Here is a 230,686-nt window from a genome sequence, read left to right as displayed (position 1 = left end):
GGAAGGCGGCTTAGACTCCTGTTTTTGGGCGGGACCAGAGAATCTCACCAAGGGCATGTTAGCAGGAGATACGCCAATTGAAGCGACGGTCAGGCAAACGCCCAAACGTCTAAAACTTGGGTTCGCTGGCGAAGATTTTAGTTATCTGATTGAACTTGGTCTCCCCAAACCGGACTCCACCACCCTATTTGGCTTAGATCCGCAAATCAAACGCGAGGCGATTTGGAATGGCCCCAAATATCGCTCCGCCAGCGTGTTAGTGGAGCGCCGCGGTCCTATGGTGAAGAGTCGCAGCCCCGAGGGACAAGGTTGGCTCACCTTGAGCGCTCATCTGCAAAGTGGTGACAGTATTTTTACCGAACTTGCCGATCCGGAGCGTAGCCCTGAAGTGTTAACGCTAAGGGACAGCATTCGCGCCTGGCGCTTTTACGATCATTTTCGAACCGATGCAGAGGCCGCTGCGCGTCGTCCGCAGCTCGGGACAGCCACTCCCGTATTGCACCATGACGGTCGAGATCTCCCCTCTGCCATACAAACTATTTTTGAGATTGGCGATAAAGCGGCATTCGATCATGCGGTAACCGATGCTTTTCCGGGGGCCAAGGTGCGTATCACGCCCCAAGCGGGCGGGATACTCCAACTCGAATTCCACCAGCAGGGCTTGTTAAGGCCACTACATGCCAGTGAACTCTCAGACGGTACCCTGAGGTATTTACTGCTTATCGCCGCATTACTTACCCCAAGACCACCCGAGCTAATGGTATTAAACGAACCCGAAACCAGCCTGCACCCCGATCTATTGCCCGCTTTGGCTCGGCTTATCGCCAAGGCTTCCGAGGGGTGTCAGCTTTGGGTCGTGTCCCACGCTAACCGCTTGATTAATGCCTTGAGTCAGTTTGAGCATTGCAATACCTTGGCACTCGATAAAAATCTAGGGCAAACCCAAATTGTGGGGCAGGATTTACTCAATACGCCGAGCTGGCAATGGCAACTCAAATAGCCGCTAAGATATAACGTCTCTGCATCATTCGGCATCGTAAAACACGGCCAGCCATAGGGTTTCATCCTCTGAACTGGTCGACGCAACTCTGTGCTTTTGATGCGGCGCTAGGGTGAGGTAATCCCCTGGTTTTAGGGTAACTAACTGAGCATCTTCGAATTCGAGCTGTGCCTCGCCTTTAAGCAACATGACCCACTCATATTGAGATTGATCGTACCACTCCCCCGACGGCGTCGAATGACCTTGCGAGATAATGCGTTCAATCTTCACCTTGCCATTGCAAGCAAGGGTTTCGAACACTTCTAGTGATAAATCATCGGGGAGTGACTGATAAAAATTTTGTAGCATCTTGAATCCTTATCATGGCTCGAGAGCAAGATAATCTATTGAGAAACCAAAGTATAAACCGTTATCATAGGCGCTCTTAGGGCTAAGAGCCTTATGAGATGACAAAAAAGATCGTTGTATCATATGGATATGGAGAAGTTGACCTATGTCGTTGTTTCGCGCATTTAAAGCTAAGTTATTTAATGCAAAAAAGAATAGCTGCGCCCACCAAGACATACCTCTTCAAACCTCTCCCAATCCCGCTCCACTCCCATCCAGTACGTTCAAACCTTATTTTAGTCTTGCCATTCAAGCGACTCCGGCGCAAGCCACTCATTCAGACACCCACGAAGAGTTTACCCGCCACTACTTCGACAGCCCGCAAACGATCGAGCTGCTCGGTTGGGAACGAGAGCATGAATCCTGCACCTTCCACGAGAACCAATTTGACCGCATAGAGATACACGGCCCAGTGCAAGATTTTTATCTCGGTCAGGATAAGACCTGTAGCCTAGAGCAAGATGCTGATGCTGATGCTGATGCGAACCAAGCCCGCTGGCAAGTGGCACTGGTAAACCCGCAAGAATTAGTGATCTGCCGTTTTCATGTCGATGCCGAGCACAGAGTACAAGGCGATATGCAGGACTTCGGCAGTCTCACAGGCAAACTGCAACGGACATTCCATCAGATTGAGACAGAGCAAGGTCAGAATCTACTGCGAATTGTCACCCAATCCCCCAACCTCACTCAGGCTGTCGATTGCAATTACTTTGGTGAGCGCAACGGCATCACTCGCCAATTCAATGCCTTAGGTGTATTGCAGTTCGAAGGACATTTTATTGAGGAGCAACAGCTCGGGCGCCAGACTTGGTATGACAATGAAGGCAAAATCAATCAAGTCGAGGAGCGCCACTCCGAAGGAATGCTACTAACCCGCTACTATAGCAATGGTCAGATAAAAGAAACCGCCGAAAAGGATAGTGAAGATAATTATATCAATCAGTTAACTCGCTATTATGAATCTGGAAATCTGTGGCTGACGCGCCCAATGGTGGCAAATCACATCCACGGAATTGAGTATATGTACTATGAGGATGGCACGCTGCAGGCCGAATTAAGCTATGACATGGGAGAGCTGGTTAAAGAGCTTTGGTACCATACCAACGGCAATCTGAAACAAGAAGTGCATCTCGATGCCTCGGGTAAAAGCCTCGAAACCTATTACGAAGATGGCCAACTGGCCTGGCGAGAACACCTCAATCCACAGGGGTTAAATTGCGGTTTACGTCAGGAATGGCACCCCAATGGCGTGCTGGCAAGCCAATTCAATTTTGTTGATGGCCTTGCCCATGGTAACAGCGAGAAATGGTATCGGAACGGACAGCTTGAACAATGCATCCCCTTTGAAAATGGCCATGAGCAGGGTCTTGCCACTTGGTACCATGAAAATGGTCAACTCTCCCTTGAGATCTATCTTGAAAAGGGCTTAAGAGAAGGCCTTTTCCGCAGTTATTATGAAAGCGGCGTATTGTCAGCCGAAGGCCAATATCAGCGTAACCTCTCCATCGCGCCCTTTATTGAATACTATGAAAACCAACAAGTTCAAATGTATTTGCCCCACACTCAAGGCAATCGCGATGGCACGGCCCGCTGGTTTTATGAAGACGGTACCATCAAGACAATTGCAGAATATGTTGTCCGTGATGGCCAAGGTTACCTCAAGGAACGCTCTTCCTATAACAAGCAAGGTGTTCTCGAATCCTTTGAGAGCCACTCCAACACCCGTTGCGGCTATCATCTTGAGGATAATCAACGGGAATATTATCAGACGGGTCACCCTGACACTCGCATCGAATACTATGAGGATGGGGCTATCCGTTGGCTGCTCACTCGCCTAGACGAGAACCTATTCAGCTCAAAAGCCTTTTCAAAACAAGGCGAATTGCTCGAGTCTGGCTTTGTAAAAGTGATAGAAAACGATTATCAGGATGTCGGCCACTGGCAACGTTTTACACCGCAAGGCCAGTTACAACGCGAAGCCTGGCTCAGCGACGATGGTAAGCTCAATGAAACCCGCCACTATTTTGATGCTGCCGAGCAGGAACAGCCTATGGCAGCAAAAACCATGGTCGATGACAATAACATTGTCGAAGCAATGGCTAAGTCTAATGATACTAAGGAGCACCAAACGTCGGCGCCAATCCTTAGTTACCATTTAAAATTTGACCCAGGTAGCCAACTCTATGCCATGAAACGCTATCATCCGAATCGTCAAATCGCCGAAGAAGGCAACTTACTTTTTCAGGGGCAAGAACACTTTTGGGTGGGGATCCACAATCAATACGATAAACAAGGCCGGCTCGAATTATCCGAAACCTATACTATGAATGGTGAACCGATAGAACAGTCCAGCGGTTCAAACCATAGAGTCTTGAATTGATTGAATATCAGCAAGTCAATTCGGCGACGACCTGCTGATAACTCAATCGCTAAAGCAAGGGATTAAAGCGCAAACGTCGCTATGGTCTTTTGGATCCCAACGACATCGGTACCGCGTTTCAGTTCTTTAACCAGAGGATCACTTTGGCCAGAGATCCAGATCCTAAGCTCGGCATCCATATCGAAATGGCCTGTGGTTTCCACTTCAAAATGGGTAATGGATTTATAGGGCACTGAGTGATAACTGGTTTTCTTGCCCGTCAGTCCTTGCTTATCGATTAAGATCAAGCGTTTGTTGGTAAATACAAACAGATCGCGGATCACTTTATAGGCCAGTTTTAGTTCTTCCTGAATGCCCATAATTGGGCGCAGCTCTTCGGCCAGTTCCTGTAAATCGACCTCTGACGCATTCCCCAGTAACCCATCTAACAATCCCATGCTGACATCCTTTATTATTGAAATTTTTCAATAAAATATCCTGTAGTTAACCAAGTGGCAACAAAGAGAGCGGCAACGGCCCTAAAAACAAAAAGGGAGCATTGAATACTCAACGCTCCCTTGATAACCATTCAAGCCTAAATTAAACGGCTTTTTGACCGCGAACCTGGCGGTTTTCACCAACGACCATCATCTCGCATTTTGGACAGTCGAACACCAACTTCAACACATCGTTACCAATCTCAAGCACCATAGGATCGGCTTTAATGCCCGGTACTTCCTTAGGACAAAGATTGAAGTTAAATCTCAGGCAATGCTTAGTGATCATTAACGGCACATCTTCGGTCACGCCGTTTTTCTCGTAGGTGTCCTGAATTTCAATCACACCATGGCGCTGATAAAAGTCCTTCGCCTTTTCGTTTGCCACGTTACCTAAATAACTTAAGTGTTTGAAGGGGTACACAGCATCTTGGTTATATTTCCAAGGTTTTGGACGCTGGTAGCCTTCAACACGGGCAAGTTCTAATGCTGCTACCGCATCACGGCGCAGACCGTTGAGCGTTGATGCTGGCAGGAACCAAGGCTGAGCAGTTTCGATACTAATCTGGCGCGCCGTAAAATCGGTACTGCCAAGTTTCGACAATTGAGTACGAATAGTCTGCAAGGTTTTTTCAGCATCGGTGGCGGGCGTCTTTTCGACTGCAAGCTCAACGGTCGCACTCAGGCCGTACACATCCGTCATCGTTAACGCCACGCCCGTAGCGGTATCGGTTAAACGCATGTCGACGCCGATAATACGCTTGGCAGACTCCTTAGAAAGTAAAGTTTCGAAGGCTTGGTTATGGTTACGATACAGCGTCATACCAACACGCAGATCGCGCGGCACCTGCAATACATGCAGCTTATGGCCTTCGGCGCGGTTAACACGCAGTCCCTGCAATTTGTCATCGGACTGTTTGGCCATCGCATAGTTTGGCGGGAAATAGGCTAAACCATCGCCGTTATTAAATTCGTGGGTTGAACTGACTTGAATAAAGTCTTTGCCGATGGCGACCACTTTACCCACATCTTGACCGATATATTTTGGCGAGCGGAAGTCTTTAATCCCTTGGCTACGCTCATTCACAAAGTAATCTGTGCTGCCACGGTTAAAGGTTTTTTCGGGATCCGGAGTAAAAGTATGTTCAGTACGGCCGTGGGATGACGCCACGAACTCAGGGCGACGCGCCATAATGGCATCGAGCTTTTGACGATAATGGGCAGTCACGTTTTTAACGTAACTTAAGTCTTTTAAACGCCCCTCAATTTTAAAGGAGCGTACACCGGCATCAATCAAGGCTTCGAGGTTATCGGTTTGGTTATTGTCTTTTAATGAGAGTAAATGCTCGTTTTGCGCCAACACATCCCCTTGGCGGGTCTTTAGATTGCCCGGTAGACGACACATTTGCGAACATTCACCGCGGTTTGCACTGCGGTTACTGAAGGCATGACTTAAGTTACATAATCCACTGTAGGCCACACACAGGGCGCCGTGGATAAAGAACTCAATCTGCATATTGGTGTGAGCGGCAACCTCACGGATTTGGCTTAAACCTAACTCGCGTGCCAATACCACTTGTGAAAAACCTACTTGCTCTAAGAAGGCGACTTTCTCGGGATTACGATTGTCCATTTGCGTACTGGCATGCAGCGCAATCGGCGGCAGGTTAAGCTGCAATACGCCCATGTCCTGCACAATCAGTGCATCGGCGCCCGCGTTATACACATCCCAAATCAGCTTTTCAGCGGTTTGGAGCTCATCGTCCATCAGAATAGTGTTAATGGCCACAAACACTTGCGCATGATACTTATGAGCAAAAGAACACAGACGGGCAATATCTTCCACACTGTTACCCGCGGTCGCACGCGCTCCGAATGCGGGACCACCGATATAAACCGCGTCGGCACCATGGCGAATGGCTTCAATACCATAATCGGCATTTTTTGCAGGCGCCAATAACTCTAAGCGGTTATTAACGTGAGAAAGTGTCTCAGGTGTGTAAATCTCTGGCTGGCTCATACTTCACAGGCTCAAAATGAACAATCACGAAAAAGGTGACGAGTATAACAAAAACTCAAATCCAGCTCTATCTGCAAATCATTTTTCGCAGGATTAACGCGAGGCGAGATAAAGAGGAGAGACAACAAACTTGCGCCCTAGAGCCGAGCAGAGTATCTTTGCCGCGCATTGTTTAATAGGCGCGATTATGACTGATTTTATTTACCAACCACCGACAACTCCCTGGCTCGATGTGCTTTACCAAGATAAAGATATTATCGTGGTCAACAAGCCTTCGGGATTATTGTCCGTGCCTGGTCGCGATCCCGCCCATTACGACAGTGTGTATGCCCGAGTCAAAGCCGAGCATCCCCATTGCCAAATCGTCCATCGCCTCGACATGGCGACCTCGGGTGTCATGGTGGTTGCGCTCATTCGTAGCGCCGAGCGCGAGCTAAAACGCCAATTTCACGATAGAGAAACCAGCAAAACTTATCTTGCCAGAGTCGCTGGACACGTTAAAAATGCGACGGGTAGCGTGGATTATCCGCTGATCTGCGACTGGCCCAATCGCCCAAAACAGAAGGTTGACCACGAAATAGGTAAACCCTCTTTAACCCACTTTGAAGTGTTAAGCCGCGCCAAACGCTCGACTTTGGTAAAGCTAAAGCCGATTACAGGGCGCTCACACCAACTCAGGGTACATATGATGGCGCTTGGGCATCCGATCCTCGGCGACGGCTTTTATGCCGATCCGCTGGCAAAATCCTTAGCACCGCGATTATTACTGCACGCCGCAGAGCTCACCATTAAACACCCTTACACGGGAGAGAGCATGACGTTCAGTGCCGATGCTCCCTTTTGTGAGCCAGAAGGTGAGCAATGATCACTAAAAACAATAAAAACACCTAAAAGCAGTAGCCATTCACCATAAAAGAACGTAACTTTATGACAATTCATTATGTTATAGAGAGTTTATTTATGGAAACCGCATTTCAGCGCGATCAGCTTGATAACCATATCCTCGAAGCCTTAATGCAAGATGCACGCACCCCGTTTGCCGAGCTTGCCAAACGTTTCGGCGTGAGTGCGGGTACTATCCATGTGCGTGTCGAGAAAATGAAACAAGCGGGGATTATCACGGGTGCCCAGATCACCATCAATCCCAAGGCTCTCGGGTACGATGTCTGCTGTTTTATCGGAATTAATCTCAAAAGTGCCGGCGACTACCCCGCCGCCATCGCCAAGCTAAACGCCTTAGAAGAAGTGGTAGAAGCCTACTACACCACAGGCAACTACAGCATTTTTGTCAAAGTAATGTGCCAATCCATCGATGGCCTGCAACACGTGTTGATTAACCGCATCCAATCCATCGACGAAATTCAATCGACTGAAACCCTTATCAGCCTGCAAAACCCTATCACAAGAGCGGTGAAACCTTAGTTACGGCTCTCACAAAAAAGCCTTCAAACAGAATGCTATATCGCAAAATTATGACTTAAGTCTTTTTTCCACCAAAAGTGTTAACCGAACAACATTTTTGTGTTACAACTTCATTGCTAGCAATAAAATGCGCAGCATAACAATAACAATTCAGCTACACGGTGCTGTTACCAGTACCAAAAGCATTAATTGACAAGGAATGAAGTTGTGAAGACAAAACTATCTATCGCTATCTCGGCGGCACTATTATCAAGTGCAGCAGTTGCTAACAGTGGGTTCACTTTTGAAACTTACTCGCCAGAAATCACCTCTCATGATCAATTTAGCAAACCTAAACTAACTGGAACTAATTTAACTGCTCCGCAGCGATTCATCGTTGAAATGGAATCACCAGCTCTTGCCAAATATAAGGGCGGCATAGGCTCTTACGCTGCGACAGCCACAACTCAGAAGGGACAAAGGCTGAACATTCAGTCGTCTGAGGTGAAAAGTTATTCAAATTATTTAGCGAAAGAACAGGACAATTTTGCAACGGCTTTAGCTAAGACAATTCCTAATGCTAAGGTAGAGCGTCAATTTCAGACCTTATTCAACGGTGTAACTGTTGTTGGTCAGGGTCTAACCGCTGACATTTTGGCGAAAATGCCTGGCGTGAAATCTGTTTATCCAGAAAGCATGTACGAAATTAGTATGGATGCATCTCACCAAGTCATTAATACTCAAGCAATGTGGAATGCTGTTTCTGGTATGGAGAATGCGGGTAAAGGTATTCGAGTTGCAGTCATTGATGGTGGTATCCGTCCAGAGAACCCAATGTTCGCCGATGCAGGTTTTACAGCACCAAGTGGTAATTTACCGAAGGATGACTACTGCTCAACTGTAGACACTTCTTTCTGTAACAATAAGTTAATTGTTGCGCGCTGGTCACAACCAACATTCCAAGTATGTCCAAACGAATATATGAGCCCTCTCGGGTATGGCGGCCATGGTACACACGTTGCGGGCACAGCTGTTGGTAATAAAGTATCAACAACATTTAAAGAGATTCCGGTTGAATTATCAGGTGTTGCACCTGCAGCCTATTTAATGGTCTATAAAGCACTCTTTAGCAAGGCTGATTGTACTGGTGGGAGTGGCTCTAACATTATGCTAATGGAAGCGTTAGAGCACGCAGTAAATGATGGCGCTGACGTAATCAACAACTCATGGGGTGGGGGCCCAGGTGGCGATCCAGCTAGCAGTCCTTACAAAACCATGTTTGAAGCCGCAGAAGCAGCAGGGGTCGTTGTTGTAACTGCCGCAGGTAACGACGGTAATGGTCCACAAACGATCGGATGCCCAGGCTGTATAGAGTCAGGTATCACAGTGGCAAACACAACAACTGGACGTTATTTTGCTAATAGCTTCAATACTGGTGGTGATGATCTCTTAGCTATTCCTAGCTCAGATGCTAACTTAGTCGCAGATATTACTGGCAATGTTATTGCCGCAAAAAATTTAGATGCTGAAAATGCAAATGGTTGTAACGCTTTTGCCGCGGATTCTTTTAAAGATGGCATAGCCTTAATCTCTCGAGGTGATTGTAATTTCACCTTAAAAGCCACCAATGCTAAAGCAGCGGGGGCTAAAGCCGTTGTTGTTTATAACAGCGTAGCTGGCGCACCACTTATCATGTCAATGCCAGGGGAAGATTTCCCAGCAGTAATGATAACTAAGGATGCTGGTTTGGCCATAATTGAATCAATGGGCGAAACTGCAACCACAGGCACAATCGTTGCGAAGACTAAGCGTATTATGGTTCCTGAGCTTGCTGATAACCTCAATAGCACTAGCTCTCGCGGTCCTGATGGTAACCAAAATATTTTAAAGCCAGATATTGCGGCTCCCGGTACAAATATCCTATCCGCATTCTCACCTGACGATGGCGGTGAAGACTTCGATATGATCTCTGGAACGAGTATGGCAAGTCCACATGTTGCAGGAGCTGCGGCATTGATGAGCCAACTTCATCCAGATTGGAGTGCAAACGATATTAAAACTGCTCTCACATCAACAGCTAAGTTTGATGGCATTCTTGATGATGATGCTGTTACGCCTGCCACACCATTCGATATGGGGGCTGGACGTATGGATTTAGATGCTGCCGCGAAAGCAGTGCTTACTTTTGATAAACCATCCATTGCATCAGATTCTTGTGTTGGTCCGTGTACTTTCACACGCACTGTATACAATAAAGCAGATACCAAAACATCTTGGAATTTATCCGCTTCTTCCGATAGCACAGGAATTACAGTATCTCCAGCAACCCTCGAATTAGCCGCTGGAGCTTCTGCCACCTTTACAGTGACAGTTGACTCTACGTTTGCGGAATACGGTGAGTGGATCTTCGGTAATATCATGATTACCAGTGCGGATGGTTTACAAGATGCTCATTTACCGCTAGCTGTTTTAGCTAAAGAATCCAGTGACTCTAACCTGATTTCAACCTACACAACTAAAACAGATATTAATGCAAGTGATGTTATTCCCGTTGTAGCTTCTATCAACAATACCGTATTTGAAAATACAGTCACTGTTACCGCGCAAGCTCCAGTAGGAACAAAGCTCACCTCTAAAGACGACGTAAAAGTCACACTTACAGGTGCAACACAAAATGGATTACAAATTAACGAAGACCTTGGCTCAGTGACTTGGGTAGGTAAGCTCGATTTACCTAAAATGAACACGGTTAAAGGCGCACAACGATTCCCAAGTATTGTTGATTTGGGAGTTGAATCAATTGCCTGTTCAGATGGTTGTGATGAACAGGCCTTCACCTTTACTGTTCCTAGCTTTAAGTACAACGGCGTAAGTTATAACAAAATAACTATCTCAGATAACGGATTGGCAATTGTTGGCGGTGGCAGCGCGAGTGGAACCTATGCTAACAAGGAATTACCTGACGGCAGCAACCCTAACAATATTCTAGCGCCATTCTGGTCAGATTTTGACTTATCGGATAATACAGCTGGCGATACGGGTGGCGGTAACTTAGCGGCGAGCGTCTTCACTGACGGTGATGGCGCTAAATGGCTTGCACTTGAATGGAATAAAGGCCAGCTCTATGGTGATACTTCTGGTACTGCCTACACCTTTAGCATCTGGATAAAAACAGGTGATATCGAAGAAGTCGTATTTAACTATATTGACATCCCGAATATGCCTGCCAGTGTGACTATCGGTGCCGAGAATATCGGTGGCACGATTGGAACAACTTATCACTACAATGGTACTGGAAACAGTATCGCTTCAGGTGATTCGTTAGCGTTGAAAACAACGACGGCTGGTAATGTCACCATTAACTATGATGTAAAAGCAACAAGCCTAAATGCTGGACAAGCTGATACAGCTGAAACAAATGAAGAAACCTTAGTCTCAATTGATGTGTTAGCTAATGATGACAAACCAGATATGAAAGTTGCACGAGCATCTATCACTGGTGATGGCATCACAGCAAACGCACAGCGTATTTTTGAGATTATGCCAAAAGGTGCCTTAGGCAATATCAGTATCGTAAAAGCACCATCACATGGCACTGCAACCGTCAATGCGACTGGAGGTATAGACTATACGCCTGCGGTCGATTACTTCGGCTCTGATAGTCTCAGTTATACCTCTCAAGATGAGGACGGCAATACAGGTGCTGCAGCAATGGTTTCAATTACTGTCAATAATGTGAATGATGCCCCTGTAGTAACACCACAACCACATAGTGGTACTGTTGGAGAAGCCATTACGCTAAAGCCAAATCCATTCGATGTTGATGGTGACAAATTAACATATGTGTGGACACAAACTGGAGGAGAAAGTCTGAGCTTTACTTCAACAAACGAGAATATAACTGTTACACCTAAAAAAGCAGGTGTGTACACCTTCACTGTTGTAGCTAACGATGGCAAGCTTCAAAGCAATACAGGCGAACTCACTCTCACCGTCGCAGACAAGCCTGATTCAGGTGGCGGTGCACTGGGTTGGTTAACTGCATTGTTATTACCTCTGGCGGCAATGCGTCGTCGTATGAAGTAATCTGTTCATATAAGTAAGTAAACAAAAGGGAGTCTAAGTGACTCCCTTTTTTATTATTTAATGTCCCGTCCTGAAAGACGTTAGACATTGATGGTATCAACAAGAACCAGATTATGAACGCAGGCCTATTCCCCGCGAGATGAGGTAATACGCAACGCCCCAAAGTACGGCACAAAAGCCCACCATGATGCCAATAGAAAGCGGAATGCTGATATCGGCAAAACCTAAGAAACCGTAACGGAAGACGTTGATCATATAGACCACAGGGTTCAGTGCCGAAACGCCTTGCCAAAAGGATGGCAGCAGCGATAGTGAATAGAATACTCCGCCGAGGTAGGTTAAGGGCGTGAGCACAAACGTCGGGATGATGCTGATATCATCGAAACTCTTGGCAAATACCGCATTAATTAGTCCCCCTAAGGAGAACAGCACTGAGGTTAAAAATACCGTCATGACCACAAGGCCTACATGGTGCAAGCTGATGTCGACAAAGAACATGGCGACTAGCGTGACGATTAAACCTACGCATAAACCCCGAGCGACACCGCCCCCCACATAGCCTGCGATCATCACATAGTGAGGCACGGGCGCGACCATTAACTCCTCGAGATTGCGCTGAAATTTCGCGCTATAGAAAGAGCTCGCCACATTCGAATAGGAGTTAGTAATTACCGACATCATGATTAAACCTGGCGCGATAAACTCCATATAAGATACGCCCCCCATATCGCCAATGCGGCTACCGACCAAGTTACCAAAAATCAAAAAATACAAGGTCATAGTGATCGCTGGCGGAACTAAGGTCTGGATCCAAATCCGGGTAAAACGATTGATTTCCTTGGTTAATATGCTTTTGAAGGCGATAAAATACAGCTGTTTCATGCCTTAGCTCCTTGGGTTTTCTTCACTAACTCGACGAAGAGTTCTTCTAAACGATTGGATTTGTTACGCATCGACAAAACCTCTACCTTAGCGGCGGTTAACTGCGTAAACACATCATTGAGATTGTGATCCTTTGCCACATCCACCTCTAAGGTATGCGGATCGGTTAAACGGCACACCATACCCTCGAGAATGGGGGCGACATCGATGTCGCGGCGTAGGTCGAGGATAAAGGTTTCGAGATTCAGCTTACTCAGCAAGGCCTTCATGCTCGTGCATTCCACCAGCACGCCTTTATCGATAATGCCGATATTGCGACAGAGCATTTCTGCTTCTTCAAGGTAGTGAGTGGTTAGAATGATCGTCACGCCCTGCTGGTTGATTTGCTTGAGGAATTCCCACATTGAGCGGCGTAACTCAATATCGACCCCCGCCGTTGGCTCATCTAAGATCAGTAACTTAGGTTCGTGCATCAGGGCGCGGGCAATCATTAATCGCCGCTTCATCCCCCCTGAGAGTGTGCGAGATTGGCTGTTGCGCTTATCCCACAAATCCAGCTGGCTTAAGTATTTTTCGGCTCGCTCAAGAGCCACGGCCTTAGGCACGCCATAATACCCCGCCTGATTCACGACGATTTGCAGTACCGTTTCAAACTGGTTGAAGTTAAATTCCTGTGGCACTAAACCTATGCACAGCTTGGCTTCCTCGAGCTGCTTATCGATATCAAAATCAAACACCTGCACAGAGCCAGCGGTTTTCTGCACCAAGGAGCTGATAATACCAATAGTGGTCGACTTACCTGCTCCATTCGGGCCGAGTAGAGCAAAAAAGTCTCCCTGTTCAACGGTAAGGCTAATCCCCTTTACTGCTTCTACACCGCCTTTGTAGGTTTTTTTTAGCCCCTCGAGTACGAGAGCATGGGCATGATTGGCCATAGTGCTTCCTGATCCTGAAAGAATGAACAAAACAATAAGATGGTGTCGAAAACAGCAAATGCAACACGCTAGGCTGTATAAAAACGAATTATGGCTCTAGTTGATTGAATCAATACAGATTAATTTATTAAAAATAACTAATAGATCACCAAACGCGGATACGTGCCCCCCAAACAACATTTGCGTAGCCAACTTTCGGCACAAAACAAAACTCCCGCCTAGGCGGGAGTTTGAGTCATAACGCATCGGACTTATTCGAGCGGCACCACTTTGGCGATATAAGGCAAGTTGCGGTATTGCTCAGCATAATCGATGCCGTAACCCACAATAAACTCGTCTGGGATCGTAAAACCGATAAAGTCGACTTTAACATCAACTTCGCGGCGCTCAGGTTTATCCAACAGAGTGCACAGGGCTAAGCTCTTTGGCTCACGCAATAACAGCATTTCACGCACTTTGTTTAAAGTGTTGCCCGAGTCAATTAAGTCTTCCACAATCAGCACGTCGCGGCCCGCGATATCCGATTGCACATCCTTCAGCACTTTCACATCCCGTGAGCTGGTCATGGCATTGCCATAGCTTGAAACCGACATAAAATCGATTTCAACATGGCCTTTAATACGGCGGCACAGATCAGCCATAAATACGACTGAACCTTTTAACAATCCCACCATCAGCAAACGCTCGCTGTTGGCATAGTGGGCATTGATTTGCTCGGCCATTTGATCCAATTTTTGGCTGATCTCTTCGGCGGAGATCATCACTTCGGTGGTGTGTTTCATATCAGTCTCAATTGTCGATGTCATTGGGGGAGTGTTTGTCATAGCCCCAGCGACTCGTTAATGCATGGTCAACGCCCAAATGATCGAGGATTCGAGCGACCATGAAGTCTACCAGATCTTCTACGGATTTGGGATTATGATAAAAGCCCGGCGCCGCCGGCATAATAGTAACCCCTAAGCGCGACAGGGTTAGCATATGCTCTAAGTGTATGGCATTAAAAGGAGTTTCCCGCGGAACCAAGATCAGCTGACCGCGCTCTTTTAATACCACGTCCGCCGCCCGTTCGAGCAAATTATTGCTCATGCCGGTGGCAACAGCCGCCAGTGTCCCCGTCGAACAAGGGCAAATCACCATTTGTTTAGGGGCTGCACTGCCTGAAGCTGGCGGCGAAAACCACTCATCTTTGCCTAATACCACTAACTCGCCAGATAAAGTGATCTTCTTCTGTGCCAGCACCTCGAGCAATTGTGCCTTGGCTTTATCGCTGTTCGCACTAAGCTGCAAGCCATGCTCAGTGGCCAGCACCACACGGGCGGCGCTTGAGATCATTAAAAACACTTGATAGCCCGAGGCTAATAAACATTCTAATAATTTCAAACCATAGGGCGCGCCCGAGGCACCAGTCCAGGCTAAGCTAATGGCTTTATCAGATTTGGCATAGGCCATATTAGTCCGCCTGCTGAACAAACTGTGGGCTGACTTCGAGCGCCGCCAACAGTTTCTTATGTAAGCCGCCAAAGCCACCGTTACTCATCACCACGATAGTGTCACCCGCTTTTGCCGAGGCAGCCACTTTGGCGACAACATCATCAATTTGATGTAGGACAGTCACAGGGATCACCGCCGCTTCCATCGCCTCTTTCATATTCCAATCGATAGTATCGGCTTGATATAAAAAGGCTTCGTCCGCTTGCAGCATGGAATGAGCCAGCGTGTCTTTGTGCACCCCACTCTTCATCGTGTTTGAGCGTGGCTCTAATACGATAGTGATTTTGCTTTGACCGACCTTGGCACGCATGCCCTTAATGGTGGTCGCAATCGCCGTTGGATGGTGGGCAAAATCATCGTATACGCTCACGCCGTGGACTGTGCCCAACAGCTCCAGACGACGTTTCGGCGGTACAAAGCGAGTTAATGCTGCAATTGCAGCACTCGGTTTAACCCCGACATGGCGCGCGGCCGCGATGGCCATTAGCGCGTTTTCGATATTGTGCTGACCAATCAGCGCCCATTCGAGCACACCTTGGGATTCGCCGTCGAAGAAGACTTCAAACTCGTGGCAATCATCACTTAAAGCCTTAGCATGCCAACCCTTAGTCACCTCAGCAGTGTGGAAGGTCTCTTGCTCGCTCCAGCAGCCCATCTCAATGGTTTGTTTTACCGCGTGAGAATCGGCAGGCCAAATCACTTTGCCTTGCCCTGGCACGGTACGGATCAGATGATGGAATTGTTTTTGGATCGCCGCTAAATCGGCAAAAATATCGGCATGGTCAAATTCGAGGTTATTGATCACCAGCGTACGGGGATGATAATGCACAAATTTAGAACGCTTATCGAAGAAGGCGCTGTCGTATTCATCGGCTTCGACCACAAAAAAAGCCGATTCCCCTAAACGGGCCGACACGCCAAAGTTTTGCGGCACGCCGCCAATCAAGAAACCGGGTTGATAACCACAATCCTCTAAAATCCACGCCAGCATGCTTGAAGTGGAGGTTTTTCCATGGGTACCAGACACGGCTAACACCCAACGTTCAGGCAGAATATGATCGGCTAAAAACTGTGGTCCAGAGGCGTAAGGGATCCCAAGGTTTAATACCGCTTCGACGCAAGGATTGCCTCGGCTCATGGCATTACCAATCACCACGAGATCGGGATAACTACCCGCTTCACCTAACTGACGTGGATCAAAACCTTGAATGAGTTCAATACCTTGCTCTTCAAGCTGCGTACTCATCGGTGGATAGACGTTGGCATCCGAGCCTGTCACTCTGTGCCCTTTTGCCCTAGCCAAGAGTGCTAGGCCACCCATGAAGGTTCCACAAATTCCTAAAATATGTACGTGCATACCGCTCGCTCTGATGTTTTTGAATTCAAGGCTATTCTAATCCATAGCTCCGCAGATTGGCAGGTTAGGATCTCGGAAAAGCCACTTGTTTGGCAAAGATACTGATAGAGAAAGGGATTTTTACAATTGAATTAAGTTTAGCTAACAGAATTGTGCCACCAAGCTCACTTATCCGCGCAAGCTGGCATAGAGCTTTGGATATTGACTGCGATGGCGATTAAAGAGGAACTGACGCAGGGCTTCTCGCTCTTCGGCTTCGGCTTGAAACCTGACAATCGCTAGTCCTTGCTCGTGGCGAATCGGCTCGATTTTAACCCGCATGGTTTCACCATCGGGTAACTGTAACTGCAGTTCTTGGCTATCGACCAACTGCTCAAACTGCTGCTGGGACTTAGCACGAATCGCCATACCAGAACTCGACAAAGATACCACAGACCATTGTTCACCCTGATCTTGGTCGAAGATCCACACATCTTCTGGCTGAGTCAAACGCCAACTCCGCTCCGCCCCAGTGGCGTCGAACACTTCGGGAACACCTAAGGTGGGCTGCAATTGGCCAAAATCATCAAGGCGCATCTCAAGGGGAAACCAGAGTTTATAGGGGCCGACTTCGGCCAGCAGGGTCAACTTGGCCTTCCCCAATAGCGAAGCCAGTGCTTGCGGCACATCGGTTTTGACCGTTAATACATGGTTAACCAAGGGCTCAGAATGAGCATCCTCGGCGTTATGGGTTATGCGATTAGGAGAAAATAGCTCTCTAAAACAAGCTAATTCCTCTAAGGTTAAATGCGGCTCATCAACCATACTGCAACCTACTCAGATGAATCCCTTGTACAAAAAATTACCACCAAAGCATGAGCCTGTACATTTTTTCATCTATAAATTTGCAAAAAAAGAAAAGTAGGCTAGCAAGGCTAAGGTCTGACTCCTATTAGCCATTTGCACTATTTAGTGAAGATTAACCACTCGTTGAGCGCTGCTGATTCGCGTATTGAGCTAAATCACTCATCCTTTTGCTGACTGGCTGGAGGCGCGAAGAGGATTTTACAGCGCTCCGAGAATGTCAGCCCCCGCGCCGTCACCTCGCTGAACATATCGCGCCATTCGCTAAAGGTCACTTTAAGTGGATTGAAACTGTTGACGGGTTTAGTGATCCCGTAAATCACTGTCTCGCCCTCGGGTACAAAGGTACCGAAGAGTTTGTCCCAAATAATTAAAATACCGGCGTAATTTTTATCGATATATTGTGGATTACGCCCATGGTGCACCCTGTGGTGGGAAGGCGTATTAAACAGCCATTCTAAGGGGCCAAGTGTTCTCACCGCTTGGGTATGCACAAAAAACTGCAATCCCAAGTTCAATAGCACCACAAAAACCACCCAATTAGGGTCGAAGCCTAAGATCACCAGCGGCAACCAAAACACCCACATGCCAGCGAAGGGATACATCAAACTCTGGCGAAAGGCGGTGCTGAAGTTCATATTTTCCGAGCTGTGGTGCACCACATGGGCCGCCCACATCCACCGTACTCTATGGCTCGCACGGTGGAACCAGTAATAGCAAAAATCTTGGGCAATCATTAGCAGCACAAAGCTGAGTGGCCCCATTTGAATATCGAATAATTTCCAACCAAATACCGCTAGGTACAACTTAGCGATCAGCAAACCCGTGAGGATATCCGCCCCTTGGTGCATGGCGGCGAGACTAAAATTACACAGCACTTCCTTCGTGTGGTAACGGGCACTCACTGGCAGTTTTTGTCTTCTGTCGCCGAAATACCATTCCAGCAAAATGCAGACAAAAAACAGTGGAGCCAATACCAGCAGCAACACCTCGGGATGATTGATTAACGCGGCGATATCCATATACCCTTATCCTATTGTTATTATTGTATTAAAGCGTAAATCGCCTACCAGCGGGCGTAATGGTCCTCGGTCAATCCCAACACATTATTGAGTTGGAATTTACGCCCCTGGTTGTCAATGATAAAACCGCTAAAAAGCCCCAGATATTGACGGAAATTACTCTTCAGCAAGATAAAATTGCGTTTCTCACTGCGGCAATTTCGCGCCGTAAACTCTAAATCGACGCGGCCATCGTGACTATGAATACGCCAGAGATCTGTGCCCTGCTGACCATGACGGTCAAACTCAAATTGCACAGGTCCGAGTAAATGGCGCTCGCCATTGATCCAAAACACGTTTTCATTGGCACCGGTTTCATTAACACCCGCAGCAAGATTTAATCCAATCACCTCTTCATCAATTTGGGTATTGATGGATGCCCAGCGCCAGCTGGTATCTCGACGCATAAAGCCCGCGGAAAAATCATAACCTGCGAGGGCAAAATTCAATGGTTGCGGTTCATGGTCTATGGTGAGTTGTCCTTTGACCGATAAGCCATTGTGTTTTTGGGTATAGGTCCAGCCGTTGTATCCCGTGGGGCTACACATGGCCATAGGTAAACTTAAGGGTAAGGCATGCAGGGTTAAATCGGCTTGAATGCTTTTAGTATCAATGACTAAATGCCAATTACCCTCTTGGATCTTAAAGGTCACGCTAGCGCCTTTACCGCCGATTGCGGCAACCCCGTTGGCGGGTGAAGGCGTCATCCGGTAGCCAATCCCAAAGGGTTTTAGCCAGTCCTGTTGAGTTAAGCTGTTATTTTTAATGTCATATAAATAACAGAAACCACTCCCGAGATAAGCGATATCCGCCAGTGCAATTCCAATGATGTAGCGCGGCGTGATAATCGAAATAAACTGGAACTGCTTAAAATCGAACCGTTTTGCCCAGGCCGATGCGGGCTTGTCCATGGTATCGAAATAGGCAAAATCCGCTAAACCTAAGCTACCGACTATGCCATCGAAATGGCCGAAATGTGGCTGACCTTTGGCATTGATTAAACTGTCGGGGGCGATTTGGGTAATAATCCTAGACATAAACTCGCCTTTGCTTGTGCAGTCGAAGGAGCATTTATGCTCTCTTATTTAATGTTGAATTTTTACTCTAACCTGTCGCCCATTGCATTAAAAGAGTGCAAGCTCAAATTGTTGTGATTTTGTTGCCGGCAAGAATTCGGTTTAATCCCACCTACGGATCATAAAAAAAGCGCCCGAAGGCGCTTAATCGACACAAACTTATCCGCTACATGATAGTGAAGGACTCAGTAAACCTAATTCCGTAAACCTAATTCCGTAAACCTAAGTCGTTAGAAACGATAACTCATGCCAAAGTTAACCCCTTGTAGCTCGAGTTCTTTCATTGGCACATATTGGTATTCAAGGTTTAACCCAAAGCCCGACTGAAACCGATATTGCCAACCGACCGCGCCGTAAAAGCCTACATCGTCCGAATCCATCTCTTGCTTATCCATCTCATAACTCACTTGGGTGTAAGCAGCGCCGAGTTTGGCGTACAGACTATTACCTCGGGAGAGCGCATATTCGCCGTAGGCGGTAGCTCTAACACCCTGGAAACGTAAATCTTTTATCTCGCTGAACGTACTAACGAGCGCACTTGCCACACCACCAGAACCCGTTAAATACCCTACTTCAACGCCAAAGATGTCGTTAAGCATATAGCGGTAATACAAGTCGCTGGTGAAGGTATCGCCCGCATCATATTTACCGCTCTTAGTTTCAAATTCTTGAGTGCCATAGCCTAAGCTGCCACCCAACACATGGGGAGAATCGCCGGCATTCGCCTTACCCACAACCGCCCCGCTAAACAGAGCGAACGACAACAGCCAAGTATTAATTGTTAAGTATTTCATATTGTTTAAATTCAGTATTCAGATGTTGGCACATCATAACCTTTGCACCTGTATAAGGACTGAACCCGAGTGCATTGTGGTAACGGGGGGGATTTCTGGTATGCTGTAGCCACTTTTTACTTGCATGAGATCCCCCATGAAAAAGTTATTATTGACGCTGACTTTCCCCCTGCTCTTCGTGGGCTGCGCGAGCCAAAATCCAACTCATATGGCATTTAGCCCACAGGTTCCCGATATTAGCCAACAGACCAACAGACCCGTACAGATCTCATTGGATACCATTGATACCCGTAACGTCGAGTACGTGGCGCGTTTTATCGAAGAAGGCACTAAGACTCGCCTCGTCGGCCCGAGTGAGCCACCAAAATTATTGCTCGATGAAGTTTTCCGTAACGGTTTTACCCAAGCGGGCTACCAGATTGACCCAAGCGCGACCAACTCTGTGCAAGTTCAGTTAGAAGAACTGCAAATGGACGTCACCAAAAAGACCTTCGGTTATGAGGCCAAACACAGCGTGCTGATTGCCGTGCAAGCCCGCAATTCCAGTCAAGAATTAGTCAAACGCTATAAAGCCAAGGGCACTTTAAAAGGCCCGTTAACACCAGACTTTGCCACTCTAGAGCTGGATATGAACAAGTTACTCGGCCAACTCACTGGGGAAATTTTGAATGACCCTGAGTTAAACCAGTTCCTGCAACAATAATAGTGCTAATCGATAATTAATAAGGAAATCATAATGTTTCGTTGGATATCTGCACTCTTAGTTCTCTGTGCCAGCTATAGCAGTTGGGCAGCAATCGACATTCAACCCGATACCTTGTATCCCCAAGTCGAGTTTGATACCAGCCTAGGTAAGATTGTGGTCGAACTCGATAGAACCCGCGCACCGATTACCGTTGATAACTTTCTGACCTATGTGGTCAAAGGCGAGTACAACAACACGATTTTCCACCGTATTATCAGTGACTTTGTCGTTCAAGGTGGCGGACTAAACCCACAATTAGAAGAGTTACCCGCAGGCAAGCCGATATTCAACGAGTCTGGCAACGGCTTATCCAACAGCATGGGCACGATTGCGATGGCGCGCGACAACGATCCTCATTCGGCTACCCGTCAGTTTTACTTCAACGTGGCGGATAACACTAAGCTGGATCCATCCAAACGTCGTTGGGGTTATGCGGTATTTGGTGAAGTGATTGAGGGCAAACAAGTGCTGGAAGCCATGGCCGTGGTCGAGACCACGACCAATGCGAAACTGAATTGGCCCGATGTGCCAGTAACACCTATCATATTGAAAACAGCTAAATTACTGCCGAAAAAATAATCGAAAAAAATTTGAGCAAAAGCCCTAATCCTCTGTCTATACTCAAAAGGCAACAGAAAGGAGGCAAGGGTGACGATTGAAGAATTTATCGATAATAAAGCGCCCCAGCTTGCTATGTATGGTAAAGCATTTTTGAGTGACGAGCTCGATTTCCATGAAGTCCAGCTCTATCTTTGGGACACACTCGAGGAATGGCAATTACTCATTCCAAGTAGTGAAGCGCAAACAGAAACAGAAACCGTGTTTTGGCATTTGCTCCATAGCTTTAACAAGTGGCCAGACTGGGTGATCCGCGGCAATCAGTACCTGTGTCAGCAGTTGCATGCGTGCTGCGACTTCCTTAGTTTAGGAGGCCAAATGCCCTCAGGGTGCGTTGGTATTCGACCTTGAGTAATACACTCTCTAAAGACTCAGCTTGCTGGGTCTTTTTATTTTCCCTCTGCCGCACAGAAACCCATCGAGCATCATAAGGATACGTATTAATCCTTGAATCCCACCGCATCTTACCCGTAAGCTAGGCGGATTCGACTCCTCGGCTCATGCTTATGTTCGTAATCGGTTTAAATCGGCGCATCTTAGAATTCTTTAGCGTTTACTACCATAAGCGCGTGTTGATACTGTTGTTACTCGGCTTTTCTGCTGGCCTGCCATTAATGTTGGTCTTTTCAACCTTGTCTTTTTGGCTGCGGGAAGCAGGAGTAGACCGTACATCTATCGGGTATTTCAGTTGGATAGCGCTGGCTTATGCCTTCAAATGGGCCTGGTCGCCCTTGGTGGACAGATTATCTCTGCCCATACTGACGCGCTTTTTAGGTCGTCGGCGCAGTTGGATGTTGTTCGCCCAACTGCTATTGGTCGGCGCGATTTTGGGTATGTCCTTTAGCGACCCACTGCAAGATCTCGAACGCTTGGCCGTATTTGCCCTGATGGTCGCCTTTGCATCCGCCACCCAAGATATTGTGATTGATGCCTTTCGTATCGAATCTGCCCCCGAAAAAATGCAGGCCGCGCTTGCTGCCGCCTATCAGGTGGGCTATCGCAGCGCCATGATTGTGGCGACCGCTGGTGCGCTCAGCATCGCCGCTTGGGTTGAGCCAGGCAATACCGAATATAACCTGCTCGCTTGGCAAACTTCCTATTTGGTGATGGCAGGACTGATGTTTGTCGGGGTGTTAACAACGCTTTTTAGCCGCGAGCCACAGGTCGATACCCGCGCCGCCGATGAGACCGAATTAGCGGTAAAACAACGCTTGAGCGAGCGTTATCCCAAGCCCGTTGCGGCGAGTCTCTCATGGATTTATACCGCCAGCATACTGCCCTTTATTGACTTTTTTAACCGCTATGGCCGTAGCGCCATTTTGATTCTTTTGCTGATTTCTTGCTATCGCATTTCGGATATCGTAATGGGGATTATGGCCAACGTGTTCTACGTGGACATGGGATTTAGCAAAGAAGAAATTGCTTATCTGAGTAAGATCTATGGCCTTATCATGACCTTAGTTGGCGCAGCCTTTGGCGGTATCCTATTAGCCCGCTTCGGCACCATGAAGATTTTATTCCTTGGCGCCCTCTTGGTCGCTGTCACCAATTTGCTATTTGCTTGGCAGGCGATGATTAGTTACAACGTCCAATTTTTAACCTTTGCGATCTCGATCGATAACTTTAGCGCCGGTATTGCCACCGCCGCCTTTATCGCTTACCTCTCGAGCCTCACCAGCAGCGGCTACAGTGCGACCCAATATGCGCTGCTCTCCTCGATTATGTTGCTCTTCCCTAAGTTTATTGCTGGCTTCTCGGGCGCCTATGTCGATGCCTATGGCTATGTAAACTTCTTTGTCGCCGCCAGTGTGATTGGTTTTCCCGTGTTACTGCTTATTCATTTAGTGAATAGATACGTACCCCATGTCAGCAAAGACAACGCCGAATCTAAGCAATAAAAAAGCCCCTCGCCTTTGATAGCGAGGGGCTTTTGAATGTCTATCAGCACACTGACTCTAGGTGAATCACATGCTGGCTAGGCTTTGCGATTAATCGCGGAAGTTATTGAACTGGAAAGGCTGACCAAGATCCGCTTGACGCACTAACGCCATCACAGCTTGTAAATCATCGCGGGCTTTACCCGTTACACGCACTGTGTCGCCTTGGATCTGAGATTGCACTTTAATCTTGCTATCTTTGACCATCTTAACGATTTTCTTGGCGATATCCGTCTCGATCCCCTGCTTAAAGCGCACTTTCAGGGAGAAGGTTTTGCCACTGTGAACCGACTTTTCGTCGACATCCATAGTCGAAGGCTCAACGTTACGCTTGCTCAATTGGGTACGCAGAATATCGACCAACTGCTTGCACTGAAAATCATCTTCCGCGGTGAGAGTCACCACATGATCTTTATATTCGATGCTGGCATCTTTACCACGAAAATCGAATCGGCTGCTGACTTCACGGCGGGAGTTTTCGACCGCGTTACGTAATTCAACCTCATCCACTTCAGACACAATATCAAATGAAGGCATAGTTGCCGCCCCTTAGGTGATTGTAAATGCCCATAGTTTACCGACTCCCTCCCCCAAGTTGAAGGTTAACTTTACCCAAGCAAGATAAAACTCGGGTTATGGATGACTTTGGCGGCACATTTTCCTATTATGGCGTCACACTAAGATAATCAAATTGTATTTGTGATAACTAAAAACACCCTATTCAAATTGGCTTTAGCCGTAGCCTTTGTCGTGATCAGTTATCTGGTGTTTTCCAGACCAACCTATTCGCAAAGTATCCCCAATATCGATAAGGTAGGCCATCTTGGGAGCTTCTTCTGTCTCTCTTATCTGACCTTTCTCGCCTTTCGCCCTAAGTGGTACTGGCTCTCGCTGGTGCTTGCCGCCTACGCGATTTTGATTGAACTAGTGCAATCGCGTTTACCCTATCGCAGCGCCTCTGTGGGCGATGTGTTAGCGGACTTTGCTGGTATCGCTTTGTTTTACTTCTGTCTTTGGGCCTATCGAAAATACTTTAGCGCCGCCCAACTCAAGGAAGAATAATGTTCGGCCAAGATGTGTCATCCGTTATGGAGCCTCAAATCACCGATATTGCGATTTTAGGGGCTGGAGCCGTAGGGCAATTGATTTGCCATCAACTGCATTCGGCGGGATTAGCCGTAGGCCTGATAGCGCGTGAATCAGTATCCACTTCTGAGGCGACGGATTGGCAAGACCTTGTGTTTTGCCCTCTGCCATCAACGGATGCTGATACCGATTCAGTGTCATACCGAGTGCCTAAAGTTAGTTTTGACAGCACAGGCTTACAGCAGGTTAAGCTGCTAATTGTGTGCGTTAAGGCTTATCAAGTCGTTGATGCTATTAGCCCTTTACTCGACCAACTCTCGCCCCAGTGTCATATCCTGTTATTGCATAATGGCATGGGTCCACACTTGGCTCTCGCGCCCAAATTACAGGGTCGCGGCTTAAGCCTTGGTACCACCTCCCAGGGCGTGCTGCGACAGTCCCGCTGGCAAGTCAAACAAACTGGCCAAGGCTTGACCCAGTTTGGCCATTTTACCGGTCCCGCATTACCACAAGCACTGCGAGATGGGCTGCTCAACGCTATCCCAAACAGTGAATGGGTTGAGGCAATTATCCCGAGTCTTTGGCAAAAGCTTGCGGTAAACGCCGCGATTAATCCCCTGACTGCCCTGCATCAATGCCCCAATGGCACCTTGGCTCAGGCAGAATTGACCCAAACCATAACCAGTATCTTAGATGAGCTGGTCGAGGTTGCCGCCCACGATGGCATAGCGCTGGATAGACAAATGCTTGGGGAGCGCGTGTACCGGGTGATTGAACTCACAGCTGCGAATTTCTCGTCGATGCACCAAGATGTAGCACACCATAGGCCAACTGAAATTGAACAAATTAATGGTTATATTTGCGACCGCGCCAGCGCGCACGGTTTAAGTGCAACCACCAATGCCCAAATGTGCCAAGCCATTAAACAGTTGTCGGCAATAACGCCACAAGCTTAATCAATTCATTCAATTGATTTTAAATGGATTTACTCCTATCCAACCGAGCTTAATAAAACTCGGTGATATTCCAGCATTTTTAAATGCACTCGAATTGGTATTTTGATACTAAATGCACCATCACAGCGCACCAAATCGGGGCGCAATCACCTGTTTTTGCACTGTTTTGCGGCAAAAAAGCGGTCTATTTGAGTGCGCCACCTTGTTAACATAATGATAATAAAAACATTATTGTTATGGCCTGATTCCTGCTTTGTTCACCCCACTTACATCTGAAGTTCGTTGGAGAATAAAGTTGAAACTCATCACCGCTATTATTAAACCCTTTAAAATTGATGATGTACGTGAAGCGCTGACGCAACTTGGCATCCAAGGTATGACAGTGACCGAAGTACGCGGCTTTGGTCGCCAGAAGGGACATACAGAGCTGTATCGCGGCGCCGAATATGCGGTCGACTTTCTCCCCAAAATGAAGCTTGAAATTGCCATCCATTCCGAGCAGGAAGATGCGGTCATCGAAGCCATTGTTGCCGCGGCTCACACGGGTAAAGTCGGCGACGGCAAGATATTCGTCACTCCACTCGAGCAAGTGATCCGTGTACGCACCGCTGAGGAAGGGAGTGATGCAATATGACCCAACAGACAGCCACACTTAACGCTAAGCTCCAGCACGGCACGAATACGCCAAACGGCCAACACGCTAAGTTTGCTCTGCCCAACGCCCGTTATTCAAAATTAGGTTATCAAGCATTATTAGCGCTGTTCGCCAGCGGCTTTGCAGGCACAGCGTTGGCCGATGAGGCGCAGCTCAGCGGCGCCAACACTGCCTGGATTTTAAGCTCATCTGCCCTAGTCCTATTGATGACACTCCCAGGGCTGGCGCTGTTTTACGGCGGTCTGGTGCGCAGTAAAAACGTGCTATCGATTTTAATGCAGTGTTTTTCTATCGCCGCTATCGCCTCCGTGCTGTGGTTTGTGGTGGGTTACTCTATCGCCTTCGATACCGGCAACGGTTTTATCGGCGGGCTTGGCAAAGCTTTTCTAGCCAGCATTGGTCGCGATAGTGTCAGTGGGGATATTCCCGAACCTTTATTTATGCTTTTCCAGATGACCTTCGCGATTATCACGCCAGCACTGATCATCGGTGGCTTTGCCGAGCGGATGAGATTCTCCGCTGTACTGATGTTTTCAAGCGCTTGGTTGCTGTTAGTCTATGCACCTATCACCCACTGGGTGTGGGGCGGCGGCTGGTTGGCCGAGCTTGGCCTGTATGACTTTGCTGGCGGTACAGTTGTACACATTACCGCTGGGGTGGCGGCACTGGTGGCGGCCAAAGTGTTAGGGCCGCGTAAGGGATTTTTAAACTCGGCCATTATGCCCCATAACCTGACCATGACAGTGACAGGCGCGGGCATGCTGTGGGTAGGCTGGTTTGGCTTTAATGGCGGCAGCGCTTTAGGCGCCAATGGCACTGCGGCCATGGCGATACTCGCGACCCACTTAGCCGCGTCAATGGGCGCTATCACGTGGGCGGGGATCGAGTGGTATAAATTCGGTAAGGCCAGTGCACTTGGTATCGTCACCGGCATGGTGGCAGGCCTTGGCACTATCACTCCAGCATCGGGTTATGTCGGCCCTGCTGGCGCGTTAGTTATCGGTTTTCTTGGCGGCGTGGTCTGCTTCTTTTCAACTGTCTACATCAAACAAAAGCTTAAGATTGACGACTCACTCGATGTGTTCCCAGTGCATGGTGTCGGCGGTATTCTCGGTACTTTGCTGGCGGGAGTATTTAGTTCGACTCAGCTTGGGATCTTCAGCGGTTATGGCTTTGCCAGTGTGAACCACACTATGCTCGACCAACTCGGGGCGCAGGCCATTGGCGTTATCGCTACGTTCACCTATACAGCGATTGTAACTTGGTTATTGTTTGTGGTGATTGGCAAAATCCTCGGCGGACTTCGAGTCAGCACAGAGCAGGAAGTGAATGGCCTAGACCTTTCCGAGCATGAAGAAACAGGCTATAGCCTGTAGCTTGATGACTACACTTGCCGTCAGGACTCACGTCCTGATGGCAAGTTTACTGATACCGCTTGTTAATGAACCTTCAGCCATTGCCTAAGCTCATCTAATTTCATCGGCTTAGCGTATAAATAGCCCTGCAAAGAATGCACATTACGACTGATTAAATAGTCCGCCTGCACTTGGGTCTCCACCCCTTCGGCCACAGCCACATAATTCATCTTATGGCAGAGTTCGATGATGGTATCGAGCACATGGGAGGTCACCGAATCTTGGCCTATGGTATCGATAAAGCATTTATCGATTTTAAGGTAATCCAAGGTAAAGGTTTGCAGCAGCGACAAGGTTGTCTGCCCAGTACCAAAATCGTCAATCGCCACTAGAATCCCCAGCTCACGTAGCGCAGCAATTCGCTCACACATATCCGCCGTTAATAATTGCCGCTCGGTGATTTCAATTAACGGCTGCACACCAATTTCTGCAAACGCATCCCTAAGGTAACGAAACTTAGCCTCGATATCGCTTTGGATAAAATGCTCGGGCGCCACGTTAAAACCGACCCTAAAACCCGGTTCCACTTGCATCGAGCTAAAATCGGCCAAGGCCCGTTCAAAAATATAATTGGTTAATGGCACGATTAATTTGCTTTCTTCGGCGATGGGAATAAACAAATCGGGACGAACTAAGCCCATTTGCGGATGCTGCCAGCGCACCAGCGCTTCAACGCCTTTGGCTTTGCCATCTTCACTGCCCACAATAGGTTGGTATACGAGGAAAAACTCTTTATTTTCAATGCCGCTTCTAATGTCGTCCGCAAGGGAGTGACGCCCACGACGCTTTGTCAGCAATAGGCTGGACAATATGATCAGGGTAAATATCAGCGGCAGTGATAATGCAAAGGCAATCCAATAAAAATGCCAAAACAATCCCTTAGAGATCTCCAGCAGGATGACAAAATCCTGATGCACATCAAACTGATCCTTCGCCAATACCCTAATAACTTGGTTACCACTAAACTGCGGGCTTGAGGGCAACGTCGCCCCATGTAAGCCAAGCACAACGGTTTTCACCGCGCGAGGAAAGACATCCGGCTGAATAAAACTATCGATAAGGTATTGGCCTTCGGAAACAACCACGGCGCCGTATTGCGTATTCTCATTCTTATAAATCGTGATGATCGCTGGTACGCCCGGCCGAGCAGGCGTCTCAGGCACGATATATTCAGAGCCATTTTGCAGCCTATCAGCAGGTAGTAAGGTATTTAAGGGGAGATTCACCTCTCCCGTAGTCGACGAGCAGTAAAACGCATTTGCATTGAAGAGTAATACGCCCCGAAAATAAGGCTGAAAATACATATATTCGGTTAACTTGCCGCAATCTTGCTCAGTTAAGTCCTTGGCAAACTCACCCACTTCATCCGATAAGTCTAAGATTGCCTCTAGACGCTCCAAATTGAAACGGCCAATTTCCGCGGCTTTATTATGGCTTAAATAGCCCGCGATAAAGTAACTCAATAGCAAAGCTAAAAAGATGGGCAACAGAAGTAAGGTTAGCCAGTGTTTTAATGTCAATTCGGATAAGGAGAAGTTGTGACGCATCGAAATTTGGGCAAGAATCGTACGGACTGGCATAGTAACAAATCCCCGTTGAATCGATTGTTATTTTTTGTATCGACAGTATCTTAGCCACTAAAAGAATCAAAGATATAGCCGATTTGGTCTTTCTTGCCCTATGTTTTGATTAATCGATTATCGGGCCTGCGCAACTTCATTAATCGATACCGACTTTGCCATCAATTGCCGCATTATTCCCACATCACTAATATCGCTGCCAAGGCGATTAAGATAAGGCCGAGCAACTCTTTAATTTTCACTTTCTCTTTGAGCCAGAATGCCGAAATCAACATCATAAAGAAGATTTCTACTTGGCCTAGGGTTTTCACGTAGGGTACGGCCTGCAAAGACATGGCACTAAACCAACCAATGGAGCCAAAGCAGCTAGCGGTACTCGTCAGCAAGGTTAACCTAGGCCGTTGGATTAAGGCGATTAACGTTTCCTTATCCTTTAGGACTAAATAACTGACTAACACTAAGGTTTGCAAACTGATCACGCATAACAACACCCAAGCGGCGCTATGGGGAAAGCCGACATTTAACCTCAGGCTTGCTTCCCTCACCCATAAAGAGGTCAGTGCAAAGGCGCTACCGCTAGCAATGCCGAGCAGCACAGTGCTTAGGGATAACTGCCTAAGCCCTTGCTTGGCACTCAATAAAAACACGGCAACGCCACCTAAAATCACCCCAATCCAACCGAGTAAGGATAAATGGGTGCCAAAAAAGAAAGTGCCTAATATCGCGGCGACGATGGCCTCACTCTTGGCAAGCCCGGCACCGATGGCAAAATTTTGTTGTTGAAACAACTTAACCATCAAGCCAGTCGCGAGGATCTGCATCATGGATGCGCCGACAATAAAGCCGATAAATTCCGCCGTAAAATGCGGTAATCCCACATTGTCCCAAAGATATAACAGCCCAAGATACAAGGCCGCAATCGGACCAGCCCAAATAAACCGCGCTAAGGTGACGCCCGCCACCTTAACCTCTTTACTAAGTTGGCTCTGAAAGGCATTGCGCCACGCCTGCATAAATGCGGCTAATAAGGTAAAGAAAATCCACATCCGAGCCATCCTGTTACTGCCAGACTGCACTCTGACATGGGTTATACGCTATTTGGAGCCAACATCATAAACACAAGGTATTGATATCGCTATGGAGAAAATTTCACCCAATAAAAAACCCCGAACGATTCGGGGCTTTTTGGTTAAGAAGGTTAAGCCAAGCTTATTTGCTGGTATCAATCGGGTCGAAGGATTTCACCAAATCATCAATCGCCTTCATCTGCTTCAGGTAGTTTTCTAACTGGTGCAGTGGTAAGGCACATGGACCATCACACTTAGCGTTATCTGGATCTGGGTGAGCCTCAATAAACAGACCCGCTAAGCCTAACGCCATGCCACTACGAGCTAATTCAGTCGCTTGAGCACGACGCCCGCCCGCCGAATCGGCACGACCACCAGGACGTTGCAATGCGTGGGTGGCATCGAAAATTACCGGATAACCGGATTGCTTCATCTCATCCATGCCCAGCATATCAACGACTAGGTTGTTGTAACCGAAGCATGAACCACGTTCACACAGGATAATCTCATCGTTACCCGCTTCGTTAAACTTAGTGATGATATGGCGCATTTCGTGGGGCGCTAAAAACTGTGGCTTTTTCACGTTGATGATAGCGCCCGTTTTCGCCATGGCGACAACGAGGTCAGTTTGGCGCGCTAAGAAAGCTGGTAGCTGAATAATATCAACCACTTCAGCGACAGGCGCACATTGGTAAGGCTCATGCACGTCGGTGATCAATGGCAGATTGAAAGTCTTTTTGATTTCTTCAAAAATCTTTAAGCCTTCTTCCATGCCCGGACCGCGGTAAGAGTTAACAGAAGAGCGGTTAGCCTTGTCGAACGACGCCTTGAAAACATAGGGAATACCCAGTTTTTGCGTCACTTCGGCATAGGTTTCAGCAATCGACATAGCGAGATCGCGAGACTCAAGCACATTCATGCCACCAAACAACACGAAAGGTTTATCGTTAGCGATCTCGATTGAACCTAGGTTTATGATTTTATTACTCATCGCAACTTCTCTCTAAAATGCTGGAACCTTACCAGCGCTGAACAGGAGCTAAGGCTACTATACCGCGACGGCTTGCAGTAACTGACCGCAGAGCCACGCCATATAAGTGCCTAGCGCATAACCAAATACGGCTAACAATACCCCAACAGGGGCTAAAGCTGGGTGGAACGCCGCTGCCACAACTGGCGCCGATGCCGCTCCACCTACGTTTGCCTGACTGCCCACGGCCATATAAAACAAAGGAGCCTTAATTAACTTAGCAATCAATAACATAAAACCAGCGTGCACTATCATCCAAATAATGCCCACTAAAAAATATAGCGGTGTATCAAGGACCTTGCTTACATCCATATGTAAACCAATGGTCGCCACCAAAATATACAAGAACGCCGACGCCACCTTAGAAGCCCCCGCCGCCTCTAAATGGCGCATAGGGCTAAAGGACATGGCTAAACCTATGGTGGTCACAATCACCACTAGCCAGAAGAACTTAGAGGTTAAGCTGTAATCCTCAGTCCAAGGATAGTTGGCCTCAAAATAAGGGCCGAGGAAATCGGCGGCAATATGGGCCACGCCCGTGATGCCAAAACCGACGGCCACAATCAGCATCAAATCACGCAGGCTTGGAATACGTGCATTTTCAGCATGATACTGCTCAACCTTGTTCTTTAAAGTCTCAATTGCTGTGGTATCAGCACCCGTCTTGGCATCGATTTCCTTGGCTTTTGATGCCATAAACAACAATACCGCCATCCAGATATTGGCCACAATCACATCGACTGTCACCATCACGGAGAAGATATTGCCGCCCACTTCATATATTTCTTTCATCGCGGCTTGGTTAGCACCGCCGCCAATCCAGCTTCCAGCGAGGGTCGTCATGCCACGCCACACCGCATCAGGACTATCGACACCTATCAATGAGGGTTCGATAAAGGACACTACGAGCAGTGCAATCGGCCCGCCAATCACAATACCGATAGTTCCAGTCAAAAACATGATCACCGCCTTAGGCCCTAGTCCTAGGATGGCTTTTAAATCCACACTTAAAATCAGTAGCACCAAACAGGCGGGCAATAGATAACGCGAGGCCACATAGTAAAGCTGCGATGTGCCACCATCGATCACCCCAAAGGTATTCAACAATGATGGCAAGAAATAGCAGAGTAATAGCGCTGGGATAAAACGGTAAAACTTTTGCCAAAATGGATGGCTACTACTACTGGTATAAAACACAAATCCCAGAATAGTTGCCAATATTCCCAGCGCCACCGCGTCATTGGTGACTAATGCCGTGCTTGCCATGAGTATTCTCCCTGTTTGGTACAGTTGTTATTGTATTTATGCTAAAAACTGCCGTTTGCAGTTAGTGGGCAAACTTCCCATTCGCCCGATTTATTGTTGTTTTTTAGAAAAACAAGGAGAGCCTGCTAGGCTCTCCTTTAAGATTTAGTGATAGATTTCAGCGTGTTCACTGAGCTCTTTGAGCTGCATTTTGACAATTTCGATAACAGGATCATGCGGGCTGTTATCGACAAAGTGTTGCAGATCGGCCGCAGCGACATTGATACACCCCAGTTGCTGGGCGATAAAGGCGCGCTCCCGATTTAGGTGCACATCATCTGGATGCCACTGTAGCAGTAAGTTGCAACATTCCATCGCCGCCTCAAATTGATGCGACACGATACACCCCGCCTTAAGCTCATGCAGCATGCGTGAAATCAGCTTCTTCACCGACGCAGCCTTTAAGTAGCTTGGCTTAAGTTCAGCCGCGTTACCCAGCTCACCGCGCACTAACACATGGAGTTGGTGTTTCGTTAGCTCTTTGCCCGTCAGTGGGTCGTGATAACGCACAACACCAGCAACATGACTGCGAAGCACGGTATTACCCGGTAAGAGTAAGGCTTCGAGCTCTAAATCGAGCTGCTTGGCCAGTAGCATCAAAACCGTCGCCAGTGTGGTGCTATTGCCCTGTTTAGTGATAAGGCAAGTGCCTAAGTCCGCCGCTTCGGTACTGAAGTAATTGTCGCGGACACAAAAACCCAAGTCCTGATAAAACCAATGCAGCAACGCATTTAAGCGTTGCTGTTGATCCACCAGGTAATGACTTAATACGGCTCCCGCCAATTCAAACCAAGCCCATTTCGCCGCTTCGAGGTTTGAAAATCCAAGGTGAGCACCTACATCCAATGCCGACTCGGGCAAAGAAATGCCATCTTGCAGATTGTATTTACCCATTAACCCAATAATACCGCTTGTTTAAAATGCGCCAATTTGGCGGCGTAAACTAACCAACCTAATGCACCTAAAAAGGCAAAAACTTTGAACAATTTGTTTCTGTTCGCTTTTATCGCAATCACGCCCAAGGCAATATACGCGAGCACGGCGCCAATCTTTTCGGTCAACCAAGGGTCCACAAAGGGATATTGCTTGATCATAAAGCACAGGGTTAAGCCCGACAGCAGTAAAAAAGTGTCGATAACATGGGGCGCGATTTTGAATACTTTCTTGCCCATCAGTGCTGACTGACGTAAGTGCAACACAAAACGAACGACAAAAAACAGCACACTCACGGCAATTAAGGTTAAATGCAGGTGCTTAACAGCAGGATAAAGACTGTAAAAAGTTTCCATTGTGATACTTATGGCCAGTGACAAAGGCGCTAGTTTACCCTAATCATAACGCCAGACCAATGCCTAACGCGCGAGATTCACAGACGAAACCCGGCCCTCAGTTTGTAGGAAACCACAATGAATTTAATGATAATTGACGATGAGTCCGCCGAATTTGCCGATGCAGTAAAGCAAAAAATTGTCGAATTTAATCAGCGGCACTGGCAAACACTGAAACGCCAAAACCTAGGATTAAAATTACAGGATGAGGATGGCAGCTTGCTCGCGGGCTTAAGCGGCAAAACCTTTGGTAATTGGCTATTGATTGACTACCTTTGGGTCGATGCCGCATTACGCCAGCAAAACATCGGCTCACGCTTATTACTCGAGGCCGAAACCAAGGCCAAACAACGCGGCTGCCAATTTGTCCTACTCGATACCTTAGATTTTCAAGCCAAACCTTTCTATGAGCGCCACGGATATCGTGTGCAATGGGTACAACAAGCCTATCCCGAAACCGGCAGTAAATTCTTTATGGTCAAAGTGTTATAGCTTGTTCCTAAGCTTAAAACTGATTTTGAAGATCTTGTGCCGGGCACTTGCCGAAAGCGACCCATTTCAACCGTGCACAAATAAAAACGCCATTGATAAATAATCAATGGCGTTGTTATAGTGCTTTGCAGGATTGGGTTAAATATTAAATTCCAATCAAGCCCATCCACTTACCCATAGTACATCTGTCGTTGCTGCCAAAATCTCGCACGGTTGCGACATTCTGATAACCCAGCTCGGTCAGTTTTTCTCTAAGCTTTACCGCCTGCTCAAAACCATGCTCGAGCAGAATATAACCGTTAGGCTTTAAATAATCCCGAGCGGTTTTGGCGATGTAGTAAAGATCGGCAAAGCCCTCATCGGCGGCGGTGAGTGCACTTTGCGGTTCAAAACGTACATCACCTTGATGTAAATGCTCGTCGGCCTCATCGATGTAAGGCGGATTTGAGACAATTAAATCAAAGTCATGGGCCTTTATAGCACTAAACCAGTCACTCTGGAGGATCTCAACCTGCTCGAGCTTAAGGTTAGTTCGGTTAGCCTTGGCCAAGGCCACCGCATCTTCCACCTTATCGACGGCAGTGATTTGCCAAGTCGCCCGCTCAGAAGCCAGCGCCAGCGCAATTGCACCGGTTCCAGTCCCTAAATCGAGCACCTTAGCATTGCTCTCAAAGGGCAAGTTTAAGGCAGTTTCGACTAAGATTTCGGTATCAGGGCGAGGAATTAACGTGGTGTCATTCACGATAAACGGCAGTGACCAAAACTCACGCTCACCCACAATATGCGCCACGGGTACGCCCTGCTGGCGACGTTGCACCATCTGCTGGAAACGTTTCCACTGCTCCACCGTCAAGGCTTTTTCGGGCCAAGTGTAGAGAAATGCACGGTTTTTATTGAGGCAATACAGCAGAAAAACCTCTGCATCCAGATGGGCGGATTCAGAGGTAGGCGCTAGCTGTACGTAGGCCCATTGCAGGGCCTCGGCGATACTCGATTGATCAGCCAAAATTACCCCTGCTCATCAGCCAGAGCGGCTAATAGGTCGGCCTGATGCTCTTGCATCAGCGGTCCTAAAATCGCATCTAAGTCGCCTTCCATCACTTCGTTTAAGCGATATAAGGTTAAGTTGATACGGTGTTCACTCACGCGGCCTTGCGGGAAGTTATAGGTACGTACACGCTCGGAGCGGTCACCACTGGCCACCAGACTACGGCGAGTCGACTCTTCGGCGCTGCGGCGCTTTTCGTCTTCAACGGCCTGGATACGCGCCGCTAACACGCTCATCGCTTGAGCACGGTTTTTATGTTGTGAACGTTGGTCCTGACATTCCACTACAATCCCAGTTGGAATGTGAGTAATACGAATAGCAGAATCGGTTTTGTTAACGTGCTGACCACCCGCGCCCGATGAACGGAAGGTATCGACCTTCAGATCGGCTGGGTTGATTGAAATCGCTTCTGCTTCAGGCACTTCGTGCATAACTACCACAGTGACGGCTGAGGTGTGTACACGGCCCTGAGATTCAGTTTCAGGCACACGTTGAACACGGTGACCGCCGGATTCAAACTTGAGTTTACCGTAGGCACCTTCACCACTGACTTTAACGATGATTTCTTTGAAACCGCCGTGCTCACCTTCGTTCGAGCTCATGATCTCGAGCTGCCAACGGTTGGCTTCGGCATAACGGCTATACATACGGAACAGATCACCCGCGAAGATTGCGGCTTCGTCGCCACCCGCACCGGCACGAATTTCGATAAAGGCGTTGGTGTCGTCGTTAGGATCTTTTGGTAATAACAGAATTTGCAGCTCGGCTTCGAGACGCTCGAGTTCGGCTTTAGCCGCCTTGATTTCTTCCTGCGCCATTTCGCGCATTTCAGCGTCATCTTCTTCCAGCATTTCCTTGGCAGACTCGAGATCCGCCTGTGCTTGCTGGTAGGCTTTAAAGCCTGCAACCACTTCTTCTAACTGAGAATATTCTTTGGATAACGCGCGAAAACGCTCCTGATCGGCGATAACGGACGCATCACCAAGCAAGGCTAAGACTTCTTCATTGCGCTCGAGCAAGCCTTCCAGCTTGCGGATAACGGATTCCTTCATTTAACTCGCTAACCTTAGTTTTTATCTAATCCGAGCGCTGTTCTTAACTGACCTAAGGTATTCAAATCACCCTGACGACTCGCCACTGTGAGGGCTTGGGTTGGTGCGTGAATGAGCCTATTAGTCAGGCGATTGGCTAGTTCAATCAATACCTGCTCAGTGTCGCCCCCCTGCGCTAATTTATTCAGGGCGCGTTCCACTAACTCATCCTTTATCGCCATGCTTTGGCTGCGATACTCGCGAATACTGTCGACCGACTCTAAAGAACGCACCCAATCCATAAAGAGGTAGGATTGTTCTTCAGTAATTAATTCAGCTTGCTCGGCGGCCTCCTTACGGGAAGCCTTATTCTGTTCAATAATGCTATGCAGGTCGTCCACTGTATACAGAAACGCATCGTCCAAATCGGCGACTTCCGGCTCAATATCCCGGGGAACTGCTATATCAACCAATAACATAGGTTGATGGCGACGCTGCTTTAGCGCTTTTTCTACCATGCCTTTACCAAGGATTGGTAGCGGGCTGGCGGTAGAGGATATCACGATATCGGCTTTAGGGAGAAAATCTGGTATCTGTGCCAACGTAATTGCCGTGGCATTAAACTCTTCACACATGCTTTGGGCACGTTCAAGAGTACGGTTTGCCACGACCATAGAAGCAACACCGTTATCCTTAAGATGTTTAGCCACCAGCTCAATGGTTTCACCGGCGCCAATTAACAACACCTTAGTGGTCGACAACGAAGAGAAGATATGTTTTGCCATGCTCACGGCAGCAAAGGCCACCGAGACAGCCGCGGCACCGATTTCGGTTTCGGTACGCACTTTTTTCGCCACGGAGAAGGTATTTTGGAACAAGCGGTCAATGGTCAGCGCAACGGTACCCGCTTCTTTAGCTTTCACAAAAGCCTGCTTAACCTGCCCCAGAATTTGCGGCTCACCCAAGATCAGCGAGTCGAGACCGGAGGCCACGCGCATTAAATGCTTTACCGCCGCTTGACCGTGGTAATTGTAGAGGCACGGCGCTACATCTTGATGATCTAGGCCGTGATATTCTTCAAGCCACTCAATGATGTCGGCCTCATCGCCATTGTTACAATACAATTCAGTGCGATTACAGGTCGAGACGATAACGGCTTCACCCGAGCGTGTACGACTGGCCAGACTCTTCATGGCATCATGAATTTTGTCCGGAGAGAAGGCAACTTTCTCACGCAGGTCTACCGTGGCTGTTTTATGGTTAATACCGATTGCTACAAGGCTCATCTGACTCTTTTCTAGATTCTTGGCGTCTCTCTTAATAAGGGCATTCTACTGAATTGGCCCAACTAAAAACAGAATACGCTTAACAAAACCGAATAAAGGTCTAACTTCTTACCTAAATTTTCTATCAATGATAGACAAATGCAGATTATCGCGACCGAAGTTATCCCAAGTGACCGCCAATGGAAATTTTACGATTGGCATTGGTATTCTTTACAAGCCCTCGTATCATAAGGACTTTGGTATATCAGTTATAGATGAATAATTTGAAGCGCTTCACAAAATCCATTTTCTCTTGTATCGCCTTGAGCGGCCTATTGTTTTTAGGCGGCTGCGAGACCCTGCCGCCAACGACAGATCTCAGCCCTATAACGGTCGATAATGCCGCGCAAGCCAAGGCGTGGGAATTACAGGGGAAACTCGCTATCCGCACGCCGCAGGATAAGCTCAGTGCCAATCTCTATTGGCGCCACAGTGAGGAGCGAGACGAGCTCACCCTCACCACTATGCTCGGCACCACAGTGTTGACTTTGGATGCTACGCCTAACTCGGCTCATCTGCATGTCGATGGCAAAGATTTTCGCGATAGCAACGCCCAAGCACTACTCGAGCGAGTCAGCGGCTGGTCCATCCCGATTAACGACTTACCCCTTTGGATCACAGGCCAAGTCGGCGCTTTAGACCGTGTGCTTGCCGTTGATAGCAATGGTAAAACCAAACAAATTCAAAACTCGCAAACCTTGCCACCTTGGGTAGTCACATTTTTGAGTTGGCAATCCCAAAGCGGTGCCGAGGTACCCTATCAGTTAAAGCTTGAACGCGGTGATTTACAGCTCAAGCTGCAACTCAATCAATGGCAAGCCTTAGGTAAACCCTCAATAATGCTCGGAGAAAAACCTTAGCATGTCGAATGAGATTTCGCGCAATTGGCCCGCGCCCGCCAAATTAAATCTGTTTCTGCATATCAACGGACGCCGCGCCGACGGTTACCATGAGTTGCAAACCCTGTTTCAATTTATCGATTGTTGCGATCTGCTCGACTTTAGGGTGACGCAGACGCCTGAGCTGATATTGCACTCTGGCATGTCGGCCGTTGTCGCGGATAGCGATAACTTAATTCTGCGAGCCGCAAAATCATTACAGCAAGCAACAGGCTATCCTGGCGGCGCCGAAATCTGGCTTGAAAAACGTTTACCCATGGGCGGCGGTTTAGGCGGCGGCTCCTCCGATGCGGCTACTACGATTGTGGCGTTAAATCAGTTGTGGAACACCCAACTATCTAACGATGAATTAGCCACAATTGGTTTAAAACTCGGTGCCGATATCCCTGTTTTTATTCGCGGTTTCGCGGCATTTGCCGAAGGCGTTGGCGAACGTTTACAAGCGGTGACACCCACTGAATTTTGGTATTTAGTGATAGCGCCCGATGTCCATGTTTCCACCGCAGCGGTGTTCCAAGATCCTTTGCTACCCCGCGATACTCCTAAGCTTGGCATCGACACGTTAATGAGCCAACCTTGGGCAAATGATTGCCAAGATCTGGTCGTTTCCAAATACCCTCAAGTTGCCAAGGCCTTAGGCTGGCTGCTAGAATATGCGCCGTCGAGAATGACCGGAACGGGCGCATGCGTGTTTGGGGAGTTTTCTTCGCAGCAGCAAGCTCTCGCAGCCTTGGCGAAATTACCGTCTGATATGCAAGGATTTGTTGCAAAAGGGGTGAATATTTCGCCGCTCATAGTGCGACTCAATCATCCATAAACTACTTTCTTCTAGAGCAACTTTTTACGATAGCCCACGGGTTCCGCTCCCGTCCCCGCATCGTCGTTGCTCTAGCCACTAAAATATAAAGCAAACGCCTGAGGTTCATACAGTGCCCGACATCAAGCTCTTTGCTGGGAACGCCACCCCCAGTCTCGCTAAGAAGATAGCCGATCGTCTATTTTGTAAACTCGGAGACGCAGTGGTTGGTCGTTTCAGCGATGGTGAAATCAGTGTCCAAATTAACGAAAATGTACGTGGTGCCGATGTGTTTATCATCCAATCCACCTGCGCCCCAACCAACGATAACCTAATGGAACTTATCGTTATGGTTGACGCGCTACGCCGTGCATCAGCCGGTCGTATCACTGCCGTTATTCCTTACTTTGGTTATGCTCGTCAAGACCGTCGCGTACGTAGCGCACGTGTACCTATTACTGCGAAAGTTGTTGCTGACTTCCTGTCAAGCGTCGGTGTTGACCGCGTTCTGACCTGTGATTTACACGCAGAGCAAATTCAAGGCTTCTTCGACGTACCAGTAGACAACGTGTTCGGTAGCCCTGTGCTGCTCGAAGATATGCTGGCGAAGAAATTAGATAACCCAGTAGTTGTTTCTCCAGATATCGGTGGTGTTGTCCGCGCTCGTGCAGTGGCAAAACTATTAGATGATTCTGATCTGGCCATTATCGACAAGCGTCGTCCACAGGCAAACGTTGCGCAAGTGATGCATATCATTGGTGACGTTCAAGGCCGTGACTGCATTATCGTTGACGATATGATCGACACAGGCGGCACTCTGTGTAAAGCGGCTGAAGCCTTAAAAGAACACGGTGCAAACCGCGTATTTGCTTACGCGACTCACCCAGTATTCTCTGGCAAAGCGGCTGAAAATATCGAAAACTCAGTGATCGATGAAGTTATCGTGACCGATACTGTACCTTTAAGCCCTGAAATGCTTAAAGTGGCTAAAGTGACTCAACTGACGATGTCGGCCGTATTGGCAGAAGCCATTCGCCGCGTCAGTAACGAAGAGTCTATCTCTGCAATGTTCAGCCACTAATCGCGGCGCTTTGCATAAAAAACGCACCTTAGGGTGCGTTTTTTGTTGGTGGGTTTTATCGCAGTTTTTATTTAGAGCTATTCACGTTAATTCACTCACGCAGCCATCTTAAGGCAAAACCTCAGCGCTTAACTTCGCCATAAAAAACGCACCCTTAGGTGCGTTTCTGACAGACAAAAGTGCGACTAGATCTTAAAGTGGCTCACTGCACTGACCAGATATTCGGCGCGGGATTTAAGTTCATCCGAAGCCGACGCATTGGCATCGGCAGCCCGAGAAGAATCCTCAGCAATATCACGGATAACAACTACGTTCTTATTCACTTCGGCGGCAACCATGCTCTGCTCTTCAATTGCTGCAGCAATCTGTGTGCTCATATCCATAATATTATGCACATCGGTATTGATAAGCTTCAGCAACTCTCCAGCCGCCGCAGCCTGCTCGGCACTCTCGGCCCCTTGCTTTTGGCTCGCGTCCATTAATTGCACTATGGCGCGAGTTCGGCTTTGCAGGGTTTGAATAATGTTGGCAATTTCCTGTGTCGACGATTGAGTTCGCATCGCCAGACTGCGTACTTCGTCGGCAACCACGGCAAAACCACGGCCTTGCTCACCCGCGCGAGCTGCCTCAATCGCCGCATTGAGTGCCAGTAAGTTGGTTTGCTCCGCAATGCCACGGATCACATCGAGCACGCTACCAATGGTTTCACTGTCACGCTCGAGCTCATCCACCACAGAGGCGCTGCTGTTAATCTGATCTGACAGTTGTCTGATCTTAAGGATGGTTTGCTCAACCTCAGTTTGCCCTAATTGGGCGTTTTCATGGGTTTTACCCGCTTTGAGGGCTGCAAGCTCGGTAGTTTTAGCGATTTCATCAATGGTCGCGCCCATTTCGGTAATCGCCGTTGCCACCATATCAGTTTCATTAAGCTGCTGGGCAACGCCTTCAGACGCAAGCATGGCGTTCTCTGACACACTCTTACAGGAGGTGTTAATCGTGGCGACTGAGTCAATAACCTGCTCGATAAGCTGCTGGAAGCTTCCCACCATGCTGTTGAAATGCTGCGCAATTTCACCCAGCTCATCCTGGGTCGAGGCATCGCATCTGAGGGTTAAATCCTTACTGACCTCGATACGTGAAATCACCTGAGTGATACGCTCAACTGGGGTGATAATGCTGCGGATGATGAGGTAGGTAATCACAGCAAGGATCAGGGCGATAATAACGAAAACCAAAATCCCGATATTGACGCTGCTGCTTTCAGTATCATCGATGGCTTTTAACGCAAGATTATGCAGCTCGTCGGCACTGGCTTCAGTCAACTTATTCGCGGCGATCAATTTTGCCATGGTGCCATCTTTTTCACTGAGACCCAGTTGCTGCTCTTTATTAACTAAGCTCTTAAAATCCTTTTGATATTGTTCAATTAAGGCCGCAATTTTATTTTGGGTATCCGTGTCTAAACTCGATGCTCTGAGGCTAGCGTTGAACTTGGCGATGTTAGCGTCGAAGGTCTCGACATAGCTCATCTCGCGGCGCAGCATAAAGTCTTTTTCGTTGCGGCGTAGCTGCAACATGGCGACTTCGAGGGATAACTGGTCGTATTCCTTCAGCATGGACTCGACATTATGCACTGCCGTTCTTAGGGTGCCGTAGAGACCCGTTTTAGGGGTTAAACCTATTTCTTGTTGGAGCTGAACGACTTCGTTGAAGGCGACTTGATACTGATTGAGGTTACGGTCAAAGCTTTCGAGTGACGCAGTGGAAACCTTGTATTTTTTAAAAATACTCTCGAGACTCGGGACTAACTCATCAATCTTTGCATGTACTTCTTTATGCTTTTCAACATATTGAATATCTTTTCGACCAAAGAAGTCCTTTTCATTTTTACGCAGTAGCAAAACGTCTCGTTCTAGCTCGAGAACGGTTTGCGCGGCGTGGGAGAGTTCCGACTCAACCGAATTAGAATGAAGCTGCAATCCAAACATGGCAATCAAGGCAGTCACGGATACAGCGGCACTGAGTAACAACTTTGAGCGGATTAACATATAAAGCCCCTAATAAATAACATCTCTTAAAAAGATAGCTGGGAGTTAGGCCTTTAACAGCAAAATATCCCTGATATACAAAGTTTATCTTTTATTTATTGTGCACTGGTCGAGCAATGCTCCTCTTCACACCATCACCATGAACTGCAACGCCAGTATTAGGCTGAATATCGCGAATGATTTATCCTGCTGTATTAGCGATTACACCTGAATACCATTTGGTATAAAATTAATAACTTCATAAAGTTAGCGCCAAAATACACAACTAATTTTACTACAACAACGCAAAGAGTTACGCAATATCTAAAAATAAACTGAATATATTTTTATTGGATACAAACCTTTTACGCTTTTCAAAGCGTCCAATCAGTAACCATTCACTTTGATGACAGGAAAATACAGTGACGGCAGGGAGACTCCCACTCAACGATGCAATGTCAGAATTTGACCTTATCACCTTGGCCAGCCAAGGGAATAGAGCCGCATTTAAGCAACTGTATTTACACCATCATCCAAGGGTATATGCCCTATCGCTGCGCTTATCAGGCCAAGCATCGCAGGCGGAAGAAATCACCCAAGAGTGCTTTATTCTGGTCTGGCAGAAATTGCCGCAGTTTAGGGGGGAGAGCCAATTTTCCACTTGGTTACACAGCATTTGTGTAAATCAGGCACTGAGCTTTATCCGTAAGCAAAAGTCATTTTGGGCACGTTTTATCCCGATGGAGAGTGACGATGAACATTCAAGCGCGGATGAACATTATCAAGGGTTAGACAAGTTGATCCTCAAATTGCCAGAGCGGGCGCGCATCGTGTTTGTGCTCTGCGCCATTGAAGGCTATCAACATGAAGAAATTGCGCAATTACTTGGTATTGCAGTGGGAACCAGCAAGACCCAGTACCACAGAGCCAAGCAATTACTACAGGAGATGCTGTAATGTCCTTATCTAACGATCCCCGCGAGGCCAAGCTCCAGCAGTTGATTGATGATGCCCCCAAAGCATTAACTCCCAAGCGGGATCTTTGGCAAGGCATCGAAAAACGTATGGATAAGCCATTGGCGTCGCAAACGGCGGTTCGCCAAGCGCCGCGATTACAAGGCGTGCAATGGGCGATTGCCGCAACTGTGGTGCTAGCTGTGTTCTTTGGTTTTTACACTCAAGCTCCGGTAATAACGTTGCTCCCTGAACAAATCGTCAGCCAACCGGCGGATGATGAACAAGCGCTGCACACGCTGCTAAGCCAAATTGCCCAGACACATCAAGCCCAAGTGACGAGCCTCGAACAAACCCCGACGGTTGTGGCTTGGCAAACCAGTCGCTTTAGCGCGCCATTAGAGCAAGGCTTAGCGGAATTACGCCGTGCCGGCGAACAGATTTATCAAGCGTTACAAGCTAATCCAACCGACAAACAACTTTGGCAACTCTGGCTTTGGGTGCAACAACGTGAACTCGATTTGCTACAGCAAGGCCAAAAACTTCCGATTCAAAACTCAACACAAGGAAATAGCATATGAGCCATTTTACCCTCACGAAAACCAGTCTCTTAGTGTCGACGCTTTATCTTGGCCTTATGGGCAGTGTGTTCGCCGCTGAAAGTGTGGACAAACAGTTGCCGATGAGCAGCGATACCCTGCTGCAAATCAAAGTCCAACGGGGCGAAGTGCAAATTCAAAGCTGGGATAAAAATGAAGTCAGCGTGACGGGCACTCTCGATGAGCTGAGCGAAGGTTTTGTCTTCGAACAGAAAGGTAACAACCTGAATATCGAAGATAAAATGCCACGCCACTATAACGGCAGTGACAACAACGGCTCAAAACTCACCATTAAGGTACCTAAAACCGTCAAGCTGAGCGCCGATACGATTTCAGCCAATCTGCAAATCAGCCAGACTCAAGGCGAGCTGGAGTTAAATACCGTTAGCGGTAATATCACCGCCGAGGCACTAGACGGCACACCGACATTGCACACTGTGTCTGGCGACATCACCACTAAGGGGTTAGCGGGTAAAGTGATGTTAGATACCGTCTCCGGTGAGATTAAAGACACCCAAAGCAAAGGCGAAATCAAATACCGTTTAGTGAGCGGCGATCTCAACAGCCAAACCTTAGCCGATAAAGTGAAAGTCGAGCAGGTTTCGGGGGAAATCAAAGCCGACTTAAATACCGCCAAAGAAGTCAATGTCCGCACCGTGAGCGGCGACACTCAAGTGTCACTGGCAAAAAGCTTCGATAAAGCCAATCTAGAGAGCGTCAGTGGCGATATTATTGTGACATTTGCTGATACACCCGATGCCAATTTCGAGCTCAATGGCGGCCCAGGCGGCAAAATCAAAAATGGCTTGAGCCAAGATGTGCCACAAAGACAAAAATACGTGTCGAATGAATCCTTAAGCTTCCAAACGGGCTCTGGTAGCGCCAGTGTGAAGATGGATACCATTAGCGGTAATCTGATCCTGAAAAAACAATAGCCTTATCAGAAAACGCTAATTGGCGATAAAAAATAGCAATAAAAATGCCGCTCATCAGGAGCGGCATTTTTTTAGCCAAACGGTGTTAAATCGAGGCGATTTCTTCGCTCGTCAGATAGCGCCATTCGCCTAGAGCAAGTTCTGCGTCTAATTCAATTTTGCCAATGCTTTCACGGTGTAAGCCAACCACATGATTACCTACGGCGGCAAACATCCGCTTCACTTGGTGATACTTGCCTTCGGTAATGGTTAAACGTACCAACTGCGGCTCGATGATTTCAAGCACTGCGGGTTTTGTCAGGCCGTCTTCGTTTCTCAGCTCCACTCCAGCGGCAAAGACGCCAATCAGACTCTCATCCACAGGATCGGCTAACGTCACTAAGTAACGCTTGCCACAGTATTTTTTCGGCGAGGTGATCCGATGCGACCATTGACCATCGCTCGTGATTAGCACAAGGCCAGTAGTATCTGCATCTAAACGACCAGCAATGTGTAAGGTTTCGGGCTTTTCAATATCCAGCAGGCTCAATACCGAAGGGTAGACTTCATCTATGGTCGAGCAAATCGTATCCACGGGCTTATTGAGCATCAGGTAACGCTCACCGAGGAGGGAGATAGGCTCACCTTCGAGGCACACTTGCATCCCCTCGAGCACTTTAAAGCCAGCATCTTTAATCACAGCCCCATCACAGGTGATGTCACCACGGTGCAGGGCTTTTTTCGCTAAAGAACGGGTAAGCGAGGTACTTTCACAGATAAATTTGTCTAAACGCACGGGACGACTCAACTTCAATAAATGAAAACCGCCGTATTATGAGGCCCTACGAAAGAAAGGGCAAAGCCTAGCCAAACAAATTGCCCAAACACGTGCTCGGTTACGCAGTGCAAACCTAAGTACTTACTAACTTGTCAGAGCTTGCGTACGGTATGTTTGGCGGTTTTTAGGCCAAATTCAACCATGGTAATTTTTAGTTACAACTGATGGATAATAAATCCGGCTGAAAAAGTGTAATCACCTTGTTTAGATTCCCACTAAAGCATTAACATACGTAGCGTTGCGCCTGAAGCAATCCCATTTTGCAGCTAAACAGGCCCAGAGATGGGCACAATAACAAATTCGAAGGAAACGACATGAGAAAAGTACTCATTGGGGGACTGTGTGCCTCACTCATCGCGGGCCTCACTGCCTGTAATGACAAACCCGCTGAAGTTAAAGCGCCAGAAACCACTAAAACCGCCACTGCTGCCGCTGTGACTAAAGCATTAGGTTCAGGTATCGAATTTGAAAACTTCGATAAATCAGTGCGTCCACAGGACGACTTCTATGAATATGTTAACGGCGCTTGGCTGAAGAAAGCCGAGATCCCAGCCGATCGCACTAGCATTGGTGCCTTCTACGATCTGCGTGAAAAATCCCGTGATGACGTTAAAGCCATTATCGAAGAAGTCGCTGCAACGCCAAATCTGGTCGAAGGCACTGACGAGCAAAAAGTGGCTGACCTTTACCGTTCATTTATGGACACAGCAACGCTAAACAAGCTAGGCGTGACGCCACTGAAAGGCGAGTTTGATGCCATCAACGCCTTAAAAGATAAAAACGAGCTGGTAAAATACTTCGCCCACAGCCAAATCATGGGTGCGGGTACGCCAATGGCTTTCTACATCGATATCGATGCAAAGAACTCTAGCCGTTACGCGACTCACCTGTATCAATACGGCCTAAGCCTGCCAGAAAAAGACTACTACTTTAACGAGTCAGAGCGTTTCGTTAATATTCGTAAGGCTTACCTTGCCCATATCGAAAAAATGTTCACTCTAGCCGGTCTTGCCAATCCAAAAGCCAGCGCAGAATCTATCCTCGCACTCGAAACTGCGATTGCCGCTAAACATTGGGATGTGGTTGAAACCCGCGACAGCACTAAATCCTATAACCTGTACCAAGTTAAAGATCTGCCAAGCTTAGCGCCAGATATCGACTGGACAGGCTACTTAACGACATTAGGTGCTGACAAGCAAACCGACATTATCGTTAACCAACCGAGCTATATCCAAGGCCTGAACGAAGTCCTCAAAACGACCGATCTGGCAACTTGGAAAACCTACATGCAATGGCAAGTGCTGACCCATGCGGCAAGCAACTTGAGCGAAGAGTTAGACAACGAGAACTTTGCTTTCTTCTCTAAAACCCTAAACGGTCAAGAAGAACAAGAGCCACGTTGGAAGCGCGGTGTTGCGGCAGTCAACGGCGTATTAGGTGAAGTGGTGGGTAAAGTGTACGTGAAGCGTCACTTCGCACCAGAAGCCAAAGAGCGCATGCAAGCATTGGTTGAAAACCTGCGCGGCGCCTACGGCGACAGCATCAAAGATCTGACTTGGATGAGCGATACAACTAAGCAAGCTGCTGCCGAAAAATTAGCGAAATTCAACCCGAAAATTGGTTATCCAAACAAGTGGGAAGATTACAGCAAGCTGACCATTAAAGCCGATGATTTGATTGGTAACGCGGTTCGCGCAAGCGAAGTTGAGCACGCTAAGTCACTGGCTAAGTTAGGCGCGCCAATCGATAAAGACGAGTGGCACATGACCCCACAAACGGTTAACGCTTACTACAACCCAACCATGAACGAAATCGTGTTCCCAGCAGCAATTCTGCAACCACCTTTCTTCAACATGGAAGCGGATGATGCCGTCAACTACGGTGGTATCGGTGCGGTTATCGGTCACGAAATGGGCCATGGTTTTGACGACCAAGGCGCTAAGTTCGACGGCGAAGGCAATATGCGTGACTGGTGGACAGAGAAAGACTTAGAAGAATTCTCTGCCCGTGGTAAGGCGCTGATCGCACAATACGATGGTTACTATGTGTTTGACGATCTGCACGTGAACGGCAGCCTGACCTTAGGCGAAAACATCGGTGACTTATCGGGCGTAACTATCGCTTACCGTGCGTACAAAAAGTCGCTCAATGGTAAAGAAGCACCGGTTATCGACGGTCTGACTGGCGACCAACGTTTCTTCATCGGCTTCACGCAAATTTGGCGTGCAAAAGCCAAGGAAGAAGCTCTGCGTAATCGCGTAGCGACAGATCCACACTCACCAGCGGAATTCCGTGCACTGGGTGCGCTATCTAACATGCCTGAGTTCTACACCACCTATGATGTGAAACCAGGTGATGCTATGTATATCGCGCCAGAGAAACGCGTAAAAATTTGGTAATCCCAAATTAATTTAAGACAGTAGTAAATAACCCCAATGGCGCCGCTCACAATAGCGGCGCTATTTTTTTAGGCGCGAAAAATGTGAACTTAAGCCAAACATGAACAAGTCTTCATCATTGATTCAGCTTTAATTAAGCCACTCCAGCCTATGGTATCCCTGTGATGTGTATCACTCCCATAAGGAAGTAGGCCGTTATGAATAAGTTATTTCGTACCTTTTTTATCTTTCTACTCTTATTATCGACCCGCACAGGCGTAGCCAATCCTTTAGATATCAATGACAGCAGAGCCGAACGCGGTAATTACAGTGCAAGACAGGCTCAAAGCCATGATCTGCATGGTCTTTATGCGCTCAACACTCAAACCTTCGACACCCCACGTCAAGCTTCGGCCTGTTTAGACAACTTATATTCCAATGCCCACGCGGCCCAAAATGAACTCGCAAGCCTGTTGCAGACAGTGGCTGCCAGTTCACAGGCGCAGGTGATTTTGCCTGATGTGAAAAGTTATCAACGCGCCGCCGAGAAGGTCGCCACCAAATTTAATGGGGATGCGAGCCAGATCACCGACCTTGCCCGCGCCAGCATCGTCAGTAACAGTATCTCCGAGCTGATGCAAAGCTATTACACCTTAAGCGAGCAAGCTCAGGTCGTGAAACAGAAAAACCGTTTCGCCGAGCCTAAAGCCTCAGGTTATCGCGACCTTAACTTACTGGTACGTTTGCCCGAAAGCGGCATGATTGCTGAGGTCCAATTACACCTTAAGGATATTGCCGACATCAAAAGCGGCCCAGAACACAAGGTTTACGAACAGGTTCAACAGATTGAGGCGAACGCGATCAAACAGCAACGGGGGTTAAGTGAGTTTGAAACCGCGCAGATCGCTAAGCTGCGCCAAGAGTCACATAAGCTGTATCACAAAGCTTGGCTTAACTATAAACGCGTCGATGAAGGACTGCTGCTAACTAACTCAGTTGCTTAATCACCCATTTACTTAATCGCTTTACCGTTTAGCTCTGTACCACTTCCACTGTTGCGCTGGCTATTTGTGAAAACAGATGCCAGCGCTTTTTTTTACGGAGTCACACCTGACTGAGCCCAAAGCGTCACTGCTGCAAATACGCAAACTAAAGCCGAACTATCCCAGCTACAAGCTCACAGCCCTTCCCTCGCATCCAGCCTTGTTTCCCTATATAATCCCGCGCCATAAGGCGACCCTTAAGGAAATTCCATGCACGACATTATTGAGCAACTCCAAGAACGCAGCGAAACCGTGCCTGTGCCACTCGAGTTACCCACATTCGAGCAGTTAGTGGAGGTTGAGGAACAGATTTTGATCCCGCTGCCACGGGAATTAAAGGAATACCTACTCCATGCCAGTGATGTGATTTATGGCGCGATTGAGCCTGTGACTGCAGCCGATCCCTATTCACACACCTATTTACCCGAAGTCACCTGCTATGCTTGGTCAATCGGCTTGCCAAGGGACTTAATCGCCATCTGCCAATTGGGCGATGACTTTTACTGTATCGATCAGGATGGCCAAGTTCACTTCTGGCAAAACGGTGACTTTACCGATACTTATTGGGAATCCTTCTGGGAATGGGTCGAAGATATTTGGCTTAAAAACAAATACTGATTTTACCGAGATTTTATTTTTATCAACTTGAGAACCGCATTATGTCTAAAAATATTGGCTTGAACGCCATCGAAATGAGCTACTTACGCCAATCACTCAGCCTCAGTGCGGCTCAAGTAGGACAACTGACCAACCACAGCGAAGCCGATGTATTAGCGTGGGAAAATGCTGAAACACAGGCCCCGGAACTGGCACAGAAAAAGCTCTTAGATCTTGATGATATTATCGAGATGCAAGTGCTCAATACCACTGACGGCATCGAAGCCTTATTCAAGAAAGAGCCTAAGCGTCACTTGGCCTTCGTGGTGTATCCAACCCAAGCCGTTTACACCCAATATAATCCTGAATTTTTAAGCTCGCTGCCGTTGACTGAGCTATACAACACGGCGGCATGGCGCATTAAGAAAGAATGTAAACTGGTGCTCGAAGTGGATGTTAGCTTAGTCAATCTCGATGTCGAAGCCTACAAGGCATTCCGTGAGCAAAATGGGTTAAGCGAAAGCCGTGAAAGCCGCGCCAAATGGGCGGCGACTCAGCTATAAACGCTAAACGACTTAAGCAAAAAGGGCAGAAGTAAATCTTCTGCCCTTTTGTTTTTTATCGCTTAGTGCCAATTAAGCCTGCGCTGCGTTGGCGACGGCTTCCATTTTGGCGAGCGCCGATTTACGCGAAGGACGCTCCGCAATTCTATCGCGATATGCCGCCAATTTAGGCGGGATCTGCTGCTCAAATGAGGTGCCCCACATCAATGTATGTGCCAGCAGAATATCGGCAACCGATAAGGTGTCGCCGAGTAAAAAGTCGCTATCGGGCAGCATAGCTTCGGCCAAGGCCGCCGCCTTATCAAACTCCCACACAGCGCAAGGCATGATAGAAGGATGACGCTGCGCTTCCGGCAGCGCGAATTTATGCTTGCCTAGGGTCCATAGAGGCTGCTCGAGTTCGGTAATAATAAAGCTCACCCATTGATGATGCAGACCCGATGCAGCACTGCCCGCTTCAGGTAACAAGCTGCCAAACTTCTCCGCCAGATACAGACAAATGGCCGCCGACTCAGACAATACAAGATTATCGTCGGTTAACACTGGCACTTTGCCGCAGGGATTGAGCGCTAAGAACGCGGCGCTACGGTGCTCGCCCTTATTCATATCCACAAACGAAAAGGCCCATTCTGCGTCTAACTCTTCTAACACCCAAGCGACTCGTAATGCACGGCTGCGGGGCATGCCATATAAGGTGATCATATTAACGTCCTTTTAGTGATGACTGATTAACGAGAACGAAGATACACTGTGTCGCGGCAGAGTAAAATACAAAAACGGCGCCGAAGCGCCGTTTCCAATGACTCTGCCAATGACTCGTTAGAAGTTCATTGTCAGTTTGGTGTAGATATAACGTCCCATTGGATTGTGTACAGAAATCACATAACCATAGAGGTCGGTATCGCCGTCACCAATCGCAAACGGTGGCTCTTCATCAAATACGTTGTTCACGCCTAATGTCAGCTTAAACATCTCGTTGAAACGGTAACTACCTGACATATCAACTAATAACTGCGCATCAACCATACGAGACTTGTTCGTTTCGAAGTCTAACACGCCGTCAAAGTCGATATCTGGAGTATCTTCGAACTCACCGATGTAGCTCAGGTTTACGTTGGCGGCGAAGTTATCCATGGTCCAATTCGTGGTGAGTAACCAGCGATGTTGTGGGAACTTGTACTCGCCAGTGTAATCGAGACCGTCTTTTTCGAAGTTATGTAGGTAGCTGTACTCTAGGCCAAACTTCAAATCACCAAAGCTATCTAGCTCAAGACCATAGTGGGTTGACAGGTCAACACCCTGCACATCCTGCGAGCTTAAGTTGATAAAGCTTGAGTGAATAATGCTGATAGGACCTAAGGTTTGACCCGCTTGCGGTGCTAAGCGCTCACACACAGTGCTGTTTTGATCGTTACAGTTTGCGGTGTAGATATCGCCCAATGGCTGCTTATCGATCTTGTTATCTTGAGTGATGCTGTAAACATCGAAACCGATATCAAACTTCTGGCTTGGCGCCCAGATAAGTCCAAGGTTCCATGTTTCTGACTCTTCGGCATCCAACTCAGAGTTACCTTGGAATTCAGTGTTGTAGTCGAGCGCTTCACAATCCACACCATCGGCGGCGCAGCGATAAGTATCGATAAAGAAGCTACTTTCGCGTGATGGGCCTAAACCGATTTGTGCTAATGAAGGCGCGCGGAAACCCGTTGACCAAGAACCACGGCTTGTCAGCTCATCGGTGATGCCCCATTGGAACGCCACTTTAGGGTTAGTGGTTGAACCAAAATCGCTGTAGTGATCGTAGCGACCCGCAAGTTGCAGCTCAAAGTTATCCGTGACAGGAATAGAGAACTCCACATAACCTGCGTATTGGTCACGGGAGGCCGCAGCAGAAACCGCTTCGGTACCAAAAATCAGCCCACGTTGGAACTGTTCATCCGGCACGTCGCTGACACTTTCTTCACGGTATTCCACACCCGCCGCCATCATAATATCGCGATCCGCCAGCGTGAACGCTTGGCCCGAAATGTTCGCCGCGTAAGACGTCATGCTCGATAAACCTTGGCGAACTAGGCTAGTGGTAATCGCATCGATCACATCCTGCGAGTTCATGGTGCCGCCAAAGGGATTGTAGCGACCCGCATCGATCTCAGCTTGCAGGTAATCGGTTCTGACCCAACCTTGAGTACGATCGCCCGTTTGAGTCGATTCACTGCGGCCGCGTTGTACCGAGGCTTCCCAATCCCACTCTTTAATCGTGCCACGTAAACCCGCGACTAAACGCAGGGTGTCGGACTCGATATCCCAACGACGTGCGCCCGCATCCACAGTACGGAAACGACCGATTTCAATATCTTTGCCCCAAGGATTATTTGGGTGAGTGCCTGGCACAGTTAAGGCCGCATCTTCATCCAAAGGTGTTGGTGCACCACCCGCAATTGAAGAGTTATGTTGCGCGGCTAACTCGAGGAACGCGGTTAAATCGTCATTGAAATGGTAATCGAATTGACCAATAGCCCCAATACGCTCAGCCTCAGGGATCACTAAGTTGTATGGACCATAGTCAAATAAACAGCTGCCGCTGGCCGTTGCACGATCGGGCGGACAGGATGGGTCGATAGTCTTCACACCATCGACATAAAAATAACCGGGGAAACCGCGTGAGGAACGGAAATCTTCACCACCGTAAGGGCTTTGATCGGCTGTGCCAAAACGGCCCAAATCGGTTGCCGATAAGGTATCGTTTTTAAAATAATCGAGAATAACCGACGCACTACCCTTTTCGGACTTGACGCCCCAAACGACGCTTGCCGTGGTTTCATCGTAACCCGTACCCGGGGTATCGCCGTAACCTAAGTTAACCTCAATCCCTTCGATGTCTTTTTTCAAGACGATGTTAACTACACCCGCAATCGCATCGGAACCGTAAATCGCCGATGCACCATCTTTCAGAATATCAATGCGTTCAATCGCTGAAACCGGAATGTTGTTAATGTCGACGAAGGAGTTAGTGATACCTTCAGCAAAGGCACTTGCCGCAACACGGCGACCGTTAATCAATACCAGAGTAGCGTCAGGGCCTAAGCCACGTAAACTGATTGAAGCACCACCGTTTGCGGTCGAGTCTTGGCTATTCCCACGGGTAGAGAAAGCGCCAGCACCGTTGGCAGGCATACGTTCGAGTAACTGCTGCAGGTTGTCAAAACCCATGTTGGCAATATCTTCTTTGCCAATGGATTGAATGGGTGACGGTCCCTCGATATCAGTGCGCTTAATACGAGAGCCCGTTACTTCAATGCGTTCAACTTTGTCAGCGCCGTTATCGGCTGCATAGCCAATACTCGGGGCAAATGCCATTGCGATCGCAATAGCACAAGCACTGGGTAGAATCTGAGGTCTTTTCATTTACATCCCCTAATCTTCATTCGTTAAATTTATTTTACTTTTATTAAACTAATTTTTAACACAACCAAGGTAATCGGTTGTAAAACAAAGTCAATGGGGGACTGTAAAAAGTTAAACTTTTGTTACTAATAAAAACCATGTATTTTCCTGCTGAGATCTCTCAAGATAGCGAAATGGAACATTGGCATTGAGGAAGAACATGCAAGAACAAACAATTCATGAAGCCCAATTTGAAGATAATTTAGGTTTGTACTGGTTACTCTCAGGGGCCGCTTACTTCACCTTAAGTATTGTTGGTATTCCCTTGTTATTACTTTGGTTTCCTATTGGGTTATGGGGGACTCGCCGCTACATCAGCAATATGAGTGCACGCTTAACCAGCAAAAAGCTGATCGTGCGCAGAGGCATATTAACTCGCACAGAAAATACGGTTCCCTTAGATAAAATTACCGATATCGCCCTCATTCAGGGGCCGATTATGCGCATGATGGGATTACATAAACTCACGGTAGAAACTGCGGGACAATCGGGCGCGGGCGCCTTAATTAGTCTGGTTGGCATAGTCAACGCCCCCGATTTTAGGGCGCAGATTTTGGAGCAAAAAGAACGCTTAAGTGAGGCACATACCACCAGCGAGACGAGCGCTCCCACAGAAGATAACGCAATGTTGACTCAACTTGTGGAAATGACGGCAAGCTTAAAACGCATCGAAGCCCTACTCGCCGCCAAATACAATTCTTAACAGTTAACATCGCGACTTAACGGCTTAGATAGCTCAGTATCGAGCAAACCATTTCCAACGGATAAGGAAACACCCTGCGTATTATGGCGACTTCTCAAGTAAAACCTCTCCCCATGAATTGGACAGCCCAACTGGCCCTCGGCATAAAAGCCATGGGACCCGGTGTGTTAATGGCCGCCGCCGCGATTGGGGCTTCACATTTAGTGTCATCCACCCGCTCTGGCGCAGAATTTGGCTGGCAACTCGCCTGGGTGATTCTGGGAGTAAACTTGCTGAAATACCCTTTCTTTGCCGCGGGTGCACGTTACACCGCCGCCACGGGAGAAAGCCTGCTGCATGGTTATCTTAAACAGGGCCGAGGTTATCTGTGGTTATTCACTGGACTTAATGTGATCGCCTCTATTGCGAGTACCGCTGGGGTCTGCATGTTAACCGCCGCCATGCTCACCCAGTTTATCCCCTTACCTATTGATGTGTTGGCGTTATTGGTGCTGATAAGTTCGTTGTTGTTATTGATTTTAGGGCACTATTCATTGTTGGACAGGCTGACGAAGATCATCATGTTCGCACTGACGCTCACCACCTTAATCGCCGTCGCCTTGGCATTGGATCATGTAAAACCGCTAGAAAGCCAGTTTGTCTCCCCCTCACCATGGCAGTGGGCCCATGTGGGATTCTTGGTCGCCATGATGGGTTGGATGCCAGCACCAATTGAAGTCAGCGCATGGAATTCACTGTGGTTATTGGAAAAACAAAAGACATCACCCGTTACCCCCGCCCAAGCCATCTTAGACTTCAACTTAGGCTATATCGTCACCGCCCTGTTAGCTGTGGTCTTTTTGGCCTTAGGTGCGCTGGTGATGCATGGCAGTGGTGAGCACTTTTCCGACTCTGGTGCCAAATTTGCGAACCAATTAATCAACTTATATAGCCAAGTCATGGGTGGTGAAAGCCGCTATTTGATTGGCATAGTGGCGTTTTTATGTATTTTCAGCACCACTGTCACTGTCATCGATGGCTATAGCCGAACCTTGAACATGGGTTGGCAACTGCTGTCACGCGCAGCAGTCAACGAAACCCAATCGGACAAACGCCTGACGGGCATCATGCTCAGCGTAAGCGCATTAGGGTTAATGCTCATCCTGTTTTTCAAGGGCGCCCTGCTGCCACTGCTGGAGTTTGTGATGATTTTAGCCTTTATGACTACAGTGGTTTTTGCATGGCTCAACTATCGCTTAATGACTAGCACCCAACTGCCAGAGGTTCATCGTTATGGCATAAAAATGAAAGGCCTCTCTTGGGTAGGATTAAGCTATTTGCTTATTTTTGCAGTGCTTTTTATTTACTGGTATTTAGCCGTTAACGTTTAGTTTTACTTATTTAAGCATGAGCCCTCAGCGAGGGCTCATGCTCTACTGTGCCACAGGCCTCATCCATACTAGACTTTCCTGCTTTTCTGTTACTTTGAGTATATAATGTCTGCTCTTAAACCAGACAGCGCAGCCGCGCCTAGAGATGACCATGATTAACAATGATATTTTGCGCCGTTTGCGCTTCGTGTTTGATTTCAACAATGCCAAAATGATTAAGATCTTTGCCAAAGTTGGAAGAGAAGTGCCAACCGAAGAGATGATTAGTCTGCTGCGCAAAGAAGAGGAAGAAGGCTATAAGGCCTGTAACGACACGACCCTATGTCAGTTTTTAGATGGTCTTATCATCGAAAAACGCGGTCTACGTGAAGGGGCTGAAATCCCAAAGCCAGTATCAAAATTAAACAACAACTTAATCTTCAAAAAGTTACGTGTTGCCCTCGAAATGCGTGAAGAAGATATTATGGCCACCTTAGCGCTCGCCGAAGTGCAAATGTCTAAGTCTGAGTTAAGCGCCCTGTTTCGCAACCCAGATCATAAAAACTTCAAAGCTTGTGGCGACCAGATCCTGCGTAACTTTATCCGTGGCTTATCACTAAAATATCGCGGTGTTTAATCTCCAAATAGCTTAACCCCAGAAACGCAGCCTAGGCTGCGTTTTTTGTTTTAATAGCTCCTTAAACAGCCATTTACACGGCAAAAGCATTTACAATCAATTAACAGAAGCATGTTTTAAACGGCCAGATTGTCGCCTGCTGCAAAAAAAGCCACAAATAGCGCACGACACAGGCAACAAAGATCACATTTCATGATAACCTTACGTGACTTACAGCACGTCTCAAGCACGTACCGAACCATTAAACAATAACTCAAAGGTTACCCATGGACGATAATAAACGCCCCCTCTATCTTCCGTTTGCAGGACCTGCCATTCTTGAAGCACCCTTAATTAACAAGGGCAGTGCATTTTCGGAAGAAGAGCGTATTTTCTTTAACCTCGAAGGCTTAGTACCCTACGCCATTGAAACCATTGAAGAACAGGCTTCACGCGCCTACGATCAGTTCAGAAGTTTCAATAACGATCTCGATAAGCACATCTATCTGCGCAACATTCAAGACACCAACGAAACCCTGTTTTATCGTTTAGTGCAAAACCACATCAGCGAAATGATGCCAATTATCTACACCCCGACGGTAGGTTTGGCCTGTGAGCGCTTCTCGAAAAACTATCGCCGTAACCGTGGTCTGTTCATCTCTTACCCGAATAAGGACAGAATCGACGACATCCTCAATAACTCGACTCGCCAAAAAGTAAAAATCATCGTTGTGACCGACGGTGAGCGCATCTTAGGCTTAGGCGACCAAGGTATTGGCGGCATGGGGATCCCGATTGGTAAATTGTCACTCTACACCAGCTGTGGTGGGATCAGCCCCGCATACACACTGCCAATTACCTTAGACGTAGGTACCGATAATCCACAGTTGCTGGAAGATCCTATGTACATGGGTTGGCGCCATCCACGTATTGGCGGCGAGGAGTATGCCGAGTTTATCGAAGCCTTTATGCAAGCCGTGCATGTACGTTGGCCAGATACACTGATCCAATTCGAAGACTTTGCCCAAAAGAATGCGATGCCAATCCTTGAGCGTTATAAGGATCGCTACTGCTGCTTTAACGATGACATTCAAGGCACCGCCGCCGTGACTGTGGGTTCATTACTCGCCGCCTGTAAAGCCGCGGGCACAGAGCTGAATAAACAGCGCATCGCCTTCTTAGGTGCCGGTAGCGCAGGTTGCGGTATTGCCGAAGCTATCGTTGCACAAATGGTGTCTGAAGGGATCAGCGACGAGCAAGCCCGCAGCCAAGTTTGCATGGTTGACCGTTGGGGCCTGCTGCTCGACAACATGCCTAACCTGTTGCCATTCCAACAAAAATTGGCTCAAAAATGTGCCGACATCAGCAACTGGAATAACTTCAGCGACAATATTTCACTGCTCGATGTGGTCAATAACGCTAAGCCAACGGTGCTGATTGGCGTATCGGGCGCACCGGGTCTATTTACCGAAGAAATTGTTCGTGCAATGCATAGCCACTGCGAACGCCCAATTATCTTCCCACTGTCGAACCCCACCAGCCGTGTTGAAGCGACGCCAAAAGACATTCTGCACTGGACGTCTGGCCAAGCCTTAGTGGCAACGGGTAGCCCGTTTGAACCTGTTGTTGTCGATGGCGAAACCTATGAAATCGCGCAATGTAACAACAGCTTTATCTTCCCAGGCATTGGTTTAGGGGTACTCGCCTCGGGTGCTCGCCATGTCTCCGATGCGATGTTAATGGCATCGAGCCGCGCGCTCGCCGAATGCTCACCGTTAGCCATTAATGGCTCAGGACCACTCCTGCCAAAACTGGAAGATATTCACTCAGTAAGTAAGCATATTGCGTTTGCCGTCGGTAAAGTGGCGATTGAGCAAGGCCTATCCTTGCCTGCGAGTGATGAGCTGCTGATGCAATCTATCGAAGATAATTTCTGGAAGCCAGAGTACCGCCGTTATAAGCGTACGTCTTTCTAATATCAGACATTATTCCAATAAAAAGCCCGTCAATCGACGGGCTTTTTATTGGGTCAAACTCACAGCTTAAGGCGCCATCACCTGTTTAAAGCTGTTGAGCATAGAACGGTCAGTACGCGCTTTCTTTAATTTCCGCACGCACTCTTTCAGTGACTCATCGGCTAAGCGACCGAAAATACCGTTGTACTCATTCTCATTGATGGCCTCATCGGTATCGGCCTGCTCAGAAATCTCCTGGGCGACACGGCTAAGTTGCAACCACGCATTGGCAATATAAAAACCGTGGAACTCAGCCTGCGGCATCAAGTTACGAGCGCTGGCAGGCAATGCCTCCCAAGCCGTGGCAAATTTGTCTTCGCGATCGAGTAACAACTCGGCGCATAAACCTTGGTAAGCCGCTAACAGGCTCTCAGGCATTTTTGCCATAGGTAGCACTTTATTGGCAACATTGTGGGAAATCCGCTCGGCGGTTTCACGATACTCAACTGATACTTCAGCCATAATTACTCTCTTATCCTAAGCGGCTTAAAATTGGCCACTAATATATAAACCATAGACCCCATTATGGGCCAAAGGTGTCACTGTGATCCCTTTATAGGGCTCAGTAAAATACCAACCCGCCAGTGCGCCAATGGCTGCGCCTGCGAGCACATCTTCTAAATAGTGCTTATCACTCTCGACTCGGGTATAGCCCACATAAGTTGCGGCAAGATAGGCCGGCAGACCATATTGCCAGCCATAGCGCTGCTGAATAAACGTGGCCGCCATAAAGCTGTCCGAGGTGTGCCCTGACGGAAAAGAATCATCACCACTACCATCGGGTCTATCCTTACTGACACCCAATTTAAGCCCTTCAACTATGACTCGGCTCGAGACGGCAGCCTTAAGTAATTGCCATGAGCCCTCATTCCCATCCTCATAGAATAGGGTCGCGCCCAAAGCCGTAGCCGGCAGGAGTAGATGAACCACATCGCCCGAGGTTTCGATATCATCCGAGTTTGCCCAACTCGCTCCCGTAAACAGCAACAGGACGGCACAGAGTAATTTTTTCAAGGGTTTTCCTTATTGGGTGAGATCCAAGGCGACGTTTATACCTTGATAGCGGAATGAATGCAAAAATTGCAAACTTTACATGTAAACAAGACGTAAAAAGTTTATGCTAAGATAATGATTAGCTATCTGTTTCAGCGCTAACGGGAAACCTCATACTTGCAACATTACCTTCGATATTTAGCCATTTGTCTTATGCTGCTGATAGGCACGCATAGGGTTGCTATTGCCGAGGGACAAGCGCAAGTCGATCAGATTTTTGCCTTATTCGATAGCGGTGAAGCCATGACCCGTGAATCTATCGAGCAAAACTTATCACTGCTGGAAAAACTCATTTCGAGTGATGATATTGAGCGCATCGAAAAACTGAATCTGCTCAAATGCTGGAATCAGCCTTTTGAGACCGAAGAGGATGTGTTGCACTCGCTTCAGCACATTGAACAGACAATGGCACAGATCCCGCCACACGCATCACCGCATTTTCTTACCGACTTTACTCTCTGCCATGCTTGGTTTTTACAGCAAAAGGGCGATATTAATGGCGCCATGTCGGGTTATACCAAAAGTATTCAGAGCGCCTATGAGCATGAAGATATTAGACTCATTGCCGATGCTCGCAGTCTGCGAGGAGCCTTATATTCCTACATTGGAGATTTTTCTGAGGCGCTAGACGATTTAGTGACCGCGCAGGGGCTGTACGAGTCCTTGAACTTAACGGGCTGGGCAAATGTCAATTTAGCGGATATTGCCACCAGCTTTAGGCGTTATGGCGACCCTGAGAGTGCGATTAAATACTACAATAAACTCAAAGAGTTTTACTCCCAAAAAGGCAATAAGGAACAAGTTGCCAACGTCACTTCCGACATCGGGATTGCCTTAGATGAAATGGGCGAACATGAGCGAGCGATTGAAAGCTTTCGTTTTAGCTATCAGTATTTTAAAGAACACAAATACCCTCTTATTGCCGCAATCAATGCGACCAATATTGCCTATAGCCTTATTCAGTTAAATCGCCTCAATGAAGCCGAAACCTATTTAAAGGAAGCGGCGCAGGAAATTACCGACAAAGAACCCAGCGCCTACAGCTTTATGAAGCTGTTTATGGCGAAAATTCGTTATCAGCAGGGGCGCTATCAAGACGCACTGGATGAACTCGCCGCCGCAGAAATTGCATTCCGTGTGATGCACAATGATCGCGGCCTCATCCAACTATTACAGCTTAAGAGTGATATCCATGCAGCTATGGGCGATCTACCTTCGGCCTACCAAGAGCTACAGCAATTTATCGCCTTGACGAAAAAGGTGGATGATAGCTCCTCTGCACACCAAACGACTGAATTAAAAGTAAAGTTTGATACTAGTTGGATCGAATCTGAAAACAAACGCTTGCTCGATAATCAAAAATTAAAGGAGCAAGAGTTAGCACTGCTCGAGAAAAATAAATCACTGCAACTTATCATCCTGCTGCTCACGGGCTTTATTTTGGCGATAGTGTCACTCTTTGCCTACAAGCAAGTGCACCGTAACCGTCACCTACAGACCATAGCCTTAACCGATTATCTGACTCAATTACCCAATCGCAGGCACATCTATGCCCAAGCGGAACTGTATTTTCAGCAGGCGATAAAACAAAAAACACCATTCTCTGTGATCATTTTCGATGCGGATCATTTTAAAAAGATTAACGATAATTTCGGCCATGAAATTGGCGACCAAGCCTTGCTGACCATAGCCCAAGCCAGCCAAGCATTAACCGCGGACCGCAATCTCATCGGCCGAATTGGCGGTGAGGAGTTTTTAATCCTCTTACCCAATACCCACGCAGAGCGCGTTTGGGAGCTGGCACACGAGTTACAAACCTTAATCACCCGTTATGGTGCCATTAATTTGCCCGTAGAGTTAAAGCTAACTGTAAGTGCCGGAGTGGCTACTTTAAATACCGAATTAGGCAAACAAGATGAAAGCTTTGCGCGGTTGCTTAAGCGTGCGGACAACGCCCTTTACGACGCCAAAAACGCAGGAAGAAACTGCGTTAAAGCCGCCAAAATGGCCGACTAACCTACGGTTTTTCGGTGCCAAAAGATGTGATGTTCGAGGGGCGGCGGCAAGGCGCCAAACCATTTTTGATAGAGCCGAGCAAAATCCCCCGATTCTTTGAGCTTTTCTAACTCAGCTTGCCAACGCTGCACCGTGTCGGCAGAGGTTCCTTTTGAGAATGCCAAATAAAGATGGATTTCGGAGAGCACATAAACGGGTTTGATATCCGACTCCTTCGCACCGATATCCTGCAGTATATGCTTGACCGCCAAATCGGCCTGACACCAGAACCGCACCCGAGAAAACAACAACTGTTTAGCCGATTGCTGCGGAAAACTCGCCACTAAGAGAGCATCGATACCCTGCTGTTGCAGTAATTGCGCGCCGACTGACTCACGATACACGCCTACGATCCCAGCGTTATTAACTTCGGATAACTGATTGATGCTAATGGGATCATCAGCTCTGGCATAAAGAGTAATTTTACTGGTGGCAATGGGGCCGATAAAATCGAAATGGCTTTCCCGCTCATCACTAATGGAAGTGGCAAACAACAACACGTTCGGCGCCGAATGAGCAATAGAGTAAGCCCGCGCCCAAGGTAAGACTTCAATTTTTTCCTGCTGCCCGATACGCGTCTGCAATTGATTAACCAGTTCAACACCAAAGCCAGTTGGCACGCCATCTTGCTCGAAGCTCATGGGTGGCCAAGCCTCTGTCACTAACCGCACCGTCTTGGTTGCAGCTTCTGTTGCAGCTAAGCTAAGGCCTGCATAGCCTAAGCTAACGCACAACAATAGGCGATAACCGTGTTTGCAAAGGGTCAGCAACATAGACAAGACCGAAGGGGAAAGTTACTACTCATCATAGATCTAATTTACACACCGAAGAAAGCAACAATTGCAGTTTGGCTTAAATCCCTAAACACTAAACTCGTCCGCTGCGGCTTAAAACTGCTATCATAGCGCCATCCTATTAAGCCCAATGCCGTTTCCATGTCGACCACAGTAACCTCTCGCGCCAATATTCCCGACGCAGCCACCCTTGGCCGCCTTGCTTTGCAAATCAAGGCCTGGGGAAAGGCGCTCGGTTTTGCCCAAATAGGGATCTGCGACACCGACTTAACTGCGGAAGAACTCAAATTACAGGCTTGGCTGGATAAAGGATATCACGGGGAAATGGGCTACATGGCGACCCATGGCATGATGCGCGCTCGCCCCCACGAATTGCACCCAGGCACAGTTCGAGTGATTTCTGCACGGATGGATTATCTACCGCCAGAGGCGGGTTTTGCCACTAACTTAGCTTCGCCGAATATGGGCTACATCTCGCGTTACGCGGGTGGTAGGGATTACCACAAACTCATCCGTGCCCGCTTAAAAAAACTGGGGGATCAAATTAGTAGCGAGCTTGTATCTCTCGGGTTCGATGCTGCCGACTTTAGACCCTTTGTCGATTCGGCCCCAGTGCTGGAACGTCCACTCGCCGAAAAAGCTGGCATAGGCTGGACAGGTAAGCACTCACTTATCCTTAATCACGATGCGGGCAGTTGGTTCTTCCTCGGGGAATTACTGATCAACCTACCCTTACCCGTAGACATTCCAATCCAAGAAGACTGCAACACCTGCGTTGCCTGTATCACCTCCTGCCCAACAGGCGCTATCGTCGAGCCTTATACCGTGGATGCTCGCCGCTGTATTTCTTATCTGACAATCGAATTACAGGGCGCCATTCCAGAGGAGTTTCGCCCTTTGATGGGCAATCGCATTTACGGTTGTGATGATTGTCAGTTGGTGTGCCCGGTCAATCGCGAGGCACCGCTGACTAAGGAGAGTGATTTCCACATTCGGCCTAAACTCAAGCAGCCTGAACTGCTTACCTTGTTTGCGTGGAGCGAAACCGAGTTTCTCAAACAGACCGAAGGCAGCGCCATTCGCCGTATTGGTCATCAGCGCTGGCTACGCAATATCGCCGTCGCCCTAGGCAATGCGCCGAGTTCGCCGCAAATCATCGCCGCCCTTGAGCAACGTAAAGCCCAAGCAGATGTCGATGAAATGGTGAAAGAACATATCGACTGGGCCCTAGCGAGGCAACATGCGGGCGGCTCACAAGCCAATAACCGTAAAACGGAGCGACTGGTTAGGGTCATTCAAAAAGGCTTACCACGGGATGCCTAGCATCCTCGCTGCGAGCCTTAATTCATACTGGCAACAATCACTTGTGTGGCATCAAAACAGGCAAAACAAGGCTCACCAACTTTGAGCGTTTGGATGTCGGCCAATGGCATCACCGAATAGATAATCTCTTTAGCGCCAATCTCTATCGCTAACTCAGCCTTATCGGCCAGTTCGGTCACACTCAGTAAGTGCCCACTGACGCAGTTTTGCCCCGCGCTCTGGCAAGCATCACGACTGGCCGTCACCGCTGGCGCCTTAAACAACAATAGAATCGATTGGTCCAAGGCTAACTGCAGACGCTCAAAACTAGCATGGGTCACTGAGATTTGGATCTGTTGCCCCCCCGCCAATGTCACCTTCAGGCTGTCATTCAAACCGAGTGACTCAATGCCGTGGATACGCCCCGTTAATTGGTTGCGAGCACTGGTTTTAAGGGAGAAATGCGCCATCACATCCAACAGACTGTGCATATCGACCGAATCATCCAGCAACGCTGACAGCGCCATTTCCTGCACCTGCGAGGTGATGGAATACACCTTAAGTAAACGCTCACCAAACTCGGTCAGTTTGGCACCACCACCGCCCTTACCGCCTTTTTCGCTGCTGACGACAGGCTCGGGCATAGTCGTGTTCATCTCATTTATCGCATCCCAGGCGGCCTTATAGCTGATCCCCGCCAACTTTGCGCCCTGGCTGATAGACCCAGTATTAGCCACTTGGCGCAGCAAAGCTATCCGCCGAGGATTGGCGAAGGGTTTGTCCCCCAATGACAATGTCAGTAGTGCGTGTAAGTCCATGTTCCTGCGCGCCTTAGCTTAAGTGAATGCTATTGTCCCCGATCAATCTTGAGATACCAATACGTACGGTCGGAATTCTCCGCTGAGGTATTAGCGTTTTCGCCAATAAACCGAGCCGAGATCACTAATTTACGCATCGGGACTTGAATAATCGATATATAGATTGGTATATAACGATCACTTTTTATCACGGAGGAACACCATGAGCTCGCTCAAACACTTTTTACGCTTTACCACAGCCTCAGTCGTTGGCTTAGCCCTCAGTTGCAGCATCAGCTTTGCCGCAGACCAAGAACAAGTGACGGTTTTTGCCGCCGCATCCCTCACGAATGCGCTTAATGAGATTGGCCAGCAGTACGAAAAGGAACATCAAACGAAAGTGATTTTCTCCTTCGCCTCCTCCTCAACGCTCGCTAAACAAATCGCTAATGGTGCGCCCGCCGATCTGTTTATCTCCGCCAACCAAAAATGGATGGATTACCTCGTCGAGGCCAAGGCGGTCAATGCCGATAGCCGTATTACCCTGTTAAAAAATACCTTAGTGCTGATTGCCGAAAAGAACAGCCCGGTAAACCAAGTGACACTGAACAGCGATTGGGATATTAAGGCCGCAGTCAATGGCAGCCGTTTAGCGGTGGGCGACCCTGACCATGTCCCAGCTGGACAATACGCCAAGCAAGCGCTTGAAAACCTGAATCTTTGGAAAACCGCAGAACCACTCCTAGCGAGAGCAAACAATGTCCGCGCCGCTCTAGCATTAGTGGAACAGGGCGAAGCCCCGCTCGGTATCGTTTACTCGACCGATGCCAAAGTCGCGCAAAAGATTAAAATTGTGGCGACCTTCCCCGCGACCAGCTATAGCCCGATTGAATATCCCAGCGCCTTGACTAAGCAGGAATCCACCGCCAGCGCTAAAGACTTTAATCAATACCTTCAAAGCTCAAGTGCAAAAGCAGTATTTGAAAAATATGGCTTTGGAGTGAACTAGTGCTGAGTGATGTTTTAGTAAGTGGCTCGCTGTTTGACGGGCCACTCCTCAGCGAATACGAAACCGCCGCGCTGCTGCTGAGCCTCAAAGTCTCGGCGGTTGCCGTGCTTGCCAGCTTACCCTTAGGCATTTTATGCGCTTGGTTGCTGGCACGCGTGGAGTTCCCCGGTAAGGCTATCTTTGACAGTCTCTTGCATCTCCCATTGGTGTTGCCGCCGGTGGTGGTGGGTTACCTACTACTCATCAGCATGGGGCGCCAGGGCGTCATCGGGCAGTGGCTATACAACTGGTTTGGGTTAAGTTTTAGCTTTAGCTGGCGCGGCGCGGCACTCGCCGCCGCAGTCGTCTCCTTTCCTTTAATGGTCAGAGCCATACGTCAATCCTTCGAAACCGTGGATATTCGCCTCGAACAGGCGGCGCGCACCTTAGGAAGCAGCCGCTGGCGGGTATTCCTAACCATCACCCTGCCACTCACCTCGCCCGGCATAGTCTCAGGAATGATCATCGCCTTTGCCCGCAGCCTTGGGGAATTTGGCTCGACCATCACCTTCGTCTCCAATATTCCCGGCGAAACTCGCACCATTCCGCTGGCCATGTATTCCTTTATCGAAACACCGGGAGCGGAATATCAGGCTATGCGCCTGTGTATCATCTCGATAGTGATAGCGCTGGCCTCCTTACTCGCCTCCCAATGGCTCACTAAAAAGGCCCTCAAAAGAACGGCAAGTGTATGTTAAACATCAATATTGAAAAACAACTCGGCCAACTACAACTCAAGGTGAACACCCAATTACCATTACAGGGCGTCACCGCCGTATTCGGCCGCTCGGGAGCGGGCAAAACCTCCTTAGTGAATTTACTCGGCGGATTAACCACACCGGATAAAGGCGAGATTAGCCTTGGCGACACACTATTGTTCAAGCATAAAACCGTTAATCTGCCCCCTGAAAAACGCCGAATTGGCTATGTATTTCAAGAAGCGAGGTTATTTCCCCATTACAGTGTGAAGGGCAATCTCACCTATGGGATGCGTCATAAAACGCCTGAATTGTTTGATAAAGTGGTCTCGCTACTGGGCATAGAAAAGCTCTTAAACCGCTATCCCAGCACGCTCTCCGGCGGCGAAAAACAACGGGTTGCCATTGGCCGTGCCCTACTCACCTCACCACAAATGCTGCTGATGGATGAGCCCTTAGCCTCCCTCGATTTACCACGAAAACGCGAATTGTTGCCTTACCTACAAACCCTAGCGCAGGAATTAAAGCTGCCGATCGTCTATGTGAGCCACAGCTTGGATGAAATCCTACAACTCGCCGACCATATGTTGGTGTTGCATCAAGGAAAAATGATCGCCCAGGGACCGCTAACACAGGTATGGAATAGTGAACAAATGCGTCCCTGGGTGCCATTGCAGGAACTGAGTTCATTGCTGAGTGCCAGAATCGCCGAAAGACATCCTGATTATCCAATGACAAGGCTGTTGATGGACGATGGCAATCAGCTCTGGGTCAGCGGCCAATTGCCCCCCACCCATAAGCAGTTAAAGGTGCGCATTCAAGCGAACCATGTTTCCGTTTGCACAGAGGAACCTAAAGGCTCGAGTATTCGTAACTTACTCAAAGGAAACATAAAAGAGCTCTACCCCAGCGATAATGGCGAGCAAATTCAACTTAAAATTGCCCTAGGTAAAGACGAACTCTGGGCCAACATCACCCCATGGGCTCGAGATGAGTTACAACTAACTCCCGGCAAAAATATCTATGCCCAAATCAAAGGCGTGACAATGACGCAAATGGATATTGCCGAATCCCACTGAGTTGAATATTTGGAGCAGATTTTAGACACAAAAAAAACGACTCTAGGTCGGTTTGTGTCCCTTTGGAAGGGATGGTACCAGAGGACGGACTCGAACCGTCACGCTTTTAAGGGCGGCGGATTTTGAATCCGCTGTGTCTACCGATTTCACCACTCTGGCATTATCAAAATTAGAGCTAACAAAAACAAGCAGCTGGCTCTAAGTGCTGGGAATTATACCTTTGCCTTTGACAATGGCAAGCCCTTTTCAGAGGCTGGGTGGCAAATTAGTTTTAACCGCTCAAAAATCCAACTCTGATAAACCAAGGCAGGTTATTCGGCGCCATGGGCGAGTAAAAATTGGGTGTATTCCTTATCGCTCTTTTGAATATGATTGACGAGCCAAGCTTTTAAAAATGCCATGAGTTCATCGGCTACATCTTCACCTCTAGCTACCCTCTTTTGAAAATCAAGCACTTGACCCACCAACTGAGCATGCTTTTCCTTGTGGGCCACGGTTTGGGGATAGCCAAAACGTGCAAACAATTCTTCTTCATAGGAGAAATGGTTCGCGGTGTAATCCACCAGCCCTTGGACGATACGCTTAATCGCCTCAAGCCCATATGCCTCACTTAACGTCCGGTGTAATTCATTGATTAATGAGACTAAGCGTTGGTGCTGACGGTTAATCTCTGGCATGCCAATATCAAGCTCAGGCCCCCATTTCACGAATAACTTACTTTGGGCTTGGCTGGAATTAAACATTTTGGCATCGACATGGAATCGATGCAGCAGGGAGCCAATTTCCTGCGACATGTTATACACCTTAAGACTGGATAAGTTGGTGTGGTTGGTATGGCGCGCATTTTTTAGGGCAAGATCGGCCATCACGCTGATATTTTTGTTAATTTCTTCGGCAACTGCATGTTGCTCTTCCGAAGCCGTTGCAATTTGGTGGGACATATCGGTAATGCTTTCAACCTGAGTCACTATGTCGCCGAGGGCTTGATGGGCTTGCTCCACCATCACGGCGGTTTCGTCGGCGATGGTGACATTCTTAAGCATCACTTCTACGCTCTGCTGTGCGCCCTTTTGCAACGTGGTAATCTGCTGTTGAATTTCAGCGGTAGCCTCTGAGGTACGTTTAGCTAAGTTACGTACTTCATCTGCGACAACCGCAAAGCCGCGACCATGTTCACCGGCCCGCGCACTCTCAATAGCCGCATTGAGTGCTAATAGGTTTGTTTGCTCCGCGACTTGAGAAATGGTTTCAATGATACTGCTAATGCTATTGGTATCGGCGGCAAGGTGTTCGATAACGCCTTTAGTTTGGTGAATTTGCGATTTCATATCGCTGATTTTATTAACGATAGTACCAATTAACTCATCACCGTGTTTCGCTGAGCCTTGGGCAATATCCGCCGCCCGCGCCGTACTGGCGGCATTTTGTGAGACTTCTTGTACGGTGGAGACCATCTGCGTCATAGCCGTTGCCGCTAACTCGGTTTGACGCTCCTGTTCGAGCACGCCCTGTTTTGCCTGTTCGCTGATCGCTTTAATATCGGTCGCGACTTTCTTCATCCACTCACTCGTATCGACGAGGGAGAGAATAGTGCGACTAACATCCTCACCCATGCGGTTGATACTGTGGACAACCGTGATAAACACACCCGCATCTTTCTCATCGAGCTGATAACTTAAATCCCCATCCCCCCAAATGATGGGCCGCACGCTCTAAGTGCCTTAAGTTTCGGATCAGCTTGTTAATGTTTAAAAAGAGAATCACGGCAAGGGCAATTAAACACAGCGCCGCAATCCAGTGGGCGCTGGTTGCTAAACAATAGAGTGGGTATAAGAGTAAGACCATGGGCGCAAAGATAATACCGTAGCCCATGCTGCCTTTTTGGACACTGATGCCAGCCATTCTTGTCTCCTTCAAAAATGCTATTTTGCTTGCGAGAACAAACTCGTTGGTAACCAACAGATCTTTGTATCATTTAATGATTTTTTCGTACTCGATACTCTTAAGACTAGTCGCGAATGAAACAAGAAACAAAGCCCGAAGGAATGACTTTAGCTGTATTTTACCAAGCGCTAAATTTGAGCCAGATCACAGGGTTAATCTGTAGTTACAACATTGTTTTAAGATGTCGATTTTTTATTGATCGAGATCAGTATTTACAACCGCTAAGGGCGCTAGTGTAAGGGGGACTTCACAGGAAAGAGGATTTCAATCATGGCATTTTGGTTAGATTTAATGTTCGGTAACCCAATTGGTTTACTCTCAATGATCGTTATCTTTAGCACTATAGGGATAATTTCTTATATCACTTGGATGTTCATTGTGAAGTCCGCGCAACAATCGTAGTTTTTGCTTCCAAATTGTTATTCTGTTCATTGTAAAAATTGCACGTTGTTATGGGGGTTAATCTAACCCCCATTTTTTGTGCCTGTGATTTCTGCTTTAGAGCACAACCCGCATTAAGCGGCGTGTTTACGGCTTTGCACTACCCCATTTAAGAACTGCGGACGCGCTTTAATCAAGTGCTGCATTTCTTCCTGGCTCAGCTCTCCTGCAGGTAAACGCAGTACGCCACGATTCAGATACATGCGTGCCTTCATCGAAATTTTATAATCCGCCGTAGGACCTTGGATCGCATAATGGCGCTCATTGCCTAAACATTCGAGGATGCAGGCATTCAGTAAGCTTTTTACTGCGGGTTCATTTTGCGGCAATGTCAAAATGGTGGCGCCCTGTAAAAAGAACTCCCGCAAGAGGGCTCGCTCGGCACGGTCCATCAGATTGACCTTAGCCTCAATCGTTTCCGTCACGCGTTTATCACTTAAATGACGAATCGACTCATCTAAGCCAAGGTTTAATAACTGCGTTAAGAAATAAGCAATTGAAATGATCAGTCCTAGGCCAACGAAATGGGCATGCTCGGGGACGAATTTATCCAGTGCCAACAAGGCGAGCACATTCGATGGGATCGCCAATAACACAGCGCAGCTGACCATTAGCCATAACATGACTCGAAACATCATCTTTTTAGGGCTAAACAATTTCACTGAATCCAGTTTGAGTTTAATCATAATGTTATCCCAGCGACAAAAAATTGAACTTAGACGGCATCAAGCAAGTTTGATGCCACTGTATCAGTCAAAATTGCGGGATATTTCATGGGGATAAAATGCACAATCTAGATGCTTGAGTCTATGCTTATAAGCATCCAACTCGCTATCAGATAAAGACTATTTAGATGCTGACATTCTTTAGTCAATTTATTAAAAGCCCGATAGGCAGGCATCTTACCTTGTCTATCGTGCTGTTCAGCTCTCTGATTACCTTAATGACAACCGCCTACCAACTGATCAGCGACTACCGCGGCGATGTCACTCGCATCGACCGTGTATTCTCCAATATTGAAAAAGCGAACCTCGATGTCCTCGCCGCCAGCATTTGGGTTATCGATGAAAGACTGATTAATACTCAACTGAATGGCCTTATCCAACTACCTGATATCAATTACATTTCAATCAAAGATGATAGTGGTCAGTCATGGAATTCTGGCGAGCAAAAGCAAAACCACACGCTCAGTAAAACCTTTACTCTGGTGTATAAGTCGCCCACGGATAATATCAATGTCGGCAGTTTAGAAGTGCAAGTGGATATGGATGCTATCTATCAACGTCTCTACGATAAAGCGATCCTCATTCTGCTCTCCAATGGCATTAAAACCTTCTTAGTCGCGGGATTTATCCTGTTTCTCGTCTGGTACAACATCACTAAACATCTCGACAAACTGAGCAATTACTGCAAACGCATCGACTTAGATACCGACTTTGAACCACTACAATTTGAACGTAAAGACAAGGTCGATGAGTTTAAGCAAGTCGCCGATGCCATCAACAGCATGCAGGATCAGCTTCGCAGCTCCTTTGAGGCACTGAAAAACTCTAAAGCCGAACTGCAAACCGCCTTAGAAGACAGAGAACGGTTGCTGAAACTCGAACGGAGTTATAAGGAAGAGCTCGCAAGACAGGTCAAAGAAAGAACCCAAGAATTAGAGCAGTCATTAACGGCGCTAAAACGGGCGCAGCAAGTATTAGTCGAGCAGGAAAAAATGGCCGCCTTGGGTGGGCTCGTCTCTGGGGTTGCCCATGAGATCAATACGCCGATCGGCATTTGTTTGACGGCGGCTAGCACTCAACTAAACCATATCGAAGAGCTGATTGACCTCATTCACAGCGAACACGCCACCCTCGACGAAATCAACGCCATCTTAGATGAGTATCAAGAAAGCTGTGAGCTTATCGTCCGTAATATCACCAAAGCCAGCAGCCTGATCCAAAAATTTAAAACGATCGCCATCGATCGTAGTCACGAAGAACATCAATGTATTAATCTGCAAAGCCAGCTTAAGGAGATCCTAGAATCGACCTTAATCATGTATCCCAAGGTCAGCGTACAAACCCAGCTACAGGTTACGCCAACACTCAATATCCAGACCAATGTCAGCCTGCTCAATCAAATCGTCAGTAATATTCTCTCCAACGCCTTCACCCATGCCTTCCAGGATAGACAGAATAACCAAATTCAGATCACAGCGAATTTAGAGCAAGACTATGTCAATATCAGCATTGAAAACAATGGTATCGCCATCCCCCCCGAAGTGGCAGAGCATATGTTTGAACCCTTTTTCACCACCAACAGGAGTAAAGGTGGCACAGGCTTAGGCTTATCCGCCGCCTTTAATGCCGCCACACTGCTAAAGGGCACCATGAACTACCAAGCAGACTCGGCACTGGGAGGCGCTAAATTCAATATTCGTATTCCCCTTACCCAGTGTGATGCGCCTAAACTGACCACACACCATGACTTTACAATTTGATGGTGCGCTTGATAACGAGTTTGATCGCAAGTGGCGTGAGTGGAAGGCGAGTCAAGCAAACACTGGTGCCACTAAACAAAAATCCACAGCATTGGCTGTGGATTTAGTTTTTAACCTTGAGACTTTATCTTATCGATTACCGCTTATTCACTCGCAGCTGGTTCATTTGCAACGGGTTCATTTGCAATTTGAGCGAGCCTAGCAAGTACCCGACTGGCCGCCACAAAGCCAAAAGTCCCAGTCACCATAGTGACGGCGCCAAAGCCAGAGGCACAATCCATGCGCATAGAACCATCGGCCGTCGCTTTGCTGCTACACACGGAGCCATCGGCTTGAGGATAAACTAATTGCTCACTGGAAAACACTGCATCGACGGCAAAACGGCGCTGCACATTTTTGGAAAAGTTATATTCGCGGCGCAAAATATTACGCACTTTGGCCAGTAAAGGATCTTGGTAGGTTTTAGCCAGATCGGTAAGCTGGATCTGTGTTGGATCGGTTTGGCCACCCGCGCCGCCAACGGTCACAATCTTAATTTTTTGGCGTTTACACCAAGCAATCAGCGCCGCCTTTTGCTTAACCGCATCAATACAATCCACTACATAATCAATATTGCCACCCGCCTTGGCCCCAAGCAAATACTCGCCAAGGTTATCGACCGTAATAAAGTCTTCCACTTCATTGATTTGACAATCGGGATTGATCGCACGGATCCGCTGCGCCATCACAGCCACTTTAGACTCGCCAATCGTCGATGACAGAGCATGAATTTGACGGTTCGTGTTCGTTACACAGATATCATCCAAATCAATCAGGGTAATTTGGCCAATACCACTGCGTGCCAACGCCTCCGCCGCCCATGTGCCAACGCCGCCAATGCCAATCACCACCACATGGGAGGCGGCAAATTTAGCGAGCGCCTTTTGCCCGTACAAGCGGCCAATGCCACTAAAGCGATTCTGATAGGCTTCAGTCATCAATACTTACCTTATATCTAACTAACAATGGCCACCTTAGAGGATGTAAAAGACAATCTACAGCAGCGTAACGCAATAAAAATGCGCCGTGGATTTTATACGATTTGGGCCAAAAACCGAAATCTATCTCGACCTAGGTGTGCCAAGTTGCACTCAGATACAAAAGTGCGGCAAATGTAGTGATTGGCACTTTCCTGAATCATAGGCTCATATATTAGGTAAACTCAGATTAAAAGTTCGTTTTAACCTTGTAAAACATAGTGTTAAAAACAGAGCCATTTCAACATCAAGTGATCAAGATCACATTTTTAATTCGTTTGCCTGTCACACTGCGCAGCACCAAAGCTCCACACTCCGCAGTAAAAAGAGATAACTCTTGCTGCATAAAATAATGATATAAGTACAGGAAAATGAAGATGAAAAAGAATCTGCTCACTACAGCGATTGCCGCTAGTCTCGCATTTTGCTCATTTAACTCACTGGCCGATGGCCCTGAATTTTACGGCCATGTCGACCTGAGTATCACCGACTCAGAAAAAGGTTACGCCACTCAAAATCAGAAAGATGGCACAGTACTCGAAAACAACTTTTCTTGGGTGGGTGTCAAAGGCTCTGAAAGCGTAAGCCCTTACTTTGATATCATCTATCAAATGGAATTTGGCGTAGAAAATTTTGATAACTCGAATAAAACCTTCAATGCACGTAATACCTTCCTTGGGGTGAGAAGCGTTGCGGGTACCGTTTTAGCGGGCCGTAACGATACGGTATTTAAAGCGTCCGAAGGCGGTTTTGATTTGTTTGGCAACACCAACGCCGACATCGACCTGTTATTGGCAGGCCAAACGCGCTCAGCCGATGGCATTTCCTATTATTCGCCTAAGATCGCCGATCTTATCACCCTCAACGCCACCTATCTGATGAGTGACAACTACGATCAACGCGATAGCCAAGGCAACGAAGTTTATAACCAAGATCAAATGTATGCCTTAAGCACCACTTTAGGCGACAAGACCTTTAAAACCCATAATTACTATGTTGCGGCGGCCTATAACGATGGCATCGAAAATATCGAAGCCTACCGTGGTGTTGCCCAAGCAAAATTTGGCGATTTCCTCTTTGGTGCCATTTATCAGCACAGCGAGCATATTGACGACAGATTCTCAAATCTCTCGGGTGAGACCTATTTTGTCAATGCTGCTTATCTGATGGATAATTTGAAACTCAAGCTGGTTTACGGCAAAGATGACTCTGGTTTAGGCAAATATGTCAGCCGTTTTGTCGGCAGCCAAGACAGCGGTAACCTCGAACAAGTGAGTGATGTCGACCTTCAACAGCTCACAGTAGGCGCAGATTACCGACTTAGCACTAAGACTATGGTCTATGGTCACTACACTCGCTTCGACGGCGACCTTATGCTAGCAGGTACAAAACAAGACCTAGACGACAACGTGTTTACTGTAGGTTTACGTATTGATTTTTAATAGTATTATTCTAATTCGAAACAGATAATATTTGATAAAAAAGCGGCTTTGGCCGCTTTTTTATTGTATCTCATACTAAATAGCATTCTCCCACCCCATTTATGACAAACTTGCGACAACATTAGTATATGCTACAGTTAGCCTCGCCGACTCACTTAAGCCACAGCGCTTTACCTACCTCTTTAGTAGTAAGTGAAAAATACTGTTTTACCACTTTCACTCCAATTTGCGGTTGAGATATAAGGAAATATCCTAAAAAACCCCGAATATGGACAAGGAGAGCCAAAAACATGATCTGCAACACAGCCTGCAAGTCGTAAAACTGTAAAAATCGGCGGCAACTTTGTTACCGATTCCAGTAACAAATGTGTTAAACCACACAAAAACCATGAAAAATGGAAAAGAACTTAGGTTCGAGGGAGCACAAAACATGAAAAAGACATTCATCTCTGCATCAGTTGCATCAGTATTAGCGCTGGCTTCATTCGGTGCGCTAGCCGAAGGCCCAAGCTTCTACGGTCGTTTAGAGCTTGCTGTAACTAATACTGAAACAGGTGCAACTCTACAATCTGGCACAAACGGCTTAAACTCAAACTATGCCGATGAGAATAACGCTGGTACCTATTTAGAAAACAACTTCTCTTTATTAGGTGTTAAAGGTACTGAGAAGATTGCTGATGGCTATGACGTTGTTTATCAAATGGAATTCCAAGTTGAAAGCACTTCTGGCTCAGGTGACGTGTTCAAAGCTCGTAACACTTACTTAGGTTTAAAAACCAATGCAGGTACTGTATTAGTCGGTCGTAATGACACAGTATTCAAGCAAGCTGAAGGCGGCGTAGATATTTTCGGTAACACCAACGCGGATATCGACCGTTTAGTTAGCGCTCAAACTCGTAGTGCCGATGGTGTATGGTACTTCTCACCTAAACTCGGTGGTTTAGTGACATTAAATGCTAACTACCTGTTCGATGATAACAACGATGAAAAAATAGACGGAAAACCTGCTCCAGATACCAATGAAAGCTTATACGCTCTGAGTGCAACTCTAGGTGATAGTAAGTTCAAAGAGCAAAACTACTATGTAGCTGTTGCTTACAACAAAGGTATCGCTGGTGTTGATGCATACCGTGGTGTAGCCCAGGCTAAATTAGGTCAGTTCAAACTCGGTGGTTTATTCCAAAACTCTGAAAGCGTAACTGATAGCGCTATCGACGGTAACACTTACTTCGTGAACGTATCTTACGATCTGAACGGTGTGAACCTGAAAGCTGAATACGGCTACGATGAAGCTGGTTTCGGTAAATATTACAGCACGTTAGGCAAAGCAGGTGCTGACGATATTAGCGTAAACAATATCAACGTTGGCGCTGACTACCGTTTATCCAAATCAACTATGGTGTATGGCCAGTACTCAATGTACAAAGGCGACTATAAAGACACTACTGGCGCTAAAATCGACTTACAAGACGACAACGTATTCTCTGTAGGTGTACGTTACGACTTCTAATATCCTTCTTAAAAGATATTAGCGAAAAAACCTACCGCTTGCGGTAGGTTTTTTTATACCTCAAATTTAGTACAAAGTACTGAGTGATTGTCATAAAAAAGCCACTCAAGTGACACTTGAGTGGCTTTTATTAACTTGTTGCGACTAACTTTACGCAAGCTCAAATGAGCGTTAAATGCTAGGTAAAACCTCTGCACCTTCGCCTAATTCAACACTATCAACACGTTGTAACCCGCGTGGTAACTTGGCGCCGCGGCGGCCACGTTCACCCCGATAATGCTCTAAATCGCTCGGTTTTAAGGTGAGTTTACGCTTACCCGCCCATAAGGTGACCGAAGTGTCTGTTGGCACAAGTTGTAAGTGGGTCATCAACTCTTCACGATTCTTAGCGCGCTCACTCGGAATACCGATAATCTTGTTACCCTTACCCTTAGACAACTGTGGTAATGCTTCCAATGAAAACAGTAACATACGCCCTTCATTGGTAATGGCAAGAATCGACATCTCGCGATTGCGGTCAATCGGTCTAGGTGGCAAGGACTTGGCATTCGGCGGTAAACTTAACAGGGCTTTACCCGCCTTGTTACGTGACACCATATCGTTATAAGTACAGATAAAACCGTAACCTGCATCGGTGGCGAGCAGGAAACATTGCTCGTCTTCACCCAAAATCACATGCTGCATGGTTTCACCCGGCGCCATATTAAAGCGCGTGGTGATGGGCTCGCCTTGGCTCCTCGCCGATGGCAGGCTGTGACTGTCGGTCGCAAAGGCGCGTCCCGATGAATCAATAAATACCGCCGCTTGGTTACTGCGCCCCATCGCACTGCATAGATATTGATCCCCCGCCTTATAGGACAAAGACTCGGCGTCAATATCATGGCCCTTAGCGCAACGCACCCAGCCTTTTTCAGATAACACCACAGTCACTGGCTCGCTCGGCGTCAGCTCCTGCTCGGTTAAGGCGCGGGACTCATGGCGCTCAACAATCGGTGAGCGGCGATCGTCGCCATAGGTTTCGCCATCTTGAATTAATTCTTTCTTGATCAAGGTTTTTAAGCGGCGATCTGAGCTTAATAACTGCTCTAATTTCTCACGCTCGGCCTCAAGCTCATCCTGCTCGGCCTTGATTTTAAACTCTTCTAACTTGGCTAAATGACGTAACTTTAACTCGAGGATGGCTTCGGCTTGCCTATCCGTCAGGTTAAAACGCGCCATTAACTCGGCCTTTGGCTCATCGTGGAAGCGAATGATTTCAATCACTTCATCGATATTGAGGAAAGCTATCATCAAGGCTTCGAGGATATGTAACCTTGCTAAGACTTTATCGAGGCGATACTCGAGACGACGTCTTACGGTATCGACACGGAACTCTAACCATTCGGTTAATAGCTCTTTTAATCCTTTGACGCGTGGACGACCATCTAAGCCCAAGACGTTCAGGTTTACCCTAAAGCTTTTCTCGAGATCTGTAGTCGCAAACAAGTGCGCCATCAGTTGATCGCAATCGACGCGATTTGAACGCGGCACCACCACTAGTCGCACAGGGTTTTCGTGGTCAGACTCATCACGTAAGTCCGCCACCATAGGCAGCTTTTTCGCCTGCATCTGGGCGGCGATCTGCTCCAAAATTTTGCCGCTACTGGCTTGGTGCGGCAGCGCGGTGATCACTATCTCTCCGGCATCGACGCTATACACGGCGCGAGCCTTTAAGGAACCGCGACCGGTTTCATAGACTTTGGCAATGTCGGCCGCTGGCGTGATGATCTCGGCCTCGGTCGGATAATCCGGTCCTGGCACATAACCCATCAACTGTTCAAGTTCGAGTTTAGGATCGTCAAGCAGCGCCACACAGGCATTGACTAACTCTCTGGCGTTATGGGGCGGAATATCCGTTGCCATACCGACAGCGATACCCGTGATGCCATTGAGTAAAATATGCGGTAAACGTGCGGGCAGCACTTTAGGCTCTTTCAAGGTGCCATCGAAGTTAGCGCCCCATTCGACCGTACCTTGTCCCAGCTCAGACAATAATACTTCGGAGAACTTAGACAGGCGCGCCTCGGTATAACGCATCGCGGCGAAGGACTTAGGATCATCTGGCGCACCCCAGTTGCCTTGACCATCGACTAGCGGATAACGGTAAGAAAATGGCTGCGCCATCAGCACCATAGCCTCATAACACGCGCTGTCGCCATGGGGATGGTACTTACCTAATACGTCACCGACGGTACGGGCTGATTTTTTATGTTTTGACTGAGCCGATAACCCGAGCTCACTCATGGCATAAATAATCCGCCGCTGCACCGGCTTAAGCCCGTCACCAATATGGGGCAAGGCTCGGTCCATGATGACGTACATGGAATAGTTCAGATAAGCTTCTTCGGTAAAGCGCCGCAGGGGCATCTGCTCTACGCCATCTAAGCTTAACTTGATCGCGTCACTCATTTTCTTCTAGTTCCTGTGGTTCTTCAGTATTATCGCCATCCTTATAGAACAGCCGATACAGGTTACCTTTCAAATCATCCGAGATGTACATTGCGCCATCTTCCCCCGATAACAAGGCATAGGGACGGGCAACGGGAAACTCGCCATCAAGAAAACTCACTACGGTTTCTCGGCTGACAACTTGCTCATTCTCGAGTTTCAACATGACGATCTGATAACCCACTTTGCTTGAACGGTTCCAAGAACCATTTTCAGCAACAAACAATTGATTATGGTAGATCTCAGGGAATTGCTTACCACGGTAAAACGCGAGGCCCGTCGGTGCAACATGGGCTGGCAGTTCATACACTGGGACGGTAATTTTTAAATTCTTAGGTTTTTCGTAGGCAGGCTCGACCACAGACGAAGCGTGCAAATACGGGAAACCATAATGGCTGCCAATCACATCGACCCGGTTGATTTCATCGGGCGGTAAATTATCCCCCATCCAATCACGGCCTTGGTCGGCAAACCATAACTTGCCATCTTGGGGAGACCAGTCAAATCCGGTCGCATCACGTACGCCTAGAGCAATCTGCTCACTTGCTCCAGTATCGACATTAATCGCAATTATGCTGCTGTAGGGCGCACTCGCCTCACACACGTTGCACGGGGCACCGATGGAAACATACAAGCGGCCATCGGGGCCAAAATTCATCGCTCGGGCACTTTTCTTATCAGATTCTGGCAGATCGCTGTAGATCTCTTTCGGGCGAGTCGGACGGCGCAAGCGCTGCTCGATATCAATAAAACGTACGATACGGTTTTCGGTTGCAACAAAAAGATCGCCATTATGGAAGGCTATCGCGTCGGGGGATTCGAGCCCTTTCGCAATCACATAACGTTTGTCGACACGACCATCTTGGTTGCTATCAACGAGCGCATGCACTGTGCCACTCTTATTGGAACCCACAAATAGCGTGCCATTTGAGCCCATGGCAATCTGTTTTGCATCCCCGAGATCGGAGGCATAAAGGGATAAACCAAATCCCTTCGACACGGTAATCATGATCGACTGAGACCCCGCTATCGCCGTCTGACTTGTAAATAACGCCAGACTCGCCAGTAGGGTCCCGAAGGCAGAGAACACCCTTAAATATTTATAATTATTAGTTTTTATATACAACATGGTAATTTTCTTTATGCCTAAGTTTTATTGTTATCGGCAATAGTGCACAACATTAAAGTACCGCCATGTCACCCTTATCCTCGAGCCAAGTTTTACGATCGGGCGAACGTTTCTTAGCCAGCAACATATCCATCAGGGAGTCAGTTTCTTCTACATCATCAATGGTTAACTGAACTAAACGGCGAGTGTTTGGATCCATAGTCGTTTCACGCAATTGCAGCGGGTTCATCTCACCCAGACCTTTAAAGCGTGTAACTTGGACCTTACCCTTTTTATTCTCGGCAGTAATACGGTCGAGAATACCTTCTTTTTCAGCCTCATCTAAGGCGTAGTAAACATCCTTACCTATATCGATACGGAACAGCGGTGGCATAGCGATATATACATGGCCCTGTTCGACCAGCACACGGTAATGTTTCAGAAACAGAGCGCAGAGTAAAGTTGCAATATGTAGCCCGTCGGAGTCCGCGTCGGCGAGAATACAAATCTTGCCATATCTTAACTCGGAGATATCGTTGCTGTCGGGATCGCAACCAATCGCCACCGAGATATCGTGCACTTCCTGCGAGGCCAACACCTGCGAGGCATCGACCTCCCAAGTGTTTAGGATTTTACCACGCAGCGGCATAATGGCTTGGAACTCACGGTCACGTGCCTGCTTAGCACTGCCACCCGCAGAATCCCCTTCCACTAAGAAGAGTTCGCCGCGCATCGGATCTTGGCCGCTACAGTCGGTCAATTTACCCGGTAATGCCGGGCCAGAAGTGACTTTTTTACGGGCGACTTTTTTTGCAGCTTTTAAGCGGCGCTGGGCGTTGTTGATACACATTTCCGCCAGCGACTCGGCCAATTCGGTATTCGAGTTAAGCCACAACGAAAACGCGTCACGCACAATGCCAGAAACAAAGGCTGAGCTTTGACGGCTCGAGAGTTTCTCTTTGGTTTGGCCGGCAAACTGCGGATCTTGCATCTTCACCGAGAGAATGAAGGCAGCGCGATCCCAAATATCCTCAGGCGACAACTTGATACCGCGGGGGATAAGATTGCGAAACTCGCAAAACTCCCGCATCGACTCCAGCAAACCTTGGCGGAAACCATTCACGTGGGTTCCACCCAATGGCGTTGGGATCAAGTTAACATAGCTTTCGTTAATCGCATCGCCACCTTCGGGCAGCCAAGTAATGGCCCAATCCGCGGCTTCAATTTGTCCTTTAAAGCTGCCAATAAAAGGCTCTTCTGGCAGCATGAGGTTATCGCCAACCGCCGCCTTGAGATAATCCGTTAAACCACTCTCGTAGTACCATTCATGGACTTCGTTGGTGTGTTTATTGGTAAATTTGATCCTCAGGCCCGGGCACAACACGGCCTTGGCGCGCAGCAAATAGATGAGTTTGGAGTTGGAGAAATTCGCCGAATCAAAATAACTGGCGTCGGGCCAGAAATGTACTCGAGTACCAGTATTGCGACGACCACAAGTACCAGTGACTTTTAACTCTTCAACCTTAAAGCCATTTTCAAAAGCGATATCATACACTTGGCCATCACGGCGTACCGTCACTTCGACGCGACGAGACAGGGCGTTAACCACCGAAATCCCCACACCGTGCAAACCACCGGAGAATTGGTAATTCTTATTCGAAAATTTACCGCCCGCATGCAGTTTAGTGAGGATAAGCTCGACCCCAGGAATGCCTTCTTCAGGGTGAATATCTACCGGCATCCCCCGACCATCGTCGGTGACTTCCAGAGAGTTATCAGTATGGAGCACAACTTCGATTTTAGTGGCGTGGCCCGCTAAAGCCTCGTCCACACTGTTATCTATGACCTCTTGGCCTAAGTGGTTAGGTCGGGTGGTATCGGTATACATACCTGGACGGCGTTTAACTGGGTCGAGTCCGTTAAGAACTTCAATGGCGTCAGAGGTGTATTGATTCGTCATAGTGTACGCTATAAGTTGTTATATCCGGCCATGTTGCGGCTCTGGATGACTATTTGTCAAGGTAAGTGTAAAAATTGGCTTACAGTTTGCAGATATCGCTCATAACCCACAAAACTGTGATCGCCACCGGCTTCGATCCGTAATTGGCAATGGTGATACTTATGCAGTGCTTCACGATAATCCAGCACTTCATCGCCCGTTTGCAATAGTACCAAAAAACGATCGGGATTGCGGATAACAGCCGTATTAAATTCAGCCACTTCCTGCTTATGCTCCGGCAATACCTGATAGTGCTCTTCGGTATAAGGGTTAAATTGCGGCCCCATAAACTCATCAAACAGCTCAAAGGGCTTGACGGCCGGATTCACCAACACAGCACGGCCACCATAGTGCTCTGCCAAGTAACTGGCAAAATATCCCCCCAAGGATGAGCCGATAAAGCTCAGTGGCTCGCCCGCTTGCTTGGCAGCCTCAACATATTGCAGCAGCAAGGCCATGGCGGCCTTGGGAGTATTGGGTAATTGCGGTTGATGGAATGCTAAGGAAGGGTGATGCTCGGCCATATATTGCGCCGTCATCACCGCTTTATCGGAGAAAGGTGAACTGTTGAATCCGTGAATATAGAGCAGCATAGTTCCTCAAGCTGCGGTCACTCGCGTTAATAACCGCTGGAATCTTTATCGGGGGAAAACAGATTTCCCGGCACGCGATACACATTAGTGCAGATGCTACCATCGGCCTTCAGCTCCAGCAAACGATAACCGGGTTGCAGTCCATCGAGGGCAAAATAAGGCGATTGCGGTTTAAACTGAATACAAGTGGAAGGCGTTGCCATTAATTGCAGCGCGCCATGGGGACCATCGTAATCGATATCCAACTGTTGATGCACATGTCCCCAGAGTAACCCTTTAACCTGCGGGTATTGGGCGACACGTCTGAGAAACTCAGTGCCGTTATCCATGCAATGTTGGTCTAACCACGCGCAATTCACCAAAATAGGGTTGTGGTGCATCACCAGTAAGGTATGGCGGTCTGGATGTGCGGCTATGGCCTGTTCAATGAGTTCGAATTGACTCTCGGCCATATTGCCGCCGGGCTTTCCCCGAACGGTGGAGTCCAGCATCAAGATTTGCCATTTTCCGACCAAGATACGCTGCTGACCGAAAATCCGCTCACCCTGCATATGCAAAAACATAATCCGCGGATCATCATGATTACCCGGAAGATAATGACAAGGTAAATTGAGTGGCGCTACAGCGGCCACGAATTGACGATAGGATTCGGGGGAATAATCTTGGCTTAAATCGCCCGTGGCTAACATCAGATGCGCTGGATAGTCGACAGCACGAATCGTATTAAGCACAGCAGCAAAACTTTTACTGGTGTTGACCCCTAATAACTGAGCCTCAGGATCGGCAAAAAGGTGCGGATCAGTGACTTGCACTATGCGCACACTTTCTTCTTCAGCTATGGAGTAAGAGACAGCCTCTTTCAGCACATTGAATACCCAATTCTAAGATTGACACACCAAACGTTGTTGGCAGCCAATCTTCAATAACTCCCCCAGGAATGCATTAACCTGGTACTTTTCATCGCTATGATACATGCGTAAATTGGGATAATCATACACTGGGCGCAATTGGTAAATCTGTTGACCAGTTAACACTTCTGCTAATTTAGCATCATGATAAATTCTAACTAACACCTTGGGAGTATTAATAAACTCCATGATTTTAACTGGTCGTGAGATCTCAACTAATTGAGTGTATTTGGTATTTTCTAAAATACGGATTACTAATACACCCGCTTCACCTTCGAGTTGCCAAGACTGCCCTACCTCAATATCGAGCGGTAACCACTTCTGCATATAGCCGTAGTTACGCCCGCATAGCGCTAAAAAGTCGCTCACGTTAGGTTGGTAGCGCGGTTTTCGGTGCGATGTTGAAGTAGCCAAACCTTTATCCAACTTTAACCAGTTGCTGATAGTTTAATTGCAACCACTGCAATCCAATTACGGTCGAAGCATTGTCTATTGCCCCGTTGACGACCTCATTATAGGCATCCTCACGGTCTAACACATGCAATCGAATATCTTCGTGTTCGTCAGCTAATCCGTGCAGACCTTGCGCCTGGGATGAATCCACCTCGGCCCAATAGAAATAGAAACGTTCCGTACTGCCACCTGGACTTGCCAAATAACTATTCACAAAATGCATATTGCGAGCGGTTAAGCCTGTTTCTTCGAGCAGTTCGCGGTGTGCGACGTCCTGTGGCGTTTCGTCGGGCGCAATCATACCCGCGACCAACTCCATTAGCCAAGGAGATTTAGAGGTCGCTAATGCAGGAAAACGAATTTGTTCAATCAAAACAATCTTGTCACGCGCAACATCATAGGGAAGAACCACCACAGCATGGCCACGTTCAAACACTTCACGGGTCACAGGTTGGCTCCAACCACCAGCAAAAAGCTTATGCTTGAAAGTAAACTGCTCCAAGGCAAAAAAGCCCTGATACAGCGACTTTGTCTCGAGAATTTCAACATCTGTTTTCGAAAAACCAGCAGGCTTCATATTTCAATCCTTAACCGTTAAATTTTCGCCTATTATCAAGGCAATTTGGCGCATTTTTAAAATAAAATCTGTTACACTTCGCAGTTGACTTGAACGTGTGGGAGTTTTTAGACTCTACGACATTAAGTTTTAGCTGTATCGGGAAGCGTCGGGAAGCGCAAACCGCCTTGGTAAAGGCATTACTTAGTCTAAACGAAGTTACATATTTCTCCTTTTGGAGAATTTGTCTAATAAGGACAGCAAATGAAATTTAAGATCCGTTCTCTATGCGCAGCATTAACTCTCGCGGCTTCCGCTCAAGCGGTTCAAGCAGATGATTTACTGCAAATATATCAACAAGCACTGACGAGCGACCCGCTAGTATTACAAGCACAAGCTCAACGTAATGCCTTGTTTGAAAAGATCGAACAAAACCGTGCACCACTGTTACCGACAATCAGCGCTAACGTGGGTTATGACAAAGCATGGAATGATCCTAAGAGCGATACCAGTGGATTAACCGGTAGCCTAAAGCTGAACCAAGTGATCTATGATCACAGCGCTTGGGTTGGTTTAAGCCTGGCCGAAAAAGCCGCTTCTCAAGCCGATTCAAACTACGCTTCTGCCCTGCAAAATTTGATCACTCGTGTAACTAAAGCCTACTTTGATGTGTTAACGGCGAAAGATAACTACGAGTTCCAAGGCGCAGAGAAACGTGCGATTGAACGTCAACTCGAGCAGACTAAACAACGTTTTGCCGTAGGTTTAACTGCGATTACCGACGTACATGAAGCGCAAGCTCAGTATGACTTAGCCTCGGCCACTGAAATTTTGGCAGAAAACACGTTAGCCAACAGCTACGAAGCCCTGCGTGAAATTACAGGTATCGATCACAAGACCATTAACGTGCTCGACACCAACCGTTTCTCTGCGGTAACACCAGCACCGACATCATCGAGTGAGTGGCTAAAGATTGCTGAAACCAACAGCGTCGATCTGATGACTCAACGCATCGGTAAAGATATCGCCCAAGAGACCATCAGCCTCTACAAAGCGGGCCACATGCCATCTCTTAGCTTAAACGCTGGCTATAACAAAGGGTTAGAGCAAAAAACGGGCGACGTGAATGAGCCTGATTTTGACAATGTGAACGTTGGTGTGAACTTAAGCATTCCTATTTTCGAAGGCTTTAAAGTCACTTCACAGGTCAAAGAAGCGCAATTCCAATACGTGGAAGCAAGCGAGAAGTTAGAGCAAACCTACCGTAGTGTGGTGAAAAACGTTCGTAACAACTACAACAACGTAGGCGCTTCTATTAGCTCAATCCGTGCTTATGAGCAGTCAGTGATTTCATCTGAAAGTGCGTTAAAGGCAACACAAGCGGGCTTCGAAGTTGGTACTCGTACTATTGTTGACGTACTGAACCGTACCCGTGACCTATACGACTCAAAACGTAAATTGTCGGATGCACGCTATAGCTACATCAACTCAATTATTGCGTTGAAACAAGCTGCAGGCACCTTAAATGAAGACGATGTTATCTCTATCAACAACGGTCTAAAGGCCGAATAAGATAGCGATACATCCCATAAAAAAACCGCCTAAATGGCGGTTTTTTTATGACTGATTCATTAGCGTTAACGCTTAGAAATCAATTTCTACACCCGCGAAATAACCGTCAAACTTGGTATCAGCGCTGATGCCAGAGAAGTTATTCACATCAAAGGCAAACTCACGGTAACCAACGCGTACACGGGTATCCACAGCCACGCCGTCAAACTCCCAGCCTAAGCCGATGGCATAGTCATGTACGTTAGACTCGTTTACCCCAAGCATTAAATCCGCAAAACCGAATAAGCCTAGGCCTGGCATGCTCACATGCGTGCTGGCATAACCCATCACAATGCCGCTATCGACGTCTTTCTCTTCAGGATGGCCAGCGTCTTGAACGCGCAGAGAGCCGTTCATCAGCTTGTAGGCGGCACCGAGATCCAAAGACAGAATGTCGTTATCCAGCAACTCGTAATACAGCACAAAATCGGTATTGCTCAGATCGGTATAGCTGGTCACATTGCCAGTAAAATCATGACCATTGAAGGTAAAGTCTGCATTCGTCAGACTGCCCTTCTGATCTAAGCTATTTTCACGAATTTTAAGATTCGGGATAAATGGCAGCGGATGCTCAACCGCAACCCAATAGCTACCTTGTGCCGATGAGCTGTAGTCAAAACCTTGTTGTGGTTGACCTTTGTCGGCAAAAGTACCGCTGGTATCGGCGCGCCAGTAATCACCACCAATTTTGAATCCAACCACAGTAGCCGCTTGGGCTGAAGTGGCCATTAAGCATCCAAATACCGCACTGGCGAGGAGTGTTTTTTTCATAATTAACCTTGAGATAGCAAGTTCGTTAAATCAATCACCGCGGCATTCGCACGGGACACATAGTTAGCCATAACCAATGAATGATTAGCGACTAGACCGAAACCACTGCCATTAAGTACCACAGGGCTCCAAACCGTTTGTTGAGTCGCCTCCAGCTCACGAATGATCTGTTTCAGGCTGACCTCAGCATTCTTCTTTTTCAATACGTCGGCAAAGTCAACTTCGACTGCACGCATAAAATTCAGCAGCGCCCACGAGGCACCACGGCTCTCATAGAACACATCATCAATTTTCCACCAGCTGGTTTTCACCTGATGGCTAGCTAAATTTGGGGTCGATTGGCGCGCAGCATTGTCGCCGGCTAAATCGGTATTTAACCGCTCTTGGCCGACACTGGCTGATAAGCGTTGCGACATACTGCCTAAGCGTTTTTGGACTTCTTTGAGCCACTCGTTAAGGTTGTCGGCACGGGCGTAAAACTGAGCATCTTGATTGTTTGGATCCATCATCCGCGCGCGATATAGCTTGAGCAGCTTAACGCCATCGCGGTATTCGCTCTCGGCGCTGGGCACTAACCAACTGGTATGGTCAATGTTCAGCTTAGCCTGCGCTTCGCTTAGGTCCTTATCCGCAGCAGATTGAGACTGGGAGCGGCTAAACTCTTTACGCATAATCAGTGCTAAATCACGGACTTGCTCTAAAGCGCCGTACTCAAACGCGGGCATGTTATCCATAAAAATCGAAGGGGGCATCACATCGTTCGATAACCAGCCGCCCTGCTTATCCAGCAGTGTTTCAACGGTCAGGATCAGCGACGTAGTGGTTGCATAACCCACGACATTCTTCTCTGTGGCCGTCAGCTGTTGTGGTGTCAGGGTATCGGGTTCAATACTCCACCACACACTGACTAGATAACCAATTAAAACAACAAATAAACCAACTCCGGTGACCTTCTTCCATGTTATTTGCATCAAGTGACTCCTTAATGATGGTGATGATGCTCATGTTCAGCAGCATTCTCGGCCTGCTTAGCAACAGGCAATGTAATCGTTATATTCTCGCCATCGTCAAACGCTAACTGCAGTTTAACTTGCTGATCTAGGGCTAATGGGGCTTTGAGTCCGATGAGCATCACATGCTCTCCAGACGGCGAGAGGGTTAATTTTCCGTGGGAGGGAATATCGAAGCCTTCAACATGGCGCATCTTTACCATGCCTTGTTCTTCGATGATGGTATGTAATTGTGCTTCCTTCGCGACCTCAGTCGTCACTCCGGTGAGGCGAACCGTTTTATCGCTATGGTTCTCCAGCGTAAAGTAAGCGGCGGTATTTGGTACTGTATCAGGCATTGCACGGACATGACCTTCGGTCATCACTACGTTCGCGAAAACAGAAAATGAGGCACAGGATAATGCGACAAAATTAAACATCTGTTTGAATATCGGTTTCAATGTCTTAAACTCCATGTCTACCCAATGTCGTCGTAAAGGAAAACAACCCATGAGTCATATACAGGTTCGGGATGATCAGGGCGTTCGTATTATCAGCTTTAATCGCCCAGATAAACGCAATGCACTTGATCTTAATATGTATAAACAACTGACAGAATACCTGATCGAAGGTGAAGCAGACAACGACATTCGTGCCTTTATGCTCCATGGCGAAGATAATTGTTTCACCTCGGGCAATGATGTTGCTGACTTTTTGAAAAATAGTGACTTAGGTCCAAATCATCCTGCGGTGCGCTTCCTATTTTGCCTGTTGGAACTTAAAAAACCGCTGGTCGCCGCCGTCTCTGGTGCCGCCGTTGGCATAGGCACAACGGTACTGCTTCACTGTGATTTGGTCTATGCCGACAATACGGCTAAATTTCAACTGCCCTTCGTGAATTTGGCCCTAGTGCCCGAGGCTGGCGCAAGCTTACTCTTACCCGAATTGGTGGGTTATCAAAAGGCGGCGGAGCTCTTGCTGCTCGGCGAAAGTTTTGATGCCAATACCGCGCACAGGCTGAATATCATTAACGATGTTATCGCCCAAGAAGAGTTGCTCGGTTATGCCCTAAATCAGGCCAAGAAACTGGCTAATCAGCCACCGCAAGCACTGCAAATCACCCGTCAGTTGATGCGACCACATAAAAACCGCGTGCAACACCAGATGCATCAAGAATTAGAACAATTTAGTGCAAGACTTAAAAGTGATGAAGCGAAAGCCAGATTTCAGGCTTTTCTTAAAAAGTGATACTCACTTAAACAGTGTTCACTATTGGCATGAGGGTCGATGTGCCCTCTTGTTGATAGCATCCCGCTAAAGGCTGTGTCCATAAACGTGCATCAGCTAACCCATTCACGTTCCCAAATTGAGGGAGCAAAAACGTGGGTTAAATCGGTCTTTTCCATTGGTCCACAAGTAAGGCCAGTACAAAGTAAACCAGCAGACTCACACCCGGCATAAACAGAATCGCACCGACCCACACTACACGAGTCCAAAAACAGGACCAACCAAATTGCCACGCCATACCAGAGGCAACACCACAGACTAAACGTTCTGAATTGTCCATTCGCATTTGCGCTCGTTTCATTTTGAACTCCAATTGATGAATAATTTACTTATCGCTGACACTGTGCCACTGAAACCAGCAGATAATTCCTGAAAACAACGCGAGGCTAATCACTGGTAGCAGTAGCAGAGTCATAAGAGGTGCTACAAACCACATAGGCAGCTCCTTACTTGTTTGCGCTGTATTCGCCTGAGGTGACAGACTCACCTTGGTTATCCGCGCTCAGTGTTATCTGGCTATTGAAGTCATAGATACTTTCAGCTAATTGTGTTTGCAGTGATAACACCAGTTCACGCTTAGTGTTAACCAACAACTCCTGCGCTTGGGTGCTCAGCGTTTGCTCAATAGCGCCCACTACATCAGATACAGGTGCCGCTTCGGCGTGTACCGCAACACTCGCCATTAATGCACCGAATAACACACTTGCTTGAACTGATTTTTTAACGTTTGAAGTAAACATGATGTCGTCCCTTTCCGATTGATTAACTTGACATAGGGACTATTACAAAGGGCGTGCCAACTTATCAAAACAAACTTAAGCTACTGATTTAAAATTAATTAATAATTTATTCTAAGCAGAAACGATATAGGCGAGATATTTGAGAAAGGTAAAGTGGTGAAAAATACTACAAGCATTAGTCAATCTCACCACTTTTTAAATCGAATAATTATTGAGCAACCATTTCGCTCTGAATACTTTGATAAGCCTGCTTGACCACCTCAATACTTGCACCGTTTTTATGGGCGTTTTCGCTCAAATAACGACGCCACGCACGGGCACCCGGTAAGCCTTGGAATAAGCCAATCATATGGCGAGTGATATGATTTAAGCGCCCGCCCGCCTGCAAGTGAGCCTCGATATAGGGCAACATGGTCTCAATCACAGCTTCACGGCTCATCACCGCCTTCTGACTGCCACAGAGCAGTTGGTCAACCTGCGCCAGAATATAGGGATTTTGGTAAGCCTCACGTCCCACCATCACACCATCTAAGTGTTGCAAGTGAGTTTTAGCCTGTTCAAGGCTAGTGATACCACCGTTAATGCTGATATTGAGCGTCGGATAATCACGCTTAAGCTGATACACCCTGTCGTAGTCTAAGGGCGGGATCTCGCGATTTTCCTTCGGACTTAAGCCCTGTAACCACGCCTTACGCGCATGGATAATAAATTCACCACAGCCTTTAGCCATAACAGTATCAATAAAGTGAGTCAAAAACTCATAGCTATCCTGTTCGTCAATGCCGATACGTGTTTTTACCGTCACAGGAATATCAACCACTTGCTTCATAGCATCGACACACTCAGCCACCAGCTCAGGTTCGGCCATCAAACAGGCACCAAAGCGACCGTTTTGCACCCGGTCGGAAGGACAGCCCACATTGAGGTTTACTTCATCATAACCGCGCTCGGCGGCAAGTTTGGCGCACCGAGCAAGTTCAGCAGGATTCGAGCCACCCAATTGCAATGCAAGGGGATGTTCTTCTTGGTTATAGGCAAGATAATCACCACGGCCATGCAAAATCGCCCCCGTAGTCACCATCTCGGTATACAGCAAGGCATTGGCCGACATCAAGCGAGCAAAATAACGGTAATGACGATCCGTCCAATCCAACATGGGCGCAATGGAAAAGGTGCGGTCGAGCTGTAGACCATCATTAAGATTATTTTTCAACACGTGACTATCGACTCAAGTAATTAAAATTTGCCAGTAAGTTCAAGCTTAGAGGGATAAAGCGCCTTAATTTAAGCCGCGGATGAGCAATGCAGCGCCAGCGTAAAAATACAAAAACAGTAAACGAGTTAACGTTTACTGTTTTGTTGCCCCTCAAAGCTGGCGGGATTATACCCTAAACCGCCCGCTTTGGGGAGATGAAGCGAGGAGAGAAGCCTAGCTTAGAATCACTACAACTCGCTCCAACGTCTGAGCAAGTTATGGTAAACCCCCGTCAGATTAAACAACTCTTGTTCTGGCGCGGCCTGCGCCGTCAACGCTTGAATCGATTGATCGAGTTGAAATAGCAAGCGGCGCTGCCCCTCATCGCGCACCATACTCTGCAGCCACATAAACGCAGCAGTGCGTTCACCCGAGTTAACAGGAGTAACCTGATGCAGACTTGTCGAGGGATACAACACCAATGAGCCCGCCGCGAGCTTAATGCTTTGCTGGCCATAGGTATCTTGGATCACCAGCTCACCACCTTGATAAGTGTCTGGTTCACTTAAAAATAAGGTGGCTGACAGATCGGTGCGCACCATGCCTTCGCTGGTCGAGCGAATCGCATTATCGATATGATAGCCAAAGGTTTCGCCACCTTGATAACGATTAAACAAGGGAGGATAAAACTGTAATGGCAGCGCCGCGGACACAAATAAAGGGTGGGCCAATAAGCGCGCCATGATCAGCTCACCGATTTGCAGTGCGACAGGGTCATCTTTATCTAACTGCTGATTACGTTTACGGGTGCTCGCCATTACGCCCGAGGTCTGGTTGCCATCAATCCAAGTGCGGGCATCGAGCTCTTCCCTTAGCTGATTGACTTCTTCTTTAGAAAAAACATTCGGAATTTCAATAAGCATTTCAACATCCTATTGGAATAGTATAAACATCAATGGCAGCCCTAGGGCTGCCATTCAGATCTCGATTAATACGGCTTAGAAGTGCATGTCCGCACTTAACATCACTAAGCGACCAGGGGCCATATTAGCAAAGTGCGCGGTGTACGCCTTATCGTAATAACGCTCATCCGTTAGATTCTGCACGTTCAGGCGTAAGGTCAAGAATTCACTCATTTTATAGGATGAGGTAAAATCAAAACGCCAGTAGGATGGAATCGATAACGTGTTAGCCGTATTACCATAAACTTTACCCATGTAGTACGCGCCCGTACCGACAGTAAAATCCTCAGTCACATCGTAAGTCGTGAATAAACTTAAGCTATTTTTAGCGGTATTGGGGAAGCGGTTACCATTTTGCGCTTGGTTATAGCCATTGCTTTCTAGCGTTGCATCCAAGTAAGTGTAACCACCAAAACCGTGCCAATGCTCAGTAAAGTCACCGGAGAAGCCGAGTTCGAAACCTTTCACCTTTTGCTCGCCAACGTTTTCCTGCGGCGAGTTACGATCGCCAGAGGTCGCGACCCGAGCGTTGTTTTTCTCGATTTGGAATACCGAACCATTCAGAGATAAACGTCCAGCAAAGAAGTCCCACTTAGTGCCTAACTCATAGCTTTCAGTATCTTCTGGCTCTAAATCGGCGTTAGTACTGCCGAGACGATCCGCGCCATCACCATTTGAGGTCCCCGGAGGGTTAGAAGATGTAGCCCAAGCCGCATAAATACTGCCGTTTTCGGAAGGCTTATAAAGTACCGATAATTGATAGTTAAAGAAGTCGGTATCGTTACTGAATTCAGAAGTCGAATTCTCAGCACTGGTGCTGTAATCATCCCAACGGATCCCGGCGTTCACCATCCACGCTTCGGTTAACTCAATGGTGTTAAAGGCATAAAGCGATCGAGTATCGGTTTCTGTAACTGTCGCATCGGTGCCGAGGGTGATAGTGCCAACCCAAGGATCGTGCGGATTTGGATTATCCAGCAGCGTACAGTTGTAGTTATCTAGCATCGCCTGATTACAACCCGCGTTGCGGCCATTGCCCGTATCGACGGTGTAACTCAAATTGCTGGTACGTTCGTTACTGAGTTCAGTACCAACGGCAAAACGGTTAGTCATTCCCGCAAGTTTTGCTTCACCCGAGAGTTGCAATTGAGTCGCTAGGGTCTTAGTAACCGAATGGCGCGACTTAGTGTTTCGCCAAACATAACCATTAGCCACGTTACCCGTGGTATCGTCAGGGTTAGTCACAATATAGTAATTGCTGTTACGGCTATAGATGGAGGTCGAAGTGAACTGCATGTCGTTGTTAAAATCATGGCTGATCAACACTGACGCCGTATCATCCATAGTGTCGCGAAAATCCCGCGACAACAAACCGTAGAAGTTATCAGGGTCGACATCCGCAGGTTGACCCGTTGCCTGATCGTAGGGAATACCATAATCAGGAATATCATGATTTTCAAAGTGATAATATTCGAGCGTGACTTTGGTTGGCGTCGTTAAACCAAAGGTCACCGAAGGCGCTACACCCCAACGATTACCCGTGACTTCATCGCGCCCCGGGGTGTCTGCATCGTGGGCCATCATGTTGATACGGACCGCAGCCTCATCGGTAATCACATGGTTAACATCAACACTGGCGCGTTTTAGCGAATCCGTTCCGACGGCAACATCGGCATTAATAAAGTCTTCGGATTGGGCTTTTTTGGTCACAATATTGATGCTACCGCCAACGGCGCCACGACCGTTATACACAGAGCTTGGGCCTTTCAGAACTTCGATTTGTTCAATGTTAAAGGTTTCGCGGCTTTGTGAGCCCACATTACGCATACCATTGATAAAGGTTGAAGATTGAGCATCGTAACCACGGATAAAGGGTCTATCACCGTAAGGGTTGCCGCCCTCACCTGTCCCTAGTGTGATACCGGGTGTTGCACGCAGTGCATCGGTAAAACTCTGGGCGCCCATATCCTTGATTAAATCTTGATTGATAACGGTAACGGTTTTAGCGGTATTGAGCAGATCTTCGGTAAATTTACCCGATTGCACTTTACGGGTGTTGTAACCTAAGTACTCACCGTTCACTTCAATATGTTCAACTTTCTTATCAACGACTTGTGGCTGTGGCTGTGGCTGTGGCTCCGTCGCCATAGCGGGAGCGGCTGAAACCGCCATTCCAATCGTTAACGAACCTAAAACATGGGCACCGAGCGTAACTCGGCCATTGCGGCGTTTTGCAAATTTCATCAAAAGCATTCCTGTTGCGGAGTAAACTCTGTAACAGATGTCCCCCATCTGTTAATCGCCGCTAATATATGCAAAACATAAATTGCAATCAATAATTATTATCATTTACATTACAATTTAATCTTAGTCACAATTTGAAACTGAAATGCGCGCTAGGTCTTACTGGCGGTTGAATAAGTAAGATCTCCATACCGAAATAAAACTAACACCATGAAAATTAATGAAATTAAACTTATATGACGGTAAAAATCGAGAATATTCTCAGGAACTACCCATGTTTATTTAGGTGAAATTGGCTGATCCACAGGGAGTAAGCAAACTTGGGCTGACAAAATCGCGTATCGATAATCGGAGCTAAAAATATCGAAAATGCGGCTCTTGAGTGATGTGGTTTTAAGCTGTTTCGAGGATAAATAACAATAAAATCGTGAAATTAACCTCACATTTCCATTTGTGTCATCTAAGCTGATAGAGTGTGATTAAGATTGCTGTGGTTCAGCGACTTTTCGTCTAACCTTAATGACATGGTGACCATAAGGCTTAAGTTCATAAGAGGAAACACTGAAGCATGAACGTCAATTTTATTAACCCTTTTCTGCAATCCCTGCTCAATGTCATTTCGACGATGGCAAGCATGGATCTCACTCCGGGCAAGCCCCAAATTAAAACCGACAACTTAGCCAAGGGTGATGTGTCCGGGTTAATTGGTATGGTTGGGCCACAGACTAAAGGGTCGTTATCTATTACCTTTGAACAAAAACTGGTACTGCAGATCATGCAAAATATGCTTGGGGAAAACCCAGGTAAGATAAATGAAGAAGTGACAGATTTGGTAGGTGAAATCACCAACATGGTCACAGGAGGAGCAAAAAATCTTTTAGGGCAAAAGGGTTACGAGTTTGAAATGGCAACTCCTATGGTGGTCTCGGGTAAAGGGCATACCATTTCCCATAAAGCGAATGGCACTAAAATTATCATGCCCTTCAGTAGCCCATACGGCACTGCCTTTATTGAAATCTGTTTTGAAAATTAATCCGTTACCACTGACTCCCCTTTAGCCTTCCTTTCACGTCGCTCTGCAAGCTTGATTATTGCCTCAAAGGTGCAATAACCAAGTGCAGAACGGCTGACAATTCTCTCAATCATCCGCTTTCAGGGCATAAAAAACGGCGCAAAGCGCCGTTTTGGTATTCACTCCAATGGCTTATGCAAGGCAAACTGCCACCCTTGGGGTGAGTTTAGTCACTAATTCATAGGCGATGGTGCCAATATGCTCGGCGACTTCCTCAACCGGTAAGGCTGCGCCCCAGAGCAATGCTTCATCGCCCACAAGGTCCGTCGCATCAGCACCTAAATCAACGGTTAGCATATCCATAGATACACGACCAACGATCGGTACTCGGCGACCATTAACCCACACGGGCGTGCCTTCTGGCGCATTACGCGGATAACCATCACCATAACCAATCGCCACGACACCAAGGCGAGTATCTTGTTTCGCCGTCCAATAACAACCATAGCCAACAGGTTGTCCGGCCTTGTGATCGCGCACCGCAATCAAACGCGAGACTAAATTCATCGCCGGGATCAGACCATGATTGGCGCCGCAATCCCCCGTGACCGGAGACACACCATAGAGCGCGATCCCTGGGCGGATCCAGTCCCCTTGGCTCTTGGGCCAATAGAGGGCGCCCGCAGAATTGGCTAAGGTTCTAAACCCAGGTAAATCTGCGGTTAACTGATTAAAGGTTTGCATTTGCACTTGGGTGTAATGATTTTCAGGCTCATCGGCACAAGCAAAGTGAGTCATTAAATGGATGGGCTTGGCGACATTGTCACAGGCCATCAAACGCGCATACACCTGCGTAAATTGCTCAGGGGTTACACCTAACCGATGCATGCCAGAATCCACTTTCAACCATACTGTGACAGGTTTTGAGAGCGTCGCCTGCTCTAACATTTCGATTTGCGACTCGTGGTGCACCACAGTATCGATATCGTGGGCCACCAACAAAGGTAAATCCGTGCTGCGAAAGAAGCCTTCAAGCAATAACAAGCGCGCCTTCACGCCACCAGCGCGCAGCTCTAAGGCCTCTTCTAAACGGGCTAAACCAAAGCCATCAGCCGTATGTAAACAATTGGCGACATTTAATAATCCATGACCATAACCATTGGCTTTCACCACCGCCATTACTTGGCTGCGACTCGCCTGTTGACGCAAGACGGCGAGATTGTTCTGCAGTGCACTACTGCTAATTTCTGCTCGGGGAAAAGGTTTCAAAATTTGCCTTGTCTATTTGGAAAGTCAGGAAATAAAAAGAATACATAAGCAGTGCTTAGCTTCTAACACCAGCAATTAATCTTCTTCAAACTGCGGGCCAGCGTAGTTATCAAAACGGGAAAACTGGCCTTGGAAAGTCAAGCGCACACGTCCAATGGGGCCGTTACGCTGCTTACCGATAATGATTTCCGCGGTGCCCTTATCGGGAGAATCGTTGTTATACACCTCATCACGGTAAATAAACATGATGAGGTCCGCATCCTGCTCAATAGAACCCGATTCACGTAAGTCCGAGTTCACTGGGCGCTTATCGGCACGTTGTTCGAGCGAGCGGTTAAGCTGAGAAAGTGCAATCACGGGGATCTCTAACTCTTTAGCCAATGCCTTGAGAGAGCGAGAGATTTCAGCAATTTCTAGGGTACGGTTGTCCGATAACGCCGGTACTTGCATCAGCTGCAAGTAGTCGACCATGATCATCGACAACCCACCATATTCACGGGCAATACGACGGGCACGACTGCGCACTTCGGTCGGCGTTAAGCCTGAACCGTCGTCGATATACATCTTGCCCTGCTCGAGCATAATCCCCATGGTCGAGGATACCCGCGCCCAATCCTCATCATCGAGTTGTCCGGTACGGATTTTAGTTTGATCGACGCGGCCCAAGGAGGCCAACATACGCATCATGATCTGTTCCGAGGGCATCTCAAGACTGAAAATCAGCACTGGCTTGTCTTCATTCATCGCCGCCTGTTCGCACAAGTTCATCGCGAAGGTGGTTTTACCCATAGAAGGACGCGCCGCGACGATGATCAAGTCGCCGGATTGGAAGCCCGCTGTCATGCGGTCGAGATCGCTAAAGCCGCTCGACACCCCAGTCACACCGTTGTGTGGATTGTTGTAGAGCTGCTCAATCTTATCGACGGTTTTTTCGAGAATGGTTTTAATGCCTTCAGGACCTTCGTTGGCATTGGTGCGCTGCTCGGCAATCTTAAAGACTTTACTCTCGGCCAAATCGAGCAAGGCGCTGGAATCACGCCCTTCGGGATTGTAACCCGCATCGGCAATCTCATGGGCGACACGGATCATCTCACGCACCACGGCGCGCTCACGCACGATCTCGGCGTAGGAAACAATGTTACCCGCGCTCGGAGTGTTTTTGGCAATCTCGCCTAAATAGGCAAAGCCGCCCGCTTCTTCAAGCTGGTTTTCAACTTCAAGCTGTTCAGAAACCGTAATTAAGTCGATGGGTTGACCACTTTCGACTAAACGGTGCATGGCCGCAAAAATCATTCGGTGCGAGCGGGAATAAAAATCCTCTTTCACCACAGTCTCGGCCACTTTATCCCAAGCGTCGGCGTCTAACATTAGGCCACCTAAGACCGATTGTTCAGCCTCTATCGAATGCGGCGGCAGCTTTAAGCTATCGACCTGCACATCTGTCGGCTTATTCTTAGGTTTAAACGCACCTTGTTGTGACATTAACACTCCCGATTTCCAACAACTTAACAAAATATGATATAAAACCCGCGTCAAGCAAACAGGCCATTTACATTCGCCTGTTACCTCATTCCAACGGACACTCTAACTAAAAATAAGGAAAGAACATGCGTATTGCATTGGTTGCAGCCTTAGTACTGACCTCTGGCGTAGCAACAGCCGATGAAGGACAATGGCAACCTTACCAAATGCCTTCAATTGCAGACAAACTCAGCGCGCGCGGAATCGATATTCCCGCCGACAAATTAGCCGATCTCACCAGTTATCCTATGAATGCCGTTGTCGGGCTGGGCTATTGTACCGCCAGTTTTGTCTCGCCCCAAGGGCTAGTTGTGACAAACCATCATTGTGCCTACAAGGCGATACAATATAACACTAAGAAAGAACATAACTATCTCGAACAGGGCTTTTTAGCCACCTCGATGGATAAAGAACCGTCTGCAGGTCCAAACGAGCGTTTATACATCACTGAAGCTGTGACCAATGTCACCAGCGATGTCACCAAAGACCTAAGTCAAGATCCGCTCAAACGCTACGAAGACATTGAAAACCACAGCAAAGCCTTGATCAAAAGCTGTGAGGCCGATGATAACTACCGCTGTAACGTTCGCAGCTTCCACAATGGTTTGGAATATTACCTCATCAAGCAATTGATGATCCGCGATGTACGCTTAGTGTACGCGCCACCTGAAAGCGTTGGCGCTTACGGCGGTGATATCGATAACTACGAGTATCCACGCCACTCGGGCGATTTTGCCTTCCTGCGCGCCTATGTAGGTAAAGATGGCAAGCCCGCGGCCTACAGCGAAGATAACATTCCTTACATGCCAAAGAGTTACCTGAAAGTGAACGCCGATGGAGTGAAAGCGGGCGACGGCGTGTTTGTGGCGGGTTATCCAGGCACAACTAGTCGTTATAACCTCACCAGCGAGCTTAAATTTGCTAGCGACTGGCTGTATCCCACTCAGGCAAAACGCTATCAATTACAGATTGATACTATCGAAGCCATGGGTCAGGAAGATGCCGATATCGCCATTAAATATGCGGGCAATATGGCGTCTATGGCGAACCGGATGAAAAAACTCAACGGTCTGCTGGCTGGCTTTAAAGCCACGGATATCGTCGGCATTAAACAGCAACGCGAAGATGATTTTCTTGCTTGGTTAAAGAAAAACCCAACTCTTAATCAAAACCTTATTAGCGAGCTAGAAGTTTTATTGGCCGAGCAGCAACTGCAGACCCAAACCAATTATTACTTCACCAACGCCCAATCGAGCACACTGCTCACTGCGGCCAATAGCCTCTATCGCTTAGCCAAGGAAAAGCAAAAGAGCGATGCCGAGCGTGAAATCGGTTACCAAGAGCGTGACCTTGCCATGTTCAGCTCGCGCCTGAAGCGTATCGACTCCAGCTTTGACGTTAAAGTTGATAAAACCCTGTGGTTACAGGATTTAAATGCCTACTTGTCGCAGCCTAATCGCGTTGCTGCTTTAGACAATATGCTGAATCTGGACGATAAAAACGTCAGCCTAGAAGCAAAACTCGATGGCTTGTATTCGCTAACGACGCTAACCGAGCAAGCGCAACGTCTGGCGTGGATGGACGCCGATGCGAAGGCCTTTGAAACCAGCAGCGATCCTTTTATCCGCCTCGCTGTCGCGTTGTACGACACCAATATGGCGCAAGAAAAGGCAGAAAAAATTCTAGCGGGTAAACTGTCTACCGCTCGCCCTGCCTATATGGCCACCGTTATCGACTACTACAAAGCCAACAACTGGCCTGTGTATCCCGATGCAAACGGTACCCTACGTATCAGCTACGGAATGGTCGATGGTTATCAATCCCGTGATGCCCTCTACAAACAGCCATTTACTCGCCTCGATGGCATAGTCGCTAAGCACACCGGGGTTGAACCGTATAACGCACCGAAAAAACTGCTCGATGCGATTCATGAGCAGCGTTTTGGCGATCACTTAGTGAAATCTGTCTACCAAGATCCACGCGGCTGGATTTGCCGTCTGTTCTCTTGCTTAGACAAGCCAGAAGAGTTTAACTCTGTGCCAGTTAACTTCCTGTCGAGCGTAGATACCACAGGCGGTAACTCGGGCTCGCCAGTCTTTAACGGTAAAGGCGAACTCGTCGGTCTTAACTTCGATTCCACCTATGAAGCCATTACCAAGGACTGGTTCTTCAACCCTACCATCACCCGTGCCGTGCACGTGGATATTCGATATATCCTGTGGATGATGGATGAAGTCGACCATGCTGATAATTTAATTAAAGAACTCGAGTTAGTGAGAAATTAATATTAAGTTAATATTCAGCATTAATGGATAATAAAATTCGCCAATATTAACTCAATTAATTTAACCGATATAAATTAAGCATATTTAAAAACCGTTCAAAGAATAATCTTTGGACGGTTTTTTATTTTAAGCAATTTACTAATTTGTGATCTATTACATTTTCCATTCGTCATAATAGTTCATCAACCATCTTAATTAGCATTATTTAAACCAATAGAGATCATGGACAATTTGTCCAAGCACAAAATCGAAACGAGTGATAACACCCTCATAATGCAATAAATCACACCGCAAGCCTTTAAAATACAACAAACAGTGTTAGGCAACTAAGGCAAACGCTACAACACACTGTATATAAAGAACAAACTTAAAAACACCAGATAAAGCACAAACGGAAAATCCTATTTTTATTTCTAAAAAATTATCAAAAATGACTAATAAAACCATTAAAAACACCTGTTTTATCAAAAACAATAAAACTTGATCGCTCTCAAGTTTTTTCCAGAATCAATTTCCTATTATCCAGCCGTCTAAAACTTACCAATACGCTTTTGCCCGAGGCATAAGCTGCTAAATAAATACATTAAATAACACTGAAAATATAATTCAGGTTGAAAATGAGGAACGCGAAATCCTATGAAAGCGACAACTTATCAACCGGGAGAAATCCAAGGGCTGATCAAGATAAATGCATCCAAATGTAAAGGATGTGATGCTTGTAAACAGTTCTGCCCAACCCATGCCATTAATGGCGCCTCGGGTGCAGTGCACTCTATTGATGAAGATAAATGCTTAAGCTGCGGCCAATGTTTAATTAACTGCCCCTTTAGCGCCATTGAAGAAACCCACAGCGCCCTTGAAACCGTCATTAAAAAGCTCGCCGATAAAAATACTACCGTCGTCGGCATTATCGCCCCTGCCGTGCGGGTAGCAATTGGTGAAGAATTCGGTTTAGGCACGGGCGAACTCGTGACGGGTAAGCTCTATGGTGCGATGAATCAAGCAGGCTTTAAGATTTTCGACTGTAACTTTGCCGCCGATCTCACCATCATGGAAGAAGGCAGTGAGTTTATTCATCGCCTCCATGCCAATGTCAAAGGTGAAGAAAATGCAGGGGCGCTACCGCAGTTCACCTCCTGCTGCCCAGGTTGGGTGCGTTACCTCGAAACCCGCTATCCAGCGCTATTACCTAACCTGTCCACCGCTAAATCTCCCCAACAAATGGCTGGAACGGTCGCCAAAACCTACGGTGCTAAGGTGTATCAAATGCAGCCAGAGAATATTTTCACTGTCTCTGTGATGCCTTGTACCTCGAAAAAACTTGAAGCCTCACGCCCCGAATTTAACTCGGCTTGGCAATACCATCAGGAACATGGTGCTAACACGCCTTCGTACCAAGATATTGATGCCGTGCTGACCACCCGAGAAATGGCTCAATTGCTAAAACTGCTCGATATCGACCTCGCTAATACCCCCGAATATCAAGGCGATAGCTTGTTCTCTGAATACACTGGCGCGGGCACTATCTTTGGTACCACAGGTGGTGTGATGGAAGCGGCATTACGTACCGCCCATAAAGTGCTCACTGGCACTGAAATGGCCAAGTTGGAATTTGAACCCGTACGCGGGCTAAAAGGCGTCAAATCGGCTTCCGTCAGCCTGTTTGATACTCAGCTCAACCAGAATGTGACGGTCAATGTCGCAGTAGTACACGACATGGGCAATAACATCGAACCCGTGCTGCGCGACGTAATGGCTGGCACCTCGCCCTATCACTTCATCGAAGTGATGAACTGCGCTGGCGGCTGCGTCAACGGTGGAGGCCAACCTATTGAAGGTAAAGGCTCTTCTTGGCTTGGTAACATTTAACGGAGAACTGCTATGAGCAAGAAAAAACACCTATTTGCTGAGGACAGTTTCTTTCTGTCACGCCGTAAGTTTATGGCCGTAGGCGCTGCCTTTGTCGCCGCCTTAGCCATTCCTATTGGTTGGTTTAGCAGCAAGCTTGAGCGCCGCAATGAGTACATAAAGGCCAGAAGCCAAGGGTTATATAAGGACGACAGCCTAGCGAAAAAACGTGTTAGCCACGCCAACCCTGCGGTAGAGAAATACTACAAAGAATTCGGTGGCGAGCCATTAGGACATATGTCCCATGAGCTACTGCACACCCATTTTGTCGACCGCACCAAATTAAGCTCTTGATTGGAGATGAAAAATGCATCAAGAACATGATATGAGACCCATTTTAAAACATCCGTTAAACATCAGGATCTTCCACTACATTCTGCTACTGAGCTTTTTGCCGTTAGCCGCGACGGGTTTGTTATTGTTTTTTAAACCGCTTTCCCAGGAAGGCATGCAGCTAACCTATGATGTGCACATCATTGCGGGGATTGTTATGGCCCTCGATGCCGTGGCATTTACCATCATGGCATTCGACCGAGTGGTGTTATTTATCGCCCGCGTGTTCAGCTTCTCCGGACGCGACGTGAAATGGTTTATGGTGTTAGGCGGTTACCCACAAAAATTCTTACTGGGTAAAAAAGTGCCTATCCCTCCGATGAACAAGTACAACTCTGGCCAGAAGCTATTTGGTGCCTGTGTACTGATTGGCGGCACAGTGCTTATCCTCTCAGGTTTAGTGCTGTGGCTTATCCCTCACGCCGCACCACGGGATACAGTGTGGTTTTTAGGTCAAGCCCATTTGGTCTCAGGCCTAGTGTTAACCGCTTTCTTACCCGTGCATTTATTCCTCGCGGTGTACCGCTTCGATGACTTCAAAGCCATGATGATCCACGGCAATGTGCCCTACCATGATGCCGCCGAGTACACCCCGCTATGGGTCAAAAATGAAATTGCCCCCGTCGCCACGAACGGCGAACAACTGACCAGCAAATAGCTAAGTCTCCTGCGGCAGTTGCTCAACAACTGCCGAATTTCTGTATTCATATTCAAGGGCATAGATAACCATGAGCACACACGAGCATCATTCCATTACCGTCTCTGACTATAATCCCAACGTCAGCTTTATTGACGATCAGGCAATTTGGCAGGCCATCGAAGAGGCCAGCAATCCGAGTCGCGACCAAGTCCTCGCCATTCTCGACAAAGCGCGCCAATGCGAAGGCTTAAGCATTCGTGAAACCGCTCTCCTGCTACAAAATCAAGATAAAACGCTGGATGAAGCACTCTTTGCCGTCGCCCGTGAGATTAAAAACACCATCTACGGCAATCGTATAGTGATGTTTGCACCGCTCTATGTGTCCAACCACTGTGCCAACAGTTGTAGTTACTGCGGCTTTAACGCCGATAACCATGAGCTGAAACGCAAGACCTTAAAACAGGATGAGATCCACCAAGAGGTCACCATCCTCGAAGAAATGGGCCACAAACGGATCTTGGCCGTTTATGGCGAGCATCCACGCAACAATGTGCAAGCCATTGTTGAAAGTATTCAAACCATGTACAGCGTTAAGCAGGGCAAGGGCGGCGAAATTCGCCGTATCAACGTCAACTGTGCGCCAATGAGTGTGGAGGACTTTAAACAGCTAAAAACGGCGGCGATAGGCACTTACCAATGCTTCCAAGAAACCTATCATCAAGACACCTACAGTAAAATGCACCTAAAAGGTAAAAAAACCGACTTCTTATACCGCCTCTACGCCATGCACAGGGCGATGGAAGCGGGAATCGATGATGTCGGTATCGGCGCGCTCTTTGGCCTGTATGACCATAGATTTGAGCTGCTCGCCATGCTCACCCATGTTCAACAACTCGAAAAAAACTGTGGCGTTGGCCCACATACCATTTCCTTTCCGCGGATAGAACCCGCCCATGGCTCAGCCCTCAGTGAAAAGCCCCCCTATGAGGTTGATGACGAATGCTTTAAGCGTATCGTTGCCATCACTCGCCTAGCCGTACCTTATACCGGGCTGATTATGAGTACGCGGGAGAGTGCAGCCCTACGTAAAGAATTGTTAGAGCTTGGCGTTTCACAGATCAGTGCAGGCTCATGCACCGCACCGGGTGGCTATCAAGACAGTAAACAAAATCAACACGATGCCGAACAATTTAGCCTTGGCGATCATCGCGCCATGGATGAGATCATCTATGAATTAGTTACGGATTCGAATGCCATCCCCTCCTTCTGTACGGGCTGTTACCGTAAAGGGCGCACTGGCGACCACTTTATGGGATTAGCCAAACAACAGTTTATTGGCAAATTCTGCCAACCCAATGCCTTGATCACCTTTAGGGAATATCTGAACGACTACGCCAGCGATAAAACCCGTGAAGCAGGTAACGCCCTGATAGAGCGAGAACTCGCCAAAATGAGTCCATCACGGGAACGTAATGTACGTGGTTGTTTGCAAAAAACCGATGCGGGTGAACGGGATATCTATCTGTAAATGGCATCTTATTTATTTTCTGAGCCCGGCGTACAGTTGCATTTTGGCCTTAACACTAGCGCCTTACTGAATGCGATAGAGCGCGCTGATGTAATCGTGTTACACGCGGCGATTTACAGCAACTTTGCTAATAATGCGGTGGGCCAATTACTTTTACAGCGCTTACAAAGCGCAAGCTTCAAGCAACTCACCCTGATTAAACTTGAGCCCACTGGTCCTTGGCGGGATGAGTTTGCCACTATCCTACGCCCCGAAATGCCGCTGCGGGAAGTGGAGCGACTCTATGAAAGCTCCCGCCACTGGTGCGCCGAGCTAAAGAGACAGTTTCCTGAGACAGTCAATTTAGTGTCGACCCAAGCGCTGCCACTGCAACCTATATTGCTGATTGGCGACAGACTCTTTGTCGGTCACTATGCCCATAGCCATACCACTTCGGCTCAGGGGCTTTGGATAGAGTTTGATGCTATTGCTTTAGGCCTTGCGCCAAACAGCTTAATCGATTGGTTTTATTCCGGCGTCACCGCAGAGCAAGACTCGCCGGAGGCAATAACCCTTGGCCGTTACGTGGAAGAATGTCGCCGCGCCGTGGGCGATCTCTGGTATCAAAGTGTGATTGCGCTGGATAAGGAGCGTCACTGATGCATGCCTGTCATATCCCAATCATTCAGCAAACACCTTCCTGCACGCAACCAAGTTTGCTCAAACCTATAGCACTCAGTTATGCGCAAATCCTTGAGCTGCTCCAAGGGCAGGACGATGAATGGCTGTTTAGCCGCGCGCAGCTCGCTACAGAGCTCGAATTTCAGCAACAGGTGTATTTACGCGGCATTGTTGAATTCTCGAATTATTGTCGTAACCACTGCCATTACTGTGGACTGCGTAGCGAGAATCGACAGGTAAAGCGTTATCGGCTCTCGAACGAAGAAATCCTCAGCGCGGTGAATAACATAGCCGCACTCGGCCTCGGCACTGTGGTACTGCAATCGGGGGATGATTTTAGCTACAGTTGCAAGCGCATCAGCGCCCTTATTAGTGAAATTAAGCAGCGCCATAACCTAGCAATCACCCTCTCCTTAGGTGATCGCAAACATCATGAGTTGGAAAACTGGCGTGAGGCGGGCGCCGATCGTTATTTACTCAAGATGGAAACCTTCGACCGCGCACTCTTTGCTCGCTGTCGCCCTAAAGCCCATTTCGATGAACGAATTGCAAGACTTGCGCACCTTAAGTCACTCGGCTTTCAGACAGGTTCCGGCATCATCATCGATTTACCTGGGATGACTGACGCTATCTTAGCCCGCGATATTCAATGCTTAACTGAGCTGCAGCTCGATATGCTGGCCTGCGGCCCTTTTATCGCCCATGCGCAAACTCCATTTGCCACATCGCTCAATGGCAGCGCCCTTAAGAGTCATCGAGTGAGCGCGATTTTGCGACTGATGAATCCTGGGGCAAATATCCCCGCGACCAGCTCTCTCGATGCCCTCGAAAAAGGCACTCGGGAACTGGCACTCAAGCGAGGCTGCAATGTGATTATGCCCTCCTTCACACCAACACAGGTGAGTGGTGACTACAGCATTTATCCGGGAAAAAACCAGCAACAACATCCGGCTGCGGAGCGACTTAACCATGTCTGCCAGCTAATTCAAAGCCATGGGCTAATCCCCTCCTTAAACCGCGGTGATTCGAAAAGGACTCAATATGTGTCAAGGCATTAATCCACAAGAGCATTCCCAAAACCAATCGGCACCACGGGGCATGCGTTACCATATCGCCTTAGTCGGTCGACGCAATGCGGGTAAGTCATCCCTGCTCAATATGATCGCAGGACAACAAATCTCCATTGTGTCCGATATTAAAGGCACGACCACAGATGCCGTAGCAAAGGCCTATGAGTTGCAGCCTTTGGGGCCTGTGACCTTTTACGACACGGCTGGGATCGATGATGACGGAGAATTAGGTGCCATGCGGGTGAAGGCAACTCGTAAAGTGTTGTTCCGCTCCGATATGGCACTCTTGGTGGTGGACGAACAAGGGCTTTATCCATCGGATATCGCCTTAGCGAACGAAATACAGCAGATGCGAATGCCGATACTGGTGGTATTCAATAAAGCCGATATCTGCATGCCTAAAGCTGAAAATATTGCCTTCTGCCAACAGCAATCCTTGCCCTTTATTGTGGTCTCAGCCACCACAGGCCTTGCGGCCAAGACACTTAAGCAGCAGATTATCGATTTAGCACCCGCGGAATATAAACAAGACCCTCAGCTAGCGGGCGACCTCTATCAAGCGGGGGACGTTATTCTCTGCGTCGTACCAATCGATATGGCGGCACCTAAAGGACGCTTGATCCTGCCGCAGGTACAGATCCTTAGGGAAGCATTGGATCGCAGCGCGATCGCTATGGTGGTGAAAGAAACGGAACTAGAAAAGTCATTATCCGTCGTCACCCCCAAACTAGTTGTCTCCGATGCACAGGCGATTAAGCAAGTCGCCGCCATAGTGCCAGCATCGATTCCACTCACGACTTTCTCAACTCTGTTTGCGCGCTTTAAAGGGGATTTAACCACCCTTGCCGCAGGCGCGGAGGCGTTAGATAAATTGCAAGATGGCGATAAAGTGCTCATCGCCGAAGCCTGCAGCCACAGTGTACAGGAAGATGATATCGGCCGAGTCAAACTCCCCCGCTGGATAAATAGCTACACGGGTAAACAACTCGAATTTATCGTGACGTCCGGCCACGACTTTCCCGATGATTTAGAGCAATATGCGCTCGTCATCCACTGCGGTGCCTGTATGTTTAACCGCAATGAAATGCTTCGCCGCATCCACGAATGCCAACGTCGTTGCGTGCCTATCACTAACTACGGGGTCGCGATTTCAAAGCTACAGGGCGTGCTGCCACGGGTGCTCGCGCCTTTTAACAGCAGTCCGCAGCAATAACATATTGAGCCTTAGTGCCAGGCTTAGCTGCAATAAAGTCGCTAAGCCTGTTTATTCTTGATACGTGACAAACAACCACTTGCCCAGCAATACGAGCTAAATCGCGCCCATAAAAAAACACCGCCGAAGCGGTGTTTTTCATTTAAAGCAGTTGGTAATTAAGCTTCTGCAACAACAGATACTTTAACAACAGCTTTAACTTCAGTGTGTAACTGAACTTCAACTTCGAAGTCGCCAGTAGTACGCAGAGCGCCTAATGGTAAACGAACTTCAGCTTTAGCCAGTTCAACACCAGCAGCAGTTACTGCATCAGCGATGTCACGAGTGCCAACTGAACCAAACAGTTTGCCTTCATCACCAGCTTTAGAAGCGATAACAACAGCTTCCAGAGCAGCGATTTTTTCAGCGCGTTGGTTAGCAGCAGCCAGATCAGCAGCTAATTTAGCTTCTAATTCAGCGCGACGAGCTTCAAATACTTTAACGTTGCTTTCGTTAGCAACAACAGCTTTACCTTGTGGCAGCAGGTAGTTACGAGCGTAACCAGCTTTAACTGCAACTTGGTCACCCAGGTTACCCAGGTTAGCGATTTTATCAAGCAGAATAACGTTCATTATCAAATCCTCTATATTCGATTAGGAATACTGCAATTACTGATGTAAATCAGTGTATGGCAGTAGAGAAAGATAACGAGCACGCTTGATTGCGCGAGCTAGTTGACGCTGATATTTAGCACTAGTACCAGTGATACGGCTTGGAACGATCTTGCCGCTTTCAGTGATGTAGTTCTTTAAAGTAACGATATCTTTGTAATCAATTTCTGCAACACCTTCAGCGGTGAAACGGCAGAACTTGCGACGACGGAAATAACGTGCCATTTGACAGTCTCCTAAGTTTTCAATTCGACATTTTCGGCATGGATGACTAAGCGATTTTGGCCATTGCGCCCCTGTTGAAGCGTCATAAAACCTTGAACTTGTACTTCCACACCTGCTTTCAGATTGTCTGCCACGCTTTCAAAGCGTGGGCCACTCAATATCACTTGTATTTGTACGTAGACGTTGCGGAGCATATCTGCTTCATAACGCTGCGATTTGTGTTCTAGCATTATCACACTGTGTGCGATGCCTGCCGGGCTTTTAAAGCGTCTGGAACGGGTTATGGTTCCTGACAACACCAAGTTATTGGTGGTCACAGATAAACTTACTCAGCGATTTCTTCAGCGTTAGCTTCATCATATGAGCGGTCGCCAGCTGGGCCACGACGTGAATCGCGCTCATCTTTAGCTTTCGCCATTGGAGATGCTTCAGTAACGGCAACTTTAGTACGCATTACCATGTTACGCAGAACTGCGTCGTTGAAACGGAAAGCAGTTTCTAGCTCTTCAATCGTCTCTGCTGGTGCTTCAACGTTCATCAGAACGTAGTGAGCTTTGTGCAGGTCTTGGATTGGGTAAGCCAGTTGACGACGGCCCCAATCTTCTAAACGGTGGATTTTGCCGTTAGCTTCGGTGATAACACCGGTGTAACGCTCAATCATACCTGGTACTTGTTCACTTTGATCTGGGTGAACCATAAATACGATTTCGTAATGACGCATTTATTGCTCCTTACGGTTATGTAGCCTCGTTATTGGCTCAGTCAGACCAAGTGGAGGCAAGGAACGAAAATAGTGACTGATTCGAGCGCGAGATAGTACAGAAAGCAGACGTGAAACTCAAGCAATAACTTTGCCTCACCTCTCAATACGGGTATGATGACGCCTCACCCCTATTCGGATATCAGACACCAGCCATTCAAGAACCCTGACTAATGTTACGAGCAATGCTAAAAGTTATCGCCCCTTTGAGTTATTTTTGCCTATCTTTTCCGGCACTTGCGCTTGTACCTCCCGATTATCAGGAGCCGCCAAGCGATTTTACAGCAGAAGTCGAAGCCGGCTTACAGTTGAACACGGGCAATACCGAGTCGAGCAGTTTTAATGGTCGCACCCAGCTGATTTACGATGCCAAACAAACGAAGCAAGAAGCCACGCTAAAAGCGTATTTTGCTTCAGAAAAAAACAAAACCACCTCAGAGAAGTACGAACTCCAACTGCAGAGCAACTATAAACTCACCAAGGGCTATATCTTTGGCCGTGGTGACTTTACCTGGGATCAGTTCGGTAGTTATACCCAAATCTCAACCCTTTCTTCGGGTTATGGTTTTAATGCCATCAGTACCTATAAGACTAAACTCAGCCTCGAAGTCGGTCCGGGTTATCGATACAACCTGCCTGCGGAATCGGTCGCAGAGCCCGATCCCGCCGCCGAAAAGGATGTGATTTTACGTACTGCGGCAAAGTTTTCACAAAAATTGCAGGAATACACCAGCATCAATGCCGATCTCACCGCCGAGGTGGGCGAGAATAACAATACCCTCACCCTCGACATGAACTACAAGAACTTAGTGTTTCAAGACTGGGCATTTAAAATCGGCATGAACGTCAAGTACACCGAAGTGGTCCCCGAAGGCAGTAAGCAGACAGACACAGTCACCACCTTTAACCTGCTCTACACCTTTAGATAATAGCGATACCCAGTGGTTTGGCTGAAACGAGGTTCACCCTCTCAGCCAAATCCCATTTCAGTCGAATTGAGTGACCCACACACAAAAATGATAAGTTAGTCATTAAATCCCAACATTTTGCAACACGGAATACACACCAACTCCTGATATACTCTCCCTGCAACCATACAAGGAGTAGTTAATGGCAAATCCGCTACGCACTTTCGCCTCTTTATATAGCACGACTCTATTAACTGTGTTGGCAGGCGGTTTACTCACCACCTATTTAGGCCTACGCCTGTCGGTGATGCACGTTCCACAGCTATGGATAGGCGGCATGATGTCGGCCTATTACGTCGGCCTAGTGGCGGGTTCTAAGATTGGCCACCGTTTGATTGCTCAAGTTGGGCATATTCGTGCCTTTGTCGCCAGTGCCGGGATAGTGGCTGCCTCTGCCCTCGGCCACGCCTTAGTGGATGAGCTAGCGGTTTGGATCCTCTTAAGGCTTATCGTCGGTATGGGCATGATGTGCCAATACATGGTGCTCGAAAGCTGGCTCAATGAGCAGGCCGAAAGCAGCCAACGCGGCACTGTGTTTGCCAGCTACATGATAGTCTCGTACTTCGGCTTAATATTGGGCCAAGGTGCCATCAGCCTCTATCCTGAACTCGGCCTAGAGCCACTATTGCTGATCGCCATCTGTTTTGCCCTGTGTATTGTCCCCATTTCCTTGACTCGCCGGATTCACCCGGCGCCACTGGTGCCCGCGCCCTTAAAAATCGCCCACTATTGGCGAAAGGCCCCGCAAGCACTGACAACCATAGCGATAGGCAGCATGATTGTCGGCTCCTTTTACGGCTTAGCACCCGCCTATGCCAGTAACTTAGGTTTACCGCCTGAGAAAGTCGCCACTTATATGACGGCCACCATTCTCGCGGGTCTGCTGGCGCAATGGCCAATGGGGAAGCTATCCGACATCATGTCCCGCAGTCGACTTATCCGTATTAACTGCGTACTGCTTGGGATCTTAGCCTTAGGCATAGCCCTCACGCCTTACCATCCCACGCTCTCACTGGTGATGACGTTTCTGTTCGGTATTCTTGGCTTTACCTTCTACCCTTTGGCGACGGCATTGGCCAACTCCCGTGTCGAACAGAGCGAAAGGGTCGGTCTATCAGCCACCATATTACTGACCTTCGGTCTTGGGGCCAGTATCGGTCCGCTTATCGCATCCACCCTAATGCAATGGCTCGGCAACAGCATGCTCTATGGTTTTATGTCGGCCTGTACCTTAATTCTGTTTTTACGCCTGCGTTATGTTCACTCACAACAAAAGGCCGAAACCAATGTGACTCAAGACTACATCATGGCAACCGGTGACTTAGTCTCATCCCCGCTCGCGGCCGCGCTCGACCCAAGGGTTGATGTCGAATCGGTGCAGGAGCAAATGACTCCTACGCCCAGCGACGATGAAGAAGATTTAGGTGCCGATGCCCTCGAAGATGATGACACTGACAACGAACAACAGCTGACATTCGAGTTTGACGTTAATCCAGAGCCGACTTTTGTTGAGACTGAAAGCGAGGGTCAAGAAGAGTCAGATCTCGATGCGGTGAAAACCGCTTAAGTGAGATTTCAGTTATTCGAGACAATAAAAAAAGACGGGCTAGCCCGTCTTTTTTTATTGAAAGCTATCGATTAGCTACGGCGTTGACGCACGGCTTCGAAGAGGCAGATGCCCGTTGCGACCGACACGTTTAAGCTAGAAACGCTCCCCGCCATCGGAATCGACACCAAGGTATCGCAACATTCACGACTTAGGCGGCGTAAGCCTTTGCCTTCGGCGCCCATCGCAATTGCCAGCGGCCCTTTAAGATCGGCTTGATATAGCTCGTAATCCGCCTCGCCCGCCGTGCCAACAATCCACACGCCCTTTTCCTGCAGATGACGCATGGTACGCGCTAGGTTAGTCACTTGGAATAAGGGCACAGTTTCGGCGGCGCCGCAGGCCACTTTGCTCACCACAGCCGTTAAGCCTACAGAGTTGTCCTTCGGCACAATAATGCCCTGCACACCCGCGGCATCGGCGTTACGTAAGCAAGCACCTAGGTTATGCGGATCGGTAACACCATCTAAAATCAATAAAAACGGTAAGTCGGTCTTAGCTAACAACTCATCTAAGTCATGCTCACCAAGGATTTTTGCCGCTTTAACACGGGCAACAATGCCTTGGTGCTGTGCACTCTCGGCTTTATCGTCCAACACTTTGCGTGAGGTCACTTGGATGCTAGTGCCAAAGGCTTTAGCCTGGCGGATCAGCGGCGTTAAACGCTCATCTTCACGGCCCTGCAGCAGCCAAAGTTCAATAATGCGCTCAGGGCTGTGTTTTAACAGCGCTTCAACCGCGTGGATCCCAAAAATAATATCTTGTTTCTTCATTTACTTCTTTCTCGTGCTCCGCTTCGCGGCCTTTGGCTTTTTCGCCGAATTTTTTACGCTTTTCTTAGGCTTAGCGCCTGCTTTAGACTTGGACTTACTCGCCCCAGCTTTATCTGAACCGGCTTTCGATTTCGCGCCTGTCGATTTAGCTTCCTTAGCCATTTTAGCGCCTTCACGGTTTACCCGCTCACGCGCCGTCATCGGTTTTTCTCGACTCGGCGCAGACTTACGGCGACCGCCTTTTCCGCTGTCGCCAAGCATGACTAAGTCAATCTGTCTATCATCCAAGTTTACCGCAGCCACTTTTACCGTGACGGGATCTCCCACTTGATAGATTTGACCCGTATGCTCACCAATCAAACGCTGACGCATAGGGTCGAACTGATAATAATCGCTGCCAAGGCTAGAAATATGCACTAAGCCATCGATAAATAAGTCATTTAAGCGAACGAATAAACCAAAGTTAGTGACAGAGGCAATCACCGCCTCGAAGGTGTCACCCACATGGTCCTGCATAAATTCACATTTCAACCAGTCGCTTACATCACGGGTCGCTTCATCGGCACGGCGCTCGGTGTTCGAACATTCTTCGCCTAAGAGATCTAACTCATCGAGTTGATAATGGTAGCCACCATCGGATGTCCACTTCTCGTTGGCTTCACCTTTTTCCTTCGCCAATAAATAGCGGATCACGCGGTGCAGCACTAAGTCAGGATAACGGCGAATTGGCGAGGTGAAGTGCGCATATTCTTCGAGTGCTAAACCAAAGTGGCCTTCGTTATCAGGCGTGTAGATAGCTTGGCGCATTGAGCGCAGCAACATCACTTGGATAAGCTCGGCATCGGGCCTATCGGCGATTTGCAGCATCACATTCTGGTAATCCGCAGGGGTTGGCTCGAGTCCGCCGCCCATGCTTAAACCACGTTCGGCCAGAAACTCTTTAAAGTTTGCCAGCTTCTGCTCAGAGGGCGATTCATGCACGCGATAGAGGATTTCACCCTTGTGCTTTTTCACAAACTTAGCGGCCGATACGTTGGCCAAAATCATACATTCTTCAATGATTTTATGAGCTTGATTACGCGCTCTTGGCACAATCTTATCGATCTTGCGCTGGTCGTTAAAAATAAACTGCGTTTCTAGGGTCTCAAAGGCAATCGCCCCACGCTCGGCGCGCTGTTCATCGAGCGCTAAATAGAGCGACTGCAAACATTGCAGATGCGGGAATAGCGCTTCATGCTCAGGCGCAATCGGTCCGCCTTCGAGCATGGCGGCCACTTGGGTGTAAGTGAAACGCGCATGTGAATGCATCACTGCGGGATAAAACTTATAACCCGACAGCTTACCGCGGGCCGAAATCGTCATCTCCGCGACCATACACAGGCGGTCGACATGGGGATTGAGCGAGCACAGGCCGTTAGAGATTTTCTCCGGCAGCATTGGGATCACTTGCGATGGGAAGTATACCGAGTTACCACGGGCACGGGCTTCGGTATCTAAGGCCGAATCGGTACGCACGTAGTAGCTCACATCCGCAATCGCCACCCACAGACGCCATCCACCACTGGGTTTGACTTCGGCATAGACCGCATCGTCAAAGTCGCGGGCATCTTCGCCATCGATAGTCACTAAGGGCAGATCACGCAGATCGACGCGGCCAACTTTATCGGCTTCGGTCACTTCATCGGGGATCCGGCGCAGCTTTTTCTCAATCACCGCCGACCAAGTGTGGGGTAAATCGTAATTACGCAGGGCAATTTCGATTTCCATTCCCGGTGCCATTTGCTTGCCGAGCACCTCAGTGACTTTACCAGCCGCTTTCACGAATCGACCCGGACGGCGGGTTAATTCGACCACGACCACATCGCCTTGACGGGCGCCATTGCGATCTTCCGTGGCGATTAAGATTTCTTGGGTAATGCGCTTATCATCGGCAATCACAAATGCCATGCCGCTATCGACATGGAATCGCCCTACAATGGCGGCACTGCGCGGTTGGATCAGACGGACGATACGAGCCTCGCGGCGTCCTTTACGGTCCATACCGGCTTTTTGTGCCAACACTTTATCGCCATGGAAATACATCAGCATGTCGCGATTTGAGATAAATAAATCGTCGCCACCTTCGTCAGGTTTAAAGAAGCCGTAGCCTTCTCTGTGCCCAAGGACAGTGCCGGAAATCAGATCCATTTTTTCAGGTAAGCCATAGCTTTGACCGCGGGTAAATACCAGTTCACCGTCGCGCTCCATCGCCCGTAAACGGCGACGCAGGGCTTCTAACTGTTCTTCATCATGGATCTGCAGTGCAACAGCAATGCTGTCACGGGTAATAGGTGATTTTTGAGAACGTAAGTACTCGATAATATACTCACGACTTGGGATAGGGTTTTCGTACTTATCCTGTTCACGCTCGAAATGAGGGTCTTTGATCATTCAATATCCAATATTTCTGTCTCAATCAGTAGAGACATCTCAACGGGTTCGCAAGTGCTCTTGCTGGGCCCGCGCCACTGCACTGGCGGGCATTTTAGCGGCTAACACCTGCAGTAATGACAAGGCTTTTTTCTTGGTCGCCTCATCGGTAAATACATTGTTGTATAACCAGTTATAGGCCATTTCATAGTCCCTTGGACTACCATAACCTTCACCGTATAAACGAACCAGCATCATCCGCGCGGCTAAACTGCCGCTCGCCGCCGCTGGCAATAAATAAGTGACCGCACGGTCTTTATTACGAATAACAAACTTACCATTTTGATAATATTCGGCAAGTTTCACCATGGCCTCGGGACTGCCCTGTTCGGCCGCCTCTTGCAATAATCCCATCCCTTTGACTGCATTGGCTTTTACGCAGGTGCCATGGTTGAGCATCTCCCCCCACAGAAACTGGTACAGGGGCTGCTTTAAGACTTCGGCGCGCGCTTCGATATCTTGCACTAACTGACAGTCATCTTGCTTAACTCTTGCCAGATATTTTTCGCCGCGGATCATTTCAAGCAATTGATCTTGAGAATAAATATCCACCGCCTGTGTTTCAGCAAAGCACATTGAAGATACTAAGGGCAGCAGCGCAACTAATGCAGTACGTAGCATAACGACTCTCAATGACAATAGGGTGAATACTTGCATCGGCAGTATAACCTATTTCTTGAGCTCAAGCCGAATTTCTAACCACAGAAAACAAACAGGAAGGAACAACAAAGGAAGAAAAGGCCGTGAAACACGGCCTCTACGATTTTAGTTAAATGGGCTAACTAAAATCATCGTTTCATTACGGTCTGGACCGGTAGAAATGATGTCGATCGGCGTTTCTAACAACTCTTCAATGCGCTTGATGTAGTTGATAGCTGCTTGCGGTAACTGCTCTAAAGAGGTCGCACCGAAAGTTGACTCGCTCCAGCCTGGCATAGTTTCATAAACAGGCGTGACCTGCTCATAACCTTCAGCCGCTAATGGCGTAACCTTAGAGATAGTGCCATCTGGATGTTGGTAACCCACACAGATCTTCACTTCTTTCAGACCATCGAGTACGTCTAACTTAGTTAAGCAGAAGCCACTTACGCTGTTGATTTGTACTGCGCGGCGCATTGCCACTGCATCTAACCAACCTGGACGACGCTTACGACCGGTAGTCGCACCAAATTCATGACCTTTAGTCCCTAAATGATCACCCACTTCACATAAGAGTTCAGTTGGGAAAGGACCTGCACCCACGCGAGTGGTGTATGCCTTCATGATACCTAAGACATAGTCTAAATGACGTGGACCAAAGCCGCTGCCTGTCGCCACACCACCTGCGGTAGTGTTTGACGAAGTCACAAATGGATAAGTACCGTGGTCGATGTCTAACAGCGTACCTTGTGCACCTTCGAACAGAATTGGCTCACCCGCTTTACGCGCGTTATCCAACAGTTCAGTTACGTCAACACACATGCTCTTCAGGTAGTCAGCTAAGGCTAACGCGTCGCTCAGTGTTTGCTCGTAATCTACGGCGTCAACTTTGTAGTACTCTGTCAGCATAAAGTTATGATATGCCATAACTTCTTTCAGCTTTTCAGCAAATAGTTCAGCATTGAACAGATCGCCAACACGCAGACCGCGACGGGAAATCTTGTCTTCATACGCAGGACCAATACCACGACCCGTAGTACCAATAGCTTTGTTACCGCGCGCTTTTTCGCGAGCGATGTCTAAGGCACAGTGGAATGGTAGGATCAGCGGACATGCTTCAGAGATCAGCAGACGTTCCTCAACAGGAATGCCGCGCTCTTTGAGCATTTTGATCTCTTTCATCAGGGCGTCTGGTGCAAGCACCACACCGTTACCGATAATGCATTTCACATTGTCGCGTAGGATGCCTGATGGGATCAGATGCAGTACGGTTTTATCGCCATTGATCACTAGAGTGTGACCCGCGTTGTGACCGCCTTGGTAGCGAACTACATATTTTGCCTGTTCTGTTAGAAGGTCGACAATCTTACCTTTTCCTTCGTCACCCCATTGAGTGCCGAGAACAACTACGTTTTTGCCCATTGTTTGCTGCAAGGTTGTGGTTAAAAATGGATTCTAACAGATTTTAAACCGCAAGTGGTAAGGCATTTATGAAAAAATAATCAAAATGACCAGCCCAGCGGTGACTAAAGAACCGCCAACTCGGCGTAAAACTTGCTGATTCTGATGAGAAAGTTCGTTTAAATATCGGCGCCATTTATTGGGGAAAAACAAAGGCCCCACACCTTCCAAAATCAGTACCAATGCCACGGCCAGCATAAATAACTGTAAGCTCATCTTCCCCTCTCTTCGAACTGTCAGCAAAAAACACTTTCATTAACGCGAGCATAGCCAATTTTAGGCAATAAAAAACCCAGCATAAGCTGGGTTTTTTGAGATTCCAAAACGTATTAACGCTTAGAGAATTGTGGCTTACGACGTGCTTTACGTAGACCCACTTTCTTACGCTCAACTTTACGAGCGTCACGGGTTACGAAACCAGCAGAACGTAATGATGGACGCAGAGCTTCATCTAATTGCATCAGAGCACGAGTGATACCGTGACGGATTGCACCTGCTTGGCCAGTGATACCACCGCCCTTAACAGTTACATAGATGTCCAGCTTGTCAGTCATTTCAACTAGTTCTAATGGTTGACGAACAACCATACGAGCAGTTTCACGACCAAAGTATTGGTCCAAAGGACGTTGATTTACAACGATGTTGCCACTACCAGCTTTAGCGAATACGCGTGCTGTAGAGGTTTTGCGACGGCCAGTGCCGTAGTACTGAGTTGCAGCCATTTGCTTAATCCCGTTTAGATATCAAGAACTTGAGGTTGTTGTGCAGCGTGGTTATGTTCTGCGCCAGCGTAAACTTTCAGTTTACGGAACATGGCACGGCCCAGAGGACCTTTTGGTAACATACCCTTAACTGCTTTCTCGATGATCATTTCTGGCTTGTGAGCTTGCAGCTTTTCAAAGCTGATTTGCTTGATGCCACCAGGGAAGCCTGAGTGCGAGTAGTACGTCTTGCCTTGCGCTTTGTTACCAGTAACAGTAACTTTCTCAGCGTTGATAACGATGATGTAATCACCAGTGTCAACGTGAGGAGTGTATTCTGGCTTGTGCTTACCGCGTAAACGCAGAGCGATTTCGGTAGCGATACGACCTAAAGTTTTGCCGTCAGCATCAACGACGAACCAGTCACGAGTTACAGTTTCTGGTGTAGCAGTAAAAGTCTTCATTATTACAAAAACCCAAAGTTAATTTCTGTCTCACATGTTGCCTACAATGGTAAACAACACAAAATTGCCTTTCAGTACCCCTTCGAGTACTTAACTCGGCGTACAACTTCCACCTAATTTGGTGGAGTAACGTGGGCAGGTGGCGGATTATAGACAAACGTGAGCTAAAAATCACCTGATATTTTGACAAAAATCATAAAAAATCGATCTGTGAGGCTGATTTTCACTGGGATGGATGAGCCACAGGAGGTTTGCATAAAAAACGCGCTAACCTCCAATAGCTGGCACTCGCTAACCTAAGGTAAATGCTCTGATTTTAAGTAATCGTGGGATTGCATTTCGATTAAGCGAGAGCGACAGCGTCTAAATTCAAAACTCAATAAACCATCGGCGTAAATCTCTTCCAGCGGCACCTGCGCGGAGACGATCAGCTTAACGTTGCGCTCGTAAAACTCATCCACCATGGCCAAGAAACGTCTGGCAATATCATCACCCGTTAAAAACGCGCCCATTTGCTCGATGCCACTCACCAACACGGTATGATAAATCCGCGCCAGCTCCATATAATCGCGCTGACTTCGGGGCCCATCGCATAAGGCCCTGAAGTCTGCGAGCAACACGCCTTGCGCCTGTTGACGTATGCTGATTGCGCGCCCTTCGATTTCAATCGCATCGGTTGAAATTTCGGCCTCGGGGGCTAACTGGCGGAAATAACGCAGCAGATTAGTATCGGCCTCTTCATCGAGTGGATGGTGATAAATCTCAGCCTGCTCGAGAGTGCGCAGGCGATAGTCGATGCCCGAATCCACATTGAGTACTTCACAATGCTGATTGATCAAGGCGATCGCGGGTAGGAATCGCGCCCGTTGCAATCCGTTTTTATACAAATCATCGGGAATGATGTTTGAAGTAGCGACTAAGACCACGCCTTCTTTAAAGAGGGCTTGGAATAAGGTGCCAAGTAGCATGGCATCTGTGATATCGGAGACAAAAAACTCGTCAAAACAAATGACTCGATATTTAGCCGCCATTTGTTTGGCAATCACTAATAAAGGATCGCGAGTGCCTTTGAGCTCATCCAGATCCAAATGCAGTTGATGCATAAAGCGATGAAAGTGCGCCCTTAGTTTTTGATTACCTGGCAGCGCATCAAAAAAAGTGTCCATTAAATAGGTTTTGCCGCGACCGACACCGCCCCAGAGATACAATCCCTTAGGCGCTACAGGCGCAGACTTAAGGCCAAAGGAGGTCAATAACTTACCTAAGAGTGAGCTTGGTGCTTCGGCAGCGGTTAAATCTTCGTAGACGCGTTGTAGCGCCTTTACGGCCATTTCCTGCGCGGGATCATGGGAAAAACCATCACGAGTAAGATCTTTTTGGTAATGCTGCCAAGGGCTTAACTGGGGCACGTTATAATTCTCTTTTATCCTTTGGAAAAACTGCGTCGATATTACCACGGCCACTCTGATGCGGCATATATTTATCCCCTAACAAGCTAAAGGACGCTGGATTCCATATTTCGGCACTCGGCCACCAAATAGAGCAAGATTAAGCGTGAAAGGATAAAAACTTATTTATAAAGCGCTATGCTGTTAACTTATTTCACGCGACGATTGAAACATTTTAAGACTTGAAAAAGACCTTAAAAGCCCACAGGTTTAACTTAAGTTACACTCAATAAAATGCTGATAAAATAGCCGTTAAGAAATTAACCTTTGTTAATATTGATGAACTTTTTCAATGAGGTGCGTGTCCGAATGGTTACCTAGGCAAATAGCCGGTAACGATACAGATTCGATCTGGTGCGGACACAACTCACGACGCATTACATCCAGATCCTTGATCCCTTATTTGGAGTTATGAATAGATGAAAACGAAACTATCTGTACTTTCAGCCGCAATGTTAGCCGCAACTCTGACAATGATTCCCGCTGTCTCACAGGCCGCTATTCCGCAATCTGTTGAGGGTCAATCCATTCCAAGTCTTGCGCCTATGTTAGAGCGCACGACCCCCGCCGTGGTTTCAGTCGCGGTTTCAGGCACACACGTGTCTAAACAACGTGTCCCCGATGTGTTCCGTTATTTCTTCGGCCCCAATGCACCACAAGAACAAGTGCAAGAGCGTCCTTTTAGAGGTTTAGGCTCAGGCGTGATTATCGACGCAGATAAAGGCTATATCGTCACCAACAACCATGTGATCGATGGTGCCGATGATATCCAAGTCGGCCTGCACGATGGCCGTGAAGTTAAAGCCAAGCTGATTGGTACCGATTCAGAGTCCGACATTGCCTTGCTGCAAATCGAAGCGAAAAATCTAGTCGCAATCAAAACCTCAGATTCTGATGAACTGCGCGTGGGTGACTTTGCCGTCGCCATCGGTAACCCCTTTGGTTTAGGCCAAACCGTCACCTCTGGGATCGTCAGCGCCCTAGGCCGCAGCGGCTTAGGCATTGAAATGCTTGAAAACTTTATCCAAACCGATGCGGCGATTAACAGCGGTAACTCGGGTGGCGCGCTGGTCAACCTTAAAGGTGAGCTGATCGGTATTAACACCGCGATCGTAGCCCCTGGCGGTGGTAACGTGGGTATCGGTTTTGCGATCCCCGCCAATATGGTGAAAAACCTCGTGGCACAAATTGCCGAGCACGGTGAAGTTCGCCGTGGCGTACTGGGGATTTCGGGCCGCGACCTAGATAGCCAACTCGCCCAAGGCTTTGGCTTAGATACCCAGCACGGTGGTTTTGTGAATGAAGTCACCGCGGGCAGCGCCGCTGAAAAAGCCGGCATCAAGGCAGGCGATATTATCGTCAGCGTCGATGGTCGTGCGATTAAATCGTTCCAAGAGCTGCGGGCGAAAGTCGCGACTATGGGCGCGGGTGCCAAGGTTGAACTGGGACTTATCCGCGATGGCGATAAGAAAACCGTGAATGTCACCTTAGGTGAAGCAAGCCAAACCACTGAAAAAGCTGCGGGCGCTGTGCACCCCATGCTACAGGGTGCCTCGCTAGAAAACGCTTCGAAAGGGGTGGAAATTACTGAGGTAGCTCAGGGCTCACCTGCGGCAATGAGCGGCTTACAAAAAGGCGATGTGATTGTCGGCATTAACCGTTCGGCGGTGAAAGATCTGAAATCACTCAAGGAGCAGCTCAAAGATCAAGAAGGCGCTGTCGCCCTGAAGATCCTCCGTGGTAAGAGCTTGCTGTACTTAGTGCTGCGTTAATCGGTACACCGCTCTGATCTTTATCCCATAATCAGATGCGGATCAGCATAGGGAACGCGGGTTCCCTATGCTTTAACTTGTTAAACATGTTAATCTAACTCACCTTTTTCAATACTTAGCCTGCCATGACAATAAAAGAAACCCTGTTATATCTCGGTAAAGCCGTGCTCTTCGGCCTTATCATGGCGGCCATGTTTTTGTTAGTTACACACTACTTCGACAATAAAAATCTCGGCAGCTCGTTACTGCAAAACCGTGGTAACAATACAGTCGAACTCTCCTTTGCTAAAGCCGTACGCCGCGCCGCCCCTGCCGTAGTCAATATTTATAGCTTAAGTATCGATCAGAGCCGTCCGCTAAACTCAGGCTCCCTCCAAGGCCTAGGCTCAGGGGTGATCATGAGTAAAGAAGGCTATATTCTCACGAATTATCATGTGATTAAAAAAGCCGACGAAATTGTGGTGGCCCTGCAGGATGGCCGCAAATTCACCTCGGAAGTCGTAGGGTTTGATCCCGAAACCGATCTTTCTGTGCTTAAGATCGAAGGCGATAATCTTCCAACAGTGCCAGTCAATCTCGACAGCCCGCCGCAGGTTGGGGATGTGGTATTAGCGATTGGTAACCCTTATAACCTCGGCCAAACCATTACCCAAGGCATTATCAGCGCCACGGGTCGTAACGGCTTAAGTTCTGGTTATTTAGACTTTTTACAGACAGATGCCGCAATTAACGCCGGTAACTCAGGCGGCGCCTTAATCGACACTAACGGTAGCCTGATTGGTATCAACACCGCCGCCTTCCAAGTGGGCGGCGAAGGTGGTGGCCACGGGATTAACTTCGCGATCCCGATTAAATTGGCCCACAGCATTATGGGTAAACTGATTAAAAATGGTCGAGTGATCCGTGGTGCCTTAGGGATCTCTGGCGAGCCGATTAACCCTGTTGTGGCGCAAATCCTCAACCTACCCGATTTACGTGGGGTATTAGTCACAGGCGTCGATCCTAATGGCCCTGCGGCACGGGCGCAGCTACAACCAAGGGATGTGATCATCAAATACGATGGTGAAGATGTGCCTGGGGTCGAAATGCTGATGGATAGAATTGCCGAAACTACGCCCGGCAAGAAAATCATGATGACGGTTATTCGCCAAGGCAAAGAGCAAGTACTGCCCGTGATTATCGATGAGAAAGTCGTCGTCGATAATTAAGCTCAGTAAGCTACCTTGATAAATCTCAGAATGAGGCATGTATAAAACCTCATTCTGAGCCATCCTAAAATCACCTATTACCTTATCCCTCAAATGGCAGAGCTATTTATCTCGCACTGCGATTTTTCACTTACTTTTGCCCCAAATTGTGTTTTGCAGTTCAAAAGGGGAATTGGACAAGTAAAGCTCTGCCTATAGACAAGTTGATGGTTCGACTTAGAAGTTATGCATCCCTTCTTTTTTGTAGCTTCAATGCTTTAATCAAAATCAAAGTCGTGGGGCTTCACCCCACACCCGACCAAGGAGGACTGCTCGTCCTATCCTCCTTGGATGCTCCAAGACGCCCCTAACGGAGTTGAAAACCCCTTGTGCTCATTGACAAATTTGCTATCGCTTCCGAAGGATGCGTCCCTGCACCTGCGAAAGCTAGCTCGCCATCCGTGGCGAGACTCACGCAATTTGTCTATTCGCCCCGCGGCAACTCCGAGGGGAGGTGTATTCCTTGGAGTTTTGAGTCGTTAGATAGCGAGTCATCAGCAAAAATAAGCGTAAAAGAACGAGAAAGCTAAAACAATATCAAGTGATTACCCATCGAACCGTATAAAAACCGCTACCGCAAAAAAGCAAATTCCTATAGCATCATTTATACCAATTGACATGAATGTGGCAGCGGCCAAATCCAACAAGTGATTTATCCCCCGCAAACAGCGCAGCGCATAAATACTAATAAGTTAGGTGCATTAAGGAAGTCCCATGAAATATTCACTTGTAAATGGATTTAGAGCAGAACCCTTTAAAGGTGGAACTGGAACTTGCTTATGTTGTGGAAGTGACACAATTGCAAAGTGTGGTAATTTTAAAGTTCACCATTGGGCGCATAAATCGAAAGAATATTGTGACCCTTGGTGGGAAAATGAAGGTGAATGGCATAGAAAATGGAAAAACTATTTCCCTGTAGAGTCACAGGAAATTATTTTTAAAAACGTAATCACCAATGAAAAGCATATTGCTGATATTTATATTAATCAAACCGTAATAGAAATCCAAAGTTACCCTATAAAAGAAGATGAAGCTCGCTTGAGAGAAGCGTTTTATAATAATATGATTTGGATAATTGATGGTTGTAAAAATGAATTTGACGAAATAAATTTTGGTCTCAGCATAGGCTCTCCACACACCGAAGATCCTTATTTACGTCAGTTTAAATGGTATGGAAGAAGTAAGATTTTTGCTAAATGGTCTAAATCAACTAAACCTGTGTATATTGACTTTGGAAGCGACATAGTATGGCAATTACTCCAATTCGATATAAAGAGCAAAAAGGGTTTAGTTAAAGCCATTCCTAAAGAAACATTTATAAATTGGTTTGGTGGAAAATCTACCTAGCAAGCTGTTAAACAAGGACAATCAGGAAGTACTGGCATCCACCCTTAATGGTGCGGTAGTTAACTTCCTGCTATGCTAAAAATAATCATTGCCTAGCACTTTTCAAGTTCTGGGATGACTTACCTAGTCATAAAAACACCTTTTTAATGGAATTAGCAAAAATTATTGCCTCAGATGCTTTCCCTGCGGCTGTTGATAGTTCTTTTTTAAACAATGTTAATACTTGCAAGTTGTAGATAAACGGAAAGTGCATTATGTTGTTCTAAAAAGGATGGCTATATTTTTGACATGAGGAATCAAATTGCACTGGTTAGCAACTCTAAATGGAAATAGCATTATTCTGTCTAGCTTAGACAAAATGAAATCTCCACACTTTAGTATTTTTCAAGACTCTGATGATCATCAGGCTGAACAATTTTTTCTACGCTCCAACCATTTCAAAGGTGTTGATGATGCTCAACAAGTATACTCATCTGTATGTGGCTTAATCCAACTGGTAAATGGAGCATCTGCTATTCACTGGGGCTTTAATGATTATATCCGCAGAGGTAGCATAAAGCTGGATGAACTATACTTCTCGAATGAAGAATACCCATCAGATTCTGATTGGACGTCTGCTAGATTCAAAGAGGAAATATTACCATCTAATCCTTTTATTGGAGAGCCAATTGTTTCAAGATTACTAAACCCATTTAGTTCTGCTACTACAGGATATATTGAGTTGTGTATAGATAATGAAGATGTCTTTAATATTTTAAGGCAAATATCAGTAGGCTTAGATTGGAGGAATCTATATTGTATTTGGGATACCGTTTCCCACTATAGCGGTGGCGTTAAAAAAATAATAAAAGATTTAAATTTAGATGAAAGTCAAATAAAAGCTTTTACAGGCACAGCAAATAATTTTGGTATTTTAGGCGTAGAAGCTCGGCATGGTGTTATGGGCTGGGAAATACCAAAAAACACAGTAAACTATGAACAAGCAGTATCTATAGTGAATGATGTTGTAGTTAAGTATTTAAAAAATAAAGTTTGTCTTGGTTGTAAATCTAAAGAATGGGAAGCGCAATTCAACTAGTTGCTTAAGCAAAACTCGATCCAATGAATCACTCTAGGATTGTCTGATTCACGTGTTAAAACCCCGAGTATTTTTGCGCTGGCTTCGGGTTAACGCGCTTTGATCCAAACTCGTGTCATTCCAATCAGTTCTGGCACGTTTATGTCCCAAAGCATGCTGTGTCTTTCTTTAAAACCTGCAAGCTACACCGATGCTAAAAGGGTGAGTCATGGTGATTAGCGAGACGACCGTCCGCCCCATGGACGGGGCGGTCGAGCATCCAAGGAAGGACTTGCTGCGTGTCGTTGAGCAAATACCATGGTTCGCCGTTAATAAGGTCTTCATTCAATAACCAAGCAATGATATAAGTCTTTCAATATTTAACACTCTTCTGTCCAATTCCCTTTTACCTAAACAAATTGCGCTCAATAAAAAACCAGCACTTGGCTGGTTTTTTATTGGGAGCGAATCCTAAGCAAATGTTATTGCACACGCTCTACATGCGCGCCCAATCCTTGGAACTTCTGCTCGATATGCTCATAACCGCGATCTAAGTGATAGATGCGATCGACGATGGTTTTACCATCGGCAACTAAGCCTGCGATCACTAAACTTGCTGAAGCACGTAAATCGGTAGCCATCACCTGCGCACCGCTCAAATACTCAATGCCTTGGATGATGCAGGTATTGCCTTCAAGCTCCATGTTCGCGCCCATACGGATAAGTTCTGGCACGTGCATAAAGCGGTTTTCGAAGATGGTTTCGGTAATGGTCGCCGTGCCCTGTGCTAATACGTTGAGCACGCAGAACTGCGCCTGCATATCGGTTGGAAAGCCTGGATATGGCGCTGTCTTGATATTTACCGCTTTCGGACGTTTGCCTTCCATATCGAGCTCAATCCAATCTTCACCTGTGGTGATCTTGGCGCCCGCATCTTCAAGTTTCGCGATAACAGACTCTAACGAAGCAGGATCGGCCTTTAAGCAACGGATACGACCGCGGGTCACAGCTGCGGCAACAAGGAAGGAACCGGTTTCGATACGATCTGGCATCACGCGGTACTCACAGCCCTGTAGACGCTCAACGCCTTGAATACGCAGTGTGGCACTGCCGACACCGGTGATCTTCGCGCCCATGGCAATCAAACAATTCGCCAAGTCGATCACTTCTGGTTCGCGGGCCGCGTTTTCAATCACGGTTTCGCCATCGGCAAGTGCCGCGGCCATCAATAGGTTTTCGGTCGCGCCTACGCTCACCATGTCCATAAAAATATGGGCGCCCTTTAAGCGACCATCGACACGGGCCTTGATATAACCTTCTTTCACTTCAATCTTGGCACCCATCATTTCGAGGCCATGCAAGTGTAAGTTCACCGGACGGGCACCAATGGCGCAGCCACCGGGTAATGACACGTCTGCGGTACCATAACGCGCTAATAACGGGCCAAGGATCAGAATCGAGGCACGCATGGTCTTAACGAGATCATAAGGTGCGCAGAACTCGTTAAGGTTTTGGGTCGAAATACGGATTTGACCATTGCCTAATTCATCCACATCGGCACCCAAGCAGCGCAGCAATTTACAGCTGGTGCTCACATCGCGCAAATTGGGGACATTCGACACAATAAAATCAGTCTCGGCTAACACGCCTGCCATTAGAATCGGCAGCGCAGCGTTTTTAGCGCCGGAAATAATCACATCACCAGCAAGCGGAGGGCTTGCTTGAATCGCTAATTTATCCACTTTTCCTCACTACTAGCTGTTGAAAATTTTCTCGCGTTTCCATTGAGTCGGCGTGAAAGTTTTAATCGTTAATGCATGTAACTCACCGCTGGCGATATAGCTCATCAGGGGTGCATAAATGGCTTGTTGCTGTTTTACACGGCTCATGCCGTCAAAACATTCACCGACGGCGATCACTTTGTAATGGCTGCCATCGGAGCTGGCGTGCACTTCATCGAGTGCTAACGCGTCACGTAAAATCTGTTCTATTAAGCTGCATTCCATGAAATTCGTTACCTTTTCAATTCGCTTCTTCGGTGAAGAAGGACTGTAAATCATATAAATCGATTAATTTTTTTAGCTGATCCGATGCTGAGCACAGCTGCAATGGCGTGCCATGCTGACGCACTAACGCCAGCAAAAATGCCACGCCAGCACTGTCGCTGTACTCCAGCTCAGTGAGCGACAACATTTGGGTTTCTTGGCTTAACAGGCTTTGCCTTTGCGGCCAAAGTGCGACCACTTGCTCCTGTGATAAACGCCCTTTGAGGTGGCAAATTTTACCCTGTTGCACAAATTCAACCACGGCGCTTACTTCCCTGCTTTAGACTGTTTAGTCACTTTGTCTTTGGTGCGCTCTTCCAGCATCTTGATCACGGCATCAATTCCCTGTTGGCGGATAAGATTCGAGATTTCAGATTGCTTAGAGGACAGCAAACTCACGCCTTCGGCAACTAAGTCAAACGCCTTCCAAGAGTCATCCTTAAGGCGACGCACTTTAAACAACAGCTTAATCGGCGGACGACCCGCTTCGATAATCTGCACGTTGACATCGACAATCTTCTCATTACTGAAATCACTACCGGGAGAAAACTCCACTTTTTGGTTAGTGTATTCGGTAAACGCTTGGGCATAGGTTGAGACTAGGTAGCCTTCGAAGGCATCGACGAAGCGATTGCGCTGATCTTCGGTCGACTCTTTTAAATACTGGCCTAACACTTTGTAAGAGGCGTATTTATAGTCGATATAAGGCATCAACTCTTCGCGCACGATCACTTTTAAATGATCCGCATCGGCGTCGATCAAGGCTTTATCTTGATGAAAGCGGTCGAAGGTTTTGTTGGCAACGGATTTCACCATGGCGAACGGATCCATAGTGTTAATCGGTGCATCATCCGCCAGTGCGGTCGTTGCGGTAAATATCCATACTAACGGCAGTAAAAAGCGCGATAAGCGTTTAAACATAGCGGTAACCCCTATTTATCCTTTGAACCCATACTATATAAGAACTGACCAATCAGATCTTCTAACACTAATGCGGAGCGAGTATCGTCAATCTTGTCGCCATCCTTAAGCATACTCACATCATCATCGACAAAGCCCGGTGTTAATCCGAGGAACTGCTCACCGAGTAAACCTGAAGTTAAAATAGCTAAGCTACTGGTTTCAGGGAATTTATCGAAACGCTTGTCCATCACAATCGTCACCACAGCCACCAGTTTGACAGGGTCTAAATCTATCTTACTCACACGGCCAACCACTACGCCGCCGACCTTGACCGGAGAGCGTACCTTTAAGCCACCGATATTGGTGAAATTGGCGGTGAGGGTATAGCTGCTGTCGCTGGTCTGCACTTCGATATTGGCGACTTTAAACACCAACACCAAAAAAGCCGCTAAGCCCGTTAAGAGAAACATACCCACTAATAATTCAATTTTTCGTGTCAACATGCTCAGTTACCACTCTGTTAATCCGTCTATCTGTATCCTTGGCGCTGCAATCCGTTAGCGGCCAAACATCAGGGCTGTTAGTAAAAAGTCCAATGCCAGTACGGCGAGGCTCGATTGCACCACGGTTGAGGTGGTTGCACGGCTGATCCCTTCCGGATTCGGCACCACTTGATAGCCGCGATATAAGGCTATCCAAGTCACCACCACGGCAAACACGCCGCTCTTAATCAGGCAGTTCACTATATCTTGTCGCCATTCGACCGAGGCTTGCAGAATCGACCAGAAAGCCCCGCCATCGATACCTTTCCATTCCACACCCACTAAATGGCCGCCATAAATGCCTACCGCAGTAAACATCAGCGCCAACAGCGGCATGCTGATCACCCCCGCCCAAAAACGTGGCGCAATGATTTGCCTGAGCGGGTCAATAGCCATCATCTCTAAGCTGGATAACTGCTCAGTACTCTTCATCAGACCGATTTCGGCGGTCAGCGCCGAACCAGCGCGGCCCGCAAATAATAGCGCTGTGACCACAGGACCGAGTTCACGCAGTAAGCTTAAGGCCACCATGGGGCCTAAGCTCTCCTCAGTACCGAAACCGACTAAGATGTTGTAGCCCTGCAGCGCCAACACCATGCCGATAAACAGGCCCGAGACCACAATAATGACCATAGATTGTACGCCGACCACATAGATTTGGCGCACTAATAATGGAAAACCTTTACGCACCCGAGGCCAGCGAAAAATCGCGCCCCAGAGCATCAGGCCCGCACGGCCAAAACCGAGCACTAAATCGATAGCGCTGCGGCCGAGGTCGGCAATACTGTCGAATAACTTCACTTGCCAGCTCCTTTAGCCATTAATTCTTGCTGATAATCCTTCGCCGGATAGTGGAAAGGCACAGGGCCGTCGGGCGCGCCTTGAATAAACTGTTTGAGCTGCGGATTATCCGCATGCTTTAACTCTTCAGGCGTGCCATGGGCGATCACTCTTTTATCGGCCACCACATACACATAATCTGCAATTCCGAGCACTTCATCCACATCGTGGGACACCACAATCGAGGTCAGATTCAACGCATCGGAGAGTTCGCGGATAAGCTTCACCAGCACGCCCATGGAAATCGGGTCTTGACCGGCAAAAGGCTCATCGTACATCACCATTTCAGGCTCAAGGGCGATCGCCCGAGCAAGAGCGGCACGGCGCTGCATCCCACCGGATAACTCACTTGGCATCATCTGCGCGGCGCCACGCAGGCCAACGGCTTCAAGCTTCATCAATACGATTGAGCGAATAATCTCTTCGGGTAAACCCGAATGCTCACGCAGCGCAAAGGCGACGTTATCGAAGACATTGATATCGGTGAATAAGGCACCACTTTGAAACAACATGCTCATGCGCTTACGCAGTTCGAATAATTGACTACGACTCGCGGCATGCACATCCTGACCATCGAACAACACTTGGCCGCTATCGGGCGTTAATTGGCCACCGATAAGCTTAAGCAAAGTGGTTTTACCTATCCCACTGGGGCCCATAATGGCGGTGACTTTGCCCCGAGGGATAGACAGGCTAATATCTTCATATATGACACGCTGGCCACGGCTGAAGCCCAAATGACGGATCTCAACCAACGGCGTTTGTTCTTGAGTCATGCTTGATTCCGATATTTGAAAAGAGGTGGCCTACGCTTCCTGCCCAGACCAATCGAAGAGCCGCAAATTGTACGTAATTGCGCTTTAACCTACAACAGAATCGACACTATCGTCCTGCGATACTTTCAATTTGCCTCATTTCCAGCGAGAATGCGCCCTAAGTTTTCGCTCTGTGAAGCTAAAGTGTTACTTAATGTTTTCATCCTTGTTGATTAATCAGCAGGATTGTTTAGTTAAGGCTAATAAGATAAGCGAAATCACGCTGAACTAGGCAAGACAACTTAACTCAAAAGCCATATTGAATGTCAAACTGGTTATCATGGCGGCCATAGCCATAAAAAGTGGCAGCGCTAAAACAACCAAGACGATGATTTTGCTCAAGGCATTCAATCGCTAAACAGGTTATCCTGCCCCATTGCCTTAAACCCTATAGGCAAGGGCAGGACAATAAAGTGCTACTCCGAGTAAGAAGCCGTTAATTTTATCATCTTTATCGCGTACCAAATTGTGCTATTCCAATCCCAGAACGGGGCGACAAAGACAATGCAAGAAGAGAGATAGACATGGTAGACCAATCACAATTGCGCCAGTGGGGCTGTAAAGTCATCGATATTGAAAAATCGGCCCTCGACAATCTTTATCAATATGTCGATTCCGTTGAATTTGCCCAAGCCTGCGAGTTAATTCTCAACTGCACTGGCAAAGTGATAGTGATGGGGATGGGGAAATCTGGCCACATTGGCAATAAAATCTCGGCCACCCTCGCCAGCACAGGCACCCCAGCGTTTTTTGTCCACCCCGGCGAAGCCAGCCATGGTGACCTAGGCGTGCTCTCGGACAATGATGTGATTCTTGCGATTTCAAACTCGGGCGAGTCGAGCGAAATCCTCGCGCTGATGCCAGTTATCCAACGTAAAGCCATCCCTGTGATTGCCATGACAGGCAAGCCAGAATCCACCATGGCGCGTCTCTCTAAAATTCATTTATGTATTGAAGTGCCAGAGGAAGCCTGCCCACTTGGGCTGGCACCAACCTCAAGCACCACAGCAACCTTAGTCATGGGCGATGCCATCGCCATTGCTTTGCTGCAAGCTAAAGGCTTTACCCGGGAAGATTTCGCCATGTCCCATCCGGGCGGCGCCTTAGGTCGTAAGCTGCTGCTTAAAGTCAGCAACGTGATGCACAGCGGCGATGATTTACCTTTGGTTAAACACGATATCTGCATTACCGATGCCCTGTATGAGATCTCCAAGAAAGGCCTTGGTATGACGGCGGTAATCGATGAACAGAACAAACTCGTGGGTATCTTTACCGACGGCGACCTTCGCCGGGTTATCGATGCCCAAGTCAACCTACGCACCACGCCTATCGCCGATGTGATGACGCGAAACTGTGTCACAATTACTGAAAACGTTTTAGCGGCGCAGGCGCTGCAAGTGATGGATTCCAAAAATATCAACGGCCTGATAGTGATAGATAAAGAACATCATCCTGTCGGTGCCCTCAATATGCTCGATATGGTTAAAGCGGGAGTGATTTAATGCCACAGCAAGGTTTTTACGGCCCCATCAGCGACGATGTTTGGCAAAGGGCGCAAAAAATTAAACTGCTGATCTGCGATGTGGACGGAGTGTTTTCCGATGGCCGCATTTATTTGAGCAACTCTGGGGAAGAGCTCAAAGCCTTCCACACCCGCGATGGTTATGGTGTGCGTTCATTACTGACCAGTGGTTTTAATCTGGCGGTGATCACTGGCCGTCAGTCTAAAATTGTTGAAAACCGCATGACGGCGCTGGGTGTGACCCATATTTATCAGGGCGTAGATAATAAATTCGTTCCCTATGAAGAGCTGTTGTCGCTCTACAATGTCACCCCAGAAGAAGTCGCCTATATCGGTGATGATATTGTCGACCTGCCGGTGATGAATGTGGTTGGCCTTGCCGTCTGTGTTGCCGATGGGCATCCCTATGTCCGCCAACACGCCCATTTTGTGACTCACTTAAATGGTGGACATGGCGCACTCAGGGAACTCACGGATCTGCTCTTATTGAGCCAAAACAAGTTCACTTCCGCCCATGGGATGAGCATATGAGTCGTGTGACCCTCGCCATTATCGCCTTTTTTGGTACTGCGCTGGTGCTATATTGGCAAGTGCAGCAAAAACGCGGTGGCGATACGGATGACAGCTTGAACGTCAGTGACAGACCCGATTACATTATCGAAGATCTGCGCAGCATTGAGTTTAATGAGCAAGGGCAAGTTAACAGTCGCGTCACGGCAAAGCACATGGAACACTATGAGCTGAAAAACCAAACCGACTTTACTGAGCCCGTCTATCTTGTCTATCCAGACCAAGGTAAAGCAAAATGGCAGATCCGAGCCGACCAAGGTCGACTCAATAAAGATACCGGCAAGGTTGTATTAGAAAATAATGTTATTATCGATGCCATCAGCCCTGGTGAACCCATACAGACATTGTCCACCAGTTTTTTAGAACTCGATCTCAACACTATGATAATGACCTCTGACCGCATCATTTACGTCACAGGGAAAGATTTTAATATTCAAGGGCAAGGCCTTTATGCCGACCTTAACGCGCAGGAAGTGCAATTGACCAGTCAGGTAGTAGGAACCTATGAAGCAAAATAACATATTACTTGCCGGCCTAATGCTAATCACCAGCATGAGCGCCTTCGCCAAGGTCGGTGACTTACAGCAAGAAGTGAAAATTAAAGCCGTTAGCCAAACTGCGGACATTAAAAACAACCAGATCATTTTCTTCGGTCCGGTTGAAGTCACCCAAGGCTCGATTAAAATCCATGCGGATCAACTACGTGCATTTTCTGCCGAAGGGGAAAACAGCAAGATTTTAGTGGCAACGGGGAATCCTGCGACTTACAGCCAAATTCTCGACGATGGACGCCCAGCTTCGGCGAGCGCCAAAGAAATTCGCTACGAAATGGCGACCCGCACCCTGACCTTAACAGGCTCAGCGACCCTAGACCAAGCGGGTAGCCAAGTGACGGGTAACCTTATCCGTTACGATATTATTCAGCAGAAACTAATCGCTGAGAGCACGGGTAGCGGCGATGATCGCGTGATTACCATTATTCAACCTGACAACTATCAGGAAGAGCTCAAGAATCAGCCAGCGGACAAACCTGTGAAAAAACAGGATTCTAAATGACCCAAATCACCTTAAAAGCACAGAATCTCGCTAAGAGTTATAAGAGTCGTCAGGTTGTGAAAGATGTCAGTCTGACGGTCAAAACGGGTCAAGTCGTCGGCCTACTCGGCCCAAACGGCGCAGGTAAAACCACCACCTTTTACATGGTCGTGGGCTTAGTCAAAAGTGATAAAGGCCATATCTTTATCGACGATGATGATTTAACTGCCGATCCTATGCACCTGCGCGCCCGCAAAGGCATTGGTTACCTGCCACAGGAAGCCAGTATCTTTCGCAAGCTGACCGTGCACGACAATATCATGGCGGTACTGCAAACCCGTAAAGAGCTCAATCGCGATCAACGCGAAGAAGAGCTGGAACATCTGCTCGAAGAGTTCCATATCACCCATATTCGCGATAGCCAAGGCATGTCGTTATCGGGCGGTGAACGTCGCCGCGTCGAAATTGCCCGCGCCTTAGCGGCCAATCCTAAGTTTATTCTGCTCGATGAACCCTTCGCCGGTGTCGACCCGATTTCGGTTATCGATATCAAGAAAATCATCGAACAACTCAAGAGCCGAGGCCTTGGGGTACTGATCACAGACCACAATGTGCGCGAAACCTTAGACGTCTGTGAACATGCTTACATTGTCAGTCACGGAAACCTGATTGCCGAAGGAACTCCCGCAGAGATCTTAGACAATCAGCAAGTTAGGGCTGTGTACTTAGGTGAACAATTCAGGCTATAGTTACTTAAACAGAGCCAATTAGCCTTGAATTTTGGCTTATCAGCACCATCAATATGATAACAAGCGGCCTAAATTCAAAATAATAACGTAGGGATCAGCGGTAACATGAAAGCGTCACTCCAGCTCAAACTGGGTCAACAGTTAACCATGACGCCACAACTTCAACAGGCCATTCGTCTGTTGCAATTGTCGTCATTGGAACTGCAGCAAGAGATCCAGCAAGCCTTAGACTCTAATCCTCTTCTCGAGCTGGAAGAGGAGCAATTCGACGCGCCTACCGAACGTAAGCAAGATATCGCCGATACCGACTTTAGCGAAACGACAGCTCAGCCACAGGAACAAGACAATTCCACCGTAGACATTGCCGAGTCGCTGACCAAAGAATCCCTGCCCGAAGAACTCCCCATGGACACCACTTGGGATGAAGTCTTTACCGCATCACCAAACTCAGGTGCTGGCGCCAGCCGTGAAGATGACATGCCCTTCCAAGGGGAAACCAGTGAAGGCCTGTACGAACATTTAGAATGGCAGAAAAACCTCACGCCCTTCTCTGAAACCGATTTAGCCATCGCCACCGCGATTATTGATGCCATCGACGATCAGGGTTATCTCACTCAAAGTACTGAAGATATCCTCGAGGCCATGGGCAATCCAGAGATAGAACTGGATGAAGTCGAAGCCGTACTCAAGCGCATTCAACACTTCGATCCCGTTGGTGTCGCCGCAAGGGATTTAAGCGAATGTCTGCTTATCCAACTCTCCCACTTTGCGCCGGATACTCCACACCTCGAAAACGCCCGCATGTTGATCAAAGATCATTTAGATCTGATCGCCGCCCGCGACTTTAGATTGTTAATGCGTAAGACCAAGCTTAAGGAAGATGATCTGCGCGATAGCATTGCCCTCATCCAAACCTTAAACCCTCGCCCCGGCTTACTCATCACCCCTGTTGATGAAGAATATGTCATCCCCGATGTGTCGGTATCGAAGAAAAATGGCCGCTGGGTGGTCGAGTTAAACCCGGACTGCATGCCAAAAATCAATGTTAATCAACAATATGCAGCCATGGCACGCAGCACTAAAAGCCAAGCCGATAGCCAATTTATCCGCGGGCATCTGCAAGAAGCCAAGTGGTTTATCAAAAGCCTTGAAAGCCGTAACGAAACACTGCTCAAGGTGGCAAACTGCATAGTGCAATATCAACAGGGCTTCTTCGAATACGGTGAAGAAGCCATGAAACCTATGGTCCTAAACGATATCGCCGAGGCGGTAGAGATGCATGAGTCCACCATTTCACGGGTGACCACACAAAAATACATGCATACCCCAAAGGGACTTTTTGAACTAAAATATTTCTTCTCAAGCCACGTCGGGACTGATGATGGCGGTGAGTGCTCATCCACGGCAATCAGAGCCTTCATTAAGAAACTGGTTGCAGCGGAAAACCAGAAAAAACCATTAAGCGACAGCAAGATGGCACAACTTCTGGCAGAACAGGGAATTAACGTTGCGCGCAGAACCATTGCGAAGTACCGAGAGGCGATGCTTATTCCCCCTTCCAATCAGCGTAAAAGTTTATAGCCTAAAGTGGAAATCGGAGGACGTTTATATGCAAATAAACCTGAGTGGACACCATATCGAGATTACTGAATCGTTACGGGCTTATGTTGAGGAAAAGTTTTCAAAACTTGAACGTCATTTCGAACAGATCAATAATGTGCACGTTGTGCTCAATGTTGAGAAAATGCAACAAATTGCCGAAGCGAGAATAAACCTCACCGGTGGTGAAGTCTTCGCGACTTCAGAGCATGCAGATATGTATGCTGCCATAGACGTCCTGATCGACAAGCTTGATCGTCAGGTTATTAAACACAAAGAGAAGTTAACAAAACACTAGCAATGGAACTTCGTACCATACTGCGGCCGGAATGCACGACCTGCGCCACTCCGGGCAGTAAGAAAAAGGTACTGGAACTTATCAGCGACTTAGCCGCTGCCCAGTACCCCACCCTCTCATCTCAAGAGATCTTCGAAAGCCTAGTGGCGCGCGAAAAGATGGGGAGCACAGGTATAGGTAACGGCATCGCCATTCCACATGGTCGATTAACCGATATAACACAACCCATAGCCATATTGGTGAAATGTGAGGAGCCGATAGCCTTTGATGCTATCGATAAACAACCTGTCGACATTTTATTTGCGCTGCTAGTGCCTGCTGACCAATGTCAACAGCACTTAAGCACTTTGTCCTGCATGGCTGAAAAGCTCAGCGACAAGCAAATATTGAAGCAATTGCGCAAGACGCATGATGAAACGGAACTCTATCAGGTAATCACTGGATGAAACTGGTCATAGTGTCAGGGCGCTCAGGCTCAGGCAAATCGGTCGCACTAAGAGTGCTGGAAGATCTCGGCTACTATTGTGTCGATAATCTTCCTTTGCCGCTGATTGGCAGCTTACTCGAACAGCTCAAGGGCAGTAACGATCTCGTCGCCATCAGCGTCGACGTGCGTAACCTGCCGGAGCAAGACAAGGTACTCGTCAAACAGCTTGCTAGCCTGCCAGAGGGCACTGAACTTACCAGCTTCTTCTTAAACTCCAGCGATAAAGTACTGCTAAAGCGCTACAGCGAGACTCGGCGCTTACATCCCTTATCTAAGAGCCGAGTATCACTGCAGGAAGCCATTAAGCTTGAAGGCAAGTTGCTCGAGCCCCTGTCACAGCAGATGGATCACTACATAGATACCTCGAATCTGAATATCTATGAACTCAGCGACCAAGTACGGCAAATCCTGCTTGGCAGTGTCGATAAGGAACTGGTGATCAACTTCGAGTCTTTCGGTTTTAAGCATGGTATGCCAACCGAAGCCGACTTTATGTTTGATGTGCGCTTTTTACCCAACCCCCACTGGGAACCCGAGTTGCGCCCCCTCACAGGTTTAGATGAACCTGTGGCAGAGTTTTTAAATCGCCAGCCACTGGTCAATAAGTTCATCTGGCAAATCGAGAATTTACTCGAGACTTGGTTACCCCACTTAGAGCGTAATAACCGCAGCTATCTGACCATCGCCATCGGCTGTACTGGTGGTCAACACAGATCGGTTTACGTGGCCGAACAACTGGCTAAACGCTTTAGCAACGGCAAACACAAAGTGAATGCCCGACACCGAGAGTTAAGTCATGCCAAAGCTTGAGCGCCAAGTCACCATCTGCAATAAGCTTGGTTTACATGCCCGCGCCGCCACTAAGCTCGTGGTGCTTGCGTCTGAGTTTGATGCCAGCATTACTCTGATCCAAGGTGAAAAACAGGCCTCTGCCGCCAGTGTTTTAGGGTTACTTATGCTAGAAACAGGCATGGGTAAAACCATTACCCTGATTGCCGAAGGCCCAGATGCCGAGCCTGCGCTCAATGCCATTTGCGCGCTTATCGACGCTAAGTTCGACGAAGCCTGCTAATAGCCCCGACATCTCACCTCGATGCTCCCTGCCGTTATTCAGTACCCTGTTTGGTTTTGATTTCAGCACCTTATACCAGTAAAACACATTTGTGACTCGACGCCCTCCCGTGCGCTCAATTACAATATACTGCTGCGCTTTGGCTTAGTCCTCAACAGCCAAACGCCACCCATCCACCGTCACCACCTTGGAGGAAACATGCCTGTAGAAGCCTCAGACAGCTTACAAGTCGAACAACGTCTCGACCAACTGAGCCATGCCCTCAATAGCGGTATGTTTGTGCATGTCAGGCAAATGCTGCAAAACATGGCGGCGTCGGATATCGCATTGATTTTAGAGTCCTCGCCCCCTAAGGCGCGGCAAGTGTTGTGGCAACTTATCGATCAAGATCAGCTTGGGGATATTCTCGATGAACTCAGTGAAGAGTTAAAAGATCCGCTGATCCGCGCCATGAGTCCAGAGCGGGTCGCCAAGGCCACCGCCAGTATGGATACGGACGATCTCGCTTATATCCTGCGAAGCTTGCCGGATACCGTCTATAAGCAAGTATTGCAGTCAATGAGTCTGCAAAACCGCCAACGGGTGGAGCAGGCACTCTCATACCCCGACGAAACCGCGGGCAGCCTAATGAACACAGATACTGTGACCTTAAGGCCCGATGTGAATATCGATGTGGTACTGCGTTATTTGCGCCAACGGGGCAATCTGCCCGATACCACAGACACCTTATACGTGGTGGATAAGCACGATCGCGTACTTGGCGGGGTCAAACTTGCGGATCTGCTCACCTGCGATCCCAATACTCATATCAGCAGTATTATCGATACCGATATCGAGAGCATTCCCGTGGGCATGTCCGACAGTGAAGTCGCGCAGCTGTTCGAGCGCCATGACTGGGTATCCGCCCCCGTGGTCGATAGTGAGGGCAAGTTACTCGGGCGTATCACCATCGATGACGTGGTGGATGTTATCCGTGAAGACGCCGAGCACTCCATGATGGGGATGGCGGGGATGGACGACGATGAAGATACCTTCGCCCCTGTAGTGAAGAGCACTTTCCGCCGCTCACTCTGGCTGACAATTAACCTGTTTGCCGCCCTGTTAGCAGCCTCTGTCAGCAATATGTTTGAAGGCACAATCGAACAATTCGCCACGATTGCGATTTTAATGACAATTGTCCCTAGCATGGGCGGGGTCGCGGGTAATCAAACCTTAGCTCTGGTGATCCGTGGGATTGCTTTGGGTCATATTGGCCAGAGTAACGCCCGCTGGCTGATTGGCAAAGAACTCGCCATTGGCTTTTTGAACGGCCTCATGTGGTCGATTTTGGTGTTTATCGCGGTATTAGTTTGGAAAGATGATATGGCGCTTGCCAGCCTGATTGGCGGCGCAATGCTCATCAATATGACGGTCGCAGGACTGGCTGGCGCCAGTATTCCGCTGATCTTAAAGCGCTTAAAAGTGGATCCTGCGTTAGCGGGCGGCATGGTGCTCACCACAGTCACCGATGTGATTGGTCTGTTTGCCTTCCTAGGATTAGCGACCCTGTATTTAATGCACTAGTACTCAACCTGCTAAAACGAACAACAAAAATGGCGCCATAGGGCGCCATTTTAATGAGTCGATTAGCACTATTTTTTGGGCGGCTGAAAACCATAACCCGATAGAATAGCCTGTCCCTCAGGAGACAAAATAAACTCGGCTAAAGGTGCGGCCGCACTATTGGCATCCTTTAACACCAATAGGCCATAGTCGGCACCGACCGCTAGCTCAGGCGGTAAATCGACAATCTTGAGGCTCGGCACTTCTTTTTGTGCCAGCACCGCATTGGTGCAATAGGTTAAGAACACGTCCGCCTGCTTATTTTCCATCACCCAAGCATAGGGATTACGATCTTTGGGCGGTTTAGCACTTTCAGGCCCACCCGTTAGCTGCAAGGCTTTGGTTTCTAATGTGGTTTTTGCATTGGCTTTTAAGCCTTCGGCTTTCGCAAACACTACCCAAGCATAATCCCCCGCGGGATCGGCTTTTGGCGTCGACGTCCCGAGCTTAGTTTGCGGCGCGAGCAGGGTATCTAATAAGTTCGCATTGGTGAGTGGTACATCCGCCTGGGCAATGGCGCAGAGCTGGTTACGGGCAAACATTTGCACCTCTTGACCCACTCCCGCATCGACTAAGGCCTGTGGGTGTTTCATATTCGCCGAGGCGAAGATATCGACTCGCTCACCCTCTTGGATCCGCTTGAGTAATAAGCCCGAAGGCGCATATTGCGCCGCGACTTTGGCGTCGGATTTCGCTTGATAAGCGGCAATAATATCGTTCATCGCCGCCTTTAAACTGCCAGCGGCCCTGAGTTCAATTGGTGCAGTCGCCTCAGTGCTCATCGGTGCGCCTTGTGCCATTCCCGCCATCAATGTCGCCCCTAAACTGATTGCGAACACTAAACCTTGTTTTGCCATGCTGTACTCTCCATTCACACAGAAATGTCCTAGTGCATACATGACGGCAAAACCTTTAGCGGATCAAGTATTACCGCTGCCGGATAAATGCAAATCGGGACGATTGTGGCCAAGATCACTTAAGTCTTTTAGGTGACTGGACAAATTGTCCACTATGGCAAATTGTTGCCTAATACAAAGAGTCAGCGAGTGCTGATAGTAAAAAGTCGCCCGTAGGCGACTCTTATTTTATGGAAATTATTGCCCCGTTGGGGTTAACACAATTTCCACTCGACGGTTTTGGGCGCGACCTGCGGCATTCGCATTCGATGCGATAGGACTCGCCTTACCCATGCCCTTAGATTTAACCCGAGCAGAAGCGACGCCCTTGCTCATCAGGTAGTTGCCCACTTCGCTGGCACGCACTTGTGATAAACGTAGGTTGTAAGCATCTGAACCGCTGCTGTCGGTGTAACCTAATACGTTCAGTTGAGTCTTGCTGTATTCCTTGGCCACCAGCGCGACTGAGTTCAATACGCGCTTAGCGCCATCGCTCAGCTCAGTTTGGTCGACACCAAAAGTCACTTCGTTTGGCATGTTGAGAATAATATTGTCACCGTCGCGGGTTACACTCACACCTGTCGACGCCAACTGTTGGCGCAGTTTGGTTTCTTGCACATCCATGTAATAACCAATACCACCACCGACGGCGGCGCCAGAGGCTGCACCAATTAAAGCACCTTTACCGCGGTCACTCTTACTTGATGACGCAACCCCAACGGCTGCACCGGCAACCGCACCAATTAAAGCGCCAGTCGTCGCTTTCGCCGTTTGTTGTTCGTTGGTATAGGGATTGACAGTCGAGCAACCCGAGGCAATCAGGGCACTGGTAACCACGACAATCGCCAGCTTTGACGCTGGCAGAGATTTAATCAGAGAAGGCTTCATCATTTATGACCTCATAACATGATTGATGATGGTTTTTACCCGCCAAAAGGCAAAGGACGTGGCAAGTCGCCAAAAGACACCATAAAAACCGCAGTATATAAATATTCTCTGTTGAGACAATCTTTAATCGCTTTATCGCTCAGTTTATGACTGATTTAATCGAAAACAACACTAAATGGAAACATCTCAAGATCATCTGCACAACATTTAGAGTAAAAGCACTGAAATAGTGCAAGCTGCACCGTTTCTGACATAACTCAAAAAAGCCACCGTTTGAAACATTTTACTAAGATTTTGATTTTAAATATAAATACAAATTTTAAAAAATTGGCACGGATCTTACATACTAATAAATAGGTAGAAGAGCAGAGGCGCTCAAGCGACTCACTCAACACCTTAAGTAAGCTGTTTGACATCGATGGACGTTAATCTAAGTGCCCGTTGTGAGGCATGGTAATCGAAGCACAATCCCAAAGCGGATTGAGGAGGAAGAGATGAAACATCTGATGAAACTTATTAGTCATTGTCGCCACGAATGGTTGTCCCTGCGCCACCTAGGACATAGCCAGTGGGATATAGAGCAGCGTCACTAATCAGCAAGGAAAACACCGAAAGAACCAGCAAGTAGACAGATCATAGAGTAAGAGGGATAGCCCATGGGAATCGCCAATCATAGTCTTAAACCTAATGTTATTTTTGAAGTGAAAGTTAAAGGCAGATTACTCTCTGATGTCGCACGACAGTACGGTATTTCGGCTAAAGCGGTTTACCAATGGGTAAGGGAAAGCGAGCAACAGCCGCAGCAAAGGGAATGCGCGTTAATGACTGAAATAGCGCAATTGCAGAAACGCATTAAACAGCTAAACAGTGAATTACGCACTATAGGTTGAGGTGACCTCGCCAGTGCCCTTATCGACAAGGCCGGACCCCATTGCATATTGCCCTGTAGGTCTAACGCGATATGAAAGTTGTGCTAAAAACAATAATAACAGCGCCCTTTTACGTCCGGCCTTGTCATCCAATTAATTGAATTAGATATAAATAACAGTTTAGACAGGGTCGGATGGGTATCTATTATCGCTCCCCAACGACCTAAGATATAAATCGTACAAATAACAATAATAACTGTGCTGTTTACTATCCGGCTCTGTCAACTTAATGCTCAAAATGTATGCAATAGCAACAAAGGAAAGGTTTTGACAAGGCTTTAGAGGGAGTTATCTCCCCCAAAGATCAAATATGTGAATTGTGCTCCCCCAAGTCACGAACATATTACCCTCTTGGGTCTTGTCCTTTTATTCACGGATCAATGACGATCCAGCGCTAGGCTAGGATAGCGCGCCACGGATGGCTGTGTTGCTTGCAACACCTAAGGTTTCGGCAAGGCTCGAGGGAGTTATCTCCCCCAAAGATTAAATATGTCGATTGTACTCTCCGACCAATCCAACATATTTTCTCCCTTTGGTCTTGTCCTTTTATTAAGTGGTCAATGGAAAGGAAGGGGTATTTGCCCATGCCAAGGACGGCAATGTGAGATATTCAAAATCAACAGGTTAATAATATTCTCCAATAAAAAAGACGCCTATCTGGCGTCTTTTTTATTGGGATGTCAGCTAATAGTTTTCGTTAGCCTCTTGAAGTCGCAGCTTACGCTCCTGCGCCTCATCATAGGCGGCTTGGATTTCATCCAATACAGAATTGACATCGGCATCGACTAATACTTCGGTAAATTTACCCGTGAGCGGCGTATCCGCTTTTAATTGTCCCGCCTCAAACAGCGCCCACATTTCTTTAGCATATTGAGTCTTGAGTAGATCGGGAGCGTACTGGCCGTAATATTGCGTCATGTTATTAACATCACGCTCCAGCATCCATTTCGCATGGTTGTTGGCTGCGGCATCGACGGCCTGAGGTAAATCGATAATCACCGGGCCATTAGCATCCACTAGGACGTTAAATTCGGATAAGTCGCCATGGACTAAACCAGCGCAAAGCATACGTTTAACATAGGTCATCACTAACCCATGGTCGTGGATGGCTTGCTCGGCACTAAAGCTCACATCATTCAAACGGGGCGCGACATGGCCTTCGCTGTCGGTGACGAGTTCCATCAACAATACGCCATCGAAACAGCCGAAGGGCGTAGGCACTCTGACCCCCGCATCGGCTAAACGAAACAACGCATCGACCTCGGCGCTCTGCCAAGCCTCTTCCATCTGTTCGCGGCCAAATTTGGAGCCTTTTTCCATCGCCCTAGCGCGGCGGCTATTACGGACTTTGCGCCCCTCTTGGTAAACCACCGCCTGCTTAAAACTGCGTTTCTCCGCTTCCTTATATACCTTGGCGCAGCGAATATCCTCACCACAGCGTACCACGTACACTGTAGCCTCTTTACCGCTCATCAGTTGGCTAATGACTTCGTCAACCAGCCCTTCATCAACCAGAGGTTGGATTCGTTTAGGAGTTTTCATACCGACCTTATACCTTACTTAGGCGTAAGATGGAATGTGCCGGGCAAATCTTCATATAAAAGCAGCCTTATAAAGAGGATAGATAAAAAGATTCAGTTAAAGATACCTGACTTCAGTAAAAACTAAAGCACCTCGCGCAGGAACACAATAGCAAAACGTAGTGGAATTAAAGTCAGTAAAGCTGCTGAAAATTACCCTCTATTGCCTGTACCTTGGCTTAACGATCGCATCGATTGACTCAAGCAACAAGACACTGAAATCCATTGTGATTTATACAAAGAGTGCTATCACACTGCCCACGGTTGCGGCGACTTTCAGCAATTGCCCGGCTTTGTAGTAGCCTTGGTTGCCCTCTTGAGGTGGAGTTTCGCGATCACAAAGAGGTTCATGGGTCTTAGGTTCTGCCAAACCAAGTGCGCCATGGGCGAAAGATTGCAGGGCACCGACCTCTGAAGGAGTATTGTTATCACTCGATTCTTGAGGTTCAGTGCCTTTTTTAAGTTCTGCTTGCACCTCTTTAGAAGACGTAGAAGTCGTCGCCATGTGCGGCGCAGACCGTTTTGACCCCAAGGGCGAACTATCTGATGGCGGCAGTGGAGCCAACATAAGGATTTCCAACACAAGATACTGAAAAGTAAAACTAACATTAACTCAATGCCTTAGCATTATGGCATCGCTCGAGTTGTGACTCAGATAGGAAAAGTCCCCCTGAATTCTGCGCCAGCTAACCGTATTCGTGGCGAAATATAGCGCTAGCTCTCCCCTTCCCTAGGCTTTATGCTGATGCCATTTTGTGACTTGTCAGATCTTAGAATGCGCTACCTTAATTTTGCTTTGGCTCTTACCGCCCTCTCCCTCACCCAATGCACTAGCCTCTCACTCGAGGAATGTCGAGATAATGACTGGTACGCCACGGGTTTAGCCGACGGTAATCGGGGCGCTAACGCGAGCCAACTCAATCAGTATCAGCAGGATTGTCGTGAGTTTAATCTCAGAGTGGATGCAGCCCAGTGGCAACAGGGATATCAGCAGGGACTTATCAGCTATTGTCTGCCCGAAAATGGCTATCGCGTGGGTCTAGCTGGAGATAATTACTATGGCGTTTGTAGCAACAATCAGTTTGTTGAGCGTTATAACCAAGGACACGAGCAGTATCTGGTGAATAAACGTCTAGCCGAAATTGCCGACCGCTTAAATGCCATCGATAGCGAGATCAGTAGCATCAACAACAAGCTAAACAACCTCACCGATAAAGCCGAACTGCTAAAGCAAAAGAACACCCTATTGAACGAGAAAAACCATCTCCTCGACGAAAGACTACGCCTTCGCCGAGGTGATATTCGCTTTGAGTTTCGCTTCTAAGCGTTCGTCTCAGAGTTACTTGGAGGATAAGCCATCACTTAGAGATAGCTTCTTTGGTACTAATAATACTGATTTTGTTGGCGACTTTAATCTTGTTAACCTTAGGCACTCGCAGGAAGAAGCCATAATAGAGCAAGCTAGCGGATGTCCAAGCGATGGCCAAACTCCATAAATCATGGCTTAAGAAGTGGGCACCACGCAGCTCCTGCGCAAAACCAAACACCGCACCTAAAACAATGCCGAAGATTAAGCCGGCCTTAGCATACTGTGGGCGGTATTCCTTCAACACATAATAGCTTGCGACCCAAGCAAAACCGCCACTCGAATGTCCACCGGGGAAACACTGACCAAACTCGGCGCCCTCTGGCAAACGAGCAAATAGGGATGAGTGCATCATGCGACCACCAAACTCAAGCACATCCCAGGGACAAGTCATATGGGTAAGACTCTTACCAAGGCGCACTAAGACCACACTCGCTAGCACACTGCAAAACAAATAGATAAAACCTTTACGATAAGGTCGCAACTTGTCGACGCGAAAGCTTAAGCCAATGCAACTAACGACGACTACGGCAAGCAGAATCACCAGATTTCGCCCAGTGACATGCAGCAGCCCCTCTGTCAACCAATGGCCACGCAAAGGCCAAGAATCGACCCCACCCTGCCAGTGAAATAACAAGCTGGCGAACCGCATATCGGCATGGGTCAGTTCGAGCCAAAAAATAATCACCGCAAACACAAGCCAAGGTGTGAGCAAATGTCCCTTTGCAAAACTGAAAAATGTCGTCCTAACATTACTTTTCATAATGTAATGCACTTAGTTATCCACTCGCCAAAATACCCAGCACCAGACTACGGGCGAATTCTTATCAAAAGCTTAAGGAAACCAAAACACGGAAATTAACATAGTTTTTACAAAATAAGGCGAACTTAATCGTGCTGGAAAACTCGAAAACGAAGAAAAAGGCTATAGTGTATAAATAACAAAGTGCTTTTTGGATGAGCCTCAAATGCCCTACAAGTTTGCCCTCCAACAATCTCAAAAAGAACGTTTATTCGCGGATATCGCTATTGATACAGGCAAGATTACCGTGCCGCCTGAGATGCTAGAGAATTGGCAACAAACCTTAGATCTACTCTCCGAGATAGTGGATACGCCGGCTGCGCTTATCATGCGCGTTCACCCTACCGAGATTGAAGTATTTGCCTCAAGCCATAGTCAGGGAAATCCCTACAAGCCCCACGATAAAGAGCATTTGGGCCATGGCCTGTATTGCGAAACCGTGATGAAAGAATGCCGCGAGCTCCACATCCCCAACGCTTTGAAGGATACCGATTGGGATAAAAATCCCGACATAAAACTGGGGATGATTGCCTATTGTGGGCTGCCCTTGCATTGGCCCGATAACAGCACCTTCGGCACCATTTGTATGCTCGACAGTAAGGAGCGCAACTACAGCCAGCAGTTCCGCAGTTTATTGGCACGATTTCAAAATGCTATCGAAACCAATCTGATCACTCTGTTCCAACAGGCTAAGTTGCAGCTCCATAACCAACAACTCGAACAGAAAGTGCAGCAACGCACCCATGAACTGGCAGAACTCAGTGCCAAGTTAATCCGTGAAATTGAAACCCGTACGACGACCGAAAGCTCGCTTGAGTATCATAAGAGCTACGATCCGCTGACGGGGTTACCCAACAGACTCAATCTCATCAATACCCTAGCGAATATGCTGGAAGAGATTAATCGTAAAGAAAAAATCTCAGTATTTTACTTAGGGCTGCGTAACTTCAAATCCATTAATGACAGCTACGGTTATCTTATCGGCGATAAGATACTCACTATCTTGAGCCAGCGCTTGCAGCATTGCACAGACGGCCATACCTTTATTGCCCGCATCGCAGGGGCGGAGTTTGTGCTAGTGCAAGCCCATAAGCCCTCGCAGCGCGAAACGAATAAAGTGCTTAATCAGATCATCAACTGCTGTAATTCGCCCTTTGGTATCGCCGACTTTGTGATCACTATTCCCTCGTCAATCGGCATAGCGCAGGCACCAAGCGACGGTATCGATGCCGCGACCTTGCTGCAAAAAGCAGGTGCCGCCATGACCATTAGTAAGGCCGAAGGCACACCCTATAGCTTTTTTAATCAAGATACCCAAACAGCGCTGAGCCAGCGTTATCAGCTCGAGTCCCACTTAGTCGATGCACTGAGAAACAATGAATTAAGCCTGCACTACCAACCCTTTATCGAACTCAAGACCCACAAAGTGATTGGTGCAGAAGCCCTGCTGCGTTGGCACAATCCCGTGCTAGGACAAGTTCCCCCCGACCGATTTATCGCCTTGGCCGAACGTAATGGGCAAATCATGGAGATAGGTAACTTTGTGCTCCACAGCGCCATTAAACAAGCCGCCGACTGGTGCCGAATACTGCAACGGGACTTTAAAATCGCCATCAATATCTCCCCCGTGCAAATGCGTAATCCCCGCTTTGCCGAACATATTGCCGAGCTACTAACCCTGCACCAATTACCTGCCACGGCACTGGAGCTCGAGATCACCGAAGGAATGCTATTGCAGGACGAGCACTTAGCCCATAACGCTATTCAGCAATTGCAGGAACTGGGGATCCGCATCTCACTCGATGACTTTGGCACTGGCTACTCTTCCCTAAGCTATCTGCAAAAGTATTCCTTCGATACCTTAAAAATCGACCGCTGCTTTATCAGCAAACTCGAAAACAGCGAGCAGGACAGGGAGTTAACTAAGGCCATTATCGCCATAGGTAAAAAGCTCAAACTTAAGGTGATTGCCGAGGGAGTTGAAAACACCCATCAGGACAGTTTTATCCGCAGTGAAGAATGCGATTTAGGCCAAGGCTATCTCTATGGCAAACCCATGACGCCAGCGCAGTTTGAGCGGGATTTTATCCGCAAGCCAGAGGCTTAAATTCATTTTGTAAAGAAAGCACTGTGACTTGATGCCGTCATGCCTTGTTAATACCAAACAAACAAGCATCTAGCTTGAATAAGCACAAACAAATCGGCCATTAAAATAAAAAGCCCCCGCAACCTAAATTGCGGGGGCTTTGCTATGAGGGGTTAGCTCATATTCAAGGATGTTTACTTGTAAGTTGCTTCGCGTTTTTTCGCTTCTTCATCCCACTTAGGTAACACGTCTTTCTTGAATGCTTCTTTCTCTGCATTCATCTTGTCCATGTCCATACCCAGTGCAGCCTGTGCTTTAGCTTTAGTAGAGATATCTGGGATAGCAACAGGATCTGTTAAACCTTTTTTCGCTAACAACTGTGCTAACTTAACACGAGCATCAGCGGCTTTATTAACAGACGTACCCAACACTCGTAGTGCTTCTTCAGGCGCGTGAGCTGCAACACCGTGCGAAGCAATGGCTAAATCCCAGCGCCATTGAGCGTGGCGAATATCAGTTAAAATTGGCTTCATCTCAGCTTCGGTAGCACCTAATTCCCATGCTTTAGCGGCTTCGAAGTGCGCTTTCACTAATTGCTCTTCCGCTTTAAGTTTCATTTCTTTAACTTTAGCTTTGCGCTCATTAGTAACGCCAACTAAGAATTCTTTCGTTTGGCTATGGCAAGTTGCACAGGTTTCGTCGAAGCGATCGAACGGGTTACCGACTTTATGGTCAGTGAACTTCTTACCTTCAGGGCTAGTCACTTTAGGCATATGGCAGTCAACACAACTGACATTATTTTTACCATGAATACCCAGTTTCCAAGTTTCATACTCAGGGTGCTGTGCTTTTAACATTGGCGTCTTAGATAACGCGTGAGTCCAATCTGAGAACTCGATACCATCGTAATAAACTTCCATCTGGTCAACAGTGATGCCCATATCCCAAGGGAATTTTACGAAGTTCTTTCTGTCTTCTTTCTTCTCGAAATAGTATTCAACGTGACATTGACCGCAAACCATTGATTGCTTGTCTTTCTTCGAGGCTTTATCAAATGGCGTACCGATAGCATCCATTGCGCGGTCTACATAAGGACGAGAGATCCGCAGTTTTGGCGAACCTTTTTCATGGCAATCGCCACAGCCAATAGTATTGGTCACTTCCGGGCCACCTTTAGCCCACTTGCCTTTGAAGTAACCGTCTTCACCTTGTTCTTCGATCAGGCGAGGTACGTCAGGGCTCTTACAGCTCCAACAAGCCATTGGCATTGGGCCGTCTTCCGCGTTGGCAGGGGCGCCAGTACGTAGCGTATTACGCACATCAGTCACGGCATACATATGGCCGCGAGGCGCGTTGTAATCTTTAGCAAAACCATAACCAGCCCACAGAATAACCATATTAGGATCCTGTGCTAATGCATCAACAAGCTCTTCACTCTTTGCAGTGTCATGCCAGCTATTATATTGATTTTTAAATTTATCTTTATAAACTTCGTTGCGAGGCTCGGTCTTATCGCTCGCCATCGCACCCGCCGCCATGAAGCTCGCGGCAACCAATGCACTGAGTGCAAAGGACTTACCTGTCATCTTCTTCATCATCTCATCTCCGTGTTGCATTATTTTAATAAATCACGACATCTCCAAGGCCAAAGTTAGTGGCTTAAACCCTCCAAAGACATACCTCTTAGGGGGTATCTAGAACGAAGTTTGCGCTAGATCAAAATGTAATAGTGTTGTTGTTCACACTTTTATGTTTTCGTTAGTGTAGTACATTATTTTCTAATGTAAAACACGACTAAAGTGCCATTAAATCAATGGCCCATATATTAGGTAATGGACATATGAAACGAGGCAGCCTTACCTCTAAAATTTTGGGTTTAATGTTAGTACTGATTTTGCTTTCTAGCAGCTTGGCCATCTTCGCAATCATCAATTTGTCTTACAGTTTAGGCGATGCAAAGGCCATCAACGCCTCGGGTTCACTGCGGATGCAAAGTTACCGGCTGATGTTTTATGCCAATTCGGGCAGTGATGCCGCCCAAGAGAAGATTGCCGAGTTTGAAAACACCTTGCACTCCGAGGCATTGCAACCTTCCACAGGTTGGCTTAGCCCGAAAAAGATCGCCGATCAGTATCAGCTCGTCATCGATAAATGGCTGGTGATGAAGTACTACATTGAGCAGGAAAACTCCCGCGACTACGCCGCCTCGCTCAAGGACTTTGTCGATACCATTGATTTATTGGTGTTAGAAATGGAGCACCACGCCGCCTTTAAGCTGCGCCTGCTTGCCGCGAGCCAGATTTTTGGACTCGGGCTAATGCTCGCCATCGCCTTTTTAGCGGTACGTTTCACCAAGCGGAAAGTCGTAGTGCCCTTACAGCAGTTAATGGAATCGGCTAACACCATTTCGAAGGGTAACTTTGAGATAGAAATGCCCGAGACCGAATATATTGAGCTCACCGCCCTAACCCACGCGCTGCAAAAAACCGCCCGCGAGCTCGCAACCCTGTACGGCAACTTAGAATCCCAAGTGGCCGAAAAGACCCTTGCACTCACCAGAGCAAACAATGAGCTCGCGTTTTTATACGATAATCTATTGACACTAAATGCGAATAAACTCGACTACAAGGCACTTAGAGCGGCGTTAAATCAATTAAAAGATTATGAGTCTATCGACTATTTACGGCTCATTATTCAGTACCCAGAGCAAGAGTTAGAAGTAGTGGAAGCCGATGGTGGTTGGCCGGAAGATACCCAAAACAGTACCCGCTTTCCACTGCAATTTGAGCAGGCCGACTTAGGTTACTTAGAGCTTATTTCGGCGCAGGACACGAATACGCCGCTGTTTAAAAACTTCGCCATCATGCTCACTCGCTCCATCGTTATCCATAACGCCACCGAGCAACGCCAGCAGCTGGCCTTGATGGAGGAGCGCGGCGTTATCGCTAGGGAATTACACGACTCCCTAGGTCAGGTACTGTCCTTCCTCAAAATCCAAATTAGCTTGCTGCGCAAAAACTTAGATCATAGTTGCCGCAGCCCTGCGATCGAGGGGCAACTGACGGAAATCAATGAAGGCGTCAGTACAGCCTATGTACAGCTTAGGGAGTTATTATCCACCTTCAGATTAACCATCAAAGAACCGAATCTGAAGAACGCGATGGAAGCCATGCTAGAGCAACTTAGGGCCAATACCGATATCAAGATCCATCTCGATTATAAACTCTCGCCCCAATGGCTCGAGGCGAAGCAGCATATTCACATTCTGCAAATCACCCGTGAGGCCACACTCAACGCGATAAAACATGCCAATGCCAGCCAGATCAATATTCGCTGTTATAAAGATGACAATGGCATGGTCAATATCAGTGTGAGCGATAACGGCATAGGAATTGGCTATCTTAAGGAGCGAGATCAACACTTTGGCATAGGGATCATGCACGAGCGTGCCAGTAAATTAGCCGGTACTGTTGTATTTAGTAGCAATGATACGCACACTAATAGCAAGGGAATTACCGAACAACTAGACCAAGACCAACCGGATGTGCCCTTAGCGTCTAATAACAAATCCAATTTGTCACAGGGAACCAAAGTTACTTTAATCTTCCCTTCCCAACAGGAGCCTACACATGGGTAAACCTTATTCAGTCCTCGTGGTCGATGACCATCCCCTCCTACGTAAAGGGATCTGCCAGCTGATCGCCTCCGATCCGGATTTTAGTCTCTTCGGCGAAGTCGGTGGAGGCTTAGACGCCTTAAGCGCCGTCGCCACCGATGAGCCCGATATTGTACTGCTCGATCTGAATATGAAGGGAATGACTGGACTCGATACCCTCAATGCCATGCGCCAAGAAGGCGTGACTTCACGAATAGTGATCCTCACCGTTTCGGACGCCAAACAAGATGTTATTCGACTGCTACGCGCGGGCGCCGATGGATATTTGCTGAAAGATACCGAGCCGGATCTGCTGCTCGATAAGCTCAAAAATGCCATGTTGGGCCACAGAGTGATCAGCGACGAAGTTGAAGAATATCTGTACGAGCTTAAAAATGCCGCCGATGAGCAGGAATGGATTTCAAGCCTCACGCCAAGGGAGCTACAGATCCTGCAACAGCTGGCGGAAGGATTAAGTAACCGTATGATTTCAGAGCACTTACATATCAGTGAAGGCACGGTAAAAGTGCACGTGAAAAATCTGCTGCGTAAGGCCAATGCCAAGTCGAGAACCGAAATGGCGGTAAGGTATCTGAACAACTAACGCTTCAAATCGAGTGGTTCAGCACTAAGCTAAAAAACAAAGGCAATCAATCGATTGCCTTTATTGTCTGTAGGAGTAGAAATTTGTGCTATCGCCCTTTTTGCACAAACTCATACCAACTTAGCAGAGCTTCCTCTAAATCTTCTAATCCACAATAGGCTTCCGATTCCGCATCGTAGAGGGACATCGATTCCTCGAGTTCATACTCTTGCTCAAACCCTAAGGCATTGGCATAAATGCGCGCCTGTTCTTCATCCAGATCTAGGGTGAGATCGCAGCCAATTAACCGCCAAGAATCACGCTTACCCGCCTGAATTTCTTTGATAATATCGAGCACTTGTTGAATTTTGGCTAACTCAGGCCCCAACTCTTCCGAAAACCATTGGCCCAGCACTTCATGGTCCATACTAAAGCTGGCTAAATAAGTGCCCGTCAAACTGTTACGCCGAAATTCATATTCCATTTTATCTTCTCAATGCATTACAACTATGGCTAATTTTAATCTATTTCATCGTAACTTGCTTGGCCAGCAATTTAGCCCCACCAAGGGCTGCAATTGTCAGCACAATCATCGCCTAGACTTCATTTTCACAACGAAATCAGTTAGCTTGAGTCCATGATTTAGCAAGAGATGGAATGCGATATGCACGATGGATTTATCTACAGCTTAGTGCTTAGCGGCGCGCGCGCGGGGTCAACCTTAACCCCGGAAGAGCTTGAAAACTGGGATCCCAAGGATGGGCTGATCTGGATACACCTACGTTATCGCCACAAAAAAGCCCGCCACTGGGTGTTAAATAGCGGCTTGAATAAAGTCGAAAGCGATGCCCTGCTCGCCCAAGATACCCGCCCGCGTGCAGTACTCGCTGGTGAAGGCGTTTTGCTGGCCCTGCGCGGCGTAAACTTAAACCCCAATTCAGCCCCAGAAGACATGGTAGCGGTGCGTATTTACGCCGATAAACAGCGGATTATCTCAACCTGCGATCGTGAGCTGCTCTCTGTCAAAGATGTCGCCGAACTCATTATGGAAGGCGCAGGTCCCACCACTACAGGGGACTTTATCGTCGCCGTTTGCGAAAGACTCACCACCCGTAAAGTGGATTTTATCGACACCCTCGAAGAGCAACTGTCTGAGTTAGAAGAACAAGTGGTCTCTGGCAATGTGAAAGATTTACGTACTGATATCGCCGAGCTACGCAGACAAACCGTGGCGCTGCGCCGTTATTTAGGCCCGCAGAAAGAAGCTTACGCTAAGATGCTGTCCGATCAGTTTGTGCTATTTAACGAGCCCGAAAGACTCAAGATGCGCGAAACCACGGACAAACTGATCCGCACAATTGAAGACTTAGATGCCCTACGTGACCGAGCCAATGTGACCCAGGAAGAGTTGCTCAGCCAGCAATCGGAGCAGCTAAACAAGCGCTTGTATTTCTTATCCTTAGTCTCAGCAATCTTCTTGCCGCTGGGCTTTTTAACCGGCTTGCTTGGGGTGAATATTGGCGGCATTCCCGGTGCGGATAACACTTGGGCCTTTGCGACCTTCTGCGGCATTCTTATCTCGCTGGTCGCCCTGCAAATGGCACTCTTCTATCGCTTTAAGTGGTTGTAGACTGGAATAAAAAACGCCAATCACAGGATTGGCGTTTTGTTTTGTGGATTGCTTTTACTGCGGCAACTCAAACAGATTCGTCATGACTTTATAAAGCTCTGTGCCTTGATGCACTGACGCCGAGGCAAAATGGAGTATGGGCACACAATCCTGCGGCAAGCTTAGTGCCGTCAGCTCCTGCTCACTGCCATATAAGTCAAGGCGCAGCAGATTGACTAAGGTCTCACCCGCCGCCAGTGGCTCTCCCACGGGCGCCACATATTCCACCAATCCCGCCATGGGCGCATGGTACTTTTTGTAATCCTTAAGATAACAGCCAAAACGCGGCATCTTTGCGGGCGCGACTCGCTCGGCGATCACCCCTCGATGACTCAAATAGGCCAAAATGCCCTTGGCATCGACTAAAGCATCATCGAGGCAAATGCGTTCTTGGCTCGCCAGTTCCAAGGTAAGGGCCGAAACGGCAATCTCGAGATCCCTCCCCTGCGCTTTCGCCACTTCACTCAATTGCCACCAAGGGCAAAATGCCGCTTCATCCATAGCCCCGCCAAAACTATTGGGGATCACTAAGGTGTATGGAATCGAGAAATACTGCGCCGCCGCAAGGTCATATTCTGGACAATACAAGTGTTTACAGGATTTAGGCCCGGTATGCAGATCCAATACTATATCCGCCTCGTGGGCCATAGCCTGCAGGTTAACCGCTAATCTGTGGCCTGTGGTCACGCCCCACTCATTGCGTAAACGCTGCTGACACGCCTCGACTAAAGTGCTGCGGTAAGCTTGGATAAGCGCGCTATCGCTCAGCTCAGCATGCTCACGGTACCAAGCGGGTAAATCAATCGAGTGATTTAAGTACTCGCGGTTCCAGTTTGCCCCTGTGATAGGGTCAAAACGCCCCAGCGTAAACTCACCGCTCTTTTGATTTATCCCCAGCGGATTCGCTAAGGGCACTAAGGTGATTTCCCCCTAAGATGTCGCAGCGTTCGAGCTGCTTCATCAATTGGAAAATCACCGCATTGCCCTGCACCTCAGCGCCGTGGACATTGGCCTGAATATACACTTTAGGGCCAGCGACTTGGCCACTTGGCTTGAAGTGGTAAATCGGCAGGGTGAGCGCTTGCCCTGCGGCAAGCTCCCCAATGGTTAAAGACGATGCAATCGGTTGCATATTACACGCCTTCGAACAGGTTTTCGTGCAGTGCTTTAACCACTTGCGCCGCTTCTGATTCGGCTACCAATACGCACAAGTTATGCGGGCTGGCGCCTTGGCAGATCATACGCACATTGTGGGGCTCGAGCACTTCAAACACCCGGCGGCAAATGCCGGCAGTGGTGGCAATCCGGTTACCGATAATCGCCACCAGTGCTAAACCATCTTCAACACGCACGCGGCAATGCTGTGATAATTCCTGCAACAGCGCCTCGCTCAACAGCCCTTGGCCGCTTGAATCAGAGCCGGTTTTATCTAGGGTCAGAGAGACGTTAACTTCGGAAGTGGTGATCAAATCCACACTGATCTTATGCCTTGCCAGTGTGGCAAAGGTTTCAGCCAAGAAGCCCTGTGCATGCAGCATTTGCAGGCTGTGTAAATTGAGTAGCGTTTGGTCGCGGCGCAGTGCAACCGCGCGAAACACGGGCGCATCTTCAACCTGATGACGGATCCAAGTACCGCCCTTTTCAGGCTCCTTACTCGAGCCGACAAACACTTGAATTTGTTGGCGCACCGCAGGAAGAATCGTCGCAGGGTGCAGCACTTTGGCACCGAAAGTCGCCATTTCGGCGGCTTCGTTAAAACTGATTTCGGCAATAGGATGGGCGTTTGGCGCAAGGCGCGGATCGGTAGTGTAAATCCCGGCCACATCGGTCCAAATCTCAACCGCGGAGGCTTTTAAGGCTTCGGCTAACAGTGCCGCAGAATAGTCGCTACCGCCACGGCCAAGCGTGGTGGTTTGTCCCGCCTCATCGGAACCAATAAAGCCTTGAGTCACAATCACTTGTTTAGATAACAGCGGCAGTAAATGCTCACGTGAGAGAGAGGCAATTTGCTCAACCTGTGGTTCGGCGCGGCCAAAATGGCTGTCGGTGCGCAGCACTCTGCGCACATCGAAGGCACTCGAGTTAGCGCCTTTTTCCCGCAATACCGCCGCAAATAATGCTGATGAGCACTGCTCGCCAAGGGACAATAACTCATCCATGGTGGCCTTGCTGCGCTGGGATGCTAGCGCTTCGCTCAATACCGCCATACGGCTTAACAGCTTATCCAATGCCGCAGCTACATCGTTGGGACGACCCAGTTTATCTAAGATAGCGTATTGAATTTGCGCAATTTGCTTTAAGCGCTGTAAACGACCATCGTCGTTCATCGACTCTTGGGTGAGCTCAACCAAAAGGTTAGTCACGCCACTGGAGGCGCTAACCACTACTAAACGGCAATCGGGATTGCCCAGTACGATATCGGCGCAGCGATTCATTGCGCCGTAATCGGCGACTGAGGTACCACCAAATTTTGCGACAACAAGAGACATTATCGTACCTCCGCAGAAGCAGAAGACACGGCACAAACTAGGATAAGATCTTGATTAACTAACATGATTACGCTCCGAACCAACTTCGTTCGAAGAGCCTGGTGCTCAATGATACGCACCCCAATAGAAGGGAAACAGCAATCGTCACCAGAAGCTCTCCACCAATTACAGGTGACAATCGTTAGGATTCAGCCTAAGCGACCGACATAAACATGCAGCAACCACATCTATGCCTCGGCGTTAATCTCCCTCATCAATCATCGCTGGAGTTTGTGCTCCTCTGACTGACTACCTAGTTAACGCTCCTCTTCTGTTCCTTTCCGCCGGAAAGGGACGAAAAAAGTAGCAATAAACCCCTAATGAAGTCAATGCTAATTTCACATCGCATAAACAAATTCAATAAACGCTTTTAAAAACAATGAGCAATTTAGCGGTAAAGCCAAAGCAAAAAATGGCGGCGAGGTATCGAACAGACATTCAAAGGATTAAAAAAGAAGCGACCTAGCCTTGCCCTTTACAGGCAAAGCCGGATAAGAAAATAGTTAAAAACGCGCGGGTTAGGTCGCTAGATCGGGCAGTTCGTAAACCAAACGCACGTGATCATTAAACAGGCCTAAACACACTTCATCATGCCCGGTGATGGTGCAAGGCACTAAACTCACCTCACCCTTTTCCACCATATAGATGGCATATTGATTAAACTTTTTCCCTAGCTGCAGCGCCATGCTTCTATCGACAAACACCGCCCAGCTCTTCTCCATATGGGATAAATCTGGCGATGCGCCCACCATTGCACGATAGGGGCTGCCGATTAATTCAATATCACGGAGAAGTTGGCGGTCAAGTAAACGGTTTTGGCTGGGACTGAGGAGGGTTGAAGCGGGATTATGGGCGGTAATTACAGCAAAGGAAAAATCACAGGATAATGCTTGAGTAAGCAAAAACAACGGCTTCTGGTAATGCTGCCACAAATCTTGAGTCATGTTGTCCATTGGTAGTCTAGTCGAAAAATGAACCCGGGTTAGTGTAGCAGAGCGCCTCAAAAATCCAAAGAGGCGTGAACTGGCTCACAAGAATCAAAAATACATTAGTTATACTAATCAATGACTAAAGTAAATATCATGGTAAATCAGGGCCTCAACCAGAAATTTGTTAACATTTCATTTGTTAACAAATGCCTAAAACGAGTACAATGACGCCATTGGCTAGTTAAGCAGATAACATTAAGTTTGCTTAATCTTGACAAGGGTTTGTTAGATTCCTCTGCGAAATCACCCTAATCTGGCCAGACATCTTTTAAAATGTGTTCTACATTTGAGTTATCATTTAAACATTTTAAAAAAAACAATAGTTAAGGAACTATTTATAACTATTGCTTATCGAAGTTGATACTGGTTACGTTTTATCGTATTACACTTTAAACGTGCACTTTATATACATCCTGATGTGTCGCCGTAAAGATCTTTCCTTTGAAGCACAGAGCAGTTAGAGGAAGTATCAACATTTTATGAATATAAGGATCCGATGTAAGCGGTCCTTATGGTTAGAATAAAATTGGTTAAAATTTAGGTAATTAATATGCAAAATCCGCACATTCTGATCGTTGAAGATGAAGCCGTTACCCGTAACACGCTGAGAAGTATTTTCGAGGCAGAAGGGTATGTGGTAACTGAGGCCAATGATGGCGCAGAAATGCATAAGGCTATGCAGGAAAACAAAATTAACCTAGTGGTTATGGACATTAACCTACCAGGTAAAAACGGTCTGTTGTTGGCACGTGAATTACGTGAAATCAACAACATCGGTCTGATCTTCCTGACAGGCCGTGACAACGAAGTCGACAAAATCCTTGGACTTGAAATTGGCGCGGACGATTATATTACCAAGCCGTTCAACCCACGTGAATTGACGATTCGTGCTCGCAACCTTCTGACTCGTGTGAATAGCGCTGGTAACGAAGTCGAAGAAAAGAGCTCTGTCGAATACTACCGTTTCAACGATTGGAGCCTAGAGATCAATAGTCGTTCTCTGGTGAGCCCACAGGGTGAATCTTACAAACTGCCACGTAGCGAATTCCGCGCTATGCTGCACTTTGTTGAAAACCCAGGAAAAATCTTAACTCGTGCCGATCTACTGATGAAGATGACTGGCCGTGAGTTAAAGCCACACGACCGTACTGTTGACGTGACTATCCGTCGTATCCGTAAGCACTTCGAAAGCTTGCCAGATACGCCAGAAATCATCGCAACGATCCACGGTGAAGGCTACCGTTTCTGCGGTAACTTAGAAGACTAATCTTCTAAGTCCGTTTGAATAATAAAAACCAGATCCTCTGATCTGGTTTTTTTATCTCTGTAATATCGCCAATCCTCAGCCCCGCTTTATCCCAATCAATAAACCTAAGCTTGAAAGGCCAAGCTTAAATAGCTATCGCAAACTTTAAGCGTATCAATTGGAATGGAGCAGTTACTCACGACTAAGTACTCTCCACAGCGTTAATTCAGCTGTTAGCTAAGGTGGTAGCTAAGGTATTAGCCAAATACCGCGTAAAAAAAGAGTGAGGTGTTAACCTCACTCTTGGATAACTGCATGCGCTAGATTAACTGCATACACTTGGTTAAATAGCACTATGCTCTAGGCTGCTTTCCGCTTTTAAGCTGTTTATCGAGGAAATCCGCCAGCGAGCGATATAAGTGATTACGCACTTTCTCACCGCGCATCGAATGCTTTGAACCAGGATAATCAATCATCTGGAACAGTTTGCCTTCGTCCTGCAGCGCCTTATACACGCGAGTGCTGTTTTCAAACAACACGTTATCGTCGGCCATGCCGTGGTACATCAACAGCCCCGACTGGTAGTTTTTCACATAGGGGAACACGCTACTGGCTTCGTAACCCTGTTCATTATTCGCGGGATGGGCGAGATAACGCTCGGTGTAGTGAGTGTCGTACAAGCGCCAATCAGTGACGGGCGCGCCCGAAATCGCCGCCTTAAAGTAATCCGGCGCCTTAAATAAACTCATCAAGGCCATATAACCGCCGTAGCTGTGGCCATAAATCGCCACATTGTTGCTATCGACAAAGGGCAAGCTGCGCAGATAATCGACGCCAACCTTTTGGTCATTCACTTCCGCTTCGCCCAAGTGACGGTAAATTACCTGTTCGAACTGGGTGCCTCTGTGGGCGCTGCCACGGTTATCCAGTTGAAATACCACATAACCTTGTTGCACTAAGTATTGGGTAAAATAATCCTGCTCACTCCAGCTATTGGTAACCAATTGCGCATGTGGGCCGCCATAAACGCGCACCACCACGGGGTACTTTTTATTCGCATCGAAGGGCACGGGTTTAAAGAGGCGCGTTTGCAAGACTTGTCCGTCTTCCGCCTTGAGTTCTTTAAACTCTGGCAATTGCCACAGGCCAGCATAGTCATACAGAGGATGGCCCGCTTTGACTTGGTTCTGCTCTACCCACGCCAAATGTTGGCCCTTATCGCCGTGCAAACTGATCTGTGGTGGCTGAGATAAGCTATTGAAATAATCCAGATACACGCTTTGACTATCGGCAAATACCGGATTGTGCATCCCCGCCTCGCTGCTCACACGCTCAACCTTGCCGCCCGCTAACGGCACACGGTAGAGGTGTTTTTCGATAGGGGTATCTTTGCGGCCAGTGAAATACACCCAACCTGCGGTTTCATCAATATATTCCAGCTCATCGACCGCCCAATTGCCCTTGGTCAGTTGCGTCTTCAGCTTACCTTTTAGGTCAAACAAATACAGATGATTAAAGCCGTCACGCTCCGAGGCCCAAATAAAGGCCGATTGTTGCTTTAAGAAGTGCAGGTCATTGTTAAGATTCACCCAAGCATCGCTACGCTCTTTGACTAAGGTTTTCGGCTTGGTCAGCGATTCTAGCGCCACCAGTTGCAGATCTAATTTGTGTTGATCGCGGCTCTGCCACTGGAAGGATAAATGCTTGCTATCCGGCAACCAATCCACGCGAGGCAGGTAAATATCCTTATTTTGATCATCACTTAAGGTCACCCAATTGATGGCTTTATTGCTCAACGTCACAACGCCCAGTTGGATCTCGACATTGTTTTTACCCGCCGCTGGATAACGTTGCTCGGTAAGCTTAATGCCATCGGCGTAGATTTCATTGCGGGTGACCAACTCCACGCCAGACTCATCGATGCGGGTAAAGGCGATGGCCGACTCATCGGGCGCCCACCAGTAACCCGTCATGCGATCCATTTCTTCCTGGGCGACAAATTCCGCCATGGCATTTTTAATTGCGCCGCCACCGTCTGTGGTCATGGCCTCAAGCTTTTTAGTTGCTAAATTGAGCACATACAGATTTTGGTCCCGCACGAAAGATACAAAGTTGCCCTTGGGCGATAGACGCGCATCGGTGGCAAAGCCCTCGCCTATCGGCAGTTGGCTGACGCTGTTATCTGCTAAGGAGAAGTAATACAGATTACCCGAGGCAGGGATCAACAGCGCCTTGCTATCGTCGGCCCAGAAATATTCCATAATGCCTTCGCCATAAATACGTTGGCGCTCGCGGCGGGCCTTTTCTTCATCGGATAACTCATTGCTCGCCAGCTTATCGGCGTTCAGCAACAGGCTAGATTTGCCTGTCTTCACATCCATCTGCCAGAGATCGTAAAAGTTTTGGTTGTCTTTACGTCCCGCAAGGTAGGTCACCCTTTGACCATCGGGGGATAATTTTAATCCACGGGGACTGGTGCCCGCCAAGGCAGGCGAAGCATTCATGCGCTCGATAGTCAGCGGCGTTGTGCCGCCCTCAAGTGCATAGGCGGGGGTTAATATCGCGCTAGAAACCATGGCCAGTTGACTCGCTATCAGTAGGGATGAGGCGCCCAATGTCACCGAGCGCAGGGAAGAAGCTAACCCATTTTTAGTCATTATTATTCCTTGGAAGCATACTCGCCTTAAAGTGGCGATCAAAAACTGCCGTCATTGTGCCAAGGCAAAGCCTAAATAAAAAGCGCAGGCAATATACAGATACAAATTAGCTGGCGAACCCCTGCGGTTAGCTCAATTTTCAAGATAACCCACTCAGCCTGACACAAAGGGATAACCCTCTTGGCTTAAATTGATTAAAACCCACAGCAACATCGCTGAAATTGTCGACTAACTGAGTTATTATTCGCGGCAAATAATGAAATTGACCTCAATGTTGAACCCCTAAAGGACCTAACATGCAGACTCTTGCCCAGCACTTAACCTCAAAGGCAGTGAACGAATCCCTCTCGCAACTGATTTTGACCTTAGCCGACACCTCCAAAGCCATCAGTCATGCCGTGCGCCACGGTGCCTTAGCTGGTGTGTTAGGCGCGACCGAACAGGAAAACGTGCAAGGTGAAACCCAGAAAAAACTGGATATCATCACCAACGATATGCTCAAAGATGCATTAAAAGCCGACGGAACAGTGCGCGGCTTAGCCTCAGAGGAAGAAGATCATGTGGTTGAAGTCAGCGCCAATGGTCAATATTTGGTGTGTTTCGACCCTCTAGATGGTTCATCGAATATCGATATCAACTCACTGGTCGGCACGATTTTCTCTGTTTTACCCGCACCACAGGGTGAGTTAACTGAAACAAGCTTTTTGCAATCGGGTCGCAATCAGTTAGCCGCAGGTTATGTGCTCTACGGTCCATCAACCATGCTCGCCCTCACCACAGGCCAAGGCGTGCAACTCTTTACCCTGCACCCAGAAACCAACGAATTTTTACTGACCAACGCGGCCATGAGCATCAGCCCTGACACCCAAGAGTTCGCCATCAACATGTCGAACCAACGTTTTTGGGAAGCGCCAATGCAGACCTACATCGCCGATTTACTGCTAGGCAAAATTGGCCCGCGCGAAAAATCCTTCAACATGCGCTGGATTGCCGCCATGGTGGGCGACGTGCACCGCGTACTTTCTCGCGGCGGTATCTTTACTTACCCAACCGACAATAAAGATCCGAAAAAGCCATACAAGCTGCGTTTAATGTACGAAGCCAACCCAATGGCTTTATTAGTCGAGCAAGCCGGCGGTAAAGCCTCTACGGGTTATGAAACCATTCTGGATATTCAACCAACCCAAATTCACCAACGCGTAGCGGTTATCCTCGGTAGCGCCAATGAAGTGGACGCTTGCCTAAGCTACCATGGTATCGATTACAGCGAAGAACCAACTCTGGATTAAGCCTAATCGCTTAAGCTTTGATTTTTTATGAAAAAAGCCACTTACCACAGTGGCTTTTTTATTGTCGCGTAATGCGACATTCATTTTAAAATGCGGCCTAACGGCCGAGGTGAATCAAAGTCGTGGGTCTTCAACCCTCTGCCTGATATTCGTGCTGTTTAGCACAATGCTATATTTATTGCGGCCTGACGGCCGAGATAAATCAAGATCGTGGGGCTTCACCCCACACCCGACCAAGGAGGACTGCTCGTCCTATCCTCCTTGGATTCTCCAAGACGCCCCTAGCGAAGTTACATACGTTAGTTAGTGGCTTCGTGCTTATTCGAAAATCGCTAACGCTTCCGATGGTACATCCTGTACCCCGAAAGCTAACTCGGCATCCATGCCTCGCTCACGTGATTTTCTTCAACGCCCTTCAGCAACTTCGCAGGGGAAGGTGAACATCTGTAGCAAAGGTGCTGGCTATTTATCCCAAAAGTTATGTCTGTCCCATCTTTGCTATTCAGACTGAGTGTCTACTTTTTCAAATTAAGGAATAAAATTTATACTGGTCTGTTTTTATTTATATTTTTGGCAGACTCGTAATTTAGTTAATCAACGAACTTTGATCCTCCCCTATGAACCCTATCAATCAAGAAATGCATACCTAATGCAGTTGTCGTCAGTATGTTACAAATAAACACCATATATACTGCAACAAAAATGTATTTGGTTAACTCATGAAATTCAGCAGCTATTTGGAGGATACTTTTCCCTGCTAATTGTACAAAACCACCTGCGAAATACATAAAAATGCTCATAAATGCAAGATACCCAAAAAGATATGTCAGAAAGTTTCTTCTGGTTAATGGTTTTCCGTAAAGTGTTGGAGGCTGTCCCGACATAGGATCATCCATCCCTGCTTTATTAAACGTTGCGACAGCAGCCATAGAAGCAATATAAAATCCTGACAATATTTGCAAAATTCCGTTTACAACAGATATCAAGCTGTCTTTACCGACAAAAACCACAGGAACAGGAAGATAGTACAATACTGCACAAATGATTATTGATAAGATTAATGGTAAATAATAATCAAACCAACGCTTCTCTGGATGATAGATTTTTATGTAACAAAGTGGTTTAAGAAGTTTGTCAAACATCTACTTGTACCATTTCTTCAAGCTTGGCTACTATTTTTTGATGAAGTTTAGTATGGATATCTTCTTGGCATTGCGCAATTGGATCATTGAGCGATACTAATGAACTTTTAGCAAACATTTTTTCAGCAATATCTCTTTCTCTCACACCTACTTCAAGTGTTCGATGACGTCTGTTATCACCAACATATTTAATCTGTAATCTTGTATATTCGCGTTTATTGACCCAACCTTTGGCTTCTTCAATCATTTTTAGAGCCTTCTCGCCTCGAGTTTTAAGAGCTACTAATGTAATTCTTTCGTCTTTTACAGTGAACTCACTATCCTCATCCATTTTATTATCAACAGCGTCTCTAAACGCAACAAAACCACGGATAGTACCTTTATTAAGAAGGGTACTAAGTTTTTCGTTCCCATTGAATTCTAAGGAAATCATTGGGCGACATTTTAAATCTTTTTGCTCTCCATCTCGTCTATACGTAGATTGTGCGCAGATAGACAACATATGCGTCAAGCCATTCGCAATAACTTGCCTAGTAATACCCGGTACTTCCTCAAGAATTGCATGATGAAAAATTTTTAAAGCTTTATTATGGGGTTCTCTTCTAATAACTAGATGTGCTGATACAGAAATTCCCTCTCCTTCCTTCTTCTCTGCTGTTCGAGTTTTTCCAGTGATTATTTCAGTAAATGTTGGATCAGTCGCTTTTTTATCAGCATACTGGAACAACATAGTTACTGCATACTCCTCAACTTTTAACTTATGTAGTCGTAGTGAAACGTCACCATTTTTTATCTCATACAGAGCTTGGTTTTTTGCAACCATATTCTTGAGGTTAGGTAAAATCCTTTCAAAATTGAAATCTGGTGCATCATCAGGATGTTTTCTAACGCCAAAGTTACATTCAAGAAGATACCTTTCATATTGTTGTAGAATCATTTCAAATAGTTATATCAAGTTATTGTTCATAATTTTATATCATAATTTTATTTCAATACCCATTGTTTAATTTTAGAAAGATAGTGTTTTAGTACTGTTTTAAAATATGAAAAAACAACTCTAGGACTACAGAAGTTCACTCTCCCCTCGGAGTTGCCGCAGGGCGAATAGACAAATTGCGTGAGTCTCGCCATGGATGGCGAGCTAGCTTTCGCAGGTGCAGGGACGCATCCTTCGGAAGCGATAGCAAATTTGTCGATGAGCACAAGGGGCTTTCAACGCCGTTGGGGGCGGCAAGGGAGATCCAAGAGGGAATTGCTGTTGATCCCCTCTTGGTCGGGTGTGGGGTGAAGCCCCACGACTTTGATTCACCTCGGCCGTTAGGCCGCAATCACTAAACTTCTACATAAGGTATGGGTTAAAGCCCCACGACTTTAATCTACCTCGGCCGAAGGCCGTATTGCTTTTCTACACGTCAGTGGAAACTGAAACACCCAACTAACTGGCAACACAAAGATTTTGCTGAATCTTCCAACGACGTTCCATGAGTGGAATCGAAAACCCATAACATACCACCACAATCAAAGGTTGAAGCTGAAAACTCAACTCAGGCCACAACATAAAGGCAGCCACGCAAGCCACAGTGCGCACAATGGAATGCACAATCGCCACCTTTTGCGCCGCTAACACGCCGAAAACCAACCACATTAATCCTGTTTGCACCGCAAGGGCGAAGGGCAAGGCTAAATAGTTTTCCATAAAAAAGGGAATACTGATGCTAAAGGTTAAAAAGCTCATCCCCACCGCAGCCAAAAACACAGTCTCAAACCAATTACGATCAGTGCTTTTCTTGAAGGAGATATTCTCGCCCGTTAGACGCGAGACTCCCATAGCAAGATAGACAATAGAACCCGTGCCGATAAATGTTGCCATCACCATTTGCGATGCTGGCAGAATAAAACTCAAGATAAACAATAGTCCCCAGACCATCATGCCAGATAAGGGCATAGCTAAAGCACGTTTTTGGTGGTATTCGATAAGTTGTTGATCCAGTGATTGATGTTGCATGATTAAGCCTCCTTGTTGGTATGGCTTAAGTATCCCTGCATCCGCTAAATCACGGCAGTGTGAGTTGTCAGCAATTACGGATGACAAATGTCATCAATGGCAAATTTCTTAGGAAAATGAGAAGGAAGAATGGCACAGGCATAGCTCTTTTGGGATTAACAGCCAACACCGAAGTTACAGAATACACCATCCCCTCGGAGTTGCCGCAGGGCATTTGCGTTCGTTGCGTGAGCGAGGCATCAAAAAACAGCACAAGCATAACTTTTCACTCAATGGTTACACCAAAACTGGCATTGTTGCACCGGTGACCTTCTAAAACAGGGATGTTTTAGTAGAGCTTACAGGGACGTATTTACAGCGAGTCACTGGTGTAACAGTGCGAAAGCCTGCGGCAGGCAATGAGTTAATGCTTTAGCCAGAAGCCGCAAGGGAGAAGATGGGATAGTTAACCCCACTAACCTAACTGACCTCGGCTGTAAGGCCGCAAAACCAAATCAGCTAAGCCCGAGCTGCATATACCTCACGCCTTTGCGATTGGCCGATAGCGCGGCGTTAACCCAGTATGTTATTGTTTTGGCTTCATAGATTCGATTATTAAGCTTTAACCACTAAGGATTTACTCCATATGGAAAAAATATTTGAAAGGCTAATGTACGCATCACGCTGGATTATGGCGCCCATCTACTTGGGGCTGAGTCTAGTGTTGTTGGGTTTAGGCATTAAATTCTTCCAAGAGATCTTCCATATTCTGCCGATTATTTTTGAGATGACCGAAGTGGATCTGGTGCTGGTCACCCTGTCCTTGATTGATATCACCCTAGTGGGCGGTCTGATTGTGATGGTGATGTTTTCTGGCTACGAGAATTTTGTCTCGCAGCTGGATGTCGGCGAAGACAGTGAGAAGCTCAGCTGGTTGGGTAAATTAGATTCTGGCTCACTGAAAAACAAAGTGGCTGCCTCCATTGTGGCGATTTCGTCAATTCACCTGCTGAAAATCTTTATGGATGTGAAAAATATCGATAACGACAAAATCATGTGGTATTTGCTTATCCATATCACCTTCGTGGTGTCGGCATTTGCCATGGGCTACTTGGATAAAATGACTCGTAAATAAACAGCGACATCGCCCCGTAAGCGACGTTGCTGTTTGAGAGTGAGTGCTAAGCGTCACTAAACCCGCCATAGCCAAACAATGCCGAGTGCCAAAGATTAAAACAAGCCACTGATAATAGTGGCTTTTTTATTTCCTGAACAAAAACTGTGCCTCGCACTTTGGTATTAATTTAGTCTGCATTGCATAAGTGCATGTTTGAATTGAAATTATTGCTTGAGATAATAGCCCGAGTCTTAACCTAAACGGCGTTTGATACCAAAGGCTAACCTTTTGAATCAAATTCAAGACCAATTAACCCAAAAGGGTTATTAAAATGCGTCAAGATTCTTTATAATCGCCAACATTTTGACAATGTAGCAACACAAATCATCACCTGTATTCGTCCGCACAATTAACAAGGTAGTAAAGTGAAAACACAGTTACTGGCCCTCATGCTCGTCAGTCATTTAGGCTACGCATATGCCAAGGAAGATTTAGCCACAAGCTTAGACACCGCAGAACCCGCCCCTAAAAGCCATAGCATCGACTTTATTGATAAAGGCCTCAAGCTGAGCTTGAGCTGCTCCGTTGGCGAACCCCAACCCATTTTAAACGTCACTATGGGTGAATCCTTTGCATTTGGTAGCGATCCAAGCGTGCTAATTATTCGCAGCGACAAGCAGCACAGTGTGAAATTTCGCGGCACCGCGACCTTGATGAACTTTACCAGTTTGCCAAAGGCTGACGACGATCTGTGGCAGGCGTTAGCTCAGCTACAAACTCAAGAACTAAGCCTTGAGGCCGTTTCGTTTCGCTCAAGCAAATACACTAGCTCAACCTTAGTGGCCGTGGGATTTAGTGAAGCGGTCAGCCAGCTAAAACAGAAGTGTAGCCAGTAAGGGCGTGTCTCGTCCTGATACAAAAAAGCCACTGTAATCAGTGGCTTTTTTAGTTGTGCGATTTAAGACTCGCTATCGACCAGCTCGACTTGATGGGTCTTTTCGGTTTGGTCGACTATGGTCAACACCGCCGTATCCCCCACTACGTTGCAGGAGGTCAGCACCATGTCGATGATACGGTCCAGTGCGGCCACAATCGCAAAGGCTTCAATCGGCAAACCCATTTGATGGATTAATACCCCAATCATCACCATGCCGCCACCGGGTACACCACCCGCGCCAACGGATAACAGGAAGATACTAAACAGCAGCGATGGCAATTGTTCGCTGGTGATTGGCATGCCGAAAGCATTGGCGACAAAGAAAATCGCAATCGTGATATAAATTGCCACGCCGCCCATATTCATGGTCGCCCCAAGCGGCACGCCAAAGCCTGCCACGGCGCGATTCACCCCAAGCTTTTCCGTTAGGGTGCGCATAGTCACTGGAATCGTGGCATTAGAGCTGGCGGTAGACAGGGAAAACAGCACTTGCTCTTGGGTTTTCTCGCGAAAGCTCTTGGCCGAAATCGGTGTGAAGACCCCCACCGCCAGCGGATAGACCACAAAAATCCACAGTAATAACAGCGCCAGAATGATCACGACATATTCGAGCACACTCATAAATACTGCCGCATCTAAGGTGGCACCTAACTTAAACATCAGCGCAAACACGCCATAAGGCGCAAGGCTCATCACCACAGAAATCAGTTTCATCATGATTTTATTAGCGGTTTGAAAACCTTGTACCGCGCCAGCCACATGCTCGCCGAGGGATTTAATCACCCCGCCGAGCATCAGTGCCATAAAGATCACTTGCAGCATATTGCCCGACATAAAAGCCGCTACTGGGTTGCGCGGCACTATATCAATCAGCAGCGCCATTAAGCTGGGGAGTTCGGTCGCGGTAATCGCCACACCATCGGTGCTGCTCATATCGACGCCTTTACCAGGGTCGAGCAATAGCACCACTAACAGGGCGGTTGAGATAGCGACCACGGTATTAACGATGTAAAAGCCGAAGGTTTTGCCGCCAAGGCGCCCAAAGCTTTTTAAGTCCTGCAGCTCACACACGCCGCAAACGATACTGACAAACACCAGAGGCACGACCAACATCATGATCATATTGACGAACATAGTGCCGACGCCGCCAGCCAGTTCGACTAAATTGCCAGAAAAGAAGCCAATATCGTTTAGAAAATATTGCACTAAGGTGCCAAGAATAAGTCCCGCAAACAGACCGATAAAGATCCGTGTCGAAAGTGATTTAATCATGCTTATGGTTTCCCCAAATAGCTCATCTTTTATTCTTCATCTTCCTTGATGAGCAAAATCGCCATTCCCTTTTCGGTTCAGGCGGGGATAGTGAAACATGCTGGCAGTAAATTCAATGAATAAATTTACTTATTTCATTTTCAATTAAGCCAAACCCATCACAAAAATTTTGTATTCATATGATTTTTATTGAAAATAAAATTATCGATTAATAATTACGCTATTAAGATGCAAGTTAAAAAATCAAAATTTAAACAGTATTTAAACCAAATAAATACAATTAATCGATTCAGCTTGAATTATGCTAGATTTAAAAACCAAATAAGCATTTTAATTAGAGTTAAAAACTACTTAATAAGGCATTTATAGAGAGATGATAAAGAATAACGACTAACAATATGCCAGTAGCACTAGCTCAAGCCGATGCGCTAGCAGGTGCTGCTGTTTAATGCTAATGCGTTGCTGAATTAACCAAAGGCTTAATTGCTGCCAATTTTTTAAGTCGGCTGACTGTAAGTATTTAGCCTGAGGCGCTTGCTTGGCAAAGTCATCTGCGGAATTAATCTGTGGGATAGCGAGTAACTCGCTGGGCGCAAAAAGCGCTAACTGTGGCACGATACAATGGGTCATGCCCGTTAAGGTATGGGCAATTTGCAGCCCTGCGGGGTCGAGATCGGTAAAGGCAATGATCGGCATTTTACCCGCCATCGCCTGTAAAAACTGGCGCACACCAATGGGTGAATGGTGGCCGCTACCACGGTAGATAACCATCACATTAGTAAAATCATCAGGTAAATGCGCTTGATGGATAACATCAAATATATCTAGGTTTTCAACCACTAAGATGGCTACGACATTGAGTTCATGGCAATGCTTTTGTGCTTCATCCAAAGGAATACGCAGCGATGTGCGTGTTGAGATCCCAATTGGTGAAGATCCGAAACCTAGATACTTTATCAAAACATAATCGGCTTCGGGGCGGATCTTAGCGAGTTTCTCATTATGACTTTTGGCTGACATCGCCATGCGATCGACGTTTAAATCATCATAGAACAAATCAAGCCCAGAACAATCTTTCACCAATTGGCGAAGTTCGGCTAAATCCTGTGAAGTCAAAAGTAGATGCTTTTCGGACTCATCAAGTTGTCCTATCTCTAATTCACGGTAAATAGCTTTCCAGTTAGGTGTGAATTTAATCTTTGAAGAACGCTTTTTTACAGCGTTCTTCAATAACCGAAATTGTTGCGGCGTTAAGCTAACCATAATTCCACATCGCGGATAATAAAGTTACCGCTGTAGATGGGGTGAGGTTCGCCTAATGGCTCTAACTCGAAGTAAGCCTTATGCTCATCGGGTAAACCTTCGTAGCCGCCAATCACTTGATAAATCCAGCTTTCGGCATCCCACGGCAGGGCTTTTTCGGCTAAGTAATCGAGCGCCGACTGGCGTAAGCCCGACTCAATCACGTCGACAAAGTAAGTGTCAACCGCTTGCTTGAGTGGATTATCAGGAATATCAAAGTCTTCATTCTGCGTCAGCGGCACGGCCACATCCTGCTCGCGCACCGTTTCGACTATACCCTGACGACTAATCGCCTTGATATGGGCGACAATGTTCATCAGTTCAAACTCTTGGCTGGCGTTATGCACATCCACAGACGCTGGGGCCAATAGCACTTCGGCGCGATTGAATAGACTCGGGATTTCCTTGTGGGACACATGGTCCGCAGGGCGATAATCAGGATGCAAATCTGTGTATAGCAACCAGCCCTTAAGCAAGCGGGTACGACCGCGAATTTGCCTAAAGCGGCCGAGAAGTTCCAGCAACCTGCCCTGCACCACACTAAGTTCCTGGGCGCAATCGCTCATGGTCTCCTGCAAGGTGGTTACCAGCAACTTACGCAGCTCACGGATATCACCGGCGATTTCACCTAATTCGCTAAACTGGAACATCTCCAAACCATTGAGTAATTCAGACACTTGGCTCTGGGCGAGTTCGTTTTCACGGATCTTAGCGTTAATGGTACCGACATAACCGAACTCGTTGTTGATCCGCCCCCACAACACGCGGATGGAGTAGCGTAAACTGTCGGCAAAGCTATACACATGCTCACTTAAATCAGACAGGTACGCCTCGGCGGCGCTGTAATCTGAGCTGTGGCGCGCCTCTTTATAGTGGTCGGCCAAGGTCTTAATGGTGGCGAGCGCCGAGCCGACGTTAGAGTCGATTTGGCGATTGCGCTCATCACTTAAGCCCTCTTCGAGCAAGGCACGCACCGAGCGTTTAAGGCGCAGCTCTTGATCTGGCTCTGGGCGCCATAAAATCCCTGCCTGCTTGAGTTTTTCAACCACGGCGGGATCATGGCTCTCTTCCTTGAGCGAGCCTGCCAGATAGGCATCCATAATGATGTCTGCATGGCGACCTAACTGCTTGAGTAGCTTCACCCCAGCCTGATGTAAGTTACTGCTCATCGCGGCCTCCTTGGTTGATGCAATGCGTTATCGTCCAAGGCATCATAGTAAATCCCGCTGCGTCGCCGTTTCCGCCTGCGCTTCTAGGCTTAGGCCTTCGGTCTCGTCGATAAAACGGATCACTTCGTACAGGTAATCCAACTTGCCGGTGGCGATATAAATTTGTTTTTCAACGTTAGGGCGCACTAGATAGCCAAGCTCCACTAAGCGCTTGAACACTAACTTAATTTGCGCATCGCTATTGGTACTGGTTGAACCGAATAAGCGGTATTGGCTGAGTTTGGCCAACTGCTCACGAAACGCTGGGGTATCTTCAATTCGGCTTTGCAGCTCGGTTAACCGTACTGGCGCGCCTTCGCTTAAGGGGGCATCTTGGCCGCTGGCTTCCTGCACTAATACCAACCACTCCACCATAGGGATAAGTGCCTGACAAATATCCTTAAACTGTGATGAAATCACCTTGCGTTCGCTTTCGCCTAACTGCAAATAACCGCAGAAAAACACATCGCCCTCGGCGGCCGAAGCCACGGTGCGATTGATTTGATTGAGATACGCTTCAACCCGCTCGCGGGTACTGTTATTTTTTAATGCGCGCCAGCCATCTTCATTAGTGGTACGGCAAATAAACTCACCTTTTAGCAAGAGTTCGATAATGGCGCCCGTGCCGACTAATACGGTTTGGTTTGACTCATTCATGGCAGCACTCATTAGATGGCCTCCTTGCTCAGGCGTTTACTCAACATATCGGCAATCGGATTGGCTTTGGGCTTCACCACCTGCAACTTCTTGGTTTGTTTATTAATAATGTAACGGTTCTCGAACAGGTTCAGCACTTCTGACTCTGGGTTCGGGAAGGCGCCTAACACACTGATATTGTTGTTACCACAGGCATCAAAAATCTTCTTCACGTTGGTGTGGTGCAGCGTGCCCAGCTCGTCGATCGGCCAGTGAATGGTCACATCGGCACGGCCACGTAACAAGCGCGTGAATGCCAACAGGAACTTACACAAGATCAGATAAGCCATACCGTGGCTCGAGGATTCGTTCAGCTGTCTGTCGGTGCGGATAATCAGGTCGCTATTGCCTTCTTTGAGGCGCAGCTCGATTTCCAGCAACTTAGCAATGCCGCCGGTTAAGGCCGCGCGACCAATAATGTCTAAGGCGCGGCGCATGCTGTTGGTGTATTCCTCATCGGGCAGACCATTAAAGCCGTCGGCCTTCCACTGTTTAAAGGCTTTAACGAACTGTTCAAGCTCGGGCCAAAACTCTAATTCACTGATCTTAGAGCGAATACGGACCGCAGACTCGGATACGCCATCGAGGAATAACTCCTCGCCCACTTCGCGGGTAATGCGCGCACTCTGGGAGGCGATGCGACGGTCGATATCGGCAAGTACATCATAGAAGGCGGTTAAGTCGACCCCGAAGATCCGCCCCTGTTCGCGCAGCGCCATAATGGATTGCGGCACAATCACATTGAGTAACTGTTCTAGCTGCGGCACTAGCTTACGGTAATCCAGCAGGCGAATACCTTTGTCGTTGATAAAGCTCGACTCTTCGCGGGCACGCTCCCAAGTCTCGGCTAAACCTGAGCCTGACTTGCTGGCAATTACAGAGTCGAAATGCTCCACATATTGCTTAACCGAGCCCATCAAATAATCGCGTTTTAGCAGTAAATCTTCGCCCTGACGCAAACGCTCACCTAGGCTACCCTGAGCTTCTTCATTGTTGGCGGGCAGTTTCAGCTCGGCCAGCTTACGCATCACGGCGCGCAGTTTGGTTAAGTTTTCAGAGGCTTCAATCTGCGCCGCATCCGAGGCCTTACGGTCGGTCTCGAGTTGTTGACGGCGGGTCTTCACTTCTTGAGTCTTGGCTTTAAGCTGCTGATCGATTTCCGAGGCGGCACGTTTCACATCGCTCAATTGGGTCTGCAACTTAGGCTTACGCAGCAACCAAGTGTGTTGATACCAATCGTCGAAGCGCAATACTTCGCTGCGACGCTGCTCGGCACGGCTGATTTTGGTTTCAAGCTCACGGATTTGTTGCTTGAGTTTAAGGATATTGTCCTCATCCACACCGCGGGATTTAAGCTCGTTTTTGTACCAGGTTTCGCAGGCTTTCTGCTCGGCCTTAGCGCTTTCGCGGCGAGCGTCGATGGTGGCCTTGATTTGTCCCAGTTGATTGTCGAGCGCGCCAATCACTTCCTGCCAGTAGGCTTGTTTTTCCATCCGCGCTTCGAGCGCCTGCTCTTTTTGCTCTTCGAGCCAGAGCTGGTGTTGATGCTTAAGCTGCTTTAGCTCGCCATCGAGTTGAGTTAAGCGCTGCTGGGCAAAGGCTTTACGTTCGGCCAGCGCCTTGTTGATCTTGTCCTGCTCACTGCGTTTTTCATCGAACAGACGACGTAAATCATCACGGCTATTCTTGTAAGCCGTGCGGGCAAAGGTGAGTTCACGGCTGAGTTTATCCAGCTCGCCATTAATCGCCACCAGCTGTGATTCGGCCTCGGCCTGTAATTCCTGCGCGCCTTGCAGCGCTTCTTCGGCCTTGCTTAAACGAATACGCAGCTCCTGCTCGGAGGCGGCATATTCAGGCACATCAATGGCTTTAAGATCCAAATGCACCCCAAACAGGGTGTCGCTCGTCCCCGTCACGCTCGGATGCAAATCGGTGCGATGCAGCAACTCGGGCGCAATCACTTTACCCAGACTCTGCTCCCAACCTTGGGCTTCCTTACGTAGGAATTCGAGCAAGGTATGGGACTGAGGGAACAGCATATGGTGCAGTTCATCGAGCGATGTTTGGCGCTCGTTTACGCGCAGGCTGGCGATACGCAACGCTTCATTGGCTTGGTCGCGTTTGGCGCGCAGCTTACGCTCTTCACTACTTAAACGTTCCACCTTAGCGTTGCAGCTTTCTTGCTCTTCGTCGGCGCGGTGAATCCGCTCGTCGAAAATCGCAAGGCTTAACTTTTCTTCCTCGGTGTAGGTCACGCCATCGACACGTAATTTAAGCTCGGCAGCATTGAGTTTGAATTGATATTCCTGCTCGCTAAAGCTCGCCTTGCCCGCATCCATTTGGCTGCGCCATTGGGCTTCGAGGGCATCGAGATCGGCTCTTGCCACTTCACGCTGTTTGTCGCGCGCTTCGCGTTGTTTGTCCTGATCCGCGTGTAAGCCTTCCAGCTCGCGGTTTAACTGCTCGCCAATTTTGCTGCGGCGGGCATTGTAAGCCGCTTCAATATCTTGGTGTTTTTCGGTTTGTAACTTATGGCGTTCGCTTAGGTTTTCCATGTCCGCACGCCAGTTTGGCAGCATGTCCAAGTCGGCCTTGGCTTGCTCGATATTGGCATCTAAAAAGGCGCCGTGCTGATCTTCAATCGCATCTAGCTCGTACTCGCACTTAGCCACGTCGCCCTTGGCGGCGGATAGGTCGAGGTTAAGCTCGTCACGCACTTCTTTCCATTCGTCGTCCAACATCCGAAGCTTTAAATTCAGCTCCTTAGATAGGGTTTGTTGGATCTCTAAACGATCGGCCTCTAGGCTTTCATCGTTGCGATAACCACGGGAGAGGCTCGAGAGACGCATCTCGGCGCTGAGCAATTGGTTAAATTCCTGCTCGAGCTTTTCAAACTCGGGGCGGATCACTTCAAAGCCTTGGATTAATTGACTCTCGCGGATCCATGCCTCGACGCGTTGCGGATTGAGGCGTGAGCTAGGTGGATTCACCCCGTCTTCTTCCAAAATGGCGGCGATCATGGATTTGACCGTTTCCATTTTGCCTTCTTTGGAGTGTACCGCCTTGGCGAGTTTTTCGATGTGGCGCAGTGAATGCTCACCTTCACACAGGGCGAATTGGTGCGCATAGGCTCGCAGTTCGCTGCGGTTGCTGCCCGTGCTTAATAAAGTGCGATCGTTTTGAATAATCGCGCGGTATTCTCGGGTGTTAAGCAAGTTAGTGGTGGCTACGCCTTGGCGTTTTAATTCACGGCCGAGTTCTGCCATGGTGTGGCATAAAATGGTGTCACCATTTTGGGTTTTAATGTAATCGCTTAACTCGAAACCTTTGCCGATAAAGCGGTAGTTCACCCCTTTACCATCGCCCGCCGACGCCAGCACGGCTTGATAGAGCAAACCATCGGCCTTTTGATATTCGTAAATGATGTAGCTTGAATCGTGTGGCAAGTACCAACGCTCGAAACTGTCACGGGTTGAAGGCACCACGCGGCTAGGATATTCGCCATAAAATACAGGCACTAAACGTTGCAGAGTGGTTTTACCCGAGGCGTTAGTACCACAAATATTGGTATGGCCATTGAGGGCGAGTTCCACAACGCCCGGAAGGTGCGTATCAATCAGCACAATACGAATCAAGCTTGGCATTTCATTCCTTATCCAAACGGGGTCAAAGCTAACCCAGATAAATCGAGCCCAAATCGAGACCATGACTCAAGATTAAACGCCGAGGCGTAAAACCTAAGCTCAACACACCTAAGCTCAACAAAATAAAGGGGCGGTCAGTCTCAATGGACAAAAGCGTGTGACGGGTAATCATCCTTGCGAAATCATCTTTGCGAAAATTGCGAGGTAAAGTCCCATTTTGTGCCCCTAAAATAAGGCAAATAGGGGGCATAAGCAATCGAGCACCCGAGTCTTTCACCTTCGCGAAACAAGTCTGCTCAATGTTACCTCAATTCCCATCCATTTAACGGTTAACAAAACGTCAGTAGATCACAATTGGGTATAAAAGCTCAGGGGATAACGCTCGGTTTCTACGCTCTAAGCTCATAGGGACGGTTTAGCGGCCGTTAACATTTTCAGCAACTGTCAACTTGGGTAAAACAGTGAAAGACTCGGGACCAAAGCCGAACCAAAATCACATTTCATTCACTAATCACTGCAAGCGTTAACAATAAAACCCAGCTAAGTGAGTAGCCCAAATGACAAAAAGTATCCGCCCCCCTTCACCGTTTAATACAATGCTAAACACCACGATAGACAACGCACCGCGCCGCACCTTACTCAAAGCCATCGGCTGGACATTGGTCGCGAGCCCCTTGGTCGGCTTAGTCGGCTGCGGCTCGGAGTCCGAAGACAGTACCAACGACAGCAACAATAGCAACACGGATACCGGCTCAGGCACAGATGTAACAACCCCGAGCGATTGGGCCAGTGGTGGCACCGCCAGCATGACGGTCAACTTTCCCGATACCAGCCTCTTCACCGCCACTGGTGCCTGCGCCTTGGCATTAACCCAATCGGCGGTGGAAGGCCCTTGCTATTTCCAAGTCGATAATCGGGATGATATTTCGGACGCCGAATCGGGTTTGCCTATGCAGATTTGCTTTCAAGTGATTGATAAAAATTGCAATCCATTGAGCGGATTGGAGGTGGAAGTCTGGCATTGTAATGTTGCAGGCATTTACTCAGGCGACACCAGTGGCAGCGCGGATAAGAGCCGCTTTAACAGTGGCTACTGCACCGGAAATTCGAGCAAGGCGCTGCAATCCCAGTGGTTTAGGGGCACCCAAGTGACTGACAGCGAGGGGCGAGTTAACTTTAAATCCTGCTTTCCAGGCTGGTACTCGGGGCGCACTATCCATGTGCACTTTCGGATACGAAACAACAATAACGACCAGTTGGTCTCCCAACTGGGCTTTAGCGAGAGTTTGACGACCGAGATTTGCACCAGCCATCCCGAATATCTGACCCGTGGCCAGCAAGATACCAGCCTGAGTCGCGACAATATTTTTGGTAGCAATTACAGCGCGTTTCTATTTAATACCAGCCAAAATGACGATGGCTCATTACTGGCGTGGCGCACACTCCAGTTGAATTAATTGAGTTGAATGAACTAATTCGATATGCATGATTGAGCCCGATAGAAAAAGCGCATCTTTCGATGCGCTTTTTCCTGTTAAATCCTTGGTTACTTCAACCTAGTTGCAAAGGCTTGGCGGCAAGCAGAGGCTTCTCGCACCATTAATCAGAGTCCAAGGCCTTTAAATGTTCGGCGATACGACCATAGATTAAGATCATCTCGGCGAGCGACCCGACTTGCATGCCCCGCATGAGATTGGAGCGGTGGATCTCGACCGTGCGCATAGCGATGCACAGCGTATCGGCAATCTCCTGATTTTTATAGCCTTTGGCGATAAGGGAGAGGATTTCCCGCTCACGTGGCGTAAGCGCCAGATAGGTTTTTACATATTGATTATCTTGATAATGCGCCTTGGCATGTTCTAGCGCTTTAACGACCGCGTCGGCGAGCTTAGCGCCATCGGCGGGCTTTTGGAAAAAATCCACCGCCCCGAGTTTTAGCGCCTCCACTGCCATGGGCACATCGCCGTGTCCAGTAAGATAAATCACCGCCAGCGGACTATTATGCTGCACTAATTGCGCATGTAATTGCGGCCCACTGAGGCCCGGCATACGCACATCGACTAAGGCACAGCCCGGCTCGCTCAAGTCGATGGCGGCAAAAAACGCCTCGGCGCTATCAAAATCGTGGATATTTAGCCCATAGCTTTCGAGCATAAACCGCAGTGAGCGGCGCACCGACTCATCGTCATCAATCAAATACACGGGCAATTGTTGGCTCATGCTGGTGATCCCTCAAGCTTACGGGGTAAGGAAACCTGTGCCTGGCAGCCGCCACCTAGGGCGGTTTCTAGACTAAAGCGGCCACCATGACTCTCGGCAATATCTCGGCAGATCACCAGCCCCAGCCCTAACCCCTCAGACTTAGTCGAATAAAAGGCCTGCATCAGCAGATTGGCATCCTCGGTCAGCCCAGTGCCGTTGTCTGTGACCGTGAGCAGTATCTTACGCTCAAGATACCTAAGGTCGATATCGATAGTGGGCAGATAGGTTTTTGCCGCATCGACCTCGCTCTGCTGACGCTGCACACAGGCATCGGCGGCATTTTTCAATAGGTTGAGCAGTAACTGTTGCATGCCGACTTCGTCCAAAGGCAATGGATAGGCTTCGCCGCTGATATTAGTAGAAAGCAAGATCTGATGCTGCTCCAGCTCATAGGCGAGCAGCGGCGCAGTGTCGTTCACAAGCTGGTGCAAATATAAGGGTTGTTTGGAGACAGACCGTTTTTTCAATAAATTACGCAAACGGCTAATAATACTGTCGGCGCGGCTGACCTCTTGCTGAATCAAATTCAGCACGGATTGTAACTCTTCTGGACTCGTCCCACGCTGCAAACGCACCTCGGCGCCATGGCAGTAATGGCCAATCGCCGCCAGCGGTTGATTGAGCTCATGGGATAGACTCGCCCCTAACTCCCCAGCAATCGCGATGCGCTGGGCATGCTCCAACAGGGCACGGTTTTCACTGAGTTGCCTCTGGGTGTTAATCAACTCACGCCCACGGCGACTAAAACGATATTCGAGCCAGAAGTGGTACACATTAAGCAGCACTAAAATCGCCAACACTAGCCAAGCCCAATGTTGATGCAGTTTCACCCACTGCCACGCTCGCTGCCACCACGGGGTTTGCAAAGGATGCATATCGAGGTCTTTAAGCAGTTGATCGATCGCCAGTTGGCTCACGGCCGTAGTCCAACCCGCGGATTCAGCGGCTCTCGCGGCGGGACTGTCTTCGGGTAAGGCCAGCAGGGCTTGAGTCACCTGCTTGGCTAAGGATTGCGTCGCACGATTGGTCTTAGCCATCGACCAGTTGGGATAGAGTCGACTCGACACTTGGCAATGGAACCCAACGGGCGCCTGATTATCGAGTACCCGATAATCTTGCAGCTTAATCAAGCCTTCAGCCTGCATTTGCTCAAGCTGGCACACGGGCACAATCGCCGCATCGAAGCCTGGAGCTTTAACGCTGGGTACTTTACCGCTCAGTGCTTTACCGCTTGGTTCATCTGTATCACTAAGCTCATTTGTACCACCCTGCTGACCTGTAGCGCCGAGCTGATAAACCAGGTTATCGAGTGGAAAACCTAAGGGAACAATTTCCCCAACCAAATCTGGTAAATCTATGCCCTTTAGCTGCGCCTCGTAGACCATAGTGAGATAACCACCGAAGGCATTTTTGGAGACAATACCAAGGCGCTTGCCCTTAAGATCCTTTAAGGTCTGATAGGGGGAATCGGCCCTGACCACCAGCGCCGAACCCACCTGCATGGCCGCGCCATTGTTGATTGGGCTTCGTAGGGTTGCGAGCCAAGACAGGGAATATTGCCGCGCCAACATCACAGATTGTCCGGGGTTAGTGATCACAAAATCGAGGCCCTCGGTTTCGACCCCTTTGGCTAGCTCTTCGAGGCTTAAGGGATGCAACCTAAAGTAACTATTGGGAATTTGTGACTCAAGCCAGCCCATCAGCGGTTGCCAACGATTGATGGTGCCCTTATAGCCTCGAATGGCCAATACGCCCACATCGACTACTTGATAGTTAGCACCAGCTTCATCCATCAGCTCTCCCGCGGGCGCAACCGTTAATGCGCCTAACTCAGTTGCTTGAGCAGCCGATTCAGCCATAACTGAGAGACTCAGCAGGCTAAATAAGACGATGACGAATGTTAATCCCGTTCGCCAACTCTTGATTGATACGATGGTTGATACGACAACACTCAACACAGTGCCCATACTCCTTAGCCCTAGGATGAGATCCATTTTGTTGCTAAATCATAAACCCTAATTTTTGAGAGGTCATTCTAACTGATATTTGTTGCGCTAGATCAAGTCCCTATCGGATATGTGGAAAACCACTATAGAGATGCCACCCCGCCTTTTACAGAATGCGCCTAACGCTAAACCTTAAGTCTTTCGACCCGTTTTATCTGTAAGAGTGAAGGAAATTCCTATGGACAAGAGTAAACGTCAGTTTCTCGGAAAAATGGCCAGTGTGAGTGTCGGCGCCGCGCTCATTCCCGTCGTGCAAGTGCAAGCCCAACAGGCACAAACTGCAGCTACGGGCAAACGCTACGGCATGGTGATTGACCTGCGCCGCTGTGTCGGCTGTCAGGCCTGTACCGTGGCGTGTACCTTCGAAAACCTGCCGCCCCTGGGGCAATTTCGTACCACAGTGCAGCAATATGAAGTGTCGCAACAGGATGCAGCTACGCCCCCCGCATTTTTGATGTTGCCAAGACTGTGTAATCACTGCGAAAACCCGCCTTGCATCCCGATTTGCCCCACGGGTGCCACCTTCCAACGCCCAGATGGCATTGTGGTCGTCAACAACGAATGGTGCGTCGGCTGCGGATACTGTGTGCAGGCTTGCCCCTACGATGCCCGCTTTATCAACCACGAGACCAACACCGCCGATAAATGCACTTTCTGCGCCCACAGGCTCGAAGCAGGACTCTTACCCGCCTGTGTCGAAACCTGTGTCGGCGAAGCGAGGGTGATTGGCGATCTGAACGATCCTCACAGCCACATCAGCCAACTACTCAAAGCGAATCAAGCGGATATCAAGGTACTTAAGCCCGATGCCAATACGGCACCTAGAGTGTTTTACATCGGCATGAACAGCGCCTTCGAACACAGGATCAGCGGCCAAGCCCCCGTTCGCACCCTACTGACAGACACTGGCGAGGAGATCCACCATGGTCATTAAAGAAATCTTTACCCCAGATATCGCCATCACTTGGCTACCTTGGGCAGTGCAATACTTCTTTTTAATGGGTTTGGCCTACGCCAGTGTGTGGGTGGCGACCATTCATTTATTTAGCGCGAAACAAACCGACGCCAGATTGCTCAAGCTCTGCGCCTGTTTGATGCTCACAGCAGGTATAGTCGCGCCGATTGCGCTGCTTGCAGACCTTCACCAACCGCTGCGGGCATGGCATTTCTATGCCCAAATCAGGCCACATTCGTGGATGTGGTACGGCGCCTTTTTACTGCCGATATTTTCGGGCACGAGTCTAGTGTTTGCCTGGTTATTACTGCGCCAATACTTGCCAACCAAAGCCTCGGCACAAGGGGAATCGTCCCAAGATTTGGTGAGGCGTATTGCCCAACTTATCCGTCTAGGAGACTGGGATAGCGATAAATGGATCAAGCTAATCGCACTGCTTGCTAGCCTAAGCGCCTTCAGTATTGCGCTTTATACCGGAATGGAGACCATGGCGATCAAAGCGCGGCCGCTCTGGCATACCTATTGGTTACCACCATTGATGGCGACCAGTGCCCTACTCGCCGCCTGCGGCACACTCGCCCTGCTCAATCGCATTTTGCACGGTTATCAAGCCAGCACCCAAGACAGGTTACTGCAATGGGTTAGAGCAAGCTTTGGCCTCTTCGCCCTGTGCCTTATCGGCTGGGCCTTATTCGATAACGGCTCGGCGCACGAAGCGGCGCTGTTATTAGACACCAGCCCAAGCTGGCAACTGGCCGCCATTTGGGTATTGGTCACCCTCGCCCTGCTGGCATTGGTATTAGCAGTGCGCCGCCTCCCCTCGGTATTGATGTTAGTCGTCAGTCTAACAGCGGTACATCTGGCATGGGGATTTCGCTGGATTGTACTTATCCAAGCGCAAACCGACCCTAAATACGGCGCGGGCACCTATTTCTACCAACTGCCATGGGGGCCAGAGGGCCTATTGGGTATCGCTGGCACCTTCGGCCTCTGGCTCGCACTGATGGTGTTAGTGTCTGAATTTATTAGCTATCAACCCAGCTCAACTAAGTTGGCCTCTTGAGCCACAGCACCGTCCATATCAAGAGAAGTTACCGCATTAAGGAGTCCATAATGGATAAGAGTAAACGTCGTTTTATCAAAGGCGCTACTGTGACGGGTGGCGTGGGATTATTTACCGCAGGTTACAGCCATACCTTAGCGCAAATGGGCAAAGGCGTGGTGAATGGCAGCTCGGGCAAGACCACCCAAGATCCCATCCATGGCAATTCGCTAGCCCCTGAATATAAAGTAGATTTAACCTCAGGCCAGTTGATTGGCAACGATGAGCAACGCATTGCCAATACCATGTGTCTCGGTTGCTGGACCAAATGCGGCGTGCGCGCCCGTATCGATAATAAAACAGATAAAATCCTCCGCATCAGTGGCAATCCCTATCATCCTCTCTCGGCGCGGGAACATATCGACTTCGATACCCCGATCAAAACCGCCTTAGTCGGCTTAAGTGCCTATCAGGAGCAGGGCTTACAGGGGCGCTCAACCGCCTGCGCCCGTGGCAATGCCATGTTAGAACAATTAGATAGTCCCTATCGCGTCACCCAATGCCTTAAACGGGTCGGGCCGCGCGGCAGTGGACAATGGCAAAGCATCAGTTTCGAGCAACTGCTAACCGAGGTCGTCGATGGCGGTGACTTATTTGGTGAGGGGCATGTCGAAGGCTTAAGGGCAATTCGCGATATCAGCACGCCACTCGATGCCAATAATCCTGAATATGGCCCCAAGGCCAACCAATTATTGGTGTCGAACGCCTCGGATGAAGGCCGAGATGTCATTATTAAACGCTTTACCTTCAATAGTTTCGGTACACGAAATTTTGCCAACCACGGTGCCTATTGCGGCTTTACCTATCGCGCGGGGGCGGGTGCCCTGCTCGACGATTTAAAAAAGTACGCCCACCTAAAACCCGATTGGGACAATAGCGAGTTTCTGCTGTTTATCGGTACCTCGCCACAGCAGTCGGGCAACCCTTTTAAACGCCAAGCGCGGCAATTGGCCAACGCTCGGGTCGATGGGCGAGAATTCAGTTATGTGGTGGTCTCGCCCATGCTGCCCAACACCTCGAACCAACCCTGCGCGGGTAACAATACTTGGCTGCCCATTCGCCCCGCAACCGACTCAGCCCTCGCCATGGGCATGCTGCGCTGGATTATCGATAACCAGCGCTACGCCAGTGCGTTTTTAACCGCGCCCAATGCCGAGGCGGCGAAAGCGGCGGGTTATCGCGGGTTCAGTAATGCCAGCTTCTTAATCATCAGCACGCCAAATCACCCCAGATACGGCCAATATTTGTATGCCAGCGATCTCGGTCTCCCCTTCGAAGGCAAAGCCTATGGCGAGCAGGATTCTCCACTGGTTGTCGACGCCGCTACTGGGCAGATCCTACCAGCGGGACAATGCGCCAAGGCGCAACTTGAGGTTGAGCAAAGCGTGAATACGCCAAAGGGCCAGCTGAGCGTGAAATCCAGTTTTCAGCTGCTCAGTGAAGCCGCGCGCAGCGTCGAGATGGCCGACTACGCTAAGGAGTGTGATATTAGCGAGGCGCAAATTGCGGCCCTCGCCCACAAGTTTACCAGCCATGGTACTAAGGCGGCGGTGATTTCCCACGGCGGCACTATGAGTGCTAACGGTTTTTACAGCGCATGGGCGATCATGATGCTCAACGCCATGATAGGTAACCTAAATCTTAAGGGCGGCGCTATAGCTAAGGGCGGCACTTTCCCCGCCTTTGGTGCGGGTCCTAGATACAATTTGCAGGAGTTTGACCGCATGGTCGAACCTAAGGGCGTATTCCTTTCCCGCTCTAAGTTCCCCTACGAAAAAACCTCTGAGTACCGCCGTAAAATCGAGGCAGGAGAGTCGCCCTATCCGTCGAAGGAACCTTGGTTTCCCATCTCATCGCCCCTGCTCGGTGAACACTTAACCGCAGCAGTGCATGGTTATCCCTATCGACTCAAGGCATGGATCAACCATATGGGTAACCCGATTTATGGTCAGGCGGGCCTTGGCGAAGCCATTGGTGAACAATTAAAAGATCCCAAAGTATTACCGCTATTTATCAGCATCGACAGCTTTATCAATGAGACCTCGGCGCTGTCGGACTACATAGTCCCCGACACCTTAACCTATGAATCTTGGGGCTGGAGCGCCGCGTGGCACGGCACGCTCACCAAAGAAGCCACAGGGCGCTGGCCGATTGTCGAGCCGAGGGTCGCCAAAACCGCTGACGGCGATGTGATTTGTATGGAGTCTTTCCTTAGCCAAGTGGCGATAAAACTCAATCTGCCCGGCTTTGGTCACAATGCGGTCAAGGCCGCCGATGGCAGTCTGCATCCTCTGAGCCGCGCGGCGGACTTCTCGCTCTACGGCGCAGCGAACGTGGCTTACCTTGGTAAACCCGTTGCCGATATCAATGCCGAGGATATGTACTTCAGTGGTGTTGGGCGCATTCAAGCGGACCTCAATGCCAGACTCAAACCCGAAGAGGTCAAAAAAGTCAGTTACTTATTTGCCCGTGGCGGCCGCTTTGAGAATATCAGCGCTGGCCGTGACGAGGCGGGCAACCCCAGCAAGGTTTGGCCAAAACCTTTAATGCTGTGGAACCCAGAGGTGGGCAGTCGGCGCAACAGCTTAAACGGCGAATATATGAGTGGCTGTCCAAGGCGTTATCATCCATCTCTCGCCAACGGCACCCCCTTGGAGCAAGCATTCGATAAGTCACAGTGGCCGCTGCTGATCAGCAGTTATAAGTCGCATACCATGAGTTCGATGAGCATAGGTTCGGACCGTTTGCGCCAAGTGCACCCCAATAATCCGGTGCGCATCAATGAGCAAACGGCCAAGCGCTTTGGCATTAAAACCGGTGATACGGTTAAGATCAGCACACCTAATGGCAGCGTAGTGGCTTTAGTGGAATGTGTGGCGGGCGTACATCCCGACTGTATTGCCATCGAGCACGGCTATGGCCATAAGGAGTTAGGCGCGCGGGACATAGTTATCGATGATAAAAAGATCGCCGCCAATCCGCTGATCCGCGTCGGAGTCAATATGAACGACTTAAATCTGTTCGACCCAAGCCGCCATGGGCGCTATCCGCTGGTGGACTGGGCCAGCGGCGCATCGGCGCGGCAAGGACTGCCCGCCAAGATAGAGAAAATCGCTTGACCTAAGCTCGCCATCCAAGGCGCTTGTATCAGCGCCTTGGATAAATAACCCACCTTTGAAGCTCGACACATGTCGCTCTTTTTTATCCTCAGCTTGATCTTATTTTGGCGATAATTGGTATCTATCTCACAGCATTAAGTTTCGTTGAAAAGCCACTTACGCGTAAAATCATGGCTATATTTACACTATGCCTAAATCAGCAGCTTAGGCACTCAGCGCCGTTTTTGAGTTAACCCACTCATCAGGAGTATTCAGTGTTTAATTCTTCACTACGTAAAGACCTAGCAGAAAGCGAAATAAAGCGCAGGGAAGCCGAAGCCGTTGTCGATTCAATCAAGGCGAGTATCGCAACGATTGAGTTTACTCCCGATGGAATCATCCTCGACGCGAATCCGCTGTTTTTAAAGGCTGTAGGCTACTCACTGGACGAGATTGTCGGTAAGCACCACAAATTATTTTGTGCCGCAGACTATGTAAGCTCCTCTGAGTATCAACACTTTTGGCGCGAGTTAAAGCAAGGACAGGCGAAGGAAGGCAAATTCCCCCGCGTGCATAAGAATGGCCAAGAGATCTGGCTTAGGGCGACCTATTTCCCCATCAAGCTGGATGGTAAAATCACTAAGATCATGAAAACCGCAGCGGTGATCACTGAGGATAAATACCAACTGGATGCTCAGGCGGCACTGTTTACCGCCCTGCAAAAATCCCAGGCGATTATCGAGTTCAGCCCCGAGGGTAATGTCCTCAATGCCAATGCCAACTTCCTCAGAACCATGGGGTATAGCAAGGAGCAACTGCAGGGCAAGCATCACCGTCTGTTCTGCTTCGATAACTTCTATCAGGATAATCCGCATTTTTGGGATGACCTACGACGCGGGCAATACAAGAAAGGCCTATTCCAACGTAAAAATGCCTACGGGGATTCGATTTGGCTTGAGGCCGTCTACAACCCCGTGATGGATGATCACGGCAAAGTGGTGAAGGTGATCAAGTTTGCCAGTGACATTACCCAAAGGATCATCAAGAGTCATGCGATTCGGGATGCGGCCAATATCGCCCATGCCACCTCGCAGAGCACGGTGGAACAGGCTAACCGCGGCGTGCAATTGCTCGACGCGACGGTAAACACCTCTAATGCTATTGCGGCGCAGACCCACAAAACCACTGAGTCTATGGTGAAGCTCAACGAGCAATCCCAAAGTATTCAAGCGATTGTGGCAACCATCAGTGCGATTGCAGATCAAACCAATCTACTGGCCCTCAATGCCGCCATCGAAGCCGCCCGCGCGGGCGAACAAGGTCGAGGCTTTGCCGTGGTGGCCGATGAGGTACGCCAATTAGCGGCGAGAACCAGTAAATCGACTGGCGAAATTGCTGCCGTGGTTGATAAGAACAGCCAACTGACGGCCAGTGCCACCAGCATGATGAACGAGGTTGAGCGCATCGCCGAGGAAGGCAAACAGCAATTAGCGGAAGTCACCGCCGTGATGGGTGATATTCGCACCGGCGCAGAGAATGTCGCCGAGACAGTCTCGCAACTGTCTATTGATTAACCTATTTTGGCTAAGCGTTAATGGATAAGCGAGAGGCTTAACCTATGGCTAAACAGAAAGGCAGAGTTGATATGTGAAGTGGGAAAACGGCTGGAGAGCGAGGTTAGCAAGTTAAGTTAAATAACCTAGCTAAGCTCTTGGGATAACGGGCTTTAAAGCTGTTATCCCATGTGGTTTCAATTGAGTCACATCCGTTATCGGCGTCTTGGTTTTCCCTAGACGCCACACTTACCTAATCACTCAGGTCTTACTCGAAATAGTTCTGACTCAAAATAAGCCTTACTCGAGATAGGTCTGACTCAAAATACCGCTTAAAAATCAGTTTTGCGCCCTTCATAGGCGGCGCACATTTGCTGCATTTGCGCCTCTTCGTAGGGGCGCAGGCCGCTCATGACTAAGGTTTTAATCCCAGTGCCGACTAAGGTATCGCCGCTATGCAGCTCGAAGTGCAGTGTCACATCACCACGCTTGCCATCAATCTTAAGCTCTTGTTGTACTAGCGATAATTTTACTTCCACAAAGTCGAGACTGGTTAAGTCGAATGACATGCTCTCGTAGATCACTAAGGGACGCTCGGGATTGATCATCACTTGATGCTGTTTCATCAAAGGCACCAAGATATCGATAAAATTGTGCCCCGAAAACGCCACATAATTGCGAATAAAGGATTCGGTTTGCGCGTCACAGCGACTCACATCGCCCTCACGACTGACCTGCAAATAGGTTTTCTCGCGGTTATCGCAAATCGAAAAACTGTCGTTCACCTGCTCGGGAAATTGCAGCTCGACGCCATCACCGACCATGCCAGCAAAGGTAAACTTCATGTTCTGGCTTAAACCGTATTGGGTTAAGACGAGGGCAAACAGCAAGTCACCGGGCACACAAAAGCGCTTAGCACCCACATCGTGAATAGGGTTAAAGTCTTGGGCGATTTTCTTGGCGAAGTCACTGGCTTGTTGTGCAGATACAGAAATTGATTGATTTTGCTTAGAAAAATACGGCGATAGGAACATATAAACTCGATCTTAACTGGCTCAATATTGGGCGAATAACAAAGGTGCAACGAGTCTACCTCAGTTTCGGCATTTCACTCACCCGATGACTTATCCTCTTAGGGTAACGAACAAAGTAACACCTGACTTACATTTGTAAAGATAAAGAATTTTAAGTTGGTTTTAAGTTAATAAAACTAAGCTCCGCGGCCGCAAACGAGAACAATTCCTGTTTGTAAAAAAATAAAGACAAGCACCATGTCCGATTCGGAGAGCCCAATGACCCAACTTAGCCCAATGCGCCTTAGCCTATTAGCCTGCGCATTAACTACCGCCTTCAATACCCAAGCTAATTCGCCCAGCCAAGCCCCCGCAAAAATAGAACAGATCAGTATTTTCGGCAGTAAAAATCCCCTCGATACCACCCCAGGTAGCGCCCATCAAATTACCGAAGCCGAATTAGAAACCTTTAAATATTCCGATATTATGCGCACCTTGGCCTCTGTGCCCGGCGTTTATATTCAAGAAGAAGATGGTTATGGCCTGCGCCCGAACATTGGTATGCGTGGCACGGGGCAAAATCGTTCTGAAAAGATTACCGTGATGGAAGACGGCGTTCTCGCCGCTCCCGCCCCCTATGCCTCCCCAGCGGCTTACTACTTCCCCACCTCAGGTAGAATGCAATCGGTTGAAATCCTAAAGGGAAGCTCAACGGTCAAGTATGGCCCACGCACCACGGGTGGGGTGATTAACATGTTGTCTCGGCAAATTCCTCAAGAGGCATTAGCCGGCAAAATTGATCTGGCCTTAGGTCAAGATGGCTTCGGTAAATTACACACCTATGCGGGCGGACAAGGCGAACGCATTGGCGCAGTGGCCGAGATTTATCGCTATCAAGCCGACGGATTTCGAGAGATAAACACGGTCGGCGGCGACACTGGCTTTACTAAAAATGATGCCTTAGCCAAAGTCAGAGTGAACACCGACAGCACGGCTGCATACCAGCAATCCCTTGAACTCAAATTGAAATTTGCCGATGAGACCTCTAACGAAACCTATATGGGTCTGACCGATGCGGATTATCAGGCCTCGCCCTATAGTCGCTATTCAGCCTCGCAAAAAGATCAGATGACCACAGAGCATAAGCAAGTACAGCTCAACCATATTATCGATTTTAGCGACACGCTAAGCCTTAGCAGCATTGGCTATTACAATGATTTTCATCGAAATTGGTATAAGGCCGACAAGGTGGGTGGTGAGTCATTAAGTGGCAAAGGGATCCAAAATGCTGCCGACTTTGATGCGGGTCTACTCTCTGAGCTTGAGGTCAATGTCAAAGCCAATAATCGCAGTTACCTCGCCCAAGGCATACAAACGGAACTCAATTGGTTACTCGGGGATCACGACCTCGCCTTTGGTCTTCGCTACCATGAAGATGAAATGGACAGGTACCAATGGGCCGACAGTTATGCAATGGACGCCAACAGTGTCATGTTACGCACTAAGAGTGGTGTCCCGGGCACCGACTCTAACCGTGTCGATAGCGCCACGGCATTTGCGGCCTATGTGCAGGATAAAATCAGCCTAGACGCGCTCACCATTACCGCTGGCCTCCGCTGGGAAGATGTCGAAACCCAACGCCGCGATTGGGGTAAGAAGAATCCGGGCCGCGAGGGGAATCCCGATAAACAGGTTGAAAGCCAGTTCAATGCACTGCTGCCTTCGTTATCAGCAACTTACCAGATTAATGAGCAAGTATTACTTCTGGCTGGGGTACAAAAAGGCTTCTCGCCCGCCGCACCCGGCAATGCTAAGGGGCAAGAAGAACAAAGCTGGAACTATGAGGCTGGCGTTCGCTACCATCAAGATGCATTTAATGCAGAGTTAATCGGTTTCTATAGCGATTACAGTAACATGCACGGCAACTGCACGGCGGCGCAGGGTTGTGATGACACTAAACTCGACAATCAGTACAACGCAGGCGAAGTAGAAGTTAAAGGCCTCGAACTCAGCCTAGCCCACGAGTTTAACCACACCCCCCCTGTGTCAGGATTGTTGTCACCCCTAAATAATCATTATGTTTAAAGACAGGGTGCGGCAAAAGAGAACGATATGGCTCGGTATTCACCAGAACGTAAAGAAGCGATCCTTAAAAAATTATTACCTCCTCACAACTTAACGGTCGCAGAGGTCGCTCGGGAAGAAGGCATCGCGGTGCAAACCTTGTATCATTGGCGAGATATTGCCAGAAAAGAAGGTCGCCCCGTGCCAGGTAAAACATTAACAGCCGATGATTGGTCGGCTGAAGCAAAACTTGCCGTGATTATTGAAACAGCGCCGCTGTCGGAAGCGGAGATAAACCAGTATTGCCGTGAAAAGGGCTTGTTCCGCGAGCAAGTACAGCAGTGGAAACAGGATTGTTTAGCTGGTTTTCAAACCTCAGAAGTACAAACTAAAACCATTAAACAGCAGGCTAAGGCTGACAAAGCCGAAATCAAATCGCTGCAACGGGAATTGCGCTATAAGGAGAAAGCGCTGGCTGAAGCTGCTGCGTTACTGGTGCTCAGAAAAAAGCTCAATGCGCTCTGGGGGGACGACAGCGAGGAGAGCTAACCCCCTTGCCTGAGCGCATAGCATTGATTGCCTTAATCCAAGAGGCCTATACCAATGGTGCTCGCCTTTATAAGGCTTGTGCTGAAACGGGCCTCAGTAAGCGTACCTATCGACGTTGGTATCGAGAAGGTCAAGTGCAAGCTGATTTAAGGCCAACAGCAGCTCGACCAGAGCCAGCAAATAAACTCGAAGAACATGAGCGACAACAGATATTAAGTGTGTGCAATCAAGCGGAGTACGCCAGCTTACCCCCGTCGCAAATTGTGCCAACATTATTAGATAACGGGATTTATATCGCCTCGGAATCCAGCTTCTACAGAGTGTTAAATGCTCATGGTCAACTTAACCATCGTGGCCGCACTCAGGCTGCGGTCAATCGAAGCAAACCGTTGAGTTATCGGGCAGATGGGCCGAATCAAGTGTGGTCATGGGACATCACTTATTTAGCCTCAATCGTCAAAGGCCAGTTCTACTATTTGTACCTGTTTGAAGATATTTACAGTAGAAAAATAGTGGGTTACGAAGTTCATGAGCAAGAAAGTGGGGAATATGCCGCTGCGCTAATCCAACGCTGTCTGTTACGCGAGCAATGCTTTAACACGCCATTAGTGCTGCATTCTGATAATGGGGCGCCGATGAAGTCACTGACCATGAAAGCCAAGCTGGAAGAGCTTGGTATTACGGCATCATTAAGTCGGCCGCGGGTGAGTAATGACAACCCCTTTTCAGAGTCGTTATTTAAAACGTTGAAATACCGCCCACAGTGGCCGGCATCAGGTTTTAGCTGCTTAGCAACAGCAAGAGAATGGGTGGAAAAGTTTGTAACCTGGTACAACGATGAGCATAAACACAGCCAGCTAAATTTTGTCTCACCAGGGCAACGTCATGCACTGCAAGATGGCGCTATTTTAGCGAAGCGCAAGAAAGTGCTTGAGGCGGCGAAGGAAAGAAAACCGATGCGTTGGTCTACAGAGATCAGAAATTGTGAAGCGGTTGGCGCTGTAACACTCAACCCAGATAAGGCACCAGAAGAAGGCGTAATAAATGCAGCTTAATATTTAAACAAAGAGTGACAACTATCTTGAAAAACACCGCACCGGGGCGATGAGTTTTCCAGTCAAACTCGCCTACACCTACACGGATGCCGAGTTTGGCAATAGTTTCGAATCTGAGTTTGAAACTTGGGATAAGGTTGAAGCGGGTTACAAGTTAACCTATCTACCTGAAAACCAATTGTATATTTCAGCAGGTGTGCAATCGCAACACTGGCAAATCACAGTGGCGGCACGTTATACCGATGAGATGCGAACAAAAGCAGGTGCAGGTGCCATTCCCGCAGATGAAGTGATTGAGGCCAAAACCTTAGTGGACTTGTCGGCGCGTTACTTTGTCACCCACAGTCAGGAAGTGTACTTAACCGTAGACAACCTCTTAGATGAAACCTATATGACGACGCGAGTACACGGCTCTATTTTTGCCGGAAAACCTCAAACGGTTACACTCGGTTACAGCTATAAATTTTAATCCCTCCTAAAACGAACAAGGGCAAACAGTTTGCCCTTGTAAATCATCTGTCTGTAATCACTGCGACTAAACTCGCTTAAATTCACGCTTTAACTGAAAACTCTCGTCGGTCACCAGCTGTTCTAACACCTCAACCCGTTCGCGCAGTTTATCAAGCTCAATGCGTAACAGTTGGTTTTCGGCCTGAAGCTTATTACTGACCGAATTGCCGCGCTCGCGGATCTTCATAATCGCGACTGTATATCCGCCGACAATGGCAAAAATAGGGATAAGTAATGCAAGCGTTGCTGCGTTCATAACGGGTCCTTTTCGAATTTATCTCTTAATCCAGTATGTGCAACATAACCTAAATGCACCAGTGACAAAAGTCATGAGTTGTCACTAAGCAGTTGAGCGACGCTCTACGAAGTCCCACGCTATTCCTTATCGAAACTATCCACCACAATCGCCCCCATAGAAGCCGGCATAGTAATCACGACAATCCGTTTAATGGAGGTCAGAGGGTCGTCAATAAAGGGCAGCTTATCGAGGCAAAGGAGCACCAAACTCACCACACAGGCGCTGATCAGATAGGCCATAACAATCCGAAAAATAAATACTGGTAGGCGATCACGAATGTTTTGTTGGAACACACTCTGGTAAGTAAATACCCCGAGAAACAGCAACGACAAACTCAATAACATCAGCAGATTCAGTAGCGGCAAGGTCTCCCCGAGTTGCCATGCCTCCTCCGAAAAACCAATAGGCACGGCAAGCGCAAAGGCGCCGACACAGACTTGAATCGCATCTTCAGTGTTAAAACGGTAGGTATCAAAGTTAAAGCTCATCGCGCCTCCCTGTGATTTCACGGCACATCATAGCCGCACATCGAATAAGCAAATCATAACCCGTAAAATGTCACCCATTGTCGCTACTTTGGCTGCGCTTTTAATGCGTCGGCTAGCACCTTAAAGGCTACGATAGCATGGCTGCCAGAAGCAGCCTTGAGGTGGACTGTCGTCTCGCTAATCACCATGGTTCTCCTGTTTAACATCGATGTCGCCTGTTTGTTTTGAAGGAAGATGAGTAACTCGTTTGGGGACAAAAGCGATTAATCTTTTTATCTATTTATGGAATTTATTGTCATTGCTTCCCCAGTGACTCGCCGTGAATATATCCCTATAGGCTCGACGGCGACATCCATGTCGCCAACGGTCACTGGTGTCCCAATGCCAATTTTTACTACCCATTTTCGATACGTACGTAAAAAGAAAAGGGACATTTTCGAGTTAAAGCATTAACTCTAACTCGTCAGTTTCGGATAAAAATTTCTATGGATTGAGCCGCCTTAAGCGGTGAGTAATAGTTAGCTAAACTATGTAGCTTAGCGGAGTCGAGCCAACTATTACGAATCCGACTTTAATGCCTTGTTATACATCATTTTATGCCATGCTAAACTTTTTTTAGATAACTTGTGATCTTTGCTAATCTGTAAATTACCTTCAATGCCAATTAGCTTACCATTTTCTGCTATAGAGAATGCAAATCCATCAAGAAGAACGTGGTGATTAGGGCAAAGACACAAAATATTTGATTCTACATCCGGTCCATTGTAGGGCTTGCCCAAAGGTATAATATGAGCCCCTTCGGAATAAGGGCCATTGCTAGTAGTCAAATTAACCCCACAAACTTGGCATGTGTTTTTATATGTTCTCTTTACACCTTGAGAAACTTTTGTATTTCTAATTATCCGGCTAACTAATATTTCTTTCCTTTTAGGATTAGCTGTTTCGGTTTCCTGATATTCAATTTCCAAACCGCATAATTCAAGTAGAATTATTGCTGCCTTTTCATTCAAAGGATATAAGTAGCCTTGATTTCTCCTGCTTGCAGAATCAATAGGAGAATACAATCCCTGCAAATGTTTCTGGACGAGCTTAATAGTAGAATCTAAGTCAATACAACTTTCAAAAGTGTTGTATGTGCATGCAACCGTGCAGTTTTTGTTACTAGCGTCAGCATTTTCTTCTGCGATTAATACCGCTTGAAAACCTGATTTTGAAAATGAAAATATTACATCACCTTTTCGAACATCGAAGATCCTTCTTCTTGCATGATGTTCAGAATCACGAGTGTCTGCTCGAATGACACCAAGCTTCTGTTCTTGCTTGAATAGAGATTGATTAACCCAGAAGAATTGCATGATACTTCCTTGATGTATAACGCTCGCATTTGCGGCTGGTTTGAAGCGCAGCGGAAAACCAGTCCGACAACATGCGCTTGTTAGATTTTTATGTGTAATGCTGATGCAAGCTCCTGAAGAATATTTTCGGAGAGTTCAACCATATGCTTACTTACGACTGGCTCAGCGCCATGAATAATTGAATTCCTTAAGGATATAAGACTTTTAATTTCACCAAATAGATCTTGGTTAATTCGCTCTGCCCGCAATATGAATTCTGCCAGCCTTACATTTGAAATCCTTCTTCTTGAACGACTCTCACCCTCAGATTGATATGCTTGGCCATATTTCTGAAGTATATATTCTAATTTATTGTAATTGGTTAGGAAGCTTTCGAGGCTTCCTTTATCTTCAGCTTCAGGGGTTGGATCAACTTTCTGCTGAATAACCTTGCTTTCCTTTTCAATCCTCTTCGGTGCGATGACATCAAATATGAAATAGGCGATAACCAGCAGGTTTATGAAAAATGCAGATTGCGCTGTATTCATGATAATGGTGTTAAACGTGGTCTGTGCACTGCTTTCAGACGAGATCACAAGGTTAGACATTATTAAAGTGAAAATGGACAATGCCGTTACAAAGAGAAGCATATTGAAATACCTCTCTTTAAGGCTATCAACAGCCACAGTTAATGTATCATCTTCAAATTCTTCTCGACTAAGTTCGTTTCGGAAGAATATAAAGCCCGTTAGGGTTAACCCGTAAACTCCAGCCAACACCTGGGCAGAAGTAGAGTACAAATAGAATATCTGGTTTTCATTCAGGCTAAGTAACGGCCGATCCAAACCGATCAGACTCGTAATTCCTGAGATAATTACGATGAGGATGGTAGACAGTACCGAGATTTTTATTGGTGTCAAACACACACTCCTTTGTATGAGAGAAATCTAACATCTATGGACACCCCGTTTTTTGCAAGAGAAATCAGACGATAACAATTGTGGTTTTGCAGCCATCTATTCGGATTCCTTGTAAGAGACTTGCTCTTGATCCCCGATGAACTTCTCTGACTTGGCTCTAATCATTTTATCGTTTTCTAAGAAACGATGTTAGGCACAGAATTTCCAAGTCACGGTCTAACCTGTATTGTCATCACTTGCTTTCACTTAGCAAAACTGGATGTACTTTTCACTTAATAGGTTCGCTCTACGCTAAAATTTTCTTCTTTGGCCAATACAGCCCAAGAGATACGAACCAGTTTATTAGCTAACGCTACAATCACTTTATTTTTATGCATTCTCTTGAGCAACGAGGTTACCCATCCAAAGAACGGTTTTCCTTCTTTCAAATGTCTCATCACTGCTCTAGCACCATGGATAAACATACGTCTTAAGTAGGTATCTCCTCGCTTACTGATACCTAGCAGCAGTGACTTACCTCCACTAGAGTGCTGACTTGGCACTAGTCCCATCCAAGCGGATAACTGCCGTCCTGATGAAAACGCTTTTGCATCACCAATACTCGCAACTAATGCGGATGAGGTTAGGCGACCAACACCAGGGATACCTCTGACCTTCTGACACTCATCACTGACTTCACTCGCGAGATCTATCTGCTTATCCAAATATTCCACATACTGTTCAAGCTCTCTTAAACGTGTTTGCATTAATTTAATGTGCCCAACCAGCAGCTTTGGCAACTGATACTCTACCAAGCTAAAACCTTCTCTAAACCATTTTTTTAGCTGAAATCTTCCCGCAGGAACACTCACACCAAATTCTTGAAGGCTTGCCCTAATTCGATTGATTAATGCGGTACGGTCTCTTATTACACCTTCTCTTTCTCGATGAAGTAACAATAAAGCTTGCTGTTCTTCACTTTTAACGGAAACAAATCGCATTGTTGGTCGGCGAACAGCTTCACAAATCGCTTCAGCATCAGCCATATCGTTCTTATTTGTCTTTACGTAAGGCTTAACATACTGAGGTGGCATGAGCCTGACTTCATGGCCTAGCTTCCTTATTTCTCGAGCCCAATAATGAGAACTGGCACAGGCTTCCATTCCTATAAGACAAGGGGCTATATTGCTTAAAAACTTAATGACTTGATTTCTTCTTAAGGCTCTATTTACTAGTTTTTTCCCTGTCTTATCAAACGCACATAATTGAAAAACTGACTTGGCTAAATCAATTCCGATTGTATAAATATCACTCATGGCGGTCTCCTTTTAAACTGACTTTCTCAGTATAGGAGGGGTGTCCATTTCATTATTTTATTAGTGCGCATGCGCGTTTATCTCGTTGGACCAGTAAAAACGCGCACAATTAACTATCTGTATGCAAAGAACTTATCAGCTTTCTGCCTAATATACCATCTGGAAAAACGCGCATGCACGTTTTCCAAACCTATTATCTAACCGTTACGGATTATACCTCGCTGATTTTAAATGACTTTAAACTATCTATATTGGAGTATCGCGCACATATATGTTCTCAACACGCTCAAAACAAGCGTTTTAAGATCTGGATATTACCTATCCAGATCTGGCCTGTTATAGCGAAGTGCTAAAAATGGGAACTAATAGATGAGATTTAGTAGGGTAACTCGTTCATAAACTGCCAAATGAACCAACGAGTGCTAGTAAGCTTTTTGGGCGTGGTCGAAATAGAATCTAGCTCCTCACCAATGGACGACCCAAAGCCATCAATTAAGGCCAACTCCAATCGACGTAAAACTCAGTCTACATAATCAATGGCGATTCAAAATCCACAATTTAAATTACATAATTCTTTTAAATTAGTAGCATAGATCACAGCCTAACTCGAAAAACCTTTTATTATTGTCTGACTTTACACTCAAAGCTACATTGCTTAGTTTCGCTTACTATTTTTATCAAAGGAATGTCGAATGAAATTAAAACTCAGAGTGATTACTTTAATTGGCGTAGCATTTACGGTAATCGGATGCAGGGCAGAATCCGCAGCACCTATGACTGTTGAGGGATTGCAGGAGTTATATGCATATGAATCTGAGTTAGACCTTAATCGGTTAAGTGTAGACTACGAAGCCTGTAAGGCAGACAAAACTTGCATTGCGAAAGCTACTTTCAATGCTTATGAGCGAGCTTTTTCTGCAGCGGGGTATTCGCAAGCAGCGACAACTGTTGCATTAATTGATTTCTCCAAAAAGGCTGAACGCACCCGCTCAAATGTTCAGCTCCAACTAAAATATGGAGAAATTTTGATGGGGTACTTTCAGTGTTTAGCTGATGGGCCGTGTAAATCGTGGCTTATTGCTGAAGGCAAGGCAACTCAACCTCAAATTGATGCTTATGAACATCAAGGGTAACTTTCTCACTAACAATGGGTAAGTTTTAATTTTCAGGAAATATCAGTTGCTTGCTCAGCCACTTGATGTTTCTCTGATAGCTGAATGACCACCAATCCATTAGTCACTTTGTAACAATACAAAAACTAATTCAACCGAGACAAGCATAAAATATCCTATGACACTTTGGGGCAAAACGCGTTAGTTTTTACTCTAAGTCGTTGGCTTTAGCTTTAGACGTTTATGGATAACATCCACACTTATGGGTAAGAATATGGGCCATATTCGCCAAGCGGCCCCATATTTTGTCCCTACGTTCGAAGGGAGCGACTAGGTCTGATTGTTAGCTTTTGGCTGGTCCCAAATAATCAAACAAGCTGTTCCTTTGCTCTTTAGTTAACGCATAGTAACTAAACTCTATATGTTCGCCGTTAGCCTCTAATAGTTGTATTTGCTTTGGATACTGCGAGGTAACTTTATAGCCACAATATGAAGCTCTATTTATCTGCTGGACTTCACCATATGTCGAAACAAGCATTTTCTGGTCGTCTATTGTGATTGAAAATGAATCAATTTTTGATTTCCCAGTGTTGAATAGGAGTAACCATACGGGAATGAGAATATTCACCGCTAGAAAAACAATAAACATCAGCAAAAAAGTATATTGATCGCTTTTTGAACCAACGATGGTGAGTAACCCTAATTGTGGGAGGAGTAGTGACAACGCAGTCTTATAGAGCCTGTCGAGAATGCTCTGCAAATTTGTTTGTTTTAAATCCATTTACACATACCAGAAGCTAACGTCTTATTCGTGCATTTGCGCGTTTATCCCGTGAGGACACTGGAAACGCGCACAGTTAACTTTTTTTGAAAATAAGCGTTTAGATTGGTGTTTAGATGCAGCTTAATGCGTTGATTGAGTCAGCTTATTGACTCAATCAACGCAACCTGATTAAGTGCGATACAGCACCTTCACCACATGCCAACCAAATTTGGTTTTAACGAGATGTGGCACCAGTAGCTCACCGGAAAAGGCGACTTTATCGAACTGTGGCACCATTTGGCCACGTTTGAATTCACCGAGATCACCGCCTTTTTTCGCCGATGGGCATGAGGAATAGCGCTTGGCTAACGCACCAAAATTCGCGCCTTTATTCAATTGCTTAATAATATCTTCCGCCTGCTCTTTGTGTTTAACAAGGATATGCACTGCGGCTGCGGTTTTATACATCTGGTACTCTCTTTTATCAAAGACAGCGGTGCCATCTTGCTGCACCGCTGTTATCGCTTCACCTATCAAGAATAAGTATTACTGACCTAAAATCTTCTGCCACCACTGCAACGGCTCGCCGCAGTTTTTCGCCGGGTTATAGGTGCCTCGCAGGGCGGGTAATGCTTCGGTATTGCGGCATCCCGCCTCCTTAGCTTCACCAGTATCACGGTCAAAATAACCTTGGATCACGCCCGTTGGCGGAATCGAGCGCAGCCCAATGGGTGGACGTTCCTTCAAGAAGGCCTGATACACCGCCATGGCACCACTACTGCCGTAGAGAGTCGTCTTACCGTTATCGTCGCGTCCGACCCAAATCGCCGCGACGTTACGCTCGTCAAAACCGGCGAACCAAGAGTCGCGGCTATCGTTACTGGTACCGGTTTTACCCGCCAGAGCAACGCCTGGGAAGGCATTACCTAAACGTGTTGCCGTACCCGAGCGCACCACTTGCTGCATGGCATATTGCACCAAGAAATCAGTATCCGGCGTAATAGCTTGCTCCTTCGGTGAGCGAGTCACTGGTAAGGGCTGATTGTGACTGTCGAGCACCGCCGTCACTGTGGTGAGTTTGCGATAGGCACCATAATCGGCCAGCGTCTGATAAACCTGCGCCACCATTAGAGGCGAGCCATTCACGGCGCCCAGTAGCATAGACGGGTATTCGTTAAGCGGTTCTTGCCAGCCCGACTTAGCCAGCGTGGTTGCCACCGCATCCACGCCCACGGCAATCCCGAGGTTCACCGTAGGTACATTCATCGACTTTTTCAGCGCCGTTAATAACGAGACTTGACCGCTAAACTTCTTATCGAAGTTCTGCGGTGACCAGGTTTTGCCCTGCTCATTCTTTAGGGTAATCGGCTGATCTTTGAGTGGCGAAGCCAAGGTAAACTGGCTATTCGGCGCCAATGCGGTCGCATACACAAACGGCTTGATGAGCGAGCCTATGGGCCTGCGGATCTCAACCGCGCGGTTATAGCCGTCAAAGCCTGGCGTCTTATCACCCACCATAGCCGCGATACCGCCAGTGTATTTATCGGTGACCACCATACCAATCTGCAACGACTTATTGCCTTTATCTAAGCTCTTAAAGGTTTGAGTCACGGCGATTTCGGCGGCTTCCTGCGCCATAGGATCGAGTGTGGTGTAAATCTTCACCCCAGATTGTTTTAATAACTCGTCACCATAGCGCTCGTTAAGCTCTTGTTTAACCAAGGCATAAAACGCAGGTAATTTTTGATGCACTGGTTTATTGGCATTACGCAAGCCTAAGGGCGACTCGACCGCCACCTTGTACTGCGCGGTAGTCAGCTCACCCGACTCCATCAAAAGACGCAGCACTAAATCGCGACGCTCTTGGCTGCGCTCAGGATAACGCCAAGGATTGTAATAGGAAGGCCCCTTAATCGCCGCCACTAAAAACGCTTGCTGCGCCGTGGTTAGCTCGCCGATGGGTCGACCAAAATAGAACTGTGAAGCCAAGCCCATCCCATGCACGGCGCGGGATTTATCTTGCCCCATATATACTTCGTTGAGGTAGGCCTCGAGGATTTCTTCCTTGCTGTAACGAAAATCGATAATCACCGCCATTAAGGCTTCGCGAATTTTACGCAGCAAAGAGCGCTCGCTCGAGAGGAAGAAGTTTTTCGCCAACTGCTGGGTCAGCGTCGAGCCGCCCTGTACGGTTCGACCCGCGCTGATATTCACAAAAGCCGCGCGCAGAATCGCGAAGGGGTTCACGCCGTGATGTTCGTAAAAACTGCGGTCTTCCACCAGCAGCAAGGCTTTTACGATCACCTTAGGCATTTCTTCTGTGGGAACAAACAATCTGTCTTCGCCGTCACCCGCAATAATGCGGTCGAGCAAGACGGGTTCTAAATGGAATACCGCCAACTGGCGCTTATCTGACATACGCGCAATCGAGCTGATCCCATCGCTGTCGAAGCTAATCATCACCCGTTGCTCGGCCTGATCGCCCTCGGGATGTAAGAAGGGGCGACGCCATAATTCGATTTTGGTGCTGGATGCCGAGAACTCACCCACCTCGCGGGGATTGGCAACTTTGCGATAACCTAAGAGTTTGAGTTCGGCCATTAACTGTGGATGACTCACGGCAGCGCCGGGATATAAAGCCATCGAGCGGCTAAATACCTGGGCGGGTAAGTGCCATTTTTGCCCCTCAAACTTACGGGCAATAATTTGATCGAGGTAAATACTGTAGAAGGTCACAACGGCTAGCCCGATTAAGGCGAGCTTCCAAGTGAGCGACCAAATTTGCCCAAACAGGCCACGGCTGCGCTTCGCTTTCGCTTTTTTTGTCGTCTTAGTTGTCATATCTACTTCATCATTTATGCGTTAACGGCATCAGTCACAGGCACAACACTGAGGTTGTAAATCAAAGCAGTCTAAAGGCTATGACTGAGATAAACCTAAGGTTTTCTTCTTGGTAAATTTTGTGGGCTGGGTATTGGCAGGGTCGTCCGGCCACAGGTGTTTAGGATAACGCCCACGCATTTCTTTTTTCACTTCCACATAGGGCCCTTGCCAAAAACTGGCGAGATCCGCCGTCAGCGCCAAGGGGCGCTGCGCTGGTGACAGCAATTCCATCGTCACCTTCAGCTTGCCTTGGGCCAGTAGCGGGCTGTCTGCCATGCCAAAGGTTTCTTGCAAACGTACCCGCAGCAAGGCTCGCCCCAAAGCATCGTACAATATCGGCGCCGAAGTCCCCGTGGCTAACGGCCATGAGGTGGGCAACAGCGCATCGAGCGCCTGTTGCTGTGACCAAGTTAATTGGTTTACCAGCAAACTAAAGCAATCGAGTTTTTGTAATTGCGGCAGATTATTCACATTTTCAAGGTAGGGCGCCAGCCATGTTTCAAGGTTTGCCAGCAGCGCGGTATCGCTCATATCCGGCCAATCGGCATTCGGATCTAAATCACGCGCTAACTGTAATCGTGCTTGAAACTGCGCTAAGTTATCGTGCCAATTGAGGATTTGTAACCCCTGCTGGCGTATGTAACTCAGCAATGCCGCCACAATTTGGCCGCGATTCGGATTAGGGATAGCCTCTGATTTCAATAAAATCTGCCCGACTTTGGTTTGGCACTCGGCCACAGCACGGCCTTTGGCTTCATCCCAACCACATTGGTCATGGCGCTCCACCAGCTCGGCCAATTCTTCATCGAACAGACTTGGCGATAATGGACTGGCAAGATAAATCCGCCCGGCATTCTTGCCTTCGGTTTCTTGAAAATCTGCCACCACCAGCCAAGGCGTTTGCGCTAAAGCATCTTCGGCGTTGAGCACCACACCCGTACCATTGGCCAATTGATAGCCCTCAACGCCACGGGATTTGGCAATGCGGTCGGGATAAGCCAGCGCCAATAGCAAACCGACATCCTGATGATGGGCATGGGAGGCGATGGCCACTAAATCGGCATGAGGGAATTGCTTATCGAGCGCCAGCTTTTTAAGCCATTGTTTGGCCTGCTGCCCCGCACTGCCTTGGGTGGCAAAGTGCAGGTAATTCATGATATCGGCGCCTTTTCGTGGCAATCCCCGCGCCTCTAAAATACCCGCCAGTAAACAGGCTAAGGCAGCCAGTTGATGTTCATCGCGGGATTTGGCCACTAATAACATATGCGCGAGGCGCGGATGGCACCCCAACTCATAGGCCGCTTTGCCATGCGCAGTCAGCTTGTTTTGTTCATCGACCATGCCTAAACGCTGAAGCAGTTGCCAAGCTAATGCCTCGTTCACCGTGGGCGGCGCAGTCAATAGCAATAAGTCGCTGAAGGATTTCGCGCCCCAGTAGGCACAGTCGTGGGCCATGGCGACTAAGTCGGCTTGGCTAATTTCGGGTTCATCGGCCTTGAGCAGACGTTGATGCTCCTCTTGACCCCATAAACGGATACACTCGCCCGCCGCTAAACGGCCAGCGCGGCCTGCACGCTGGGTTGCCGAGGCTTGGCTGATGCGCTTAAGGCTTAAACGCGTGACGCCGGTTTTAGGATTAAAGCTGGCTTGGCGTTTATAACCGCTGTCGATAACCAGGCCAATGCCCTCGATAGTCAAGCTCGACTCGGCCACGTTGGTGGAGAGCACTATCTTGCGCCTGCTGCTGTCGGCCTTTATCGCCCTATCCTGCTCCTGCGCCGATAGCTCGCCATAGAGTGGGCACACCGCCACGCGACTGCTATCGAGGCGCTCTTCTAGATACTGTGCCACTCGGAGGATTTCGGCTTTACCGGGCAAAAACACCAAAATATCCTGTGGCCCGTTATCACTGAGTGACGTTGCGGCATCGAGCACAACGCGGCTCAGATGATCGAGCCAGTGCTGCTGTCCGGCAACGGGGCGATAGAGAATTTCGACCGGGTAACTGCGCCCCTCACTCTGTAGCAGGGCGGCATCGGGCATCAACTCGGCTAATGTCAGGCCAGATAAGGTTGCCGACATGGCGAGGATTTTTAAGTCATCCCGCAGTGAGCTTTGCACTTCGAGCGCCAAGGCTAAACCGAGATCTGTGGTCAAATGCCGCTCGTGGATCTCGTCGAAAATGATCATCTCGATGCCTGTTAATTCAGGATCTTGCTGGATCATGCGAGTTAAAATCCCTTCGGTGACAATCTCAAGTCGAGTCTCACCACTGACCTTTGACTCGCCGCGCACGCGATAACCTACCTCTTGCCCTACCGCCTGCTGCCGACAACTAGCAATAAATTGCGCCACGCTGCGCGCAGCCACACGCCGAGGTTCCAGCATTAAAATCCGCCCAGAAATCTCAGGCCAATCCAGCATGGCTAAGGGCAATGCAGTCGATTTACCCGCACCCGTTGGCGCTTCGAGGATCACTTGCACATGTTTCGCAAAGGCATCGCGCAGGGACGGCAATAAGGAATGAATGGGTAGATTATTCAATGCAACAGTATCAACAGGGAAAAATGATGGGGCAGTTTAACATAGGCCTTAGGCAGTGTCCCTCCCGTGGCCGAAGCTTTGACACGTCGCAGTTTGGCATTGGCTTGCTAAAAATAGCATCGCCCCGACAGCATGGCTCTCGGGGCGCCAATAGTACAAATAAGCCCAGTTAGAACTGATAGGTCAGCTTAGCCCAGAGATTACGGCCCGGCTCGTTGACCCTAAACATGGCCTCACTGCCGGGCAAATCGTTCCCCGTGCCCGCCTTACTCACATGCTCGGCGTAGGTTGCATCAAACAGGTTTTCGATACCCAAAATTAAGGATAAATCTTTGGTGTATGACCAAGATGCATTGAGCGCCAGCGTACCAAAACCGCTGCTCGGGCCTAAGTCTTGGCCCACGATGTTGCCATGGCCTAAGGTGTAACGGTCTTGCGCGGCCACCACACGCCACTGCGCCGCCATAGTCCAACTTTGCCATTTATAGTTAATGGTTAATCTAGCCTCTAACGGTGATATTTGCCCAAGCGCGACCTTGTCGGTATCGTTTTCGCCATGGGTATAACTTACGGTGAGTTGGCTAGACCATTGCTCATTAAGCGCATAATCTAGGCTGGCCTCACCGCCGTAGAGGCTCGCATCGATATTACGGGCAATTGTGGTTGAGCCGCTGGAATCAATCAGAATATAGTCCGCAATCTCACCATAGAAGAGTGACACCGAAGCCTCGACAGGCCCCTGATAAATCCAACCTATATCGAACTGATTGGTGGTTTCCGCTTTAAGGTCAAAGGCTTTTTGTGCGGGGTTATCGGCGCTAGCCTTCATGATTTCCCAGTAATCCGGCATCCGCTGCGCCGAGCCAAAGCCTGCATAGTATTGGTACTGTGCGGTTTGAAACTCATAACGCAGGTATCCGCTATAGAGGGTATCGTCCCGCTCGCCCTGCTGGGCAATCAAAAGTTCACTATTCCAGTCGTCGAGCCTCAACCCTGCGTGCAAACTACTGCGCCCAAACTCGCCCTCTTCAAAACGATAGCGCGACTCGGCAAACAGACCATAGTTTTGATAGCGCATATCCTCCTTAAAAGGTTTATTGAGTAAGTCGTTTAGCCCGACATCGCCGGGCGCCATACTGCGGCCATCATGTTTGCTCGACATATAATCCAGCCCAAGAGTGACATCCAGAGCATCGAGTGGCGCTAACTCAAACCACAAATGGCCACCGTCGGTCATCCGCCGCACATTGGCGCCCGAATTAACCCCTTCATCGAACCTATCCATAATGTGGTCGTTTTTATTGCTAAAGGCTTGTAACTCGACTGCGGCCAACCAGCTCGACTCAAACTCGTGTTGTAGCAGTAACGCCGCATCACGGTTATCGATTTGACGTGCCTTGTTTAACCTGTCGGCATATTCGGCTTCGCCGCTCGATTCACCATAGGCCAACTCAAGAACCGTGCGCTCTGTCGGTGTCCACCCCAAGGCGAGGTTCGCGTTTTGACGATCGTAACTCGATTGCACTTTATTGCCATTACCGTCTTCATAATGGTCACTACTGGATTGATTCATATCGAAATCGAGGTAGTAATTCTTATCGCCAGCACTCAGCTCCACCATGGCATCTCGCCTATCGAAACTGCCGCCCGTCGCGCTGGCTCGTCCTTCAAGATCCGCTTGATTAAAACGATGGCGGTTTTTCTCAAATAGAATTGTGCCCGCGGTGCCAACGGGACCGTACTTCACGGTTTGCGGCCCTTTGATTACCGTTATCTGATCGTAGCTTTCGGGATAAATATAGTTTGTTGGTGGATCCATACGCCCACCACAGGCGCCATACACATGCTGACCATCATCGACTATGTTTAAACGCGAGCCGCCCAGCCCCCTAAACATAGGGTCGCCACCAGAGCCGCCCTTGCGGGTGATATTAAATCCTGGGATAGAACGTAAAAATCCCGAGCCATCGTAGGCAGGTAATGGCAAGCGGTTCTGTTTAGGATCGCTCACAAGATGAACGGGCTGACGCATCACATCGCCAGAAATCCTTAGATAATCCTGACATTTTTTATCTTCACCACAATCGCTCGCCTCAGCAGACCAAGCCAATTGAGGTACAGCGGTGCCCAACACACCCGCTAAAATAACGGCTAATTTGATAGGTTGATACAGCACGATATTCCCCTACATATTGTTTTTAATGATTTTTGTGGGGGGTATTGTTGTTACTAGCGGAGGAAGCGCAATCAAAAGTCGGCTGGGCGCGACAATCTGTCGCAGCCCAAATTGCGTGGAGTCACAATCGGATTAATATTGATAAATTAATCACTTATAGATTAAGAGTTGCGGATTTTAAAAAATTGCCTATCGAAAATATGACTAATCCAGCATCCAAGGTCTAGCGAGTCCTGAGGTCAAGGTCAGCAGTGGCGCGGGTTTATTGATGGCATAACCCTGCGCATAATCCACGCCTAAGCTTTTCAACTTTAAGGCGATTTCTTTTGATTCAACAAACTCTGCCACCACATCGAAGCCCATATCTTGCCCTAACTGACAAATGGCTTTGATGATGGCTTGGTCAGCCTCGTCCTCACACAGGTTAATCACGAACTGACCGTCGATTTTGACATAATCCACGTTCAAGCGTTTAAGGTAGGCAAAGCTTGAGAAGCCCGCACCAAAGTCATCCAGCGCGAGTTGGCAGTTTAACGGCCGCAGCACTTCAATCAGTTTAGTGGCTTGATCTAATTGGCTAACGGCAGCGGTTTCGGTGATCTCGATGCAGAGCTTGTCCACCAGCTCAGGTTCGGTCATCAGGCGCATTTCGAGCCAATTCATAAACTCGCTGTCACCTAATGAGGTCGCCGACAGGTTGACCGAGACTAGCTCCAGCTGTTGCCAAATATCCAAATGGCTACTGCCCCACTTCAGCAGATTATCTATCACCCATAAGTCGACCTTAGCCGCCAAGTTGTAACGCTCCGCCGCAGGGAGAAAGATCGCCGGAGAAACAATAGTGCCATTGGCCTGCACCATCCGCAGCAGCACCTCTAAATGCAGGCCGGACTCCCCGCGATTGAGCGGGGCAATGCTTTGGAAATAAAGCTCAAATTGATTGAGTGCGAGGGCGCTGACGATATCGACCGACGCCATCATCTCGGTATAGAGGCGGGTCATTTTAGGATCTTTGGCACTGTACAAGTGCCAGCCATTGCGGCCCTTATCCTTGGCGAGACGACAGGCCGCATCGGCCTGACTCATTACCGTATAAATATCCGTCGCAGACTTTTCGAGCTTAGCGATCCCCATGCTGACACTGACATTGTGACAACGGTTTTCCCAAATAAACTCGTGGGTTGCTAACTGAGTGCAGATCCGATTAGCGATATGCTGCGCCGAATCCACATTGCAATAATGCATTAAAATTCCAAACTCATCGCCGCCCAAACGCGCGACAATATCGCCCTTACGCACCAGTTGTTTAAGACGTAATGCTAACTGACACAATAGCTTATCACCGGCCTGATGGCCGCTCACATTGTTGATCACCTGAAACTGGTCTACATCGATAAAGGCCACGCAGGTGGGCATATCATCTTTGGTTTGCAGCAGGTTTTCGAGCAAGGCCTCAAAATGCAGCCGATTCGGTAACCCAGTCAAGGCATCATAATTCGCATGGAAGGATAGCTCATCGGCGAGGCGATATTTTTCACTGACATCTTCGGCAATCATCACTAAGGTGTCTTTATTGCCGTGGATTTGGCTAAAGCTTAACCTCAGCCAATCTAACTGTTGATTCGATTTTAGGGGCAACTCACACCAGGCTTGCCCCAATACGCCTTCGCGCACCATGTGCAGCGTGTCTGTGAGCATGGCATGCTCCTCTTCGCGCACCATGCTGAATAAATCGTATCCATGCTGCACTGGCAGGGTTTGCAACGCCACTTTGTTCAGCATAGTCAGTTGGTTCTGTTTATCGAGCAAGGCACAGGCTAAAGGCAGCTGATTAAAGACTTCGCGGTATCTGTGCTCACTGGCCAACATATCGTGGGCGATACGGGTGAGTTCCATCGCCGAGCCGATCATCACCGCTGCATGCTGAAACTCCTGAATAAACTCTTCGCTCCACTCGCAGCATTCGGAGCAATTGACCGCGCCGAGGGCAATACGGGTTTCACCAAACACCACAGGCGGTAATACTAATAGGCTTTTAACGTTCCAATCCCGCAGTAATGCCCGCTCCGCTTGGGCCTCCGCAGGCAAGGTATCGACATCGGGGAGATTCAGCAGCGTAGGAGTTCTGACTAAGGAGCGAAAAAACGGCATACGCGCCAATGGCCAGACTCGTGTCTGTTGGCCCTGGCTAAATTGCGGTTTTAAGTACAAATTGCGGGTACGCAGATGATCTAAGGCTAAACTGCCCGTCAGCACAAACACGCCATCACAGTGGAGTTGTAATGTGATAGCTTCTAAGGCTTGATCAACATTTTGCTCTAGGGTTTCTAGTGGCGTTTCGCTAAAAATCGTCACTAATGCCTGTTGGAGTGGATTTGCTAAACCATCTGACATGAAAAGGGATTTCCTTACCTACAAGTCCATTTAAGGTATTATTTCTACACTTCCCGCGATGAATCTCAAGTCGTCTAAAGTCTATCATTAACCATTACTGCGGGAATTTCTGTAATACCAAAAAAAAGCATAGCTTATGTTTGGCGTTTGAGTAGGTGATGGAGATAAACAGGTGTTACAACGACTCTTCCTTGGATTTGCCCCCACGAGCATACAGCGGCAACAACTGCTGCAATTACAGCAAAGCTTGAGGTCACAGTTAGCGCCTAATGCCAACGCTGTGACGCAAAACAATTTGCACTTAACCCTCGCCTTTTTAGGGCTTGCCAATCCGACTCAAGTGGCACAGTTGCTCGACGGCGTCGATAAGCTGACTAAGCCTAAATTTAGCGTCACGCTGGATAGCATCGCCGTGTGGCCTAAGGCGCAGGTCTGTTGTTTAAAGGGGGATAGCATCAGTCCTGAGTTAGCTTTACTCGCATCGCAAGCGCAGGATTTAGCACAGAAGTTGCAATTACATCTCAGTGAGCATCCGTTTCGGCCCCATATCAGCTTGTTTAGAAAGGCAAAGCCGTCAGGCATCTTGGTCAGAGAGCTAACGCTTAAGGAGCTGGTACAGCAGAAAGTCATCCAAGCTTCGATGCTTGAACTCACGCTCGCCCCCGAGCAGCTGCATTTGTATCTTTCCACCAATGGCGGACGCGGCGTGGAGTATCGGATCTTACATTCTTGGCCGCTCGCATAAGCCCAATCCGCTCACGCGAATAAACAATGCGCCAGAAACAATCCGCAAAAATAATCCGTAAAAGTAATCCATAAAAACAATTAGCCCGAGCATGGCTCGGGCTAATAACAAGACAAGCAACCACAGACGGGATTAATCGAGTAAACGCAAAGTCTCACGATAAGCACGCTTTTGCTCATAGCTGTGCAGGCGCTGCTGAAACTCATCAGTCTTAGTGGCTTCGGCCGTCATCTTTAAGGCGGCTATCGCTTTTTGCTGGGTCGATACCGCGGCGCCAAAATCACCGACTTCAGCATAGGCGGCCGCTAAGTTATCAAGATTAGTAGGATCGTTCTCGTTCACTTTCAGCAGCAGCAAGGATAACTCGAGCGCTTTATTTCCATCGCGATATTCGGCTTCGGGGCAAGTTGCTAAAATCCACGCCACATTGCCAAGGGCAATATCATCCCCCACACGGGTAAATTGCTCTACGGCTTTACCGCAGTTACGCGCAATGCCATCGCCACCCGAGGCATAAATAAAGCCTAAACGGAACTGCGCCCAGCGATTACCGCGCTCGCCCATATCTTTGTACCAACGCTCGGCCACGGCTAAGTCGCGCTTCACTAGCTGCCCTTCAAAGGAGAGATCGGCTAAGGTTTGCTGCGCCTTTTCGTGTTGCTGCTCAGCGGCAAGGGTCATCCAATGCAATCCGGTCGGCACTTCTTGCTGTACGTAACGTCCAGAGAGAAACATCAGCCCCAGTAAAAATTGCGCGTCGGCATCGCCCTGCTCTGCCTGCACTTGAATGTGCACAAATTTACTCGCCGCAACTTCATTGGCAGGCTGTGGAATAGAAAATGCGTGCGCGGCAGCACTCATCCCTAGGGATAAAGTGAATCCGGCGCCTAAAACCCATTGTCTGTATTTCACCTGGTAACCTCTTTACGAAAAACAACCGCGCCCTCAAGTTAGCCTGAATTATTCCCATAAGTCGAGCCTAAATCGGCGTAATCGAACCTATATTAAATAGAAATAACCCTTAAGGGACCGCAATTATCCCATTCCTTTGATTCATTAGTCGCAATTGAGGTTATTTTCTTCGCAAAAAACCTTAAAAGCCTTTATAAGATGTGATTAACTCTACAGAGTTAAGTGAATCCAGTGAGTTTGGCACCGATTTAGTTGACTAATATCACTAAAGTAGCAAAATAAGCTCTAATTTTAGGTGGTTAATTGCATTTATTCACTCATTCTAAACTAAGAGGTGTATCAAGTTTTTATGAGTGTAATTGACGTAAAATGCTTATTTAGAATATTCTTACTTTCGTTTTAATCAATCGAGGAACATCGACATGGCTCTGATTGGTAAGCCAAAACCGGACCCAACTTTGGAATGGTTTTTATCACACTGTCACATTCATAAGTATCCCGCTAAAAGCACCTTGATCCATGCTGGTGAAGACTCAGATACCCTTTATTACATCGTAAAAGGTTCTGTAGCGGTATTGATTAAAGATGAAGAAGGTAAGGAGATGATCCTTTCTTATCTTAATCAAGGCGACTTTATCGGTGAGTTAGGATTGTTCGAAGAACAAGCTGAACGTACTGCTTGGGTTCGTGCGAAACAAGCATGTGAAATTGCTGAAATCTCTTATAAGAAGTTCAAGCAATTAATTCAAGTTAACCCCGAAATTCTGATGAAGCTATCGGCTCAAATGGCGTATCGCTTACAAAGCACTAGCCAGAAAGTGGGTAATTTAGCATTCCTCGATGTGGCTGGCCGTATTGCCCAGACATTGTTGCACTTAGCTAAGCAACCCGATGCAATGACTCACCCTGACGGCATGCAAATTAAGATCACTCGCCAAGAAATTGGTCAGATCGTCGGTTGCTCCCGCGAAACTGTGGGTCGTATCTTAAAGATGCTTGAAGAGCAGAATTTGATCCAAGCACACGGTAAAACCATTGTGGTATATGGTACCCGTTAAGATAGACTTCAGCTTGATTTAAGCCTGTTTCATTAAAGTGGCCTAGCATAAAATCTAGGCCATTTTTTATTGGGGAGCATAAATGAAACGGCTGTTTTTTATCTGTTTTTTCAGTCTGTTTACGCTGGTGCATCCAACAATAATTCACGCCGAACCGATTGAATTAGAACATTATCAAGCCAAGGCTTTAGTCAATTCCGGGCAAATTTTATCCCTCAATGGCACCCTTGCCGTGGTAAATCAATTTTGCCAAGGCGAACTAATTGACGCCCATCTCTATCAAGAAGATCATAAATGGCGCTATGATTTACAAATCAAAGTGCAACGCGGCCAAATAGTGAATCTGAGTATTGATGCCACCAATGGTCAGCTCGAACACTCCACCGCACTACCGAGCGAATGTCGAAAACATGAAACTGCTACTCGTTGAAGATAATCCGATGTTGGTCTCCGAACTGGAGAAACAACTCAAACAGGCTGGCTACGTTACCGATATTACTGACAAAGCACTTGAAGCCGATTACCTCGTTAAAGAAACCCAATACGACTGCGTGATCTTGGACATTGGCCTCCCCGACGGCAATGGACTGGAATTACTCGAAGGCTGGCGTAATCAAGGCATTAGCACACCGGTTATCATGCTGACCGCTCGCAGCCAATGGCATGAAAAGGTCGAAGGCTTTAATGCCGGCGCCGATGATTATTTGGGTAAACCCTTCCACGCACAGGAATTACTGGCGCGTATCCAGGCGCTTATTCACCGTGCACACGGCCGGTTAAATAATCCGAGCAAACAGTTGAGCTATGGTGGCGTCACCTTAGATGAAGCCGAGCAAACCGTGAGCGTTGGCGAGCATTTGTATGAGTTGACCGCCATGGAGTTCAGGCTGTTAAAAATCTTCCTCATGTCGCCTAAGAAGCTGTTATCTAAGGCACAACTGACGGACAAGCTCTATCAGTTTGACGATGAGAAAGAGAGTAACGTGGTTGAAGTTTACGTGACTCACCTGCGTAAAAAACTCGGCAAAACCGCGATTGAAACCCGCCGCGGCCAAGGTTATATCTTCCACGGCCTGACTGCATGATCTCTATTCGCACTAAGCTCAGTTTATGGTTAACGGGCTTATTAGTGTTAGGCACAGTGATTGGACTCATATTGTTTGAGTCCATGCTGCGCCAAGCGTTTCACGACTCCATTATCAACCGCTTAGAAGAAGATCTTGAGCACATCATGTTGGCAACCCATATCAATAATGGGGAGATCCACATCGATCAGAGCCAACTGTCGAGCTTCTATCGCCCTGCCTATTCGGGGCGTTATTTCCAGCTCAACCTGCCCAATGAAGTGATCCGCTCGCGCTCCCTGTGGGACATGCAGCTCGATATCGAACCTTTAGCGCCAAACCGGACCCGCGTCTGGCAGGCAAAAGGGCCGAAAAACAATGATATGCAGCTATTATCCCTAGGGCTAAACTCCAGCAGCGCCAATGTCACCGCGACACTTACAGTAGCGCAGGATTTGAGTATCGGTCGGCGCGTATTTAGTGAGGTCTACGGCACTAAACTTGGGATTAACCTCGCCATGTTGGTGGCCATGATCGCGGGGATCTTCTTGATCCTGCGTCAATCCTTTAAACCGGTAAAACAGATCCAACATGCGCTCTCCCGCCTGCAAGAGGGCGAGATTAACGCCTTAGAGCTGAATAACATTCCCCCCGAAGTGCAACCGCTGGCCAAGACCTACAACGAGTTATTGGAATACACCGCCAAGCAAATTGAGCGTAGCCGCAATAACTTAGGTAACTTAAGCCATGGGCTGAAAACCCCATTGGCGGTGATGCAACAACAGGTTGAAGCCTTAGGGCTGAAAGATCCCGATACCGCCATGGCGCTGCAACAACAGCTCGACGCTATCCATAAAATGGTCGAGCGTAAACTTGCAGCGGCGCGGATCACCGGCGATATGTTACCTGCCGCCCAGTTAGTAGTACCGAGGGATCTTCACAGCCTCGCCAATACCCTCAACAAAGTGCATAGAAGTAAAAGCATCAACTGCGGCTTTGAGCTCGACCCTAGTATCCAGCGCCTGCCCATCCATAGGGAAGATGGAATGGAACTCTTAGGGAATCTGCTCGATAACGCCTTTAAATGGGCGGGCAGCCAAGTCACGGTTAAACTGTGGAAGGAACAAAACAAGCTCTGCCTTAGCATCGATGATGATGGCCCTGGCGTTGCTGACGACGAACTAGATAAGCTCACCCAAAGGGGTACGCGACTCGATGAATCAGTTATGGGGCATGGCCTAGGGTTATCGATAGTGAAAGAAATTGCCGAGCAATATGGCATTGAGCTTAAGTTTAAGCACAGCAGCCATTTATCTGGCCTCAGTATTGAACTAGTCTTTGGCTAACGAGTGCTTAGCTAAGAGTGCTTAGCGAACAAGTGTTAAGCTAATGGCTCTAAGTGCCGCCAATAAAAAACGCCATCGAACGATGGCGTTTTTGTTTAAGATGAGTCAGCAAATCGCCTTAATTCATTAGGCCTTTTTCGCGTTGGTGCTCTCAAAAATCTTATCGGCTGATGCGGCCACGAACCCAGTGTACAGCTCGCCATTCGCCTTTGGATAACGCAGGGCAAATTCATAGAAGCAGCTTGGGATCTCAACCGTTGCATCGCTAAATGCCACTGCGATTTTATCGGCCATGGTCGATGATTGCTCCAGTAACACCTCTGGCGAACCTTTGATCTCGCCACCTGCACTATTCAGCACAAAGCCCGCTTGCTTAAGCGCATCGTTCACAGACTCTAATGTCTCGAAGCCCTCGAGGTGATTGATAGAAACAGTGAAATGGTTCGCACGATAGCCAAAAGCCGCCACCCAAGCAGCATATTCGCTCTCTTCGAGCAGCGTCTCATAGGTCTTAGCATCCAGCGTCCAATGGCGACCCGAATAGATAAAGTTATCCGCTTTAGTCGCCTCTTCATCCACTTGGGCAATCAAACCTTGGATAGTGCTTTGCAGCGATGGGCTAAACTCTTCCACCAATAACTCAGAAATAAACACCTTTGGCTGAGTCGCATCTGGGTGCTCAAAATGCTTAGCCACCAGTTTTTTCTGTTCAAACTTATAATCACCACAAGCCACATAACCTAAAGAGGTAAAGTGCTCGGCCAATACGGCTAAGTTCACCTTAGCGATGTTAAAAGTACGCAGGGCGATATGGTCGTTGATAATCGGCTTACCGTGTCCGAGTAGCTCGTGCACCTTGGCCGCAGATGGGGTCATTTGAATATAGTCTTGCCAGAGAGCGGCAAATAACGCATTGATATCTGTGTGCATAAAAACTCCTTTTATTGTGCTGCGACTATAGTGCGTATTGTTTTGCCGCTCGCACTCAATGTAACGACCCTAGCCACTTGCTGCACAACGGCGCTCAGTAGCAGCCCAAGTAACGTTACTGCTTGTGATGAAAAAGGAAGAACCTAGGTTCTTCCTCAATGATGTCACTCTAAACTTAACCCTGGGCTTAAGCTTGCGGGTAAACTCACCGCATCCGCCTCAACGGAGGCGACGGGATACGCACAGTAATCGGCGGCATAAAATGCACTCGCCCTGTGGTTACCCGAAGCACCTACGCCACCAAAGGGCGCAGCACCCGAAGCACCAGTGATCTGCTTGTTCCAGTTCACAATACCCGCACGAATGCGGGCGAGGAAATACTCATAATCATCACGGCTATCGGCCAAGATACCTGCGGATAAGCCATAACGGGTTTGGTTAGCCAGCTTAATCGCCTGATCAAAATCGCTGTAGCGCACTAATTGCAGCAGTGGACCGAAGTATTCCTCATCGGGTAACTCACTCACCGCAGTCACATCGATAAGTCCGGGTGAGACTAAGCCTGTTCCCGCCTGCAAATGAGTGAGTTCAACCAGTGAAACGCCGCCTAAGTTCTGCAGGTTAGCCTGCGCCGCAACCATGCCTTTCGCCGCGCCTTCGGAAATCATTGAGCCCATAAATGGCTGTGGCTGCGCGTTCCAAGGACCGACTTTAATCTGCTTCACCGCTTCAACCAGCTTAGCGACTAAGGCATCGCCCTGCTCGCCTTGCTCAACATAGAGCCTGCGGGCGCAGGTGCAACGCTGGCCAGATGAAATATAGGCCGATTGCAGAATATCGTGCACCGCCGCTTTAATATCGGCGACGTCTTTAATAATCAGCGGGTTATTACCGCCCATTTCTAAGGCGAGGATCTTACCCGGATGACCCGCATATTGCTGATGCAACAGATGACCAGTGCGAGAACTACCGGTGAAGAATAGGCCGTCGAGTTGTGGGTGCGACGCCAGCGCCTTACCCGTGTCGACTTCACCTTGCACTAAGTTGATAACACCCGCTGGCAGACCCGCCTTTTCCCACAGAGAAACCATCAACTCGGCCACTTTTGGGGTCAATTCAGAGGGCTTAAACACCACGGTATTGCCCGCGAGCAGCGCTGGCACTATATGACCATTGGGTAAATGCCCTGGGAAGTTATAAGGCCCAAACACAGCAACCACACCGTGGGGCTTATGACGCAGCACCGCGCGCCCTGCTGGCGTATCATCGGCCTCTGTGCCAGTACGCTTGTTATAAGCCGTTGCTGACAGGCCAATCTTACCAATCATGGCCGCAGCTTCTGTCGCCGTTTCCCATTGAGGTTTACCGGTTTCCTGAGCAATCGTTTCGGCTAATTCGGCTTTGTTCGCTTCGAGTTGGCTGCGATAGGCTTCAACTATGTTTAAACGCGCATCAAAACCTAACATAAACCAATCGAACTGAGCTTCACGGGCGGCATCGACGGCGGCGTTGACTTGATCGGCCGTTGCCGTTTGGCCACGCCAAATAATTTCGCCATTTGCTGGGTTGCTAGAGGTCACATCATGACCCTTGCCAGCTTGCCACTGGCCTTTAATAAAATGTGTCATTTGCTATTCCTACATTGCCAAAATACGGATTTGATCGCCTTTTGCGAGTAACAAACCCTCGGCGAGTTCTGGACTAATTACCACCTGCTCGGTTTTGTCATCCACAGCAAGACAAGCGGAGGTCGCACGGTAATTGGCTAATTGAGTGTTAGAGACAATAAATTGCTTATCGGATTCAGGCATTTCACCAATATCCACGGTCAGCAGACGGCTTTCACGCACAGCACGAATATCGGTTAAACGGCACTCGACCGTTGGGCCACCATCGAAAATATCCACATAACCGCGGCATCTAAAACCTTCGGCCTGCAGCAAGCTTAGAGCCGGACGCGTATTAGTGTGTACTTCGCCGATCACTTTTTGCGCTTCTTCTGGCAGCAGGCAAACATACACAGGGTTACGGGGCATCATCTCCGCCATAAAGGCTTTTTTACCTAAGCCAGACAGGTAGTCAGCTTGAATAAAATCAATGCCTAAAAAGTTTTTTTGCAACCAACCATAGAAGGGAGAATGACCATCTGCATCACTTACGCCACGCATTTCAGCAATCACAGTTTCGCCAAAACGCTTAGCGTGCTGCGCTAAAAACAGAAAACGGCTGCGGGATAACATTCGGCCATTATTCCCCTTACGATAGGGTTCCCGTAAAAACAGGGTACAAAGCTCGGCGGCGCCAGTGTAATCGTGACAAAGGGTTAAGGTTTCAACCTCGTTGCGAACTTCAATTTGCTCAGAATGGTACACCTCAGTTCCGAGGCGATAATGGTAGAAGGCATCCTCCATACCCACTGCGGCTTCAATGGCACAAGTACCAACCACTTCGCGGGTCGCGGTATCCTCGAGCACCATCAAATAGCCTTCATCGAAGGGCTTATCAACCACCTTAACGAATGAGGCTTCTGCACGGGCAATTTTATGCCTAAGCAAATCGGCATTGACTGGCAATGAGGTAAAGCCATGGCCAGACTCTTCGGCGATTTGATATAGAGATTCAAAATCGCCTGCCTTAATAGGACGTATGATTAACATCTTAGTGTCTCCTCACTTAAGCTTGCTGTGCATCAAGGCGCCTATCTTAAAAAAGACAGGATAGATACACGCAAGTATTCCCTGACAAAAAAGAGTGCGAATAAAATTCAGCACTCCTTTGGTCGCTTAGGCAGCAGCGATGCTCGCCACAGCACGCTCAAAACGTGCTAGGCCTTCTGCAATATCTGCCTCAGGGATCACCAGTGAAGGAGCAAAACGTACCACATTAGCACCCGCCATCAGGCTCATTAAGCCTTCAGCAACAGACGCTACTAAAAAGTCACGTGAACGACCTTGGTACTGTTCATTAAGGACCGCCCCTAACAGCAAGCCTTTACCGCGAATTTCAGAGAAAACATGATATTTTTCATTAATTTTGTTCAGACCATCGCGTAATAACTGCTCGCGATGTTTCACACCGTTCAATACTTCCGGTGTGTTAACCACATCTAATACCGCGTTGCCGATAGCGCAAGCTAATGGGTTACCACCGTAGGTTGAACCGTGAGTCCCCACTTTTAGGTGCTCAGCAATTTCCGCGGTAGTCAGCATAGCTGCAATAGGGAAACCACCGCCAAGTGCTTTAGCCGTGGTCAGAATATCCGGCACTATGTCGGTGCCCATGTAAGCATAAAGTTCGCCTGTACGACCAACACCGGTTTGTACTTCGTCGAAAATCACCAGTGCATTGTGTTTATTTGCCAGTTCACGCACCGCTTTGAGGAACGCAGGATCAGCATTAATAATACCGCCCTCGCCTTGCAGTGGCTCTAGCATGATGGCGCAGGTTTTATCCGATACGGCCGCTTCTAATGCCGCAACATCGTTATAAGGTAAGTGGGTGATGCTTTGCGGTTTTGGACCAAAACCATCGGAATATGCCGCTTGACCACCAACGCTCACGGTGAAGAAAGTACGACCGTGGAAGGCTTTATCGAAGGCGATGATTTCATCTTTCTCTACGCCGTATTTTTCTAAAGCATAACGACGGGCTAATTTCAGTGCCGCTTCGTTGGCTTCGGCGCCAGAGTTGGCAAAATAGACACGCTCAGCAAATGTGCTATTGACTAACTTAGTGGCCAGCTCGAGTGCAGGCTCGTTGGTCATGACGTTAGACAGATGCCATAATTTTTCGCCTTGGGTTTTTAAGGCATTGACTAAGGCAGGATGACAGTGACCTAAGCAATTTACCGCGATACCGCCAGCAAAATCGATAAATTCGTTACCCTCTTGATCCCATACACGGCTGCCTTCGCCACGTACAGGGATCACGGCAGCAGGCGCATAGTTAGGCACCATAACCGCATCAAACTGGGCACGATTCAACTTCATATCAACGCTCATTCTTCTTCATCCTTTGTTTAAATGTAACGGCATCGGGAGCCGTCTGAGTCCCCAACGTATCTTTATCTTGAGTTAGTGATACAGGGTATGCTTGTGTCTATTAATAGCCATTATTAGCGAAATTGTGATCAAAATACCAGTTTTTCACAAACAACATTCACCATGCTTAAGGCCAAAGTGCATAAAGATTGCAGTTTAAGAACTATACAAGCGTTTACGCCAGAGGCATTTAGCATATTTAGTCAGAAAAAAAGTTATTTACCTCTATTTTTGCTAGCTATTCACCGAATATGAATAACTACACAATTTTAACGAATCAGCTGTGAAAGCACAAAATCCGCAATTTGTTCCCTCGCCTCAAGCGCTTCGGGCAACAGATGGAACAGGGGAAAAACATGGGGCATGTTGTGATAAAAACGCGATTCTACCGCGCCACCACTAGCCTTAACTTGCATAACCAGTCGTTCTGAGTCCTGTAAAAGCAGCTCACGCGTACCGGCAATCACTAAGAGTGGTGGCAGGTCTGCCAAGTTCCCCTGTAAAGGTGAAACCCGTTCTGACATAGGATTCGCCCCAGCAAGATACGCCCCGCGCAGCCGCAATAGCGACTCAATGGTAAAGAACGGATCATCCGCGCCTAAAATCAGCTCGGTATCGCCGGTAATCGCTAAATCCAGCGCGGGTGACAACAACACACAGGCTTTAGGCATGGGCAGATGGCGCTTTTTAAGTTCGAGCAACAGACTTAAGGCTAAATTACCGCCGGCAGAATCGCCCATCAGCACTAGGTTATCGCTCCCTTTCAACTCAATTAAGTGCAGGTATGCCTCGAGTACATCGTCACAGGGCGCGGGATACGGATGCTCCGGCGCTAAACGATAATCAGGGATAAACGTATCGAGGCGACAACGTTCGCTGATATCGGCCACCAGTCTTGCGTGGGCATGGGGAGTTTTAAAACAGAATCCGCCGCCACGAATGTAAAATAGATTGCCCAAACGCGGCGTGTCATTGAGCAGCACGTAATGCAGTAGTGTGGAATGTTGTAAGGGAATTGAGGCCGTAACGAGCTTTTCAGGCCATGGCAACCAGCGCTTATCCAGCTCTAATAAACGTTGCCGTACTTGGCTTAGGGGAAGTTTGGCTTTACCTCGGCTGATCGATGGCCGTGCCACATAGGATAAAATAGTATTTAATACAGAAGCTTGCCAGCTTGGCATTTTCCGTCCTCCACATCAGTGCCGCAATTGGACACCGATGGGAACGGCGTGCAGATTACAGCAGATCCAACTTCCGATAATTCTGTGCTTTTAGGCGCAGCACTTCCTGCTCGCTGAGCTCGTAATAATCGAACATTAAGCGTTTTTCCTGCGGCTCGATTTGGCGCATCTCTTCAAGCAACAGCACCTTAGCATAACAATTCGCCCGTGCCACTAATGCGGCCGGCATCGAGAGTTCGCGGTAAGTTAAGGTTTGGTCCAACTCTTTAAGCAATTGAGTTAATGGACTCTGTTCAAACTTAAGTAACTCTAATAGTTGCCAATTAAGCTTATGTCCATGGGCTAACACTTGCTCAAAAACCACTTTAGCAGGGAATTCGGTGGCAATTACAGCATCGTACACTTCTTTATCTCGACTCGAGCTTGCCTCACGGATCCAATTGCCCCAAGTTTTATCAAATAAACGCGCACTGAGACTCAGCACGACTGAAGTGCCCAACTGATTCATTAATGCACCACTATAGACGAGTGCTGAGTCAGTATTATGAAGCTGCGCTAACGCATTCGCTGCTATTCCGCTGACAATGCTATAGCGCCACAACTTGCGGGTGGTCCAGAGTAACTTAGCGTTGCCACTGGGCAGCCAATTACGCAGGCAAAAATAAGGAATAATAGTGCGCAGGTTTTCGATGCCAATGTAATTCATCACTAATTTGATATCGGTGACGCGTACATCGGAACTCTGCGGGCGACGCGCCCGAAATGCAGGACTATTAACCATATTGGTTAAATCGCGGCATAACCAGCTTAAATTGCTGATTAAAGGTCTTAATCTTGTGGCATCAAGATTTTTAGCCAGCAGTAATTCAAGTAGCAGGACTTGCGATTCGTTAATATCCGACTTGGCTAGCACTAACTCAGGGGAAGCTAATTGATGCTCAATAGCATTATTCACTGTGTCAATAAGTTGCTTTGAAATGGCCTCAAATACTTCTCGAGCTTGAATTTGTTTAAGTAGCCGTGACAGTATCGCCTCTCGCTCTACATCAAGTTTATTGGCATCAGCCTCAAGCTCTTGGTCCAAATCATCCAATAGAGTAGGACTGGCTTTTTGTTTACCGAGAATAAGTTGCTGATAGAGTCTATGTTCTATCTCTAAAATTTTGCCAGGTCTGACGCCGCCCGCTACCGATATCGCCACAGTTTACCTTTCCTATCTCGCCCGTGCTAAGTGGCGCGCATACGCTAAAATCGTTAAAAACATTGTAATTTCAGCATATAGGTTACCTCTTGGCAATAAGCAAACAAGTGACTATTTTACAACCCTGATTAGATTCACTCGCGCCGAAATCCACGCAACAAAAAGGCCTCATATTGAGGCCTTAATACTTTCGCGAGATTTACTTAAGCTCTTGTTCAAAGAGTTTGTAAATACGGCGATATTCGTCTAACCAGCTCGATGGCTGACGGAAACCGTGGGGCTCAACCGGATAAATAGCCGTTTCAAACATCGGTTTTTCCAGCTCGATAAGGTGCTGCACCATGCGCACGCTATCTTGGAAGAACACGTTATCATCCATCACGCCACTCATGATCAATAATGGCTTAGTCAAGCCTTGGGCATGTTCAATGGGCGAGCTACGCTCATAGGCGATTGGGTCAACATCCGGCGTGTTTAAAATATTGGAGGTGTAAGGCGCGTTGTAATGTGCCCAATCCGCCACAGGGCGCAGTGCTGCGCCTGCTTGGAATAATTCCGGCTCAGTAAATAAGGACATAAAGGTTAAGAAACCGCCGTAAGAACCGCCATAGGTACCGACGCGCTTAATATCCACGTTGGCATTTTGGCCCATCCAAGTCACGCCATCTTTTAAATCTTCGACTTCAGGATGCCCCATATTGCGATAAATTGCCGTGCGCCAATCGCGACCATAGCCTTTAGAACCACGGTAATCCATGTCCATCACTACATAGCCTTGTTGGGTCAGTAGGTTGTGGAACATAAACTCACGGAAGTAACCACTAAAGCCATAATCGGCATTTTGTAAGTAACCTGCGCCATGGTTAAAGACAACGGCAGGATATTTCTCGGCGCGGGATTTGTCGTATCCCTGCGGCAAATAAACCCGCGCATACACTTGGCCAGCGCCATGGTTTGAAGGAACGGCAACCACTTCGGGTGCTTGCCATGGATATTGCTTAAAGGCATCGCTGGTGTATGACGTGAGCTGTTTTAACTCACCGCCAATCGGTTGAATATAAAGCTCATTCGGCTCTGTACGGCGAGACGCATTCAGCAGCAACTTAGTGCCATCGGGGCTTAAGCTGTAATCTAAGTTTCCGTCCCACTGAGTTAATTGCTCGTTTTTGCCCGAGGCGATATTCACACGGTGAACATTGTAAATACCAGGGTGGCTTTGGTTAGCCTTGTAGTAGATGTAGTTTGCATCGGGCGATAGAGTAATATCGCTCACCACAAACTTACCTTGGGTCAAAGCGCGGGGCTTTTCACCGTTCGCCTTGATATAAAGCTGGGAATAACCTGTTTCTTCAGAGAGATAGTACAGACTGTCCGTACCGGGTAACCAGCCAAATTGGTTATAGTCGTAGTTCACCCAAGCATCATCATGCAGACGATGCTCGGTGATAAACTTGCCCTTTGCCAGATCGACACTGGCAATCCAACGATCTTTGTTATCGGTCGCTTCGACCATTACAGCCAATTTGTTCTCAGACTCATGCCATTGAATCGCGCTTTGAGTCCAGCCCCAATCCTGCATCAGCTGGATTTTACGTGGAGCCTTAGTACTTTGATATGACTCACCTTTTGCTTTAGCGTTTTCACTCTTAACCTTAGCTAAAACGTCTTCATCGAAGCCAGTTAAGCCTTCGATAGTCACATCGATCTGTTTATGCTCATTGAGGTCTAACACCACAAAGCGCTGTCCTGGTGGATTATCTTCCGCGACACGGGCACGCACGGGCACAGGGTCGATATAGCCTTCGCTACCGAGGTAGTTTGGCATGATGTCGTGTTCACTGCTGCCGGTGTAATTTTTATCGGTTAGGGCTACAAACAGATAGCGACCGTCTGGCGACAGACTTAGCTCAGACACCACCTCGGCATCACCTAGATACCAAGTGTTAGCGGCGAGGGTCGGATCGCTCTTTTGCAGCTCGTTCTTAAACTGTTCTTTGGCTTTGGCATTTTCCTGCTGCAACGCCACATATTGAATGAGTCTGTGCTGCTGCTTGGCTAAGTAGCTGCTGGGTTCTTTCACACCTTCGGGCGCTTTCGCCATTTTGATTTCAGCCAACTGTTCCACTAATCCACTGTCTTGATGGATTTGGAAAACATTATCCCCTTGCCAATAGGCGATATCGCCATTGTTAAGGTAACGCAGGCCACTGATGGCAGTGCGCTGGCGGGTAACCTGGGTGATTTTGCCAGAGCTTAAATGCTTAACAAAAATATTGCCTTGGTAGAGATACGCCTTGTTAGCTTTAGTGCTATCGAACACACCAAACTGTTGATCAGCCGCATGTAGCTTATCGATGGCCAGTTCAACGGCGCGGCTGTCATTAATGCCCTGCTGATAATAATTCCGTAATGGCGATGCACTGGGTTGGCGCGCAAAGAAAACGCTCTGACTGTCATCGCTCCAGTAGGCTTCCTTAGCGAAAATCCCCATCCAATCGGGGTTCGCCATAATTTGATTCAGCGTAAGCGGTTGTGAAACTTGGGGAGGCTGAGCTAAAGGGACTTGATAAGCCTGTGGTGTGGTCGCGGGAGTTGCCGTTTCGGTTGAGGTGGCGGCGCAACTCGTCAATACCGCAACGGCTAACGCACTTAAACCCAAATTTCGCATTACGCTGTTCATTTGTCCTTCCTTTTATTGTTATCGCTGCCCTAGTTACACTTTGGAGCTAACTCCATGAGTACGTGAGCAGGCATCGTTTTGCGGCAGTTATATCACACTTGAGCGACATATTTGCTTAAATGAAGGAGAAATCTTGTAACAAAGAGTAGAGCAAAATCGATTTTTTGGATTCAACCTAAGCCGATTGAGATAAGAAATTTGCCAACAATTCATGCCCTTGCTCGGTGAGAATCGACTCGGGGTGAAATTGCACACCAAAAAGTGGCAGCTGCTTATGGCTCATGGCCATGATTTCGCGCCCGTGGGTTGGGTCGTCAAACCAAGCGTCCAGAACAAATCCCTCAGGGACAGCATCGACCAGCAGTGAATGGTAGCGGGTTACGGTTAATGGCTGATTTAAGCCTTTAAACAGGCGCTCGCCAGTATGAGTAATCGCACTGACTTTGCCATGCATCACCCGCTGCGCTCGCACAACCCTAGCACCAAACACCTGCGCCATGGCTTGATGCCCTAAACACACACCGAGGATAGGTAAACGATCGGCAAAATGCTCAATCGCCGCGAGGGAAATCCCCGCCTCATTGGGCGAACAGGGGCCTGGAGATATGACTAAATGGCTCGGTGCCAGAGCCTCGATTTCCGCTAAGCTGATTTCATCATTGCGTTTAACCACGATCTCTTGCCCTAACTGCTGAAAATACTGCACTAAGTTAAAGGTGAAAGAGTCGTAATTGTCGATCATTAGCAACATACAAAATCCATTGGCTCAAATGGTAAGTCGATACACTCCACGGCTGAAATGCGGCGCAAATGCTACCACAGGCCTTTGCGCGGATTAAACCTTTATCCAATAAAAAAGCCAGTCAACATACTGGCTTTCAAGAGTATAGAACAGGGCGCAATTAACCTATTTAACTAAGGTTAAATGGCTGCGACGCTTAGGAGGCTCATCCGTTGGTTCGGTTGGCTTCTCGTTTGTCTCGATAACAGACAAGGTCGATTCAGCTTCCTCTTCGACCAAGTATGCATCTTCAATATCGAAGACAGTCCCTGCGCCATTTTCACGGGCGTAAATGGCCACAATCGAGGCCATTGGCAATAATACCTGTTGAGGTACACCACCGAAACGCGCATTGAACTCCACAAATTCATTACCAATTTGCAAATTGCCCACCGCGCTGGCCGCGATATTTAATACGATCTGGCCATCCTTCACGTACTGCTGTGGTACTTGGGTGCCTTTCACAAAGGCATCCACGACAACGTGAGGCGTTAATTGGTTGTCCATCAACCAATCGTAGTAAGCCCTGAGTAAATAAGGACGATTTGGAGTCAACGCTTTCATTACATTCCCATGCGCATTTCGCGTTCAGCTTCAGTCAACGAAGCTTTAAATGATTCACGCTCGAAAATACGTGTCATGTAAGCTTTGATGTCTTTCGCTACGCGGCTGTCTAACTCGATACCTAATACAGGTAAACGCCATAATAATGGGCCGAGGTAGCAATCCGCTAAACCGAATTCTTCGCTCATAAAGTAAGGCATTTCACCAAATACAGGTGCGATTGAAAGTAAACTTTCAGTCAGTTCTTTACGGGCCGCTTCAGCGCGATCGCCTTTGCGAATACGGTCAACGAGTGAGTACCAGTCAGTATCGATGCGGTGCATCATCAAACGGCTTTGGCCGCGAGATACTGGGTAAACAGGCATCAAAGGTGGATGAGGGAAACGCTCATCCAAGTATTCCATAATGATACGTGACTCATAGAGTACGAGCTCACGGTCTAATAAAGTAGGTACTGAGTTATAAGGATTTACTTCGAGTAAATCCTCTGGCATTTCATTAGGGTCGACCTGTAAAACATCAACAGTAACCCCTTTCTCAGCTAACACGATACGGACTTGATGGCTATAAAGATCATCAGCACCTGAAAACAGTGTCATGACAGAGCGTTTGTTGGCAGCAACAGCCATTGATACCCTCCAGAGTCGAAATAAAACAAAAGTAAACGAGGGGCAAAGCCCCCCGTTTACACTATGCGGATACTATATTTTACCCGTTATTGGTGCCTAGTGTACATCTTTCCAATACTCTTTCTTCAAGAGGTAGGCCACAATAAAGAATATAAACAGGAATCCGAGCACCCACCAACCTAAAGCTTGACGCTCTAACTTAACAGGTTCAGCCGAATAAACTAAGAAGCCAGTGATATCACGTACCGCTTGGTCATACTCTTCTGCATTTAACTTACCACCAGAGACCACAATAGTGCCATCTTCTTGCTTAACAGGTGTGCCTTGCAGTTCTTCAAGAACGTGTGGCATACCCACTGATGGGAAGACAGTGTTGTTTACGCCGAATGGACGGCTTGGGTCTTTGTAGAAGCCTTTGAGGTATGAATACACCCAATCTTCGCCACGAACACGTGCGACTAAGGTTAAGTCTGGTGGTGTTGCACCGAACCACTTAGCTGCATCTTTGTGTGGAATTGCGTTTTGCATCAGCTCACCGATTTTGGCATCGGTAAACATGTACTTGCTACGCATATCATCGGCTGAAATACCGATATCGTTCGCCACACGCTCATAGCGTTGATACTGAGTGCTGTGACAACCAGAGCAATAGTGTTGGAACATGTCCAGACCACGCTCTAAAGAAGCCTTATCATGCAGATCAACATTGGCTTTTTCTAAATGTACATTGTGTCCACTCGCGGCCATCGCCAGCGTCGGGATCAATGTAACTAATGCAATCAGTAATTTTTTCATTAGTGTGTCAACCTCGCTGGAACAGGCTTAGTTTTCTCATTTTTGCTGTATAACCACAGTAATAAGAAGTAGCCGAAATACGTCACAGTGAAGATACGTGCAACAATAGTCAGCTCTGGTGTTGCAGGTACAGCGCCTAAGTAACCTAAGACGATGAACGATACAGCGAACTGAGCGATGTTCAACTTGTGCAGCGTGCTGCGGTAGCGAATTGACTTCACTTTACAACGGTCTAACCAAGGCAATACGAACAGCACTGCAATCGACAGACCCATCATTACCACACCGCCCAATTTATCGGGAACAGCACGTAAGATGGCGTAGAACGGAGTGAAGTACCATACAGGTGCAATGTGCTCTGGTGTCTTCATTGGGTTAGCCGCTTCAAAGTTTGGCTTCTCAAGGAAGTAACCGCCACCTTCAGGGATGAAGAACAGCACGTAACAGAATACGATCAGGAAGCCCGCAACACCCATAATGTCTTTAACTGTGTAGTATGGGTGGAATGGAATACCATCAACTGGCCAACCATTCTCGTCTTTGTTCTTCTTGATTTCGATACCGTCTGGGTTGTTTGAACCCACTTCGTGCAGAGCGATTAAGTGTAAGAACACTAAAACCACTAACACTAATGGCAGTGCGATAACGTGCAGAGCGAAGAAACGGTTCAGTGTCGCGCCAGAGATCACGTAGTCACCACGGATCCACAGGGTTAAGTCATCACCGATAACAGGGATAGCACCGAACAGAGAAATAATTACCTGCGCGCCCCAGTAAGACATTTGTCCCCATGGCAACAAGTAACCCATAAAGGCTTCAGCCATCAGCACGAGGAAAATCAACATACCGAATAGCCACAGTAGTTCTCTAGGCTTTTGATATGAACCGTAAATCAGACCACGGAACATATGTAAGTAGATCACCACGAAGAATGCAGACGCACCAGTTGAGTGCATATAACGCAATAACCAGCCGTACTCTACGTCACGCATGATGTATTCAACAGAGGCAAAAGCACCTTCTGCTGTTGGTACATAGTTCATGGTCAACCAGATACCCGTCAGTAATTGGTTAACCAATACCAACATGGCTAATGAACCGAAGAAGTACCAGAAGTTAAAGTTAGTTGGCGTCGCATACTGACCCACGTGACGGTTATAAGTCGCCGTCATTGGGATACGCGCATCGATCCAATTAATTAAATTCTTAACCATTACGCCACTCCTTTATCTACACCGATGATAACGGTGCCATCATCAACGTATTGATGTGGAGGGATAACTAGGTTCAATGGAGCTGGAACGCCTTGGAATACGCGGCCCGCCATATCGAACTTAGAACCATGACATGGACAGAAGAAACCAGAAGTCACGCCTTGAACTTGCTCACCAAATGAATCTGGTAAATAAGTTGGTGAACATCCTAGGTGGGTACAAATACCGACGGCAATAAAATACTCTGGCTTAATAGAACGCAGAGGATTTGTTGCATATTCAGGTTGTTGCATTTCTGCAGACGCTGGATCTCTTAGCTTATCGTCGTGTGTTGGCAGTTCATTAATCACTGCTTCTGTGCGACGGACAACCCATACAGGTTTTCCACGCCATTCAACACGGATCAGCTGACCTGGCTCAATTTTACTGATATTTACTTCTACCGGCGCACCTGCAGCTTTCGCCTTGGCACTCGGATTCCATGACTTGATGAAAGGAACCGCTACAGCGACGGCACCAGCACCACCTACTACGGCGGTTGCGGCTGTCAGGAATCTGCGACGTCCGGTATCGACTGGCGCATTGCTCATCCACTTATCTCCCAGAGGGTGTTGGAATTTTTGTTTTTCAAAGACTTTCTGCCCCCTAGTTATCACCATGGGCAAAAATCGAAGTTTGAAGCGGGGCTCATTATAGCTAAAAATTAGAAGCAGATCATAGTGAAAACACTCAACTAAGTTAGGGAGATTGCGTGTTTTTTATAAAATGGACAAAAAAAGCACAACTATTAAGCGATTTTAATCGTTTTGATATACTTTTTGAGCAAATGGTCTGTGAGGTCGGCATAATCCATGCATCGCTAATATAACTCCAACTCTCATTTTGCAACTTTACGTTTTCCTGCAGATAAAAAAATGGGCCCTGTTTTCAGGACCCATTTCAATACATTTCTGATTGCTTACTTCTTAGGCGAAGTGCTCTTCATATATTTGAAGAACTCGCTATCTGGTTCTAATACCATCACATCAGAGTTACCGGAGAAACTCGCACGGTATGCATCTAAGCTACGTAAGAAGCTGAAGAACTCAGGATCTTTACTGTAAGCGTCAGAATAAATCTTCGCAGCTTGCGCATCACCTTCACCACGGATGGTTAAAGCTTTACGCTCGGCTTCGGCAATCTTCACGGTCACGTTGGCATCAATCGTAGCGCGAATGATTTCAGACTGCTCTTTACCCTGTGCTCTATGCTCTTTGGCAACCGCTTGACGCTCGGCACGCATACGTTGATAAATACTGTTACTCACGTTTGCGGGTAGGTTGATTTGCTTCACACGCACGTCAACCACTTCAATACCTAAGTCTTTAGCGCTTTCAGAAGCGTTTTCTAACGCATCATTTTGCAGCTCATCGCGTTTACCAGAAACGATTTCCTTGATAGTGCGACGACCAAACTCGGTACGTAAGTCGTTGTTGATCTTACGTTGTAGTAAGGTCTCTGCATTCGACTTAATCCCGCCGTTAGTGGAAAGGTAGTATTTTTCGAAGTCGAAAATACGCCACTTCACATAGGAATCGACCATCAAATCTTTTTTCTCAGAGGTAACAAAACGATCGGCCGCACCATCTAAGGTTTGGATACGCGCATCGAGTAACTTCACTTTATCGATCACAGGCACTTTAAAGTGTATGCCTGGGGCGAAAACGCGGGTCACTGGTTTGCCGTCAACGTTGTCTTTAACGATTTCACCGAAACGCGCCACAATCGCACGCTCGCCTTCGTTAACCACCATCACAGATGACAGACCTATGCCTAATACGATGGCAATCAGAACAATACCTAATCTACCCATGGATTACTCCCTCCCTTGGCGAGCACGGTCCTCGCGAGAAGGGCGTCCACTCAAAGGCTCACCAATGCGAGTCGTTGACATAGATGAAGAATTGACGTTCTGCTGAGCCTTATGCTCAACCTCTGGCGTAGTCACAGGCTTCTCTTTCATTAACTTGTCTAAAGGCAAATACATTAAATTGCCATTGTTCTTGGCGTCGATCAGTACCTTGTTGGTATCTGTCATCACCTGCTGCATTGCATCGAGATACAAACGCTTACGGGTCACTTCAGGTGCCGCTTGGTACTCTGGTAACAGCAACTCGAAACGAGCCACTTTACCGCGAGCTTCAAGAATTTCACGCTCTTTATAGGCATTCGCTTGTTGCGCCATACGCTCAACTTCACCGCGCGCTTTAGGCTCAACTTCACGGGCATAAGCTTCGGCTTCACGGATAAAGCGTTGTTCGTCTTCTTGCGCCGCAATCGCATCGTCGAAAGCATCTTTCACTTCTTCAGGTGGACGAGCTGGCAAAAAGTTAACGTCAACAATGGCTAAGCCTAATTTGTACGGCTCAATGATGCGCTCGAGTTCTTTCCAAGTATCGCGACGAATCGCATCACGACCTGTGGTCAGAATATCGTCCATCTTGTTGTGGCCGATAACATAACGCAGCGCACTGTCTGTGGCTTCACGTAAGCTAGCATTCGCATCAACGGCACTGAACAGATAAGAGTACGCATCTAGAATACGATACTGTACGTCCAACTCGACCTTCACGACGTTTTCATCTGAGGTCAACATGCTGCCAGAAGCGGGAATGGAGCGAACAGACTGCACATCAACGGGATAAATCTGGTCGATAAACGTAGCCTTCCAATGCAGACCAGGTCCCACCTCACCAATGTGCTGACCAAAACGCAGCGCAACACCACGCTCAGCTTCTTTAATGGTGTAAAAACCCGAGAGTCCCCAAACAACAAAAGCGATGGCAAGAATGATGATTAAGCTGAACGAACTAAAGCTCTGGCCTGATGAGCCATTGCCTTTGCCGCCAAAGCGTTTTGAAAGATTACGAAAAACCTCATCAAGGTCTGGTGGTCCTTTGTCGTTACCACCTTTATTTCCCCAAGGATCATTACCCTTGTTACCGGGCTCGTTCCAAGCCATTTAGCACTCCATAAGTGGATGAAATAAATTAGATTATTAACAAACAGCCTTTTCTGTCGACGGATCGAAGATAAAGGTTTCTAACTCACCCTGACTCTGTTTAGCTAATCGGCGCCAATCGGCATCCGATAAACGAACAGACAAAATACAGTTCCCCAGATCGTCGTACTCTTTCTGCTGTATCGCATCCAGTCGATAAAACTGGCCAAGATAATGTCCAGCAGTTGCCGGAATCTTAAGTGTAAACTCATGAATAACTTCACCAATCAACTCGGTGATCGCCTTCAGGAGCAGATCAAATCCCAAACGTTTTTGTGCCGAAAGCCAGACGCGTACCGGCTTACCACGTTCATCGTATTCAATGCGCGGCGCGACATCCTCAAGCAGGTCGATTTTATTACAAACGACCAAC

206 protein-coding genes, 1 tRNA gene, 3 pseudogenes and 1 riboswitch (2 of these 211 only partly in view) are annotated in these 230,686 nt (G+C 47.9%); of the genes and pseudogenes, 89 read left to right on the top strand and 121 right to left on the bottom strand.

Annotated features, from left to right (window positions below):
- Positions 1–1,000: the 3' portion of an AAA family ATPase gene (locus tag N7386_RS04105; protein ID WP_011715954.1), read on the top strand. 173 nt of this gene lie to the left of the window's left edge; 1,000 of the gene's 1,173 nt are visible here — the last part of the coding sequence; the start codon falls outside the window, past its left edge; the stop codon is at positions 998–1,000.
- A gap of 24 nt (positions 1,001–1,024) precedes the next feature.
- On the opposite strand, the gene N7386_RS04100 is transcribed toward N7386_RS04105, so the two are convergent.
- The gene (locus N7386_RS04100) at positions 1,025–1,348 is read right to left on the bottom strand and encodes a cupin domain-containing protein (RefSeq protein ID WP_011715953.1); all 324 of its coding nucleotides are present in this window, start codon (positions 1,346–1,348) and stop codon (positions 1,025–1,027) included.
- 145 nt (positions 1,349–1,493) lie between these two features.
- On the opposite strand from N7386_RS04100, the gene N7386_RS04095 reads away from it, so the two are divergent.
- Positions 1,494–3,767, top strand: coding sequence for a hypothetical protein (locus N7386_RS04095; protein ID WP_279767136.1), 2,274 nt, complete (start codon positions 1,494–1,496; stop codon positions 3,765–3,767).
- Between the two features lie 62 nt (positions 3,768–3,829).
- On the opposite strand, the gene N7386_RS04090 is transcribed toward N7386_RS04095, so the two are convergent.
- Complete coding sequence (locus N7386_RS04090) at positions 3,830–4,204, bottom strand: PH domain-containing protein (protein WP_011623880.1); 375 nt, start codon at positions 4,202–4,204, stop codon at positions 3,830–3,832.
- 142 nt (positions 4,205–4,346) lie between these two features.
- The gene (locus tag N7386_RS04085) at positions 4,347–6,263 is read right to left on the bottom strand and encodes a U32 family peptidase (protein WP_279767135.1); all 1,917 of its coding nucleotides are present in this window, start codon (positions 6,261–6,263) and stop codon (positions 4,347–4,349) included.
- A gap of 187 nt (positions 6,264–6,450) precedes the next feature.
- Here N7386_RS04085 and rluA point away from each other — a divergent pair, with 187 nt between their 5' ends.
- The 3 genes from rluA to N7386_RS04070 all read left to right on the top strand — a co-directional run bounded on the left by rluA (position 6,451) and on the right by N7386_RS04070 (position 11,750).
- The gene (rluA, locus tag N7386_RS04080) at positions 6,451–7,128 is read left to right on the top strand and encodes a bifunctional tRNA pseudouridine(32) synthase/23S rRNA pseudouridine(746) synthase RluA (RefSeq protein ID WP_249553977.1); all 678 of its coding nucleotides are present in this window, start codon (positions 6,451–6,453) and stop codon (positions 7,126–7,128) included.
- A 95-nt stretch (positions 7,129–7,223) separates the two neighbouring features.
- Positions 7,224–7,685: a transcriptional regulator AsnC gene (gene asnC, locus N7386_RS04075; protein WP_011073571.1), complete on the top strand. Its 462-nt coding sequence runs from the start codon at positions 7,224–7,226 to the stop codon at positions 7,683–7,685.
- Between the two features lie 207 nt (positions 7,686–7,892).
- The gene (locus N7386_RS04070; protein ID WP_279767134.1) at positions 7,893–11,750 is read left to right on the top strand and encodes a S8 family serine peptidase; all 3,858 of its coding nucleotides are present in this window, start codon (positions 7,893–7,895) and stop codon (positions 11,748–11,750) included.
- A 111-nt stretch (positions 11,751–11,861) separates the two neighbouring features.
- Here N7386_RS04070 and N7386_RS04065 read toward each other — a convergent pair whose 3' ends face one another.
- From N7386_RS04065 to N7386_RS04025, 9 genes are all read right to left on the bottom strand, one after another.
- Positions 11,862–12,632 carry an ABC transporter permease gene (locus N7386_RS04065; RefSeq protein ID WP_279767131.1) on the bottom strand — a complete coding sequence of 257 codons (771 nt, stop codon included), beginning with the start codon at positions 12,630–12,632 and terminating at the stop codon, positions 11,862–11,864.
- Entirely contained in the window at positions 12,629–13,567 is a 939-nt protein-coding gene (locus tag N7386_RS04060) for an ABC transporter ATP-binding protein (protein ID WP_279767130.1), read from the bottom strand. The genes N7386_RS04065 and N7386_RS04060 overlap by 4 nt, the downstream gene beginning before the upstream one ends.
- 251 nt (positions 13,568–13,818) lie before the next feature.
- Positions 13,819–14,349 carry a hypoxanthine phosphoribosyltransferase gene (hpt, locus tag N7386_RS04055; protein WP_011623888.1) on the bottom strand — a complete coding sequence of 177 codons (531 nt, stop codon included), beginning with the start codon at positions 14,347–14,349 and terminating at the stop codon, positions 13,819–13,821.
- A 7-nt stretch (positions 14,350–14,356) separates the two neighbouring features.
- A complete protein-coding gene (locus N7386_RS04050) occupies positions 14,357–15,016 on the bottom strand; it encodes a UbiX family flavin prenyltransferase (protein ID WP_279767129.1) in 660 nt (219 codons plus the stop codon).
- A gap of 1 nt (position 15,017) precedes the next feature.
- Positions 15,018–16,415 (bottom strand): UDP-N-acetylmuramate:L-alanyl-gamma-D-glutamyl-meso-diaminopimelate ligase, encoded by a 1,398-nt coding sequence (mpl, locus tag N7386_RS04045; RefSeq protein ID WP_279767128.1) that lies wholly within the window; start codon positions 16,413–16,415, stop codon positions 15,018–15,020.
- Positions 16,416–16,583: 168 nt separating this feature from the next.
- Positions 16,584–17,219, bottom strand: a complete 636-nt coding sequence (locus N7386_RS04040; protein ID WP_279767127.1) for a hypothetical protein — start codon at positions 17,217–17,219, stop codon at positions 16,584–16,586.
- A gap of 197 nt (positions 17,220–17,416) precedes the next feature.
- Positions 17,417–18,280 carry a sterol desaturase family protein gene (locus N7386_RS04035; RefSeq protein WP_086902038.1) on the bottom strand — a complete coding sequence of 288 codons (864 nt, stop codon included), beginning with the start codon at positions 18,278–18,280 and terminating at the stop codon, positions 17,417–17,419.
- A gap of 44 nt (positions 18,281–18,324) precedes the next feature.
- Positions 18,325–19,356 (bottom strand): DUF2804 domain-containing protein, encoded by a 1,032-nt coding sequence (locus tag N7386_RS04030; RefSeq protein ID WP_279767126.1) that lies wholly within the window; start codon positions 19,354–19,356, stop codon positions 18,325–18,327.
- A 269-nt stretch (positions 19,357–19,625) separates the two neighbouring features.
- Positions 19,626–20,189: a porin family protein gene (locus N7386_RS04025; RefSeq protein ID WP_279767125.1), complete on the bottom strand. Its 564-nt coding sequence runs from the start codon at positions 20,187–20,189 to the stop codon at positions 19,626–19,628.
- 136 nt (positions 20,190–20,325) lie between these two features.
- Between N7386_RS04025 and N7386_RS04020 the strand changes: the two genes are divergently transcribed.
- From N7386_RS04020 to N7386_RS04005, 4 genes are all read left to right on the top strand, one after another.
- Positions 20,326–20,892 carry a YajG family lipoprotein gene (locus N7386_RS04020; protein WP_041408859.1) on the top strand — a complete coding sequence of 189 codons (567 nt, stop codon included), beginning with the start codon at positions 20,326–20,328 and terminating at the stop codon, positions 20,890–20,892.
- 33 nt (positions 20,893–20,925) lie between these two features.
- Complete coding sequence (locus N7386_RS04015) at positions 20,926–21,513, top strand: peptidylprolyl isomerase (RefSeq protein WP_011623896.1); 588 nt, start codon at positions 20,926–20,928, stop codon at positions 21,511–21,513.
- 69 nt (positions 21,514–21,582) lie between these two features.
- Positions 21,583–21,903: a hypothetical protein gene (locus tag N7386_RS04010; protein WP_086902034.1), complete on the top strand. Its 321-nt coding sequence runs from the start codon at positions 21,583–21,585 to the stop codon at positions 21,901–21,903.
- Between the two features lie 149 nt (positions 21,904–22,052).
- Positions 22,053–23,450 (top strand): MFS transporter, encoded by a 1,398-nt coding sequence (locus N7386_RS04005; RefSeq protein ID WP_176370271.1) that lies wholly within the window; start codon positions 22,053–22,055, stop codon positions 23,448–23,450.
- A 90-nt stretch (positions 23,451–23,540) separates the two neighbouring features.
- Here the strand turns inward: N7386_RS04005 and N7386_RS04000 are convergent, their stop codons facing one another.
- The gene (locus tag N7386_RS04000; RefSeq protein WP_279767123.1) at positions 23,541–24,026 is read right to left on the bottom strand and encodes a YajQ family cyclic di-GMP-binding protein; all 486 of its coding nucleotides are present in this window, start codon (positions 24,024–24,026) and stop codon (positions 23,541–23,543) included.
- A gap of 162 nt (positions 24,027–24,188) precedes the next feature.
- Between N7386_RS04000 and N7386_RS03995 the strand changes: the two genes are divergently transcribed.
- From N7386_RS03995 to N7386_RS03980, 4 genes are all read left to right on the top strand, one after another.
- Positions 24,189–24,551 carry a VanZ family protein gene (locus N7386_RS03995; RefSeq protein ID WP_011623900.1) on the top strand — a complete coding sequence of 121 codons (363 nt, stop codon included), beginning with the start codon at positions 24,189–24,191 and terminating at the stop codon, positions 24,549–24,551.
- Complete coding sequence (locus N7386_RS03990; RefSeq protein ID WP_279767122.1) at positions 24,551–25,531, top strand: 2-dehydropantoate 2-reductase; 981 nt, start codon at positions 24,551–24,553, stop codon at positions 25,529–25,531. The genes N7386_RS03995 and N7386_RS03990 overlap by 1 nt, the downstream gene beginning before the upstream one ends.
- Before the next feature lie 295 nt (positions 25,532–25,826).
- Entirely contained in the window at positions 25,827–26,165 is a 339-nt protein-coding gene (locus tag N7386_RS03985) for a P-II family nitrogen regulator (RefSeq protein WP_089068421.1), read from the top strand.
- A complete protein-coding gene (locus tag N7386_RS03980; protein WP_279767121.1) occupies positions 26,162–27,562 on the top strand; it encodes an ammonium transporter in 1,401 nt (466 codons plus the stop codon). Before N7386_RS03985 ends, N7386_RS03980 begins: the two co-directional genes overlap by 4 nt.
- Before the next feature lie 62 nt (positions 27,563–27,624).
- On the opposite strand, the gene N7386_RS03975 is transcribed toward N7386_RS03980, so the two are convergent.
- From N7386_RS03975 to N7386_RS03950, 6 genes are all read right to left on the bottom strand, one after another.
- A complete protein-coding gene (locus N7386_RS03975; protein ID WP_279770955.1) occupies positions 27,625–29,148 on the bottom strand; it encodes an EAL domain-containing protein in 1,524 nt (507 codons plus the stop codon).
- A gap of 206 nt (positions 29,149–29,354) precedes the next feature.
- Positions 29,355–30,227: a multidrug transporter gene (locus N7386_RS03970; RefSeq protein WP_264889388.1), complete on the bottom strand. Its 873-nt coding sequence runs from the start codon at positions 30,225–30,227 to the stop codon at positions 29,355–29,357.
- Positions 30,228–30,390: 163 nt separating this feature from the next.
- Positions 30,391–31,239, bottom strand: a complete 849-nt coding sequence (kdsA, locus tag N7386_RS03965) for a 3-deoxy-8-phosphooctulonate synthase (protein WP_011623905.1) — start codon at positions 31,237–31,239, stop codon at positions 30,391–30,393.
- A gap of 57 nt (positions 31,240–31,296) precedes the next feature.
- A complete protein-coding gene (locus tag N7386_RS03960) occupies positions 31,297–32,544 on the bottom strand; it encodes a DUF819 family protein (RefSeq protein WP_264889387.1) in 1,248 nt (415 codons plus the stop codon).
- A gap of 144 nt (positions 32,545–32,688) precedes the next feature.
- Positions 32,689–33,477, bottom strand: coding sequence for a tetratricopeptide repeat protein (locus N7386_RS03955; RefSeq protein ID WP_086902029.1), 789 nt, complete (start codon positions 33,475–33,477; stop codon positions 32,689–32,691).
- Entirely contained in the window at positions 33,477–33,872 is a 396-nt protein-coding gene (locus N7386_RS03950) for a SirB2 family protein (RefSeq protein ID WP_011623908.1), read from the bottom strand. The genes N7386_RS03955 and N7386_RS03950 overlap by 1 nt, the downstream gene beginning before the upstream one ends.
- 117 nt (positions 33,873–33,989) lie before the next feature.
- Between N7386_RS03950 and N7386_RS03945 the strand changes: the two genes are divergently transcribed.
- On the top strand, positions 33,990–34,403 hold the full coding sequence (locus tag N7386_RS03945) for a GNAT family N-acetyltransferase (RefSeq protein WP_279767120.1): 414 nt from the start codon (positions 33,990–33,992) through the stop codon (positions 34,401–34,403).
- Positions 34,404–34,548: 145 nt separating this feature from the next.
- Here the strand turns inward: N7386_RS03945 and prmC are convergent, their stop codons facing one another.
- From prmC to hemA, 3 genes are read right to left on the bottom strand one after another with little or no spacing between them, the layout of a single operon-like run.
- The gene (gene prmC, locus N7386_RS03940) at positions 34,549–35,409 is read right to left on the bottom strand and encodes a peptide chain release factor N(5)-glutamine methyltransferase (RefSeq protein WP_279767119.1); all 861 of its coding nucleotides are present in this window, start codon (positions 35,407–35,409) and stop codon (positions 34,549–34,551) included.
- 2 nt (positions 35,410–35,411) lie between these two features.
- Positions 35,412–36,503, bottom strand: coding sequence for a peptide chain release factor 1 (gene prfA / locus N7386_RS03935; RefSeq protein WP_011715925.1), 1,092 nt, complete (start codon positions 36,501–36,503; stop codon positions 35,412–35,414).
- A 14-nt stretch (positions 36,504–36,517) separates the two neighbouring features.
- Positions 36,518–37,768 (bottom strand): glutamyl-tRNA reductase, encoded by a 1,251-nt coding sequence (hemA, locus tag N7386_RS03930; protein WP_011625266.1) that lies wholly within the window; start codon positions 37,766–37,768, stop codon positions 36,518–36,520.
- Positions 37,769–38,022: 254 nt separating this feature from the next.
- Here hemA and lolB point away from each other — a divergent pair, with 254 nt between their 5' ends.
- The 3 genes from lolB to N7386_RS03915 all read left to right on the top strand — a co-directional run bounded on the left by lolB (position 38,023) and on the right by N7386_RS03915 (position 40,583).
- Positions 38,023–38,667, top strand: coding sequence for a lipoprotein insertase outer membrane protein LolB (gene lolB, locus N7386_RS03925; RefSeq protein WP_086902026.1), 645 nt, complete (start codon positions 38,023–38,025; stop codon positions 38,665–38,667).
- Position 38,668: 1 nt separating this feature from the next.
- Positions 38,669–39,523, top strand: coding sequence for a 4-(cytidine 5'-diphospho)-2-C-methyl-D-erythritol kinase (gene ispE / locus N7386_RS03920; protein ID WP_279767118.1), 855 nt, complete (start codon positions 38,669–38,671; stop codon positions 39,521–39,523).
- A 112-nt stretch (positions 39,524–39,635) separates the two neighbouring features.
- Positions 39,636–40,583 carry a ribose-phosphate pyrophosphokinase gene (locus N7386_RS03915; protein ID WP_011623915.1) on the top strand — a complete coding sequence of 316 codons (948 nt, stop codon included), beginning with the start codon at positions 39,636–39,638 and terminating at the stop codon, positions 40,581–40,583.
- Positions 40,584–40,768: 185 nt separating this feature from the next.
- Here the strand turns inward: N7386_RS03915 and N7386_RS03910 are convergent, their stop codons facing one another.
- Positions 40,769–42,631, bottom strand: coding sequence for a methyl-accepting chemotaxis protein (locus tag N7386_RS03910; protein ID WP_086902024.1), 1,863 nt, complete (start codon positions 42,629–42,631; stop codon positions 40,769–40,771).
- 401 nt (positions 42,632–43,032) lie between these two features.
- On the opposite strand from N7386_RS03910, the gene N7386_RS03905 reads away from it, so the two are divergent.
- Genes N7386_RS03905 through N7386_RS03895 form a run of 3 tightly spaced genes read left to right on the top strand, consistent with a single transcriptional unit; the run spans position 43,033 to position 45,097 of the window.
- A complete protein-coding gene (locus N7386_RS03905) occupies positions 43,033–43,566 on the top strand; it encodes an RNA polymerase sigma factor (RefSeq protein WP_086902023.1) in 534 nt (177 codons plus the stop codon).
- Positions 43,566–44,144, top strand: a complete 579-nt coding sequence (locus tag N7386_RS03900; protein ID WP_279767117.1) for an anti-sigma factor — start codon at positions 43,566–43,568, stop codon at positions 44,142–44,144. The genes N7386_RS03905 and N7386_RS03900 overlap by 1 nt, the downstream gene beginning before the upstream one ends.
- Positions 44,141–45,097 carry a DUF4097 family beta strand repeat-containing protein gene (locus tag N7386_RS03895; RefSeq protein ID WP_279767116.1) on the top strand — a complete coding sequence of 319 codons (957 nt, stop codon included), beginning with the start codon at positions 44,141–44,143 and terminating at the stop codon, positions 45,095–45,097. The genes N7386_RS03900 and N7386_RS03895 overlap by 4 nt, the downstream gene beginning before the upstream one ends.
- An 85-nt stretch (positions 45,098–45,182) precedes the next feature.
- Here N7386_RS03895 and rsuA read toward each other — a convergent pair whose 3' ends face one another.
- Entirely contained in the window at positions 45,183–45,890 is a 708-nt protein-coding gene (gene rsuA, locus N7386_RS03890) for a 16S rRNA pseudouridine(516) synthase RsuA (protein WP_279767115.1), read from the bottom strand.
- A gap of 338 nt (positions 45,891–46,228) precedes the next feature.
- On the opposite strand from rsuA, the gene N7386_RS03885 reads away from it, so the two are divergent.
- From N7386_RS03885 to N7386_RS03870, 4 genes are all read left to right on the top strand, one after another.
- On the top strand, positions 46,229–48,313 hold the full coding sequence (locus N7386_RS03885; protein ID WP_279767114.1) for a M13-type metalloendopeptidase: 2,085 nt from the start codon (positions 46,229–46,231) through the stop codon (positions 48,311–48,313).
- 197 nt (positions 48,314–48,510) lie between these two features.
- Positions 48,511–49,296 carry a RelA/SpoT domain-containing protein gene (locus N7386_RS03880; protein WP_109287920.1) on the top strand — a complete coding sequence of 262 codons (786 nt, stop codon included), beginning with the start codon at positions 48,511–48,513 and terminating at the stop codon, positions 49,294–49,296.
- A 249-nt stretch (positions 49,297–49,545) separates the two neighbouring features.
- Positions 49,546–49,953 (top strand): SMI1/KNR4 family protein, encoded by a 408-nt coding sequence (locus tag N7386_RS03875; protein ID WP_011623923.1) that lies wholly within the window; start codon positions 49,546–49,548, stop codon positions 49,951–49,953.
- A gap of 41 nt (positions 49,954–49,994) precedes the next feature.
- Positions 49,995–50,495, top strand: a complete 501-nt coding sequence (locus N7386_RS03870) for a DUF4447 family protein (RefSeq protein WP_011623924.1) — start codon at positions 49,995–49,997, stop codon at positions 50,493–50,495.
- Positions 50,496–50,567: 72 nt separating this feature from the next.
- On the opposite strand, the gene N7386_RS03865 is transcribed toward N7386_RS03870, so the two are convergent.
- A complete protein-coding gene (locus N7386_RS03865) occupies positions 50,568–51,197 on the bottom strand; it encodes a glutathione S-transferase family protein (protein ID WP_279767113.1) in 630 nt (209 codons plus the stop codon).
- Positions 51,198–51,314: 117 nt separating this feature from the next.
- Positions 51,315–53,900: a TonB-dependent receptor gene (locus N7386_RS03860; RefSeq protein WP_279767112.1), complete on the bottom strand. Its 2,586-nt coding sequence runs from the start codon at positions 53,898–53,900 to the stop codon at positions 51,315–51,317.
- Positions 53,901–54,099: 199 nt separating this feature from the next.
- Between N7386_RS03860 and N7386_RS03855 the strand changes: the two genes are divergently transcribed.
- From N7386_RS03855 to N7386_RS03840, 4 genes are all read left to right on the top strand, one after another.
- Positions 54,100–54,642 (top strand): PH domain-containing protein, encoded by a 543-nt coding sequence (locus tag N7386_RS03855; RefSeq protein WP_279767111.1) that lies wholly within the window; start codon positions 54,100–54,102, stop codon positions 54,640–54,642.
- An 83-nt stretch (positions 54,643–54,725) separates the two neighbouring features.
- Positions 54,726–56,012, top strand: a complete 1,287-nt coding sequence (locus N7386_RS03850) for an Nramp family divalent metal transporter (protein WP_279767110.1) — start codon at positions 54,726–54,728, stop codon at positions 56,010–56,012.
- 151 nt (positions 56,013–56,163) lie between these two features.
- Positions 56,164–56,628: a DUF1456 family protein gene (locus N7386_RS03845; protein WP_041412549.1), complete on the top strand. Its 465-nt coding sequence runs from the start codon at positions 56,164–56,166 to the stop codon at positions 56,626–56,628.
- 266 nt (positions 56,629–56,894) lie between these two features.
- A complete protein-coding gene (locus tag N7386_RS03840; RefSeq protein ID WP_086902015.1) occupies positions 56,895–58,583 on the top strand; it encodes an NAD-dependent malic enzyme in 1,689 nt (562 codons plus the stop codon).
- A gap of 66 nt (positions 58,584–58,649) precedes the next feature.
- Here the strand turns inward: N7386_RS03840 and N7386_RS03835 are convergent, their stop codons facing one another.
- Together N7386_RS03835 and N7386_RS03830 are read right to left on the bottom strand one after the other, a co-directional pair.
- Complete coding sequence (locus N7386_RS03835; protein WP_011625248.1) at positions 58,650–59,084, bottom strand: DUF3069 domain-containing protein; 435 nt, start codon at positions 59,082–59,084, stop codon at positions 58,650–58,652.
- Positions 59,085–59,108: 24 nt separating this feature from the next.
- Positions 59,109–59,636: a phosphatase PAP2 family protein gene (locus tag N7386_RS03830; RefSeq protein WP_086902014.1), complete on the bottom strand. Its 528-nt coding sequence runs from the start codon at positions 59,634–59,636 to the stop codon at positions 59,109–59,111.
- 156 nt (positions 59,637–59,792) lie between these two features.
- On the opposite strand from N7386_RS03830, the gene N7386_RS03825 reads away from it, so the two are divergent.
- On the top strand, positions 59,793–61,691 hold the full coding sequence (locus N7386_RS03825) for a diguanylate cyclase (protein WP_279767109.1): 1,899 nt from the start codon (positions 59,793–59,795) through the stop codon (positions 61,689–61,691).
- Here the strand turns inward: N7386_RS03825 and N7386_RS03820 are convergent.
- Positions 61,688–62,503 carry a transporter substrate-binding domain-containing protein gene (locus N7386_RS03820; protein ID WP_279767108.1) on the bottom strand — a complete coding sequence of 272 codons (816 nt, stop codon included), beginning with the start codon at positions 62,501–62,503 and terminating at the stop codon, positions 61,688–61,690. The two genes, N7386_RS03825 and N7386_RS03820, sit on opposite strands and share 4 nt — an antisense overlap.
- Positions 62,504–62,665: 162 nt before the next feature.
- Between N7386_RS03820 and queG the strand changes: the two genes are divergently transcribed.
- Positions 62,666–63,847, top strand: coding sequence for a tRNA epoxyqueuosine(34) reductase QueG (queG, locus tag N7386_RS03815; protein WP_279767107.1), 1,182 nt, complete (start codon positions 62,666–62,668; stop codon positions 63,845–63,847).
- A gap of 17 nt (positions 63,848–63,864) precedes the next feature.
- On the opposite strand, the gene N7386_RS03810 is transcribed toward queG, so the two are convergent.
- Positions 63,865–64,644, bottom strand: a complete 780-nt coding sequence (locus N7386_RS03810) for a TOBE domain-containing protein (protein ID WP_279767106.1) — start codon at positions 64,642–64,644, stop codon at positions 63,865–63,867.
- A gap of 202 nt (positions 64,645–64,846) precedes the next feature.
- Between N7386_RS03810 and modA the strand changes: the two genes are divergently transcribed.
- From modA to modC, 3 genes are read left to right on the top strand one after another with little or no spacing between them, the layout of a single operon-like run.
- Positions 64,847–65,632 (top strand): molybdate ABC transporter substrate-binding protein, encoded by a 786-nt coding sequence (modA, locus tag N7386_RS03805; protein WP_218738004.1) that lies wholly within the window; start codon positions 64,847–64,849, stop codon positions 65,630–65,632.
- Complete coding sequence (modB, locus tag N7386_RS03800; RefSeq protein WP_011625242.1) at positions 65,632–66,369, top strand: molybdate ABC transporter permease subunit; 738 nt, start codon at positions 65,632–65,634, stop codon at positions 66,367–66,369. Before modA ends, modB begins: the two co-directional genes overlap by 1 nt.
- Positions 66,363–67,448 (top strand): molybdenum ABC transporter ATP-binding protein ModC, encoded by a 1,086-nt coding sequence (gene modC / locus N7386_RS03795; RefSeq protein ID WP_279767105.1) that lies wholly within the window; start codon positions 66,363–66,365, stop codon positions 67,446–67,448. The genes modB and modC overlap by 7 nt, the downstream gene beginning before the upstream one ends.
- A 72-nt stretch (positions 67,449–67,520) precedes the next feature.
- On the opposite strand, the gene N7386_RS03790 is transcribed toward modC, so the two are convergent.
- Positions 67,521–67,607 (bottom strand) — tRNA-Leu (locus tag N7386_RS03790).
- A 152-nt stretch (positions 67,608–67,759) separates the two neighbouring features.
- Positions 67,760–69,350 (bottom strand): annotated as a pseudogene (locus tag N7386_RS03785) (bacteriohemerythrin).
- Between the two features lie 312 nt (positions 69,351–69,662).
- Here N7386_RS03785 and N7386_RS03775 point away from each other — a divergent pair.
- Complete coding sequence (locus tag N7386_RS03775) at positions 69,663–69,794, top strand: DUF3149 domain-containing protein (RefSeq protein WP_011715898.1); 132 nt, start codon at positions 69,663–69,665, stop codon at positions 69,792–69,794.
- A gap of 113 nt (positions 69,795–69,907) precedes the next feature.
- On the opposite strand, the gene N7386_RS03770 is transcribed toward N7386_RS03775, so the two are convergent.
- Positions 69,908–70,519, bottom strand: coding sequence for a superinfection exclusion B family protein (locus N7386_RS03770; protein ID WP_279767102.1), 612 nt, complete (start codon positions 70,517–70,519; stop codon positions 69,908–69,910).
- Positions 70,520–70,686: 167 nt separating this feature from the next.
- Between N7386_RS03770 and N7386_RS03765 the strand changes: the two genes are divergently transcribed.
- The gene (locus N7386_RS03765) at positions 70,687–72,318 is read left to right on the top strand and encodes an ATP-binding protein (RefSeq protein WP_279767101.1); all 1,632 of its coding nucleotides are present in this window, start codon (positions 70,687–70,689) and stop codon (positions 72,316–72,318) included.
- A gap of 143 nt (positions 72,319–72,461) precedes the next feature.
- Here N7386_RS03765 and tcdA read toward each other — a convergent pair whose 3' ends face one another.
- Entirely contained in the window at positions 72,462–73,295 is an 834-nt protein-coding gene (gene tcdA, locus N7386_RS03760; protein ID WP_279767100.1) for a tRNA cyclic N6-threonylcarbamoyladenosine(37) synthase TcdA, read from the bottom strand.
- A 416-nt stretch (positions 73,296–73,711) separates the two neighbouring features.
- Between tcdA and N7386_RS03755 the strand changes: the two genes are divergently transcribed.
- Complete coding sequence (locus N7386_RS03755) at positions 73,712–74,776, top strand: porin (RefSeq protein WP_279767099.1); 1,065 nt, start codon at positions 73,712–73,714, stop codon at positions 74,774–74,776.
- Positions 74,777–75,206: 430 nt separating this feature from the next.
- A complete protein-coding gene (locus tag N7386_RS03750) occupies positions 75,207–76,286 on the top strand; it encodes a porin (protein ID WP_011715893.1) in 1,080 nt (359 codons plus the stop codon).
- A 171-nt stretch (positions 76,287–76,457) separates the two neighbouring features.
- Here N7386_RS03750 and parC read toward each other — a convergent pair whose 3' ends face one another.
- From parC to nudF, 7 genes are read right to left on the bottom strand one after another with little or no spacing between them, the layout of a single operon-like run.
- Positions 76,458–78,734 (bottom strand): DNA topoisomerase IV subunit A, encoded by a 2,277-nt coding sequence (gene parC / locus N7386_RS03745; RefSeq protein WP_279767098.1) that lies wholly within the window; start codon positions 78,732–78,734, stop codon positions 76,458–76,460.
- Positions 78,727–79,902 carry a PQQ-dependent sugar dehydrogenase gene (locus N7386_RS03740; RefSeq protein ID WP_279767097.1) on the bottom strand — a complete coding sequence of 392 codons (1,176 nt, stop codon included), beginning with the start codon at positions 79,900–79,902 and terminating at the stop codon, positions 78,727–78,729. Before N7386_RS03740 ends, parC begins: the two co-directional genes overlap by 8 nt.
- Before the next feature lie 52 nt (positions 79,903–79,954).
- Positions 79,955–81,841 carry a DNA topoisomerase IV subunit B gene (parE, locus tag N7386_RS03735; protein WP_086901999.1) on the bottom strand — a complete coding sequence of 629 codons (1,887 nt, stop codon included), beginning with the start codon at positions 81,839–81,841 and terminating at the stop codon, positions 79,955–79,957.
- A 56-nt stretch (positions 81,842–81,897) separates the two neighbouring features.
- Complete coding sequence (locus N7386_RS03730; protein WP_279767096.1) at positions 81,898–82,473, bottom strand: YqiA/YcfP family alpha/beta fold hydrolase; 576 nt, start codon at positions 82,471–82,473, stop codon at positions 81,898–81,900.
- Between the two features lie 26 nt (positions 82,474–82,499).
- Entirely contained in the window at positions 82,500–83,339 is an 840-nt protein-coding gene (gene cpdA, locus N7386_RS03725; protein ID WP_279767095.1) for a 3',5'-cyclic-AMP phosphodiesterase, read from the bottom strand.
- Positions 83,340–83,354: 15 nt separating this feature from the next.
- Complete coding sequence (locus N7386_RS03720; RefSeq protein WP_041417110.1) at positions 83,355–83,795, bottom strand: DUF1249 domain-containing protein; 441 nt, start codon at positions 83,793–83,795, stop codon at positions 83,355–83,357.
- Positions 83,796–83,799: 4 nt separating this feature from the next.
- Positions 83,800–84,411: an ADP-ribose diphosphatase gene (nudF, locus tag N7386_RS03715; RefSeq protein WP_011623974.1), complete on the bottom strand. Its 612-nt coding sequence runs from the start codon at positions 84,409–84,411 to the stop codon at positions 83,800–83,802.
- A gap of 243 nt (positions 84,412–84,654) precedes the next feature.
- Here nudF and tolC point away from each other — a divergent pair, with 243 nt between their 5' ends.
- Positions 84,655–85,962 (top strand): outer membrane channel protein TolC, encoded by a 1,308-nt coding sequence (gene tolC, locus N7386_RS03710; RefSeq protein WP_011623975.1) that lies wholly within the window; start codon positions 84,655–84,657, stop codon positions 85,960–85,962.
- A 72-nt stretch (positions 85,963–86,034) separates the two neighbouring features.
- Here tolC and N7386_RS03705 read toward each other — a convergent pair whose 3' ends face one another.
- From N7386_RS03705 to N7386_RS03695, 3 genes are read right to left on the bottom strand one after another with little or no spacing between them, the layout of a single operon-like run.
- Positions 86,035–86,772, bottom strand: coding sequence for a TIGR04219 family outer membrane beta-barrel protein (locus tag N7386_RS03705; protein WP_279767094.1), 738 nt, complete (start codon positions 86,770–86,772; stop codon positions 86,035–86,037).
- 2 nt (positions 86,773–86,774) lie between these two features.
- Entirely contained in the window at positions 86,775–87,743 is a 969-nt protein-coding gene (locus tag N7386_RS03700) for a DUF2333 family protein (protein WP_011623977.1), read from the bottom strand.
- Between the two features lie 11 nt (positions 87,744–87,754).
- Positions 87,755–88,237 (bottom strand): copper chaperone PCu(A)C, encoded by a 483-nt coding sequence (locus N7386_RS03695; protein WP_279767093.1) that lies wholly within the window; start codon positions 88,235–88,237, stop codon positions 87,755–87,757.
- 34 nt (positions 88,238–88,271) lie between these two features.
- On the opposite strand from N7386_RS03695, the gene N7386_RS03690 reads away from it, so the two are divergent.
- Entirely contained in the window at positions 88,272–89,009 is a 738-nt protein-coding gene (locus N7386_RS03690) for an enoyl-CoA hydratase-related protein (RefSeq protein WP_088211083.1), read from the top strand.
- 139 nt (positions 89,010–89,148) lie between these two features.
- Here N7386_RS03690 and N7386_RS03685 read toward each other — a convergent pair whose 3' ends face one another.
- The 5 genes from N7386_RS03685 to N7386_RS03665 form a co-directional block, all read right to left on the bottom strand.
- Complete coding sequence (locus N7386_RS03685; protein ID WP_279767092.1) at positions 89,149–89,349, bottom strand: PspC domain-containing protein; 201 nt, start codon at positions 89,347–89,349, stop codon at positions 89,149–89,151.
- 145 nt (positions 89,350–89,494) lie between these two features.
- Complete coding sequence (locus tag N7386_RS03680; RefSeq protein ID WP_279767091.1) at positions 89,495–89,788, bottom strand: hypothetical protein; 294 nt, start codon at positions 89,786–89,788, stop codon at positions 89,495–89,497.
- 208 nt (positions 89,789–89,996) lie between these two features.
- Positions 89,997–91,004, bottom strand: a complete 1,008-nt coding sequence (gene dusA / locus N7386_RS03675; protein WP_279767090.1) for a tRNA dihydrouridine(20/20a) synthase DusA — start codon at positions 91,002–91,004, stop codon at positions 89,997–89,999.
- A 227-nt stretch (positions 91,005–91,231) separates the two neighbouring features.
- Complete coding sequence (locus N7386_RS03670) at positions 91,232–91,906, bottom strand: Fe2+-dependent dioxygenase (protein ID WP_279767089.1); 675 nt, start codon at positions 91,904–91,906, stop codon at positions 91,232–91,234.
- A gap of 75 nt (positions 91,907–91,981) precedes the next feature.
- Entirely contained in the window at positions 91,982–94,189 is a 2,208-nt protein-coding gene (locus tag N7386_RS03665) for a TonB-dependent siderophore receptor (RefSeq protein ID WP_279767087.1), read from the bottom strand.
- Positions 94,190–94,757: 568 nt separating this feature from the next.
- On the opposite strand from N7386_RS03665, the gene N7386_RS03660 reads away from it, so the two are divergent.
- A complete protein-coding gene (locus tag N7386_RS03660; protein WP_011715879.1) occupies positions 94,758–95,222 on the top strand; it encodes a chemotaxis protein CheX in 465 nt (154 codons plus the stop codon).
- Positions 95,223–95,393: 171 nt separating this feature from the next.
- Here N7386_RS03660 and alr read toward each other — a convergent pair whose 3' ends face one another.
- Together alr and dnaB are read right to left on the bottom strand one after the other, a co-directional pair.
- Positions 95,394–96,470, bottom strand: coding sequence for an alanine racemase (gene alr, locus N7386_RS03655; protein WP_011715878.1), 1,077 nt, complete (start codon positions 96,468–96,470; stop codon positions 95,394–95,396).
- 75 nt (positions 96,471–96,545) lie between these two features.
- Positions 96,546–97,952 carry a replicative DNA helicase gene (gene dnaB, locus N7386_RS03650; protein ID WP_088211721.1) on the bottom strand — a complete coding sequence of 469 codons (1,407 nt, stop codon included), beginning with the start codon at positions 97,950–97,952 and terminating at the stop codon, positions 96,546–96,548.
- A gap of 125 nt (positions 97,953–98,077) precedes the next feature.
- On the opposite strand from dnaB, the gene N7386_RS03645 reads away from it, so the two are divergent.
- From N7386_RS03645 to hydF, 8 genes are all read left to right on the top strand, one after another.
- Positions 98,078–100,276 (top strand): S46 family peptidase, encoded by a 2,199-nt coding sequence (locus N7386_RS03645; protein WP_279767086.1) that lies wholly within the window; start codon positions 98,078–98,080, stop codon positions 100,274–100,276.
- 636 nt (positions 100,277–100,912) lie between these two features.
- On the top strand, positions 100,913–102,145 hold the full coding sequence (gene hydA, locus N7386_RS03640) for an iron hydrogenase large subunit HydA (protein ID WP_279767085.1): 1,233 nt from the start codon (positions 100,913–100,915) through the stop codon (positions 102,143–102,145).
- A 12-nt stretch (positions 102,146–102,157) separates the two neighbouring features.
- Positions 102,158–102,478: an iron hydrogenase small subunit HydB gene (gene hydB, locus N7386_RS03635; RefSeq protein ID WP_279767084.1), complete on the top strand. Its 321-nt coding sequence runs from the start codon at positions 102,158–102,160 to the stop codon at positions 102,476–102,478.
- Positions 102,479–102,491: 13 nt separating this feature from the next.
- Positions 102,492–103,175 (top strand): cytochrome b/b6 domain-containing protein, encoded by a 684-nt coding sequence (locus tag N7386_RS03630; protein ID WP_279767083.1) that lies wholly within the window; start codon positions 102,492–102,494, stop codon positions 103,173–103,175.
- Between the two features lie 70 nt (positions 103,176–103,245).
- Complete coding sequence (gene hydG, locus N7386_RS03625; protein WP_279767082.1) at positions 103,246–104,685, top strand: [FeFe] hydrogenase H-cluster radical SAM maturase HydG; 1,440 nt, start codon at positions 103,246–103,248, stop codon at positions 104,683–104,685.
- On the top strand, positions 104,686–105,324 hold the full coding sequence (locus N7386_RS03620) for a hypothetical protein (RefSeq protein WP_279767081.1): 639 nt from the start codon (positions 104,686–104,688) through the stop codon (positions 105,322–105,324).
- The gene (gene hydE, locus N7386_RS03615) at positions 105,324–106,403 is read left to right on the top strand and encodes a [FeFe] hydrogenase H-cluster radical SAM maturase HydE (protein WP_279767080.1); all 1,080 of its coding nucleotides are present in this window, start codon (positions 105,324–105,326) and stop codon (positions 106,401–106,403) included. Before N7386_RS03620 ends, hydE begins: the two co-directional genes overlap by 1 nt.
- On the top strand, positions 106,387–107,628 hold the full coding sequence (gene hydF, locus N7386_RS03610; RefSeq protein ID WP_279767079.1) for a [FeFe] hydrogenase H-cluster maturation GTPase HydF: 1,242 nt from the start codon (positions 106,387–106,389) through the stop codon (positions 107,626–107,628). The genes hydE and hydF overlap by 17 nt, the downstream gene beginning before the upstream one ends.
- A gap of 158 nt (positions 107,629–107,786) precedes the next feature.
- On the opposite strand, the gene rplI is transcribed toward hydF, so the two are convergent.
- The 4 genes from rplI to rpsF are packed head-to-tail and all read right to left on the bottom strand — an operon-like array spanning position 107,787 to position 109,224.
- Positions 107,787–108,239, bottom strand: coding sequence for a 50S ribosomal protein L9 (gene rplI, locus N7386_RS03605; RefSeq protein WP_011623996.1), 453 nt, complete (start codon positions 108,237–108,239; stop codon positions 107,787–107,789).
- 36 nt (positions 108,240–108,275) lie between these two features.
- The gene (gene rpsR, locus N7386_RS03600; RefSeq protein WP_006083042.1) at positions 108,276–108,503 is read right to left on the bottom strand and encodes a 30S ribosomal protein S18; all 228 of its coding nucleotides are present in this window, start codon (positions 108,501–108,503) and stop codon (positions 108,276–108,278) included.
- 11 nt (positions 108,504–108,514) lie between these two features.
- Positions 108,515–108,820 (bottom strand): primosomal replication protein N, encoded by a 306-nt coding sequence (gene priB / locus N7386_RS03595; protein ID WP_011073673.1) that lies wholly within the window; start codon positions 108,818–108,820, stop codon positions 108,515–108,517.
- A gap of 8 nt (positions 108,821–108,828) precedes the next feature.
- A complete protein-coding gene (gene rpsF, locus N7386_RS03590; RefSeq protein ID WP_011623998.1) occupies positions 108,829–109,224 on the bottom strand; it encodes a 30S ribosomal protein S6 in 396 nt (131 codons plus the stop codon).
- 224 nt (positions 109,225–109,448) lie between these two features.
- Between rpsF and N7386_RS03585 the strand changes: the two genes are divergently transcribed.
- Entirely contained in the window at positions 109,449–110,192 is a 744-nt protein-coding gene (locus tag N7386_RS03585; protein WP_279770953.1) for a DUF481 domain-containing protein, read from the top strand.
- Positions 110,193–110,373: 181 nt separating this feature from the next.
- The gene (locus N7386_RS03580; protein ID WP_279767078.1) at positions 110,374–111,798 is read left to right on the top strand and encodes an MFS transporter; all 1,425 of its coding nucleotides are present in this window, start codon (positions 110,374–110,376) and stop codon (positions 111,796–111,798) included.
- A gap of 71 nt (positions 111,799–111,869) precedes the next feature.
- Here N7386_RS03580 and rlmB read toward each other — a convergent pair whose 3' ends face one another.
- The 8 genes from rlmB to zapE all read right to left on the bottom strand — a co-directional run bounded on the left by rlmB (position 111,870) and on the right by zapE (position 119,753).
- Positions 111,870–112,610 (bottom strand): 23S rRNA (guanosine(2251)-2'-O)-methyltransferase RlmB, encoded by a 741-nt coding sequence (gene rlmB, locus N7386_RS03575; RefSeq protein WP_279767077.1) that lies wholly within the window; start codon positions 112,608–112,610, stop codon positions 111,870–111,872.
- Positions 112,611–115,040 (bottom strand): ribonuclease R, encoded by a 2,430-nt coding sequence (gene rnr, locus N7386_RS03570; protein ID WP_279767076.1) that lies wholly within the window; start codon positions 115,038–115,040, stop codon positions 112,611–112,613.
- Between the two features lie 39 nt (positions 115,041–115,079).
- Entirely contained in the window at positions 115,080–115,736 is a 657-nt protein-coding gene (gene motX, locus N7386_RS03565) for a flagellar protein MotX (RefSeq protein ID WP_279767075.1), read from the bottom strand.
- 108 nt (positions 115,737–115,844) lie between these two features.
- Positions 115,845–117,140 (bottom strand): adenylosuccinate synthase, encoded by a 1,296-nt coding sequence (locus N7386_RS03560; protein ID WP_086901986.1) that lies wholly within the window; start codon positions 117,138–117,140, stop codon positions 115,845–115,847.
- 66 nt (positions 117,141–117,206) lie between these two features.
- Positions 117,207–117,395, bottom strand: a complete 189-nt coding sequence (locus N7386_RS03555; protein WP_279767074.1) for a DUF2065 domain-containing protein — start codon at positions 117,393–117,395, stop codon at positions 117,207–117,209.
- A gap of 113 nt (positions 117,396–117,508) precedes the next feature.
- A complete protein-coding gene (gene rpsI / locus N7386_RS03550) occupies positions 117,509–117,901 on the bottom strand; it encodes a 30S ribosomal protein S9 (RefSeq protein ID WP_006083052.1) in 393 nt (130 codons plus the stop codon).
- A 14-nt stretch (positions 117,902–117,915) separates the two neighbouring features.
- A complete protein-coding gene (gene rplM, locus N7386_RS03545) occupies positions 117,916–118,344 on the bottom strand; it encodes a 50S ribosomal protein L13 (RefSeq protein ID WP_011073682.1) in 429 nt (142 codons plus the stop codon).
- Positions 118,345–118,640: 296 nt separating this feature from the next.
- A complete protein-coding gene (gene zapE / locus N7386_RS03540; RefSeq protein WP_279767073.1) occupies positions 118,641–119,753 on the bottom strand; it encodes a cell division protein ZapE in 1,113 nt (370 codons plus the stop codon).
- Positions 119,754–120,211: 458 nt separating this feature from the next.
- Between zapE and degQ the strand changes: the two genes are divergently transcribed.
- The 4 genes from degQ to N7386_RS03520 all read left to right on the top strand — a co-directional run bounded on the left by degQ (position 120,212) and on the right by N7386_RS03520 (position 125,236).
- Positions 120,212–121,564 (top strand): Do family serine endopeptidase DegQ, encoded by a 1,353-nt coding sequence (degQ, locus tag N7386_RS03535; RefSeq protein ID WP_279767072.1) that lies wholly within the window; start codon positions 120,212–120,214, stop codon positions 121,562–121,564.
- A gap of 125 nt (positions 121,565–121,689) precedes the next feature.
- The gene (gene degS, locus N7386_RS03530) at positions 121,690–122,772 is read left to right on the top strand and encodes an outer membrane-stress sensor serine endopeptidase DegS (protein WP_011625166.1); all 1,083 of its coding nucleotides are present in this window, start codon (positions 121,690–121,692) and stop codon (positions 122,770–122,772) included.
- A gap of 753 nt (positions 122,773–123,525) precedes the next feature.
- Positions 123,526–124,158, top strand: a complete 633-nt coding sequence (locus N7386_RS03525) for a competence protein CoiA family protein (protein WP_279767070.1) — start codon at positions 123,526–123,528, stop codon at positions 124,156–124,158.
- Between the two features lie 301 nt (positions 124,159–124,459).
- A complete protein-coding gene (locus tag N7386_RS03520) occupies positions 124,460–125,236 on the top strand; it encodes a hypothetical protein (RefSeq protein WP_279767069.1) in 777 nt (258 codons plus the stop codon).
- 461 nt (positions 125,237–125,697) lie between these two features.
- Here N7386_RS03520 and murA read toward each other — a convergent pair whose 3' ends face one another.
- From murA to mlaF, 7 genes are read right to left on the bottom strand one after another with little or no spacing between them, the layout of a single operon-like run.
- The gene (gene murA, locus N7386_RS03515; RefSeq protein ID WP_279767068.1) at positions 125,698–126,957 is read right to left on the bottom strand and encodes a UDP-N-acetylglucosamine 1-carboxyvinyltransferase; all 1,260 of its coding nucleotides are present in this window, start codon (positions 126,955–126,957) and stop codon (positions 125,698–125,700) included.
- Positions 126,958–126,969: 12 nt separating this feature from the next.
- Positions 126,970–127,221: a BolA family protein gene (locus tag N7386_RS03510; protein WP_011621481.1), complete on the bottom strand. Its 252-nt coding sequence runs from the start codon at positions 127,219–127,221 to the stop codon at positions 126,970–126,972.
- A 16-nt stretch (positions 127,222–127,237) separates the two neighbouring features.
- Positions 127,238–127,522 carry an STAS domain-containing protein gene (locus N7386_RS03505; RefSeq protein WP_279767067.1) on the bottom strand — a complete coding sequence of 95 codons (285 nt, stop codon included), beginning with the start codon at positions 127,520–127,522 and terminating at the stop codon, positions 127,238–127,240.
- Between the two features lie 5 nt (positions 127,523–127,527).
- Positions 127,528–128,181 carry an ABC transporter substrate-binding protein gene (locus N7386_RS03500; protein ID WP_279767066.1) on the bottom strand — a complete coding sequence of 218 codons (654 nt, stop codon included), beginning with the start codon at positions 128,179–128,181 and terminating at the stop codon, positions 127,528–127,530.
- An 11-nt stretch (positions 128,182–128,192) separates the two neighbouring features.
- The gene (gene mlaD, locus N7386_RS03495) at positions 128,193–128,666 is read right to left on the bottom strand and encodes an outer membrane lipid asymmetry maintenance protein MlaD (RefSeq protein WP_011715852.1); all 474 of its coding nucleotides are present in this window, start codon (positions 128,664–128,666) and stop codon (positions 128,193–128,195) included.
- A gap of 54 nt (positions 128,667–128,720) precedes the next feature.
- Positions 128,721–129,506 carry a lipid asymmetry maintenance ABC transporter permease subunit MlaE gene (mlaE, locus tag N7386_RS03490; RefSeq protein ID WP_011715851.1) on the bottom strand — a complete coding sequence of 262 codons (786 nt, stop codon included), beginning with the start codon at positions 129,504–129,506 and terminating at the stop codon, positions 128,721–128,723.
- On the bottom strand, positions 129,503–130,321 hold the full coding sequence (mlaF, locus tag N7386_RS03485) for a phospholipid ABC transporter ATP-binding protein MlaF (RefSeq protein ID WP_011715850.1): 819 nt from the start codon (positions 130,319–130,321) through the stop codon (positions 129,503–129,505). Before mlaF ends, mlaE begins: the two co-directional genes overlap by 4 nt.
- A 563-nt stretch (positions 130,322–130,884) precedes the next feature.
- Between mlaF and N7386_RS03480 the strand changes: the two genes are divergently transcribed.
- The 11 genes from N7386_RS03480 (at position 130,885) to mgtE (ending at position 139,255) form a co-directional block, all read left to right on the top strand.
- Positions 130,885–131,862 (top strand): KpsF/GutQ family sugar-phosphate isomerase, encoded by a 978-nt coding sequence (locus N7386_RS03480; protein ID WP_011715849.1) that lies wholly within the window; start codon positions 130,885–130,887, stop codon positions 131,860–131,862.
- Positions 131,862–132,413 (top strand): 3-deoxy-manno-octulosonate-8-phosphatase KdsC, encoded by a 552-nt coding sequence (gene kdsC, locus N7386_RS03475; protein ID WP_023268678.1) that lies wholly within the window; start codon positions 131,862–131,864, stop codon positions 132,411–132,413. The genes N7386_RS03480 and kdsC overlap by 1 nt, the downstream gene beginning before the upstream one ends.
- A complete protein-coding gene (lptC, locus tag N7386_RS03470) occupies positions 132,410–132,970 on the top strand; it encodes an LPS export ABC transporter periplasmic protein LptC (RefSeq protein ID WP_011715847.1) in 561 nt (186 codons plus the stop codon). Before kdsC ends, lptC begins: the two co-directional genes overlap by 4 nt.
- Positions 132,957–133,508 (top strand): lipopolysaccharide transport periplasmic protein LptA, encoded by a 552-nt coding sequence (gene lptA / locus N7386_RS03465; RefSeq protein WP_220057315.1) that lies wholly within the window; start codon positions 132,957–132,959, stop codon positions 133,506–133,508. The genes lptC and lptA overlap by 14 nt, the downstream gene beginning before the upstream one ends.
- Positions 133,505–134,236: an LPS export ABC transporter ATP-binding protein gene (lptB, locus tag N7386_RS03460; protein ID WP_011621471.1), complete on the top strand. Its 732-nt coding sequence runs from the start codon at positions 133,505–133,507 to the stop codon at positions 134,234–134,236. The genes lptA and lptB overlap by 4 nt, the downstream gene beginning before the upstream one ends.
- Before the next feature lie 105 nt (positions 134,237–134,341).
- The gene (locus tag N7386_RS03455; protein ID WP_279767065.1) at positions 134,342–135,817 is read left to right on the top strand and encodes an RNA polymerase factor sigma-54; all 1,476 of its coding nucleotides are present in this window, start codon (positions 134,342–134,344) and stop codon (positions 135,815–135,817) included.
- A gap of 28 nt (positions 135,818–135,845) precedes the next feature.
- Positions 135,846–136,133 (top strand): ribosome hibernation promoting factor, encoded by a 288-nt coding sequence (hpf, locus tag N7386_RS03450; protein WP_007650503.1) that lies wholly within the window; start codon positions 135,846–135,848, stop codon positions 136,131–136,133.
- Positions 136,134–136,135: 2 nt separating this feature from the next.
- Complete coding sequence (gene ptsN, locus N7386_RS03445) at positions 136,136–136,579, top strand: PTS IIA-like nitrogen regulatory protein PtsN (RefSeq protein ID WP_011621469.1); 444 nt, start codon at positions 136,136–136,138, stop codon at positions 136,577–136,579.
- Positions 136,576–137,430 carry an RNase adapter RapZ gene (gene rapZ, locus N7386_RS03440; RefSeq protein ID WP_011073702.1) on the top strand — a complete coding sequence of 285 codons (855 nt, stop codon included), beginning with the start codon at positions 136,576–136,578 and terminating at the stop codon, positions 137,428–137,430. The genes ptsN and rapZ overlap by 4 nt, the downstream gene beginning before the upstream one ends.
- Positions 137,417–137,692 carry an HPr family phosphocarrier protein gene (locus tag N7386_RS03435; RefSeq protein ID WP_011627201.1) on the top strand — a complete coding sequence of 92 codons (276 nt, stop codon included), beginning with the start codon at positions 137,417–137,419 and terminating at the stop codon, positions 137,690–137,692. Before rapZ ends, N7386_RS03435 begins: the two co-directional genes overlap by 14 nt.
- A gap of 198 nt (positions 137,693–137,890) precedes the next feature.
- Entirely contained in the window at positions 137,891–139,255 is a 1,365-nt protein-coding gene (mgtE, locus tag N7386_RS03430) for a magnesium transporter (protein ID WP_011627202.1), read from the top strand.
- 68 nt (positions 139,256–139,323) lie between these two features.
- Here the strand turns inward: mgtE and N7386_RS03425 are convergent, their stop codons facing one another.
- Positions 139,324–140,151: a molybdate ABC transporter substrate-binding protein gene (locus N7386_RS03425; protein ID WP_279767064.1), complete on the bottom strand. Its 828-nt coding sequence runs from the start codon at positions 140,149–140,151 to the stop codon at positions 139,324–139,326.
- A gap of 237 nt (positions 140,152–140,388) precedes the next feature.
- Entirely contained in the window at positions 140,389–141,081 is a 693-nt protein-coding gene (locus tag N7386_RS03420; protein WP_279767063.1) for an OmpA family protein, read from the bottom strand.
- A 653-nt stretch (positions 141,082–141,734) separates the two neighbouring features.
- On the opposite strand from N7386_RS03420, the gene N7386_RS03415 reads away from it, so the two are divergent.
- Positions 141,735–141,968 (top strand): transposase, encoded by a 234-nt coding sequence (locus N7386_RS03415; RefSeq protein ID WP_279767062.1) that lies wholly within the window; start codon positions 141,735–141,737, stop codon positions 141,966–141,968.
- 723 nt (positions 141,969–142,691) lie between these two features.
- Here N7386_RS03415 and N7386_RS03410 read toward each other — a convergent pair.
- Positions 142,692–143,549 carry a PA4780 family RIO1-like protein kinase gene (locus tag N7386_RS03410; protein WP_279767061.1) on the bottom strand — a complete coding sequence of 286 codons (858 nt, stop codon included), beginning with the start codon at positions 143,547–143,549 and terminating at the stop codon, positions 142,692–142,694.
- Between the two features lie 270 nt (positions 143,550–143,819).
- Positions 143,820–144,155: a hypothetical protein gene (locus N7386_RS03405; protein ID WP_279767060.1), complete on the bottom strand. Its 336-nt coding sequence runs from the start codon at positions 144,153–144,155 to the stop codon at positions 143,820–143,822.
- Between the two features lie 207 nt (positions 144,156–144,362).
- Here N7386_RS03405 and N7386_RS03400 point away from each other — a divergent pair, with 207 nt between their 5' ends.
- Positions 144,363–144,911: a DUF2799 domain-containing protein gene (locus tag N7386_RS03400; RefSeq protein WP_279767058.1), complete on the top strand. Its 549-nt coding sequence runs from the start codon at positions 144,363–144,365 to the stop codon at positions 144,909–144,911.
- Between the two features lie 34 nt (positions 144,912–144,945).
- Here the strand turns inward: N7386_RS03400 and N7386_RS03395 are convergent, their stop codons facing one another.
- The gene (locus N7386_RS03395) at positions 144,946–145,716 is read right to left on the bottom strand and encodes a phosphatase PAP2 family protein (RefSeq protein WP_220057309.1); all 771 of its coding nucleotides are present in this window, start codon (positions 145,714–145,716) and stop codon (positions 144,946–144,948) included.
- A gap of 205 nt (positions 145,717–145,921) precedes the next feature.
- Between N7386_RS03395 and N7386_RS03390 the strand changes: the two genes are divergently transcribed.
- Complete coding sequence (locus N7386_RS03390) at positions 145,922–147,862, top strand: GGDEF domain-containing protein (RefSeq protein ID WP_279767057.1); 1,941 nt, start codon at positions 145,922–145,924, stop codon at positions 147,860–147,862.
- Positions 147,863–148,035: 173 nt separating this feature from the next.
- Here the strand turns inward: N7386_RS03390 and nrfA are convergent, their stop codons facing one another.
- Positions 148,036–149,439: an ammonia-forming nitrite reductase cytochrome c552 subunit gene (gene nrfA, locus N7386_RS03385; protein WP_279767056.1), complete on the bottom strand. Its 1,404-nt coding sequence runs from the start codon at positions 149,437–149,439 to the stop codon at positions 148,036–148,038.
- Positions 149,440–149,681: 242 nt separating this feature from the next.
- Between nrfA and narQ the strand changes: the two genes are divergently transcribed.
- Complete coding sequence (narQ, locus tag N7386_RS03380) at positions 149,682–151,478, top strand: nitrate/nitrite two-component system sensor histidine kinase NarQ (RefSeq protein ID WP_279767055.1); 1,797 nt, start codon at positions 149,682–149,684, stop codon at positions 151,476–151,478.
- Positions 151,471–152,100: a response regulator gene (locus N7386_RS03375; protein ID WP_011621455.1), complete on the top strand. Its 630-nt coding sequence runs from the start codon at positions 151,471–151,473 to the stop codon at positions 152,098–152,100. The genes narQ and N7386_RS03375 overlap by 8 nt, the downstream gene beginning before the upstream one ends.
- A gap of 88 nt (positions 152,101–152,188) precedes the next feature.
- Here N7386_RS03375 and N7386_RS03370 read toward each other — a convergent pair whose 3' ends face one another.
- The gene (locus N7386_RS03370; RefSeq protein WP_279767054.1) at positions 152,189–152,563 is read right to left on the bottom strand and encodes a YacL family protein; all 375 of its coding nucleotides are present in this window, start codon (positions 152,561–152,563) and stop codon (positions 152,189–152,191) included.
- Positions 152,564–152,743: 180 nt separating this feature from the next.
- Here N7386_RS03370 and N7386_RS03365 point away from each other — a divergent pair, with 180 nt between their 5' ends.
- The gene (locus N7386_RS03365; RefSeq protein ID WP_220054659.1) at positions 152,744–153,709 is read left to right on the top strand and encodes a zinc transporter ZntB; all 966 of its coding nucleotides are present in this window, start codon (positions 152,744–152,746) and stop codon (positions 153,707–153,709) included.
- 54 nt (positions 153,710–153,763) lie between these two features.
- Here the strand turns inward: N7386_RS03365 and N7386_RS03360 are convergent.
- From N7386_RS03360 to N7386_RS03350, 3 genes and pseudogenes are all read right to left on the bottom strand, one after another.
- A pseudogene (locus N7386_RS03360) lies at positions 153,764–154,880 on the bottom strand (succinylglutamate desuccinylase/aspartoacylase family protein).
- Position 154,881: 1 nt separating this feature from the next.
- The gene (gene lysC, locus N7386_RS03355; RefSeq protein ID WP_279767053.1) at positions 154,882–156,237 is read right to left on the bottom strand and encodes a lysine-sensitive aspartokinase 3; all 1,356 of its coding nucleotides are present in this window, start codon (positions 156,235–156,237) and stop codon (positions 154,882–154,884) included.
- A 143-nt stretch (positions 156,238–156,380) separates the two neighbouring features.
- A riboswitch (Lysine riboswitch) is annotated at positions 156,381–156,555 on the bottom strand.
- 239 nt (positions 156,556–156,794) lie between these two features.
- Positions 156,795–157,229, bottom strand: coding sequence for a DUF3293 domain-containing protein (locus N7386_RS03350; protein ID WP_011621450.1), 435 nt, complete (start codon positions 157,227–157,229; stop codon positions 156,795–156,797).
- Positions 157,230–157,815: 586 nt separating this feature from the next.
- Between N7386_RS03350 and arcA the strand changes: the two genes are divergently transcribed.
- Positions 157,816–158,532, top strand: coding sequence for a two-component system response regulator ArcA (arcA, locus tag N7386_RS03345; RefSeq protein WP_007644695.1), 717 nt, complete (start codon positions 157,816–157,818; stop codon positions 158,530–158,532).
- A gap of 332 nt (positions 158,533–158,864) precedes the next feature.
- Here the strand turns inward: arcA and N7386_RS03340 are convergent, their stop codons facing one another.
- Complete coding sequence (locus tag N7386_RS03340) at positions 158,865–161,168, bottom strand: S9 family peptidase (protein WP_279767052.1); 2,304 nt, start codon at positions 161,166–161,168, stop codon at positions 158,865–158,867.
- A 296-nt stretch (positions 161,169–161,464) separates the two neighbouring features.
- On the opposite strand from N7386_RS03340, the gene N7386_RS03335 reads away from it, so the two are divergent.
- Positions 161,465–162,457 (top strand): class 1 fructose-bisphosphatase, encoded by a 993-nt coding sequence (locus N7386_RS03335; protein ID WP_279767051.1) that lies wholly within the window; start codon positions 161,465–161,467, stop codon positions 162,455–162,457.
- Between the two features lie 590 nt (positions 162,458–163,047).
- Here the strand turns inward: N7386_RS03335 and N7386_RS03330 are convergent.
- The 3 genes from N7386_RS03330 to N7386_RS03320 form a co-directional block, all read right to left on the bottom strand.
- The gene (locus N7386_RS03330; protein ID WP_279767049.1) at positions 163,048–163,599 is read right to left on the bottom strand and encodes a hypothetical protein; all 552 of its coding nucleotides are present in this window, start codon (positions 163,597–163,599) and stop codon (positions 163,048–163,050) included.
- Positions 163,592–164,536: a hypothetical protein gene (locus tag N7386_RS03325; protein WP_279767048.1), complete on the bottom strand. Its 945-nt coding sequence runs from the start codon at positions 164,534–164,536 to the stop codon at positions 163,592–163,594. The genes N7386_RS03330 and N7386_RS03325 overlap by 8 nt, the downstream gene beginning before the upstream one ends.
- A gap of 498 nt (positions 164,537–165,034) precedes the next feature.
- Positions 165,035–165,604, bottom strand: coding sequence for a hypothetical protein (locus N7386_RS03320; RefSeq protein WP_279767047.1), 570 nt, complete (start codon positions 165,602–165,604; stop codon positions 165,035–165,037).
- Between the two features lie 625 nt (positions 165,605–166,229).
- Here N7386_RS03320 and N7386_RS03315 point away from each other — a divergent pair.
- Both N7386_RS03315 and N7386_RS03310 read left to right on the top strand, forming a co-directional pair.
- Entirely contained in the window at positions 166,230–166,718 is a 489-nt protein-coding gene (locus tag N7386_RS03315) for a TIGR00645 family protein (RefSeq protein WP_011621445.1), read from the top strand.
- 407 nt (positions 166,719–167,125) lie between these two features.
- Entirely contained in the window at positions 167,126–167,596 is a 471-nt protein-coding gene (locus N7386_RS03310; RefSeq protein ID WP_011715825.1) for a hypothetical protein, read from the top strand.
- A gap of 62 nt (positions 167,597–167,658) precedes the next feature.
- Here the strand turns inward: N7386_RS03310 and N7386_RS03305 are convergent, their stop codons facing one another.
- The 5 genes from N7386_RS03305 to N7386_RS03285 all read right to left on the bottom strand — a co-directional run bounded on the left by N7386_RS03305 (position 167,659) and on the right by N7386_RS03285 (position 175,759).
- A complete protein-coding gene (locus N7386_RS03305) occupies positions 167,659–168,909 on the bottom strand; it encodes a dicarboxylate/amino acid:cation symporter (protein ID WP_279767045.1) in 1,251 nt (416 codons plus the stop codon).
- Between the two features lie 390 nt (positions 168,910–169,299).
- The gene (locus N7386_RS03300) at positions 169,300–170,172 is read right to left on the bottom strand and encodes a hypothetical protein (protein WP_279767044.1); all 873 of its coding nucleotides are present in this window, start codon (positions 170,170–170,172) and stop codon (positions 169,300–169,302) included.
- Entirely contained in the window at positions 170,160–171,380 is a 1,221-nt protein-coding gene (locus tag N7386_RS03295) for a hypothetical protein (RefSeq protein WP_011715822.1), read from the bottom strand. Before N7386_RS03295 ends, N7386_RS03300 begins: the two co-directional genes overlap by 13 nt.
- Positions 171,381–171,422: 42 nt before the next feature.
- A complete protein-coding gene (locus N7386_RS03290; RefSeq protein WP_037422308.1) occupies positions 171,423–172,076 on the bottom strand; it encodes a hypothetical protein in 654 nt (217 codons plus the stop codon).
- Positions 172,077–172,087: 11 nt separating this feature from the next.
- On the bottom strand, positions 172,088–175,759 hold the full coding sequence (locus N7386_RS03285; protein WP_089068498.1) for an ATP-binding protein: 3,672 nt from the start codon (positions 175,757–175,759) through the stop codon (positions 172,088–172,090).
- A 557-nt stretch (positions 175,760–176,316) separates the two neighbouring features.
- On the opposite strand from N7386_RS03285, the gene N7386_RS03280 reads away from it, so the two are divergent.
- The gene (locus tag N7386_RS03280; RefSeq protein ID WP_279767043.1) at positions 176,317–177,216 is read left to right on the top strand and encodes an intradiol ring-cleavage dioxygenase; all 900 of its coding nucleotides are present in this window, start codon (positions 176,317–176,319) and stop codon (positions 177,214–177,216) included.
- 142 nt (positions 177,217–177,358) lie between these two features.
- On the opposite strand, the gene N7386_RS03275 is transcribed toward N7386_RS03280, so the two are convergent.
- Positions 177,359–177,979, bottom strand: a complete 621-nt coding sequence (locus tag N7386_RS03275) for a response regulator (protein ID WP_279767042.1) — start codon at positions 177,977–177,979, stop codon at positions 177,359–177,361.
- On the bottom strand, positions 177,976–179,988 hold the full coding sequence (locus tag N7386_RS03270; protein WP_279767041.1) for a PhnD/SsuA/transferrin family substrate-binding protein: 2,013 nt from the start codon (positions 179,986–179,988) through the stop codon (positions 177,976–177,978). The genes N7386_RS03275 and N7386_RS03270 overlap by 4 nt, the downstream gene beginning before the upstream one ends.
- A 217-nt stretch (positions 179,989–180,205) precedes the next feature.
- Here N7386_RS03270 and dsrO point away from each other — a divergent pair, with 217 nt between their 5' ends.
- From dsrO to N7386_RS03250, 4 genes are all read left to right on the top strand, one after another.
- Positions 180,206–180,961 carry a sulfate reduction electron transfer complex DsrMKJOP subunit DsrO gene (gene dsrO / locus N7386_RS03265; protein WP_279767039.1) on the top strand — a complete coding sequence of 252 codons (756 nt, stop codon included), beginning with the start codon at positions 180,206–180,208 and terminating at the stop codon, positions 180,959–180,961.
- Positions 180,951–182,045: an NrfD/PsrC family molybdoenzyme membrane anchor subunit gene (gene nrfD / locus N7386_RS03260; RefSeq protein WP_279767038.1), complete on the top strand. Its 1,095-nt coding sequence runs from the start codon at positions 180,951–180,953 to the stop codon at positions 182,043–182,045. The genes dsrO and nrfD overlap by 11 nt, the downstream gene beginning before the upstream one ends.
- Before the next feature lie 50 nt (positions 182,046–182,095).
- The gene (locus N7386_RS03255; protein ID WP_279767037.1) at positions 182,096–185,203 is read left to right on the top strand and encodes a tetrathionate reductase subunit A; all 3,108 of its coding nucleotides are present in this window, start codon (positions 182,096–182,098) and stop codon (positions 185,201–185,203) included.
- A 254-nt stretch (positions 185,204–185,457) separates the two neighbouring features.
- The gene (locus N7386_RS03250; protein WP_279767036.1) at positions 185,458–186,756 is read left to right on the top strand and encodes a PAS domain-containing methyl-accepting chemotaxis protein; all 1,299 of its coding nucleotides are present in this window, start codon (positions 185,458–185,460) and stop codon (positions 186,754–186,756) included.
- A 311-nt stretch (positions 186,757–187,067) separates the two neighbouring features.
- On the opposite strand, the gene N7386_RS03245 is transcribed toward N7386_RS03250, so the two are convergent.
- Positions 187,068–187,769, bottom strand: a complete 702-nt coding sequence (locus N7386_RS03245) for a DUF3581 domain-containing protein (protein WP_220057287.1) — start codon at positions 187,767–187,769, stop codon at positions 187,068–187,070.
- 258 nt (positions 187,770–188,027) lie between these two features.
- Between N7386_RS03245 and N7386_RS03240 the strand changes: the two genes are divergently transcribed.
- The 3 genes and pseudogenes from N7386_RS03240 to N7386_RS03230 all read left to right on the top strand — a co-directional run.
- Positions 188,028–189,833, top strand: coding sequence for a TonB-dependent receptor (locus N7386_RS03240; RefSeq protein WP_347815250.1), 1,806 nt, complete (start codon positions 188,028–188,030; stop codon positions 189,831–189,833).
- Positions 189,834–189,860: 27 nt separating this feature from the next.
- A protein-coding gene (locus tag N7386_RS03235) for an IS3-like element ISSpu6 family transposase (protein ID WP_086937296.1) occupies positions 189,861–191,416 on the top strand; the annotation gives its coding sequence in 2 pieces (ribosomal slippage) (positions 189,861–190,323 and positions 190,323–191,416; 1,557 coding nt in all).
- 34 nt (positions 191,417–191,450) lie between these two features.
- Positions 191,451–191,885, top strand: a pseudogene (locus tag N7386_RS03230) (TonB-dependent receptor); the annotation flags it as partial.
- Between the two features lie 66 nt (positions 191,886–191,951).
- On the opposite strand, the gene N7386_RS03225 reads toward N7386_RS03230, so the two are convergent.
- The 6 genes from N7386_RS03225 to N7386_RS03200 form a co-directional block, all read right to left on the bottom strand.
- Positions 191,952–192,182, bottom strand: coding sequence for a hypothetical protein (locus tag N7386_RS03225; protein WP_011621428.1), 231 nt, complete (start codon positions 192,180–192,182; stop codon positions 191,952–191,954).
- Positions 192,183–192,301: 119 nt separating this feature from the next.
- Positions 192,302–192,712, bottom strand: coding sequence for a DUF2391 family protein (locus tag N7386_RS03220; RefSeq protein WP_279767035.1), 411 nt, complete (start codon positions 192,710–192,712; stop codon positions 192,302–192,304).
- Between the two features lie 83 nt (positions 192,713–192,795).
- Positions 192,796–192,918, bottom strand: coding sequence for a hypothetical protein (locus N7386_RS03215; RefSeq protein WP_279767034.1), 123 nt, complete (start codon positions 192,916–192,918; stop codon positions 192,796–192,798).
- Positions 192,919–193,269: 351 nt separating this feature from the next.
- Entirely contained in the window at positions 193,270–194,067 is a 798-nt protein-coding gene (locus N7386_RS03210; protein ID WP_279767033.1) for an HNH endonuclease, read from the bottom strand.
- An 80-nt stretch (positions 194,068–194,147) separates the two neighbouring features.
- Positions 194,148–194,966 carry a hypothetical protein gene (locus N7386_RS03205; protein WP_279767032.1) on the bottom strand — a complete coding sequence of 273 codons (819 nt, stop codon included), beginning with the start codon at positions 194,964–194,966 and terminating at the stop codon, positions 194,148–194,150.
- A 272-nt stretch (positions 194,967–195,238) separates the two neighbouring features.
- Positions 195,239–196,261, bottom strand: a complete 1,023-nt coding sequence (locus N7386_RS03200; protein ID WP_279767031.1) for an IS110 family transposase — start codon at positions 196,259–196,261, stop codon at positions 195,239–195,241.
- 692 nt (positions 196,262–196,953) lie between these two features.
- Here N7386_RS03200 and N7386_RS03195 point away from each other — a divergent pair.
- On the top strand, positions 196,954–197,394 hold the full coding sequence (locus N7386_RS03195) for a hypothetical protein (RefSeq protein ID WP_279767030.1): 441 nt from the start codon (positions 196,954–196,956) through the stop codon (positions 197,392–197,394).
- A 322-nt stretch (positions 197,395–197,716) separates the two neighbouring features.
- On the opposite strand, the gene N7386_RS03190 is transcribed toward N7386_RS03195, so the two are convergent.
- The 6 genes from N7386_RS03190 to N7386_RS03165 all read right to left on the bottom strand — a co-directional run bounded on the left by N7386_RS03190 (position 197,717) and on the right by N7386_RS03165 (position 208,133).
- On the bottom strand, positions 197,717–198,154 hold the full coding sequence (locus N7386_RS03190) for a hypothetical protein (protein WP_279767029.1): 438 nt from the start codon (positions 198,152–198,154) through the stop codon (positions 197,717–197,719).
- Between the two features lie 171 nt (positions 198,155–198,325).
- Complete coding sequence (locus N7386_RS03185) at positions 198,326–198,604, bottom strand: peptidylprolyl isomerase (protein ID WP_011627235.1); 279 nt, start codon at positions 198,602–198,604, stop codon at positions 198,326–198,328.
- Between the two features lie 78 nt (positions 198,605–198,682).
- Entirely contained in the window at positions 198,683–200,977 is a 2,295-nt protein-coding gene (mrcB, locus tag N7386_RS03180) for a penicillin-binding protein 1B (RefSeq protein WP_279767028.1), read from the bottom strand.
- A 78-nt stretch (positions 200,978–201,055) separates the two neighbouring features.
- The gene (gene hrpB / locus N7386_RS03175; protein ID WP_279767027.1) at positions 201,056–203,563 is read right to left on the bottom strand and encodes an ATP-dependent helicase HrpB; all 2,508 of its coding nucleotides are present in this window, start codon (positions 203,561–203,563) and stop codon (positions 201,056–201,058) included.
- Positions 203,564–203,732: 169 nt separating this feature from the next.
- Positions 203,733–205,739, bottom strand: a complete 2,007-nt coding sequence (locus N7386_RS03170) for a TonB-dependent copper receptor (RefSeq protein ID WP_279767026.1) — start codon at positions 205,737–205,739, stop codon at positions 203,733–203,735.
- 204 nt (positions 205,740–205,943) lie between these two features.
- Positions 205,944–208,133: an EAL domain-containing protein gene (locus tag N7386_RS03165; protein ID WP_279767025.1), complete on the bottom strand. Its 2,190-nt coding sequence runs from the start codon at positions 208,131–208,133 to the stop codon at positions 205,944–205,946.
- Between the two features lie 172 nt (positions 208,134–208,305).
- Here N7386_RS03165 and thpR point away from each other — a divergent pair, with 172 nt between their 5' ends.
- The gene (gene thpR, locus N7386_RS03160; RefSeq protein WP_279767023.1) at positions 208,306–208,878 is read left to right on the top strand and encodes an RNA 2',3'-cyclic phosphodiesterase; all 573 of its coding nucleotides are present in this window, start codon (positions 208,306–208,308) and stop codon (positions 208,876–208,878) included.
- Between the two features lie 132 nt (positions 208,879–209,010).
- On the opposite strand, the gene N7386_RS03155 is transcribed toward thpR, so the two are convergent.
- Positions 209,011–209,790 carry a sel1 repeat family protein gene (locus N7386_RS03155; RefSeq protein ID WP_279767022.1) on the bottom strand — a complete coding sequence of 260 codons (780 nt, stop codon included), beginning with the start codon at positions 209,788–209,790 and terminating at the stop codon, positions 209,011–209,013.
- A 422-nt stretch (positions 209,791–210,212) separates the two neighbouring features.
- Between N7386_RS03155 and crp the strand changes: the two genes are divergently transcribed.
- From crp to N7386_RS03135, 4 genes are all read left to right on the top strand, one after another.
- The gene (gene crp, locus N7386_RS03150; RefSeq protein WP_011070954.1) at positions 210,213–210,848 is read left to right on the top strand and encodes a cAMP-activated global transcriptional regulator CRP; all 636 of its coding nucleotides are present in this window, start codon (positions 210,213–210,215) and stop codon (positions 210,846–210,848) included.
- A gap of 82 nt (positions 210,849–210,930) precedes the next feature.
- Complete coding sequence (locus tag N7386_RS03145) at positions 210,931–211,278, top strand: hypothetical protein (RefSeq protein ID WP_011621417.1); 348 nt, start codon at positions 210,931–210,933, stop codon at positions 211,276–211,278.
- Positions 211,259–211,933 carry a response regulator transcription factor gene (locus N7386_RS03140; RefSeq protein WP_011715803.1) on the top strand — a complete coding sequence of 225 codons (675 nt, stop codon included), beginning with the start codon at positions 211,259–211,261 and terminating at the stop codon, positions 211,931–211,933. The genes N7386_RS03145 and N7386_RS03140 overlap by 20 nt, the downstream gene beginning before the upstream one ends.
- Positions 211,930–213,258, top strand: a complete 1,329-nt coding sequence (locus N7386_RS03135; RefSeq protein ID WP_279767021.1) for an ATP-binding protein — start codon at positions 211,930–211,932, stop codon at positions 213,256–213,258. The genes N7386_RS03140 and N7386_RS03135 overlap by 4 nt, the downstream gene beginning before the upstream one ends.
- 126 nt (positions 213,259–213,384) lie before the next feature.
- Here the strand turns inward: N7386_RS03135 and N7386_RS03130 are convergent, their stop codons facing one another.
- The 16 genes from N7386_RS03130 to hflX all read right to left on the bottom strand — a co-directional run.
- Positions 213,385–214,188 carry a DUF1338 domain-containing protein gene (locus N7386_RS03130; protein ID WP_279767020.1) on the bottom strand — a complete coding sequence of 268 codons (804 nt, stop codon included), beginning with the start codon at positions 214,186–214,188 and terminating at the stop codon, positions 213,385–213,387.
- A 164-nt stretch (positions 214,189–214,352) separates the two neighbouring features.
- Positions 214,353–215,816, bottom strand: coding sequence for a succinylglutamate-semialdehyde dehydrogenase (astD, locus tag N7386_RS03125; RefSeq protein WP_279767019.1), 1,464 nt, complete (start codon positions 215,814–215,816; stop codon positions 214,353–214,355).
- A 9-nt stretch (positions 215,817–215,825) separates the two neighbouring features.
- A complete protein-coding gene (gene astA, locus N7386_RS03120; RefSeq protein ID WP_279767018.1) occupies positions 215,826–216,845 on the bottom strand; it encodes an arginine N-succinyltransferase in 1,020 nt (339 codons plus the stop codon).
- Between the two features lie 126 nt (positions 216,846–216,971).
- The gene (locus N7386_RS03115) at positions 216,972–218,189 is read right to left on the bottom strand and encodes an aspartate aminotransferase family protein (RefSeq protein WP_188870058.1); all 1,218 of its coding nucleotides are present in this window, start codon (positions 218,187–218,189) and stop codon (positions 216,972–216,974) included.
- 308 nt (positions 218,190–218,497) lie between these two features.
- Positions 218,498–219,409: an alpha/beta hydrolase gene (locus N7386_RS03110; protein ID WP_172588213.1), complete on the bottom strand. Its 912-nt coding sequence runs from the start codon at positions 219,407–219,409 to the stop codon at positions 218,498–218,500.
- A 55-nt stretch (positions 219,410–219,464) separates the two neighbouring features.
- The gene (locus N7386_RS03105; RefSeq protein ID WP_055648508.1) at positions 219,465–220,610 is read right to left on the bottom strand and encodes an HDOD domain-containing protein; all 1,146 of its coding nucleotides are present in this window, start codon (positions 220,608–220,610) and stop codon (positions 219,465–219,467) included.
- 199 nt (positions 220,611–220,809) lie between these two features.
- Positions 220,810–223,290 carry a prolyl oligopeptidase family serine peptidase gene (locus tag N7386_RS03100; protein ID WP_279767017.1) on the bottom strand — a complete coding sequence of 827 codons (2,481 nt, stop codon included), beginning with the start codon at positions 223,288–223,290 and terminating at the stop codon, positions 220,810–220,812.
- Positions 223,291–223,465: 175 nt separating this feature from the next.
- Positions 223,466–224,041 carry an aminodeoxychorismate/anthranilate synthase component II gene (locus N7386_RS03095; RefSeq protein ID WP_088211785.1) on the bottom strand — a complete coding sequence of 192 codons (576 nt, stop codon included), beginning with the start codon at positions 224,039–224,041 and terminating at the stop codon, positions 223,466–223,468.
- A gap of 156 nt (positions 224,042–224,197) precedes the next feature.
- Positions 224,198–224,635, bottom strand: a complete 438-nt coding sequence (locus N7386_RS03090) for a ClpXP protease specificity-enhancing factor (RefSeq protein ID WP_011715796.1) — start codon at positions 224,633–224,635, stop codon at positions 224,198–224,200.
- Positions 224,635–225,264: a stringent starvation protein SspA gene (gene sspA / locus N7386_RS03085; protein WP_011715795.1), complete on the bottom strand. Its 630-nt coding sequence runs from the start codon at positions 225,262–225,264 to the stop codon at positions 224,635–224,637. Before sspA ends, N7386_RS03090 begins: the two co-directional genes overlap by 1 nt.
- Positions 225,265–225,360: 96 nt before the next feature.
- On the bottom strand, positions 225,361–226,059 hold the full coding sequence (locus N7386_RS03080) for a cytochrome c1 (RefSeq protein WP_011715794.1): 699 nt from the start codon (positions 226,057–226,059) through the stop codon (positions 225,361–225,363).
- A complete protein-coding gene (locus tag N7386_RS03075) occupies positions 226,059–227,273 on the bottom strand; it encodes a cytochrome bc complex cytochrome b subunit (protein ID WP_011715793.1) in 1,215 nt (404 codons plus the stop codon). Before N7386_RS03075 ends, N7386_RS03080 begins: the two co-directional genes overlap by 1 nt.
- A complete protein-coding gene (gene petA, locus N7386_RS03070) occupies positions 227,273–227,863 on the bottom strand; it encodes a ubiquinol-cytochrome c reductase iron-sulfur subunit (RefSeq protein WP_011715792.1) in 591 nt (196 codons plus the stop codon). Before petA ends, N7386_RS03075 begins: the two co-directional genes overlap by 1 nt.
- A 368-nt stretch (positions 227,864–228,231) precedes the next feature.
- Positions 228,232–229,125: a protease modulator HflC gene (gene hflC, locus N7386_RS03065; RefSeq protein WP_086904175.1), complete on the bottom strand. Its 894-nt coding sequence runs from the start codon at positions 229,123–229,125 to the stop codon at positions 228,232–228,234.
- A gap of 3 nt (positions 229,126–229,128) precedes the next feature.
- Positions 229,129–230,274: an FtsH protease activity modulator HflK gene (gene hflK / locus N7386_RS03060; protein WP_011715790.1), complete on the bottom strand. Its 1,146-nt coding sequence runs from the start codon at positions 230,272–230,274 to the stop codon at positions 229,129–229,131.
- Between the two features lie 36 nt (positions 230,275–230,310).
- On the bottom strand, positions 230,311–230,686 hold the final stretch of the coding sequence (gene hflX, locus N7386_RS03055; protein ID WP_086904174.1) for a ribosome rescue GTPase HflX. 932 nt of this gene lie beyond the right edge of the window; only the last 376 of its 1,308 coding nucleotides appear in the window; its start codon lies beyond the right edge, outside the window; its stop codon occupies positions 230,311–230,313.

Source organism: Shewanella sp. GD04112, assembly GCF_029835735.1.
GTDB lineage: Bacteria > Pseudomonadota > Gammaproteobacteria > Enterobacterales > Shewanellaceae > Shewanella.
This window is presented reverse-complemented; position numbering and strand designations above follow the sequence as displayed.

Bases quoted from the DNA above. Each gene is read 5' to 3' on its own strand.
- N7386_RS03395 (WP_220057309.1), bottom strand. From the start codon at position 145,716: ATGAAAAGTAATGTTAGGACGACATTTTTCAGTTTTGCAAAGGGACAT.
- N7386_RS03375 (WP_011621455.1), top strand. From the start codon at position 151,471: ATGGGTAAACCTTATTCAGTCCTCGTGGTCGATGACCATCCCCTCCTA.
- N7386_RS03555 (WP_279767074.1), bottom strand. From the start codon at position 117,395: ATGAGCTTACAGTTATTTATGCTGGCCGTGGCATTGGTACTGATTTTG.
- N7386_RS04065 (WP_279767131.1), bottom strand. From the start codon at position 12,632: ATGAAACAGCTGTATTTTATCGCCTTCAAAAGCATATTAACCAAGGAA.
- mlaF (WP_011715850.1), bottom strand. From the start codon at position 130,321: ATGACTCAAGAACAAACGCCGTTGGTTGAGATCCGTCATTTGGGCTTC.
- asnC (WP_011073571.1), top strand. From the start codon at position 7,224: ATGGAAACCGCATTTCAGCGCGATCAGCTTGATAACCATATCCTCGAA.
- N7386_RS03695 (WP_279767093.1), bottom strand. From the start codon at position 88,237: ATGGAGTTTAAGACATTGAAACCGATATTCAAACAGATGTTTAATTTT.
- N7386_RS03340 (WP_279767052.1), bottom strand. From the start codon at position 161,168: ATGACTAAAAATGGGTTAGCTTCTTCCCTGCGCTCGGTGACATTGGGC.
- N7386_RS03750 (WP_011715893.1), top strand. From the start codon at position 75,207: ATGAAAAAGACATTCATCTCTGCATCAGTTGCATCAGTATTAGCGCTG.
- N7386_RS03225 (WP_011621428.1), bottom strand. From the start codon at position 192,182: ATGAACGCAGCAACGCTTGCATTACTTATCCCTATTTTTGCCATTGTC.
- N7386_RS03525 (WP_279767070.1), top strand. From the start codon at position 123,526: ATGAAATATTCACTTGTAAATGGATTTAGAGCAGAACCCTTTAAAGGT.
- N7386_RS04085 (WP_279767135.1), bottom strand. From the start codon at position 6,263: ATGAGCCAGCCAGAGATTTACACACCTGAGACACTTTCTCACGTTAAT.
- N7386_RS03330 (WP_279767049.1), bottom strand. From the start codon at position 163,599: ATGTTTGACAAACTTCTTAAACCACTTTGTTACATAAAAATCTATCAT.
- N7386_RS04025 (WP_279767125.1), bottom strand. From the start codon at position 20,189: ATGAAATACTTAACAATTAATACTTGGCTGTTGTCGTTCGCTCTGTTT.
- N7386_RS03320 (WP_279767047.1), bottom strand. From the start codon at position 165,604: ATGCAACATCAATCACTGGATCAACAACTTATCGAATACCACCAAAAA.
- kdsC (WP_023268678.1), top strand. From the start codon at position 131,862: ATGCCACAGCAAGGTTTTTACGGCCCCATCAGCGACGATGTTTGGCAA.
- N7386_RS03850 (WP_279767110.1), top strand. From the start codon at position 54,726: ATGGCGACTTCTCAAGTAAAACCTCTCCCCATGAATTGGACAGCCCAA.
- N7386_RS03960 (WP_264889387.1), bottom strand. From the start codon at position 32,544: ATGGCAAGCACGGCATTAGTCACCAATGACGCGGTGGCGCTGGGAATA.
- N7386_RS03415 (WP_279767062.1), top strand. From the start codon at position 141,735: ATGGGAATCGCCAATCATAGTCTTAAACCTAATGTTATTTTTGAAGTG.
- N7386_RS03970 (WP_264889388.1), bottom strand. From the start codon at position 30,227: ATGTGGATTTTCTTTACCTTATTAGCCGCATTTATGCAGGCGTGGCGC.
- N7386_RS03480 (WP_011715849.1), top strand. From the start codon at position 130,885: ATGGTAGACCAATCACAATTGCGCCAGTGGGGCTGTAAAGTCATCGAT.
- degS (WP_011625166.1), top strand. From the start codon at position 121,690: ATGACAATAAAAGAAACCCTGTTATATCTCGGTAAAGCCGTGCTCTTC.
- nrfD (WP_279767038.1), top strand. From the start codon at position 180,951: ATGGTCATTAAAGAAATCTTTACCCCAGATATCGCCATCACTTGGCTA.
- rluA (WP_249553977.1), top strand. From the start codon at position 6,451: ATGACTGATTTTATTTACCAACCACCGACAACTCCCTGGCTCGATGTG.
- N7386_RS03680 (WP_279767091.1), bottom strand. From the start codon at position 89,788: ATGTTTACTTCAAACGTTAAAAAATCAGTTCAAGCAAGTGTGTTATTC.
- N7386_RS03620 (WP_279767081.1), top strand. From the start codon at position 104,686: ATGGCATCTTATTTATTTTCTGAGCCCGGCGTACAGTTGCATTTTGGC.
- N7386_RS03665 (WP_279767087.1), bottom strand. From the start codon at position 94,189: ATGAAATTTGCAAAACGCCGCAATGGCCGAGTTACGCTCGGTGCCCAT.
- parC (WP_279767098.1), bottom strand. From the start codon at position 78,734: ATGAGTGACGCGATCAAGTTAAGCTTAGATGGCGTAGAGCAGATGCCC.
- N7386_RS03950 (WP_011623908.1), bottom strand. From the start codon at position 33,872: ATGGAAACTTTTTACAGTCTTTATCCTGCTGTTAAGCACCTGCATTTA.
- modC (WP_279767105.1), top strand. From the start codon at position 66,363: ATGTTAAACATCAATATTGAAAAACAACTCGGCCAACTACAACTCAAG.
- N7386_RS03585 (WP_279770953.1), top strand. From the start codon at position 109,449: ATGCTAAAAGTTATCGCCCCTTTGAGTTATTTTTGCCTATCTTTTCCG.
- N7386_RS03300 (WP_279767044.1), bottom strand. From the start codon at position 170,172: ATGGTTAGCTTAACGCCGCAACAATTTCGGTTATTGAAGAACGCTGTA.
- N7386_RS03315 (WP_011621445.1), top strand. From the start codon at position 166,230: ATGGAAAAAATATTTGAAAGGCTAATGTACGCATCACGCTGGATTATG.
- N7386_RS03775 (WP_011715898.1), top strand. From the start codon at position 69,663: ATGGCATTTTGGTTAGATTTAATGTTCGGTAACCCAATTGGTTTACTC.
- N7386_RS03510 (WP_011621481.1), bottom strand. From the start codon at position 127,221: ATGGAATGCAGCTTAATAGAACAGATTTTACGTGACGCGTTAGCACTC.
- N7386_RS03285 (WP_089068498.1), bottom strand. From the start codon at position 175,759: ATGCCAAGCTTGATTCGTATTGTGCTGATTGATACGCACCTTCCGGGC.
- N7386_RS03255 (WP_279767037.1), top strand. From the start codon at position 182,096: ATGGATAAGAGTAAACGTCGTTTTATCAAAGGCGCTACTGTGACGGGT.
- rplM (WP_011073682.1), bottom strand. From the start codon at position 118,344: ATGAAGACTTTTACTGCTACACCAGAAACTGTAACTCGTGACTGGTTC.
- ptsN (WP_011621469.1), top strand. From the start codon at position 136,136: ATGGAACTTCGTACCATACTGCGGCCGGAATGCACGACCTGCGCCACT.
- N7386_RS03700 (WP_011623977.1), bottom strand. From the start codon at position 87,743: ATGCAAATAACATGGAAGAAGGTCACCGGAGTTGGTTTATTTGTTGTT.
- N7386_RS03765 (WP_279767101.1), top strand. From the start codon at position 70,687: ATGCTGACATTCTTTAGTCAATTTATTAAAAGCCCGATAGGCAGGCAT.
- N7386_RS03110 (WP_172588213.1), bottom strand. From the start codon at position 219,409: ATGCCAAGCTGGCAAGCTTCTGTATTAAATACTATTTTATCCTATGTG.
- N7386_RS03280 (WP_279767043.1), top strand. From the start codon at position 176,317: ATGACAAAAAGTATCCGCCCCCCTTCACCGTTTAATACAATGCTAAAC.
- lptB (WP_011621471.1), top strand. From the start codon at position 133,505: ATGACCCAAATCACCTTAAAAGCACAGAATCTCGCTAAGAGTTATAAG.
- N7386_RS03500 (WP_279767066.1), bottom strand. From the start codon at position 128,181: ATGTTTAAACGCTTATCGCGCTTTTTACTGCCGTTAGTATGGATATTT.
- hpt (WP_011623888.1), bottom strand. From the start codon at position 14,349: ATGAAACACACCACCGAAGTGATGATCTCCGCCGAAGAGATCAGCCAA.
- rpsR (WP_006083042.1), bottom strand. From the start codon at position 108,503: ATGGCACGTTATTTCCGTCGTCGCAAGTTCTGCCGTTTCACCGCTGAA.
- N7386_RS04040 (WP_279767127.1), bottom strand. From the start codon at position 17,219: ATGGTTGATGAGCCGCATTTAACCTTAGAGGAATTAGCTTGTTTTAGA.
- rnr (WP_279767076.1), bottom strand. From the start codon at position 115,040: ATGATCAAAGACCCTCATTTCGAGCGTGAACAGGATAAGTACGAAAAC.
- N7386_RS03350 (WP_011621450.1), bottom strand. From the start codon at position 157,229: ATGGACAACATGACTCAAGATTTGTGGCAGCATTACCAGAAGCCGTTG.
- N7386_RS03245 (WP_220057287.1), bottom strand. From the start codon at position 187,769: ATGTTCCTATCGCCGTATTTTTCTAAGCAAAATCAATCAATTTCTGTA.
- N7386_RS03810 (WP_279767106.1), bottom strand. From the start codon at position 64,644: ATGGACTTACACGCACTACTGACATTGTCATTGGGGGACAAACCCTTC.
- N7386_RS03755 (WP_279767099.1), top strand. From the start codon at position 73,712: ATGAAAAAGAATCTGCTCACTACAGCGATTGCCGCTAGTCTCGCATTT.
- N7386_RS03660 (WP_011715879.1), top strand. From the start codon at position 94,758: ATGAACGTCAATTTTATTAACCCTTTTCTGCAATCCCTGCTCAATGTC.
- lptA (WP_220057315.1), top strand. From the start codon at position 132,957: ATGAAGCAAAATAACATATTACTTGCCGGCCTAATGCTAATCACCAGC.
- prfA (WP_011715925.1), bottom strand. From the start codon at position 36,503: ATGAAGGAATCCGTTATCCGCAAGCTGGAAGGCTTGCTCGAGCGCAAT.
- kdsA (WP_011623905.1), bottom strand. From the start codon at position 31,239: ATGAGTAATAAAATCATAAACCTAGGTTCAATCGAGATCGCTAACGAT.
- hflC (WP_086904175.1), bottom strand. From the start codon at position 229,125: ATGGGTAGATTAGGTATTGTTCTGATTGCCATCGTATTAGGCATAGGT.
- N7386_RS03885 (WP_279767114.1), top strand. From the start codon at position 46,229: ATGAGAAAAGTACTCATTGGGGGACTGTGTGCCTCACTCATCGCGGGC.
- hemA (WP_011625266.1), bottom strand. From the start codon at position 37,768: ATGAGCCTTGTAGCAATCGGTATTAACCATAAAACAGCCACGGTAGAC.
- N7386_RS03240 (WP_347815250.1), top strand. From the start codon at position 188,028: ATGACCCAACTTAGCCCAATGCGCCTTAGCCTATTAGCCTGCGCATTA.
- rpsI (WP_006083052.1), bottom strand. From the start codon at position 117,901: ATGGCTGCAACTCAGTACTACGGCACTGGCCGTCGCAAAACCTCTACA.
- N7386_RS03325 (WP_279767048.1), bottom strand. From the start codon at position 164,536: ATGATTCTACAACAATATGAAAGGTATCTTCTTGAATGTAACTTTGGC.
- N7386_RS03420 (WP_279767063.1), bottom strand. From the start codon at position 141,081: ATGATGAAGCCTTCTCTGATTAAATCTCTGCCAGCGTCAAAGCTGGCG.
- parE (WP_086901999.1), bottom strand. From the start codon at position 81,841: ATGACGAATCAATACACCTCTGACGCCATTGAAGTTCTTAACGGACTC.
- N7386_RS03975 (WP_279770955.1), bottom strand. From the start codon at position 29,148: ATGCGTCACAACTTCTCCTTATCCGAATTGACATTAAAACACTGGCTA.
- N7386_RS03955 (WP_086902029.1), bottom strand. From the start codon at position 33,477: ATGGGTAAATACAATCTGCAAGATGGCATTTCTTTGCCCGAGTCGGCA.
- N7386_RS03185 (WP_011627235.1), bottom strand. From the start codon at position 198,604: ATGTATAAAACCGCAGCCGCAGTGCATATCCTTGTTAAACACAAAGAG.
- N7386_RS03910 (WP_086902024.1), bottom strand. From the start codon at position 42,631: ATGTTAATCCGCTCAAAGTTGTTACTCAGTGCCGCTGTATCCGTGACT.
- N7386_RS03295 (WP_011715822.1), bottom strand. From the start codon at position 171,380: ATGAGCAGTAACTTACATCAGGCTGGGGTGAAGCTACTCAAGCAGTTA.
- hflK (WP_011715790.1), bottom strand. From the start codon at position 230,274: ATGGCTTGGAACGAGCCCGGTAACAAGGGTAATGATCCTTGGGGAAAT.
- N7386_RS03165 (WP_279767025.1), bottom strand. From the start codon at position 208,133: ATGTCAGATGGTTTAGCAAATCCACTCCAACAGGCATTAGTGACGATT.
- N7386_RS03305 (WP_279767045.1), bottom strand. From the start codon at position 168,909: ATGATTAAATCACTTTCGACACGGATCTTTATCGGTCTGTTTGCGGGA.
- N7386_RS03990 (WP_279767122.1), top strand. From the start codon at position 24,551: ATGTTCGGCCAAGATGTGTCATCCGTTATGGAGCCTCAAATCACCGAT.
- tolC (WP_011623975.1), top strand. From the start codon at position 84,655: ATGAAATTTAAGATCCGTTCTCTATGCGCAGCATTAACTCTCGCGGCT.
- N7386_RS03840 (WP_086902015.1), top strand. From the start codon at position 56,895: ATGGACGATAATAAACGCCCCCTCTATCTTCCGTTTGCAGGACCTGCC.
- dsrO (WP_279767039.1), top strand. From the start codon at position 180,206: ATGGACAAGAGTAAACGTCAGTTTCTCGGAAAAATGGCCAGTGTGAGT.
- N7386_RS03410 (WP_279767061.1), bottom strand. From the start codon at position 143,549: ATGAAAACTCCTAAACGAATCCAACCTCTGGTTGATGAAGGGCTGGTT.
- astD (WP_279767019.1), bottom strand. From the start codon at position 215,816: ATGACACATTTTATTAAAGGCCAGTGGCAAGCTGGCAAGGGTCATGAT.
- lolB (WP_086902026.1), top strand. From the start codon at position 38,023: ATGAATAATTTGAAGCGCTTCACAAAATCCATTTTCTCTTGTATCGCC.
- N7386_RS03560 (WP_086901986.1), bottom strand. From the start codon at position 117,140: ATGGGCAAAAACGTAGTTGTTCTCGGCACTCAATGGGGTGACGAAGGA.
- N7386_RS03290 (WP_037422308.1), bottom strand. From the start codon at position 172,076: ATGAATGAGTCAAACCAAACCGTATTAGTCGGCACGGGCGCCATTATC.
- N7386_RS03455 (WP_279767065.1), top strand. From the start codon at position 134,342: ATGAAAGCGTCACTCCAGCTCAAACTGGGTCAACAGTTAACCATGACG.
- N7386_RS03730 (WP_279767096.1), bottom strand. From the start codon at position 82,473: ATGCTGCTCTATATTCACGGATTCAACAGTTCACCTTTCTCCGATAAA.
- crp (WP_011070954.1), top strand. From the start codon at position 210,213: ATGGCTCTGATTGGTAAGCCAAAACCGGACCCAACTTTGGAATGGTTT.
- N7386_RS03335 (WP_279767051.1), top strand. From the start codon at position 161,465: ATGCAGACTCTTGCCCAGCACTTAACCTCAAAGGCAGTGAACGAATCC.
- mrcB (WP_279767028.1), bottom strand. From the start codon at position 200,977: ATGACAACTAAGACGACAAAAAAAGCGAAAGCGAAGCGCAGCCGTGGC.
- hydG (WP_279767082.1), top strand. From the start codon at position 103,246: ATGAGCACACACGAGCATCATTCCATTACCGTCTCTGACTATAATCCC.
- tcdA (WP_279767100.1), bottom strand. From the start codon at position 73,295: ATGACTGAAGCCTATCAGAATCGCTTTAGTGGCATTGGCCGCTTGTAC.
- N7386_RS04050 (WP_279767129.1), bottom strand. From the start codon at position 15,016: ATGGCCTATGCCAAATCTGATAAAGCCATTAGCTTAGCCTGGACTGGT.
- N7386_RS03200 (WP_279767031.1), bottom strand. From the start codon at position 196,261: ATGAGTGATATTTATACAATCGGAATTGATTTAGCCAAGTCAGTTTTT.
- N7386_RS03140 (WP_011715803.1), top strand. From the start codon at position 211,259: ATGAAACTGCTACTCGTTGAAGATAATCCGATGTTGGTCTCCGAACTG.
- N7386_RS03425 (WP_279767064.1), bottom strand. From the start codon at position 140,151: ATGGCAAAACAAGGTTTAGTGTTCGCAATCAGTTTAGGGGCGACATTG.
- dnaB (WP_088211721.1), bottom strand. From the start codon at position 97,952: ATGTCACAACAAGGTGCGTTTAAACCTAAGAATAAGCCGACAGATGTG.
- hydF (WP_279767079.1), top strand. From the start codon at position 106,387: ATGTGTCAAGGCATTAATCCACAAGAGCATTCCCAAAACCAATCGGCA.
- N7386_RS03435 (WP_011627201.1), top strand. From the start codon at position 137,417: ATGCCAAAGCTTGAGCGCCAAGTCACCATCTGCAATAAGCTTGGTTTA.
- N7386_RS03630 (WP_279767083.1), top strand. From the start codon at position 102,492: ATGCATCAAGAACATGATATGAGACCCATTTTAAAACATCCGTTAAAC.
- N7386_RS03845 (WP_041412549.1), top strand. From the start codon at position 56,164: ATGATTAACAATGATATTTTGCGCCGTTTGCGCTTCGTGTTTGATTTC.
- N7386_RS03080 (WP_011715794.1), bottom strand. From the start codon at position 226,059: ATGAAAAAATTACTGATTGCATTAGTTACATTGATCCCGACGCTGGCG.
- N7386_RS03370 (WP_279767054.1), bottom strand. From the start codon at position 152,563: ATGGAATATGAATTTCGGCGTAACAGTTTGACGGGCACTTATTTAGCC.
- N7386_RS03115 (WP_188870058.1), bottom strand. From the start codon at position 218,189: ATGAGCGTTGATATGAAGTTGAATCGTGCCCAGTTTGATGCGGTTATG.
- sspA (WP_011715795.1), bottom strand. From the start codon at position 225,264: ATGGCTGTTGCTGCCAACAAACGCTCTGTCATGACACTGTTTTCAGGT.
- N7386_RS03835 (WP_011625248.1), bottom strand. From the start codon at position 59,084: ATGGCTGAAGTATCAGTTGAGTATCGTGAAACCGCCGAGCGGATTTCC.
- N7386_RS03855 (WP_279767111.1), top strand. From the start codon at position 54,100: ATGCAAGAACAAACAATTCATGAAGCCCAATTTGAAGATAATTTAGGT.
- hydA (WP_279767085.1), top strand. From the start codon at position 100,913: ATGAAAGCGACAACTTATCAACCGGGAGAAATCCAAGGGCTGATCAAG.
- N7386_RS03685 (WP_279767092.1), bottom strand. From the start codon at position 89,349: ATGAAACGAGCGCAAATGCGAATGGACAATTCAGAACGTTTAGTCTGT.
- N7386_RS03875 (WP_011623923.1), top strand. From the start codon at position 49,546: ATGCACGACATTATTGAGCAACTCCAAGAACGCAGCGAAACCGTGCCT.
- narQ (WP_279767055.1), top strand. From the start codon at position 149,682: ATGAAACGAGGCAGCCTTACCTCTAAAATTTTGGGTTTAATGTTAGTA.
- N7386_RS03390 (WP_279767057.1), top strand. From the start codon at position 145,922: ATGCCCTACAAGTTTGCCCTCCAACAATCTCAAAAAGAACGTTTATTC.
- N7386_RS03145 (WP_011621417.1), top strand. From the start codon at position 210,931: ATGAAACGGCTGTTTTTTATCTGTTTTTTCAGTCTGTTTACGCTGGTG.
- N7386_RS03860 (WP_279767112.1), bottom strand. From the start codon at position 53,900: ATGAAAAGACCTCAGATTCTACCCAGTGCTTGTGCTATTGCGATCGCA.
- N7386_RS03215 (WP_279767034.1), bottom strand. From the start codon at position 192,918: ATGTTAAACAGGAGAACCATGGTGATTAGCGAGACGACAGTCCACCTC.
- N7386_RS03220 (WP_279767035.1), bottom strand. From the start codon at position 192,712: ATGAGCTTTAACTTTGATACCTACCGTTTTAACACTGAAGATGCGATT.
- arcA (WP_007644695.1), top strand. From the start codon at position 157,816: ATGCAAAATCCGCACATTCTGATCGTTGAAGATGAAGCCGTTACCCGT.
- nudF (WP_011623974.1), bottom strand. From the start codon at position 84,411: ATGAAGCCTGCTGGTTTTTCGAAAACAGATGTTGAAATTCTCGAGACA.
- N7386_RS03365 (WP_220054659.1), top strand. From the start codon at position 152,744: ATGCACGATGGATTTATCTACAGCTTAGTGCTTAGCGGCGCGCGCGCG.
- N7386_RS03670 (WP_279767089.1), bottom strand. From the start codon at position 91,906: ATGCTTATTGAAATTCCGAATGTTTTTTCTAAAGAAGAAGTCAATCAG.
- N7386_RS03095 (WP_088211785.1), bottom strand. From the start codon at position 224,041: ATGTTGCTAATGATCGACAATTACGACTCTTTCACCTTTAACTTAGTG.
- N7386_RS03075 (WP_011715793.1), bottom strand. From the start codon at position 227,273: ATGGTTAAGAATTTAATTAATTGGATCGATGCGCGTATCCCAATGACG.
- rpsF (WP_011623998.1), bottom strand. From the start codon at position 109,224: ATGCGTCATTACGAAATCGTATTTATGGTTCACCCAGATCAAAGTGAA.
- N7386_RS03100 (WP_279767017.1), bottom strand. From the start codon at position 223,290: ATGAACAGCGTAATGCGAAATTTGGGTTTAAGTGCGTTAGCCGTTGCG.
- ispE (WP_279767118.1), top strand. From the start codon at position 38,669: ATGTCGAATGAGATTTCGCGCAATTGGCCCGCGCCCGCCAAATTAAAT.
- rlmB (WP_279767077.1), bottom strand. From the start codon at position 112,610: ATGAAGAAACAAGATATTATTTTTGGGATCCACGCGGTTGAAGCGCTG.
- rapZ (WP_011073702.1), top strand. From the start codon at position 136,576: ATGAAACTGGTCATAGTGTCAGGGCGCTCAGGCTCAGGCAAATCGGTC.
- petA (WP_011715792.1), bottom strand. From the start codon at position 227,863: ATGAGCAATGCGCCAGTCGATACCGGACGTCGCAGATTCCTGACAGCC.
- N7386_RS03900 (WP_279767117.1), top strand. From the start codon at position 43,566: ATGTCCTTATCTAACGATCCCCGCGAGGCCAAGCTCCAGCAGTTGATT.
- N7386_RS03210 (WP_279767033.1), bottom strand. From the start codon at position 194,067: ATGCAATTCTTCTGGGTTAATCAATCTCTATTCAAGCAAGAACAGAAG.
- N7386_RS03195 (WP_279767030.1), top strand. From the start codon at position 196,954: ATGAAATTAAAACTCAGAGTGATTACTTTAATTGGCGTAGCATTTACG.
- modA (WP_218738004.1), top strand. From the start codon at position 64,847: ATGAGCTCGCTCAAACACTTTTTACGCTTTACCACAGCCTCAGTCGTT.
- N7386_RS03275 (WP_279767042.1), bottom strand. From the start codon at position 177,979: ATGAGCCAACAATTGCCCGTGTATTTGATTGATGACGATGAGTCGGTG.
- lysC (WP_279767053.1), bottom strand. From the start codon at position 156,237: ATGTCTCTTGTTGTCGCAAAATTTGGTGGTACCTCAGTCGCCGATTAC.
- N7386_RS04005 (WP_176370271.1), top strand. From the start codon at position 22,053: ATGCTTATGTTCGTAATCGGTTTAAATCGGCGCATCTTAGAATTCTTT.
- N7386_RS03400 (WP_279767058.1), top strand. From the start codon at position 144,363: ATGCGCTACCTTAATTTTGCTTTGGCTCTTACCGCCCTCTCCCTCACC.
- N7386_RS03130 (WP_279767020.1), bottom strand. From the start codon at position 214,188: ATGCACACAGATATCAATGCGTTATTTGCCGCTCTCTGGCAAGACTAT.
- N7386_RS03190 (WP_279767029.1), bottom strand. From the start codon at position 198,154: ATGGATTTAAAACAAACAAATTTGCAGAGCATTCTCGACAGGCTCTAT.
- N7386_RS03895 (WP_279767116.1), top strand. From the start codon at position 44,141: ATGAGCCATTTTACCCTCACGAAAACCAGTCTCTTAGTGTCGACGCTT.
- N7386_RS03135 (WP_279767021.1), top strand. From the start codon at position 211,930: ATGATCTCTATTCGCACTAAGCTCAGTTTATGGTTAACGGGCTTATTA.
- N7386_RS04030 (WP_279767126.1), bottom strand. From the start codon at position 19,356: ATGTCTAGGATTATTACCCAAATCGCCCCCGACAGTTTAATCAATGCC.
- N7386_RS04095 (WP_279767136.1), top strand. From the start codon at position 1,494: ATGTCGTTGTTTCGCGCATTTAAAGCTAAGTTATTTAATGCAAAAAAG.
- mlaD (WP_011715852.1), bottom strand. From the start codon at position 128,666: ATGTTGACACGAAAAATTGAATTATTAGTGGGTATGTTTCTCTTAACG.
- N7386_RS03980 (WP_279767121.1), top strand. From the start codon at position 26,162: ATGACCCAACAGACAGCCACACTTAACGCTAAGCTCCAGCACGGCACG.
- mpl (WP_279767128.1), bottom strand. From the start codon at position 16,415: ATGCACGTACATATTTTAGGAATTTGTGGAACCTTCATGGGTGGCCTA.
- astA (WP_279767018.1), bottom strand. From the start codon at position 216,845: ATGTTAATCATACGTCCTATTAAGGCAGGCGATTTTGAATCTCTATAT.
- N7386_RS03705 (WP_279767094.1), bottom strand. From the start codon at position 86,772: ATGAAAAAAACACTCCTCGCCAGTGCGGTATTTGGATGCTTAATGGCC.
- motX (WP_279767075.1), bottom strand. From the start codon at position 115,736: ATGCAAGTATTCACCCTATTGTCATTGAGAGTCGTTATGCTACGTACT.
- mgtE (WP_011627202.1), top strand. From the start codon at position 137,891: ATGCCTGTAGAAGCCTCAGACAGCTTACAAGTCGAACAACGTCTCGAC.
- N7386_RS03690 (WP_088211083.1), top strand. From the start codon at position 88,272: ATGAGTCATATACAGGTTCGGGATGATCAGGGCGTTCGTATTATCAGC.
- N7386_RS04090 (WP_011623880.1), bottom strand. From the start codon at position 4,204: ATGGGATTGTTAGATGGGTTACTGGGGAATGCGTCAGAGGTCGATTTA.
- queG (WP_279767107.1), top strand. From the start codon at position 62,666: ATGTCGACCACAGTAACCTCTCGCGCCAATATTCCCGACGCAGCCACC.
- N7386_RS04035 (WP_086902038.1), bottom strand. From the start codon at position 18,280: ATGGATATCGCCGCGTTAATCAATCATCCCGAGGTGTTGCTGCTGGTA.
- N7386_RS03405 (WP_279767060.1), bottom strand. From the start codon at position 144,155: ATGTTGGCTCCACTGCCGCCATCAGATAGTTCGCCCTTGGGGTCAAAA.
- N7386_RS03945 (WP_279767120.1), top strand. From the start codon at position 33,990: ATGAATTTAATGATAATTGACGATGAGTCCGCCGAATTTGCCGATGCA.
- nrfA (WP_279767056.1), bottom strand. From the start codon at position 149,439: ATGATGAAGAAGATGACAGGTAAGTCCTTTGCACTCAGTGCATTGGTT.
- N7386_RS03580 (WP_279767078.1), top strand. From the start codon at position 110,374: ATGGCAAATCCGCTACGCACTTTCGCCTCTTTATATAGCACGACTCTA.
- hydB (WP_279767084.1), top strand. From the start codon at position 102,158: ATGAGCAAGAAAAAACACCTATTTGCTGAGGACAGTTTCTTTCTGTCA.
- N7386_RS04060 (WP_279767130.1), bottom strand. From the start codon at position 13,567: ATGGCCAATCATGCCCATGCTCTCGTACTCGAGGGGCTAAAAAAAACC.
- N7386_RS03865 (WP_279767113.1), bottom strand. From the start codon at position 51,197: ATGATCACCTTATATGGCATGCCCCGCAGCCGTGCATTACGAGTCGCT.
- N7386_RS04000 (WP_279767123.1), bottom strand. From the start codon at position 24,026: ATGCCTTCATTTGATATTGTGTCTGAAGTGGATGAGGTTGAATTACGT.
- degQ (WP_279767072.1), top strand. From the start codon at position 120,212: ATGAAAACGAAACTATCTGTACTTTCAGCCGCAATGTTAGCCGCAACT.
- N7386_RS03090 (WP_011715796.1), bottom strand. From the start codon at position 224,635: ATGAAAGCGTTGACTCCAAATCGTCCTTATTTACTCAGGGCTTACTAC.
- N7386_RS03770 (WP_279767102.1), bottom strand. From the start codon at position 70,519: ATGATTAAACTCAAACTGGATTCAGTGAAATTGTTTAGCCCTAAAAAG.
- N7386_RS03820 (WP_279767108.1), bottom strand. From the start codon at position 62,503: ATGTTGCTGACCCTTTGCAAACACGGTTATCGCCTATTGTTGTGCGTT.
- N7386_RS04020 (WP_041408859.1), top strand. From the start codon at position 20,326: ATGAAAAAGTTATTATTGACGCTGACTTTCCCCCTGCTCTTCGTGGGC.
- N7386_RS03880 (WP_109287920.1), top strand. From the start codon at position 48,511: ATGAATAAGTTATTTCGTACCTTTTTTATCTTTCTACTCTTATTATCG.
- N7386_RS03645 (WP_279767086.1), top strand. From the start codon at position 98,078: ATGCGTATTGCATTGGTTGCAGCCTTAGTACTGACCTCTGGCGTAGCA.
- N7386_RS03270 (WP_279767041.1), bottom strand. From the start codon at position 179,988: ATGGGCACTGTGTTGAGTGTTGTCGTATCAACCATCGTATCAATCAAG.
- N7386_RS04100 (WP_011715953.1), bottom strand. From the start codon at position 1,348: ATGCTACAAAATTTTTATCAGTCACTCCCCGATGATTTATCACTAGAA.
- rplI (WP_011623996.1), bottom strand. From the start codon at position 108,239: ATGAACGTTATTCTGCTTGATAAAATCGCTAACCTGGGTAACCTGGGT.
- hpf (WP_007650503.1), top strand. From the start codon at position 135,846: ATGCAAATAAACCTGAGTGGACACCATATCGAGATTACTGAATCGTTA.
- N7386_RS03740 (WP_279767097.1), bottom strand. From the start codon at position 79,902: ATGTTGTATATAAAAACTAATAATTATAAATATTTAAGGGTGTTCTCT.
- lptC (WP_011715847.1), top strand. From the start codon at position 132,410: ATGAGTCGTGTGACCCTCGCCATTATCGCCTTTTTTGGTACTGCGCTG.
- N7386_RS03870 (WP_011623924.1), top strand. From the start codon at position 49,995: ATGTCTAAAAATATTGGCTTGAACGCCATCGAAATGAGCTACTTACGC.
- N7386_RS04015 (WP_011623896.1), top strand. From the start codon at position 20,926: ATGTTTCGTTGGATATCTGCACTCTTAGTTCTCTGTGCCAGCTATAGC.
- hydE (WP_279767080.1), top strand. From the start codon at position 105,324: ATGCATGCCTGTCATATCCCAATCATTCAGCAAACACCTTCCTGCACG.